Annotated in this window: 148 protein-coding genes and 6 pseudogenes; 90 read left to right on the top strand and 64 right to left on the bottom strand. The window is 69.7% G+C overall.

The window, feature by feature from the left end; translation table 11 throughout:
- From OO70_RS56275 to OO70_RS56265, 5 genes and pseudogenes are all read right to left on the bottom strand, one after another.
- A pseudogene (locus OO70_RS56275) lies at positions 1-1,596 on the bottom strand (beta-ketoacyl synthase N-terminal-like domain-containing protein); the annotation flags it as partial.
- 66 nt (positions 1,597-1,662) lie between these two features.
- Positions 1,663-6,817: pseudogene (locus OO70_RS56270) on the bottom strand (beta-ketoacyl synthase N-terminal-like domain-containing protein); the annotation flags it as partial.
- A 69-nt stretch (positions 6,818-6,886) separates the two neighbouring features.
- Positions 6,887-6,937, bottom strand: a pseudogene (locus OO70_RS57240) (polyketide synthase docking domain-containing protein); the annotation flags it as partial.
- 22 nt (positions 6,938-6,959) lie between these two features.
- Positions 6,960-7,820, bottom strand: a pseudogene (locus tag OO70_RS36280) (beta-ketoacyl reductase); the annotation flags it as partial.
- Complete coding sequence (locus tag OO70_RS56265; RefSeq protein WP_407702862.1) at positions 7,706-12,964, bottom strand: beta-ketoacyl synthase N-terminal-like domain-containing protein; 5,259 nt, start codon at positions 12,962-12,964, stop codon at positions 7,706-7,708. The gene OO70_RS56265 and the pseudogene OO70_RS36280, both read right to left, overlap by 115 nt.
- A 242-nt stretch (positions 12,965-13,206) precedes the next feature.
- Here OO70_RS56265 and OO70_RS36265 point away from each other — a divergent pair.
- Positions 13,207-14,032: pseudogene (locus OO70_RS36265) on the top strand (integrase core domain-containing protein); the annotation flags it as partial.
- 264 nt (positions 14,033-14,296) lie between these two features.
- On the opposite strand, the gene OO70_RS36260 reads toward OO70_RS36265, so the two are convergent.
- A complete protein-coding gene (locus OO70_RS36260) occupies positions 14,297-14,953 on the bottom strand; it encodes an MBL fold metallo-hydrolase (protein ID WP_043681065.1) in 657 nt (218 codons plus the stop codon).
- A 10-nt stretch (positions 14,954-14,963) separates the two neighbouring features.
- Positions 14,964-15,650 (bottom strand): maleylpyruvate isomerase family mycothiol-dependent enzyme, encoded by a 687-nt coding sequence (locus OO70_RS36255; protein WP_043681062.1) that lies wholly within the window; start codon positions 15,648-15,650, stop codon positions 14,964-14,966.
- 225 nt (positions 15,651-15,875) lie between these two features.
- On the opposite strand from OO70_RS36255, the gene uvrA reads away from it, so the two are divergent.
- On the top strand, positions 15,876-18,854 hold the full coding sequence (gene uvrA, locus OO70_RS36250; RefSeq protein ID WP_043681060.1) for an excinuclease ABC subunit UvrA: 2,979 nt from the start codon (positions 15,876-15,878) through the stop codon (positions 18,852-18,854).
- A gap of 99 nt (positions 18,855-18,953) precedes the next feature.
- Here the strand turns inward: uvrA and OO70_RS36245 are convergent, their stop codons facing one another.
- Together OO70_RS36245 and OO70_RS36240 are read right to left on the bottom strand one after the other, a co-directional pair.
- Positions 18,954-19,865 (bottom strand): carbohydrate kinase family protein, encoded by a 912-nt coding sequence (locus OO70_RS36245; protein ID WP_043681056.1) that lies wholly within the window; start codon positions 19,863-19,865, stop codon positions 18,954-18,956.
- Positions 19,862-20,929: a LacI family DNA-binding transcriptional regulator gene (locus OO70_RS36240; protein ID WP_043681052.1), complete on the bottom strand. Its 1,068-nt coding sequence runs from the start codon at positions 20,927-20,929 to the stop codon at positions 19,862-19,864. The genes OO70_RS36245 and OO70_RS36240 overlap by 4 nt, the downstream gene beginning before the upstream one ends.
- Positions 20,930-21,178: 249 nt before the next feature.
- Between OO70_RS36240 and OO70_RS36235 the strand changes: the two genes are divergently transcribed.
- Entirely contained in the window at positions 21,179-21,601 is a 423-nt protein-coding gene (locus tag OO70_RS36235; RefSeq protein WP_043681049.1) for a Rieske (2Fe-2S) protein, read from the top strand.
- Positions 21,602-21,628: 27 nt separating this feature from the next.
- Here the strand turns inward: OO70_RS36235 and OO70_RS36230 are convergent, their stop codons facing one another.
- Entirely contained in the window at positions 21,629-22,576 is a 948-nt protein-coding gene (locus OO70_RS36230) for a hypothetical protein (RefSeq protein WP_043681047.1), read from the bottom strand.
- Between the two features lie 213 nt (positions 22,577-22,789).
- Positions 22,790-23,161 (bottom strand): response regulator, encoded by a 372-nt coding sequence (locus OO70_RS36225; RefSeq protein ID WP_043681044.1) that lies wholly within the window; start codon positions 23,159-23,161, stop codon positions 22,790-22,792.
- Between the two features lie 172 nt (positions 23,162-23,333).
- Between OO70_RS36225 and OO70_RS36220 the strand changes: the two genes are divergently transcribed.
- Both OO70_RS36220 and OO70_RS36215 read left to right on the top strand, forming a co-directional pair.
- Positions 23,334-24,752, top strand: coding sequence for an extracellular solute-binding protein (locus OO70_RS36220; RefSeq protein ID WP_043681041.1), 1,419 nt, complete (start codon positions 23,334-23,336; stop codon positions 24,750-24,752).
- A gap of 351 nt (positions 24,753-25,103) precedes the next feature.
- A complete protein-coding gene (locus OO70_RS36215; protein ID WP_043681105.1) occupies positions 25,104-27,734 on the top strand; it encodes a PAS domain S-box protein in 2,631 nt (876 codons plus the stop codon).
- Positions 27,735-27,841: 107 nt separating this feature from the next.
- Here the strand turns inward: OO70_RS36215 and OO70_RS55510 are convergent, their stop codons facing one another.
- Complete coding sequence (locus OO70_RS55510) at positions 27,842-27,994, bottom strand: hypothetical protein (protein WP_199827480.1); 153 nt, start codon at positions 27,992-27,994, stop codon at positions 27,842-27,844.
- Positions 27,995-28,213: 219 nt separating this feature from the next.
- Between OO70_RS55510 and OO70_RS36210 the strand changes: the two genes are divergently transcribed.
- From OO70_RS36210 to OO70_RS36150, 13 genes and pseudogenes are all read left to right on the top strand, one after another.
- Positions 28,214-28,885: a response regulator transcription factor gene (locus OO70_RS36210; RefSeq protein ID WP_043681038.1), complete on the top strand. Its 672-nt coding sequence runs from the start codon at positions 28,214-28,216 to the stop codon at positions 28,883-28,885.
- A gap of 122 nt (positions 28,886-29,007) precedes the next feature.
- A complete protein-coding gene (gene uvrC, locus OO70_RS36205) occupies positions 29,008-31,059 on the top strand; it encodes an excinuclease ABC subunit UvrC (RefSeq protein WP_043681034.1) in 2,052 nt (683 codons plus the stop codon).
- Positions 31,056-32,060, top strand: coding sequence for an RNase adapter RapZ (gene rapZ, locus OO70_RS36200; protein ID WP_043681031.1), 1,005 nt, complete (start codon positions 31,056-31,058; stop codon positions 32,058-32,060). The genes uvrC and rapZ overlap by 4 nt, the downstream gene beginning before the upstream one ends.
- A complete protein-coding gene (locus OO70_RS36195; RefSeq protein ID WP_026150944.1) occupies positions 32,057-33,124 on the top strand; it encodes a gluconeogenesis factor YvcK family protein in 1,068 nt (355 codons plus the stop codon). The genes rapZ and OO70_RS36195 overlap by 4 nt, the downstream gene beginning before the upstream one ends.
- Complete coding sequence (gene whiA / locus OO70_RS36190; RefSeq protein ID WP_043681026.1) at positions 33,115-34,104, top strand: DNA-binding protein WhiA; 990 nt, start codon at positions 33,115-33,117, stop codon at positions 34,102-34,104. Before OO70_RS36195 ends, whiA begins: the two co-directional genes overlap by 10 nt.
- A 741-nt stretch (positions 34,105-34,845) precedes the next feature.
- Positions 34,846-37,803, top strand: coding sequence for a M14 family metallopeptidase (locus tag OO70_RS36185; protein WP_043681024.1), 2,958 nt, complete (start codon positions 34,846-34,848; stop codon positions 37,801-37,803).
- Positions 37,804-37,992: 189 nt separating this feature from the next.
- Positions 37,993-39,003, top strand: coding sequence for a type I glyceraldehyde-3-phosphate dehydrogenase (gap, locus tag OO70_RS36180; protein WP_043681021.1), 1,011 nt, complete (start codon positions 37,993-37,995; stop codon positions 39,001-39,003).
- Positions 39,004-39,129: 126 nt separating this feature from the next.
- Positions 39,130-40,341 (top strand): phosphoglycerate kinase, encoded by a 1,212-nt coding sequence (locus OO70_RS36175; protein WP_043681019.1) that lies wholly within the window; start codon positions 39,130-39,132, stop codon positions 40,339-40,341.
- A gap of 41 nt (positions 40,342-40,382) precedes the next feature.
- Positions 40,383-41,138 (top strand): triose-phosphate isomerase, encoded by a 756-nt coding sequence (gene tpiA / locus OO70_RS36170; RefSeq protein ID WP_043681016.1) that lies wholly within the window; start codon positions 40,383-40,385, stop codon positions 41,136-41,138.
- Positions 41,139-41,258: 120 nt separating this feature from the next.
- Positions 41,259-41,492, top strand: a complete 234-nt coding sequence (gene secG, locus OO70_RS36165; RefSeq protein WP_078651695.1) for a preprotein translocase subunit SecG — start codon at positions 41,259-41,261, stop codon at positions 41,490-41,492.
- A 208-nt stretch (positions 41,493-41,700) separates the two neighbouring features.
- Positions 41,701-42,036: an RNA polymerase-binding protein RbpA gene (locus OO70_RS36160; protein ID WP_003957010.1), complete on the top strand. Its 336-nt coding sequence runs from the start codon at positions 41,701-41,703 to the stop codon at positions 42,034-42,036.
- Positions 42,037-42,168: 132 nt separating this feature from the next.
- A complete protein-coding gene (locus tag OO70_RS36155) occupies positions 42,169-43,437 on the top strand; it encodes an MFS transporter (RefSeq protein ID WP_267881248.1) in 1,269 nt (422 codons plus the stop codon).
- Between the two features lie 54 nt (positions 43,438-43,491).
- Positions 43,492-44,841, top strand: a pseudogene (locus OO70_RS36150) (glucose-6-phosphate isomerase).
- 57 nt (positions 44,842-44,898) lie between these two features.
- Here OO70_RS36150 and pgl read toward each other — a convergent pair.
- The 5 genes from pgl to tkt are packed head-to-tail and all read right to left on the bottom strand — an operon-like array spanning position 44,899 to position 51,601.
- Positions 44,899-45,681: a 6-phosphogluconolactonase gene (gene pgl / locus OO70_RS36145; protein ID WP_043681008.1), complete on the bottom strand. Its 783-nt coding sequence runs from the start codon at positions 45,679-45,681 to the stop codon at positions 44,899-44,901.
- A gap of 6 nt (positions 45,682-45,687) precedes the next feature.
- Positions 45,688-46,836: a glucose-6-phosphate dehydrogenase assembly protein OpcA gene (gene opcA / locus OO70_RS36140; protein ID WP_043681005.1), complete on the bottom strand. Its 1,149-nt coding sequence runs from the start codon at positions 46,834-46,836 to the stop codon at positions 45,688-45,690.
- On the bottom strand, positions 46,833-48,356 hold the full coding sequence (gene zwf / locus OO70_RS36135) for a glucose-6-phosphate dehydrogenase (RefSeq protein WP_043681003.1): 1,524 nt from the start codon (positions 48,354-48,356) through the stop codon (positions 46,833-46,835). Before zwf ends, opcA begins: the two co-directional genes overlap by 4 nt.
- 4 nt (positions 48,357-48,360) lie before the next feature.
- Positions 48,361-49,479, bottom strand: coding sequence for a transaldolase (tal, locus tag OO70_RS36130; protein WP_043681000.1), 1,119 nt, complete (start codon positions 49,477-49,479; stop codon positions 48,361-48,363).
- A gap of 34 nt (positions 49,480-49,513) precedes the next feature.
- Positions 49,514-51,601, bottom strand: coding sequence for a transketolase (gene tkt, locus OO70_RS36125; RefSeq protein WP_043680997.1), 2,088 nt, complete (start codon positions 51,599-51,601; stop codon positions 49,514-49,516).
- Between the two features lie 356 nt (positions 51,602-51,957).
- Here tkt and OO70_RS36120 point away from each other — a divergent pair, with 356 nt between their 5' ends.
- From OO70_RS36120 to OO70_RS36105, 4 genes are all read left to right on the top strand, one after another.
- Entirely contained in the window at positions 51,958-52,911 is a 954-nt protein-coding gene (locus tag OO70_RS36120) for a heme o synthase (protein WP_043680995.1), read from the top strand.
- A 75-nt stretch (positions 52,912-52,986) separates the two neighbouring features.
- Positions 52,987-53,319, top strand: coding sequence for a hypothetical protein (locus OO70_RS36115; RefSeq protein ID WP_043680992.1), 333 nt, complete (start codon positions 52,987-52,989; stop codon positions 53,317-53,319).
- A 180-nt stretch (positions 53,320-53,499) separates the two neighbouring features.
- On the top strand, positions 53,500-54,606 hold the full coding sequence (locus tag OO70_RS36110) for an amidohydrolase family protein (protein WP_043680990.1): 1,107 nt from the start codon (positions 53,500-53,502) through the stop codon (positions 54,604-54,606).
- Between the two features lie 18 nt (positions 54,607-54,624).
- The gene (locus OO70_RS36105; RefSeq protein ID WP_043680986.1) at positions 54,625-55,374 is read left to right on the top strand and encodes a nucleotidyltransferase family protein; all 750 of its coding nucleotides are present in this window, start codon (positions 54,625-54,627) and stop codon (positions 55,372-55,374) included.
- A 22-nt stretch (positions 55,375-55,396) separates the two neighbouring features.
- Here the strand turns inward: OO70_RS36105 and OO70_RS36100 are convergent, their stop codons facing one another.
- From OO70_RS36100 to OO70_RS36085, 4 genes are read right to left on the bottom strand one after another with little or no spacing between them, the layout of a single operon-like run.
- Positions 55,397-56,407 carry a COX15/CtaA family protein gene (locus tag OO70_RS36100; RefSeq protein WP_043680983.1) on the bottom strand — a complete coding sequence of 337 codons (1,011 nt, stop codon included), beginning with the start codon at positions 56,405-56,407 and terminating at the stop codon, positions 55,397-55,399.
- 58 nt (positions 56,408-56,465) lie between these two features.
- Positions 56,466-57,182, bottom strand: coding sequence for an ABC transporter permease (locus OO70_RS36095; protein WP_051741973.1), 717 nt, complete (start codon positions 57,180-57,182; stop codon positions 56,466-56,468).
- Positions 57,183-57,241: 59 nt separating this feature from the next.
- Positions 57,242-58,165 carry an ABC transporter ATP-binding protein gene (locus tag OO70_RS36090; protein ID WP_043680978.1) on the bottom strand — a complete coding sequence of 308 codons (924 nt, stop codon included), beginning with the start codon at positions 58,163-58,165 and terminating at the stop codon, positions 57,242-57,244.
- Between the two features lie 30 nt (positions 58,166-58,195).
- Positions 58,196-59,044 (bottom strand): aminoglycoside N(3)-acetyltransferase, encoded by an 849-nt coding sequence (locus tag OO70_RS36085; RefSeq protein ID WP_051741959.1) that lies wholly within the window; start codon positions 59,042-59,044, stop codon positions 58,196-58,198.
- A gap of 160 nt (positions 59,045-59,204) precedes the next feature.
- On the opposite strand from OO70_RS36085, the gene OO70_RS36080 reads away from it, so the two are divergent.
- The 9 genes from OO70_RS36080 (at position 59,205) to OO70_RS36040 (ending at position 66,193) form a co-directional block, all read left to right on the top strand.
- Positions 59,205-59,927, top strand: coding sequence for a helix-turn-helix transcriptional regulator (locus OO70_RS36080; RefSeq protein WP_043680976.1), 723 nt, complete (start codon positions 59,205-59,207; stop codon positions 59,925-59,927).
- Complete coding sequence (gene sufB / locus OO70_RS36075; RefSeq protein ID WP_019060529.1) at positions 59,924-61,348, top strand: Fe-S cluster assembly protein SufB; 1,425 nt, start codon at positions 59,924-59,926, stop codon at positions 61,346-61,348. Before OO70_RS36080 ends, sufB begins: the two co-directional genes overlap by 4 nt.
- A 62-nt stretch (positions 61,349-61,410) precedes the next feature.
- Positions 61,411-62,592 carry a Fe-S cluster assembly protein SufD gene (sufD, locus tag OO70_RS36070; RefSeq protein ID WP_043680974.1) on the top strand — a complete coding sequence of 394 codons (1,182 nt, stop codon included), beginning with the start codon at positions 61,411-61,413 and terminating at the stop codon, positions 62,590-62,592.
- Positions 62,592-62,921, top strand: coding sequence for a non-heme iron oxygenase ferredoxin subunit (locus tag OO70_RS36065; protein WP_043680971.1), 330 nt, complete (start codon positions 62,592-62,594; stop codon positions 62,919-62,921). Before sufD ends, OO70_RS36065 begins: the two co-directional genes overlap by 1 nt.
- A gap of 7 nt (positions 62,922-62,928) precedes the next feature.
- Positions 62,929-63,696, top strand: coding sequence for a Fe-S cluster assembly ATPase SufC (gene sufC, locus OO70_RS36060; RefSeq protein ID WP_043680968.1), 768 nt, complete (start codon positions 62,929-62,931; stop codon positions 63,694-63,696).
- Positions 63,693-64,949: a cysteine desulfurase gene (locus OO70_RS36055; protein WP_043680964.1), complete on the top strand. Its 1,257-nt coding sequence runs from the start codon at positions 63,693-63,695 to the stop codon at positions 64,947-64,949. The genes sufC and OO70_RS36055 overlap by 4 nt, the downstream gene beginning before the upstream one ends.
- A gap of 14 nt (positions 64,950-64,963) precedes the next feature.
- Positions 64,964-65,437, top strand: a complete 474-nt coding sequence (gene sufU / locus OO70_RS36050) for a Fe-S cluster assembly sulfur transfer protein SufU (protein WP_043680961.1) — start codon at positions 64,964-64,966, stop codon at positions 65,435-65,437.
- Positions 65,434-65,772 (top strand): metal-sulfur cluster assembly factor, encoded by a 339-nt coding sequence (locus tag OO70_RS36045; protein ID WP_019060535.1) that lies wholly within the window; start codon positions 65,434-65,436, stop codon positions 65,770-65,772. The genes sufU and OO70_RS36045 overlap by 4 nt, the downstream gene beginning before the upstream one ends.
- A gap of 37 nt (positions 65,773-65,809) precedes the next feature.
- Positions 65,810-66,193: a VOC family protein gene (locus tag OO70_RS36040; RefSeq protein ID WP_043680958.1), complete on the top strand. Its 384-nt coding sequence runs from the start codon at positions 65,810-65,812 to the stop codon at positions 66,191-66,193.
- Positions 66,194-66,198: 5 nt separating this feature from the next.
- Here the strand turns inward: OO70_RS36040 and OO70_RS36035 are convergent, their stop codons facing one another.
- A complete protein-coding gene (locus tag OO70_RS36035; RefSeq protein ID WP_043680955.1) occupies positions 66,199-67,065 on the bottom strand; it encodes an AbfB domain-containing protein in 867 nt (288 codons plus the stop codon).
- A gap of 244 nt (positions 67,066-67,309) precedes the next feature.
- Between OO70_RS36035 and OO70_RS36030 the strand changes: the two genes are divergently transcribed.
- Positions 67,310-67,630: a DMT family transporter gene (locus OO70_RS36030; protein WP_043680952.1), complete on the top strand. Its 321-nt coding sequence runs from the start codon at positions 67,310-67,312 to the stop codon at positions 67,628-67,630.
- Entirely contained in the window at positions 67,630-68,181 is a 552-nt protein-coding gene (locus OO70_RS36025) for a TetR/AcrR family transcriptional regulator (protein ID WP_043680949.1), read from the top strand. The genes OO70_RS36030 and OO70_RS36025 overlap by 1 nt, the downstream gene beginning before the upstream one ends.
- Before the next feature lie 110 nt (positions 68,182-68,291).
- Here OO70_RS36025 and OO70_RS36020 read toward each other — a convergent pair whose 3' ends face one another.
- Together OO70_RS36020 and OO70_RS54825 are read right to left on the bottom strand one after the other, a co-directional pair.
- Positions 68,292-73,592, bottom strand: a complete 5,301-nt coding sequence (locus tag OO70_RS36020; protein WP_158711559.1) for a Tc toxin subunit A-related protein — start codon at positions 73,590-73,592, stop codon at positions 68,292-68,294.
- Positions 73,593-73,651: 59 nt separating this feature from the next.
- Complete coding sequence (locus OO70_RS54825) at positions 73,652-81,151, bottom strand: SpvB/TcaC N-terminal domain-containing protein (protein ID WP_078651693.1); 7,500 nt, start codon at positions 81,149-81,151, stop codon at positions 73,652-73,654.
- A 455-nt stretch (positions 81,152-81,606) separates the two neighbouring features.
- Between OO70_RS54825 and OO70_RS36010 the strand changes: the two genes are divergently transcribed.
- The 5 genes from OO70_RS36010 to OO70_RS35990 all read left to right on the top strand — a co-directional run bounded on the left by OO70_RS36010 (position 81,607) and on the right by OO70_RS35990 (position 86,356).
- Positions 81,607-82,212 (top strand): RNA polymerase sigma factor, encoded by a 606-nt coding sequence (locus tag OO70_RS36010; protein ID WP_043680940.1) that lies wholly within the window; start codon positions 81,607-81,609, stop codon positions 82,210-82,212.
- Positions 82,213-82,214: 2 nt separating this feature from the next.
- On the top strand, positions 82,215-83,207 hold the full coding sequence (locus tag OO70_RS36005) for a CU044_5270 family protein (RefSeq protein ID WP_043680933.1): 993 nt from the start codon (positions 82,215-82,217) through the stop codon (positions 83,205-83,207).
- 145 nt (positions 83,208-83,352) lie between these two features.
- Positions 83,353-84,342, top strand: a complete 990-nt coding sequence (gene dapD / locus OO70_RS36000; protein ID WP_043680931.1) for a 2,3,4,5-tetrahydropyridine-2,6-dicarboxylate N-succinyltransferase — start codon at positions 83,353-83,355, stop codon at positions 84,340-84,342.
- A gap of 248 nt (positions 84,343-84,590) precedes the next feature.
- Positions 84,591-85,148 (top strand): SigE family RNA polymerase sigma factor, encoded by a 558-nt coding sequence (locus OO70_RS35995; protein WP_043681096.1) that lies wholly within the window; start codon positions 84,591-84,593, stop codon positions 85,146-85,148.
- On the top strand, positions 85,145-86,356 hold the full coding sequence (locus OO70_RS35990; protein WP_043680929.1) for a YncE family protein: 1,212 nt from the start codon (positions 85,145-85,147) through the stop codon (positions 86,354-86,356). Before OO70_RS35995 ends, OO70_RS35990 begins: the two co-directional genes overlap by 4 nt.
- 16 nt (positions 86,357-86,372) lie before the next feature.
- Here OO70_RS35990 and dapA read toward each other — a convergent pair whose 3' ends face one another.
- Positions 86,373-87,278: a 4-hydroxy-tetrahydrodipicolinate synthase gene (gene dapA / locus OO70_RS35985; protein ID WP_051741958.1), complete on the bottom strand. Its 906-nt coding sequence runs from the start codon at positions 87,276-87,278 to the stop codon at positions 86,373-86,375.
- 194 nt (positions 87,279-87,472) lie between these two features.
- On the opposite strand from dapA, the gene OO70_RS55505 reads away from it, so the two are divergent.
- From OO70_RS55505 to OO70_RS35965, 5 genes are all read left to right on the top strand, one after another.
- On the top strand, positions 87,473-87,610 hold the full coding sequence (locus tag OO70_RS55505; RefSeq protein ID WP_199827479.1) for a hypothetical protein: 138 nt from the start codon (positions 87,473-87,475) through the stop codon (positions 87,608-87,610).
- Positions 87,607-88,296 carry a hypothetical protein gene (locus tag OO70_RS35980; RefSeq protein ID WP_043680923.1) on the top strand — a complete coding sequence of 230 codons (690 nt, stop codon included), beginning with the start codon at positions 87,607-87,609 and terminating at the stop codon, positions 88,294-88,296. The genes OO70_RS55505 and OO70_RS35980 overlap by 4 nt, the downstream gene beginning before the upstream one ends.
- 66 nt (positions 88,297-88,362) lie before the next feature.
- A complete protein-coding gene (locus OO70_RS35975; protein ID WP_043680921.1) occupies positions 88,363-89,097 on the top strand; it encodes an antibiotic biosynthesis monooxygenase in 735 nt (244 codons plus the stop codon).
- A gap of 71 nt (positions 89,098-89,168) precedes the next feature.
- On the top strand, positions 89,169-89,777 hold the full coding sequence (locus tag OO70_RS35970; protein ID WP_043680918.1) for an ArsR/SmtB family transcription factor: 609 nt from the start codon (positions 89,169-89,171) through the stop codon (positions 89,775-89,777).
- A gap of 34 nt (positions 89,778-89,811) precedes the next feature.
- On the top strand, positions 89,812-90,537 hold the full coding sequence (locus tag OO70_RS35965; protein ID WP_043680915.1) for an SRPBCC family protein: 726 nt from the start codon (positions 89,812-89,814) through the stop codon (positions 90,535-90,537).
- A gap of 250 nt (positions 90,538-90,787) precedes the next feature.
- Here OO70_RS35965 and OO70_RS35960 read toward each other — a convergent pair whose 3' ends face one another.
- On the bottom strand, positions 90,788-92,611 hold the full coding sequence (locus tag OO70_RS35960) for an endonuclease/exonuclease/phosphatase family protein (RefSeq protein ID WP_043680911.1): 1,824 nt from the start codon (positions 92,609-92,611) through the stop codon (positions 90,788-90,790).
- A gap of 313 nt (positions 92,612-92,924) precedes the next feature.
- Here OO70_RS35960 and OO70_RS35955 point away from each other — a divergent pair, with 313 nt between their 5' ends.
- Positions 92,925-94,361, top strand: a complete 1,437-nt coding sequence (locus tag OO70_RS35955) for a hypothetical protein (protein WP_043680908.1) — start codon at positions 92,925-92,927, stop codon at positions 94,359-94,361.
- A 131-nt stretch (positions 94,362-94,492) separates the two neighbouring features.
- Here the strand turns inward: OO70_RS35955 and OO70_RS35950 are convergent, their stop codons facing one another.
- The gene (locus OO70_RS35950; protein ID WP_043680905.1) at positions 94,493-94,939 is read right to left on the bottom strand and encodes a hypothetical protein; all 447 of its coding nucleotides are present in this window, start codon (positions 94,937-94,939) and stop codon (positions 94,493-94,495) included.
- 57 nt (positions 94,940-94,996) lie between these two features.
- Complete coding sequence (locus tag OO70_RS35945; protein ID WP_234337022.1) at positions 94,997-96,160, bottom strand: S1 family peptidase; 1,164 nt, start codon at positions 96,158-96,160, stop codon at positions 94,997-94,999.
- Between the two features lie 435 nt (positions 96,161-96,595).
- Between OO70_RS35945 and OO70_RS35940 the strand changes: the two genes are divergently transcribed.
- The 4 genes from OO70_RS35940 (at position 96,596) to OO70_RS35930 (ending at position 101,569) form a co-directional block, all read left to right on the top strand.
- Positions 96,596-98,044, top strand: a complete 1,449-nt coding sequence (locus tag OO70_RS35940; RefSeq protein ID WP_043680897.1) for an alkaline phosphatase PhoX — start codon at positions 96,596-96,598, stop codon at positions 98,042-98,044.
- Positions 98,045-98,155: 111 nt separating this feature from the next.
- Positions 98,156-99,391, top strand: a complete 1,236-nt coding sequence (locus OO70_RS52950) for an LAGLIDADG family homing endonuclease (protein WP_158711558.1) — start codon at positions 98,156-98,158, stop codon at positions 99,389-99,391.
- Between the two features lie 466 nt (positions 99,392-99,857).
- Entirely contained in the window at positions 99,858-100,505 is a 648-nt protein-coding gene (locus OO70_RS35935; protein ID WP_043680894.1) for a GntR family transcriptional regulator, read from the top strand.
- A gap of 47 nt (positions 100,506-100,552) precedes the next feature.
- Positions 100,553-101,569: a 1-aminocyclopropane-1-carboxylate deaminase gene (locus OO70_RS35930; protein WP_043680891.1), complete on the top strand. Its 1,017-nt coding sequence runs from the start codon at positions 100,553-100,555 to the stop codon at positions 101,567-101,569.
- A gap of 167 nt (positions 101,570-101,736) precedes the next feature.
- Here the strand turns inward: OO70_RS35930 and OO70_RS35925 are convergent, their stop codons facing one another.
- Entirely contained in the window at positions 101,737-102,651 is a 915-nt protein-coding gene (locus OO70_RS35925; protein ID WP_043680888.1) for a LysR family transcriptional regulator, read from the bottom strand.
- A gap of 90 nt (positions 102,652-102,741) precedes the next feature.
- Here OO70_RS35925 and OO70_RS35920 point away from each other — a divergent pair, with 90 nt between their 5' ends.
- Together OO70_RS35920 and OO70_RS35915 are read left to right on the top strand one after the other, a co-directional pair.
- Positions 102,742-104,082, top strand: a complete 1,341-nt coding sequence (locus OO70_RS35920; protein WP_199827478.1) for an aspartate aminotransferase family protein — start codon at positions 102,742-102,744, stop codon at positions 104,080-104,082.
- Positions 104,079-105,608 (top strand): amino acid permease, encoded by a 1,530-nt coding sequence (locus tag OO70_RS35915; protein WP_051741955.1) that lies wholly within the window; start codon positions 104,079-104,081, stop codon positions 105,606-105,608. The genes OO70_RS35920 and OO70_RS35915 overlap by 4 nt, the downstream gene beginning before the upstream one ends.
- A 76-nt stretch (positions 105,609-105,684) precedes the next feature.
- On the opposite strand, the gene OO70_RS35910 is transcribed toward OO70_RS35915, so the two are convergent.
- A complete protein-coding gene (locus tag OO70_RS35910) occupies positions 105,685-107,142 on the bottom strand; it encodes an MFS transporter (protein WP_043680884.1) in 1,458 nt (485 codons plus the stop codon).
- Between the two features lie 137 nt (positions 107,143-107,279).
- Between OO70_RS35910 and OO70_RS35905 the strand changes: the two genes are divergently transcribed.
- On the top strand, positions 107,280-107,858 hold the full coding sequence (locus tag OO70_RS35905; RefSeq protein WP_043680881.1) for a TetR/AcrR family transcriptional regulator: 579 nt from the start codon (positions 107,280-107,282) through the stop codon (positions 107,856-107,858).
- Positions 107,859-107,922: 64 nt separating this feature from the next.
- Here the strand turns inward: OO70_RS35905 and OO70_RS35900 are convergent, their stop codons facing one another.
- From OO70_RS35900 to OO70_RS35870, 7 genes are all read right to left on the bottom strand, one after another.
- Positions 107,923-109,107 carry a TerD family protein gene (locus OO70_RS35900; protein ID WP_043680878.1) on the bottom strand — a complete coding sequence of 395 codons (1,185 nt, stop codon included), beginning with the start codon at positions 109,105-109,107 and terminating at the stop codon, positions 107,923-107,925.
- Positions 109,108-109,209: 102 nt separating this feature from the next.
- Entirely contained in the window at positions 109,210-110,199 is a 990-nt protein-coding gene (locus OO70_RS35895) for a zinc-dependent alcohol dehydrogenase family protein (RefSeq protein ID WP_043680876.1), read from the bottom strand.
- Complete coding sequence (locus tag OO70_RS35890) at positions 110,196-111,044, bottom strand: carbohydrate ABC transporter permease (RefSeq protein ID WP_043680873.1); 849 nt, start codon at positions 111,042-111,044, stop codon at positions 110,196-110,198. The genes OO70_RS35895 and OO70_RS35890 overlap by 4 nt, the downstream gene beginning before the upstream one ends.
- Positions 111,041-111,979 carry a carbohydrate ABC transporter permease gene (locus OO70_RS35885; RefSeq protein ID WP_043680870.1) on the bottom strand — a complete coding sequence of 313 codons (939 nt, stop codon included), beginning with the start codon at positions 111,977-111,979 and terminating at the stop codon, positions 111,041-111,043. Before OO70_RS35885 ends, OO70_RS35890 begins: the two co-directional genes overlap by 4 nt.
- Positions 111,976-113,346: an ABC transporter substrate-binding protein gene (locus OO70_RS35880; RefSeq protein ID WP_043680868.1), complete on the bottom strand. Its 1,371-nt coding sequence runs from the start codon at positions 113,344-113,346 to the stop codon at positions 111,976-111,978. The genes OO70_RS35885 and OO70_RS35880 overlap by 4 nt, the downstream gene beginning before the upstream one ends.
- Before the next feature lie 117 nt (positions 113,347-113,463).
- A complete protein-coding gene (locus OO70_RS35875) occupies positions 113,464-114,234 on the bottom strand; it encodes a DeoR/GlpR family DNA-binding transcription regulator (protein ID WP_043680866.1) in 771 nt (256 codons plus the stop codon).
- Positions 114,235-114,536: 302 nt separating this feature from the next.
- Positions 114,537-115,346 carry an NAD-dependent epimerase/dehydratase family protein gene (locus OO70_RS35870; RefSeq protein ID WP_043680865.1) on the bottom strand — a complete coding sequence of 270 codons (810 nt, stop codon included), beginning with the start codon at positions 115,344-115,346 and terminating at the stop codon, positions 114,537-114,539.
- 248 nt (positions 115,347-115,594) lie between these two features.
- On the opposite strand from OO70_RS35870, the gene OO70_RS35865 reads away from it, so the two are divergent.
- The gene (locus OO70_RS35865) at positions 115,595-116,572 is read left to right on the top strand and encodes a 5-dehydro-4-deoxyglucarate dehydratase (protein ID WP_043680864.1); all 978 of its coding nucleotides are present in this window, start codon (positions 115,595-115,597) and stop codon (positions 116,570-116,572) included.
- Entirely contained in the window at positions 116,569-117,732 is a 1,164-nt protein-coding gene (locus tag OO70_RS35860) for a hypothetical protein (RefSeq protein WP_043680862.1), read from the top strand. Before OO70_RS35865 ends, OO70_RS35860 begins: the two co-directional genes overlap by 4 nt.
- On the opposite strand, the gene OO70_RS35855 is transcribed toward OO70_RS35860, so the two are convergent.
- Positions 117,669-118,928, bottom strand: coding sequence for an MFS transporter (locus OO70_RS35855; protein ID WP_043680860.1), 1,260 nt, complete (start codon positions 118,926-118,928; stop codon positions 117,669-117,671). The genes OO70_RS35860 and OO70_RS35855 overlap by 64 nt on opposite strands.
- A 179-nt stretch (positions 118,929-119,107) precedes the next feature.
- Between OO70_RS35855 and OO70_RS35850 the strand changes: the two genes are divergently transcribed.
- The gene (locus tag OO70_RS35850) at positions 119,108-119,695 is read left to right on the top strand and encodes a TIGR03086 family metal-binding protein (RefSeq protein ID WP_043680857.1); all 588 of its coding nucleotides are present in this window, start codon (positions 119,108-119,110) and stop codon (positions 119,693-119,695) included.
- A gap of 73 nt (positions 119,696-119,768) precedes the next feature.
- On the opposite strand, the gene OO70_RS35845 is transcribed toward OO70_RS35850, so the two are convergent.
- Positions 119,769-120,392, bottom strand: coding sequence for an NADPH-dependent F420 reductase (locus OO70_RS35845; RefSeq protein ID WP_043680855.1), 624 nt, complete (start codon positions 120,390-120,392; stop codon positions 119,769-119,771).
- Between the two features lie 33 nt (positions 120,393-120,425).
- On the bottom strand, positions 120,426-121,160 hold the full coding sequence (locus OO70_RS35840) for an SDR family NAD(P)-dependent oxidoreductase (protein WP_043680852.1): 735 nt from the start codon (positions 121,158-121,160) through the stop codon (positions 120,426-120,428).
- A 144-nt stretch (positions 121,161-121,304) separates the two neighbouring features.
- Between OO70_RS35840 and OO70_RS35835 the strand changes: the two genes are divergently transcribed.
- Positions 121,305-121,916: a TetR/AcrR family transcriptional regulator gene (locus OO70_RS35835; protein ID WP_043680849.1), complete on the top strand. Its 612-nt coding sequence runs from the start codon at positions 121,305-121,307 to the stop codon at positions 121,914-121,916.
- Positions 121,917-122,222: 306 nt separating this feature from the next.
- Here the strand turns inward: OO70_RS35835 and OO70_RS35830 are convergent, their stop codons facing one another.
- Entirely contained in the window at positions 122,223-123,134 is a 912-nt protein-coding gene (locus OO70_RS35830; RefSeq protein WP_043680846.1) for a LysR family transcriptional regulator, read from the bottom strand.
- A 180-nt stretch (positions 123,135-123,314) separates the two neighbouring features.
- Here OO70_RS35830 and OO70_RS35825 point away from each other — a divergent pair, with 180 nt between their 5' ends.
- The 17 genes from OO70_RS35825 to OO70_RS35745 all read left to right on the top strand — a co-directional run bounded on the left by OO70_RS35825 (position 123,315) and on the right by OO70_RS35745 (position 141,940).
- Positions 123,315-123,947 carry an NADPH-dependent F420 reductase gene (locus tag OO70_RS35825; RefSeq protein ID WP_043680843.1) on the top strand — a complete coding sequence of 211 codons (633 nt, stop codon included), beginning with the start codon at positions 123,315-123,317 and terminating at the stop codon, positions 123,945-123,947.
- Positions 123,948-124,033: 86 nt separating this feature from the next.
- On the top strand, positions 124,034-124,969 hold the full coding sequence (locus OO70_RS35820; protein ID WP_043680840.1) for an SDR family oxidoreductase: 936 nt from the start codon (positions 124,034-124,036) through the stop codon (positions 124,967-124,969).
- Positions 124,970-125,064: 95 nt separating this feature from the next.
- Positions 125,065-125,814, top strand: a complete 750-nt coding sequence (locus OO70_RS35815) for an MBL fold metallo-hydrolase (protein ID WP_043680837.1) — start codon at positions 125,065-125,067, stop codon at positions 125,812-125,814.
- A 161-nt stretch (positions 125,815-125,975) separates the two neighbouring features.
- Positions 125,976-126,644: a GntR family transcriptional regulator gene (locus tag OO70_RS35810; protein WP_043680835.1), complete on the top strand. Its 669-nt coding sequence runs from the start codon at positions 125,976-125,978 to the stop codon at positions 126,642-126,644.
- Positions 126,641-127,549 (top strand): dihydrodipicolinate synthase family protein, encoded by a 909-nt coding sequence (locus OO70_RS35805; protein ID WP_043680832.1) that lies wholly within the window; start codon positions 126,641-126,643, stop codon positions 127,547-127,549. Before OO70_RS35810 ends, OO70_RS35805 begins: the two co-directional genes overlap by 4 nt.
- Entirely contained in the window at positions 127,546-129,285 is a 1,740-nt protein-coding gene (gene araD, locus OO70_RS35800; protein WP_043680829.1) for an L-arabinonate dehydratase, read from the top strand. Before OO70_RS35805 ends, araD begins: the two co-directional genes overlap by 4 nt.
- 93 nt (positions 129,286-129,378) lie before the next feature.
- Positions 129,379-130,314 (top strand): carbohydrate ABC transporter permease, encoded by a 936-nt coding sequence (locus tag OO70_RS35795; RefSeq protein WP_019060581.1) that lies wholly within the window; start codon positions 129,379-129,381, stop codon positions 130,312-130,314.
- Positions 130,311-131,195, top strand: coding sequence for a carbohydrate ABC transporter permease (locus OO70_RS35790; RefSeq protein WP_043680825.1), 885 nt, complete (start codon positions 130,311-130,313; stop codon positions 131,193-131,195). The genes OO70_RS35795 and OO70_RS35790 overlap by 4 nt, the downstream gene beginning before the upstream one ends.
- Positions 131,196-131,244: 49 nt before the next feature.
- Positions 131,245-132,450, top strand: coding sequence for a Gfo/Idh/MocA family protein (locus tag OO70_RS35785; RefSeq protein ID WP_407702860.1), 1,206 nt, complete (start codon positions 131,245-131,247; stop codon positions 132,448-132,450).
- Positions 132,450-133,295: a DUF6807 domain-containing protein gene (locus tag OO70_RS35780; protein ID WP_043680820.1), complete on the top strand. Its 846-nt coding sequence runs from the start codon at positions 132,450-132,452 to the stop codon at positions 133,293-133,295. Before OO70_RS35785 ends, OO70_RS35780 begins: the two co-directional genes overlap by 1 nt.
- Positions 133,292-134,803: a glycoside hydrolase family 43 protein gene (locus tag OO70_RS35775; RefSeq protein ID WP_043680817.1), complete on the top strand. Its 1,512-nt coding sequence runs from the start codon at positions 133,292-133,294 to the stop codon at positions 134,801-134,803. The genes OO70_RS35780 and OO70_RS35775 overlap by 4 nt, the downstream gene beginning before the upstream one ends.
- Positions 134,804-134,917: 114 nt before the next feature.
- On the top strand, positions 134,918-136,255 hold the full coding sequence (locus tag OO70_RS35770; RefSeq protein WP_043680815.1) for an ABC transporter substrate-binding protein: 1,338 nt from the start codon (positions 134,918-134,920) through the stop codon (positions 136,253-136,255).
- A 107-nt stretch (positions 136,256-136,362) separates the two neighbouring features.
- Positions 136,363-137,151, top strand: coding sequence for a rhamnogalacturonan acetylesterase (locus tag OO70_RS35765; protein ID WP_043680812.1), 789 nt, complete (start codon positions 136,363-136,365; stop codon positions 137,149-137,151).
- A gap of 17 nt (positions 137,152-137,168) precedes the next feature.
- Positions 137,169-138,479 (top strand): pectate lyase family protein, encoded by a 1,311-nt coding sequence (locus OO70_RS35760; RefSeq protein WP_043680809.1) that lies wholly within the window; start codon positions 137,169-137,171, stop codon positions 138,477-138,479.
- A gap of 91 nt (positions 138,480-138,570) precedes the next feature.
- Positions 138,571-139,734 (top strand): pectinesterase family protein, encoded by a 1,164-nt coding sequence (locus OO70_RS35755; protein ID WP_043680806.1) that lies wholly within the window; start codon positions 138,571-138,573, stop codon positions 139,732-139,734.
- A gap of 1 nt (position 139,735) precedes the next feature.
- Positions 139,736-140,764 carry a pectinesterase family protein gene (locus tag OO70_RS35750; RefSeq protein WP_407702859.1) on the top strand — a complete coding sequence of 343 codons (1,029 nt, stop codon included), beginning with the start codon at positions 139,736-139,738 and terminating at the stop codon, positions 140,762-140,764.
- Positions 140,765-140,827: 63 nt separating this feature from the next.
- Complete coding sequence (locus OO70_RS35745) at positions 140,828-141,940, top strand: right-handed parallel beta-helix repeat-containing protein (RefSeq protein WP_043681087.1); 1,113 nt, start codon at positions 140,828-140,830, stop codon at positions 141,938-141,940.
- Positions 141,941-142,000: 60 nt separating this feature from the next.
- Here the strand turns inward: OO70_RS35745 and OO70_RS35740 are convergent, their stop codons facing one another.
- The 3 genes from OO70_RS35740 to OO70_RS35730 are packed head-to-tail and all read right to left on the bottom strand — an operon-like array spanning position 142,001 to position 147,148.
- The gene (locus OO70_RS35740; protein ID WP_043680804.1) at positions 142,001-142,468 is read right to left on the bottom strand and encodes a hypothetical protein; all 468 of its coding nucleotides are present in this window, start codon (positions 142,466-142,468) and stop codon (positions 142,001-142,003) included.
- 20 nt (positions 142,469-142,488) lie between these two features.
- Positions 142,489-146,802, bottom strand: coding sequence for a DUF6531 domain-containing protein (locus OO70_RS35735; RefSeq protein ID WP_063749766.1), 4,314 nt, complete (start codon positions 146,800-146,802; stop codon positions 142,489-142,491).
- A complete protein-coding gene (locus OO70_RS35730; RefSeq protein WP_043680801.1) occupies positions 146,786-147,148 on the bottom strand; it encodes a hypothetical protein in 363 nt (120 codons plus the stop codon). Before OO70_RS35730 ends, OO70_RS35735 begins: the two co-directional genes overlap by 17 nt.
- Before the next feature lie 202 nt (positions 147,149-147,350).
- On the opposite strand from OO70_RS35730, the gene OO70_RS35725 reads away from it, so the two are divergent.
- Entirely contained in the window at positions 147,351-148,142 is a 792-nt protein-coding gene (locus OO70_RS35725; protein WP_043680799.1) for an HAD family acid phosphatase, read from the top strand.
- Positions 148,143-148,151: 9 nt separating this feature from the next.
- On the opposite strand, the gene OO70_RS35720 is transcribed toward OO70_RS35725, so the two are convergent.
- A complete protein-coding gene (locus OO70_RS35720; RefSeq protein WP_043680796.1) occupies positions 148,152-150,368 on the bottom strand; it encodes a family 43 glycosylhydrolase in 2,217 nt (738 codons plus the stop codon).
- Positions 150,369-150,604: 236 nt separating this feature from the next.
- Between OO70_RS35720 and OO70_RS35715 the strand changes: the two genes are divergently transcribed.
- Positions 150,605-151,759, top strand: coding sequence for a right-handed parallel beta-helix repeat-containing protein (locus OO70_RS35715; RefSeq protein ID WP_043680793.1), 1,155 nt, complete (start codon positions 150,605-150,607; stop codon positions 151,757-151,759).
- Between the two features lie 64 nt (positions 151,760-151,823).
- On the top strand, positions 151,824-152,072 hold the full coding sequence (locus OO70_RS35710) for a hypothetical protein (RefSeq protein ID WP_051741953.1): 249 nt from the start codon (positions 151,824-151,826) through the stop codon (positions 152,070-152,072).
- Positions 152,073-152,183: 111 nt separating this feature from the next.
- Here OO70_RS35710 and OO70_RS51420 read toward each other — a convergent pair whose 3' ends face one another.
- The 7 genes from OO70_RS51420 to OO70_RS35675 form a co-directional block, all read right to left on the bottom strand.
- Positions 152,184-152,711: a hypothetical protein gene (locus OO70_RS51420; RefSeq protein WP_051741951.1), complete on the bottom strand. Its 528-nt coding sequence runs from the start codon at positions 152,709-152,711 to the stop codon at positions 152,184-152,186.
- Between the two features lie 201 nt (positions 152,712-152,912).
- Positions 152,913-154,046: a hypothetical protein gene (locus OO70_RS35700; RefSeq protein WP_043680790.1), complete on the bottom strand. Its 1,134-nt coding sequence runs from the start codon at positions 154,044-154,046 to the stop codon at positions 152,913-152,915.
- Between the two features lie 93 nt (positions 154,047-154,139).
- Complete coding sequence (gene fxlM, locus OO70_RS35695) at positions 154,140-156,230, bottom strand: methyltransferase, FxLD system (protein ID WP_043680787.1); 2,091 nt, start codon at positions 156,228-156,230, stop codon at positions 154,140-154,142.
- A 24-nt stretch (positions 156,231-156,254) separates the two neighbouring features.
- Entirely contained in the window at positions 156,255-157,511 is a 1,257-nt protein-coding gene (locus tag OO70_RS35690) for a lanthionine synthetase C family protein (RefSeq protein WP_043680784.1), read from the bottom strand.
- Complete coding sequence (locus OO70_RS35685; protein WP_043681076.1) at positions 157,508-160,462, bottom strand: lantibiotic dehydratase; 2,955 nt, start codon at positions 160,460-160,462, stop codon at positions 157,508-157,510. Before OO70_RS35685 ends, OO70_RS35690 begins: the two co-directional genes overlap by 4 nt.
- 218 nt (positions 160,463-160,680) lie before the next feature.
- A complete protein-coding gene (locus tag OO70_RS35680; protein WP_043680782.1) occupies positions 160,681-160,860 on the bottom strand; it encodes an FxLD family lanthipeptide in 180 nt (59 codons plus the stop codon).
- Between the two features lie 156 nt (positions 160,861-161,016).
- On the bottom strand, positions 161,017-161,463 hold the full coding sequence (locus tag OO70_RS35675) for an ATP-binding protein (RefSeq protein ID WP_043680779.1): 447 nt from the start codon (positions 161,461-161,463) through the stop codon (positions 161,017-161,019).
- A 239-nt stretch (positions 161,464-161,702) separates the two neighbouring features.
- Between OO70_RS35675 and OO70_RS35670 the strand changes: the two genes are divergently transcribed.
- From OO70_RS35670 to OO70_RS35660, 3 genes are all read left to right on the top strand, one after another.
- Positions 161,703-162,986, top strand: a complete 1,284-nt coding sequence (locus OO70_RS35670; protein ID WP_078651690.1) for a Tat pathway signal sequence domain protein — start codon at positions 161,703-161,705, stop codon at positions 162,984-162,986.
- Positions 162,983-163,522 carry a GNAT family N-acetyltransferase gene (locus OO70_RS35665; RefSeq protein WP_063749765.1) on the top strand — a complete coding sequence of 180 codons (540 nt, stop codon included), beginning with the start codon at positions 162,983-162,985 and terminating at the stop codon, positions 163,520-163,522. Before OO70_RS35670 ends, OO70_RS35665 begins: the two co-directional genes overlap by 4 nt.
- Positions 163,523-163,583: 61 nt before the next feature.
- On the top strand, positions 163,584-164,522 hold the full coding sequence (locus tag OO70_RS35660; protein WP_043681072.1) for a MerR family transcriptional regulator: 939 nt from the start codon (positions 163,584-163,586) through the stop codon (positions 164,520-164,522).
- Between the two features lie 161 nt (positions 164,523-164,683).
- On the opposite strand, the gene OO70_RS35655 is transcribed toward OO70_RS35660, so the two are convergent.
- The 3 genes from OO70_RS35655 to OO70_RS35645 form a co-directional block, all read right to left on the bottom strand.
- Complete coding sequence (locus OO70_RS35655) at positions 164,684-166,366, bottom strand: rhamnogalacturonan lyase B N-terminal domain-containing protein (protein ID WP_051741949.1); 1,683 nt, start codon at positions 166,364-166,366, stop codon at positions 164,684-164,686.
- A 128-nt stretch (positions 166,367-166,494) separates the two neighbouring features.
- Entirely contained in the window at positions 166,495-167,352 is an 858-nt protein-coding gene (locus tag OO70_RS35650) for an RAD23 family protein (protein ID WP_043680777.1), read from the bottom strand.
- Positions 167,349-167,915 carry a SigE family RNA polymerase sigma factor gene (locus tag OO70_RS35645; protein ID WP_043680774.1) on the bottom strand — a complete coding sequence of 189 codons (567 nt, stop codon included), beginning with the start codon at positions 167,913-167,915 and terminating at the stop codon, positions 167,349-167,351. The genes OO70_RS35650 and OO70_RS35645 overlap by 4 nt, the downstream gene beginning before the upstream one ends.
- 244 nt (positions 167,916-168,159) lie before the next feature.
- On the opposite strand from OO70_RS35645, the gene OO70_RS35640 reads away from it, so the two are divergent.
- Positions 168,160-169,611 carry an NCS2 family permease gene (locus OO70_RS35640; RefSeq protein ID WP_043680772.1) on the top strand — a complete coding sequence of 484 codons (1,452 nt, stop codon included), beginning with the start codon at positions 168,160-168,162 and terminating at the stop codon, positions 169,609-169,611.
- 95 nt (positions 169,612-169,706) lie between these two features.
- Here OO70_RS35640 and OO70_RS35635 read toward each other — a convergent pair whose 3' ends face one another.
- From OO70_RS35635 to OO70_RS35625, 3 genes are all read right to left on the bottom strand, one after another.
- On the bottom strand, positions 169,707-171,164 hold the full coding sequence (locus OO70_RS35635; protein ID WP_043680770.1) for a peptidoglycan D,D-transpeptidase FtsI family protein: 1,458 nt from the start codon (positions 171,162-171,164) through the stop codon (positions 169,707-169,709).
- Positions 171,165-171,266: 102 nt separating this feature from the next.
- On the bottom strand, positions 171,267-171,740 hold the full coding sequence (locus tag OO70_RS35630; RefSeq protein WP_043680768.1) for a GNAT family N-acetyltransferase: 474 nt from the start codon (positions 171,738-171,740) through the stop codon (positions 171,267-171,269).
- 4 nt (positions 171,741-171,744) lie between these two features.
- Positions 171,745-172,518 carry an IclR family transcriptional regulator gene (locus OO70_RS35625; RefSeq protein ID WP_019067473.1) on the bottom strand — a complete coding sequence of 258 codons (774 nt, stop codon included), beginning with the start codon at positions 172,516-172,518 and terminating at the stop codon, positions 171,745-171,747.
- A gap of 131 nt (positions 172,519-172,649) precedes the next feature.
- Between OO70_RS35625 and OO70_RS35620 the strand changes: the two genes are divergently transcribed.
- Positions 172,650-174,179 carry an aldehyde dehydrogenase (NADP(+)) gene (locus tag OO70_RS35620; protein ID WP_078651689.1) on the top strand — a complete coding sequence of 510 codons (1,530 nt, stop codon included), beginning with the start codon at positions 172,650-172,652 and terminating at the stop codon, positions 174,177-174,179.
- Between the two features lie 99 nt (positions 174,180-174,278).
- Positions 174,279-174,887 (top strand): DUF1349 domain-containing protein, encoded by a 609-nt coding sequence (locus tag OO70_RS35615; protein WP_043680762.1) that lies wholly within the window; start codon positions 174,279-174,281, stop codon positions 174,885-174,887.
- Here the strand turns inward: OO70_RS35615 and OO70_RS35610 are convergent.
- On the bottom strand, positions 174,826-176,217 hold the full coding sequence (locus tag OO70_RS35610) for an MFS transporter (protein WP_043680758.1): 1,392 nt from the start codon (positions 176,215-176,217) through the stop codon (positions 174,826-174,828). The two genes, OO70_RS35615 and OO70_RS35610, sit on opposite strands and share 62 nt — an antisense overlap.
- A 140-nt stretch (positions 176,218-176,357) precedes the next feature.
- On the opposite strand from OO70_RS35610, the gene OO70_RS35605 reads away from it, so the two are divergent.
- From OO70_RS35605 to OO70_RS35590, 4 genes are all read left to right on the top strand, one after another.
- Positions 176,358-177,296, top strand: a complete 939-nt coding sequence (locus OO70_RS35605; RefSeq protein ID WP_043680755.1) for a GlxA family transcriptional regulator — start codon at positions 176,358-176,360, stop codon at positions 177,294-177,296.
- Positions 177,293-177,781, top strand: coding sequence for a GNAT family N-acetyltransferase (locus tag OO70_RS35600; RefSeq protein ID WP_199827477.1), 489 nt, complete (start codon positions 177,293-177,295; stop codon positions 177,779-177,781). Before OO70_RS35605 ends, OO70_RS35600 begins: the two co-directional genes overlap by 4 nt.
- Before the next feature lie 308 nt (positions 177,782-178,089).
- Positions 178,090-178,806 (top strand): DsbA family oxidoreductase, encoded by a 717-nt coding sequence (locus OO70_RS35595; RefSeq protein ID WP_043680752.1) that lies wholly within the window; start codon positions 178,090-178,092, stop codon positions 178,804-178,806.
- A gap of 96 nt (positions 178,807-178,902) precedes the next feature.
- The gene (locus OO70_RS35590) at positions 178,903-179,952 is read left to right on the top strand and encodes an aminotransferase class V-fold PLP-dependent enzyme (protein ID WP_043680751.1); all 1,050 of its coding nucleotides are present in this window, start codon (positions 178,903-178,905) and stop codon (positions 179,950-179,952) included.
- Positions 179,953-179,983: 31 nt separating this feature from the next.
- Here the strand turns inward: OO70_RS35590 and thpD are convergent, their stop codons facing one another.
- The 5 genes from thpD to OO70_RS35565 all read right to left on the bottom strand — a co-directional run bounded on the left by thpD (position 179,984) and on the right by OO70_RS35565 (position 184,636).
- A complete protein-coding gene (gene thpD / locus OO70_RS35585) occupies positions 179,984-180,892 on the bottom strand; it encodes an ectoine hydroxylase (RefSeq protein ID WP_043680749.1) in 909 nt (302 codons plus the stop codon).
- 5 nt (positions 180,893-180,897) lie between these two features.
- The gene (locus tag OO70_RS35580) at positions 180,898-181,302 is read right to left on the bottom strand and encodes an ectoine synthase (RefSeq protein WP_043680747.1); all 405 of its coding nucleotides are present in this window, start codon (positions 181,300-181,302) and stop codon (positions 180,898-180,900) included.
- A gap of 55 nt (positions 181,303-181,357) precedes the next feature.
- Positions 181,358-182,629: a diaminobutyrate--2-oxoglutarate transaminase gene (gene ectB, locus OO70_RS35575; RefSeq protein ID WP_043680745.1), complete on the bottom strand. Its 1,272-nt coding sequence runs from the start codon at positions 182,627-182,629 to the stop codon at positions 181,358-181,360.
- Between the two features lie 78 nt (positions 182,630-182,707).
- Complete coding sequence (ectA, locus tag OO70_RS35570) at positions 182,708-183,232, bottom strand: diaminobutyrate acetyltransferase (RefSeq protein WP_043680742.1); 525 nt, start codon at positions 183,230-183,232, stop codon at positions 182,708-182,710.
- A 303-nt stretch (positions 183,233-183,535) separates the two neighbouring features.
- Positions 183,536-184,636 (bottom strand): pyridoxal-phosphate-dependent aminotransferase family protein, encoded by a 1,101-nt coding sequence (locus OO70_RS35565; protein ID WP_043680739.1) that lies wholly within the window; start codon positions 184,634-184,636, stop codon positions 183,536-183,538.
- 193 nt (positions 184,637-184,829) lie between these two features.
- On the opposite strand from OO70_RS35565, the gene OO70_RS35560 reads away from it, so the two are divergent.
- The 5 genes from OO70_RS35560 to OO70_RS35540 all read left to right on the top strand — a co-directional run bounded on the left by OO70_RS35560 (position 184,830) and on the right by OO70_RS35540 (position 189,492).
- Entirely contained in the window at positions 184,830-185,693 is an 864-nt protein-coding gene (locus tag OO70_RS35560; protein WP_043680735.1) for a transporter substrate-binding domain-containing protein, read from the top strand.
- Positions 185,690-186,520, top strand: a complete 831-nt coding sequence (locus OO70_RS35555; protein WP_043680733.1) for an amino acid ABC transporter permease — start codon at positions 185,690-185,692, stop codon at positions 186,518-186,520. The genes OO70_RS35560 and OO70_RS35555 overlap by 4 nt, the downstream gene beginning before the upstream one ends.
- Positions 186,517-187,305 carry an amino acid ABC transporter ATP-binding protein gene (locus OO70_RS35550; RefSeq protein ID WP_043680731.1) on the top strand — a complete coding sequence of 263 codons (789 nt, stop codon included), beginning with the start codon at positions 186,517-186,519 and terminating at the stop codon, positions 187,303-187,305. Before OO70_RS35555 ends, OO70_RS35550 begins: the two co-directional genes overlap by 4 nt.
- A 64-nt stretch (positions 187,306-187,369) precedes the next feature.
- Positions 187,370-188,461, top strand: a complete 1,092-nt coding sequence (locus tag OO70_RS35545) for an amidohydrolase family protein (RefSeq protein ID WP_078651687.1) — start codon at positions 187,370-187,372, stop codon at positions 188,459-188,461.
- A 131-nt stretch (positions 188,462-188,592) separates the two neighbouring features.
- On the top strand, positions 188,593-189,492 hold the full coding sequence (locus OO70_RS35540; protein WP_043680726.1) for an SCO1860 family LAETG-anchored protein: 900 nt from the start codon (positions 188,593-188,595) through the stop codon (positions 189,490-189,492).
- The last annotated feature ends 112 nt before the right edge of the window (positions 189,493-189,604 follow it).

Here is a 189,604-nt window from a genome sequence, read left to right as displayed (position 1 = left end):
TTGTTGGATGACGCGTTCTTGTGAGGGTCCGTTGGGGGCGGAGAGGCCGTTGCTGGCGCCGTCCTGGTTGACGGCTGATCCGCGCAGGACGGCGAGGATGTCGTGGCCGTTGCGTTGGGCGTCGGAGAGTCGTTCGAGGAGGACGAGGCCGACGCCTTCGGAGAAGCCGGTTCCGTCGGCGGTTGCGGAGAAGGCTTTGCAGCGGCCGTCCGGGGCGAGGCCGCGCTGGCGGCTGAACTCCAGGAACGGGGTTGGCACGGCCATCACGGTGACGCCGCCTGCGAGGGCCAGTTCGCATTCGCCGGAGCGCAGGGCCTGCGCCGCGAGATGCATGGCGACGAGCGAGGACGAGCAGGCGGTGTCGATGGTGACGGCCGGGCCTTCGAAGCCGAAGGTGTAGGAGATCCGGCCGGACGCGACGCTGTTGCTGATGCCCGTCGACAGGTAGCCCTGCACATCCTCGGGCGCCTCGTGCAGCAGATGCGCGCCGTAGTTGCTGGCCAGGACCCCGGTGTAGACGCCGACGGCCCGCGGCCGCAGCCGTTCGGGGGCGAGTCCCGCGCTCTCCAGGGTTTCCCACGCGGTCTCCAGGAGGAGCCGTTGCTGCGGGTCCATGGCGAGCGCCTCGCGCGGACTGATCCCGAAGAACGCCGGGTCGAAGTCCCCGGCGTCGTGCAGGAACCCGCCCCGGTCGGTGTAGCTGGAGTTCGGGCGGGACGGGTCGGGGTCGTAGAGGCCCGCGGGCCAGCCGCGGTCGGTGGGGAACGCGGTCAGCGCGTCGACCTCGCCCTCGACGAGCCGCCACAGGTCCTGCGGCGTCTTGACGTCACCGGGGTAGCGGCAGCCCATCCCGACGATCGCGATCGGCTCGTCGTCGGCCGCAGCCGACCTGACCGGCGCGGCCGGTGCGGCGGGCGCGGCGTCGGGGGCGAGCCGGGTGAGGAGGTGGGCGGCGAGCCCGGACGGGTTCGGATGGTCGAATATCAGGGTCGGCGGCAGCCGCAGCCCGGTCGCGTTGGCGAGCCGGTTGCGGAGTTCGACGGCGGTGAGGGAGTCGAAGCCGAGGTCCTTGAAGGCCAGGCCGGGGGAGACGAGGTTGGGGTCCGGGTGGCCCAGGACGGCGGCGGCCTGCGCCAGGACGACCCCGAGGACCCGCTCCCGCCGCCGGTCGTCGTCGAGCGGCGCCAGCTCCGCGCCGAGACCGCCGCCGCCCGTGGGCGCGCCGGCCGCGGCCGTCCGGCGGCGGGCGGGCGCCAGGCCGCGCAGCAGCGGCGACGGGTGGTGCTCTGTGGTCGCGGCAGTGATCGGCGCGGCGACGACGTGCGGTTCGTCGAGCCGGAGCGCGGCGTCCAGGAGGTCCAGGCCGTGGTCGTCGGAGAGCGGGTTCACGCCGGAGCGGCGCAGTCGCGTCCACTCCGCCTCCGACAGCCCGCCGGTCATGCCGCTGGCCCGTTCCCAGAGCCCCCATGCGATGGAGACGGCTGGGAGGCCTTGGGCGCGGCGGTGGTGGGCGAGGGCGTCGAGGTAGGTGTTGGCGGCGGCGTAGTTGGCCTGTCCGGGGTTGCCGAGGGTGCCGGCTGCCGAGGAGAACAGGACGAAGCGCGTCGGGGTCGGCGGTGTCGCAGGCGGCGATCGTCACGCTTGCGCCGAGTTCTTCCAGGCGGGACTTGAGGGCGTCCGTGCCGGGGGCGTCCGGGCCGCGCCTGCTGACGAGCAGCAGCCGCCGCACCCCGTGCGCCGAGACGAGATGCCCGGCGACGAGCGCGCCGAGCGTCCCGGTGCCGCCGGTGACCAGAACGGTGCCGTGCACCGGACGCGGCTCGAGAGTGAGGGTGACCTTCCCGATGTGCTCGGCCCGCGTGAGAACCCGGATGGCGGCATGGGCGTGCGTGATCGGATGGGAGGTGCACGGCAGCGGGACGAGCGCCCCGGACGCGAGATGCCCGCGGACGGCCTCGGTGAGGACGCCGAGGTGCTCGGGGCCCGTGCTGATCAGGTCGAAGGCCTGGTAGTCGACGCCGGGACGGCCCGCGAGCTGCTCGGCCGTCCGGATGTCGGTCTTGCCCATCTCCAGGAAGTGCCCGCCCGGCTTGAGCAGCCGCAGCCCGAGGTCGACGTGCTCCCCGGCGAGGCTGTTCAGCACGATGTCGAAGCCGCCGGGGGCCGTCCGCCGGAAATGGTCCTCATAGTCGGCGACGCGGCTGTTGGCGATGTGGTCGTCGTCGAGGCCGTGCGAGCGCAGGACGTGGTGCTTGGCCGGACTCGCCGTCGCGTACACCTCGGCCTCGAACAGCCGGGCGATCTGGAGGGCGGCCTGCCCGACGCCGCCGGTCGCGGTGTGGATGAGGACCTTCTGGTCCTTTCCGAGGCCGCCGAGGACGACCAGCCCGTGCCAGGCGGTGAGGAACGCGACCGGGATCGTCGCGGCCTGCGGCCACGTCCACGCGTCGGGGATCTTCATGACGAGCCGGTGGTCGGTGGTGGCGACCGGGCCGATGCCGCCATGGGTGAACAGGCCCGTCACCCGGTCACCCGGCTGGAACCCGGTGACGTCCGCGCCGACGCCGATGACCTCGCCCGCCTCCTCGCCGCCGATCGGCGAGTCGGTGGCGACCATACCGAGCGAGACGAGGACGTCCCGGAAGTTCAGGCCGGCCGCACGGGTGCTGATCCGGATCTCGTCCGGCCCCAGCGGACGGTCGTGCAGGTCGGTCGGCGCGAGCACGACGTCCTCGAGGGTGCCCGTCCGGGTGATCTTCTCCAGCTGCCAGCCGTCGTGGTCCGGCGGGATCAGGAACTCCTTGCGGCTGTCGACCAGCCAGGGCCGGTGCAGGACACCGCCGCGCAACAGGAGCTGAGGCTCGTCCAGGGACCGCCCCGCGGCGACCGCCCGCAGGAGCGTGGCCGTGTCGTCGGTGTCGGCGTCGAGGAGCCGGAAGCGGCCCGGATGCTCGCTCTGCGCCCCGCGCACCAACCCCCACACCGCCGCCGCCGTGAGCGACGGACCCCGGTCGTCGTGGGCCTCCCGGGTCACGAACGTCAGGGTGCCGCCGTCCGCGGCGAGCCAGCCCTGGACCAGGGAGAGCGCCGCCCGCGTCGCGGAGGCGACCGCCTCGGGGCAGCCGCAGACCCCGTGCGCGCAGGAGGACGCCGTCAGCGACGGCAGCGCGATCGCCTCGCCGGGGGCCCCGATGAGCTCTGCGAGCCCGCCGCACGCCGCGCCCTCGGCGGGGGACCCGAGCAGTACGGGCTCGCCATCGACGCGGGTGGGGGCGGTGTCGGGCAGGGCGTGCCAGACCGGATGGAACAGGTCGTGCGCGGCCGGACCGGCCGAGACCGACAGGCCCGCGCCGAGGGGGCGCAGGGTCAGTTCGTCGACGGTCAGCACCGGGAGGCCCTGCGGGTCGGCGGCATACAGCGCCACCGCGCCGTCTCGCAGCCGGGTCACCGCGACCCGCAGGGTGTCGGCGCCGGTCGCGTGCAGGCGCACCCCGGTCCAGGAGAACGGAAGGCTGATGCCGCCGGGCTCCCCGCCGTCGGGCGTCCGGTCGTCCCGGTCGGCGATGAGGGCGTGCAGGGCGGCGTCGAGCAGCGCCGGGTGGAGGCCGTACCCGCCGGTGGCGGCGTCCTCGCCGAGGCTGACCTCCGCGTGGAGGACGTCGCCGTCGCGGCGCAGGCCGCGTAGACCGCGGAAGGACGGCCCGTAGCCGTAGCCGTCCTCGGCGATCCGGTCGTACAGTCCCGAGACGTCGACGGGCGTGCCGCCGGGCGGAGGGCCCGCCGGGACCGCGGCCGAGAGCTCCGGTGTCAGGGTCCCGGTCGCGTTGACCGTCCACTCGGCCTGGTCGCCGTGCGGTCGGGAGTGCACGGCGAACGACCGGCGTCCGCCGTCTCCGGCGGCGCTGACCGTGACGTGCAGATCCTGTGGCCCCGCGGACAGCACGAGCGGAGCCTGCAACGTCAGCTCTTCGACGGTCTCGCAACCCCAGCGGTGCCCTGCGTGCAGGGCGAGCTCGACGAACGCCGTGCCCGGCAGCAGGACCGTCCCGTTCACTGTGTGGTCGGCGAGCCATGGCTCGGTGTCGAGCGCGAGACGCGCGGTGCACGCGATCGTCCCGTCGGGATGCTCGACGACCGCGCCGAGCAGCGGATGCTCCGGCGACGCCAGCCCGAGCCCGGTCGCCTTCGTGACGGGCGCGGCCCCGTCGAGCCAGAACCGGCGACCCTGGAACGGGTAGGACGGCACCCGCTCCCGCGAGGCCGGGGCGTGCCAGTCGGTGCCGGGCGCGTCGGCGTGCACATGGTAGGAGGCCAGCGACGTCAGGAACCGGCCGAGGCCGCCCTGGTCGCGGCGGAGCGTCGGATGCGCCGACCCGGCCGTCCCGCCGCCGTGCAGCAGGTCGAGGATCGCGGGGACGAGCACCGGGTGCGGGCTCACTTCCACGAACTCCGTGTGCTGCGGGACGAGCGTGGCGAGCACCGGGTGGAACAGCACCGGGGCGGCCAGGTTGTCGTACCAGTAGCCGGCGCCGAGCAGCCCGGTGTCCTCGACGAGCCCGCCGGTGAGCGTCGAGTGGAACGGGATCGCCGCCGGGCCGGTCGCGACCGTGCCGAGGTCGGCCAGGAGCCGGTCGCGCAGCCCCCGCACGAGCGGGGTGTGCGAGGCGTAGTCGACCGGGATCATTCGGGCGTCGAGGCCGGTGGTCGCGGCGTGGGCGGTCAGCGCCTCGGCCGCGGTGGTGGCGCCCGCGACGATCGTGTGGTTCGGCCCGTTGAACGCCGCCACCCGCAGCTCGCCGGTGAGGCCGAGGTCGCCGACAAGCGTCTCGGCGGCGGTGGCGGCCAGCGGCACCGACACCATCCGGCCGGTTCCGGCGAGGTCCAGCAGCGCCCGCGACCGGACGCTGACGACCCGTGCGGCATCGTCCAGGCTGAGCGCGCCCGCGATGTGGGCGGCGGCGATCTCGCCCTGGCTGTGGCCGACGACCGCGTCGGGACTGACGCCGTGGTGCTGCCAGAGCCTGGTCAGCGCCACCATCATCGCGAACAGCGCGGGCTGCACCACGTCGGTTCCGGCGGGCAGGTCGGGCCGGGACAGGACGTCCCTGAGGTTCCAGCCGGTGTGCGGTTCGAGCGCTTGCGCGCAGTCGTCCAGGGCGCGGGCGAACACCGGCGACTCGGCGGCGAGCAGCGTGCCCATGCCTGCCCACTGGGAGCCCTGGCCGGGGAAGACGAACACGGTCCCGCCCGAAGTGGGAGGTTCGTCGCCGACGATCAGCGACGGATGGGGCGACCCGCCGGCGAGCGCGTCGAGGGCCGCGGCGGTCCCGGCGCGGTCGTCCGGCGGGGTGACGACGACCGCCCGGTGGCCGAGCAGCGCCCGTCCGGCGAGCGGCGCGGCCAGGGCGGCGGGCTCCAGCTCCGGATGTGCGTCGAGGCGCTCCCCGAGCCGCCGGGCGGTCTCGCGCAGCGCCTCGGGGTCCTTCGCCGACAGCGGCAGCGCGACGGCGGGTGCGTCCGGCGCGGGGGCCGGGGTCTCGGTGTCGTCGGGCTCCGGCGCCTGCTCCAGGATGAGGTGGGCGTTGGTGCCGCTGATCCCGAACGACGACACCGCCGCGCGGCGCGGCCGTCCCGTCTCGGGCCACGGCGTGGTCTCGGTCAGCAGCGTCACATGCCCGGCGGACCAGTCGACGTGCGGCGAGGGCTCGTCCACGTGCAGCGACTTCGGCAGCGCGCCGTGCCGGATTGCCTGCACCGTCTTGATCACACCGGCGACGCCGGCGGCGGCCTGGCTGTGCCCGATGTTCGACTTGATCGACCCCAGCCGCAGCGGCAGCGCGCTGGTGTGGTGCCGTCCGTAGGTGTCGAGCAGCGCCTGCGCCTCGATCGGGTCGCCCAGCCGGGTGCCGGTGCCGTGTGCCTCGACGGCGTCGACCTCGTCGGCCGACAGCCGCGCGTTGGCCAGGGCCTGCTCGATGACCCGCTGCTGCGACGGCCCGTTGGGGGCGGCGAGCCCGTTGCTGGCGCCGTCCTGGTTGACCGACGAGCCCTTGATGACCGCGAGGATCCGGTGGCCGTTGCGCTGGGCGTCCGACAGCTTCTCCAGCAGGACGAGGCCGATGCCCTCGCCCCAGCCGGTGCCGTCGGCGGCGGCCGCGAACGGCTTGCAGCGCCCGTCGGCGGACAGGCCCCGCTGACGGCTGAAGTCCACGAACGGTGTGGGCGCCGCCATGACCGTCACACCGCCGGCCAGTGCCATGGAGCACTCGCCGGACCGCAGCGAGTGCGCCGCCAGATGCATCGCGACGAGCGAGGACGAGCAGGCGGTGTCGATGGTGACGGCCGGACCCTGGAAGCCGAAGGTGTAGGAGATCCGGCCGGACGCGACGCTGTTGCTGATGCCCGTCGACAGGTAGCCCTGGATCTCCTCGGGCGTCTCTATCAGCAGGTGCGAGCCGTAGTTGCTCGACAGGACGCCCGCGAACACCCCGATGCCGCGTCCCCGCAGCCCGGACGGGTCGAGCCCGGCGTCCTCGAACGTCTCCCACGTGGTTTCGAGGAGGAGCCGCTGCTGCGGGTCCATGGCGAGCGCCTCACGCGGGCTGATCCCGAAGAACGCCGCGTCGAAGATGTCGGCGTCGTGCAGGAACCCGCCGTGCCGGGTGTAGGTGGTGCCGGCCCGGTCGGGGTCGGGGTCGTACAGGTCGGCGGGCCAGCCGCGGTTGACGGGGAAGTCCGAGATGCCGTCCCGGCCCTCGGCGACCATGTCCCACAGGTCGTCGGGGGAGCGGACTCCGCCCGGGTACCGGCACGCCATCCCGATGATCGCGATCGGCTCGAACCGCTCCGACTCCACCTCGTGAACGCGTTGCCTGGACCTGCGCAGGTCGGCCGTGACGCGCTTCAGATAGTCCCTGAGCTTCTCTTCGTTGGACATCTGGGTTCCTCACGTGAAGGGGTCAGGAGATTCCGAGCTCGTGGTCGATGACGCTGAAGATCTCGTCGTCCGTCGCGGCAGACAGGTCGTCGCCGTCGGCGTCCGTCCGCGCTCCGGCCCATCGGGCCAGCAGGGTCTCCAGCCGGGCGGTGACCGCGGGACGGCCCTTGTCGTCGGCCGGCACCTCGGCGAGGACCGTCTCCAGAGCGTCCAGGTCGGTGAGGATCGCGCGCACCGGTTCGGCCGCCGCGGGTGCGAGCCGGCCGAGCAGCCACGCGGCCAGTTCGGCGGGGCTGGGCTGATCGAAGATCAGGGTCGGCGGCAGCCGCAGCCCGGTCGCGTTGGCGAGCCGGTTGCGGAGTTCGACGGCGGTGAGGGAGTCGAAGCCGAGGTTCTTGAACGGCTGGTCCGCGACGATCGTGTGCGCGGCGGGATGCCCGAGGACGGCGGCGGCCTGCGCCTGTACGAGGGTGAGCATCCGCCGGCGCTGCTGATCGGCGGTCAGTCCCGCCAGGGTCGAGGCGAGGTCGCCGCCCGCGCCGGGACCGTCAGTGCCGCGGGTGGCGGCCGTCCTGCGGGATCGCGGGGCGAGGTCGCGCAGCAGCGGCGATGGGTGCGTGTCCGCCGTGGGGGCGATCGGCAGGGCGACGACGTGCGGTTCGTCGAGCCGGAGCGCGGCGTCGAACAGGGCGAGCCCGTGGTCGTCGGTGAGTGGGACGAGCCCGGATCGGCGGAGCCTGGCGAGGTCGGCGTCGGAGAGCGCGCCGGTCATGCCGCTGGCCCGTTCCCAGAGCCCCCATGCGATGGAGACGGCGGGGAGGCCTTGGGCGTGGCGGTGGTGGGCGAGGGCGTCGAGGTAGGTGTTGGCGGCGGCGTAGTTGGCCTGTCCGGGGTTGCCGAGGGTGCCGGCTGCCGAGGAGAACAGGACGAGGTGGCGAGGAGTGCGGCGAGTGCGTCGGGGTCGGCGGTGTCGCAGGCGGCGATCGTCACGTTTGCGCCGAGTTCTTCCAGGCGGGACTTGAGGTCGTCCGCGCCGGGGGCGTCCGGGCCGCGCCTGCTGACGAGCAGGAGATGCCCGGCCCCCCGCTCGGCGAGATGCTCCGCGACGAGCGCGCCGAGCGTCCCGGTGCCGCCGGTGATCAGGACGGTCCGGTGGACGGGCGGCGGATCCAGCGTGAGGGTGATCTTCCCGATGTGGGTGGCGTGGGCGAGGGTGCGGATGGCGGTGCGGGCGTGCGCGATCGGGTGGGACGTGTGCGGGAGCGGCGTGAGGTCCCCGGCGGCGAGATGGCCGTGCACGATCCGGTTGAGGCCCTCGATGTGCTCGGGCCCCGTGGTGACCAGGTCGAACGCCTTGTAGCCGATGCCGGGGTGGTCGGTCAGCTGCTCGGCTGTCCGGATGTCGGTCTTGCCCATCTCGATGAAGCGGCCGTCCGGTTTGAGCAGCCGGAGGCTCGCGTCGATGTGCTCGCCCGCCAGGCTGTTGAGGACGATGTCGACGCCGTGCGGGGCGGTCTTCCTGAAGTGGTGCTCGTAGTCGGTGGTGCGGCTGTTGGCGATGTGGTCGTGATCGAGGCTGTGGCCGTGCAGGACGGGCCACTTGCGGGGGCTGGCCGTCGCGTACACCTCGGCCTCGAACAGCCGGGCGATCTGGAGGGCGGCCTGCCCGACGCCGCCGGTCGCGGTGTGGATGAGGACCTTCTGGCCCTTCCTGAGGCCGCCGAGGACGACCAATCCGTGCCAGGCGGTCAGGAATGCGACGGGGATGGTCGCGGCCTGCGGCCACGTCCACGCGTCGGGGATCTTCATGACGAGCCGGTGGTCGGTGGTGGCGACCGGGCCGATGCCGCCACGTGAGAACAGCCCCGTCACCCGGTCGCCCGGACGGAGCGTCGTCACGTTCGAGCCGACCTCGATGACCTCACCGGCCTCCTCGCCGCCGATCGGGGCCAGCGCCTTCACCATGCCGAGCGAGACCAGGACGTCACGGAAGTTCAGACCGGCCGCGCGGGTGCTGATCCGGATCTCGTCCGGCCCCAGCGGGCCGTCGTGCAGATCGGTCGGTGCCAGGACGATGTCGTCGAGCGACCCCGTCCGGCTCGTCGACATGAGCTGCCAGCCCGTGTCCGACGGCGGCACCAGGAACGACTCGTGGCCGTCGGCCAGCCGCGGCCGGAACAACGTCCCGGCCCGCACCGCCAGCTGCGGCTCGTCCAGGGCCTCGGCGGCCGCGACCGCCCGCAGCAGCGGGCCCGGCTCCGGCGACGCGACGTCCACCAGCCGGAAACGGCCGGGGTGCTCGCTCTGCGCGCTGCGGACCAGGCCCCACAGCGCCGCCTGCGCCGGGGACGGGGCCTCCTCGTCGTCCGGGAGGGCCTGCGCGAGGAGTGTGACGACGGTCAGGACCGAACCGGCGAACCGGTCGTCGGCCGCCCAGTCGCGGAGCAGCCCCAGCATGGTTCCGGCCGTCGCGGTCGCCGAGGCGGGGCAGTCGCAGCCGCCGGACGCGTGCGGGCAGGCCGCCGTCGCCGGCAGCGCGACGACCTCCGACGGCGGGACGTCGTCGCCGAGCGCCGCCGACCAGGCCGCGAAGTCCGCGTGAAAGGGGACGTCGGCGTCGTCCGGCGGGGAGCCGAGGAAGACCGCATCCGCCGGGCTCGGCCGGTCCGGATCTTCGACCGGGATCCACACCGGGTGGAACAGGCCGGGCACACCGGACTTCGCAGGGGCCGCCGCGGTGAGATCACCGGACAGCGGACGGACGATCAGCTCCTCGACCGTCAGGACGGGACGGCCCGCCGGGTCGGTCGCGTGGAGGGCGACCGCGTCGGGGCGGAGCGGCGTCAAGGTGACCTGGAGGGTGTCGGCGCCGGTCGCGTGCAGCCGGACGCCGCGCCAGGAGAACGGCAGACCGGTGCCCTGCTCGCCGAGGCCGTCGACGGCGAGGGCGTGCAGCGCCGCGTCGAGCAGGGCCGGGTGGAGGCCGTGGCCGTCGACGGGTGTCGTCGCGTCCAGCCGGACCTCGGCGCGGAGCGCGTCACCGGCCCGGCGCAGGCCGCGCAGGTTGCGGAACGCGGGGCCGTAGCCGTAGCCGTCGCTCTCCAGGCGTTCGTACAGGCCGGACAGGTCGGCCGGGTCGCCGTCCGCGACGTCCGGGACCGGTATCGCGGGGAGTTCGGGGGCGAGGATCCCGGTCGCGTGCGTCACCCAGCCGGACGGGTCGTCGGTGGGCCGCGAGTGGACGGCGAACGGGCGGCGGCCGTCGTCACCGGCCGGTTCGGCCACGATGTGGAGGACGCGCGGTGCCGACAGCGTCAGCGGTGCCTGGAGGATCAGCTCGTCGACGTCCGGGCAGCCGGTGGCCTCCCCGGCGTGCAGGGCCAGGTCGAGGAGGGCCGTGCCGGGCAGCAGCGGCATGCCGTGGACGGCGTGGTCGGCCAGCCACGGACGGGATGTGAGACCGATCCGGCCGGTCGCCTGCCAGCCGCCGTCCGGGAGCGCGGACTCGGCCGCGAGCAGCGGATGCCCGGCCGGTACGAGGCCGAGCCCAGCGGCGTCACCGGCGGGGGCCTCCAGCCAGAACCGGGTCCGCTGGAACGGGTAGGCGGGCGGCGGGTCCAGCAGCGGGGAGGAGGGGAGCCGCCAGGAGACCTTGGCGTGGGTGCCGGTGTGGGCGTGGGCGAGCGCGGTCAGGAACGCGGCGGTGTCGGGGTCGCGGTGATCGAGGACGGCCTGGGTGACCGCACCGTTCAGGCTCTGCTGGGCCAGGGTGGTGAGTGTCGGGCGTGGTCCGAGTTCGAGGTAGAGGGCGGGGGAGTGTTCGGTGTGGAGGTGGGTGAGGCCGTCGTGGAAGCGGACGGTGCTGCGGATCTGGGATGTCCAGTAGGCGGGGTCGGTGAGCTGGTCTTCGGTGGCGGTCTGCCCGGTGATGTTGGAGACAACGGGAAGCTGGGTCGGGTGGTAGGTGACGGTCTCGGCGATCTTCTGGAAGTCGGCGAGTATCGGTTCCATGAGGGCGGAGTGGAAGGCGTGGCTGACCATCAGGCGGCGTGCGGTGATGCCCTGGGTGGCGAGGCGGTCGGCGAGCGTGTCGAGGGCGTCGAGGGGGCCGCTGAGTCGTTGAGGGTCCAGAGTCCGGCGAGGTGGGCGGCGGTGAGTTCGCCGATGGAGTGTCCGAGCAGTTGGTCGGGGCGGACGTCGTCCGAACACGACGTCCTTGAGCGGCCGTTCGAGATGCGGCCCGAACGCCTCGCAAGCCTCGTCGAAGGCGGCGGCGTAGACCGGGAACGCGGCATGCAGGTCACGTCCCATGCCGGGGGACTGGCTGCCCTGTCCGCTGAACAGGAACACGGTCCCGCCGTCGCCGGGCTCGCCCGTCACCAGGCGCGGGTCGGGCGCACCGGAGGCGAGCGCCGACAGGGCTCCGGCGAGCGACTCCCGGTCGGAGCCGTCCACGATGACGGCCGCCCGCCGCGTGAACAGGGCACGGGCCGTCAGGGACGCCGCGAGCCCGGCGGGGGACGCCTTCGGGTCGGCGGCCAGATGACCGGCCAGCCGGGCGGCCGCGGTGCGCAGCGCCTGAGGGGTCCGCGCCGACAGCGTCACCACGACCGGGCCGACGGGCGGCTCGGCAGTCTCCCGCTCGGGAGCCTGCTCGAGGATGACGTGGGCGTTGGTGCCGCTGATCCCGAACGACGACACCGCGGCCCGGCGCGGACGTCCCGTGTCCGGCCAGGACGTGGCCTCGGTGAGCAGCGCGACATGACCGTCCGCCCAGTCGACGTGCGGCGACGGCGCGTCCACGTGCAGCGTCTTCGGCAGGACGCCGTGCCGCATCGCCTGCACCATCTTGATGACGCCCGCGACGCCCGCCGCGGCCTGCGTGTGCCCGAGGTTCGACTTGACCGCGCCCAGGTGGACGGGCCGGTCGGCGGAGTGCGCGCGCCCGTAGGTGGTGAGCAGCGCCTGCGCTTCGATCGGGTCGCCGAGGGTGGTGCCGGTGCCGTGCGCCTCGACCGCGTCGACCTCGTCGGGGGAGAGCCCGGCGTTCGCCAGCGCCAGCTCGATGACCCGCCGCTGGGCCGGTCCGTTCGGCGCGGACAGCTGTGTGGTCGTCCCGTCCTGGTTGATCGCCGAACCCTTCAGCACCGCGTGCACCGGATGCCCGAGCCGGACGGCGTCCGACAGCCGCTCCAGCAGGACGAGCCCGATGCCCTCGCCCCAGCCGGTGCCGTCGGCGGCGGCCGCGAACGATTTGCACCGGCCGTCGGGGGACAGGCCGCGCTGCCGGCTGAACTCCAGGAACACCGACGGCGTCGACATCACGGTGACGCCGCCCGCCAGCGCCATCGAGCACTCGCCCGACCGGAGCGCCCGCGCCGCCAGATGGATCGCGACCAGCGACGACGAGCAGGCGGTGTCGATCGTCACGGCAGGCCCCTGGAACCCGAACGCGTGCGAGACCCGCCCCGAGGCGACGCTGCCCGCGCTGCCCTGCCCGAGATATCCCTCGACCTCGGCGGGCGCCCGGACGATCCGCCCCCCGTAGTCGTGGTACATCACCCCGGCGAACACGCCGACGTCGGTCCCGCGCAGTTCCGCGGCGTCTATTCCCGCGTTCTCGACGGTCTCCCACGTCGTTTCCAGAAGAAGCCGCTGCTGCGGATCCATCGAAAGCGCCTCACGCGGATTGATCCCGAAGAATTCGGCGTCGAATTCCCCGGCGTCATGCAGAAATCCCCCGTGCCGCGTATAACTCGTGTGCGCCTTCCCAGGATCGGGGTCGTACAGCGAGGCGACGTCCCACCCCCGATCGGACGGAAACTCCGAAACGGCGTCCCGCCCGTCGGCGACCAGCTCCCACAGTTCCCGAGCCGACCCCACCCCGCCGGGATACCTGCACCCCATCCCGACGATCGCGATCGCCTCACCCTGCCGCTCTTCGAGCTCCCGCACCCGCTCCCGCGTGCGATAAAGGTCATTCGTCGCCCGCCGAAGATATTCGCGAATTTTCTCCTCGCCGGACATCCAACCTCCCACACAGCGCGACAAAAGCTCCTCCGCGCAGCGTAGGTCCGCCCCCTAACACCCCCCTTCAACTCCCCTTAAGCGGCACCGAAACCCCACCTCACCCCGGGGACACGGCGCCCCGGACGTTGCCCTTGCCGAATACCTCATCCACGCAGGTGAGATCAGGTTTGGGTGTTGGCCGAGGCTGATCGAGTCGCCGGTATCGCGCGGCGCCGGTTGGCGCGGCATGATGATCGGTCGTGCTGCTGAGACCGGCGTACCTGGGTGTGACGAGCGCGTTCGCGATGCTGCGATTGCTGCCGATGAGCGACCGGGAGAAAGATGTCTGAACGGGCAGCAGGTCCGGTTCCACGCGAGCGACCGGGCGTTTTTGGCGTCGCTCCTCCATGGCCTGCCACGGGAAGTGCTGCGCCGGATGCGGCTGCTGGTGCGGCCGGACACGGTACTGCGCCGGCCAGGGAAAATCCCAGTTGGGGCTATCGGCGCCTGCACGGTGAGTTGCTCGTACTCGGGGTGAAGGTGGCAGCATCCACGGTCTGGGAAATCTTGAAGGAGGCCGACGTCGACCCGGCGCCCGAGCGGGCCTCCAGCACTTGGGCGGACTTCCTGCGCTCCCAGGCCGACGCGCTCCTGGCGTGCGATTTCTTCGAGGCCGTCACTCTGTCCGGGGCCCGCTTGTACGTGTTCGCCGTGATCGGGCACGCGAGCCGCCGGATCCGGATCCTGGGCGCGACCGTGCACCCGACCGTGTCCTGGGTGGTCCAGGCCGCGAAGAATCTCGTCATGGACCTCGAGGACGCCGGCTGCCGGGCTCGCTGTCTGATCAGGGATCGGGACGGGAAGTTCCCACGGCCGTTCGACGAGGTGCTCAGCGGCGTCCGGATGCCGCGCATGAACTCGATCATGGAGCGGTGGGTGCAGACCTGCAGGCGAGAGCTGCTGGACCGTACGTTGATCTGGAACCAGCGCCATCTCCTGCGCGCCCTGCGCGAGTTCGAGACGTTCTATGACGAGCACCGGCCGCACCAAGGTCTTGCGAATGCCCGCCCTCCCCACTCGCTGCCACGAGTATCAACATGCCGCCTGCCCGGCATGGAGGAGGTATTTGGCAAGCGCAGCGTCGCTCGACGGTTTTCCAGGCGCCTGCCCACGTGATCCACGTACAGCTGCGTGCGGGCCTGTTCCTTTGACTGATCCAGCTCCCGGCGCTTGCTGCGCGCTGCTGTTCGGGTTTGCCAGGTCGTACCTACTCAGCGTCAAGGAGGCGCCGAGGCCAGTGCCAACGACGCCTACTACGGCCGTGATGATCTGAGTTCTCCTTGCCTGCGACTACCAGCCGCGGGCTCGCCACTCCGGGAGGTGCGGGCGCTCGTCGCCGAGCGTCGTGTCGTTCCCGTGGCCCGGGTAGACCCATGTCTCGTCCGGGAGCGCGTCGAAGATCTTCGTCTCGACGTCGTGCAGCAGGCTGGCGAACGCCTCGGGGTCCTTGCGGGTGTTGCCCACACCGCCCGGGAACAGACAGTCCCCGGTGAACACATGAGGATGCCCGTGCGGGTCGTCGTAGACGAGCGCGATCGAGCCCGGCGTATGGCCCACGAGGTGGCGTGCGGTCAGCTCGACCTGGCCCACCCGGATCGTGTCGCCGTCGTCGACCAGGGCGTCGGTCGGCACGGGGATGCCGTCGGCGTCCTCGCGGCCCGCGTACGTACGCGCGCGCGTGGCCGTCACGACCTCGGCGAGGGCCTGCCAGTGGTCGCCGTGCTGGTGGGTGGTGACGACGGACGCGATGCCGTCGTCACCGATCGTGCCGAGCAGGGTCTCCGCGTCGTTGGCCGCGTCGATCAGCAACTGTTCGTCCGTGGCCCGGCAGCGCAGCAGATAGGCGTTGTTGTTCATGGGCCCGACCGCGATCTTCGTGATCATCAGGTCCGTGAGCTCATGCACGTCCGCCGGACCGCCGACCGTCACCTCTCCGCTGTACGTCATGCCGGTCAGCCTATAGCGGGGGCAACGTCGGCAAGGAGCCCCCGTCGACCGTCAGACCGGCCCCGTCGCGGCGCCCGCAGAGCCAGCCGAGTAGATCCGCCGGGCTGCCGGTGACGGTGACTTCGGGCTTCTCGGCGGACCGGCCCGTGCTCCACGCGTGCGTGCCGTCGGTCAGGTGTGTCGACGGCACATCGGGGTGCCCGGTGAACCGCTCGGCCAGGAAGTCGATCTCCCGCTCGGTGAACTCCTCGGGCAGGTCCTCCAGTTCGTACCCGATCCCCATGTCCACGTGATGCAGCTCGACCTCGACCCACCGCCGGAACGGCACGCGCGACGCGGTGTCGACGACGCCGTTGCGCAGCTCCACCGTGCGCGACCAGTCCGCCGGAGCGGCACCCGCCTCCTGGAAACGGGCCCCGCTCTCGCGCACGTCGGCGAGCTGGATGTCGAGGGGCCGAGGGGCGTCGCGCTCGATGTCGGCGTCACGGGTGCTCGCCGTGGGGTACATGGGGCGCCCCTCCAGGACGTTCACCAGAGCGTCCGCGTTCCGGGCGAGGTGGGCGAGGACGTGGCCGCGGCTCCAGCCGGGAAGCCGTGACGGCTCGGCCACGGAAACGTTGTCCAGTCCGGCGGCAGCGGTGAGCACTCGCTCGGTCGCATCACGTACAGAGGCCAGGTCATGAGCGTGATCAATCATGCTGCTGACCCTAGTCCCGCCACACCTTTGGGTGAAGGTGGTGAAGCAGTGCCGTAAATCGAATGCACGTGCTATATCGTCGGGTGCGGCGTCGGGCATGCTGGAAGGCCGGAGGTTGTTATGCCTCGGCCGGGATTCCGACCGGCGTTGTCAGTGGCTCCCCCTAGTCTGAGAACGACGGGGGCCCCGCCCCTGTCACTTCTCTCAAGAAAGGTGCGGACCGGCGTGGCCGACCGTCTCATCGTCCGTGGCGCGCGCGAGCACAATCTGAAGAATGTCTCGCTCGACCTTCCACGCGACTCGCTCATCGTTTTCACGGGCCTGTCCGGGTCGGGCAAGTCCTCCCTGGCCTTCGACACGATCTTCGCCGAGGGCCAGCGGCGCTACGTGGAATCGCTCTCCTCGTACGCCCGCCAGTTCCTCGGCCAGATGGACAAGCCGGACGTCGACTTCATCGAGGGTCTCTCCCCGGCCGTCTCCATCGACCAGAAGTCGACCTCGCGCAACCCGCGCTCGACGGTCGGCACCATCACCGAGGTCTACGACTACCTGCGTCTGCTCTTCGCGCGCATCGGCAAGCCGCACTGCCCGGAGTGCGGCCGCCCGATCTCGCGCCAGTCGCCGCAGGCCGTCGTCGACAAGGTCCTCGCCCTGCCGGAGGGCAGCCGCTTCCAGGTCCTGTCGCCGCTGGTGCGCGAGCGCAAGGGCGAGTTCGTCGACCTGTTCGCGGACCTCCAGACCAAGGGCTACAGCCGCGCGCGCGTGGACGGCGAGACCATCCAGCTCTCCGAGCCGCCCGTCCTGAAGAAGCAGGAGAAGCACACCATCGAGGTGGTCATCGACCGCCTCACGGTGAAGGACTCCGCCAAGCGCCGCCTCACCGACTCCGTGGAGACCGCCCTCGGACTGTCCGGCGGCATGGTCGTGCTCGACTTCGTCGACCTCCCCGAGGACGACCCCGAGCGCGAGCGCATGTTCTCGGAGCACCTGTACTGCCCGTACGACGACCTGTCCTTCGAGGAGCTGGAGCCCCGCTCCTTCTCCTTCAACTCGCCCTTCGGCGCCTGCCCCGAGTGCTCCGGCATCGGCACGCGCATGGAGGTCGATGCCGAGCTGATCGTCCCGGACGAGGACAAGTCCCTGGACGAGGGCGCCATCCACCCGTGGTCGCACGGCCACACCAAGGACTACTTCAGCCGCCTCATCGGCGCCCTCGCGGACGCGCTGGGCTTCCGCACCGACATCCCCTTCGCGGGCCTCCCGCAGCGCGCCAAGAAGGCCCTGCTGTACGGCCACAAGACGCAGATCGAGGTCCGGTACCGCAACAGGTACGGCCGCGAGCGGGTCTACACGACGCCGTTCGAAGGCGCGGTGCCCTTCGTCAAGCGCCGGCACGGCGAGGCGGAGAGCGACGCCAGCCGGGAGCGCTTCGAGGGCTACATGCGCGAGGTGCCCTGCCCCACCTGTCACGGCACGCGCCTGAAGCCCGTCGTCCTCGCGGTCACGATCATGGACAAGTCGATCGCCGAGATCTCCGGCATGTCCATCAGTGACTGCGCGGAGTTCCTGGGCGGGATGAAGCTCGACGCCCGCGACAAGAAGATCGCCGAGCGGGTGCTGAAGGAGTGCAACGAGAGGCTGCGGTTCCTGGTCGACGTCGGCCTCGACTACCTCTCGCTGAACCGCGCGGCCGGCACCCTCTCCGGCGGCGAGGCCCAGCGCATCCGCCTGGCCACCCAGATCGGCTCCGGACTCGTAGGAGTCCTGTACGTCCTCGACGAGCCGTCCATCGGCCTGCACCAGCGCGACAACCACCGGCTGATCGAGACCCTGGTCCGGCTGCGCGACATGGGCAACACGCTCATCGTCGTCGAGCACGACGAGGACACCATCAAGGTCGCCGACTGGATCGTCGACATCGGCCCCGGCGCGGGCGAGCACGGCGGCAACGTCGTACACAGCGGCTCCCTGAAGGAGCTGCTCGCCAACGAGGAGTCGATGACCGGGCAGTACCTGTCCGGCAAGAAGGCCATCCCGCTGCCCGAGATCCGGCGCCCGCTCGACCCCTCCCGCCGGCTCACGGTGCACGGCGCCCGGGAGAACAACCTCCAGGACATCGACGTCTCGTTCCCCCTGGGCGTGTTCACCGCGGTCACCGGCGTCTCCGGCTCCGGCAAGTCGACCCTGGTCAACGACATCCTGTACACGCACCTGGCCCGCGAGCTGAACGGCGCGAGGAGCGTGCCGGGACGCCACACGCGCGTGGACGGCGACGACCTCGTCGACAAGGTCGTCCACGTCGACCAGTCGCCCATCGGCCGCACCCCCCGGTCCAACCCGGCGACGTACACCGGAGTCTTCGACCACGTCCGCAAGCTGTTCGCGGAGACGACCGAGGCGAAGGTGCGGGGCTATCTGCCCGGCCGCTTCTCCTTCAACGTCAAGGGCGGTCGCTGCGAGAACTGCGCGGGCGACGGCACCATCAAGATCGAGATGAACTTCCTTCCGGACGTCTACGTCCCGTGCGAGGTGTGCCACGGTGCCCGCTACAACCGGGAGACGCTGGACGTCCACTACAAGGGCAAGTCCATCGCCGACGTCCTGAACATGCCGATCGAGGAGGCCACGTCCTTCTTCGAGGCGGTCCCCGGGATCGCCCGCCACCTCAACACCCTCAAGGACGTCGGCCTCGGCTACGTCCGGCTCGGCCAGTCCGCGACCACCCTGTCCGGCGGTGAGGCCCAGCGCGTCAAGCTCGCCAGCGAGCTCCAGCGGCGCTCCACCGGCCGTACGGTCTACGTCCTGGACGAGCCCACCACCGGCCTGCACTTCGAGGACATCAGCAAGCTCCTCACCGTGCTCGGCGGCCTGGTCGACAAGGGCAACACGGTCATCGTCATCGAGCACAACCTCGACGTGATCAAGGTCGCCGACTGGGTCGTCGACATGGGCCCCGAGGGCGGCGCGGGCGGCGGTCTCGTCATCGCCGAGGGCACCCCGGAGCAGGTCGCCGCGGTAGGGGCCAGCCACACCGGGAAGTTCCTGCGCGAGATCCTCGACTCCGACCGGATCAGCGACGGAGCTCCGGTGAAGGCCCCGCGCAAGACGGCCGCCAAGAAGACCGCGGCGGTCCCGGCGAAGAAGGCGGCGCCCGCCAAGAAGGCCACGCCCGCGAAGAAGACGACGCGAGCCCGCAAGGCCTGACCGGCACGGAGCGAGGACACGAAGGCGGCGCCCCGCGGGAACTTCCCCGCGGGGCGCCGCACTTGGCACCGCAACAAGCCTGCCACCGCTCAACGCCCGCTACAGACCGCCCAGTTCAGAGGCGTACGGCGGCTCCGCCCCCGCCCGTGAGCACGTGATCGCCGCCGCCCGTGCGGCGAACCGCAGCAGCTGGGTCCAGCCGTCGCGGCCCAGGCCGGCCAGCCCCTCCGGGGACAGCGCGTCCCGGACGGAGAGACCGTGCAGCAGGGCCGCGTTGACGGTGTCGCCCGCGCCGATCGTGTCCACGACGTCGACCTTCTCGCCCGGCACCGGATACACCGTGCCGTCCCGGGTGAAGGCGGCGAGGCCGTCGCCGGCCTGGGTGATCACGACGGCCGAGGGACCGGCGTCCAGCCACTCGCGCGGGGTGCCGCCCAGCCACAGCGCGTCCTCCTCGGACAGCTTGAGGAGCGACACGTACGGCAGCCAGCTCTTGAAGCGCGCCCGGTACGCGTCCGCGTCCGGGATCAGGCCCGCCCGGATGTTCGGGTCGAGCAGGGTGAACACGCCCCGCGCGGACGCGGTCCGCATCAACTCCTCGTAGGCGGTCGCGCCCGGCTCCAGGACGAGCGAGCAGGTGCCGAAGGACACCGCCTCGGTCTCGGCGGGCAGCGCGGAGGGCACCGTGAAGAGCCGGTCGGCGGTGCCGTCGACGTAGAAGGAGTAGGTGGCCGAGCCGTTCGCGTCGAGTGTGGCGACCGCGAGGGTGGTCGGCTCCGGTCCGCGCTGCACGTCCAGGACGTCCACGTCGGCCTGTCGCAGTCCGGCGAGGAGGGCCTCGCCGAACGCGTCGTGGGAGACGCGGGAGCAGAAGGCGGTGGGGGAGCCGAGGCGGCCGAGGGCGACGGCGGTGTTGTAGGGGCCGCCGCCGAGCGCCGGCTTCAGGGCGGCGAGGGGCCCCGTGCCCTGCGGCACCAGGTCGATCAGGGCCTCACCGGCTACGACGATCACGAGATGTTTCCCTTCTGGGACTGTTCGGGCTGGTCAGGCTGTTCGGGCTGGTCGGGACAGCCGCAGGATGTGCGGTGGACGAAGGCGCAGGGGAGCCGCAGGACTTGGGCCGGCCGGTCCGGCGCGGCGAGCCGGTCCAGCAGGAGCCGTAAGGCGTGGGCGCCGATGTCCCTGCTGGGCTGGGCGATCGCGGTGAGCCGGGGCTCGAACAGGTCCGCCCAGGCGAAGTCGTCGAAGCAGCACAGCGCGAGGTCGCCGGGGACGGCCAGACCGCGCTCGCGCAGGGCACGCAGGGCACCGATGGTCATCGCGTTGTTGGCGGTGACCAGGGCCGTGGGCGGGGCGGCGAGGGACAGCAGCTTCGCGGTGGCCCGCTCGGCGGCGGCCGACTCGGAGTCGCCGTGCGCCAACAGCCGCTCGTCGTAAGGGAGTCCGGCGGCGGCGAGACCGTACCGGTATCCGGTGATCCGCTCGCGGGTGGTGCTGAGCCCGGGCAGACCCGCGACGAGGCCGATCCGGCGGTGGCCGAGTCCGGCGAGGTGGGTGACGAGCTGTGCGGTCGGTTCGACGTTCTCGGCGCACACCTGGTCGAAGGGCGGCGCGTCGGCCGAGGGCGCTTCGACCACCCGGTCGAGGAACACCGTCGGTACGGAGTGCCGCCCGAGGTAGGCGACGAGGGCGTCCGGGTCCGCCGACGGCGCGACGATCATGCCGTCCACCCGGCGCTCGTGCAGGAGTTGGACGACCTTGCGCTCGTGCTCCGGGTCGTCGTGCGGGTCGGCGATGAGCAGGCTGTAGCCGTGCTCCAGGGCGCCGGCCTCGACGCCCTGGAGGATCTCCGTGAAGTACGGGTTGCTGATCGCCGACACCGCCAGCCCGATGGAGCGGGTGCGGGACGTCACCAGGGAGCGGGCGAGGGTGTTGGGGGTGTAGCCCAGTTCCTCGATCGCGGTCAGCACGGCCTGCCGGGTGTCGGGCAGCACCGGACGGGTGTCGTTCAGGACGTGCGAGACGGTCGCGACGGACACACCGGCGCTCCGTGCGACATCGACCATGGTGGCCATCGCGGGTCCCCCTCCCCGAGGTACAGAGAGCCTTTAGATGCAGCGAGCGTTGAGATGCGGCGAGCCCTCTGGCCGGGAACGTATCCCATCCGCCGCCCTACGTAAACGCTTGCGCAAACGTTTACGTACCGTGAGCACCCATCCGATGAACCCACCTCAAAGCGGGCGGAACTCCGCGGGTATCGTCGCCCGCAACTGATCCCTGAACAGCCCGAACAGACTGAACAGCGCGAACAACTGGAGACCAGCATGCCCGGCCGCCCCGCCCCGAGCCGTCGTACCGTCCTGCGCGGAGCGGCCCTCACGCCCGTCGCCGGGCTCGGACTCGCCGCCTGCTCGGGCGGCGGTTCAGGGGCCTCCGCGACGCCGACCGCGCCCGTGGAGCTCGGCGCGGAGAGCGAGGTCGCCAAGGGGAGCGCCAAGCTGTACCGGGATCAGAACGTCGTCGTCAGCCGGGCCGCGAACGGCACCCTCAAGGCGTACAGCACGATCTGCACGCACGCGCAGTGCCCCATCAACAAGCTGGACGGCACGACCCTCATCTGCCCGTGTCACGGCAGCCAGTTCGACGCGACCACGGGCAAGGTGCTGCAGTCCCCGGCCACCGAGCCGTTGCAGGAGCTGAAGGTGACGGCCGAGAACGGCAGGATCGTCGCGGGGCCGAGCGCCTGACCCCCAATGGGTCCCGCCCGCGGCGGCTCACTCCCAGTCCCAGCCGATCCCCACGATCCCCGACCGCATCCGGGGCTCGACGAGATGCACCGAGTGGTGCCCTCCGGCCAGCCGCAGTTCCTGACGGCCGCTGCGCGGGGCCGCCGCCGAGTGCTGGGTGAAACGGTGGCAGCGCACCGGCAGCGCGTTCTCGTCGAAGCTGACCTGAAGCGCGTACTGGCCGCCCGCGATGCCGACGTCACGGGCGTACTCGCGGGACACGCCGGCGGTGCCGTCCTCGACGCCGTAGCGGAAGAGGAACGTATCTCCAGCGCGCAACCGGGTGCCGAAGAGGAGTTCGGCGACCAGCATGCCGGTGTCGTGGTGGCGGCGGACGCGGCCCGTGCGGCAGTTCTCCAGGGCGTGCACGGTCATGCGGTCCGGGGCGCAGCCCGGGTCGCCGTAGTGGACGGCGATGAAGCGGTCGATGCCGTCGCGGTGGGCGCGCACGATGTGGTGCGACTCGCGGCCCGTCAGTTCGCGGTGGGCGCCGATGCGGACGCGCTCGTGGTGTCCGAGGGTGTGCAGGCCGCTGTCGAGCGAGGACTCCAGCTCGGCCAGCAGTTCCTCCAGGACGCCCGAGGCCTCGACGAAGGAGCGGTACGAGCGGGCCGCCGGGCGCTGGGCGACCGCGCGTTCCTCGGCCTCGGCGAGCAGCCGGATCAGTGACTCCTCCGGGAGTTGGAGGATCTCCTCCAGTGCCCGTACGGCCCGCAGCGACTCGGGGCGCTGCGGGCGGCGGGCGCCCTGCTGCCAGTAACTCAGGCTGGTGACGCCGACCTTGACCCCGTAGCGCGAGAGGTGGTGCTGAACGCGCTGCAGCGGCAGTCCGCGGGCGGCGATGGCGGCGCGCAGCGCGACGTGGAAGGGGCCGCCGCGCAGCGCCGAGTCCAGTTCCGCGGTGGCGACGTCCGCCTGCTGTGTGGCGTGCGGCATGCAGGGGCCCTTTCTGTGAATGTTCACAACGGCTGGTCAGGCCGTTCACGCGGGTTGTTTCGGGGCCCCCGTCGGCGCCGGAGAAGGGTCTTCACATCCGTACGCCGTCGTTCACGCCCCGACATCCCCCGCATTGAAGCGTGTTGACCAAGCCCCGACAACACCTGAAGCCCATCAGGCATATGTGACCTGGCCGAGTCGCGACGGGTGGTCTCACGGCGGCGCGGGTGGCTCGCCGTCGCCCAGCACGTCTCTGATCGCCCGTGCGGACAGGGTCGACTTGTGCAGGAAGCCGTGTGCGGGACTGGCGGCGATGAGTTCCTGGAAGTCCTCCCGGGAGTGGGTCGAGATGAGGATCACCGCCGGTACGTTGCCCACGAGCCGGCGCGCGACGTCGAAGCCGTTCTCGCCGTCGAGGTCGAGATCGACCAGGACGACGTCAGGGGCCGTCTCCCGGGCCTGGGAGACGGCGTCCGCGCCCGTCGAGGCGATGCCGACGACTTCCACCCCGCCACGTTCCAGCAGGGCGCGAGCCGACTCCAGGAACCGGGCGCTGTCATCGACGAGGAGACAGCGCAGCGACATGTGCACAGCTTGCCAACGAGCGGCCGGTCACGCCTTCCAGCTAGCCGGAAAGTGCTGAAGTCCCGTGCCATAAAAGGAGGTTCTCGTGCACGTAGGGCGATGGCGGGGCGACGGGCGGTAGCATGTCGGCGCCCTGGGGAGGCCGAGACGTGTGGTCGAGTGGGGGTGTGCCATGAACGGTGCGAGCGCCACGCGCGCGTGGCCCGAAGTCAGTTGGGCCCAAGGAGTCCGTCGCATCCGTCGGGCCCGGAGAACCCTGGCCCCCTGGGTGCTGTGCGCGGCCCTGCTGCTGGCCGCGTGCGACGGCGGCGGGAGTGACGCCAAGGGGGCGAGTGCGTCCCCGAAGGACACCACCTGCGACGGGAAGATCAACGGCACCGCTCACATCACGGTGTGGTTCCACGCGGGCCCGAGCGGCGAGTTCACCACGCTGCGGAACCAGGTGAAGGACTTCAACAAGGCGCAGAAGCGGGTGCGGGTCGAGCTGGTCACCCTCCCGGAGAACCGCGCCTACACCGACCTGGTGCTCTCCGCCGCGGCCAGCGGGGACCTGCCCGACCTCCTCGACTTCGACGGCCCGAACCTCTACAGCTACGCCTGGTCGGGAAAGCTCCGGCCGATCGACTCCTGTGTGCCCGCGGGCGTCCGCGCCGACCTGTTGCCGACGATCCGTCAACAGGGCACCTACGCGGGCAGGTTGTGGGGCATCGGCACCTTCGACTCCGGCATGGGCCTGTATGTGCGCAAGTCCGTGATGAAGAAGGCCGGGATACGCGTCCCGACCGGCCCCAAGGACGCCTGGACCGCCACCGAACTGACGGGCATCCTCCACAAGTTGCGCACCCAGGGCTACAAGGCACCCCTCGACCTGCGGCTCGTCTACTCGCAGCCGGGCCAGGAGTGGAACACGTACGGCTTCGCGCCCGCCGTGTGGTCGGCCGGCGGTGACCTCATCGAGCCGGGGAACTACCGCACCGCCGACGGCTATGTGAACGGCCCGGGCTCGGTCAAGGCGCTCACCGACATGCAGAACTGGGCCAAGGCCGGGCTCATCGACATGGTCAAGGACGACAAGGCGTTCGTCAGTGGCCGCAGCGCGATCTCCTGGTGCGGGCACTGGGTGTACCCGGAGTTCGACAAGGCGTTCCCCGGAGATGTCGCGATGGTCCCGCTGCCCGACTTCGGCCAGGGCACCGTCACCGGCATGGGTTCCTTCCAGTGGGGCGTCCCGGCGGGCAACGCGGACGGCGACGCCGTATGGCGCTTCCTGTCCTTCCTGCTCAAGCCGGCCCAGGTGCACCGCATGACCGTGGCCAACGGGGCGATCCCGGCGACCGAGAGCGCGATCAGGCTCTCGCCGCAGTACGCGCCCGGCGGCGCCGAGCATCTCTTCATCGAGCAACTCCGGGACGGAGTGGCCCGCCCCAGGCCGCAGACACCCGCCTACCCGGCGATCACCGACGCCTTCTCGCGGGCCTTTGCGAAGATCATCTTCAATCTGGCGCCGGTCAGGGCCACCCTCGACGATGCCGCCGAGAAGATCGACAAGGACCTCGCCGCGCACGACGGCTATCCGCCCAGCACGTCGTGAAAACGGGCGCCACGCGTGCGTGCCCGACTTCGAGGTTCCCCATACCTCGTCAAGACCCTGACGATCATGGCTGGTTCGGGGCAGGCTGGGCACGTGACCGACCACCGTCGATACCCACTGCCCACCGGCCGCTGAGAGCCCACTGTGCGCCGCCCCCGGTCCCCGGGCCCGCTCCGTAGGGTGCGTCCGGGGCGCCGCCCCGGGCCCGGCCTCTCCGCGCCCACCGCGTTCCTGGTACTGCGCAGCCGACGACCCGACCCCGCCCCGCACGGTCCTCGCCGTCGGCGCTTCCGGGGGAACGCCCGCCTCCGCGTCCCCTTCCTCGCCAGGCTGCGCGTCGGGCGCAAGCTGATGCTCCTGGTGCTGCTTCCGGTGACCGGCATGCTGGCGTTCACGGTGTTCGGCGCGGTCTCGCAGTGGCGCGAGGCGCAGACGATGCGGGACTTCCGTACGGCGACCGAGCTGTCGTTCAGGACCACCGCGCTGACCGACGCCGTCGCCACGGAACGGATCGCCGCCGTGAAGGCACGGCTGCGGCCCGGACCGGCGACCCTGAAGGAACGTTCCCGTGCGGAACACGCCACCGAGCGCGCCCTGAACGCGGCCTTCCTGGGCACGGTCGGCTGGACCGGGCCGCCCGACGTGCCGGGCCAGCTCGACGCGCGGAACCGTCAACTCCGCGCCCTGCGAGTGCAGACCGGGACCGGCTCCCTCACCGCGCCCCAACTCGCCGACCAGTACGACACGATCGAGAACGACCTACTGGAGACGGCCGCCACGCTGGAGTCCGGCCGTCCGACCCGCAGGTCGGGGCAGGCGGCCGACGCCCACATCGCGCTCCTGAAGGCCGTCGAGGCCGCCGAACACGAACGCACCGAACTGGCCGTGCTCTTCGCCACCCCGGACGCCCCGCACGCCACCGCCACGGACCGCTGGTCGGCCCTGGAGAAGGCCCTCTTGGACGACTTCGGCCGGAGAGCGCCGGCCGCCCTCAAGAGCAGGCTGTACGTCGCTCTCCTCCAGCACCCCGGCCTCGTCGTCCGCAAGACCCGCGAGACCCTCGCCGACCCGCACGCCGACCGGAACGCCTGGCCGTCGTACGACAGTTGGCTGACCGCCTCGACCCAACGCATCGGGGCACTGCGCGTCATCCAGCACCAAGTCGCCGCCGAGCTGGGCCGTGACGCCGCGGGCGACCTCGACGTCGCGCGGGCGCGGGAGGCGCGCGACCTCGGCGTGTCGCTGGCCGTCCTGGCCGCCGTCACCGTCCTCGCGCTGGCCCTGCGCCTGTCGATCACCCGCCCGCTGAGCGAGGTGTCCGCGGGCGCCAGGGCGCTGTCCGAGGGCGATCTGTCGTACGACATCCGGTACACGGGCCGGGACGAACTCGGCGCCGTCGCCGACACGTTCCGCGAACTGAGAGTGACCACCGAACGGCTCGCCGCCGAGATCGGCACCATGAACACGGCGATCGACGACAACCGGCTGGGCCACCGCGCGGACGTCGCCGCGTTCGAGGGGACGTGGGCGCACCTGCTGGGCGGCATGAACGGCACCATGGCGTCCTTCGCCGCCGCGCACGGACGCCGCCGCCAGGCCGAGGAGGAGCTGGCGAGCATCTTCCGCCTCTCCCTCGACCTGTTGTGCATCGCGGGACTCGACGGCTACTTCAAGCGCGTGAACCCCGCCTTCGAGCGGACCCTCGGCCACCCCGCCCGGGCGCTGCTGGGCAGACCGTGGCTGGAGTTCGTGCACCCGGAGGACCGGGCACGCACGCGTGCCGCCCTCGACCGGCTGGCGAGCGGCGTCGAACTGGCCGAGTTCGAGAACCGCTTCCTCCGGGACGACGGCACCGAACGCTGGCTCCAGTGGAGCGCCCGCCTGGTCACCGGCGAGGGCCTGATCTACGCCGCCGCCCGCGACGTCACCGAGAGCCGTCGTGCCGCCCGCGAACAGACCGCGCTGCGCCGGGTCGCCACCCTCGTCGCGCGCGGGGTGCCACCGCCCGAGGTGTTCTCCGAGGTCGCCGACCAGGTGGGCAAGGTCCTGAGCAGCGGCTCCGCCGCGGTCCTGCGCTACGGCGCCGACGGAGCCGCCACCGTGCTCGGTTCCGCGCACCGGCCCCCCGCCGAGACCGAGGTGGCCGCCGCCGCGGAGGTGGCGCGCACCGCACGCCCCGCGCGCGTGGGCCGTTCGGTGGGCGCCCCCATCGTCGTGGACGACCGGCTGTGGGGCGCCGTCGTCGCGGCCGCCGCCGGACCCGAACCGCTGCCCCCGGACACCGAGTCCCGGCTCGCCGACTTCACCGAACTCGTCGCCACCGCCCTCGCCAACGCCGACAGCCGCGACCAGCTCACGGCGTCCCGCGCGCGCGTGGTGGCCGCCGGGGACGCCTCCAGACGCCGTATCGAACGCGATCTGCACGACGGCGTCCAACAGCGGATCGTCTCCCTCCAACTCGACCTGAGAATGGCCCAGTCGATGCTGGAGGAGCAGTCGGAGGAACTCGCCGGGCAACTGGACCACATCGCCAAGGGCTTGGACGACGCCTTCGCCGACCTGCTCCAGGTCGCGCGCGGCATCCACCCCGCGATCCTCTCCAAGGGCGGCCTGGGCCCGGCCCTGCGCGCGCTCGCCCGCCGCTCCGCCGTCCCCGTCGAACTCGACCTGCGACTGCCCGCCGGCCGCCTCCCGGAACAGACGGAGGTCGCCGTCTACTACGTGACCTCCGAGTGCCTCACCAACGCCGCCAAGCACGCGCGCGCGAGCTTCGTGCAGGTGTCGGCGCGGGTCGACGACGACGTCCTGGAGGTGACGATCGCCGACGACGGAGTGGGCGGCGCCGACCTCGGCAACGGTTCCGGGCTCATCGGACTCGTCGACCGCGTCGAGGCGATCGGCGGCAAGCTCCGCGTCAACAGCCCACCCGGAGAGGGCACGACACTCGCCGCACGACTGCCGCTTCCCCGAAGGGACATGTGACCGCCCGAGGCGTACGCGAGGGGGTCCAGGTCGGGGGGAGCCGTGGACTCGGTGACGTCGCGTACGCATCGGGCGGTCTTCTCGGACGGAGAGGCGACCGTCCGGCTCTAGGAGTGCTGCGAGGGTCTCGGACGCAGGCGCTTGGCGCGCACGACGTCGGGATCGCGCGGGTCGAGGGCGTCGCTCAGGGGCAGGGTGTCGTCCTCGCACGGGCGGACGCGGACCGACCGCCGTCGTTTCTCGATCCGCGTCCGCCGCATCTCCCGCAGCCTTCCGACTTTCCGACCCCGGACCCGTCGCCTCTCACCCGAGGAGACCGGCCCGCTCACATCAGCACCGCTACGAGAATCGCCCGGACGCGGCCCCGTGTCGTCACGGGCACCCCCCAATTCCCGTACCCGCTAGCCGTACCCGAACCGGTCCGGCAGGCTGTGCGTGGCGCACCGGACCGCACCGGTCGGGCAAGGGGAGCCGTGACGATGGACGCATCGCAGCAGACCGCGCGGGGACGGGTCGTCCTCGCCGACGACGACGTCCTGCTCAGGGAGGGCCTGGCGAGCCTGTGCGAACGCCTGGGCTACGAGGTGGCGGGCCAGGCCGGCGACGCGGAACGGCTCCTGGAACTGGTCGACACCGAGCGGCCCGACCTCGCGATCGTCGACATCAGGATGCCGCCCGACCACTCCACCGAAGGCCTGAAGGCGGCCCGCACGATCCGTGAGCGCCACCCCGGTACCGGCATCCTCGTCCTCTCGGCGTACGTCGAGGTCGAGGAGGCCCTGGAGCTGCTGGCCGGCGGGCACAAGGTCGGGTATCTCCTCAAGAGCCGGGTCACGGCCGTCGACGACTTCATCGAGGCCCTCGACCGCATCCACAAGGGCGGCTCGGTCGTCGACCCCTCCCTGGTGCACGAGCTGTTCTCGGCGCAGCGCCGCGACGACCCGCTGTCCTTCCTCAGCGCCCGCGAGCGAGAGGTCCTGGCGCTGATGGCGGAGGGCCGCTCGAACGCCGGCATCGGGCGGAGACTGTGGGTCACCGAAGGGACCGTCGAGAAGCACGTCCGCAGCATCCTGGGCAAACTCCACCTTCCGGAAGCCTCCGACGATCACCGCCGTGTCCTCGCGGTTCTCACATTTCTGGAGTCCCGATAGGAGTCCCGATAGGAGTTCCGGTCGGCGTTCGGTCAGGCGTTCCGACAGGAGTTCCGCCGGGCGCGGTCGGCGTTGTCCACAGCCCCGCCGCACTGTCACCCCGCGCCAGTAGGGTGTGAAACATGGCCGACCCCTCCAGCTACCGCCCCAGGCCGGGAGAGATCCCGGACTCGCCCGGGGTCTACAAGTTCCGCGACGAGCACCGCCGGGTGATCTACGTCGGAAAGGCGAAGAGCCTGCGCCAGCGCCTGGCGAACTACTTCCAGGACCTGGCCGGACTCCACCCGCGCACGCGCACGATGGTCACCACGGCCGCGTCGGTGGAGTGGACGGTGGTGTCCACAGAGGTCGAGGCCCTCCAGCTGGAGTACTCCTGGATCAAGGAGTACGACCCCCGGTTCAACGTCAAGTACCGCGACGACAAGAGCTACCCGTACCTCGCGGTGACGATGAACGAGGAGTTCCCGCGCGTACAGGTGATGCGCGGTCACAAGAAGAAGGGTGTCCGCTACTTCGGACCGTACGGACACGCGTGGGCGATCCGCGACACCGTGGACCTCCTGCTGCGCGTGTTCCCCGTCCGCACCTGCTCGGCCGGCGTCTTCAAGAACGCCACCCGCACCGGCCGCCCCTGTCTGCTCGGCTACATCGGCAAGTGCTCCGCGCCCTGCGTCGGCCGTGTCTCCGAGGAGGAACACCGCGAACTGGCCGAGGAGTTCTGCGACTTCATGGCCGGCCGCACGGGCACGTACATCCGCCGCCTGGAGACGCGGATGACGGACGCGGCCGAGGAGATGGAGTACGAGCGGGCGGCCCGCCTGCGCGACGACATCGAGGCCCTGCGCAAGGCCATGGAGAAGAGCGCGGTCGTGCTCGCCGACGCGACCGACGCCGACCTGATCGCGCTCGCCGAGGACGAGTTGGAGGCGGCCGTCCAGATCTTCCACGTCCGCGGCGGACGCGTCCGCGGCCAGCGCGGCTGGGTCACCGACAAGGTCGAGGACGTCACCACCGCGGCCCTCGTCGAGCACGCCCTCCAGCAGCTCTACGGCGAGGAGACCGGGGACTCCGTCCCCAAGGAGGTCCTCGTCCCGGCCCTGCCCGACCCGGTGGAGCCGGTCCAGCAGTGGCTGACCGACCGGCGCGGTGCGAACGTGTCGCTGCGCATCCCGCAGCGCGGCGACAAGAAGTCCCTCATGGAGACCGTCGCGCGCAACGCCCAGCAGTCGCTGATCCTCCACAAGACCAAGCGCGCCTCCGACCTCACCACCCGCTCACGCGCCCTGGAGGAGATCTCCGAGGCCCTCGACCTGGACAGCGCCCCCCTGAGGATCGAGTGCTACGACATCTCGCACCTCCAGGGCGACGACGTCGTGGCCTCCATGGTCGTCTTCGAGGACGGGCTGTCGCGCAAGAGCGAGTACCGCCGCTTCCAGATCAAGGGCTTCGAGGGCCAGGACGACGTCCGCTCGATGCACGAGGTGATCACCCGCCGCTTCCGGCGCTATCTCGCCGAGAAGGAGAAGACGGGGGAGTGGGCGGACGGTGACGAGCTGAGGGACCTGAAGGACGACGAGGGCCGCCCCAAGCGGTTCGCCTACCCGCCGCAGCTCGTCGTCGTCGACGGCGGGCAGCCGCAGGTCGCCGCCGCCAAGAGGGCCCTGGACGAGCTGGGCATCGACGACATCGCCGTGTGCGGTCTCGCCAAGCGCCTGGAAGAGGTCTGGCTGCCCGACGAGGACGACCCGGTGGTCCTGCCCCGCAGCAGCGAGGGCCTCTACCTCCTCCAGCGCGTCCGCGACGAGGCCCACCGCTTCGCGATCACCTACCAGCGGGCCAAGCGCGCCAAGCGGTTCCGGGCGAGCCCCCTGGACGACGTGCCCGGACTCGGCGAGACCCGCAAGCAGGCGCTGATCAAGCACTTCGGTTCGGTGAAGAAGCTGCGATCCGCGACAATCGATCAGATCTGCGAGGTTCCGGGCATAGGTCGCAAGACCGCCGAGACCATCGCGGTGGCCCTCGCCCAGGCGGCCCCGGCCGCACCCGCCGTGAACACGGCGACTGGAGAGATCATGGATGACATGGAAGACGGGACACCCGAGACGACGGCGGGTGCCCCAGGGGAGCCCGTACCCGCGGGAGCCCCGGACGAGCGACGGGGGCAGGAGACATGAGCGAACAAGAGAAGCAGCCCACAGCGGACCGAGATCGGACGCACAAGGAAACCGGCGACGATCAAGCTCCGCAGCAAGAGGTCCAGGACGACGGAGCACAGGTGAGTACGGACAGCACGACCCCCGGGGTCCCCGAGGCGGCCATCCCCGAGCTGGTGATCATCTCCGGCATGTCCGGGGCCGGGCGGTCCACGGCCGCCAAGTGCCTGGAGGACCTCGGCTGGTTCGTCGTCGACAACCTCCCGCCCGCCCTGATCCCCACCATGGTGGAGCTCGGCGCCCGCTCCCAGGGCAACGTGGCCCGGATCGCGGTCGTCGTCGACGTCCGCGGACGGCGCTTCTTCGACAACCTCCGCGAGTCCCTCGCCGACCTGGAGTCGAAGAACGTCACCCGGCGGATCGTCTTCCTGGAGTCCTCCGACGACGCCCTGGTGCGCCGCTTCGAGTCGGTGCGCCGCCCGCACCCCCTCCAGGGCGACGGCCGCATCGTCGACGGCATCGACGCCGAACGCGAGTTGCTGCGCGAACTGCGTGGCGACGCCGACCTCGTCATCGACACCTCCAGCCTCAACGTCCACGAACTGCGCGCCAAGATGGACGCCCAGTTCGCCGGCGAGGAGGAGCCCGAGCTGCGGGCCACCGTCATGTCCTTCGGCTTCAAGTACGGCCTCCCGGTCGACGCCGACCTGGTCGCCGACATGCGCTTCCTGCCCAACCCGCACTGGATCCCGGAGCTGCGCCCCTTCAACGGCCTCAACGAAGAGGTCTCGGCGTACGTCTTCAACCAGCCCGGCGCCAAGGAGTTCCTCGACCGGTACGCCGAGCTGCTCAGGCTCATCGCGGCCGGCTACCGGCGTGAGGGCAAGCGGTACGTGACGATCGCGATCGGCTGCACCGGCGGCAAGCACCGCTCGGTCGCCACGGCGGAGAAGCTCGCCGCGCGGCTCGTGGCCGAGGGCGTGGAGACGGTGGTCGTACACCGGGACATGGGACGGGAATGACGGGACGTAGCCCACGGCTGGGCAGGCTGCGCCGAGTGGTGCCCGAAGGACGTACGACCAGGCCCGTCGAGGCCCGCGGCGGCAAGCCGCGCCGGCGCGGCACCCAGCCCAAGGTGGTCGCCCTCGGCGGCGGCATGGGCCTGTCCGCCTCGCTGACCGCACTGCGCCGGATCACCGGCGACCTCACCGCCGTCGTCACCGTGGCCGACGACGGCGGCTCCAGCGGACGCCTGCGCGACGAACTGGGCGTGCTGCCCCCGGGGGACCTGCGCAAGGCGCTGGCCGCGCTGTGCGGCGACGACGACTGGGGCCAGACCTGGGCCCGGGTCATCCAGCACCGCTTCCAGTCCAAGGGCGACCTGCACGAGCACGCGGTCGGCAATCTGCTGATCGTCGCCCTGTGGGAGCAGCTCGGCGACCACGTCCAGGCCCTCGACCTGGTCGGCAAGCTGCTCGGCGCGCACGGGCGCGTGCTGCCCATGTCCGCCGTACCGCTGGAGTTGCAGGCCCTGGTCAAGGGGCACGATCCGGCGCGGCCCGACGACGTCGACACCGTCCGGGGACAGGCGACCGTGGCGCTCACGCCCGGCGAGGTGATGTCCGTGCACGTCGTGCCGCACGACCCGCCGGCCGTGCCCGAGGCCGTCGCCGCCGTGCTCGACGCGGACTGGGTGGTGCTCGGTCCCGGCTCCTGGTTCTCGTCCGTCATCCCGCACCTGCTGGTGCCGGAACTGCTCGACGCGCTCACCGAGACGAAGGCGCGCCGGGTACTCTCCCTGAACCTCGCGCCGCAGCCCGGAGAAACCGATGGCTTCTCCCCGCAGCGTCATTTGGAGGTTTTGGGACGACACGCCCCTAAACTCGCCCTGGACGTGGTGCTGGCCGACGAGGCCGCCGTGCCCGATCGCGCGTCGCTCACCGAAGCCGCCAAGCGGCTGGACGCCGCGGTCGAGCTGGCGCCGGTGGCTCGGACCGACGGAACTCCAAGGCACGACCCGGAGCTGTTGGCCGCCGCGTACGACCGTATTTTTCGGATGCATGGAAGGATCGGCCCATGGCGATGACGGCAGCGGTGAAGGATGAGATCTCCCGGCTCCCCGTCACCCGGACCTGCTGCAGGAAGGCGGAGGTCTCCGCCATTCTGCGGTTCGCCGGAGGCCTCCACCTGGTGAGCGGGCGCATCGTGATCGAGGCGGAGCTGGACACCGCGATGGCGGCGCGCCGGCTCAAGCGGGACATCCTGGAGATCTTCGGCCACAGTTCCGAACTGATCGTGATGGCGCCCGGCGGCCTGCGCCGCGGTTCCCGTTACGTCGTCCGGGTGGTCGCGGGCGGCGATCAGCTGGCCCGGCAGACGGGGCTCGTGGACGGCCGCGGACGCCCGATCCGGGGCCTGCCGCCGCAGGTGGTCTCGGGGGCGACCTGTGACGCCGAGGCGGCCTGGCGCGGCGCGTTCCTGGCCCACGGCTCGCTGACCGAGCCCGGCCGGTCCTCCTCCCTGGAGGTGACCTGCCCGGGCCCGGAGGCCGCGCTCGCGCTGGTCGGTGCCGCCCGCCGGCTGTCGATCGCGGCGAAGGCCCGCGAGGTGCGCGGGGTCGATCGGGTGGTCGTCCGCGACGGCGACGCGATCGGCGCCCTGCTCACCCGGCTCGGCGCGCACGAGTCGGTGCTGGCCTGGGAGGAGCGCCGGATGCGCCGCGAGGTGCGCGCCACGGCGAACCGGCTCGCCAACTTCGACGACGCCAACCTCCGCCGCTCGGCCCGCGCGGCCGTCGCGGCCGGCGCGCGTGTGCAGCGCGCTCTGGAGATCCTCGCCGAAGAGGTCCCCGAGCACCTCGCCGCGGCCGGCCGCCTCCGCATGGACCACAAGCAGGCCTCCCTGGAGGAACTGGGCGCCCTCGCCGACCCGCCGCTGACCAAGGACGCGGTGGCGGGCCGTATCCGCCGACTGCTGGCGATGGCCGACAAGCGGGCGCAGGATCTCGGCATCCCGGGCACGGAGTCCAGCATCACCGAGGAGATGGCCGACAACATGGTCGGCTGACGATCTGCCAATACGCCGGTGCGGATGCCCACTTGGGGCATCCGCACCGGCGTTTGTCTGTCGTGGGGGTGCCTCGGCTTCGATGCCGACGGGCCGTCAACGCACCGGTGCGGGCGCCTGTGGGGGCGTGCCTGGTGGATCGGGCCGGCGGAGGAGGCCAACGGCGGCCGATCGGCGTGAGGGGGTCGGCGGCAGGAGGCGGACCGTGAGGGTTTTCCGCTGGGCGAGTGGAAGCCGGCCTGGCGTCCTCGGGAGGATGTCCGGGGCTCGTCCGAGGGCGTCGGCGTCGGCGTATTTTCTGCCGGAGGTGCGACTGCCTCGATGCCGACGGGTCGTCAATTCGCCGGTGCGGCCGCCCGGCTGGGCCTGCCCGACGGTTCGGGCCGGAGATCAGCGGCGACCGAGGACAAGGCCGGGCGAGTCTCCAGCGCGCGGGTGCCGACCCCGCGTCCCCGGTCAGCCCCAAGGCTTCCGTACTGGCGTCCGGCTGCCTTGGGCGTCTTCCCACTCGATGTCTGTCTGTCGGGCGCCAACGCCGCCCGGCCGGGCCCAACGGGCAACGTCACATGGCCGTCCCGGAGCAACACGCGTCCCCCTCGCCTCCCCGGCACGATCCACGAACCCTCCCAAAGACCCCCGTACCGGCGTTTGTTCGTCCTTGATGCGCCCTTGACTCGATCATGAAGTGTCATGAGCCTGGCAACTGTTCGCCGTTGTGGCGAAGAATTGCTAGGGGGGTTCATGAGACACAGAGCGAGATCGATCCTCGCTGTCGGCGCGCTCCTGATCGCAGGGGCGAGCATCGCACCGCTCGCCCAGGCGCAGGGCGGGAGTTCGACGAAGGCCGACCCGGACGAGGTCAAGGTCTTCCACGCCGATGTCACCCAGAAGCAGATACCCCTGCTCCTGAAGGCGGGGCAGGACGCCCACGAACTCGGTGACAACAAGTTCTCGGCGGCCGGCAAGACCTCCGTCGAGGTCTACCTCACCGACCAGCAGGCCCAGAAGCTGGAGAAGCAGGGCGTCGACCTCACCGAGCACACCCTCTCGGCCAAGGCCGAGACTCGCGTCGAGGACGCGGCGCAGGGCGTGTTCCGGCCGTACAGCGGAAGCGGCGGTCTGGAGGAGGAGATCGTCAAGACGGGGCAGGCCAACCCCGGTCTCACCAAGGTCGAATCCATCGGCAAGACGATCGACGGCCAGGACATCCTCGCGCTCAAACTGACCAAGAACGCGAAGAAGACCAAGGACGGCTCCAAGCCCTCGGTGCTGTACGTGTCCAACCAGCACGCGCGCGAGTGGATCACGCCGGAAATGACCCGCCGGCTGATGCACTACTACCTGGACAACTACAAGACCGACAAGCGCATCAAGAAGATCGTCGACTCCACGGAACTGTGGTTCGTGCTCTCCGCCAACCCGGACGGCTACGACTACACCTTCAAGGACTCCGACACCCGTCTGTGGCGCAAGAACCTGCGGGACGTCAACGGCGACGGCGTCATCTCCACCGGCGACGGCGTCGACCTCAACCGCAACTTCGCCTACAAGTGGGGCTACGACGACGAGGGTTCGTCCCCGAACCCGACGAGCGAGACCTACCGCGGCACGGCTCCCGCCTCCGAGCCCGAGACGCAGGCACTCGACAACTTCGAGAAGCGCGTCGGCTTCAGCTACGGCATCAACTACCACTCCGCCGCCGAACTCCTCCTCTACGGAGTCGGCTGGCAGGTGGCGACACCCACCCCGGACGACGTGCTCTACAAGGCACTCGCGGGTACGCCCGACAACCCGGCGATCCCCGGCTACCACTCACAGGTCTCCTCGGAGCTGTACACGACCAACGGCGAGGCGGACGGCCACGCGTCGAACGTCAACGGCATGTCGATGTTCACCCCGGAGATGTCGACCTGCCAGACCGCGTCGAACATCGACCCCAACGACGCCTGGAACGCCGCCGACTGCCAGTCCGTCTTCAACTTCCCCGACGACGAGAAGCTGATCCAGGACGAGTTCGCGAAGAACATCCCCTTCGCGCTCTCCGTCGCCGAGACGGCCGTCCACCCCGACCAGCCGAAGTCGTCCGTCGGCCTCAGCGCCGCCGACTTCACCCCCGCCGCCTTCCCGACGTCGTACTCGCGCGGTGCCGACCAGGAGGTCGCCGTCGTCGTACGGAAGTCCGTGCGCGACAAGGAGCTCAAGTACCGCGTCAACGGCGGCCGTACGCAGGACATGGCGCTCAAGCCCTGGAAGGGCGGCCAGACCTACGGCGGGGACGACAACCTGTACTTCGACGAGTACCGGGCCAAGGTCAAGGACGGCGACCCGGGCGACAAGGTCGAGGTGTGGTTCACCGGTGAGACGAAGGCCGGGAAGCGCACCTCCAGCGCCCACTTCACGTACACGGTGGCCAAGAGGCCTGCCGCCGACACCCTCGTCGTCGCCGAGGAGGGCGCTGCCGCCACCCAGACGCAGGCCTACGTCGACGCGCTGAAGGCGAACGGCCGCAAGGCGGTCGTCTGGGACGTCACCACCCAGGGCGCGCCCGACGCGCTCGGTGTGCTCGACCACTTCAAGACGGTCGTCCACTACTCGGGCCCGAGCGGTCCGGGCAACGACACCCAGCTCCAGCTGCGCGCCTTCCTCAACGAGGGCGGCAAGCTGATCGAGGCCGGCGAGCAGGCCGGCGGCTCCGTCGCCCTCGCCGACGGCACCCCCTCGAACGACTTCAGCCAGTACTACCTGGGCGCCTACTCGCGTACGTCCCTCCCCGGGGCCACCGGCTTCACCGGCTCCGGCAAGCTCGCCGGCTTCATCGGGCCGCTCAGCGGCGCGCCCGGCAATCCGCTCGACCGGGCGGGCAGTTACAGCGTCACCTCCGACTCGCTGTCCCCGGCCACCTACCCGCAGTTCGCGAGCGCGGGGGCGGGCCAGTTCGCCGGGACCGTCAACCCGTACGGGCCCTACGCGGGCTCCTACATGGCCGCCGCCGTCCACACCGACGACGCCTACAAGCGCCTCACCCGCACCATCGACCTCACCGGGGTGAGCGCGGCGGACAAGCCCACACTGCGCAGCGAGTTGCTGTGGGACACCGAGCCCGGCTACGACCACGCCGTCGTCGAGATCCACACCACCGGCGCCGACGACTGGACCACGCTCCCGGAGGCGGGCGGCGCCACCAGCACCGCCCTGCCGTCGGAGTGCGAGGCCGGGTTCCTGGTCGCCGAGCACCCGTGGCTCAAGCACTACCTGACCTTCGCCACCAGCGGCTGCACCGCGACCGGCTCCACCGGCTCGTGGAACAGCTTCACCGGCGCCTCCAACGGCTGGCAGCAGGTCAACTTCGACCTGAGCGCCTACGCCGGCAAGTCGGTCGAGGTCTCGCTCAGTTACATCACCGACCCGGGCTCCGGCGGCCATGGCGTCCTCGCCGACAACGCCTCGCTCGTGGTCGGCGGCACGGCGACCCAGACCGAGGGCTTCGAGACCTCCCTCGGCGCCTGGAGCGTCACCGGACCGCCCCCGGGCAGCCCGGCGGTCCTGAAGGACTGGACCCGCACCGGAGCCCTGTTCCAGACGTACGGCGCGATCACCACCGACCGCACCGTGCTGCTCGGCTTCGGCCTGGAACAGGTCACCGCACCGGCCGACCGGGCGGCCCTGCTCAAGAAGGCGCTGGCGGCCCTCAAGAGCTGACTCGGTGTGACGATGTCATGAACATCGAGGGCGGTCCGTACCCCTACTGGCGGGTACGGACCGCCCTGCCGTGTATGGGGCATCTCGATGTCACCCCGGAGGGCTCAGGAGGGTAGGGTCGTAGGCGGTCGGGGACATCCCATACAACTCGCCGGCACTGAGCCGGCGTACCAACGAGGAGATCGGTTCGTGACGATCCGCGTAGGCATCAACGGCTTTGGCCGCATCGGTCGTAACTACTTCCGCGCGCTGCTGAAGCAGGGTGCTGACATCGAGATCGTGGCTGTCAACGACCTGGGTGACACCGCGACCACCGCTCACCTGCTCAAGTACGACACGATTCTGGGCCGCCTGCAGGCCGAGGTGTCGCACACCGCCGACACGATCACCGTCGACGGGCACACGATCAAGGTCCTGTCCGAGCGCAACCCCGCCGACATCCCGTGGGGCGACCTCGGTGTCGACATCGTCATCGAGTCGACCGGCATCTTCACGAAGAAGGCCGACGCCGAGAAGCACATCGCCGGCGGCGCCAAGAAGGTCCTCATCTCGGCTCCGGCCAAGGACGAGGACATCACCATCGTGATGGGCGTCAACCAGGACAAGTACGACGCGGCGCAGCACCACGTCATCTCGAACGCCTCCTGCACCACCAACTGTGTGGCGCCGATGGCCAAGGTTCTCGACGAGAACTTCGGCATCGTCAAGGGCCTGATGACGACGGTCCACGCGTACACCAACGACCAGCGCATCCTGGACTTCCCGCACTCGGACCTGCGCCGCGCGCGTGCCGCCGCCGAGAACATCATCCCGACCACGACCGGTGCCGCCAAGGCCACCGCCCTGGTCCTCCCGCAGCTCAAGGGCAAGCTGGACGGCATCGCGATGCGCGTCCCGGTCCCGACCGGTTCGGCCACCGACCTGGTCGTCACGCTGCAGCGCGAGGTCACCAAGGACGAGGTCAACGCCGCGTTCAAGAAGGCCTCCGAGGACGGCGACCTCAAGGGTTACCTGTCCTACACCGAGGACCCGATCGTCTCCTCGGACATCGTCGGCGATCAGGCCTCCTGCACCTTCGACTCCCTCCTGACCATGGTCCAGGAGGGAAACACGGTGAAGATCCTCGGCTGGTACGACAACGAGTGGGGCTACTCCAACCGCCTCGTCGACCTCACGGTCTTCGTCGGCGGCCAGCTCTAACTCCCAGAGCAGGCAACTCGATGTGAGTCAGGGCTCGGGCAGCGCACGCCGCGCTGTCCGAGCCCTGTGCTACGTAGTGATCGATCAGCCCTCTCGGATCCGAAGAGCCCCCTAGGAGTCCCTTTCATGAAGACGATCGACGAACTTCTCGCCGAAGGCGTGGCCGGCAAGCGGGTCTTCGTCCGCGCCGACCTCAACGTCCCGCTGGCCGACGGCCTCATCACCGACGACGGCCGCATCCGCGCCGTACTGCCCACGATCAAGGCCCTCGTCGAGGCGGACGCCAAGGTCGTCGTCGCCTCGCACCTCGGCCGCCCCAAGGGCGCCCCCGACCCGGCCTTCTCCCTGCTGCAGCCCGCCGAGCGCCTCGCCGAACTCCTCGGCGCGCCCGTCGCGTTCGCCCAGGACACCGTCGGCCCCGCCGCCCACGACGCGGTGAACGGCCTCGAACCCGGCCAGGTCGCGGTCATCGAGAACCTGCGCTTCAACCCGGGCGAGACCTCCAAGGACGACGTCGAGCGCGGTGAGTTCGCCGACCAGCTCGCCGCCCTGGCGGACATCTACGTAGGCGACGGTTTCGGTGCCGTGCACCGCAAGCACGCCTCCGTGTACGACCTGCCGGCCCGTCTGCCGCACTACGCCGGCTACCTCATCGCCACCGAGGTCGGCGTCCTGAAGAAGCTCACCGAGGACGTCAAGCGGCCCTACGTCGTCGCCCTCGGCGGCTCCAAGGTCTCCGACAAGCTCGCCGTCATCGACCAACTGCTCGGCAAGGCCGACCGCATCCTCATCGGCGGCGGCATGGCCTTCACCTTCCTCAAGGCCAAGGGCTACGAGATCGGCGCCTCCCTGGTCCAGGACGACCAGCTGCCCGCCGTCACCGAGTACGTCGAGCGCGCCGAGAAGAACGGCGTCGAGCTGGTCGTCCCGGTCGACGTCGTGACCTCGGCCGGGTTCCCGGACCTGAAGACGAAGGCCCCGTCCAACCCCACCACCGTCGCCGCGGACGCCATCCCCGCCGACCAGATGGGCCTCGACATCGGTCCCGAGACCGGTGCCCTGTACGCCTCGAAGCTCGCCGACGCGGCCACCATCTTCTGGAACGGTCCGATGGGCGTCTTCGAGCACCCCGACTACGCCGAGGGCACCAAGGCGGTCGCCCAGGCCCTTCTCGACTCCCCGGCCTTCACGGTCGTCGGCGGTGGCGACTCCGCCGCGGCCGTCCGCATCCTGGGCTTCGACGAGACCGCATTCGGCCACATCTCGACCGGCGGCGGCGCCTCCCTCGAATACCTCGAGGGCAAGACGCTCCCCGGCCTCGCCGCACTGGAGGACTGACCGTAATGGCTCCATCTATTTCTTCTGGACGCACGCCGATCATGGCGGGCAACTGGAAGATGAACCTCAACCACCTCGAGGCCATCGCCCACGTCCAGAAGCTCGCCTTCGCCCTCGCGGACAAGGACTACGAGGCCGTCGAGGTCGCCGTCCTGCCGCCCTTCACCGACCTGCGCTCCGTGCAGACCCTGGTCGACGGCGACAAGCTCAAGATCAAGTACGGCGCCCAGGACATCTCGGCGCACGACTCCGGCGCCTACACCGGCGAGATCTCCGGTGCGATGCTGGCCAAGCTGAAGTGCACGTACGTGGCGATCGGCCACTCCGAGCGCCGCCAGTACCACGCGGAGACCGACGAGATCGTCAACGCCAAGGTCAAGGCCGCGTACAAGCACGGCCTGACGCCGATCCTGTGCGTCGGTGAGGAACTCGACATCCGCGAGGCGGGCAACCACGTCGCCCACACGCTCTCCCAGGTCGAGGGCGGCCTCAAGGACGTCCCGGCCGAGCAGGCCGAGTCGATCGTCATCGCCTACGAGCCCGTGTGGGCCATCGGCACCGGCAAGGTCTGCGGCGCCGGCGACGCCCAGGAGGTCTGCCAGGCCATCCGCGGCAAGCTCGCCGAGCTGTACACGCAGGAGCTGGCCGACCAGGTCCGCATCCAGTACGGCGGCTCCGTGAAGTCCGGCAACGTCGCCGAGATCATGGCGCAGCCCGACGTCGACGGCGCCCTGGTCGGCGGTGCCTCGCTGGACGCAGACGAGTTCGTCAAGATCGCGCGCTTCCGCGACCAGTGAGTCGACCGGCGAGTCGAACCGTGAGTATGCGGTAGCGGCGATCCGTCGTACCCTTGCGGGGGCATAGCGCCAGCCGCTGTGCCCCTGTCGTCATCCGAATCCGAGGAAGTTGGTCCAGCCGTGGTTTTGGGGTTCTCGATCGCCCTGATCGTCTTCAGCCTGCTGCTGATGCTGCTGGTGCTGATGCACAAGGGCAAGGGCGGCGGTCTCTCCGACATGTTCGGTGGCGGAATGTCGTCGTCCGTCGGTGGTTCTTCGGTGGCCGAGCGCAACCTCGACCGCATCACCGTGGCGCTCGGTCTGCTGTGGTTCACCTGCATCGTCGTGCTCGGCCTGCTGATGAAGACGAACTGACCGCACGTTCCATACGCACATTCTGTACGTAAGGCCCCATGTTCGGTACGCGCAGCTGAGCGCGGCCTATCATGGGGCTTGCGTCTAGGTGTAGGGGCTGTAACTCCAACCACTGGACGCGCGTTGGGCCTTACGTAGACTGAGGCGCTCGCAACGGAGCGAAAACGCCGACTCGCTTCGCGGCACCATCACGCAGGGAGTTACGACCGTGGCAAGTGGCAACGCGATCCGTGGAAGCCGGGTCGGGGCGGGGCCGATGGGCGAGGCCGAGCGTGGCGAGTCCGCGCCCCGGCTGCGCATCTCCTTCTGGTGCTCCAACGGGCACGAGACGCAGCCCAGCTTCGCCAGCGACGCGCAGGTCCCCGACACCTGGGACTGCCCGCGCTGCGGCTTTCCCGCCGGACAGGACCGGGACAACCCGCCGGACCCGCCGCGCACCGAGCCCTACAAGACGCACCTCGCGTATGTACGGGAGCGGCGCAGCGACGCGGACGGCGAGGCGATCCTCGCCGAGGCGCTCGCCAAACTGCGGGGAGAAATCTAGGAGTTGAACCGGCCGGACGCCCACAAGGTGTCTGGCCGGAGCTGTTTCCCACCCCGGCGGCCGACCGGCTCCGGACCGATTGTCAGTGGCGCCCTCTACGGTTTGTGAATCGACGAATCGTGAGGGGGAGTCGTGACGACGGTCGAGGTGACGGGCGGTCATGTGCCCGCGTGGCGCGGGGGGTTCGGGCGGCTGTGGAGTGCCGCCGTGATCTCGCGGTTCGGGGATGCGCTGCGTACGGCCGCGCTGCCCCTGATTGCCGTGCGGCTCACGGACGATCCGCTCGTCATCGCCTCCGTCACTGCCTGCGGATACCTTCCCTGGCTGCTCTTCGGACTGCTGGGCGGGGCCGTCGCGGACCGGGTGGACCAACGGCGAGCGATGTGGGCGGTGGACTCGGTACGAGGGCTGCTCGTCGCCTCCTTCGCGCTCGCCGTCGGACTCGGCCACGCCTCGATCCCGCTGCTGCTCGCCCTCGCCTTCTGTCTGACCACGCTCCAGACCCTCTTCGACAACGCCTCCACGGCCCTTCTGCCGTCGCTGGTGGACCGCGAGGCGTTGGGCAGCGCCAACGCCCGGCTGATGACCGGCCAGCAACTCGCGGGCGGTCTGCTGGCCGGCCCGCTCGTGCCGCTGTTGCTGACAGCCGGCGCCTTCATGCCGTTCGCGGCCGACGCGAGCACCTATCTCCTGGCCGCCGCCCTCGTCGCCTCCTTGCGTATCCGCCCACCCGAGCGGGAGCCGCGCCCGGCCGGCAGCACCCTCCGGACGGAGATGGGGGAAGGCCTGCGCGCCCTGTGGAGCGACCGGGCGCTGCGCGCGACCTGCGTGGCCACCCTGCTGTGCAACATCGGCATGGGTGCCCTGATCGCCACACTCGTCCTGCACGTGACGCGCTGGCTGGACGCGGGCAACGCCGGATACGCCGCCGCGATGACGGCGTACTCGATCGGCAGCTTCTCCGGGGGCTTCGTCGCTCAGCGGATCGCGCGCCGTACCGGCCGGGTCCGGGCGCTGCTGGTCGCGGGGAGCGTCCAGACGTCGTCGCTGCTGCTCATCGGGACCGTCCGCCACCTGGCCGCCCTGGTCACGGGCATGCTGCTGCTCGGCGCCATGAACATGGTGTGGAACGTCAACCAGGTCACCCTGATGCAGCAGCGCAGCCCCGCGGCCATGGTCGGCCGCATCGCCTCCGCGTTCCGCACGTCCTCGACGTCGGGGGCCCCGATCGGCGCCCTGCTCGGCGGAACCGTGGCAGGGACCTACGGACTGAACGGCCCCGCCCTGCTCGCGGCAGCCCTCTTCGGCCTGGCCGTCGCCTCGTTGATACCCACGGTCAAGCCGGACGTACCTGTTGTTGCACCGGAGGACAACGGGACGACCGCTCGCGCCACGGGCTGATCAATTAGGTTGGAACCGGCCCCCAGGTCGGTAGGAAAGAAGGCTGAAGTCGCAATGAACGCAGACGGCCGTACCAGGCTCAACCAGACGCCCGAGTGGACCGCGTTGGCCAAGCACCGTGAGGAACTCGGCGAGGTGCAGCTGAGGGAGCTGTTCGCCGCCGACCCCGGACGGGGCACCGGCTACACACTCCGGGTCGGTGACCTGCACCTCGACTACTCGAAGCACCTCGTCACCGACGAGACACTACGGCTGCTGCACGCGCTGGCCGCCGCCACGGACGTGTTCGGGCTGCGGGACGCCATGTTCCGCGGCGAGAAGATCAACGTCACCGAGGACCGCGCGGTCCTGCACACCGCGCTGCGTGCCCCGCGCGACGCGGTGATCGAGGTCGACGGCGAGAACGTAGTGCCGCAGGTGCACGCCGTGCTCGACAAGATGGCCGGCTTCGCCGAGCGCGTCCGCTCCGGCGAGTGGACCGGCCACACCGGCAAGCGCATCAAGAACATCGTCAACATCGGCATCGGCGGCTCCGACCTGGGCCCGGCGATGGCGTACGAGGTGCTGCGCAGTTTCACCGACCGCGGCCTGACGGTCCGGTTCGTGTCGAACGTGGACGGCACCGACCTGCACGAGGCCACCCGTGCACGGACAACATGTTCGAGTTCTGGGACTGGGTCGGCGGCCGTTACTCCTACGACTCGGCGATCGGTCTCTCCCTGATGATCGCCATCGGCCCGGACCGCTTCCGCGAGATGCTCGACGGCTTCCACACCGTCGACGAGCACTTCCGCACCGCGCCCGCCGAGTCCAACGTGCCTTTGCTGCTCGGCCTGTTGGGCGTCTGGTACGGCAACTTCCACGACGCCCAGTCGCACGCGGTGCTGCCCTACAGCCACTACCTCTCCAAGTTCACCGCGTATCTGCAGCAGTTGGACATGGAGTCCAACGGCAAGTACGTGGGCCGGGACGGCCAGGAGGTCGACTGGCAGACCGGACCGGTGGTCTGGGGCACCCCGGGCACGAACGGGCAGCACGCGTACTACCAACTCATCCACCAGGGCACGAAGTTGATCCCGGCGGACTTCATCGGCTTCGCCGAGCCGGTGGCAGAGCTGAGCGACGGGCTCAAGGCGCAGCACGACCTGCTGATGGCCAACTTCTTCGCGCAGACACAGGCGTTGGCCTTCGGCAAGACGCCCGACGAGGTGCGCGCGGAGGGTGTGGCGGAGGAGCTGGTGCCGCACCTGGAACATCGACTCCTTCGACCAGTGGGGCGTCGAGCTGGGCAAGGTCCTCGCCAAGCGCGTCGAACCCGCCCTGACCGAGGGCGCCGACGTGCCCGGCCTGGACGCGTCGACGACGGCCCTGGTCGCCAAGTACCGGGAGCTGCGCGGGCGTTGAGACACGGAAGAGCCCGTACGACCGAAGTCGTACGGGCTCTTCAGCAACACGCAGGTGTTACGGAGAAGCCGGCGGATACAGCGCACGCGGCAGCTGTGAAGCCGCCGCCGCGTCCAGCAGCCACAGGGTGCGCGAGCGGCCCTGTGCACCGGCCGCCGGTGCCTGGATCTCGCCCGCGCCCGACAGGGCGATGGCCGCGGCCTCCGCCTTGTCCTCGCCGGCCGCGAGCAACCACACCTCACGGGCCGAGCGGATCGCCGGCAGGGTCAGCGTGACCCGGGTTGGCGGCGGCTTGGGCGCGCCGTGCACGCCGACGACCGTGCGCTCGGTCTCCCGTACGGCGGGCAACTCCGGGAAGAGCGACGCCACATGGGTGTCCGGGCCGACGCCCAGCATCAGGACGTCGAAGGTCGGGACGGAGCCATGGTTCTCGGGACCGGCGGACCGGGCGAGTTCCTCGGCGTAGCCTGCCGCCGCCGCGTCCACGTCGGCGCCGTAGGGACCGTCCGACGCGGGCATGGCGTGCACGCGCTTCGGGTCCAGCGGCACCGCGTCGAGCAGCGCCTCACGGGCCTGGGTGACATTGCGCTCCGGGTCGCCCTCGGGCAGGAACCGCTCGTCACCCCACCACAGGTCGAGCCGGCCCCAGTCGATGGCGTCCCGGGCGGGCTGACCCGCCAGAGCTGCCAGCAGACCGTTGCCGTTGCGACCGCCGGTGAGCACGATCGAGGCGTAGCCGCGCGAGGCCTGCGCGTCCACGATCTTCGTGATCAGCCGGGCCGCCGCGGCCTGGGCCATCAGCTCTTTGTCGCGGTGGACGACGAGTTGGGGAGTGCTCACTGCGGATCAGCCTTCTTGCTTCTTGACCGGGGGCATCTTCGCGGGAGTCGGCCGGTCGCTGTCGCCCTGGTCCGCCGAAGCCGAAGCCGAAGCCGAAGCCGAAGCCCCAGCCGAAGCGGAGGCCGAGGTCGACGCCGGAGCCGACGCGGGCGCCGCCTCCGGTACCGCGCGCACCGGCAGCGCCGGCACCGGCTGAGCCGCCGCCTCGGCCCGCTCCGCCGCCGACTGGATGCCGCCCAGCCGGTCCACGCCGAACCGCAGCGCGGACGCGTACGTGTCGTCCGGGTCGAGCCTGCGCAGCTCCTCCGCGAGCAGCTCGGACGTCTCGCGGCGTTTGAGCGCCACCGCGCGGTCCGGCTGGCCGGGCAGCGCCAGCGTGGCCATAGCCCCGTCCGACCGGTGCAGCGTGATGGGGCCGCCGGACGTCTCCAGGCGCACCTGGGTCAGACCGGGACCCGCGGAGATCGCCCGCCGGACATGCACATGGAGGCGGTCGGCGAGCCACATCGCGAGCAGTTCGACGCTCGGGTTGGACTCCTCGCCCGCCACCTCGACGGAGACGATCTCCGAGTCGACCTGGTCGAGCGCGGCGGCCAGCATCGAACGCCACGGGGTGATCCGGGCCCAGGCCAGGTCGGTGTCACCCGGCTCGTAGCTCTCGGCGCGGGACCGCAGCTCGTCGACGGGCTTCTCCGCCGCGTAGCTGTCGGTGACCCGGCGCTGGCTCAGGGCGCCCAGCGGGTCGCTCGACGGGTCGCGCGGCGCGTCCACCGACCACCAGACCACCACCGGCGCGTCCGGCAGCAGCAGCGGCAGCACCACGGACTGGGCGTGGTCGGAGACCTCGCCGTACAGCCGCAGGACGACCGTCTCGCCGCTGCCCGCGTCCGTGCCCACCCGTACCTCGGCGTCGAGGCGGGACTGGGTGCGGTCCCGGGGCGAGCGCGAGACGCGCTTGATGACGACGAGCTTGCGGGAGGGGTGCTCGCGCGACGCGTCGCTGGCGGCCTTCAGGGCGTCGTAGGCGTTCTCCTCGTCCGTGACGACGACGAGGGTGAGCACCATGCCGACGGCCGGGGTCCCGATGGCGCGGCGGGCTTGCACCAGCCCCTTGTTGATCTTGCTGGCAGTGGTGTCGGTGAGGTCTATCTTCATGGCCGGCGCCAGCTCCGTCCCTCTCGTGCGAGCATTTCGTCCGCCTCGACCGGACCCCACGTACCCGACTGGTACTGCGCGGGCTTGCCGTGCTTGTCCCAGTAGCGCTCGATCGGGTCGAGGATCTTCCAGGACAGCTCGACCTCCTCGGTGCGCGGGAAGAGGTTCGAGTCGCCGAGGAGGACGTCGAGGATGAGGCGCTCGTACGCCTCCGGGCTGGACTCCGTGAACGACTCGCCGTAGGCGAAGTCCATGGACACGTCCCGGATCTCCATCGAGGTGCCGGGCACCTTGGAGCCGAAGCGGACCGTGACGCCCTCGTCGGGCTGGACGCGGAAGACGATCGCGTTCTGGCCCAGCTCCTCCGTCGCCGTGTGGTCGAAGGGGGAGTGCGGGGCGCGCTGGAAGACCACCGCGATCTCGGTGACCCGGCGGCCGAGGCGCTTGCCGGTGCGCAGGTAGAAGGGGACGCCCGCCCAACGGCGGTTGTCCACCTCGACCTTGATGGCCGCGTAGGTGTCGGTCTTCGACTTGGGGTCGATGCCGTCTTCCTGGAGGTAGCCGACGGCCTTCTCGCCGCCCTGCCAGCCCTCGGCGTACTGCCCGCGGACCGTGTTCTTGCCCAGGTCCTTCGGCAGCCGCACCGCGCCGAGCACCTTCTCCTTCTCGGCGGCCAGCGCGTCGGCGGAGAAGGAGGAGGGCTCCTCCATCGCGGTCAGCGCCATCAGCTGGAGCAGGTGGTTCTGGATGACGTCACGGGCGGCGCCGATGCCGTCGTAGTAGCCGGCCCGGCCGCCGATGCCGATGTCCTCGGCCATGGTGATCTGCACATGGTCCACGAAGGACCGGTTCCAGATCGGCTCGAACATCGTGTTGGCGAAGCGGAGCGCCAGGATGTTCTGGACGGTCTCCTTGCCGAGGTAGTGGTCGATGCGGAAGACCTGGTCCGCGGCGAAGACCTCGTGCACGACCCTGTTGAGGTCCTCGGCCGACTTGAGGTCGTGGCCGAAGGGCTTCTCGATGACCGCGCGGCGCCAGGAACCCTTGTCCTGGTCGGCGAGACCGTGCTTCTTCAGCTGCTGGATGACGACCGGGAACGAGCGCGGCGGCACCGACAGATAGAAGGCGAAGTTGCCGCCCGTGCCCTGTGCCTTGTCCAGTTCGTCGATCGTGTCGCGCAGCCGCTCGAACGCGTCGTCGTCGTCGAAGGTGCCCTGGACGAAGCGCATCCCCTGGACGAGCTGCTGCCAGACCTCCTCACGGAACGGCGTACGGGAGTGCTCCTTGACGGCGTCGTGGACCTCCTGTGCGAAGTCCTCGTGCTGCCACTCGCGCCGGGCGAAGCCGACGAGCGAGAAACCCGGCGGCAGCAGACCCCGGTTCGCGAGGTCGTACACGGCGGGCATCAGCTTTTTGCGTGACAAATCGCCTGTGACGCCGAAGATGACCAGGCCCGACGGCCCCGCGATACGCGGGAGCCGTCGGTCGGCGGGGTCACGCAGCGGGTTGCTGCTCGACAAGGTTTCAGCCCTCCGAGGGGGCGAGGCGCGAAAGCTCCGCCTCGGTCGACTTGAGCAGGTCGGTCCAGGCCGCCTCGAACTTCTCGACGCCCTCGTCCTCCAGCAGCTGGACCACTTCGTCGTACGAGATCCCGAGCGCCTCGACCGCGGCGATCTCGGCGCGGGACTGCTCGTAGGTACCGGAGATGGTGTTCCCGGTGATCTGGCCGTGGTCGTCGGTGGCCTCGAGAGTGGCCTCCGGCATGGTGTTCACCGTGTTCGGCGCCACCAGGTCGTCCACGTACAGGGTGTCCTTGTACGCCTTGTCCTTGACGCCGGTGGAGGCCCACAGCGGACGCTGCTTGTTGGCCTGCGCCTTGTCGAGGGCGGCCCAGCGCGGCGTCGAGAAGACCTCTTCGTACGCCTCGTAGGCGAGCCGCGCGTTGGCGAGACCGGCCTTGCCGCGGGCGGCCTTGGCCTCGTCGGTGCCCAGCGCGTCGATCCGCTTGTCGATCTCGGTGTCCACGCGGGACACGAAGAAGGACGCCACGGAGTGGATCTTCGCCAGGTCCAGGCCGCGCTCCTTGGCCTTCTCCAGGCCGGCGATGAACGCGTCCATGACCTCGCGGTAGCGCGCCAGCGAGAAGATCAGCGTGACGTTGACGCTGATACCGAGGCCGATGACCTCGGTGATCGCCGGGAGGCCCGCCCGGGTGGCCGGGATCTTGATCAGGGTGTTGGGCCGGTCCACCAGCCAGGCCAGCTGCTTGGCCTCGGCGATGGTCGCCGCCGTGTTGTGGGCCAGCCGCGGGTCGACCTCGATCGACACCCGGCCGTCCTGGCCGCCGCTCGCGTCGAAGACCGGGCGCAGGATGTCGGCGGCGTCACGGACGTCCGCCGTCGTGATCATGCGGATGGCTTCCTCGACGGTCACCTTGCGGGCGGCGAGGTCGGTGAGCTGCTGCTCGTAACCGTCGCCCGACGAGATGGCCTTCTGGAAGATCGACGGGTTGGTGGTGACGCCCACGACGTGCTGCTGGTCGATCAGTTCGGCGAGGTTGCCGGACGTGATCCGCTTGCGCGACAGGTCGTCCAGCCAGATCGCGACGCCTTCCTCGGAGAGGCGCTTGAGTGCGTCTGTCATGGAAAATGCATCTCCTACGTGTCGTTTGTCAGCGTCAGCTCTGGGCGGCGGCGAGGGATTCCCGCGCCTTGGCGGCCACGTTCTCGGCAGTGAAGCCGAACTCCTGGAAGAGCACCTTGCCGTCGGCGGAAGCCCCGAAGTGCTCCAGGGAAACGATGCGACCGGCGTCCCCGACGAACCGGTACCAGGTCAGACCGATCCCGGCCTCGACCGCGACCCGCGCCTTGACGGACGGCGGCAGCACGCTCTCCCGGTACCCCTGGTCCTGCGCGTCGAACCACTCCACGCAGGGCATGGACACGACCCGCGTCGGCACACCGGAGGCCTCCAGCTGCTCGCGCGCCTCGACGGCCACGTGCACCTCGGAACCGGTACCGATGAGGATCACCTCGGGCGTACCCGTGGACGCCTCGAACAGCACATAGCCGCCCTTGGCCGTGTCCTCGTTGGCCTCGTACGTCGGCACGCCCTGGCGGGTCAGCGCGAAACCGTGCGGGGCGCCCTCGCCGTAGACCTTCGTGTAGCGGCGCAGGACCTCGCGCCAGGCGATGGCCGTCTCGTTGGCGTCGGCCGGGCGGACCACGTTCAGGCCCGGGATCGCGCGCAGCGACGCGAGGTGCTCGACCGGCTGGTGGGTCGGGCCGTCCTCGCCGAGACCGACGGAGTCGTGCGTCCACACGTACGTCACCGGCAGGTGCATCAGCGCCGACAGTCGTACGGCGTTGCGCATGTAGTCGGAGAAGACGAGGAACGTACCGCCGTAGGCACGGGTGTTGCCGTGCAGCGTGATGCCGTTCAGCTCCGCGCCCATCGAGTGCTCGCGGATGCCGAAGTGGATCGTGCGGCCGTACGGGTTCGCCTCCGGCAGCGGGTTGTCCGCCGGGAGGAACGACGAGGTCTTGTCGATCGTCGTGTTGTTCGAGCCCGCGAGGTCGGCGGAGCCGCCCCACAGCTCGGGGATGACCGCGCCGAGCGCCTGGAGCACCTTGCCGGACGCGGCACGGGTGGCGACACCCTTGCCCGCCTCGAACACCGGGAGCTTGTCCTCCCAGCCGGCCGGCAGCTCGCCCGAGGCGATGCGGTCGTACTCGGCGGCGCGCTCCGGGTTGTTGGTGCGCCACTCCTGGTACGACGGCTCCCACGCGGCCTTGGCCTCGCGGCCCCGGTCCAGCGCCTGGCGGGTGTGCTTGAGGACGTCGTCGGAGACGTCGAAGGACTTCTCCGGGTCGAAGCCGAGAACGCGCTTGGTGGCCGCGACCTCGTCGGCGCCGAGCGCCGAGCCGTGCGCGGCCTCGGTGTTCTGCGCGTGCGGCGCGGGCCAGGCGATGATCGAGCGCATCGCGATGAACGACGGCTTGTTCGTCACCTTCTTCGCGGCCTCGACGGCGTTGTAGATGGCGTGCGGGTCGAGGTCGCCGTCCGGCTTCGGGGCGACGCGCTGGACGTGCCAGCCGTAGGCCTCGTAGCGCTTGACGGTGTCCTCGGAGACCGCGGTCTCGGTGTCGCCCTCAATGGAGATGTGGTTGTCGTCCCACAGGAGGATGAGGTTGCCGAGCTCCTGGTGGCCCGCCATGGAGGACGCCTCCGCGGAGATGCCCTCCTGGAGGCAGCCGTCACCGGCGATCGCGAAGATGAAGTGGTCGAAGGGGGACTCGCCCTGCGGGGCGTCCGGGTCGAACAGACCGCGTTCGTAGCGGGCGGCCATGGCCATGCCCACGGCGTTGGCGACACCCTGGCCCAGCGGGCCGGTCGTCGTCTCCACGCCGGTGGTGTGGCCGTACTCGGGGTGACCCGGAGTCTTGGAGCCCCAGGTGCGGAACGCTTCCAGGTCGGCCAGCTCCAGGCCGAAACCGGCCAGGTAGAGCTGCGTGTAGAGGGTCAGGGACGAGTGACCGGCGGACAGCACGAACCGGTCGCGGCCGACCCAGTCGGCGTCGGCGGGGTCGTGGCGCATCACCTTCTGGAAGAGGGTGTACGCGGCCGGGGCCAGGCTCATCGCCGTACCGGGATGGCCGTTACCGACCTTCTGTACGGCATCGGCGGCCAGGACGCGGGCGGTGTCCACCGCCCGCTGGTCCAACTCGGTCCACTCGAGGTCTGTGGTGGTCGGCTTGGTGCTCACCCTGGGTCAGGGCTCCTCTCCACATGTCACGCATGTCGAATGCCGGTGCACGCGGCGCCCACCGGCCGTTGTCGAGCCTACCCCCGTAAGAACGTGCATTTTTTCGAGTCATTCCAGACTGCCGGGACTCTCGCGGATCCGCCTCCCGACTGGTCCCTTTCGTATTCGGCAACTGAATACGGAGGTGCTCGTTCGAGTGCTCAACAGAGTGGCGATCAGCTCTTCCGGGGGTGCCTCCCAACACGACCCCACCCCCGCGAATGTCCGGGTCTGGGCAACGTCTACAGTGGCGTGGTACGCGCGAGCCTTTACGGGGAGTTCACACCCGGAGGCTTGCTGGGATGTCTCTGTCAGGGGTGTGCGTGACGGCCGTTGAATCCCGTCCAGCGGGGATTGTCGGGGCGAGCCAGAGCCCGAGCCGGCGGCCGATCGGGGCCCGGATCATGGCGTTCGTGGCGCTGACGAAGCCGCGGATCATCGAGCTGCTGCTGATCACCACCGTCCCGGTGATGTTCCTGGCCCAGCAGGGTGTGCCGGACCTCAAGCTGGTCCTCCTCACCTGCGTCGGCGGGTACCTCTCCGCCGGCGGCGCCAACGCGCTCAACATGTACATCGACCGCGACATCGACGCGCTCATGGACCGCACCTCGCAGCGCCCCCTGGTCACCGGCATGGTCAGCCCCCGAGAGTGCCTCGCCTTCGGCTTCACGCTGGCGGTCGTCTCGACCCTCCTCTTCGGCCTGACCGTCAACTGGCTGTCGGCCTGGCTGGCGCTCGGAGCACTCCTCTTCTATGTCGTCGTTTACACGATGATCCTCAAACGCCGCACTTCGCAGAACATCGTGTGGGGCGGCATCGCCGGCTGCCTCCCGGTCCTCATCGGCTGGTCCGCGGTCAAGGACTCCATGTCCTGGGCGCCGATCATCCTCTTCCTCGTCATGTTCTTCTGGACGCCGCCGCACTACTGGCCGCTGTCCATGAAGGTGAGGGACGACTACGCGCGCGTGGGCGTGCCGATGCTCCCGGTCGTCGCCTCCAACAAGGTGGTCGCCCGGCAGATCGTGATCTACAGCTGGGTGATGGTCGCGGTCTCGCTGCTGCTCACGCCCCTCGGCTACACGGGCTGGTTCTACACCCTGGTCGCGCTGCTGGCCGGCGGCTTCTGGTTGTGGGAGGCGCACGGGCTGCAGAACCGCGCCAAGGCCGAGGTGACGGGCGGCAAGCTCAAGGAGATGCGGCTGTTCCACTGGTCGATCACCTATGTGTCGCTCCTGTTCGTGGCGATCGCGGTGGACCCCTTCCTGAGGTAGTGCGTCTCCTCCTGAGGCAGGAGTCACTCACCCCGCCCGTCGCCGTTCGATCTACCCGTCGGTAGCATCCTGGCCATGGCAGACACGCAGCAGGTTGACGCGAAGGCCGAGCGCCAGGTGGCCCGCCTCGCCAAGCAGATCGGCACCTTCTCCAAGGCACACGGCGGGGCCGAGGGCCAGGTCGCGTACATCGGCGAACGCGGCGCCCGCATCGTCCTCGTGGGCGAGGACGGCGGCTGGGGCGACCTGGTGGCCACGACCTACGAGATCGCCCAGCAGGCGGTCGAGAAGTCCGGGATCACGGTCCACGAGGACTTCGACGGCGAGTTCGCGGCGAAGGTGAAGACGGGACCGTACGAGTGGACCCGCATGGCGGGTATCCAGGTGGGCGGCCCGAGCAACGGTTGATCAGCGCCCCAAAGGGGCGCGAGGAACTGCGCGACCGGCCCCCACGGACCGTCGATCGCTGACGAACCCGCACCCCCTCCCCCTGGCGCCCCCTCACACGGGGTGCGTACGAGCAACACCTCACCCCCGGTTCACCCGTTAGGACCTGAGGAGCGCAAGGTCCAGCCATGGGGAGCCCGGATGATCGAAACGCCGTCCCTCGTGGACCAGTACTGCCACGGCGTACTGAGAACGGAGCTGGGCCTCGGCACCTTCGAGGCCCAACTCGCCCGCACCGAGGGCCCACCCGCACCCGGCACGACCCTGTTCGACACCCAGACAGGATTCGCCGTACGACGATGGTGCCCACCCCTGCTCGGCCTCGAGCCGCACTGCCCGCCCGCCCGTTATCTCGCCCGGCGCCGTGAACTCGGCGTACTGGAAGCGGGCCGCAGGCTGCTGCGCGGCAGTGGCATCACGACGTATCTGATCGACACAGGCCTGCCCGGCGACCTCACGGGCCCCGCCGAGATGGCGACGGCGGGCCAGGCGGACGCACGGGAGATCGTCCGCCTCGAACTCCTCGCCGAACAGGTCGCCGACACCTCCGGCACCGTCGAGTCCTTCCTCGCCAACCTCGCCGAGTCGGTGCACGGCGCGGCGGGCAGCGCGGTGGCCTTCACGTCGGTGGCGGGCGTACGGCACGGTCTCGCACTCGCGCCCGAGCCGCCCGGCCCGGGCGAGGTGCGGGGCGCGGCGGGCCGTTGGCTGGCGGATCGGCGGGTCGGCGGACCGCTCAGCGATCCAGTGCTCCTACGACACCTGCTGTGGATCGCCGTAGCCTCCGGGCTGCCTCTCCAACTGCACGCCGGACTGGGCGAACCAGGCGTCCGCATCGACCGCACCGACCCCGTCCTGCTCACCGACTTCGTGCGGGCGACGGCCGGGCTGGGCACGGACCTGGTGCTGCTGCACAGCTACCCGTACCACCGGCACGCGGCCCATCTCGCGGGTGTCTTCCCGCATGTCTACGCCGACTCCGGCGCCGCGCTGGTCCGCACCGGCGCGCGTGCCGCGACCGTGCTCGCCGAGATCCTGGAGCTGGCCCCTTTCGGCAAGATCCTCTTCTCCAGCGGGGCCCACGGACTGCCCGAACTGCACGTCGTGGGCGCGCGGTTGTTCCGCGAGGCGCTCGGCCGGGTGCTCGGTGGCTGGGTCGCCGAGGGGGCCTGGTCGCTGGCGGACGCGCAACGCGTGGCGGGACTGATCGCGGTCGGCAACGCAAAGAGGGTGTACGGGCTCGAGTGAGCTGTACAGACTGGGCCCATGCCGACCGACGCCTTGCTCGACCGCTTCCTGAACGAACTGGCCCCCCTGGAGCCCATCGCCGTGTGGGCCCACGGTTCGCTCGGTGGGGGCGACTACCAGGAGGGCCGTAGCGACCTGGACCTGATAGCCATCCTCGACCATCCCCTGAAGCCGAGCACCGCCCGACAACTCGTCGCCCTGCACCGCGGGCTGCGCACCGACCCCCTCGCCGTCCGCCTGCACTGCAGCTACCTCGCTCCCGGCACCCAGGATGCCCCGAACCAGAGCCACCTCACCTGGGCCCACGACCACGTCACCCGTCGGCCCGTCACGCCTGTCACTCGGCGTGAACTGCACGAATTCGGGCGGGTGTTGCACGGCGGATCACCGAAGGACCTGCTGCCGGCCGTGACGGACCAGGAGCTGGCCGAGTTCGTCGTACGGGACCAGCGGGAGTTCTGGCGGCCGGCCGTCGACAAGCCGCAGATCTGGCTCGAGAACGGCTGGGTCGACGTGGGCCTGACCACCTTCGCCCGCGCGACGGTCACCCGCCGGGACGGCCGCCTGATCACCAAGCGCGAGGCACTCGACCTGCTGCCCTCGCTCGGCGCTCCGGTGGAGGTCGTGGAGGACGTCGTACGGCGGCGTTACGACGATCCGGTACCGTCCGCCGCCTCCGTAGAGGGCGATTGGCTCCACCGCCGGGCGGAGCTGACCCGGGCCTATCTGGGCCCGGCGATCGACGAGTTGGTGACCCGCTACGGGTGAGCCATTTACTGCGAGTGACGCTTCACGCGCGCGTGGGCAGTGACTGTTCCACCGACGGGCCCGGCAGGTCGGCCACGACCTCGGGCCGCTCCCGCAGCGACAGCAGCACGCGCAGCACCCCGATCCACACCAGGCAGGAGCCGAGCATGTGGAGGGCGACGAGGGCCTCGGGGAGGTTCGTGAAGTACTGGACGTAACCGATGACGCCCTGGGAGAGCAGGATCAGGAACAGGTCGCGGGTGCGGTCCAGGGGGCCCTTGGGAGCGTCGACCGCCTTGAGGACGAACCACAGGGCGAACGTCAGCGTGACCACGATCCAGGCGATCACCGCGTGCAGCTTGGCGACCGTCTCCCAGTCGATCGGGATCCGGTCGACCTCCTTGGAGTCACCCGCGTGCGGGCCCGCGCCGGTGACCACCGTGCCGACCGCGATCAGCAGTACGGAGGCGGTGACCAGGAACCACACCAGCTGCTGCACGGCCTTGCCGACCAGCGGCTTGGGCTCCCCGTCGCCCTCCCGGCTGCGCTGCCACATCAGCGTGGCGACCGTGATCAGCGCCGAGGAGAGCAGGAAGTGGGCCGCGACCGTGTACGGGTTGAGGCCGACGAGCACCACGATGCCGCCGAGGATCGCGTTGCTCATCACGATCCAGAACTGCGCCCAGCCGAGGCGGGTGAGGGTCCGGCGGTACGGCTTCTCCGAGCGGGCGGCGATGATCGCCCAGCCGACAGCGGCGCACAGCACGTACGTCAGCATCCGGTTGCCGAACTCGATGGCACCGTGGAAGCCCATCGCACTCGTCGTGGTCAGCGAGTCGTCCGTGCACTTGGGCCAGGTCGGGCAGCCGAGCCCGGATCCTGTCAGCCGCACGGCACCACCGGTGACCACGATGACCACCGACATGACGAGCGCGGCGAGCGCGGCCCGCCGAACCGTCCGGGGATCCGGGGTCCAGCGGGCGGCGATGAAGGCGAGGGGGTTGCGCGCGGCGGCTACGACGTCGGCGGGGGTCACGTTGGGCACGGGGACCATCGTAGGGGGGGTGCTTGTGCACGCTTTCACGAGGGTCCCCGACGCCGGAGTGCGGCACCTACTCCCAGCGGAAGAACCTCCCGGCCGCCGCCAGTCCCACAACTCCCCACACCCCCAGAATCCCCAGGTCCCCCCACGGCATCCCCGCCCCGTGCTGCAACACATCCCGCAACCCGTCCGAAAGCGCAGAGATCGGCAGCAGCCCCAGCACGTCCTGCACCCCCGCCGGATACTTGTCCATCGGCACGATCACCCCGCCGCCGACGAGCAGCAGCAGGAACACCAGGTTCGCGGCGGCCAGCGTCGCCTCCGCCTTCAGGGTGCCCGCCATCAGCAGGCCGAGGCCCGAGAAGGCCGCCGTGCCGAGGATCAGGAGCAGGAAGACCGCGAACGGGTTGCCGTGCGGGGACCAGCCCAGGGCGAAGGCGATCGCCGTGAGCAGGATGATCTGGAGGACCTCTGTCACCAGTACCGATGCCGTCTTCGCGGTCATCAGGCCCCAGCGGGGGAGCGGGGAGGACGCGAGGCGCTTCAGGACGCCGTAGCGGCGTTCGAAGCCCGTCGCGATGGCCTGGCCCGTGAAGGCCGTCGACATGACGGCGAGGGCGAGGATGCCGGGGGTGAGGAAGTCGACGGACTTGCCCTTGCCGGTGTCGACGATGTCCACCGAGCTGAACAGGACCAGCAGGAGGGTCGGGATGACCACCGTGAGGAGGAGTTGCTCGCCGTTCCGTAGGAGCATCTTCGTTTCGAGGGCCGCCTGGGCCGCGATCATGCGGGGGAGCGGGGCCGCCCCGGGAGCCGGGGTGTACGTCCCAGGGGTGGTGGTCGTCGTCACGCGCGCAGCTCCTTGCCGGTGAGTTCCAGGAACACGTCCTCCAGGGTGTGCCGTTCGACCGAGATCTTCTCCGGCATCACCCCGTGCTGCGCACACCAGGAGGTGACCGTGGCGAGCAGTTGGGGGTCGACCTTGCCGCCGACGCGGTAGGAGCCCGGGGTCAGTTCGGCGGCCGTGGAGTCGGCCGGGAGGGCCTTCAGCAGGGAGCCGACGTCGAGGCCGGGGCGGCCGGTGAAGCGGAGGGTGTTCTCGGCGCCGCCGCGGCACAGGTCCTCGGGGGAGCCCTGCGCGATGACCTTGCCGGCGTCGATGATGGCGACGTCGTCGGCGAGTTGCTCGGCCTCGTCCATGTAGTGGGTCGTGAGGACGACCGAGACACCGTCCGCGCGGAGGTCCCGGATCAGGTCCCAGGTGGCACGGCGGGCCTGGGGGTCCAGGCCGGCGGTCGGCTCGTCCAGGAAGATCAGTTCCGGGCGGCCCACGACGGCCATCGCGAGCGCGAGGCGCTGCTGCTGGCCGCCCGACAACCTGCGGTACGTCGTACGGCCGCAACTGCCCAGCCCCAGGCGCTCGATGAGGGCGTCCACGTCCAGGGGGTGCGCGTGCAGCTTGGCGACATGGCGGAGCATCTCGTCGGCGCGGGCGCCCGAGTAGACGCCGCCGGACTGGAGCATCACGCCGATTCTGGGGCGCAGGGCGGCGGACTCACGGACCGGGTCGAGGCCCAGGACGCGCACCGTGCCGGAGTCCGGTTTCCGGTACCCCTCGCAGGTCTCGACCGTGGTCGTCTTGCCCGCTCCGTTGGGACCGAGTACTGCGGTGACACCCGCATGGGCCACCAGGTCGAGGCCGTTCACCGCGGTCTTCGTGCCGTACCGCTTCACCAGGGCCTGGACCTGGAGCACGGGCTCACTTCGCATGCGCCCGAGTCTAGGTAGGTCGGCCTGGCCTCAGAGATGGGGGTCCCCCCGCTCGAACGAAGTTGAGAGTGGGGGAGGGTGCAGGATCTCCTCCTCACGGGGGCGGTGCAGGGGCAGCCAGCGTTCCGCGTAGGCCACGGCGTCGGCCACCGGGAACAGGCGTGCCTCGGCTGCGCCCACCAGTCCCCGTACGACCGGACAGTCCCGTTCGAAGTCGTGGCCCAGTTCGTCGAAGCGGTCCGAGTCGATCGACACCTCGGTCACCGTCTCCCAGCCGGCCGGTCCTGGGCGGCCGATCTCGACCAGCGGGGACGGGACGCGGTACTCGGCGAGATGGAAGCTCGTGCAGGTGTCGTAGCCCGCGCCGAGCAGCAGCACGCGCGCGTGGAGGGCCTCCAGGCGGGCCAGCGGGCTGTGCTCGCCGAGCCGGCAGTCGGTCGCGTGGCCGTCGAGGATCTCGGCCGCGCGGGGGCCGATCGCCGCGAAGGAGGTCTGCGGGTGCGCGGAGCGCAGGGCGCCGGGCCAGGTGCGGACGGTTTCGGGGATGATGCCGACTCCTCGCGAGGGCGTGACGAGGGGATCGTAGGACGGCATGGAGGTGCGGATGGTGTCCCACCAGTCGCGGGGGACCGGCGGGTTCGCCCAGTGGGCCGGGTCCGAGAGGTCGCCGGACTGGGTGGGGACGACCAGGGTGCCGTCCGGGCCGAGTGCGTCGAGGAGCCCGTGGACGACCGACACGGCGCCTCCGCAGACCCATCCGAGTGAGCTCAGGGAGGTGTGCGCGAGGAGGATCTCACCGGGACGGACGCCCAGGTCGCGCAGGTGTGCGGCGACTGTGTCCCGGGTGACAAGTGGGCCGGTGGGAGGGGGTGTGGGCATGGTCGTGGAGTGTCCCTGAAGGGGGTCGGAGGCGCTACCGAATTGATCGATCAAAGATCGTTTTCGCAGGTCAGATTAGGTATGCCTAAGTGATGCAGCGCACCGTCCATCCGCCGGGCGCGGGTTGTCAGGCTCTGAGGAATTACGCAACAATGGCGTTGTGAAAAACGTTGGCGAGGCTCCGCAGGAGGAACTCGCGACCGGTGAGCGGTCCACCCGCAACCGTGTCGCGCGCTCCATCCTGGACCATGGCCCGTCGACCGTGGCCGACCTCGCCGGCCGGCTGGGGCTGACCCAGGCCGCCGTACGCCGTCATCTCGACGCACTCGTCGCCGACGACGTCGTGGAAGCACGTGAGCAGCGGGTCTACGGCGCGCGCACGCGCGGCCGGCCCGCAAAGGTGTTCGCCCTGACCGACTGCGGTCGCGACGCCTTCGACCAGTCCTACGACAAGCTCGCCGCGGACGCGCTGCGCTGGATCGCGCAGCGCGAGGGCGGGGACGAGGCCGTCGTCGCCTTCGCCCGTGACCGCATGGCCGCCCAGGCTGTCGCGTACAGCAAGGTCGTCGAGGCCGCTGCCCCCGAGGACCGCGCGGAAGCCCTGGCCAAGGCCCTGAGCGCGGACGGGTACGCTGCTACGGCGCGTAGCGCACCGGTCGGTGAGCAGCTCTGCCAGCACCACTGCCCGGTCGCCCATGTCGCCGAGCAGTTCCCGCAACTGTGCGAGGCGGAGACGGAACTCTTCTCCCAGCTGCTCGGCACCCATGTCCAGCGACTGGCGACCATCGCCCACGGCGACGGTGTGTGCACCACGTTCATCCCAAAGATTTCCAAGACCACACATAACGCATCTGCAAGTACCGCCGGGAGGAACCCCGCATGACGCTCCCCATCGAGGAGACTGCCCACCCCGAGCTCGAGGGTCTGGGCACGTACGAATACGGCTGGGCCGACTCCGACGTGGCCGGTGCCTCCGCCAAGCGCGGCATCAACGAGGACGTCGTCCGGGACATCTCCGGCAAGAAGAACGAGCCGGAGTGGATGACCAAGCTCCGTCTCAAGGGCCTGCGCCTGTTCGAGAAGAAGCCCATGCCGAACTGGGGCTCCGACCTCTCCGGCATCGACTTCGACAACATCAAGTACTTCGTGCGCTCCACGGAGAAGCAGGCGGAGTCCTGGGAGGACCTGCCCGAGGACATCAAGAACACGTACGACAAGCTCGGCATCCCCGAGGCGGAGAAGCAGCGCCTCGTCGCCGGTGTCGCCGCCCAGTACGAGTCCGAGGTCGTCTACCACCAGATCAACGAAGAGCTCGAGGCGCAGGGTGTCATCTTCATGGACACCGACACCGCGCTGAAGGAGCACCCGGAGCTCTTCAAGGAGTACTTCGGGACCGTCATCCCGGTCGGTGACAACAAGTTCGCGTCGCTGAACAGCGCCGTGTGGTCCGGCGGCTCCTTCATCTACGTGCCGAAGGGCGTGCACGTCGAGATCCCGCTCCAGGCCTACTTCCGTATCAACACGGAGAACATGGGCCAGTTCGAGCGGACGCTGATCATCGTCGACGAGGGCGCCTATGTGCACTACGTCGAGGGTTGTACGGCGCCGATCTACTCCTCGGACTCCCTGCACTCCGCGGTGGTCGAGATCATCGTGAAGAAGGGCGGCCGCTGCCGCTACACGACCATCCAGAACTGGTCGAACAACGTCTACAACCTGGTCACCAAGCGCGCCGTCGCCTACGAGGGCGCGACCATGGAGTGGATCGACGGCAACATCGGCTCCAAGGTGACGATGAAGTACCCGGCCGTCTACCTGATGGGCGAGCACGCCAAGGGCGAGACCCTCTCCATCGCCTTCGCGGGCGAGGGCCAGCACCAGGACGCCGGCTCCAAGATGGTCCACATGGCGCCGAACACCTCCTCCAACATCGTCTCCAAGTCGGTGGCGCGCGGTGGCGGTCGTACGTCCTACCGCGGTCTCGTCGAGATCGGCGAGGGCGCCCACGGCTCCAAGTCGAACGTGCTGTGCGACGCGCTGCTCGTCGACACGATCTCCCGCTCGGACACGTACCCGTACGTGGACGTCCGCGAGGACGACGTGTCCATGGGCCACGAGGCGACCGTCTCCAAGGTCAGCGACGACCAGCTCTTCTACCTGATGAGCCGGGGCATGACCGAGTTCGAGGCGATGGCGATGATCGTGCGCGGCTTCGTCGAGCCGATCGCCAAGGAGCTGCCGATGGAGTACGCCCTCGAACTCAACCGGCTGATCGAGCTGCAGATGGAAGGCTCGGTCGGTTAAGACCGGCCCTCCGTAGAGCAGCAAACGAATTCTGACGCAGGAAAGAGAGCAGACCGACAGCCATGGCTGAGGCTCAGAGCATTCCGGTGGGGTCCACCACCGCCGGCGCGGTGGCAGTTGCCGCCGAGTCGACCGTCGCCACGCGCATGAGCGCGCCCCCCTCCTTCGACGTGGCGGACTTCCCGGTCCCCCACGGCCGCGAGGAGGAGTGGCGGTTCACCCCGCTGGAGCGCCTGCGCGGGCTGCACGACGGCACCGCGGTCGCCACCGGCGAGGGCGTCAAGGTGGACGTCCAGGCCCCCGAGGGCGTCACCGTCGAGACCGTGGGCCGCGAGGACGCGCGCCTCGGCAAGGCGGGCACCCCCGTGGACCGCGTCGCCGCCCAGGCGTACTCGGCGTTCGAGAAGGCCGGCGTGATCACCGTCCCCAAGGAGACGGTCCTCACCGAGCCCATCCGGATCGCCGTGCACGGCCAGGGCGGGGTCGCCTACGGCCACCAGGTCGTCGAGCTGGGAGCCTTCGCCGAGGCCGTCGTCGTCATCGACCACACCGGTGACGCGGTCCTCGCCGCCAACGTCGACTACATCGTCGGCGACGGCGCCAGGCTGACCGTCGTCTCCGTCCAGGACTGGGACGACAAGGCCGTGCACGTCGGCCAGCACAACGCCCTGATCGGCCGCGACGCCACCTTCAAGTCGTTCGTCGTCACCTTCGGCGGCGACCTCGTACGACTGCACCCGCGCGTGGCCTACGCCGGACCCGGCGGCGAGGCCGAGCTGTTCGGCCTGTACTTCACGGACGCCGGCCAGCACCAGGAGCACCGCCTCCTGGTCGACCACAACGTCCCGCACTGCAAGTCCAACGCCGTCTACAAGGGCGCGCTCCAGGGCGAGGGCGCCCACGCGGTGTGGATCGGTGACGTGCTCATCGAGGCCACCGCCGAGGGCACCGACACGTACGAGATGAACCGCAACCTCGTGCTGACCGACGGCGCCCGCGTCGACTCCGTGCCGAACCTGGAGATCGAGACCGGCGAGATCGTCGGCGCCGGACACGCCTCCGCGACCGGCCGCTTCGACGACGAGCAGCTCTTCTACCTGATGGCCCGCGGCATCCCGGCCGACGACGCCCGCCGACTGGTGGTCCGCGGCTTCTTCGCCGAGCTGGTCCAGCAGATCGGTGTCGCCGACATCCAGGAGCGGCTGCTCGAGAAGATCGACGCGGAGCTGGAGGCGTCGGTCTGATGTCGTTCGTACGCGCCTGTGGGCTGAGCGAGCTGGAGGAGGACACCCCGAAGCGGGTGGAACTCGACGGCACGCCGGTCTCGGTCGTCCGTACCGCGGGAGAGGTGTTCGCGATCAACGACATCTGCTCGCACGCGAACGTCTCGCTCTCCGAGGGCGAGGTGGAGGACTGTCAGATCGAGTGCTGGCTGCACGGCTCCGCGTTCGACCTGCGCACCGGCAAGCCGTCCGGCCTGCCCGCCACGCGCCCCGTACCCGTTTACCCCGTAAAGATCGAAGGGGGCAGCGTCCTCGTTGACGTACGCGCCTCCCTCACCCAGGAGTCCTGAGGAACCCATGGCAACGCTTGAAATCCACGACCTGCACGTCACCGTCGAGGCCGACAACGCCACGAAGGAGATCCTCAAGGGCGTCGACCTCACCGTGAAGCAGGGCGAGACCCACGCCATCATGGGCCCGAACGGCTCCGGCAAGTCGACCCTCGCCTACTCGCTCGCGGGCCACCCGAAGTACACGATCACCGGCGGCACCGTCACCCTCGACGGCGAGGACGTCCTGGAGATGTCCGTCGACGAGCGCGCCCGCGCCGGCCTGTTCCTCGCGATGCAGTACCCGGTCGAGGTCCCCGGTGTCTCCGTCTCCAACTTCCTTCGTACGTCCGCCACCGCCATCCGCGGTGAGGCGCCGAAGCTGCGTACCTGGGTGAAGGAGGTCAAGGAGACCATGGAGCGCCTCTCCATGGACCCCGCCTTCGCCGAGCGCAACGTCAACGAGGGCTTCTCCGGCGGTGAGAAGAAGCGCCACGAGATCCTTCAGCTCGAGCTGCTCAAGCCGAAGATCGCGATCCTCGACGAGACCGACTCCGGCCTGGACGTCGACGCCCTGCGCGTCGTCTCCGAGGGCGTCAACCGCGTCCGCGAGACCGGTGAGGTCGGCACCCTGCTGATCACGCACTACACGCGCATCCTGCGCTACATCAAGCCCGACTTCGTGCACGTCTTCTCCGGCGGCAGGATCGTCGAGTCCGGCGGCGCCGAGCTCGCCGACAAGCTGGAGAACGAGGGCTACGAGGCCTACACCGCGAAGGGTGGCGTATCCGCGTGACACAACTGCCGGGCCTCCTCGATACCGAGGCGATCCGCAAGGACTTCCCCATCCTGGACCGCACGGTTCACGACGGTAAGAAGCTCGTGTACCTGGACAACGCGGCGACCTCGCAGAAGCCGCGCCAGGTGCTGGACGCCCTGAACGAGTACTACGAGCGCTACAACGCCAACGTCCACCGCGGTGTGCATGTGCTCGCCGAGGAGGCCACGGCGCTGTACGAGGGCGCGCGCGACAAGGTCGCCACGTTCATCAACGCGCCCAGCCGCGACGAGGTGATCTTCACCAAGAACGCCTCCGAGTCGCTCAACCTCGTGGCGAACATGCTGGGTTGGGCCGACGAGCCCTACCGCGTGGACCACGAGACCGAGATCGTCATCACGGAGATGGAGCACCACTCCAACATCGTGCCGTGGCAGCTGCTCTCGCAGCGCACGGGCGCGAAGCTGAAGTGGTTCGGCCTCACGGACGACGGCCGGCTGGACCTCTCGAACATAGACGAGGTCATCACCGAGAAGACGAAGATCGTCTCCTTCGTGCTGGTCTCCAACATCCTCGGCACGGTCAACCCGGTCGAGAAGATCGTGCGCCGCGCGCAGGAGGTCGGGGCCCTGGTCCTGATCGACGCCTCGCAGGCCGCCCCGCACATGCCGCTGGACGTCCAGGCGCTCCAGGCCGACTTCGTGGCCTTCACCGGCCACAAGATGTGCGGCCCGACGGGTATCGGTGTGTTGTGGGGCCGCCAGGAGCTCCTGGAGGACCTCCCGCCGTTCCTCGGCGGCGGCGAGATGATCGAGACCGTGTCGATGCACTCGTCGACGTACGCCCCCGCCCCGCACAAGTTCGAGGCGGGCACCCCGCCGATCGCGCAGGCGGTCGGTCTCGGCGCGGCGATCGACTATCTGTCGGCGATCGGCATGGACAAGATCCTCGCCCATGAGCACGCGCTGACCGAGTACGCGGTGAAGCGCCTGCTGGACGTCCCCGACCTGAAGATCATCGGCCCCACCACGGCCGAGGACCGGGGCGCGGCGATCTCTTTCACGCTCGGCGACATCCACCCGCACGACGTGGGCCAGGTGCTGGACGAGGAAGGCATCGCGGTCCGGGTCGGCCACCACTGCGCACGGCCGGTCTGCCTCCGCTACGGAATTCCTGCGACCACGCGAGCGTCGTTCTATCTGTACTCCACGCCGGCCGAGATCGACGCACTGGTCGACGGTCTGGAGCACGTACGGAACTTCTTCGGCTGAGGAGCTGGCTGAACGTGAAGCTGGATTCGATGTACCAGGAAGTCATCCTGGACCACTACAAGCACCCGCACGGGCGGGGCTTGCGGGATGGCGACGCCGAGGTGCACCACGTCAACCCGACGTGCGGCGACGAGATCACACTGCGCGTGAAGTACGACGGCGAGCAGATCACCGACATCTCCTACGAGGGCCAGGGCTGCTCCATCAGCCAGGCCTCGGCCTCCGTACTGAACGACCTCCTCGTCGGCAAGGAGCTGTCCGAGGCGCAGAAGATCCAGGAGACCTTCCTGGAGCTGATGCAGTCCAAGGGCCGCACCGAGCCCGACGACGCGATGGAGGAGGTGCTGGAGGACGCGATCGCGTTCGCCGGTGTCTCCAAGTACCCGGCACGGGTGAAGTGCGCCCTCCTCAGCTGGATGGCGTGGAAGGACGCGACGGCCCAGGCCCTGGGCGGAGTCGACGCCGACGCGGAAAGGAAGACGGCATGAGTGACACCGAGACCATGGAGATCAAGCCCGCCTCCGAGGAGGAGGTCCGCGAGGCCCTGCTCGACGTGGTCGACCCCGAACTGGGCATCGACGTCGTCAACCTCGGCCTCATCTACGGCGTGCACATCGACGACGCGAACATCGCGACCATCGACATGACGCTGACCTCGGCGGCCTGCCCGCTGACGGACGTCATCGAGGACCAGGCCAAGTCCGCGACGGACGGCCTCGTCAACGAACTCCGCATCAACTGGGTGTGGATGCCGCCGTGGGGTCCGGACAAGATCACGGACGACGGGCGGGATCAGCTTCGGGCGCTGGGGTTCAACGTCTGAACCCTCGGACTCACGGAAACGGCCATACCTTTGCGGTATGGCCGTTTCTTTGCATCACGTAGTAATCGACACGCACGACCTGCCGGGCCTCGCCCGCTTCTGGTGCCAGGTGCTGGACTGGCGAATCCTGTCCGAGAAGGAACGCGAAGTCGTCATCGGGTCAGGGGAGTTCGCGGAGACCGGCATCTGTTTCATGCCGGTGAGCGACCGGAAGACCGTCAAGAACCGGCTGCACTTCGACCTCGCTCCCGACGACCAGGAGGCGGAGGTCGAGCGGCTCCTCGCGCTGGGTGCGCGGCGGATCGATGTCGGGCAGGGCGAGGCCGTGGGCTGGGTGGTGCTCGCCGACCCGGAGGGCAACGAGTTCTGCGTACTGCGGCCCAAGGCCTCGCTGATCGCCTTTCGTGACGCGCCTGCCTAGGGGCCCTAGTTGAGCCCGTCCACCAGCCGGAACGCCGAGTCCTGCTGGTACAGGTTGCCGTTCTGGTACCGGTCCAGTTTGAGCTGGAAGTTCTGGTGGCGCAGGAAGCGGCCCGGGTAGTTGACCGACTCCAGCATCACCGCGCCGGAGTAGGACGAGGGGCGGGGGCAGAAGGTGGCGTCCTGCTTGAAGAGGGGCGAGCCGTCGTTGCGTTCCGCGCGGAGGATGAAGTTGCGGTGGCGGAGGTAGCTGCCGTCGGCCGTGGCGAAGGAGTAACAGGAGCTGTTGGCAAGGCCCTTGACCAGTTTGAAGGTGGCGGCGCGGCGGGCGGCGGCGGAGCCGATCGGGTTGAGCTTGACGTAGCCTCCGCTCACCTGCCAGTAGCGGTCCGGGTAGTTGACCGAGCGGACCGACTTCCAGGCGGCCGAGCTCGACGAACCGGATGAGCCGGATGAGCCGGACGAGGACGAACTCCCGTGGGACGACGTCGACTTGGACGGCGCGGGCGCCTTCGCGGAGGGCGTGGAGCTGTGTTCCGTGACGGCGGCGGCCGATGTGGTGGGTGCTGCCTTCGGGGATGCGGATGTGTGCTCGTCGGCTGTGGACGTGCTCTTCTTCGACGGCGAGGCGTAGGAGAGCAGACCGGGACCGTCCGAACCGACCGGTGCTGTGGGATCGGCCTCCTTCGTACGTGACGCTTCGTCATGCGACTTGTCCATCACGGCGATTGTGGCGACACAGGTGAGGACGGTGGTGAGGGCGAGCGCCCCGGCCAGCCAGAGCCGGCGGGTTCCGGGGGGCCGGGAGCTGTCGGGGGTCCAGCCGTTCTCCCAGGGGGAGTTGGGGGACGGTGGGGTCGTACTGTCTGGCATGCGCTGTTCCTCCAGCGGCGCCCATGGCGACGGCCGTGACCGTGTGAGCCAGGTGTGTGAACGGTGAAACAGTAGTGGAGCGAGAGGCCTCCGAGCAGCCGTTTCAGCGAGCGGTTTCTACGAGATTCCGGGACGCCGGCGCGTGAGGTACGGCTCTCGTGTGACGTATGGGACTTCACGTCTCATACTCGGTGCGCTTTCGCTGTCGGCTCGGGCAGCGGCTTGGTTATGTACACTCGTACACATGGGATTCCTGATGCTCCTCACGGCGATCGCCGCGGAGGTGGGCGGCACCACCGCCATGAAGTTCAGCCACGGTTTCAGCCGGCTGTGGCCGTCGGTTCTTACGGTCCTCGGGTACGCGGTTTCCTTCGCGTTGCTCGCGCAGACGCTGAAGTCCATGTCGGTGGGTACGGCCTACGCGATCTGGTCCGGGCTCGGTACCGCGGCGATCGTGGGGATCGGGACGGTGTTCCTCGGGGAGGGGATGACCCTCGCGAAGGCCGCCGGAATCGCGCTGATCATCATCGGGGTGGTCGTCCTCAACATGGGCGGTGCGCACTGATGGCCCGGCGTTACGACCCCGAGCGGCGTCAGCGGATCATCGACGCGGCGATCCGGGTCGTCGGGCAGAAGGGCATCGCCGGGCTCAGCCACCGCTCCGTCGCCGCGGAGGCCGATGTTCCGCTCGGCTCGACGACGTACCACTTCACGACCCTCGACGAACTGATGGTCGCCGCACTGCGCCAGGCCAACGAGGGCTTCGCCAAGGTGATCGCCGCGCGCGGCGGGCTGGAGGACCCGCACACCGACCTGGCCGGGGAACTCGCCGGCTGGATGGGGGAGTGGCTCGCGGGTGACCGCACGGGCGTCGAGCTGGAGTACGAGCTGTATCTGGCCGCCCTGCGTCGCCCCGCGCTGCGCCCCGTCGCCGACGAGTGGGCCCGGGACCTCGCCGAGCGACTCTCCCGGCGGACGGACCCGGTCACCGCGCGGGCGCTGGTCGCGCTGATGGACGGGATCTGTCTCCAGGTGCTGCTGACGGACGCGCCGTACGACGAGGCGTACGCGCGGGAGGTGTTGGGGCGGGTGATTCCGCGCGCAGCGGAGGGGTGACGCACGCTTTCTGTCCCGGAGGGCGCGTCGCCGGCGTCACCGTCCGCGAACGAGCCCCTCGCGGCCGGGGCGGGAGTCCGTCGTGGAACTCCCGTCCCGGCCTGCTGGGGTCACGGCGTCCAGGTGGGGGCCTGTCCGGTCCAGCTGACGACGAGGACGATGTCGTCGAGATCGCCTGAGGCGAACAGGGCGGCCGCGTCGCTGCCGAAGGTGAGGTGCCAGTCGCCGGCGGGCGGGGGGCCACACAGGGGGACCCAGGAGGCGGCGTTGCCACGCCGGGTGCTGGCGATGCCGTTGGTGGCGGTGGCCGCGCCTCCGGCCGCGCCCCGGGTGAGGGTGACCACCGTGTCGGGCACCGTCCCGCCGCTGGAGAGCCGGACGGCGACGGCAGCGGTGGACAGGGCCTCGATGCCGACCGGGAAGTCGACGTCACGCAACGGGACGGTGACCGAACGGGCGCCGGTACCGTCGGGGTTGTTCAGGTCGTACCACTGGTCGGGGAAGTCGCGCGCCAGGCTGAACACACAGTCCGAGCCACGGTTTCGGTTGGCGTTGAGCCGGGTGACCACTTGGCCGCGGTAGGTGTCGTCGTAGGCGGCGGTGTAGTCGATGGTGAGCAGGACGTCGGCGATGCCGGAGAAGTCGAACGGGTTGGCCGCGGGAGGGAGTTGCAACTCCCAGGTGGTGTCCACGCCGCTGGACTCGAAGGGCAGCAGCAGGTCCGACTGGACGTCGAGTTCGAACACCCCGCTGGCGCTGACCGGCGACGTCAGGGCGACGACTCCCGGATCCGAGCGCACTGTCACGTCCTGGAAGGTGCCGTCCCCTCCGGTGGTCACCCGCGAGATGCCGTTGGAGTACAGGGTGGCGCGGATGCCCCGGTCGGGCGGCACGAGCGCGACGAGGCTGGTACGCACCTGGCGGATCAGCCGTAGGTAGTGGCCGGGGAAGTCGGAGTCGAAGAGGGACATCGGCGTGGCGAAGGCGAGCGTTCCGGTACGGCGGAACTCCAGGAACTCCACCGGCATCAGCCGGGCCAACGAGAACGTCTGGGAGAGGTTCAGACGTCGGCGGGCCGAGTTGAAGGAGTAGTCGTCGAGGCGGGCCAGGTCGGCGGTGAGCTGTTCCGCGCCGGTCAGGCCCTGGCGGTTGGCCTGGGCGGTGTTGGCCGTCAGCTCCGCGGGCGACTGCCAGTAGTCGTTGCGGATCACGGTCTGGGCCGGTTCCGCCCGTTCGAAGGCCAGCTGGGCCTGGGCCAGTCGGGCGGTCGCGGTGGCCTGCTGAAGGAAGTACCGGTACACACCGCCCAGGGTGTTGCTCATCCACAGATACAGATCGGCGTTGGTGAACTGTTCGTCGAGGAACTTCAGCGTGGCCACGGCCTGGTCGTGCTGCAGCGTGGCGGCGGCCTGCTCCTGGGCGGCGATCGTGACCTGGTCGCGGGCCGTCGTGACCTGGGCGGCGGCCACGAGTGACTCCTGCTGCGCGGCGACCTCCTGCAGCCGCCATTCGTCCTTGCGCTGCTCGATGCCGGCCTGGAGCTGGTTGGCCTGTATCTGGGCGTCGAGATGGTTCTGCACCAGCTCGAACCCGCCCTTGACCACGGTCGCCGCGGCGATCTGGCCGGAGAAGATCGTGCTGGCGCCGAAACTCGTCACCGCGTCGAACACGCTGGACGCCTTGGAGGCCGCCTGCAGGATGCCGATCGCCGTGTTCGCGACCGAGATGCCGTCCCTGACGGACTCCAGGTCGGAGTACTCGTCGAGCAGGTCGGTCTCGTACCGGCTGGGCGGCGCGTCGATGGCGGCGGCGTACGACGCGGCCGTCGTGTCGGCCTTGGTCTTCTGCGCGGTGGCGGCGATGACCGCGTCGTTGGCCTCCTGCACCCGGCTCGTCGCCACCCCGACCTGCGCGGCGGTCAGGTCGATGCCCTTGACCGCGTCGTAGAGGCGCAGGCTCCTGTCGTCGTACTTCTCGAGGGCGGAGAGGAATCCGGCCTCCATCTGGGCGGCCTGGGCGGCGAGTTGCCGGGCCCGCTCCAGCAGGGTCTTGAACCGGTAGGGGGTGGGCTGGACGACCGTGGCGGCCGCGATCCCCTGGGTGCGGGGCATGCCCGCGATGTTCCGCCCCTGCCTGATCTTGGCGAGCTGCACCTCCGCCCGGGTGCGCAGCACGTCCAGGTCCGGGATCGCCAGTTGTGGCTCGCCGGCGTTCAACGGGAGCTGCGGCTTCAGTGCGGCCGTGCCGAGCAGTCGCCGCGCGGTGACGTAGAGGGTGCGCGCGTGCGCGACCGACTCGTCGGTCTCCCGGGCGAACTGGGCGTCGGCGTAGTCGAGATGGCACCTGATGACGGACAGCAGGGTGTACCGGGTGTACGGGGCGGGGCGGTTGGCCACGAGTGCGAAGGGATTCAGCGCGGTCGTCCAGCCGGGCGGGAAACTGAGGTCGGGGCGGATGACCTTCTCGGTGTTGATCCGGTCGTAGAGGGACACCGGCTTCCCGGCGTCGTAGGCGTCGTACGAGTACATCAGCCGGTACCAGTCGAGCGCGGCCTGGTAGTCGCCGGAGGCCTGCAGCCGCTGGGCGAGCAGCATGGGTACGGTCCAGAAGATCTGCGTGTTGTCCGGTTCCGGCGGGCGTTGCGCGGTGCTCAGAGCCGGGTCGAAGTAGCCGAAGGTCCTGTTCATCGCCTTCAGGTAGGCCTTCGCCGCCTCCGCGGCCACGGAGCCGTTGAAGACGCCCGCGCCGCGTACGGTCTCGAAAAGGCTGTGCAGCGGCCCGTCGGCCGGGACGAGCAGGGCCGGGTCGAGATGGCGCTCGGGGAACAGGAACGCCAGGGTGGCGGCCTGCCAGCTGCCCAGTTCGCCCATCCATGTCCAGGCGGCGGTGAACGCGGGGGCGTTGAGGATCCAGGTCGCCGCGGGGTGGTTCGCCGCCAGTTCGCCCGCCCGCTTGGCCGACAGCAGTGACTGGACGCTCTCGATGGCCTGCCGGATGCGCGTGGTGCGCAGCGTGCCAGCGGCGAGGACGTCGACCAGGAACCTGGCCGACATCTCCTCGCCGATGTTGCCCGTGGTGGTGGGGGCGAGGTCCGCCAGGAGGGCGTCGCGCAGGATGGGCAGGGCGGTCTGCTCGGCCGCCGCGACGGCCTGGTAGTTGGCGTCGATCAGATCCTGGCGCTGGGCGATACGGCCGCGCAGCGTGGTCTGCCAGTCCGCGCGGGCACGGCTGTCGACGCGGTACGGGCCGACCGCGGGCCCGGCGGTGGCGGAGAGCACGAAGAAGTCGGGGGAGAGCGCGAACGTGGACTCCTGCGCCCGCCAGCCCGCGTAGAGCGTCTCCTTGTGCGCGCCGACGAGCACGGCCATCGCGTCGCCCCACTCGGGCGTCGTGACGGTCCCGGTGGCCGCGAGCCTGCTCAGTTTCCGCAGGAGGAGGAACCCGCTGCGGGTGAGCCCCGCCGCGGCGAGGGCGGCGCTGATGTCTTCGCCTTTCCCGTCCCTGGTCTCGAGGTCCGCGAGGTCGACGCCGGGCAGCGCCAGGTTCTGCATCGCCGCGAGGCCGGCCGCGGGATTGGCGGCCTTCGTCCGGGTGTCGTTGAGCTGTGTCATGTACAGGGTGAGCAGCAGAGTCCGGGAGCCGAGCAGCGTACGGACACGGTCGCCGTTGGGGCCGGGCACGACGTCCGCGGCGCCGATCACGTCGGGGTCGGCGAGCACCCGGTAGTGCGGTGGCACGATCGGGTGCTGGTCCTGCTCGGCCCAGCTCAGCGCGAGGGCGGTCTGCCGCCAGGTCAGCAGCCAGGGCGTCGACGGCACCCGCAACGGGTCGGCGCCGGTGGTCGCCTGGAACCCGAAGACGGTCTCCAGCACCGACTCGGCCGGTCCCGTGGCGTCCAGCAGCAACAGGTCGAGTTCGTCGGGCGAGGTCGCCGCCAGCCTGATGCCCAGCCGCGCGGCGAGTGCCTGCCGGACGGCCGGATCGGCGCCCCGGGCCAGCCGCAGTTCCACGTACGAGGTCCCGGCGGCGGCGAGCAGCGCCGTGTACGCGGCGATGCGGTAGTTCCGGTCCCCGTTCGCGCCCGGCGCGGTGGAGGTGTTCGTGGCGGTGATGTAGGACCGCAGCACCTCGATGGGCACCCGCAACTGGTTGATCTCGCGGTTTCCCTGGTCGACTTCCGCCGACAACGGCTGGCTCAACCGGTCGACGGGCTGCGTCAGGGCGCCGACCAGGGTGTGGGTGTCCAGGGGAGTCGGCGGGTTCCCCGGTAACGTCACCTGCTCCTGGGCGAACGACAGCAACGCGGCCAGGTACTCACGGTCGTTGAGCCGCTCGTCCAGGGTCTTCGGGGTGTACGAGCTGATCACCGTGACCGGGACGGTCTGCGGGGCCGGCATCGTGTTGCCCGCCGCGTCGGTCGCCCACACGTAGATCGTGTGCGCGCCGAACCCGGCCGGGGTCAGCGGCACCGAGGCGGTCCAGTTCCTGAAGTCCCCGGCCGCCCCCGGAGTCGCCGCCATCCTGGTTCCGGTGGGCGTCAGGGCCCACGCCACCGAGGCGCTGCCGCCGACCATGCCGCTCTGGAGGTCCTTCGCCGTGCCGTGCATGGAGACGGTCGCCGCGCCCGTGTCGTCGCCCGGGATGTTGCCGTTCTGCGGCGGAAAGTCGACCAGCACCTGTGCCGGTGAGACGTCCCGGCAGTTCACCGAGGTGGTCTTGGTCGAGCCGACCCCGTCGGGATCCGCGACGCTCACCCAGATGGTCCGCGTGCCCAGCGGCATCGGGGCGAGGGTGACGGTCGTCTGGAACTGGGTGCTGCCGGCGAGTATCTGCCCGGTCTTCACCCTGTCGTCCCAGCTGATGTTGACCGTGAGCGGGAAGTACTGGTCGCTCGTCGTGGTGACCTGGACGGTGACGTCCTTGCCGGCCTCGTCGAGGTTGACCGTGGTGCCGGCGACGGGTGCCGCCACCGTGAACGCGGGCGGCCCGGCCGCGTAGACCCGCACGCTCATCGGGTCCGACGAGTAGACGGCGCCGCCGGTGGTCACCGCGGACGCCACCAGCGTGTGCGTGCCGGGGGTCTGGAAGGTCACCGACTCGGTGCCGCCGCCTCCCCGGTGGTCGGAGAGGACCTGCACACCGTCGATGCTGATCCTGGTCTCCTGGAAGGTGACCATCGGCTCGTCGTTCCAACTGAGGTCCCCGGACAGCCACACCCAATGCGTACCCCGGTTGGCATTCACCGTGACCGCGGTCGCGACGCCCGCCACCGAACGAGCGGTCACCGGCGCGATGCTCACCGAGGGGAAGACTTCCGGGGGTGCCTGCGGAATCGTCTGGGACATCAGGGCCGCCATCCGTCCGTTGTTCGCAGTCGGCGATTCGCTCGACATTTCATTGCTGGTGGTCATGGGAGATCCCATCCGGTAGACGCCTATGACTGGTTCGTTCCATTCGTGCACGCGGACCATTACTTGAGCCGGAATCCGGCGCCTACCGGAATCCTGTTGTTCTTCGTACTCCCCGGTGCCACGTCGACTGTGGAATCTCTGATCAGGGCAGCCGAGTCCGATCCGTCCCAGGACAGGGCGTCGGACACTCCCATGTTCATCAGGCTGTCGCGGATCTCGGAGAGCCTCATCCCGCTGTCTCCGTCCTTCTGCCCGATGATGACGAGCAGTTCGTAGGTGCGCTGCAGGCCCATGACCGTTTTCCCGACTGTCGCTCCGCGGCCTTCCTGCCCCTTGAACACTCCGTTGCTGCGCTGCGCGAGGAAGCGTTCATTGCCGGGCCCGGGATCGCCGACAGCGGGGAGACCGGCCGGTGCACCCGGCTTGTACACGTTGGCCGGTCCGTAGGGGAGGCCATTGATGATCACGGGCGCACCTCCGCCGAACGCGACATCCGCGTAGGACGGCGGGTCTCCCGCCCCGAACTGCCAAGCGGCGCTGGGGCGTACGGACGAGGATGCCGATGAATTCCCGGGCAGCAGCAACGGGCTCGGCGTCGCCGCCGGATTGTTCCAGGAGAAGAAGAACGTCAGTGGCGAAGAGCGTCCTTCCACCACCTTGGCATGGGAGATGACCTGCCCTTGAGCGGGATAATCGGCGCGGTCGACAGGTGACATGTAGCCACCGCCCGTCAGCGAATGCCGTTCAAACATATTGGTGTTGATGACGGTCTCGCTGGCGGTGGGCGTATCTGTGCCCACCGCCGCCGAGGTGAATGTCTCGTGGTCCCCGCGCAGCACCACATAGGGTTCGGGCAGCCGCATGACGAGTACCGACACACCTCGATCCCGGAATGCCACCGGCTCATTCGGTGCGTTCCTGATCTGCGCGTTGACCCGGCGGAAGAACGCCTCGCCCTCGGCCGGCGTGGTCGGCAGGTGCAGGCCCGGGGCGGGCGCCGGGTCGGTGCCCCGGCGATCCTCGTAGACAACCGGATTGCCTCCGGCGTAGTTGTACAGGTCCATGCCACCGGCCATGCCGGTGGGATCGCAGGACAGCCACCGCGCGAGCCACGGCAGGTAGTACCTCACCCCGTGCCGGGCTGCCCCGCTTTCCTCGTCGCGCTCGCCTCCGGCGTAGCGATAGCGCTTGCGGGTGTAGCTGCCGAAGCTGGTCTCGCCGTACGGGGTGTATTCCTCGCGGTTGACGAGGGCGCCGGTGGTGCCGAGGACCGCGATGCTGCTGCCCAGGTGGTCGGGGAGGTGGTAGGCGACGGCGGGGCCGCGGTCGTCGGGGTGGGCGGGGCCGATGCGGGCGAGGGCGACGCGCTGGTGGTCGTCCATGACGTGGACGTGGTTGTTCTCGCCGGTGGCCCAGCGGTGGTGCTCGAACGTCCCGTCGGGGTAGTGGGTGACTTCGACGGCACCGCCCTGGCGGCGCACCAGTTTTTTGACCCGCCGACCGGTCGTGTCGTACAGGTACTGGGCATGGACGGAGGGCTCGGCGCCCGCGGTCCGGGTGGCGAACGTGGTCATCTGGTCGGTGTGATTCCACGTGAAGTGCCGGGACGTGGTCTCGGAGAGCATGTTGCCGTTGGCATCGAACGCGTAGTCGTAGGGTGTCTCCCCGAGTGTCGTCCGCCGCAGCCGGTTGCTCTCGGTCGCGACGGCGAAATCCCTGGTGAACCCGCCGGGCGCGGCGTGGGCCAGTTGGAGGATGCCGCCGATGGCGTTGTACCGGTACGTCTCGGTGTACGCCTGCGTCTGCGTGACGTCGGTGCCGCGTGGTGTGTCGAGCCAGGGGTCGCCTGCTGCCGGAGCTCCGTACTCGCGTCCGGTGGCCGACAGCAGCCGGTACACCGGGTCGTAGGCGAAGCGGCGGTCGAGCGCGTCGCCGCTTCCGATCAACCGCCGCAGGGCGGGGTCGGTGACGCCGAGTGCGTCGGGGTTGCCGCGGATGCCACTGCCGGGCGTCCGGTCCCGCACTCTCAGGATGTTCCCGACGAGGTCGTAGTCGTAGCCGCAGTCCCGCAGTGGGTCCCCGGTCTGACGGTAGGTGTTCTCGTCGACCGCTGCGCAGGGCTCGGTGCGTGTCCTCACCAACCGGAACGTGTGCGGGTCGTAGGCACATCTGGTCATGGTGCCGTTGCCGTGGACGACCAGGGTCCGCCGGCCCTTGGCGTCGTAGGCGATCCGCTGCACATAGGGCGTCGTGTCGAGACTGACTGCCTCCAGCGCTCCGGCCCTGTTGTACGCCGGGCGCAACTCCCCGCGGTGACCGTCCACATCGGCCGGGAACAGCTGCCGGGTCATCCGGTTGAGGGCGTCGTAGCCGGTCGTCGTGGTGTAACCGGAGGGTTCCAGCAGGGCGGCGTCGCGCTCGGCCTGAGTCTGGCCGGCACCGGGCGTCCAGTCGACCTGGAACGGCGTCACCTGCCAGCCCGAGTCCCCCGCGGTGGTGTAGCCGGCGAGGATCAGGGCGTCGGCGATCACCCGCCGGGTGGACTCCAGGACGTTTCCCTTGAAGTCGTGCGCCAGCGGCGTGACGAGCCCGGCCTCGTCGCGCAGCCGTGCCGGACGGCCGAGCAGGTTGCGGGTACGCGCGGAGGCGCGGTCGGCGGTCGGCTGATCGGGCGTGCCGCCGTCGCCGTACTCGATGAACTGACGCAGTGTCATCGGACGGGTGGCGTCGTCCCGGGCCCAGACCCGGGTCGGTCTGTGGAGCAGGTCGAACGCCCGAAGAACGATGGCGCCCTTGCCGTCCCGGGATTCCACCGGGTTGCCGAGCGCGTCGGGTACGGTGTCGCGTCGACCGGCGTCGATGCTGTCCGCCCGCCAGCGGCGCCCGGCCAGGTCGAAGCGGTATGCGAAGGCCGTTCGGCCGAGAGCGTCGACGGTCGCGACGAGGTTGTCCTGAAGGTCGTAGAGCGACCGGGTGGTCAGCCGGTCGTCCTCGAGCGGGCCGTTGCGCGCGGTGGCCCGCACCGTGCGCCCGAGCGCGTCGATCTCCGAGCCGGCCGGGGTGTTCCAGTGGTCCCGGTAGCTCGTGGAAGTGTCGCCGTGGGTGCGGCCCGCATTGTCGTTGGCGTCGTAGGTGTAGGACTCCCAGGGGGTCGGTGTGCAACTGTCAGGGTCGGTCACGTCGTCCAGGGCTCCGAAGACGACGCGCTGTTCGCTGCCGTCCGGGTTCACTGTGCGTACGACCCGCCCCCGCGGGTCGTAGAAGACGGTCGCCCGCTGCCCGGATCGGCTGTCGCCCGGCGGTGCGTACTCGTACCCCGTGGAGAAGAACGGTTCGTACTTGTGCACCACCCGGCCCTTGTTGTCGTAGATCTGCCAGCCGGAGACGATCACGTTGTCCGGATCGGCCTCGCCGCGAGTGCGCCCCACCGCGTCGCCGGTCGGCGCGAGGTCGCCGGCCGGGATGACGGCGCCGCCGAAAGCCGGGTCGCCGAACAGGGTGTCTTCGGCCTGCGCGCGGGACTGCAGCGGACGGCCGAAGCCGTCGGAATACGCCACCGAGACGATCGCCGCATCGCGCTGGTCGGTGGGGACCGCGGTGTCGGTGTCGTGGTGAATCCGATGCGTGGTGCGCACCGAGGCCGGTGAGCCGCGTTCCATGAACGCGAGCAGGTCGTACGTCATCTGCGCGCTCGGCTTGTCACCGTCGCCCTCGCCGTCCTTTCCGCTGAGGTATTGCGCGGTGACCAGCCCGGCGGGGGAGAACGTGACGCGGCCGAGGTTTCCGTTCACGTCGGTGACCTCACGGGCCTGCATGAGTCGGTAGTCGTGCACGGCGGCCGTGGCGAGCCCGGCCGGGTCGACCGCCCGAACCGGCAGCAGGTCGTGCTCGTCGTAGTCCACCAGGCTCTCCGCTCCCAGCGCGTCGAGCGAGGCGACCGGCAGGCCGCGCGGCATGCGGGCCGGGACGTGGACGTCGTAGCGGTGCCGGGCGGTGATCACGTAGTAGCCGCCGGGCGACCCCGGTACCTCGTCGTCCCCGTAGCGTGCGTATCCGGCCAGCGGTGGCAGCAGGGTGCCGAAGTCCCGCGGGTACTCGCCCGGCCAGGACGTCGGCACTCCCGGCGCCAGGTACACCGGACGGGGAGTGACCGCCCGCGGGTCGGCCGGGTCGAACAGACCGTCCAGGAAGGTGTCGGTGAACGCGAGCGACTCGGCCCGCACCGGCAACCCGTACTCGCCCAGGGCACCCAGCGCGAGCCCCGTGTACGCGTCGCCGTCGTAGTAGGTGCGGGAATGCCCGATCACCCGCAACGACACTCCTGCCCCGGCCGGGAGGCCCGGACCGGCCGGCACAGCGGCACGCAGGTCGGCCACCGGCAGCAGGCCGTCGTTGACGATCTCGAAGCAGGTCTTCCTCGCGACGCGGTCGACCAGGTAGTGGTCGGCGTCGTCGCGGCGGGCGTACTCGCTGGTCGTGTACGTGGCCAGGTACGGCTGTACCGGGGCGCCGGGCGGAGCCGCGGCGAGCGGGTCCCGCCCGCGCGGCACCGCGACGGCGAGCTGCCCGGTCGCGAACCCGTACGCGTCGTAGCCGGCGGGGAAGGCGAACTGTGTCATGGGTTCGGTGCCGCGTTCCCACTGCGTGGTCCGGCCGCCCAGGGCGAACGGGAAGAAGATCCGCTCCCGGTCGACGTCCTCGGCACCGGCCGAGGTCACGGCCGACTCCTCCCGTACACCGGAGACCGACTCGGTCACCGTGTACGGCAGCGCCTCGCGGGCGGTGCCGTCGAGCGCGTACAGCTCCGTGCGCAGGACCTGCCCGCGCAGCGTCCGCAACGCGGCCCGACGCGCGCCGCGCGGCAGGGCGGCCAGGAACGCGGCCTGCGCGGCCGGGCGGGGCAGCATGGGCGTGTCGCCCGCCCAGTACTCGTGCCGCAGGTCGAGCTCGGTCCAGTCGCCGGCCTCGATCGCGGCGACCGGCCCGGGATGGAACCAGCTCTTGGTCAGCGTGGGCGGCGAGTAGTGCTCCGCCGGTACGGAGCCGGACCCGGCCGGCGCGGCGCCGAACGTCTCCGTCTCGAGGTGCTCGACCATCGCGAAGCCGCGGAACTCCCGCTCCACGCCGTCCCAGTAGCCGTGGTGGTACCGGTACTCGGTGCTCAGCCTGCCGCCCGAGATCCGGTCGGTGACCTCGACCTTGGTGACGACCTGCACCGGAAACGGCAGCGTGGTCCGCCAGCGGGTCGCGGGATCGGCCTGGTCGCGCAGGTACTCCCGGGTCGACGGCGCGTACGTCACCTGGGTGACGGCCCCGAGGTTGTTGTCCATGCCGGTCAGCAGGTACGGCTTCGTGCCGCCGCCGAAGTCGAGGAACCGCAGGTTCGCGCCGCCCCGCCCCGGGGCGCCCGCCGCCCGGCTGAACAGCAGCCCCGCCATCCCGGTGCCGTACAGGTCGCACAGTTGGACCGAGTCCGAGTCGACGATGCCCGGAGTGCCGTTGATCGTGACCGGCTGAGCGGTCCACGCGTTGCCCGACCGGTTGCCCCACAGCGACACCCGACCGCGATCGACGTGGACCAGGTCGGCGGCGCCGTCACCGTCCACGTCGCCGAGCAGCACCCGGCGCGGGTCGTACCCGTCGGGCAGTCGCGGCGAGTCGCGCATCGTCACCTTCGCGCCCCACCGGTTGCGGCCGAGGTTCGGCCAGTACGAGATGTTCCCGTTGCCGAGGAGGACGAGGTCCTGGAGGCCGTCGCCGGTCATGTCCGCGAAGCGCACCCGCGGGTCGGCCAGGTCGACCCCGGGCCCCGTGCCGTTGCTGACCGCGGTGCGCTGCCAGGCCAGTTGCGGGTCCCGGTCGTTGAACCAGGCCTCGAGACGTCTGCCCGAACGCAGCACGTCCGTCAGCCCGTCACCGTCGAGATCGACCAGCTTCACGCGCGGATCGGACAGGTCCGCACTCGGCGCCTGCCGGTACCGCTGGAACGAACGGCGTGACCATCCGCCCGCGAACGTCATCGGGAAATATCCCGCCGGCCCGCCGCCCCCGGCCACGCGAGCGCCCGCGCGGCGGGGAGCGGCCTGCGCGACGATCAGGTCGGGACGCCCGTCGCCGTCCGCGTCCATGAACGAGGTACCGGCCACGCCGAGGGAGAACGGCGGGGCCTCGGTCAGCGTCCTCGGCAGCTCGAACCGGCCGTTCCCCGCGTTGTGCCAGACCCGTTGCGCGGCGCCGAGTTCCACCATGTCGGGCAGTCCGGTCCCGCGCAGGTCGACGAGCGCGTGGGTCGGACTGCTCAGTGCCGCGGTCGGCAGGCCGGGTCCCGTCACGGGTTCGAACCTGCGTGTCGCCGGGGCGAAGACCGCGTACCTGAACGCCAGCGGCGGCAGGGACTCGACGGCCGTCACGTTCGCCGCCTCGACCGCCGGCCCGGCAGCGGAGGCGGCGGCCGGCGCGATCGACTCTTCGGGCGGACCGGCGGGACCGTCGGCCGGTGGGGGTCCGCCGGGTCCGTCACCCGCCCCGGTACCGGCGCCTCCCGTCCCAGGGGCGCCGGACCCGGTCCCCGTGGCGGGAGCGGACTCGTCGATGCCGACGCAGGTCACGGCTGCCAGCAGGGACGCGCCGTTGAAGGTGGCCTGCTGGTAGCCGAGCCGGTACTCGCGCGCCACCCGCGCCACCCCGTCGGCGGCGTGTGTGGTCACCCGGACCGTGTCGCAGCGCAGCGACGTCCTGACCTCGAACCCGGCCCGGTGGTCGGAGAAGGGGTCCGGACGCGTGGAGTGGTCGAAGTCCACCGTGACCAGGAACGCCGGGTCGGCCCGGTCGCCGTAGTCCGCGTAGGAGATCCGGGCGAGCAGCGGTCGGTCCCAGGTGTGCCCCGGCTCCTGGCCGCGGTCGCGCAGGTAGGAGTACCGCACCAGGTTGCCGAGCGGGTCGGTGGTCTCGGTGATCCGCCACGCGAACACATGGCCGGGTACCTCGGGGTCGGCGGTCACAGCCGGGTCCTGCCATCCGTCCGGCGCGTCGGCCGGCCGCGGGGTGCCGTATCTGGTGCGGGAGCCGTCCTTGGTGCGGACCTCCCAGAAGTCGCCCGTGGCGTCCTTGACGTGCTCGATCCGGGCGAACATGCCCTCGGTTCTCGGGCGGTACCGCATCCGCCCCGGGGAGGCGCCCTCGACGGGCACCAGGTCCTCCGCCCCCGACAGCACGAACACGTCGGCACGGTCATCGGCGGCACCCGCGGCCGACGCGGCACCCGCGGTGTCGACGTACCGGGGCAGTCCCCGCGACGTCTTCCGCGACACGCCCGCCAGACCGAGCTCCCAGCCGAGCCCGAAGGGCCCGTTCCCGTTCCCCGTGCTGTACGTGAGCGTCAACTGCGGCTGCACACCGTGCCTACCGGCAGGCACCGCGAGCGGTACCGAGAAGTTCCCGGTCCCGGTGAACAGGTCGGGCGAGAACTTCTCCCCCAGACCGCCCACCGCACCGCCTCCTTTGGGCAACGAGATCACCGATCCCGCCGCGGTGGTGTCGGTCGTGCCCTCAGTGCTCATGTACCTGTCCCCTCGGTCACCAAAGATCACTGGACTGCGCCGCAGGTCCGTCCCCCACGTGGCGCGAAACTCATGGCAGGCGAATCCGTCGCTCCGCTGAGCCACCTGAAACGCCGACTGCGGACAGGCCGGGCACAGGCCACGACGGCATCAGGGCACCGAGCAGCCACAGATCCCGATGAGTGTGGTTGCACGGAAAACACCTGTCACACGCTGTTCCGCTCAGCGGACCGGGACACCGGTTGCGTCATGTGACGTCACGTCGACAGCCTCGGTGGTCGCGGGCAGTGCGTCCACGGACTCCACGACGGCGACGCGGCCGAGGGGGGCCTGCGTGACGACATCGCCACCCCTCCCGCGAACTTTCCCGCTCCCTCCGTGAACTCTCCGGCCCCCACCGGGTAACAGGAGGCGACACGACGGCATTTCGGTACTGACGGATCGGGGGGAGCCTTGTGAGTGGACCACCGCCGGCGGCGGCGCGGGTCGGGGGCGACGCGGAGATCGTCGCCCAGTCGCTGGAGCAGCCGGAGCTGTTCGCCCTGCTCTACGACCGGTACGCGGCGGACATCCACCGGTACGCCGCGCGGCGGTTGGGCGACGGCGCGGCGGACGACATCACCGCGGACACATTCCTCGCGGCGTTCCGCATCCGCTCGCGCTACGACCTGACCCGCCCCAACGCGCGCCCCTGGCTGTACGGCATCGCGGGCAACCTCATCGGCAAGCAACGCCGTACCGAGGTACGGGCGTTGAAGGCGCTGGCCCGCACCGGCCGTGACCCCGTCGCCGCGTCCTGGGGTGATTCCTGGGTCGAGGACACCGACAGCCGGATCGCCGCGCAGGGTCCGCTGGCCGGTGCCCTCGCCGCGTTGTCGGCGGGCGACCGGAACGTGCTGCTTCTCGTCGCCTGGGCCGACCTCACCTACCAGGAGGTCGCCGAGGCGCTGGACATCCCGGTCGGCACCGTCCGCTCCCGGCTCAACCGGGCGCGGCGCAAGGTGCGTTCGGCGCTGGGCGCCGATCCCGCATTCGTGAACGACGCGGCGGAGGTGGCGTAGCGATGGACGAGTTGACACAGGTGCGCGAGCTGCGCGCCGGAGCGCCGGTGCCCGACCGCGGACGGCTCGCGCCGGGGCGTACGCGGCTGACCGAGGCGGCACGGGCCGGAGGGCGGCACCAAATGCTGTGGCGGCGGCGGGAGTTCGTGATCGTCGCGGTCGTGGCGGCGGTCACCGCCGTGGCCGTCACCGTGACCGTGCTGCTGGGCGGGACGAGCCCCGGCCGGAAGGTGGAGCCCGCGGGCACGCCGAACGTTGGCGTGAAGGGGCTGAGCGCGGCCCAACTCCTGGAGCGGGCGGCCGACTTGGTCGAGTCGGAGCAGGACGGAGTCGTACCGCGGGCCGATCAGTGGATCTACACCCTGCAGATGGCGGAGGCGCCCGATCCGGGGACCGTGAAGATGCTGGGCCGGGCGGCGATCGAGCAACGGGGCTGGATCCGGTACGACGGCAGCGCGATGGCCTCCGAGGACATTGTCCTCAAGGGGCAGAAGCCCGAACTCACCATCACCAAGATGCACCTGGAGAACGGCGGGGAAGGCGACGACCGCTCGCCGCGCGAGCTGTACCGGGTGCTGGACGCCCTGCCCGCCGGCGCCGAACAGACCCTGAAGTACCTCCGGGAGAAGAACGCCATCGCCGACGGCAAGGGGGAGACCCAGGCCGAGTCGGACTACACGGAGATCAGCGTCCTGCTGACCGCCGACGTGATGCCGTCCAAGGGGCTGGCCTCGCTCTACCGCGCCCTCGCGACCCTGCCCGGCGGGAAGGTCGCCGACCACCTGGTGAAGGACGCCGCGGGGCGCCGGGTGATCGCGCTGACCTATCCCAGGGACGGCACCTTCAAGTCCGGGGAGTCGATGGCGGACCAGTGGCTGATCGACCCGCAGACCTACCGGATCGTCGGGACGCGGATGCTCGTCGGCGGCAAGGTCGCGGGCGGCCAGTCGATCGCCGCGCGGGCCGTGGTGGACAAGGCAGGCGCACGCGGCTGACGGCACCCCGAGCACGGGCGGCCCGCACTACGAGGGGGGTGCGGGCCGCCCGTGACACCGCCGAGGGGCGTACGGGTGTGTCGTTCCCTGAGACGCCCCGCGCACGAGTTGGTCCCCGCCGCCCCCGCCAGGTTAGGTTTCCCTCATGACCGACACGACCGCACCTCGCACCACCGGCGCCGTTGCCGCCGGGCTCGCCACCATCGCCGCCGACGGCGCTGTTCTCGACACCTGGTTCCCCGCGCCCGAACTGTCCGCCGAACCCGGGCCCGCCGGTACGGAGCGGCTGTCCGCCGAGCGCGCCGTGGAGCTCCTCGGCGAGGGTGCGGCGAAGGCGATCGGTCCTGACGCCCGCCGTGGCGTCGAGGTGGTCGCGGTCCGCACGGTCATCGCCTCTCTGGACGACAAGCCGCTCGACGCGCACGACGTGTACCTGCGCCTGCACCTCCTCTCGCACCGCCTGGTCAAGCCGCACGGCCAGAGCCTGGACGGCATGTTCGGCCACCTCGCCAACGTCGCCTGGACCTCGCTCGGCCCGGTCGCCGTGGACGACGTCGAGAAGGTGCGGCTGAACGCGCGCGCCGAGGGCCTGCACCTCCAGGTCACGTCCATCGACAAGTTCCCGCGCATGACGGACTACGTGGCCCCCAAGGGCGTCCGTATCGCCGACGCCGACCGGGTCCGCCTCGGCGCGCACCTCGCCGAGGGCACCACGGTCATGCACGAGGGCTTCGTCAACTTCAACGCCGGCACGCTCGGTACGTCGATGGTCGAGGGCCGCATCTCCGCCGGAGTCGTGGTCGGCGACGGCTCGGACATCGGCGGCGGCGCGTCCACGATGGGCACACTGTCCGGCGGCGGCAACGTCCGGATCACCATCGGCGAGCGCTGCCTGATCGGCGCCGAGGCCGGCGTCGGCATCGCGCTCGGCGACGAGTGCGTCGTCGAGGCCGGTCTCTACGTCACCGCCGGCACCCGCGTCACGATGCCCGACGGCCAGATCGTCAAGGCCCGCGAACTCTCCGGCGCCTCCCACATCCTCTTCCGCCGCAACTCGGTCACCGGCACGGTCGAGGCCCGCCCGAACAACGCGGTCTGGGGCGGCCTGAACGAGATCCTGCACAGCCACAACTGACCACCCACGTAAGTGCAGTCGGGCGCCCTTCCGTTCCGTCGGAAGGGCGCTCACTCATGCCCGCACGGCCGCCGCGAACCCCGCCAGTGCCGTGAAGTCCCCCTCGCGCAGCCCGAGTCGGGGATTGGAGCGGTTGTGCGGGGCGCCCGGAAATTTCTTGTGCTGACAGGCATAGCAGCGGGCGCTCGCGAGCGTCACCAGGAACACAGGGGCGGGGCACGGGCACCGTCGGGGAAGAGAAGGTGACGATGAATGCCGAAGGGCTGGAGGGTTTCCGGGACTTCGTGGACAGCAGGTCGTCGGCCCTGCTGAAGACGGCCGTGCTGCTCTGCGGGGGAGACCAGCACGCCGGTGAGGACTTGCTCCAGAACGCCCTGGTCAAGGCGGCCGGGCGATGGCAGCGGATCGACGAACCCGAGGCCTACGTACGGCGGATCCTCTACCGCCAGCAGGTCAGCCGCTGGCGGCTGAAGTGGCGCAGACGCGAGGTCAGCGTCGCCGAACCGCCCGAGGCCGGTGCGGGCACCGACACGGCGGCCGCGGTCGACCTGCGTCTGGTCATGCGCGAGGCGCTGTCCCGGCTCACCGCCCGCCAGCGCACCGTGCTCGTCCTGCGCTACTTCGAGGACCTGCCCGAGGCCGACGTGGCCCGCCTCCTCGGCTGCTCCGTCGGCACCGTACGCTCCACCACCCACCGTTCCCTGGCCCGACTGCGCGCTCTCGCACCGGAGTTGGCCGCTGTCGGCTCCGGCGGCGCCGACGACGTGCCGTCCCGTGACTTCTCACCCGTGGAGGTGCGTCCATGAACATCGAGCAACTGGTGCGTGACTCCCTCCGCGAGCAGGCCTCCCGGCAGACGTCACCGGCGGCGGGGTTCGCCGAGCGGGTGCTGGCCGTCCGCCGCCGCCGTACGCGCAGACTCGCGTCCGTCGCCGCGGCCGTGGCCGCCGTGATCGCGGTCGCGGTGTCCGTGCCGCTGCTGGACTCGGGCCGGACCGATGTGCGCCCCGCCCAGGTGATCGACGGGGTCGTGACGCACCCCGACCAGTGGCCGCCGCGCGACATGATCGCGGTCGGCCGGACGGCACTCGCCGCGTACTGCACGGCGGTCACCGTGCCGCGCACGAGCGACCAGGGCGTCTTCACCCGCACCTACTGGCTGCTCGACCCGCGGACGGAGAAGTACACGAAGACCACCAAGTGGTCCTACGTCGCTGTCGCGCCCGGCATGCACACCGCCGCCGTGCTGGAACAGAACCTGCCCGCCCACCGGATCGGCATCCTCGACCTCACGACGGGCAAGGTCGAGCGCTGGATCCCGGTCGAACGCGGGGTCGGCGGCGTCGAGTTCTCGCGCGACGGCGGCAGGCTCGTCGCGACGACGTACGACGAGAACCCCGATGCGCGTACGCGCTCGGCGGTCAACGCGGAGACCGGAGCCGTGGACTGGATGGCGCCGTACAAGTCGAGCCGCAGCGGCTTCTACGTCCTCGACACGGCCTCCGGCGCGGCCTCGTGGAGCGGTGTCCCATCGGGCCAGGGGATCAACGGCCGCCAGGACTTCGCCTTCAGCCGGACCGGCGAGCAGGTGTACTCGCGGATCATCGGGGACCGGGACGGCCTCCAACAGTTCTACGACCTCGACGGCAACAAGATCGCCGCCCCCGCGAACGAGAAGTACCTGCGGTCCGACGTCGACGCGCGGCTCTCCCCGAGCGGCAGGCTCGCCGCCCTCGGCCTGACGAAGGAGGTCGGCGGATCCCCTGGAAAGTCGTACTCCTCGATCCGGAATCCCCTCACGGGCAAGGAGATCACCAAGGTGCGCGGGAGCCAGCTGCTCGCCTGGGCCGACGAGAAGCGACTCATCGCCTGGGAGCGGACCACGAGCCTGAAGGAGACGTACCTGCCCCGGCTCGTGCTCGTCACGATCGGCAGCGACAAGGTCGTCCCCCTCAGCGGCACGTACAAGGACATCTACAAGACGTACTGGGAACCCGTCTTCGCCGAGCGCTGATCGGCGAAGCGGTCGGTCAGCCGGCCACGAACTCCTCGTACGCCGCCACCAGTCCGTCGACCGCATCCCGGCCGGCGGGCCGCAGCGGCGCCCGGACCGAACCCCCGGGCAGGCCGAGTGAGTTGAGGAGGGCCTTGACCGTCACCGTGCCGGGCAGGCCCGCCGACATCATCAACTCGATGAGTGGCGTGGCGCGTTGCTGGAGGCGGGCGGACACGGGGGTGTCGCCCGCCTCGAACGCGTCCAGGATCGCCCGGAGTCGGTCGGGGACGACGTTCGCGACCGTGCTCACGTACCCCGCCGCGCCCACCGCGTACAGCGCGAGAATGTGCTCGTCGCAGCCCGCGTAGTACGCCAGGTCCGTCCGGTCCAGCACCTTCTGGGTGCCGAGGAAGTCGTAGGAGCAGTCCTTGACCGCGACGATCCTGGGGTGCTCGGCGAGTCGGATCATGGTCTCCGGTTCGATGCGGGTGCCGGTGCGGCCCGGGATGTCGTAGAGGACGAGGGGTAGTCCGGAGGCGTCGGCGACCTCGCGGAAGTGTGCCTCCAGGGCGTCCTGCGGCGGCCTGCTGTAGTACGGCGAGACCACCAACACCCCGTCCGCGCCCGCCTTTTCGGCCTGCAGGGCGAGTTCCACGGTGTGCCGGGTGTCGAAGGTGCCCACGCCCGAGACGAGGGGGACACGATCACCGACGGCCTCGCGGACGGCTGTGACGAGCGCCGACTTCTCCGCGTCTGTCGTGGTCGGCGACTCGCCGGTCGTGCCGGACAGTACGAGCCCGTCACAGCCCTCCGACACCAGCCGCCGCGCGAGGAGTTGGGCACCGCGGAGGTCGAGCTCTCCCGCCTCGGTGAAGGGCGTGACCATCGCGCACAGGGCGCGGCCGAAAGGGGGCGTTGCGGACGGGGCCGTGTTCGTCATGGGAGTAGTGTCGGCAGGGCAACAGTGAAGCACTACTTAATTCTTCTACCTGGTATTGGTAAGAGCTACTGCGGAATGAGTGGCCTCACGCGGATCGCCAAGGCCCTATGTCCAATTGACCCCCTCATGGGTCACCATGGCCAGGAAGGTCATGGACGTGGGAAGTTGATCCACCCCTGGTCACGGGAGGCGTCATGAAGCTCGGCAAGGCACTGGCCACCGGAGTCGCCGAAGAGCGGCCGCAGATCCACGACGGAGAACTCGAACTCCCCGAGGGCATCGCGGAGTTCACGGAGGAGAAGGCGCCCGAAGAGGTCCCGGTCGCCCGATGAGGCTGCGGCTCCCCGAGGAACGTCCGACGGAGCCGCCGACCGGATTCAAGATCGCCCACCCGGTGCTGTCGCAGGACGGCACCCGGGCCGGGTTCACCGGTGTGTCGCTGGGCGGCGCGCTGCCGTACGGAGTCGTGGCCGACGCGTCCTGCGTGTACGGCCGACGGCACCGGGCACCCGCGCGGCTGTGCGACTGCGGCTTCCACTGTGTGCATGAACGGGCGGCGGCGGAAGCCCTGTTGTGCACCGAGGAGCACCGTGCGGCGGTCCTCCTCGACATCACCGTGCTCGGTGCCTACATCCGCTTCGAACGCGGCTTCCGCTACGCTCGCCAGCGCGTCCGCATCGCCACCGTCGGCCCCTGTGCCTGCGGCGCGCGGGCCGTCGCACTCGCCGACGCCGGCTGGGGCAGGCCCGGTTGGCGCGCCCTGGCCGCCGCGTGCGCGGGCTGCGTCCGTGGTCGTACGTCCGTCTCGCTCGCCACGTTCGCGCGGCTGGCCGGGGACGGGCTGCGGGTGGTGGCGGGCGGCGACCCCGTGGAGACCGTCGACCCCGGGCTGCCCGAGGGGCTCGGTGTGCCCGAACTCGTCGCGGAGGCCGCCCTGTTGCAGGCCCGGCTCGACTGGTTCCAGAGCCGGTTGGCGCATTTGGAAGGGGGCGGGGCGCAGCAACAGGCGGGGCCTTGACCTCAATATTGGTCGAGGTTGAAGGCTGGTCGGTACACGCGCCCGTACCGACCATCGGAGGCCCGCATGACCCGTCGTACCGACTCCCACCCCGACCTCACCGACCCCCGCGTCGGCGCCCCCTTCTTCAGCACCTGGCGCGTGGGTACGCCGTTGCGTCAGCGCCGGACCGTCGAGGCGGTCGCCGCCGCCTGGGAGCGCCGGCCCTGGCCCGCCGACGACCTCCTCGGCTACCACGTCTACACCGGCCACGACACCTCCACCCTGCTGCACTACTCGCAGTGGACGAGCGAGCAGGCCTACGAGGGTTTCCTGCTGCATCCATCAGCAGCTTCGCTGCGGGCCCTGCGTCAGGAGCGCGTCGACGAGATCGACACCGCCGTGCCCGGCATCGAGCGGCTCGCCCTCGGCCGCTACCGCCACTACCGCAGCGGCGGCGGCCCGGCGGAAGGGGGAGAGGGGCGTGTCCCCGGGTGTGTCGTGATCGTCGACATCGAGTTCGAAGGGCCCGACCCCGACCGCCAACGCGCCTGGGTGGACGCCGTCTTCGAGGCCCTGGAGAACGAGCCCGCTCCGCATCCCGGCGGCATCGCCGCCCACTTCCACCTCTCCACCGACGGCACCCGCGTCCTCAACTACGCCGAGTGGGACAGCGCCCGGTCCCATATCGAGGCCCTCGCGGCCCCCGGCGACGGCATCGGCTCCGCCACCGCACTCTGGGAACGCGTCCAGACCTGGCCGGGGCTGAAGAGCAGCACGGTCAGCCGTTACGACCACGCGCTCGGCCTCGTCCCCGACTGATCGCGGAGGGGGTTCTCACCGACAACCTCACCCCCCTGGACAAAAAAAGTGTTCGGTGGGACGGTGGACGCATGCTGGACGTCACCGTGATCGAGGACCCCGAGGCCGCAGCCGTCTCGCTGGACCCCATAAGGGCCAGGCTGCTCGCCGAGCTGGCGGCCGGACCCGCGTCCGCCACCATGCTGGCCGGCAAGGTCGGACTGCCCCGGCAGAAGGTGAACTACCACCTCAAGGCGCTGGAGCGGCACGGCCTGGTCGAACTGGCCGGGGAGCGGCGCAAGGGCAATGTCACCGAGCGGGTGATGCGGGCGACCGCCGCGTCGTACGTCATCTCGCCGCTCGCGCTCGCCGCCGTGCAGCCGGACCCGGACCGGTTCCGCGACCAGCTCTCCGCGCGCTGGCTGCTGGCGCTCGGGGCCCGGTTGGTGCGGGACGTCGGTTCGCTGATCACCGGTGCGGAGAAGGCCCATAAGCGTCTGGCGACCTACGCGCTCGACGGCGAGGTGCGTTTCGCCTCCGCCGCCGACCGGGCCGCGTTCATCCAGGAACTGACCGCCGGGGTGAGCGCCCTCATCCGCAAGTACGACGCGGGGGAGGCGGAGGAGGGCCGCGATCATCGGATCGTGGTCGCCGTCCATCCCACGGTCAAGAAGCCACCCACCCCAGAACTGGACCAGTAGAGCCACTAGGACCAGTAGTACTCAGGAGCTAGCCATGTCCAAGGAATTCGAGATCGTCTACGAGTTTGAGGTCGACGCCACTCCTGAGGAGGTGTGGGCGGCCATCACCGACGGCACCGGCGGCTGGCTGTGGCCGATGGAGTTCGACGGTGAGAAGCGCGTCGGGCCCTTCGGGTCCACCCTCACCAACTTCGACCCGCCGCACCGGCTCACCGCCCTCAGCGAGGACGTCGGCTTCCCGACCCAGAGCCTCAACCAGATCGACGAGACCATCGAGCCCCGCGACGACGGCCGCCGCGCCTGGGTGCGGTACGTGCACAGCGGGATCTTCACCGACGACTGGGACAACCAGTACGACGGCGCGCGCAAGCACAACGCCTTCTACCTGCACACCCTGCGGGAGTACGTCACCCACTTCGCGGGCCGGCCCGTCGCGTTCGCCACGCTCAACGGCCCCGACGCCTCAACCGCCGCCGACGCCTTCGGAGTTGTCGGCCGGGCCCTCGGCCTCGCGGACGACACGGAGCAAGGGACACGGGTCCGGGCCCGCGGGCCCGAGGGGCAACTCCTCGACGCCGTACTGGACTTCCGCGACCCGTACTTCATCGGGCTGCGCACCGACAGCGCGCTGATCCGCCTCTTCGGGCGCAACCACTGGGGTGCCCCGGTCGGCATCAGCGTTCACGACTTCGCCCCGGACGCCGACGCCAAGACGAACGAACTCGCCTGGCAGAACTGGCTGGACGGGGCCTTCGCCTGACCTGGTGCAAGTCGGCGAGACCCCGTCCACCCCCCCGTGAGCCCCCGTGGCTCCCCGTAGGTGTGAGGGCCTGCCCGGCTGATCAGCACCGGTGAGCGGGGCGTGGCACGCGCATCTGCGGCGTTGTCGTCGGTTGCCAACGCTCCGCGTTGACGCCCTCCTCCGCCTTGCAGCTGCACGCACCACGCCCCGCTCACCGGTGCTGATCAGCCGCCGTTGGTTTCCTGCGACCTGATCCGCCGGGCAGACCCTACGGCTGGAAGCGCAGCACCTGCGGGTCGTGGTCGCTGATCTGGTCGTTGAACTCCGAGTTGATGTGGACGCTGTCGTACTCGAAGCAGTCCTTGCGGATCGACGGGCTGATCAGGATCTGGTCCAGGACCTGCGCGTTGCCCTGGTAGTCGTACGTGTAACGCTCGTTCTTCGGCAGGGACTTGATCGCCGAGTACAGCTCGCCCTTGCCCTCGAGGATCTTCGCGGTGTCGGAGAACTCGAAGTCGTTCATGTCGCCGAGCGTGATGACGTCCGCGTCCTTCTGGGCCGCGAGGATCTCGTTGACGAAGGCGTTAACCGCCGTCGCCTGCGCGTGGCGCTGGGTCTCCGAGCTGCGGGTGACCGGCTGGTACTGCGCGGTCAGGGGCTGGTCGCCGCCCTTGGAGATCAGGTGGTTGGCGATCACGAAGACGGTCCTGCCCTTGAAGACGAACTCGCCCGCGAGCGGCTTGCGGCTCGCGCTCCAGGCCGCGTTGGCCGGGTCGATCCGGCCCGGGGAGACGGTCAGCTGGGCCTTGCCGTGCACCTTGGTGACGCCGACGGCGGTCGTCGAGTCGCCGCCCGCGCGGTCGGTGAAGGAGACCCGCTGCGGGTTGAACAGGAACACCTGGCGGATGTTGCCGCCGGGCTCGCCGCCGTCCTTGTCGTTGACCGGGTCGATCGAGCGCCAGTCGTACGTCGGGCCGCCCGCCGCGACGATCGCGTCGATCAGCTTGTTGACCGTGACGCTCGCGTCGACCGTGCCGTCGTCCGTCGCACCGTTGTTGTCCTGGATCTCCTCCAGGGACACGATGTCGGGCGACTGCAGGTTGTTCACGATCGCGGCGGCGTGCGCGGCGAAGGTGCCGTCGGACGGGTCGAGGTTCTCGACGTTGTACGTCGCCACCGCGAGCTGGCCGCGCGACTGCTTCTTCGTCGTCTCGCGCTGGAGACCGCCGCTCTTCACGGTGCCGATCTCGTTCGCGACGAGGGTGTAGCCGCCGTACTGGTTGAAGTCCAGCGGTCCTGCCGTGGTGCCGGTGAGCTTGTCGCCGACGTTGACGACCGGGAAGTCCGCCGTCGCGCCCAGGGACTGGATCTGCAGGCGGCCCGTGTTCTGCGAGTCGTAGGAGCCGTAGACCGTGCCGCCGCGCTTGGTGGCGTTCTCGTGCGGCTTCACCGTGACCCACAGCTCGGAGTACGGGTCGGTCGCGGTGACCACACGCGCGTCGGCGACCTGGACGTTCATGCCCTCGAGGGACTCGTAGTAGTCCAGGGCGTACTTCTTCGGCTCCAGGGTCAGCGCGTTGATCGAACCGCTCGCGGCGGTGTCGCCGGCCGGCGTGTACTTGCTCGGCACGGACTTGGCGTTGATCACCGTGGCGGCCGGTACGGCGTTGCCGCTGGAGACGACGGTGACCGTCGGCTTGGTGATCTCGGTCAGCGACTGGTTGCCCGTGGCGGCACCGCCCGGGACGTACTCGGAGACCGTGCCGGAGACGGTGACCGAGTCGCCGACGGCGACCTTCGGCGTGGAGCTGGTGAAGACGAACACGCCCTCACTGGTGGCCGGGTTGTCGTCAGGGGTCGCGTCCTGGAACCAGAACCCCTTCGACGAGCCGTATGTGCGGACGCCCGTGACGATGCCCGGTACGTCCGCGACCTTCTGGCCGGCGTACGGGGACACCCGGGTCGTGCCCTGGATGTCGTGGATGCGGACGCCGTCGGCGTGCGCGGGCGAGGTGAGAACGATCGTGGACGCCACGGAACAGACGGCGGCGACGGTCAGCGCGGCGAGGCGCGCGGAGGACTTGCTCGGCAACGGGATCCCTCCGGGGACATGCATGAGTGCCGGGACGAGGGTGGATGGAGCTGGTGCAGCGGCGGTGGGAGCCGCGACCGGTGGGGCGGTAGCGACGCGCGTAGAAGATACCTGGACTAGGTGTCCATGACATTTCTACGCGCGTCAATCTCATTGCGGGGCCGCTCAGTTGTCAAGGTTTCAGCCATGTACACCTCGTGGCTGGGACATGAACCGGGCGGCATGGGTCGAAATCCGTCTAGGCTGAGCGGCTGAGTCGTGTGTCGTGTACGGCCGTCGTACGGCCATCGAGGCGCCCTAGGAGAACCCGCCGATGTCAGACAGCTCCCCCCTGCCGCCGGTGCGGCTGCACTCCGAAGCGGAGCTGGCGCGCGACGCGCTGTCCACACCCCTGCTCGCCCGGGCCGCCCGGCTCGCCCGCTGGGCAGGCCCCGACACCCGCATCGACGCCGGTGGGGGCCTCGTCGACGAGCAACTGCCCGCCGCCGCCGAACTGCTCGGACTGACCGGCGACGACGCCGCGGCCGACGCCAGCGAGGCCTGGCGGGTCGCCGTGGACACCGGGCTCGTCGAGATCGTCGACGAGGAGGAGGGCACCGTGGCGGCCGGCGAGGAGCTGGCGCTGCTCACCTCCGGCTCGCCCGGCGACGTGCTCGCGGTCTGGCTCGGCGCCCTCGACACCCTTCTCGCGGACGCGAGCGTGCCCGATCTGGACGGTCTTGTCGACGCCGTGGACGAGGGCGGCGAGGTCGATTTCTCGTCACTCGACTGGGATCCCGAGGCGGAGGCCGAGTTCCTCGACGGCGTCCTCGGCAACCTCTATCTGCTGACCGTCAACGAGGACGGCCCCGGCGACGGCCCCGTCCCGCTGCCCGCGCTGGCCGCCTCGATGATCGTGCCCAGCGACATGGGGGAGCCCACCAACGACGTACTGGAGCAGGTCTCCGACGCGATGATGCGCCTCGACGACCAGTTCCGGCTCCTCGCACCGGTCGGGATCGTCGAGTACCAGCCCGTCGACGAGGCCCTGATGACCGACCTCGACGAACCGTCCGACGAACCCACGGCACCCGTCGACGAGACCGACGTCACCCGCTACGGCATGGTGCGCCTCACCCCGCTCGGTCTCTACGGCCTGCGCGCCCGGCTCCTGGAAGCCGGCTTCGCCGCCCCCGCCGTGGGAGATCTCGCGGACAAGGGCGCGGACGCGCTGCTCGACGGGACCTCGACGTTCCCGCAGGGGGCCGCACGGGCCGAGACCGAGCAGTGGCTGGCCGGCCGTGAACCCCTCGCCGCAGCACGGGAGTTGCTGGCGGCGGCCCGTGGCAGCGACACGGGCGCACCGCTACGACGCCTGCTCTGTCAACAGGCTCTCTCCCTCGTCGGCGGGGAGGCCGAGCCCGCGCTGCGCGAGGTGCTCGACGACCCCGAGCTGGGCGGCCTCGCCCGCGTCTGGCTGAGCGAGAACGGCGCGAGCGACGTCCCCGCGCCCTCCGAGGAACTGGTGTTCTGGCTGACCGTCGACACGGTCGCCGCGCAACTGGCGGCCGAGGGCAACTCCGAGGAGCTCCAGGCCCTGGTCGAGGGACTGGCCCAGCAGCACAACGGGTTCTTCGCCGCGGCCTGGCGGGTGGACCACCCGGCGACCGCGGACGTCCTGGAGGCGATGGGCCGGCTGCACCCGGACAAGCGGATCGCGAAGGAAGCACGGAAGGCGGCCTTCAAGGCGCGTTCCCAGCAAGGGAATTGAGGCCGCGTTCAAGGCGCGGTCCCAGCCAGGGAGTTGGGACTGCTTCCAAGGCGCCTTCCCGGCAAGGGAGTTGACGCGGAAAGCCGGGGTGTGGGGCCGCCGGCCTCCCCACACCCCGACCGTTCACCGCCTCAGCAGTGGTAGCTCGTCGTGTGCTTGAACGACGAGGTGTCCCCGTTGAAGCCGTACGTACCCCGGTAGGCCGGCGGGTTCTGGAACTCGCCGACGAGGGTCATCGCGTTGGCATAGGAGCCCTGGCCGGTGCGCTTCGCGTCGAGGCGGATCGTCTCGCCCATGAAGCCGCCCGTGATGTCCCAGGGGGCGCCGCTGATGCCGGAGGTGATCTGACCGCCGGTCACGACGTGCGGGTAGGTGTTGGGGTTGTACCGCACCTCGATGGCGAACGTCATCGCCCCGTTGTGCAGTTCCAGCTGCGCGGACGCGGAGACCGCCTCGGCGGTCATGTCCTGCTGGGAGGCGAACGCCTCGTCGCGCGTCTTGACTTCCGCGCCCTGGGGATTGTGGAAGCGGTGCTCGGAGCCGGTGTGGCCCTTCTGCCGCTTGGCCTGCGTGGTCATGCTGATTCCCTCTTCCGGTACGGGTGTTGAATGACCGTTACGGATGTCGAGTGACCGTCAGGCCAGCTGCTCGGCGATCTCCACCCGCAGCAGTGCGCGGACGTTCTCGATGTGGTTGGCCACGGTGACGACCGAGGAGCCCGCGAAGAGCAGACCGGTCGCGACGTTGTCGAGGGAGGTCACCAGCGAACCGGAGTCGCCGCCCGCCGAGATGCTCGTCGTCAGCACCTGGTCCTTGAACCGGGCCGTGCCCGCCGTGCCGTAGCCGACGTCGATCGTGACGTCGGTCGCGATGATCCGGCCGAAGCTGATGTTCGTCGTACGGCCGGTCTTCTTCACCAGGTCGCCGACCGAGACGTTGGCCTTGCGCCGCCAGGCGCGCGGCGCACCGCTGAAGTGCTGCTCACGGGTGGCGTCCTGGAAGTCCACGGCGCCGAGTGCGCAGTCCACCACGTTGTTGTGGCGCTCCACCGGGGTCTGCGGCGCGAACTGGATCGGGATGAACCGGTCCAGGGTCGCGAGGCGGTCCGCCGGGTCCGTACCGCCGTCGTACGCGCCGGGCTGCAGGATCGGACTGCCCAGCTGGGCACGGTTGCAGTCGGCCAGTACGTGGTTGTTGGAGAGGACGTAGAACTTCGCGGGGGTGCCGAGGCCGGGACCCGGCGGGTCCACGGAGGCGCCCGGCAGGAAGTCGTACACCACGCTGCCCATCGTGCCCGCGGTCACCCGTACGTTGCCGACCGAGACGCCCGAACGGGCCGGGCGCATACGGCGCTTGAGCATCGGCGGCTCGAACTGGCCGATCCCGCCGAGCTCTTCCAGCAACGGCTGGGCCAGGCCCGCGAGTTGCTCGGACGCGCCGCCGTCGGACTGGTAGGAGCCACCGCGGTCCTCGGAGCGGCCCGGGGTCCTGCGTTGCTGCTGCTGACGCTGCGCGGCGACATGGCCGACCGCGACGACGTCGGTGGGAGTGCCGTCGTCCATCGTGCGCGGGATGACATCCCGCTCGGGGAGCTGGGACTCCGGAACCTTCTGGGTCACGAACACCAGCACGGCTGCTTCACCGGTGGCCTGTCCGTCGATCCACTTCACGCCGTGGCCGAAGCCGACGACGTTGGCCAGCGGCGACTGCGGCCGCAGGAAGTCTGAGTTCGCTTGCTGGCGGGAGCTGTCACTCAGCTGACCACCAGTCGGTCCTCGCATCATCTCGGGCTGGCTCACGCCAGACCACCTCATCAGATTGCGGCTCTTGGTCCCTTATGGGCTGCGGCGATCGCGCCTTCTCGAAAGGGCCGTTCAATGGGCACTTCCCGCTCACACGGGCCGGATTCGTGAACCGGCCTTCCGCGGTGTGCTCTTCAGGTCTATGGCCGGAGAGCGGGCGGAGTCAAGGCAATCTGAAATGAATCACGAATATCGCCCTGATCCATACTTTCTGTCCAATCCATCCCTTTTGACCTTGCTTTCGAAGCGGCGGCCGGTCAATTCGCCCGGGACGAAGGACTTTTGGGTCTCGTGGGGGAGTGCATACGGATTCATGGAAGAGAGACTGGTGATGTCGCTCGGTGTTCAACTCCCGTTCAGGCATGGGCGGAAGCGTGGCGCCGACCGAGGTCCGCCACCCTCCACGGCACACCCACCGTCACAGGAGACACCATGTCGCTCACCCGTAGAGACTTCGCAGCGAAATCCGCGATCACAGGTGCCGGGGTCGCCCTGGCGGGCAGCGTCGGCGCCCTCGCCACCGCGCCGAACGCCCTCGCGTCCACCGACACCGACAGCGAGGAGTCCGCGGCCGAGTACGGACACGGGCACGTCGGCGTCGGCTACGGACCGCTGATCGCCGACCCGGACGGCCTCCTCGCCCTCCCCGCCGGCTTCAAATACCGCGTCATCACCTACAGCGGCAAGACCAAACTGGAGTCGGGCGAGTTCACGCCCTCCAACCACGACGGCACGTCCACCTTCGACGGCCCGCGCGGCGCCACCCTCCTCGTCAACAACCACGAGCTGGCCGGCCCCCGCGCCAACTGGCCCCACCCGGTCCCGCTCACCGAGGGCCTCGTCTACGACCCCGCCGCGGCCGGCGGTTGCACGGTCGTCGAGGTCCGCCGCGACCACGTCGCCGAGTGGGTCGGCATCGCCGGCACCGCCACCAACTGCGCGGGCGGCAACACCCCTTGGGACACCTGGCTCACCTGCGAGGAGACCGAGGACAAGACCGGCACGAACGGCTTCACCAAGGACCACGGATATGTCTTCGAGGTCGACCCGGTAGACCGCCGCGCCAACCGAAACCCCAAGCCGATCAAGGCACTTGGCCGCTACGCCCACGAAGCGGTGGTGGTCGACCCCAAGCGCGGCCACCTCTACCTGACCGAGGACGCGGCCAACCCGAACGGCCTCCTCTACCGCTGGACCCCGCCCGAGCACTTCCACCACGGCCGCGGCAAGCTCCGCACCCTCGCCGACGACGCGGGTGTCCTCCAGGCCTTCAAGTGCTTCGACTCCGGCGGCCAGTTCGTCGACGACCTCTCCCGCGCCACGAAGATCGGCACGGTGTACGGCGTCGACTGGGTGACCGTCCCCGACCGCGACGCGAAGTCGGTGTCCGTCCGCAAGCAGTTCACCGCCGGCCAGGTCACCCGTGCCCGCAAGCTGGAGGGCATGTGGTGGGGTGACGGCGGCACGTACATCGTCTCCTCGTTCGCCCGCACGGAGAGCCCCGTCCAGCACGACGGCGCCGTCTGGTTCTACGACCCCAAGCGCCGCACCCTCACCCTCAAGGTCCTCCTCGGCGTCAACCCCGACCCGTCCGTGGACGGCGCGTTCGACGGCCCCGACAACATCACGGTCTCTCCCTACGGCGGCCTCGTCATCGCCGAGGACGGCGAGGGCGTCCAGCACCTGTTCGGCGCGACCGACTCCGGCCGCACGTACCCGATCGCCCGCAACGAACTCAACATCGGCACCGAAGAGAAGCCGGAATACAGCGAGTTCACCGGCGTGACCTTCTCACCCGACGGCAGGACCCTGTTCGCGAACATCCAGACGCCGGGGATCATGCTGGCGATCACGGGGCCGTGGAAGCGGCAGAAGCGCTGACGCTTCGCATCCCTCGAACGAGTGATCTTTGCTCGAACTGCTGAGCTCGCCTTCTGTATCGCAATAGCGTTCCCCTCTCGTACTGCTGTCGGGTGAGGGCGGGGAGGGGTTGTGGACACGGAATCGCAGGGAGGGGTCGCTGAGGGCTCTCGGGTGTGGCTCCCCGATGGCTCGGCGCGTGCGATCGAGGAAGTCGTTGCGAGGCGGCTCCCTGTACTTGCCTTCAGTAAGGAATGGGACACCAGGCCGGTTCGGTACGGCGCTAACCAAGGCCCGCGTGACCATTCGGTCGGTGAGCTTGGCCCTGCGGTTCTGGGCGCTTGGTTCGAGGGCATCCCGAAGGAGGTCAGAAGCATCCGGTTCGTTTCCGGTCGCACCGTCGAAGTCGCACTCGACCAGCAATGGGTGACACAACGGCGGACAGGGCGAAAGTCATGGGAATGGAAGCGAACCGATGCCCTGGTTCCGGGTGATCGAGTGCCGGTCCCGTTGACCGCTGCCCACTTTGGGACTGAGGGTGACGCGAGAGAGGGGTATTTCGTTGGCGCCATGCTTGGCGATGGCGGGATGACGTCCTGCACTCCAGAGTTCCACGGTGATCCTCTCGATGGTGCTGTGGAGTTCATGCGTGGTTTTGCTGCAGAGTACGGGTGTGGTGTACGTGAGATTCCACAGGGGACTATCGTGCGTCTGCGTTTTCCCTTCAGGGCGGGACATCGCAACCCGGTCACAGAATGCCTTCGGCGCTTCGAAGTGTGGGGCCAGCGGTGTGACGAGAAGCGGCTTCCTGAAATGCAACTGAGCCGTGACTTCTGGATCGGCTGTCTTTCAGGGCTTGTTGACACCGATGGTTGTGTTCGTGAACGAATCAATCCCCGAGGCACGGTACATGGTTCCGTTGAGTTCGCCACGGTATCGGCTCTGCTGGCTAGTCAAGTTTCCGATGCCCTCTTGCGTCTTGGGGTCTCCAACAGGGTTCGGGTGGACCAAAGGCAGCAAAAATGGGGGCATTCAATCAATGGCTACCTAGTCGTGAGTCGACGACCCATCCAAATCGTGGAGATTTCGCGAGCTACCGCACTCGTTCGCCTCGCCGGGCTCCTAGACCTTCGTGTGGGGTACAAGGCGTCCAGGCTGAAGGAGGTTGTGGAGGCAGTCGAACATGTCACTCCAGCTCGCAGTGAAATGCATGGTTACGACGAATCTGTGACGCTGGATCGCGTCAAGAGTATTTCGGCAATCGGAACACGAAATGTCTACGGGGTCACGACGAATCCCTCTGGCCTGTTCGTGGTCAATGGCCTCGTGACGGGCGCTGTGCACCAGTCGTTTCCTGTAATCCGGTGATCTTCGCCCGAATGTCCTTTCCGCCGCCTCAGTCGGTGACGGAAAGGACATTCACAGGAAGTGACTGTCAGTCATCCCTGATCTGTCTCTGTACTCTCTCGGCTACTTCCGGCCGCGGATCAACCTGTGGATTGCCTTGAGTAGAGCTTTGCGGCCGCAGAATGCGAGTGCGATCAGTATGAGGGCCAGGTATGCCGTGTGTCCTGACGCGACGATGCGAAATTCCAGCATGAGTACCTATCCAGGCGTGTTGAAGGAAGGACTCATGTCTGAGATCAAGATGAGCTCGCTGGGCTCTGCGCACCAGACACGGGTTGAAGATCCAATCGCGTGACAAGAAGTACGCGACGCCTCCACGGTAGCAGGCCCGGCGGTAGCAGTTGCAGCCTCGGGTCGACCTCTGGGGTGCATGGAAATCGGTTGGCCCCTTGTGTGCATCTGGCACTGACATCTAACATTTCAATCTATGGAAGCCCTGCACCCCGTCCCCCGCACCCTCCTCCGGGACCGCGCCTACGAAGCGATCCGCGACGCCATCGTGGCCGGAGAGATCGAACCCGGTGCGGTGGTGCGCGACGCCGAGCTGGCGGAGCGGCTCGGGCTTTCGCGGGCGCCGGTGCGGGAGGCGTTCTCGCGGCTCGTGGACGACGGGCTCCTGGAGAGCAAACCGCAGAGCTACACGCGGGTGACCCCGGTGGTGGCCGCCGACGTACGGGACGCCGCCGCCGTGGTCGGCGCCCTGCATGAGTTGGTCACCCGGGTCGCCGTACCCCGCTTGCGGGAAACGGACGTTGACGTGATGCGTGCGGCCAACGACAGGTTCGCCGCCGCCGTGCGGGCCGGGGACGTGGACGCCGCGCTGCGCGCCGACGACGAACTGCACGACGTCCTGGTCCACGTGAGCGGCAACCGCGCCGCCGCCACCACCGTCGCCCGCTACACCCCGCTGATCCGCCGGCTGGAGCGACGACGCTTCGGAGAGGGCGGCAACTGCCGTTCGGCAGGCCTGCACGAGCGGCTCATCGAGGCCTGCGCCGACGGTGACGTGGACGACGCGGTCCGCGTGACGGCGGAGATCTGGCGTGGCCTCGAAGGCCTCGCCGACCCCGACTGACCAGCGCTGGACCGATCACTGCCCCCGACCGACCCGGGAGAACCCCCATGTCCCTTTCCTCGTACGACCGTTACCCCCTCCTCTTCGGCCCCTCGCCCGTCCACCCGCTGGAGCGCCTCACCGCCCACCTCGGCGGCGCCGCCCTGTGGGCCAAGCGCGAGGACTGCAACTCCGGTGTGGCGTACGGCGGCAACAAGACCCGCAAGCTGGAGTACCTCGTCGCCGACGCCCTCGCGAAGGGCTGCGACACCCTCGTCTCCATCGGCGGCGTGCAGTCCAACCACACCCGCCAGGTCGCCGCCTGTGCCGCCCGCGCCGGGCTCAAGTGCGTGCTGATCCAGGAGAGTTGGGTGGAGTGGCCCGACTCCGTCTACGACAAGGTCGGCAACATCCTGATCAGCCGCCTCGCCGGAGCGGACGTACGCCTGGTGAAGGCCGGCTTCGGCATCGGCTTCAAGGAGAGCTGGGAGCAGGCGCTGCGGGAGGTCGAGGAGTCGGGCGGCAAGCCGTACGCCATCCCCGCCGGCGCCTCCGACCACCCGCTCGGCGGCCTCGGGTTCGCCAACTGGGCCCATGAAGTCGCCGAGCAGGAGCGGGAGTTGGGCGTCTTCTTCGACACCGTGGTGGTGTGCTCGGTGACCGGTTCCACCCAGGCCGGCATGGTCGCCGGGTTCAAGGCGATCGAGGAGGCGGGCGGCCGCGAGCGCCGCGTGCTCGGCATCGACGCCTCGGCCAAGCCCGCCGAGACCCGCGAGCAGGTGGCCCGTATCGCGCACGGCACCGGTCAACTGATCGGGGTAAAGCGGGAGTTGACAATCGACGACGTCGAACTCGACGACCGCTACCACGCCGGCATCTACGGCATCCCCGACGAGACCACCCTGGAGGCGATGCGCCTCGCCGCCCGCACCGAGGGCATGGTCACCGACCCGGTGTACGAGGGCAAGTCCATGGCCGGGATGATCGACCTGGTCGCACGCGGTGAGATCGCCGCCGACTCCACCGTGCTCTACGCCCACCTCGGCGGACAGCCCGCGCTGAACGCGTACAGCGCGCTGTTCTGACCGGGAGCGGGTCGCGACGGACGGGGTTCGGTCGAGCATGCGGACGCGTGCCCCGTACGCGTCCCGGGGCCCGCGAGATGTCCAACTCCCGCCGGGCGCGCGGCAGCCGGAACTCTACCGGGCGTCTTCCCGCGGTCCGCCCCGCCGATCCGGTGGGACTGCCTGGGTCAGCCGCGTACGTCCGGGCCGCTTCCCTCTGCTGTGACCCGGGCCGCGATCCGGGCGAAATTGGCGGCGGACCGGGGTGCGTCCTCGCGGTGGACGACAGCCACCTCGCAGTCGGCCATGCCCTCGATGGGGACGTAGCGGACGCCCTGTCGGCCGTAGAGGCGGGCGACGGACTCGGGGACCACGGAGAGGCCGCGGCCGATGGCCACGGACTGCAACTCGGCCTCGAAGGTGGCCGCTTCATGGGTGATGTTCGCCGGGGTGTCGCGGTAGGAGGCGAGGATCCAGTAGTCCCGCCAGACGTTGTCGCCGGGTGCCGCGACGATGGGCTCGGGCAGCACCTGCGCGACGGTCACCCGGGGCAGTTCCGCGAAGGGGTGCAGCGCGGACACACAGGCCACGCACCGCTCGCTGAGCAGGGTGGTGGTCACCGCGTCCGGCACCCCGTCCAACGGCGGCCGGACCAGGGCGACATCGGTTTCCCCGCTGTCCAGACCGCCGTTGGGGGAGGCGAAGTCGTACTCGGTGAGTTCGAGGGCCACATCGGGGTACTGGTCGGCGAACTCCCGCAGGATCGCGGGCACATGATCGACGGCGGCTCCGATCAGATAGCCGACGCGCAGTCGGCCCAGTTCACCGCTCGCCATCCGTGAGGACTGTTCCATCGCCGCGTCGAAGCGGTCGAGGACGGCCTGCGCCTCGACGAGGAAGCGCTCCCCGTCCTGCGTGAGGGCGGTGGAGCGCGTCGTCCGCGCGAACAGCCGGATGCCGAGCGCAGTCTCCAGCTGGCGGATGGTGTGGCTCAGCGAAGGTTGCGCGATGTGCAACTGCTCGGCGGCCCGCGTGAAGTTCACTGTCCGGGCGACGGCGACGAACGCCCGCAGGTGCCGGAGCTCCACATTCATAGACGCCATCTATGAAGTCTACGGAATTCGGTCTTTCACAGGAGCCCGATCCCGCTCCTAGCCTGCGGAGACACAGCTCACACCCGAGACGGAGTCGCCGTGACAGACACCCTCATCCATCAGGCACAGGCCCACGCCCGGGGCCGGGAAGTCCTGCTGCACGAGCCGGCGGGCGGCGATCCGGACAAGCTCACCCTCGTGAAGGCGCGCGGCTCCTTGGTGTGGGACGAGGCGGGCAAGGAGTACATCGACTGCACCGCGCAGGCCTGGTCGAACAACCTCGGCGCCAACGACCCGCGCGTCATCGAGGCGGCGATCGAGCAGACCCGGCGGATCACCCATGCCCGGCCGACGTTCCACACCCCGGCCCTGCTGGAACTCGCCGAACTGCTCGTGTCGATAGCCCCCGCCGGACTGGACCGCGTCGGCTTCACGCTGCACGGCTCGATGGCGGTGGAGATGGCGCTCAAGCTCGCCCTGCGCAACCGCCCGGACGCCCGGCACGTGGCCGTCCTGCACGACGCCTACCACGGCCGCTCGATCACCACCATGGCGGCGAGCTGGCCGCACCCGGGCAACGCCTTCGGGATACTTCAGCCGCAGTTCCTCCGGCTCCCGCGCCCCGACCTCTACCGCCCGCGCCCCGGCCTGACCGCGGACCAGGACACCGAACTGACGCTCCGGATCGTCCGCGACATCCTCACCAAGGGCACCGAAGGCCCCGTCGCCGCGCTGATCTACGAGCCCATCCAGGGCAACGGCGGCCACAACGGCTTCTCCGAGCGCTGGCACCGCGGCATCCGCGAGATCTGCGACGAACTCGGCATCATGCTGATCATCGACGAGGTGCAGACCGGCCTCGGCCGCACCGGCCGCATGTGGGCCAGCGACTACTACGGCATCGAGCCCGACGTCCTCGTCTTCGGCAAGGGCGTCGGCGGCGGCTTCCCCCTCGCCGGAGTACTGGCCAAGAACCGCTTCGCCGCCTTCCTCCCCGGCGACGACCAGCTCACCTTCGGCCAGTTCCCCATCTCCGTCGCCGCCGGCCTCGCCGCCGTCCGGGCGATCATCGACGACGGCCTGTGCGACCGCGCCGCCGCGCACGGCGAGTACGCCACCGAACGGCTGCGCGAGATGCAGACCCGCCATCCGCTCATCGGCGACGTACGCTCACCAGGACTGATGGTGTCCATCGAGCTGGTCCGCGACCGGGTCACCAAAGAACCGGCCACCACCGAGGCGCACGCCGTGTTCGAGCTGGCCCAGGAGCGCGGCGTCATCTTCGGCGAGAGCCGTTACGCCGGACTCGGCAACCTGATCAAGGTCAAGCCGCCGCTCGACATCAGCCGGGACCACCTGGCCACCGCACTCGACGTCCTGGACGAGGTGCTGACCGAGGTCGAGAAGACCGCCGGAACCACCACAGGAGAGCTGTCATGACCGCTGCCGAAGACCTGCCGGCGAGAACCACCGACGCCGACGACCTCGCGGCCCTGGGCTACGGCCAGCAGCTGAACCGGTCGATGAGCTCCTTCACCGCGTTCGCGCTCGCGTTCTCGATGGTCTCGATCAACACCGGCATCGTCACCCTGTTCATGGACCCGTTCTCGCGGGTCGGCGGCGCCGCGGTGCTGCTGTGGCTGCTCGTCCTGCCCATGGTGCTCACCCTGGTCGCGGTCTACGCCCACCTGTCCGGGCGGATGCCGATCACCGGCTACGCCTACCAGTGGTCCAGCCGTCTGGTGGGGCCGCACTTCGGCTGGTTCACCGGCTGGATCGCGCTGGTCTCCTTCCTCGCGGGCACCGCCGGGACCGCCGCCGCGGTCGGCACGGTCTTCGCCCCGGAGATCTGGGAGCACCCGACCACCCACCAGATCCAGGCGCTGTCGATCGGCTGCACACTCGTCGCCGCGGTGCTCAACATCATCGGGGTCAAGGTCGCGACCCGGATCAACAACATCGGTGCGTCGATCGAGTTGATCGGCACGTTCGTCCTGGTGCTGGTCCTGGCCGCGGGTGTCCTGGTGTTCTTCAAACACACCCAGGGACTGTCGATCCTCACCGACACCAAGCCGCTGACCGGGAAGCCGGTCACGCTGACGAGCGTCGCGCTGGCCGGTCTGCTGCCGGTCTACGTGCTGCTCGGGTGGGAGGGCGCGGCGGACCTCGCCGAGGAGACGGTCGACCCGCGCAGGGCGGCGCCACGCGCCATGTTCCGCTCGGTCGTCGTCTCCGGGATCATCGGCTTCGTGGTCTTCGCCCTGCTGGCGATGGCCCTGCCGAGCAGTCCGGCGGCCTTCCTGACCGGCTCGGAGAACCCGGTGCTGAAGCTCGTCTCGCAGCAGATCGGGCCGTTCGCCCGAGCACTGATGATCGTGGTGGCCTTCGCCTCGATCTTCGCCTGCCTCATCGCCAACATGGCGGTCGCCACCCGGATGATCTTCGCGCTCTCCCGCGACAACATGCTGCCCGCGTCGAAGGGCCTGCAGAGCGTCGGGCGGCGCAGCAAGGCACCCGTCCCGGCCATCGTCGCCGTCACCGTCGTGGCCGTCGTCCTCAACCTGCTCAACTCCGGTCTGGTGGGCAAGATCTACGCGATGGTCGGGCTCACCTACTACCTGACCTACGCGCTGACGATGACCGCCACGGCGGTCGCCGAACGACGCGGCACCATTCCCGCGGCCACTCAAGGGGTCTTCGACCTCGGCCGCTGGCTGAACCCCGTCGTCGGGTTCGCGCTCCTGTGGTGCGGCATCGTCATCGCCGTGCTCACCATCCCCGCGGAGAACAACCAGAACGCCGTGACGGTGTCGGTCGTCCTGGCCGTCGGCTTCCTGTGGTGGGCACTCGTCCTGCGACGCCGTCTGAACGCCGGTACCGCCGGGCCCCCGGGCGCATCCCGGACGATCGAGGGCGCGAGCACACGACCGGCCGAGCAGAACGCCGGTCCACCGCCGGCGCACTGAACGGACCCATGTGCTCCGGATGCGCGGACGACGACGTCCCCGCGCGTCCGGAGCGCCGATCCGTCCGACGAACCCGTCAGGAAGACCCGCTCCGGGCAGCCCCTTCGGCCTTCCTGCCGGTGATCACGAACGCCGACACCAGCAGTGCGGTCAGGGCGATCAGCGCTCCGACGCCGAACGCGCGGGCCGAGCCGTGGACGAGGACGGCGGACGGCGATCCGGTCGCGTGCCGGGTCGCCGTGCCGTACACCGTGACCAGGATGGACAGGCCGAGGGTGCCGCCCAGCCACTGCAGGGTCTGGAGCAGACCCGATGCCGAGCCTGCCTCGCGGGGTTCGATGCCCGCGAGGATCGTCGCGTTGAGGGGCATGAAGCTGAGGCCGACACCCACGCCCATCAGGACGAGCGGGCCGAACAGCCCGGTCAAGTAGTCGTCGCCGGGGCGGAGTTGCGAGAGCCAGCCCGCCGATGTGACGAGCAGGGCCATGCCGGTGAGCAGGACCGGCTTCGCGCCGAGCCGGGCGAGCAGGCGCGGCACGAAACGCACGACCGTGAACATCGCCAGCGTCATCGGCAGGAAGGCGAAGCCCGCGCGCAACGGGCTGTAGTCCAGGACCCGTTGGCAGATCAGGGTGAGGAAGTAGAACGCGCCGAACATGCCCGCAGGCAGCAGCAGGACGCCCACGTAACCGCCCGCGCGGTTGCGGCTCGCGAACAGGTGCAGCGGCATGATGGGCTGGTCCGCGCGGGACTCGACCAGGGTGAAGCCCGCGAGCAGGGCCGCCGCCGCGCTGAACCCCAACTGCGCCTGGAGGTCGCCCCAGCCGTCCGAGGAGACCCGGATGAACGCGTACACCAGCGAGGTCATCCCGGCGGTGCCGGTGAGCGCGCCCGCCGCGTCGAACCGGCCCGCGTGGCGCGGGGTTTCGGCGACGAAGCGGGGAAGCGCGAGGGCGACCGCGATGCCGATCGGCACGTTGATCAGCAGGGCCCAGCGCCAGGACGCCCAGGAGGTGAGCATGCCGCCGATGACCAGGCCTATCGAGGCGCCGATGCCGGCCATGGAGGTGTAGATGCCGAGCGCGTGGTGCCGGCGCGGGCCCTCCGGGAAGTTGGTGGTGATCAGGGCCAGGGTGTTGGGCGCGATGAGCGCCGCGCCCAGGCCCTGAAGCGCGCGGGCCGCGAGCAGCCAGGCGCTGTCGGTGGCCAGTCCGCCGAGCAGGGAGGACGAGGCGAAGAGCAGGACACCGATCGTGAGCGTACGGCGGCGGCCGACGATGTCGCCGACCCGGCCGCCGAGCAGGAGCAGCCCGCCGAAGGCGAGCGTGTAGGCGTTGAGGACCCAGGACAGGCCGGTGGGGCTGAAGTCGAGGTCCTTCTGGATGTCGGGCAGCGCGACGTTGACGACGGTGGAGTCGACGCCGACCATCAGATAGGCGGTGACGACGGTGAAGAGGACGGCGCCGAGCCTGGCGGGTCGGCGTGGTGCCGAGAGAGGATCGGCTGTGGTGGACGGTGCGGACGGGGTGGACATGGAGTTCTCCCGGTCTGGCGTCCCCGTGTGAAAGGCGTGCGGGCAGCACGGACTGCCCGCCGAAATAAGCGGGGACTGTCTCCGTTTAGTACTCGGTAAGATACGGAGAGAGTCCCCGGTTCGCAAGGAGTATCTGGATGGCGCAGGTCAGACCCATGCGCGCGGACGCCCGGCGCAACTATGAGCGACTGCTGAAGGTGGCGGCGGAGGCGTTCGCCGAGCATGGGGAGAACGCGTCCCTCGATGACATCGCCAAGCGCGCGGGCGTCGGGTCGGGCACCCTGTACCGGCACTTCCCGACCCGGCAGGCGCTGCTGGAGGCGGCCTACGTCGAACGGATCGAGGCGCTCGGGACTCGCGCCGACGAGCTCGCGAAGGAACTCCCGCCGGGCGAGGCGCTGGCCGAGTGGCTGTACGAGGTCTGCGTCGGGACGATCCAAGTGCGCGGAATGAAGGCCCTGTTGGGCTCGGCCGTCATGGACGGCAGCCAGGCCGCGCTCACGGCCTGCGCCACCTCCATGAAGGGCGCGGCACAGCGGCTGGTCGAGGCGGCGCAGCGGGAGGGGACCCTGCGTCAGGACATCGAACCGATCGAGGTCCTGCGGCTGGCCCACGGGGTGTCCACGGCCTCGGAGCTGGCGAACGGCCAAGGGAAGCACATCCGCCGCTACCTGTCGCTGCTGACGGACGGGCTACGGCCTTCGTCGGCGGGCTGAACGAACGCCGGGCGCCCCTCGCTCAGGGGCGCCCGCAGCGGTCGTAGGACTGTGTCCCTGGTGGTTACAGCGCTTGGGCCGCCGGCTTCACCATGCCGCGCACCGTGCGGGACTTCACGAAGTCGCCCATCGCGGTCATGTCCCACTCGCCGGAGAACTGCTTGACCAGCTTGGCCATCATCACGCCGGTCTGGGCCTCGGCGTTGGTGAGGTCGAAGCGGACCAGTTCCTCGCCGGTCGCGGCGTCCAGGAGGCGGCAGTAGGCCTTGGCGACCTCGGTGAACTTCTGGCCGGAGAAGGAGTTGACCGTGAAGACCAGGCCGGTGACCTCCTGGGGGATGCGGCCGAGGTCGACGACGATCACCTCGTCGTCACCGCCGCCCTCGCCCGTGAGGTTGTCGCCGGAGTGCTTGATCGCGCCGTTCAGGATCGACAGCTTGCCGAAGTAGCAGCTGTCGATGTGGTTGCGCTGCGGGCCGTAGGCGATGACCGAGGCGTCGAGGTCGATGTCCTTGCCGCGGTACGCGGGCTCCCAGCCGAGGCCCATCTTGACCTGGGAGAGCAGCGCGCGGCCGCCCTTGACCAGGGAGACGGTCTGGTTCTTCTGGAGGCTGACGCGGCCCTTGTCGAGGTTGATCTTTCCGGCGCCGAGCGGGGGTGCGGCGGGCGGGGCCGGAGGAGCGGCGGGCGCCGGAGGTGCCACCGGGGTCTGCACCGTGGGCGCGGGCGGGGCCACCGGAGCCGGGGCCGCGGCCGGCTCCTCCACCGAGACGCCGAAGTCCGTCGCGATGCCCGCCAGGCCGTTCGCGTACCCCTGGCCGACCGCGCGGGCCTTCCAGACGCCGTTGCGGAGGTAGATCTCGACGACCACCAGCGCTGTCTCGGTGCCCAGTTGAGGAGGCGTGAAGGTGGCCAGCACCGAGCCGTCCTCCGCGTTGCGGATCGTCGCCGTCGGCTCGATGCCCTGGAAGGTCTGCCCCGCGGCGTCGGGGCTCGCCGTGACGACGATCTTCTCGATACCGGGCGGCACCGCGGCCGTGTCGACGGTGATCGCGTCCGGGGACGTACCGCCGCCGGAGCGGTACGTCACACCCGGGCCGTTCGGCTGGTTGTAGAAGATGAAGTCGTCGTCCGAGCGCACCTTGCCGTCGCCGGTGAGCAGCAGGCTCGACACGTCGAGCCGCACGGGGGCGGCGACATCCACGGCCACCCGGGAGACCGGAAGAGGGATGTTCGAGCCTGGGGTCATAGCTGTCATGCCTCGTGAACGACCGAGACCATTTTGCCGTTCCCTTACCAAGTGACCAATTGGCCAAGCTTTGGAAGTACCGGCCCGAATCCCGTCGTTTCCCTAGGGAATCACTACGATCTTCCGCCCCACCCCCGCCGCGAACTGCGCCAGCGCCTCCGGATACCGCTCCAGCTCGATCCGGTCGCTGATGAAGATCTCCGGGTCGAGGACCCCGTTCGCGAACAGCTCCGCCGCCCGCTCGAAGCTGTGCAGCACCGCCATGGAGCCGGTGATGGTGATCTCCTGGTTGTAGATGCGGTACGGGTCGATCGACACCCGGGTCGCGTAGTCGGCCACCCCGAACTGGAGGAACGTGCCCGCCTTCGCCACCCGTTCCAGGCCGTCCTGGATCGCCGCCGCGTTGCCGGTCGCGTCGATCACGAGGTCCCAGCCCTGCGGCCGGTCCAGCTCGTCCGCGTTCGCCGCCGACCCGGAGACACCGAGCGTGCGGGCCGTCTCCAGGCGGGCCGGGTTCAGGTCCACGATGTCCACGCTCGCCGCGCCGGTGCGCTTGGCCAGCTCCAGCATCATCAGGCCCATGGTCCCGGAGCCGTAGATCAGGACATGCGCGCCGAGGCGGGACTTCAGGACGTCGTAGCCGCGCACCGCGCACGACAGCGGTTCGACGAGTGCCGCGTCCTGGGTGCGGACGTGCTCGGGCAGCTTCACGCAGTTCGCCACCGGGGCGAGTGCGTACTGGGCGGCGCCGCCGGCCGTGGTGACGCCGATCGCGGCCCAGCGTTCGCAGAGGTTGTTGTGGCCGTTGCGGCACTGCCGGCACTCGTAGCAGTACAGCGACGGGTCTACGGCTACTTGGTCGCCGACCGAGACCTCGGTGACCTGGGTGCCGACCGCGACGATCTCGCCGGCGAACTCGTGGCCCGGCACGATCGGCAGCTTGGGCGCGAACTCGCCCTGCAGGATGTGCAGATCGGTGCCGCAGAGGCCGCAGGCGGCGACCTCGACGACGACCTCGCGGGGGCCCGGCGTCGGGTCCGGGACCTCGGTGACGACGGCGCGGCCCACGGACTCGATGACGGCGGCCTTCATTTGACGGCTCCCAAGGAGAGGCCCTGGACCAGCTTGTCCTGGGCGGCGAACCCCGCGGCGAGCACCGGCAGGGAGACGACGAGCGACGCGGCGCACACCTTCGCCAGGAACAGGCCCTGGCTGGTGATGAACCCGGTCAGGAACACGGGGGCGGTCTCGGCGACCACACCCGTGAGGACCCGGGCGAACAGCAGCTCGTTCCAGCTGAAGATGAAGCAGATCAGGGAGGTCGCCGCGATACCGGGGAGGGCGATCGGGGCCACCACGCGCGCGAGGATGGTCGGCAGCCGCGCGCCGTCGATCTGTGCCGCCTCGATGACGGCGACCGGGACCTCGGCGAGGAAGGACTGCATCATCCACACCGCGATCGGCAGGTTCATCGACGTGTAGAGGATGACCAGGAGCCAGATGTTGTCCAGCATCCCGGCGTTCTTCGCGAACAGGTAGATGGGCAGCAGGCCGGCCACCACCGGGAGCATCTTCGTGGACAGGAAGAAGAACAGGACGTCGGTCCACTTCTTCACCGGGCGGATCGACAGCGCGTAGGCCGCCGGGAACGCCAGCAGCAGCACGAAGACCGTCGAGGCCACCGACGCGACCAGCGAGTTGATCAGCGCCGGCCAGGGGCTCGCGCCGCCTCCGGTGCCGAAGAAGTCCCGGTAGCCGTCCAGGGTGAGGGCGGCCCCGAAGGACGGCGGGTTGGTCGCCGCGTCGGTCTCCGAGTGGAAGGACGTCAGCGCCATCCAGGCGATGGGCAGGAAGAACACGATGCCGAGAACCCAGGCCACCAGGCCGAGGCCCGCTCCTTTGCGGCGGTCACGCACGCGTACGGCGATGCTGCTCATGCGTGGGACGCCTCCTCTCGGAACAGGGACGACACGACGCGCAGGGCGAAGGTCGCGATGATGATCGAGCCGATGACGACCAGGACGCCGGCCGCCGAGGCGAGGCCGTTCTCGTGGGCCTGGTAGAAGCTCTGGTAGACGGTGTAGGGCAGGTTGGCGGTGCCCAGCCCGCCGGACGTGATCGTGAAGACCGCGTCGAAGTTCTGGACGATGTAGATCGAGCCCAGCAGACCGCCGAGTTCGAGATAGCGGCGCAGGTGCGGGAGCGTCAGATAGCGGAAGACCTGCCAGTCGTTCGCGCCGTCCACCTTCGCGGCCTCGATCTGCTGCTGGTCGCGGCTCTGTAGTCCGGCCAGCAGGATCAGCATCATGAACGGCGTCCACTGCCACACCAGGGAGGCCTCCACCGCGAGCAGCGGGTTGTTGGAGATCCAGTCCGGCTGTGGGCCGCCCACATAGTGCAACAGACCGTTGAGCAGGCCGTATTCAGGGTTGTAGAGCACATGCTTCCAGAGCAGGGCCGCGGCCACCGGCACCACCAGGAACGGGGCGATCAGCAGGGTGCGGACGAAGCCCCGGCCGCGGAACTTCCGGTCCAGGAGCAGGGCCAGGAGCAGGCCCAGGACCAGGCTGGCCAGTACCACCGCCACGGTGAGCAGGACGGTCGTCCACACCGAGTGGCGCAGGTCGGCGTCGCTGAGGACCTGCTGGTAGTTGTCGAAGCCGGTGAAGTGGCGGGCCTTCGGATAGAGGGCGTTCCAGTCGAAGAACGAGATCACCAGCGTGGCCACGAACGGGAGTTGGGTCACGACGATCATGAAGATCAGGGCGGGGAGCAGGGGGGCGCGGGTGGCCCAGGCGCGCAGCCGGTCCGAGGGCTGCCGCGCGGTACGGGTCGGGCTGGTGGCCAGCGGGGCCGTTGTCGTGGCGGTCATCGTCCCTCGTACTCCTTGGAGATCTTCTCGGCGAGTTTCTGGGACTTCTTCAGGGCCGAGTCGACGGACTGCCGTCCGGCGATGGCCGAACTGATCTCCTGGGAGACCTTCGTACCGAGGTCGGTGAACTCGGGGATGTCGACGAACTGGATGCCGGGCGCGGGCCGCGGCTGCACGCCGGGGTCGTTGGGCTTGGCGCCCTCGATGGCCGCCTTCGTCATCTCCTGGAAGGCGGCGGCCTCCTTGACGTAGTCCGGGTTCGTGTACGTCGAGGCGCGCTTGCCGGCCGGCACGTTGGACCAGCCGTCCGTGTCGCCGACCAACTGCTCGTACTGCTTGCTGGACGCCCAGGACACGAACTTCCAGGCCTTGTCGGAGTTGTGGGACGCCTTCTGGATGCCCCAGGCCCACGTGTAGAGCCAGCCGGAGGAATCGGTCTTCTCGACCGGGGCGGGGACGTAGCCGATCTTGCCCTTGACCGGGGAGCCCTTCGCCTCCAGCGAGCCCGCCGCCGAGGTGGCGTCGTACCACATGGCGACCTTGCTCTGGGTGATGTTGTTGAGGCACTCGGCGAAGCCGGACTGGGCCGCGCCGGACTCACCGTGCTTGCGGACGAGGTCGACATAGAACTTCGTCGCCTGCTCGAACGCGGGGGAGTCGAGCTGCGCCTTCCAGTCCTTGGTGAACCAGGTGCCGCCGAAGGTGTTCACGACGGTGGTCAGGGGCGCCATCAACTCGCCCCAGCCGGGCAGCCCGCGCAGGCAGATGCCCTTCATGCCCGACTTCGCCCCGTCGACCTTGGCGGCCAGGTCGGCCACCTGGGTCCAGGTCGGATGCGCGGGCATCGTGAGGTTCTTCTCGGCGAATATGTCCTTGCGGTACATCAGGAAGGACGACTCGCCGTAGAACGGCTGCCCGTAGAGCTTGCCGTCGTCGGCGGTCAGGGACTCCCGCATCGGCTTGAGGATGTCCTGCTCGTCGTAGGCCGGGTCCTTCGCGACGTACGAGTCCATCTCGTGCAGCCAGCCGTTGCGGGCGTAGATCGGGATCTCGTAGTTGGAGAGGGTCGCCACGTCGTACTGGCCGGCCTGGTTGGCGAAGTCCTGGCTGATCTTGTCGCGGACGTCGTTCTCGGGCAGCACCGTGAAGTTGACCTTGATGCCGGTCTCCTTCGTGAAGTGCGGGGCCAGTTTCTGGAGTTCGACCATCTGGGGGTTGTTGACCATCAGGACGTTGATCTGGTTGCCGCCTGATCCGGCGCCGCCCGCTCCGACCCAGCAGCCGGAGAGCAGCGGGGCGAGCAGCGTCCCTACGGCGGCCAGGGCGAGCGTGGCTCGCGGCGGCCGTCGTCGGCTCTGGGTTCGCATGGATCGCTCCTGCACGTGTGGGAAGAAAAATGGGGAGAAAAAGGGTGCGCACGGGAAGGGCACACCCCTGGTGGGTGAGTTGGGATTTCAAACGGCGTGCCGGGCACTCGGGGTGCTCTAGACGCGGATGACCTGTGGCCCCAGCAGTGAGTAGCGGTGGGCTTCGGCCGACGGGAGCAGCGTGCTCGTGACGATCGTCTCCAGGGCGCCTATCTCGGCGAACCGGCAGAAGCTGACCGCCCCGAACTTGGTGTGCACGCCCGCGAACACGGTGCGCCGGGAGGCGCGGATGGCCTGTGTCTTGACCTCGCTCACGGCGGGGTCGGGGGTGGTCAGGCCGTGTTCGCGGGAGATGCCGTTGGCGCCGATGAAGGCGAGGTCGAGGACGAAGCCGGCGAGCATCTTCGTCGTCCAGTGGTCCACGGTCGCCAGCGTGCCGTGCCGGACCCGGCCGCCGAGCAGCAGCACCGAGGTGTTCTCGGACTCGGCGAGCACGCCCGCGACCGGCAGGGACGCGGTGACCACGGTCAGCGGCCGGTCCCTGGGCAGTGCCTCGGCGATGAGCTGCGGGGTGAAGCCCTCGTCGACGAAGACCGTCTCGGCGTCCCCGAGCAGCTCGGCCGCGGCGACCGCGATCCGGCGCTTCTCCGGGACATGGCTGGTGGCGCGGAAGGCGAGCGTCGTCTCGAAACCGGCGCTCTCCACGGGGTAGGCACCGCCATGGGTCCTGCGGACCAGCCCGTGGTCCTCCAGGGCGCGCAGATCGCGCCGTACGGTCTCCTTGGCCACGCCCAGCTCGGCGGCGAGCGCGGTGACGTCGACCGAGCCGGTGCGCCGCGCGGCCCGCACGATCTCCCGCTGACGTTCTTCCGCCGAACTCGTGCCCATGGCCGACACCGCCTTCCCCGCTCACCTGGAGTACTGCCCGTTCGGGCCCGGTGGGACCCTTGGGGGAAGTTCTACAGCTGGCGCGCGGCACTGACCAGGCCTGTTGCACGCCCGATGCTGCCCGTGTGTGACCGTTTACCGCGCGCTGTGCCCGTCGCGGACCTGCACGGCTGTCCGCCCGGGCGTGAGATCGGGCAGCATCCGTGCCCGAACATGCCGACGGGCGGGCCCGTTCGGTGCCCGCCCGCCGCCGCGGAGTTCCTTTTCCGGTCAGTACGGCCGATGTGGATACGGCTTTCCTGTCAGTACGGCCAGATCGGCGGATCGTTCACGAAGTGGCCGCCGAGACAGGCGTGCGCCTCGACGCCCGGCTCCAGCTCGCCCTGCTCGGCGATGATCTTCTCGGCGTACGGCTCCGAGTCGTCCCGCGGCTCGTAACCGAGCGCCCGCGCGGTCGAAAGGTCCCACCACAGACGGGTGTTGGCGGAGGAGCCGTAGACGACGGTGTGCCGCACGTCCTCGGCGGTCAGGGCAGCGTGGAAGAGGCGGGCGCCGTCGGCGGGGCTCATCCAGATCGACAGCATGCGCACGCTGCTCGGCTCCGGGAAGCAGGAGCCGATGCGGACGGAGACGGTCTCCAGGGCGTGCTTGTCCCAGTAGAGCTGCGCGAGGTCCTCGCCGAAGGACTTGGAGAGGCCGTAGAAGGTGTCGGGGCGGTGCGGGGTGTCGATGGGGATGAGGGGGTCGTCCCCTTGCGGCCTCGGCGTGTAGCCCACCGCGTGGTTGGAGGAGGCGAAGACGATGCGGGGGACGCCCTCCTCGCGGGCGGCCTCGTAGAGGTTGTACGTGCCCTCGATGTTCGACTTGAGGATCTTGTCGAAGGTGGATTCCAGGGAGATGCCCGCGAGATGGATGACCGCGTCGACGCCCCGCACGGCCTCGCGGAGCGCCGCCCGGTCGGAGAGGTCCGCGGTGATCGCGTCCGGCTCGCCCTCGATCGGCCGTACGTCCAGCAGCCGCAGGTCGTAGCCGTAGGAGGGAAGCAGGTCCCGCATCAGGGTGCCGAGCCCGCCTGCGGCGCCGGTGAGCAGAACGGTGCGGGGTGCGGGCATCCTCGGTCTCCTTGGAGTCGATCGGATCGGTTCAGACCTGCGGCCTCATCCGTGAATGATATTCACATGCATGGACAAGCTAGGGATCGGTCAGCGTGCCCGTCAAGTGTGGCGCGGACCTGGGAAATCCGCTCCCCTGTTGCTCATTCGCCCGCTTGACCCACCCTGAGGCGGCTCCTTAGGGTGAGGTTGTTCAGAGATGTAGACATGGATCAGAAGAACGTACGCGCTTGTTCAAGGGAGAGCCCGTGACGCCAGCCCCTCTCGCCGACCGGCTCAGTATCCCCAGCGGGCCGCTGTTCTTCCCCGTCACTCCGTACGGCCCCGACGGCTCCGTCGATCTCGACGTCTACCGCACGCATGTCCGCCGGGGCGTCGAGGCCGGTGCCGCCGCCGTGTTCGCGTGCTGCGGCACCGGGGAGTTCCACGCGCTGCTGCCCGAGGAGTTCGAGGCGTGCGTGCGGGCCGCCGTGGAGGCGGCGGAGGGCCGGGTGCCAGTGGTCGCGGGAGCGGGCTACGGCACCGCGCTCGCCGTACGGTACGCACGGCTCGCGGAGGCGGCCGGGGCGGACGGGCTGCTAGCGATGCCGCCGTATCTGGTGGTCGCCGGGCAGGAGGGACTGCTGCGGCACTACCGGGAGGTGGCCGGGGCGACCGCGCTGCCCGTCATCGTCTACCAGCGCGACAACGCCGTGTTCACCCCGTCGACGGTGGTCGAACTCGCCCGCACCGACGGCATCATCGGCTTCAAGGACGGCCTCGGCGACCTCGACCTGATGCAGCGGATCGTGAGCACCGTACGCACCGAAGTCCCCGGCGACTTCCTGTACTTCAATGGACTGCCGACCGCCGAACAGACCCAACTCGCCTACCGGGGCATCGGCATCACCCTCTACTCCTCCGCCGTGTTCTGCTTCGTCCCCGAGATCGCGCTCGCCTTCCACCGGGCGCTCGCGACCGGCGACGACACCACGGCCAACCGCCTCCTGGACGGCTTCTACCGGCCGTTCGTCGAACTCCGCGCCCAGGGCCGGGGTTACGCCGTCTCGCTCGTCAAGGCGGGAGTGCGGATGCGGGGGCTGGACGTCGGCGAGGTCCGCCCGCCGCTGACCGAACCGACCGAGGACCATGTCAAGCAGCTCGCCCAACTCATCGAGCGCGGCTACACGTTGATCGAGTCGGAGATCGGGTCGCAGATCGAGTCGCGGATGGGGGAGGACGCGTGAAGGCATCGGCATTCGTCTACCCCTGGGACGTCAACGGCGACCCGGAGGCAGGCACCAGGATCGCCGAACTCGGCGTCCAACAGGCGACCCTCGCCTCGGCCTACCACTCCACGCGCGCGTTGACCCCCCGTCACCCGCGCCACCGCATCGTCACCGCCGAGCACGCGGCTGTGCTGTATCCGCCGGACGCCCGTTGGGAGGGACGGGAGTTGAGGCCGTACCCGGCCGGCGACTGGGCGCCCGGTGATGCCTACGGGGAGGCCGCCGCAGCCCTCGCGGACGCGGGCCTCGAGGTGCACACCTGGGTCGTGCTCGCCCACAACTCCCGTCTGGGAGCGGAACATCCGGACACCTCGGTGGTCAACGCCTACGGCGACCGCTACCCCTGGGCACCCTGCGTCGCCCAGCCCGCCACGCGCGGGTACCTCGTCGACCTCGCCGCCGAGGCAGCCGTACGCCCCGGCGCGCAGGGCACCGAACTGGAGTCCCTCGGCTGGTACGGCCTCACCCACCTGCACGCCCACGACAAGACCGCCGGCATCGGCCTCGGAGACGCCGGCCAGTACCTGATGGCCCTCTGCTTCTGCCCCACCTGCCGACAGGGCTACGGCGAACAGGGCGTCGACGCCGAGGAGTTGGCGTCCGCCGTACGCACCGCGCTGGAACCCGTGTGGCGGGGGGCGCCCTCCGACGGCGGCTGGGCGGGGGTCGGGAAACTCCTCGGCGAGGCGAACGCGACGGCCACCCGCGCGTGGCGCGACGACCGGGCCCGCACGCTCCAGGAGACGGCGGTCGCAGCGGTCCGGGCCGCCGCGCCCGAGGGCTTCCAGGTACTGCTGCACGCGGACCCGGAGTCGTACCACTGCGGCGCCAACGCGGGCGTCGACCCCGCGCACATCCTCACGGTGGCCGACGGCGTGGTCGTCCCCTGCACGGGCGGCGCGGGCCTGCTGACCCCGTTCGCCGAACAGGGCCGGGACGGGGCGGTGTTGGCGGCCAACTTCACGGTGGTGTCCGGGATGGGGGGACGGCCGGGGGCGCTTGCGGCGGACGCGGAACGGGCCCGGAGCCTCGGGGCGACCGAACTGCGGCTGTATCACGCGGGGTTGGCGTCGGAGGGGGACTTGACGGAGGTGCGATCGGCGCTGGCCGGGCGCTGAGCCGGGGGCGTGCCCGCCCCAAGCAGCCCCAGTGACGCGCCCGTTGTGAGCAGCGCCAGGCCGATCAGGATCAACAGCAGCCGGTAGTCGACCAGTTCGACCAGCGCCGCCCCCGCCGCCAGCCCGATCACGTTCGGTGTGAAGATCAGGGTGTTGGCGGTGGCGGTCGCGCGGCCGAGCAGCGGACCCGGCAACTCGCCCTGCACGGCGGTGAACGCGGCGATCAGCACGCACGGCAGCCCCAGCCCGATCGCCGCGCTGCACGCCAGGACCACCGGGTCGGACGGCACCGCCCGTGCGGCCACCGCGACGGCCATGAGGGCGATCCCAGCCGCCCCGAACCGACGCGCGCCGAGCCGGCGCAGCGCGGGCCCGGAGACCAGTCCGACCGCCACGGAGCCGGCGCCCTGGGCCATGTACAGCACGCCGGTGTATGCCGGGGCGTGCCCCAGGGCGTCGACGACGGCGTAGATCGTGCTGCTGCTCAAGGACGCGAGGAACATCGTGGTCCCGCCCGCCAGGACCAGCGGGCGCAGCAGGGGGTGCCGCCACAACTCGCGTACGCCTTCGGCGGTTTGCGTCCGCCAGGTACCGGCGGGGCGTTCGGGCCGCTCCTCGTGCGCACGGACGAACAGCCACAGGCCGGCCGCCAGCACGAACGTGACCGCGTCCAGGGCGGCCACCGTGGGCCCGCCGAACGCCGCGTACAGGCCCGCGCCCGTCAGCGGTGCCACGAGCTTCATGCCCTCCACGGCCGTCATCCGCAGCCCGTTGAAGTCACCGAGGAGGTCCCGGTCGACGACGGTGGCGAGGAGGGCCGACTCGGCGGGGTCCTGGACGACGATGGTGGTGCCGTAGACGAACAGGACGGTGAACAGGAGCCACAGGCCGGCGCGGGAGTCGACGCGGAAGAGGGTGAGGAGGAGGGCGGCCAGGCCGAGGTTCGTCCGGACCAGCAGCGGCTTGCGGCGGACACGGTCGGCGATCGTGCCGAGGGCCGGGCCGAACAGGGTCGGCGCCCAGACGGCGAACACGCACAGCGCGGCGAGACCGTTCGAGCCGGTGAGGTCCTTCACCCACACGCCGGCCGCGAGCCCCAGCGCGGACGTGCCGAAGGCGGACACCACCAGGCCCGTGAAATACAGCCCCGCGTTGCGGTCCCGCAGGATGCGGGTCACCGTCCAGTTTGTCGTCATGCCTGGTCATCGTGGGTCTAAGGCGGGGGAGGCGGCATCGGGCAGGTGCCGTAGAAAGGTGGGGCGGTGGGGGCGTGACACGGGCGCGCGATGAGTTTCGGGGCCGCGGTCGGTCTACCTCATGAGTGGAGACCGATCCCCGGAATCGAAGCGAAGTCCGATCCCCGGAAGGGAAGCGCATGACCGACAGCATCTTCGACCTCGGCCCGCAGGCCCGTGTCGTCGCCCGCCTCGTGGAAGGCGTCACCGACGAGCAGCTCAGGGACGTGACTCCGTGCCCCGGCACCGCCGTGCGCAACATGCTGGGACACCTGCTCGGCCTGTCCGTCGCCTTCCGCGACGCCGCGCGCAAGGACCTGGGCGTCATGACGGACACCGCACCGGACACCGCCGCCTCCGACATCGGCCCCGGCTGGCGCGAGGACTTCCCCAAGGTCCTCGACGGACTCGCCGAGGCCTGGCGCGACCCGGCCGCCTGGAACGGCATGACCCGCGCGGGCGGCATCGACCTCCCCGGTGCGGTCGCCGCCGCCGTCGTGGCCGACGAACTGGTCATCCACGGCTGGGACTTGGCCGCCGCCACCGGCCAGCCCTACGAGCCCGACCCGGCCGCACTCCAGGCGTCGCACACCTTCCTGCTGGCGGCGGCCGAGGACCCGACCGGGGGCGGGGGGATCTTCGGCCCGGTGGTGCCGGTACCGGCTGACGCGCCGCTGCTGGACCGGGCGGTGGGGTTGAGCGGGCGGGATCCGGGGTGGAAGCCGTAGGCCTCACCCTTCGACGGGGAACCACCGTCCGTGCGCGGTGCGGCGGCGACCGCATCCCGCGGAACTCGTCGACTCAGACGGGAAGTTCGGTGATGCCGAGGGCGAAGTCCAAGTTCCCCACCCCGTGGTTGGCGAGGCCCACCGTGACCAGGCCCGCTCCTTCCAGCCAGTGCGCCATTTTCAGGCCGCCGACGTCCAGCGGGCGCAGTCCGAGGCTCTCGATGAACGCCGACACACTTGCCTTGGCCTGCGCATCGTCGCCGGCGAGGAAGACGTCGGGCCGACCCTTCTCCAGGACGTGACGGAAGACGGTGTTGAACGCCTTCACCACGTTGGCGCTTGCCGGCGCCGCCTTGGCGACTTCCTGCGCGATGGAGGTCTCCTCGCGGTGGGCCAGCCCGTCGAACGTGGAGTTGAAGGGATTGCTGATGTCGACGATGACCTTGCCCGCGAGAGCGTCCCCGTACTGGGCGACGACCGGCACGACACCGTCGTACAACAGAGCCACGACGACGATGTCCCCGGCCGGGGCGGTGCCCCATTCTCCCGTCGTGGCACCGCCGCCGAGAGCCTTGGCCAGGTCGGCGGCCTTGGACTGATCGCGGCCCATGACCTCGACGGTGTTGCCGCCCGCCACCGCCCGCGCGCCGATGGTGCGGGCCATGTTCCCGGTGCCGATGATGCTGATGCTGCTCATGAGAAGTCCTGTCCTGGTTGTGTGCTGTCCGGTTCAGATGGCGGTGGTGCCGCCGTCGGCGACGAGTTCCATGCCATTGACGTAGCTGGAGTCGTCGGAGGCGAGGAAGAGGGCGGCGGTGGCGATCTCGTCGGGACGGCCCATCAGGCCGCGGGGGATGAGGGACTCGAACTGGCGCCTGGTGGCCTCGTCGAAGAGTTCCGCCTGCTTGGCGGTGGCGACCTGGCCGGGGGTCAGGACGTTGACGCGGATACGGCGGTCCTTGAGCTCGTTGAGCCAGACGCGGGCCCAGGCCTGCTGGACGGCCTTGCTGCCGGCGTAGACGCTCCAGCCGGGGAAGGCACCGAGGGAGGCGTTGGAGCCGGTCATGAGGATGGAGCCGCCGTCGTTGAAGAGCGGGAGCGCCTTCTGGACGGTGAACAGGGTGCCGCGGGCGTTGAGCCCGAACCAGGTGTCGAACTGGGCCTCGGTGATCTCGCCGAGCGGGGCGGGCTCGCCCCCTCCGGCGCTGGCCCACAGCACATCGAGGCTGCCCTTCTCCCGCTTGACGGTGTCGTACAGGCGGTCCAGGTCGTCCAGATCGGCGGCGTCGCCCTGGACGCCGGTGACGTTGCGGCCGATCTGCTGCACGGCCTCGTCCAGGGCGTCCTGGCGGCGGCCGGTGATGAAGACGTGCGCTCCCTCGTCGACGAACAGCTTTGCGCCGGCCAGTGCCATGCCGGTGGTGCCGCCGGTGATGACCGCGACCTTGCCGTCGAGCTTTCCCATGGTCATTCCCTTGGGTCGGTGGTGCCGTGTGTACGTGGGGCGACGGACTTAAGTACACCGCCCTGTGTGCTTACCGTACGGGGCGGGCGGCCGGGGCGCAAACTATGTACACCGGTCGTTACCTAGCTGCGGTACCGTGGAGCCATGACGGAGTTGGAGAAGGGCCCCACGGGCCGCCGCCGCGGCCGGGGCGCTCGCGAGCGCATCCTGGGCGCGGCCCAGGAACTGTTCCGCGAGCAGGGCATCAACCGCACCGGCATGGACCAGCTCTGCGCGGCGGCCGAGGTGTCCAAGCGCACGGCCTACCAGCACTTCGCCGGCAAGGACGAACTCGTCGCCGAGTACCTGCGCCGGTTCGACCCCTCTGTTCTGTCCGGCGTGTTCGACCGCACCGACCTCACGCCCCGCGAACGGCTCCTCGCCGCCTTCGACGTCCCGCCCACCACCCCCCTGTGCCCCTATATCGCCACCGCAGTCGAACTCCACGACCCCCAGCACCCGGCATCCCAGTACGCACGCGATTACAAGCAAGCCGTCGCCGCGCGACTCGCCGACGCCGCTCGTGAAGCCGGCGCCGCCGACCCCGAACAGCTCGGCGAGCAGCTCGCGTTGCTCATCGACGGCGCCGCGGCCCGCACCCGGGTTCTCAACGCCGACGCCTTCCCCACCGCTGCGGCCATCGCCGCCGTCCTCATCGACAACGCCATCCCCGCCACAGCCGGCGATGACCGGCGCCGGGAGGAAGTGTCGAGTTGACGTGGAGCATCGCGGCCGGGCCGGCCGCGCTACTGGTCACGCGGCTGCCCTGGCCGGCACGCGATACCGGCCGCCCGGCACCTGGCCTCGCGGGCTCTTGCAGATCTGGCCGTCCCGCCCGCCTGCTGACGGCCGCGGCAGAGGCCGCCGGGGAGAACGGCGACCCTCGAAGGTCGCAGGAGTTCGAGGTCGTCGTCTCGGCCCAGGGCGCTGACGCGCCGCCGGTTCGAACAGACGGCTGATCACATACGTCGGTACGCGGTGGCGCATGAAGAACACGTACGCAGCCGGCGTCAGCCGAACTGCTCAGGCGTGCCTCGCGGCGGCCTCGCCTCCGAGCTGCCACATCTCGTAGTTCCCGCATTCCGCCGTGATCTCGGCCGTCGACCGGGCCGCGGTGACGAAGTCATCCACCACCGGCGAGGTGTGCGATGCCGCCACCGCGAGGCAGACCTGGTCGGGCGCCAGTTCCGGGATGGGCACATAGGCGACGTCGGGATGCGAATAGAACACGGACGCCGAACGGGCCAGGAAGGAGATGCCCCGTCCGGCCGCGACGTGCTCGAGCGTCTCGTCCACCCCGCGCACCGGGTACCCGGCATCGGGGTGCGGGCGCCTGGTGGGCTGCGTGCTCGGATCACCGCGCCAGACCAGCGGTTCGCCGGCCAGGTCGGCCTCGGTGACCTCCTTCTTGCCGGCGAACCGGTGTCCGGCGGGCAGTACCGCCACCCGCGGCTCGGTGTACAGCGGGGTGACGCGCAGGCCGGTCTCGTCGATGGGCAGCCGCACATAGCCGACGTCGATGCGGCCGTCGAGCAGCATCGCGGCCTGGTCGTCCCCTTCGATCCGCTGTATGTCCACGACCACGTCCGGGTGCCGGGCCTCGAACGCCCGTGAAGCCGGGCTGACCGGGATGCCGGCCCGGAAACCGACCATCAGCCGCCGGGTGCCGCGGGCGGCCGCGGACACCCGGCGGCGGACCGCGTCGGTGGAGGCGAGCAGCGGACCGGCGTCGGCCAGCAGTTGCCGGCCCGCGTCTGTCAGCTCCACGCCGTGGCGATCCCTGGTGAACAGCGGGGCGCCGAGATCCTGCTCGAGCGCGCGGATCTGCCGGCTGAGCACCGGCTGCGCGATGTGGAGCTCATCGGCGGCGCGGCCGAAATGCAGCCGGTCGGCCACGGCGACGAAATAACGCAGTTTGCGCATATCCAGATCCACGGCATCTCCCAGCCTGGTGATGCTTTCAGGGTATCACCACAGCTTAAATAGGTCTTGGACACCTAATCGGACCGATGGCAGTCTGAAAGCAGGCACCCAAAGGCGCCGAAGCGAATTCGGTCCAAGAATTCGACATGCGAAGTCGACGGCAGGGTTCAGGCCCGGAAAGCAGGAACACCGATGAGCAGCATCAGCATTGTCGGACTGGGAAACATGGCCCGCGCTTTGGCCGGCCGGGCGCTCGTCGGCGGTAACGCCGTCGAGATCATCGGCCGCGACCGGGCCAAGGCCAAGGAGGTGGCCGCCACGCTCGACGGCGCCACGGTCGGTACGGCTGGGTCCGCCCCGGCCGGGGACATCGTTGTCCTCGCCGTGCCGTACGTCGGCGCGGCGGCGGTGGTGAGGGAGTACGGGGACGCGCTGCGCGGCAAGGTCATCGTCGACATCACCAACCCCGTAGCCCCCGACCTGCAGGGATTCGTCGTCCCCGCCGGCAGCTCCGGCGCACAGGAGATCGCCGGGGCGGCTCCCGCCGACGCGCATGTCGTCAAGGCGTTCAACACGCTGTTCTCCCACATTCTGGCTGCCGGCCCGGCCGAGGGCCGCCCTCTGGACGTGTTCATCGCCGGCGACGACGCGCAGGCGAAGGCGCGCGTGTCGGCGTTCGTCGAGAGCCTGGGGCTGCGTTCCTGGGACACCGGGGAGCTGTCCATGGCGCGGGCGCTGGAGAATGTCGGCCTGCTGGAGTTGGGCCTCATGAACCACTCTGTCAAGCACACCAATTTCTCCCTCGGTATCACCCTTCTCGGCTGAGCGCACCCCTACCTCTCGTACCGCATTACGCCACATTCATTTACGGCACGAAAAGACCCCGTACCTACCCTCATAAGGACAGTCAAATGCGCGTTTTCGTCGCCGGTGGAACCGGCCATTCCGGTTCGTACATCATTCCCGAGCTCATCGCCGCCGGCCACGAGGTCACCGGCCTGGCCCGGTCGGACGCTTCCGCGGCGGTCGTTTCCGCGCTCGGCGCGAAGGTGCGGCGCGGCGATCTCCAGGATCTCGACGGGCTCAAGGAGGCAGCCGCGGACTCCGACGGCGTCATCCACCTCGCGCACAGGCAGGATCTGCTGCCCTCCGGAGGGCTCGACGCCGTGGCCGCCGCGGAGCTCCCGATCATGCTCGCGTACGGCGAGGCACTCGCGGGAACCGGAAAGCCGCTGGTCACGGCGGGAAGCATAGGCTCCCCCGGGAACCTGGGCAGGCCGGCCACCGAGGAGGACCCGGCCCTTCCCGCCGGCGATGAGCACAAGGGCACCCTGCGGGTCCGCAATGTGGTGGAAAGGGCCGTCGTCGGCCTGGCCGAGCAGGGAGTACGGTCTTCGATCGTGCGGATCGCCATCATCGCGCACAGCACGACCGATCGTGTCGGCTTCCTCCCCACGCTGATCGCGCTCGCGAAGGAGAAGGGTTTCGTCGGTTACCCCGGAGACGGCGCGAACCTGTGGAACGCCGTGCACGTCCGCGATGCCGCCACCTTGTTCCGCCTGGCGCTGGAGAAGGGGCCGGCCGGCTCGTACTGGCACGCGGTCGAGGACGGGGGCATCCCGTTCCGCGACATCGCCGAGGCCATCGCCGGCCGTCTGGGCCTGCCCGCCGTGAGCGTTCCCCACGATGCTCTGATGACGCCGGGGTACTTCGGGTTCCTCACGAACATCGTCACGCAGAGCTACCCGGTGTCCAACCTCATCACCCGCCGGACCCTCGGCTGGGAACCCGCCCGGCCCGGCCTGCTCGCCGACATGGACAACGGCCACTACTTCTCCGCCAGTTGACGGCAGGCCCCCTGACCATCAGCCAGACACGGCGCATGTCCACAGAACACCGCAAGGTGAGTGCTGCGGGCCCCGGAACCGTACTCTTCCCCACCATGCCTCTCAGTCTCACCGTCCTCGGCACCGCCTCCCCGCATCCGCGTCCCGGCCGACCCTGCTCCGGGTATCTGCTGCGCGGTGGGGGCGCCGAGGTGTGGGTGGACGCGGGGACCGGGACGTTCGCGGAGTTGCAGCGGCACATGGATCCGGCGCGGCTCACGGCGATCTGGATCTCCCATCTGCACGCCGACCACAGCGCCGATCTCCTCGCGGCCGCCTACGCGTTCGCCTTCGGCGGGATGACCCCGGCCGCACCGATCCCGCTCTACGCCCCGCAGGACTGCGCACGTCGGCTGGCGGGCTTCTTCGGGCAGCCGGACGTACGGTTCCTGAGCGGTGTCTTCGACTTCCGCCCGCTCTACGACGGGCACGCCGTCCGGCACTGGAACCTCCGGCTCACCGCCCGCGCAGTCGTCCACGACGTCGAGGCGTACGGGCTGCGCGCCGAGTGCCAGGGGAGTGTCCTCGGCTACTCCGGGGACAGTGGACCCTGCGACGCGCTGGCCGAACTCGCGGGCGGCGCCGACGTGTTCCTCTGCGAGGCCGACATCGACCGGCATCGCGAAGGCGAACGGCAAGTACACCTCACGCCCGAGGACGCCGGCGCCTGGGCCAAGGGTGCGCGCGAACTCCTCATCACCCACGTGGGACCCACCCTCACCAGGGAATCGGCCCTGGAACGCGCCGCCGCGATCTTCCCCGGCCGGACCTCCGCCGCGCTGGAAGGCGTCACCAAGACCATGTGAAGCGCTTTCTGGTTCTTCTGTCAGAAGCATTGACGAAACACAGGGCCGCTCCTACCTTCAACGCGTCGTACTTCGTACGTCATATATGAGACGCGATACGCGAGATCAGATATCCGAGAACCGATCCGCGATCGCAGCCACGTGACATCCGAGAGGCGCGCATGACCTCTGTGCCCACGCCGATCCCGTCCCGCACGCAGTACGTGCAGGAGGAGATCAAACGCCGCATCCTCACCGGGCAGTTGACCCCTGGTCAGCCGCTGGTCGAGACCGAACTCGCCGCACAGTTCGGGGTGTCCAAGACCCCGGTGCGCGAGGCGCTCAAGACCCTGGCCGGTACCGGGCTCGTCGTGATGAACCAGTACAAGGGCGTCACGGTGCGCATGGTGGACGCGGACATGGCGCGCGAGGTGTACGACGTACGGCTGCTCCTCGAACCCGAGGCGCTCCGCCGTGCCGTACGACGTCACGTCTCCCTGGATGCCGCACGCGACGCCCTGACCCGTGCCGACGAGGCGACGGACACCGCTGAACGCTCCCTCGCCAACCGGGAGTTCCACCGCGCCCTGTACCTGCCCTGCGGCAACCCGCTGCTCGGCCGGATGCTCGACGAGGTCCGCGACCAGGCGGCTCTCGTCTCCGCCGTCGCCTGGGCCGCCTCGCCCTCCTGGGAACGGGAGGCCGGCGAACACCGGGAGATCCTGCGGCTCGCCCTCGACGGCGACGCGGATGGCGCGGCGACCGCGCTGCACGCGCACATCGCGTCGTTCGTGCAACGGGCCTTCCCCGACGCCGAGTTCGGGGCCCAGGGAGAGGACGGTCAGGCATGACGGCGTCGTTCGAGGCCCAACGGGCGGCTCTGGCCGACGTGGTGGCGATCCCGGTGACCCCGTTCGCCGAGGACGGCACCGTCGACCGGTACACCCACCGGGCCCTGCTGCGCCGACTGCTCGACGGCGGGGTCAAGATCCTCACGCCCAACGGGAACACCGGAGAGTTCTACGCCCTGACTCCCCAAGAGCGGCAGCTCGTCACGGAGTTGACCGTCGACGAGGCGGGCGGACGCGCCGCGATCCTCGTCGGCGTCGGGCACGACGTGCCGACCGCCATCGCCTCCGCCCGGCACGCCGGCGAACTCGGCGCCCAGATGGTGATGGTCCATCAGCCCGTCCACCCCTACGTCTCGCAGGACGGCTGGGTCGACTACCACCGCGCCATCGCCGAGGCCGTGCCCGATCTGGGCGTCGTCCCGTACATCCGCAACGCCCAGCTCATCGGCGCCCGCCTCGCGGAACTCGCCGACGACTGCCCGAACGTCATCGGCGTCAAGTACGCCGTGCCGGACGCGGCCCGCTTCGCCGCCTTCGCCCGGGACGCGGGGCTCGAACGCTTCGTGTGGGTGGCCGGGTTGGCCGAACCGTACGCGCCCTCGTACTTCTCGGCGGGCGCCACCGGCTTCACCTCAGGGCTCGTGAACGTCGCCCCGTCCGTCTCGCTGAACATGATCGAAGCGCTTCGATCAGGGGACTATCCGGGGGCGATGAAGGTGTGGGAGCAGATCCGCCGATTCGAGGAACTACGTGCGGCGAACGGCTCCGCGAACAACGTCACGATCGTCAAGGAAGCGCTTGCGTCCCTCGGCCTGTGCCGCCGGGACGTCCGCCCGCCCAGCAGGCCCCTGCCCGAGAGCGAGCGCGCCGAGGTCGCCGCGATAGCCGCCGGATGGTCGATATGAATGCCCCTGTCACCAGAAAGCGCCCCGAAGAACTCAGAAGCCACCAGTGGTACGGCACCGACGGGCTGCGCTCCTTCAGCCATCGGGCCCGCACCCGCCAGCTCGGCTACCTCCCCGAGGAACACCTCGGCAAGCCCGTCATCGCGATCCTCAACACCTGGTCGGACATCAACCCCTGTCATGTGCACCTCCGGGAGCGCGCCCAGGCGGTCAAGCGGGGCGTGTGGCAGGCGGGCGGCTTCCCGCTCGAGTTCCCGGTCGCCACGCTGAGCGAGACCTTCCAGAAGCCGACCCCGATGCTCTACCGCAATCTCCTCGCGATGGAGACCGAGGAGCTGCTGCGGTCCTACCCGGTCGACGGCGCCGTGCTGATGGGCGGCTGCGACAAGTCGACCCCCGCGCTCCTCATGGGCGCTGCCAGCGTCGACCTGCCCACCGTCTTCGTGCCGGCCGGGCCGATGCTGCCGGGTCACTGGCGCAACGAGATCCTCGGCTCCGGCACCGACATGTGGAAGTACTGGGACGACAAGCGCGCCGGCCTCATCGGCGACTGCGAAATGACCGAACTGGAGAGCGGCCTCGCGCGCTCGCCCGGGCACTGCATGACCATGGGGACGGCGTCCACGCTGACGGCGGCGGCGGAGGCGCTGGGCGTGACCGTGCCGGGTGCGTCGAGCATTCCCGCGGTGGACTCGGGGCACGACAGGATGGCCGCGTCATCCGGCATGAGGATTGTTGAACAAGTCCACAAGGGGCGTGTTCTCTCGTCGATCCTCACCCCGGACGCCTTCGAGGACGCGGTCACCACCGTCCTCGGCCTCGGCGGCTCCACCAACGCCGTGATCCACCTCATCGCCATGGCCGGCCGCGCGGGCGTCCACCTCACGCTCGACGACTTCGACCGCATCGCCCGCACGGTCCCGGTCCTGGCCAACGTACGGCCCGGCGGACACACGTACCTCATGGAGGACTTCCACTTCGCCGGCGGCCTGCCCGGGTTCCTCTCCCGGATCACGGACCTGCTCCACCTGGACCGCCCGACGGTCTCGTACGACACCCTGCGCGAACAGCTCGCCGGCGCGCAGGTGCACAACGACGACGTGATCCGTACGCGCGACAACCCAGTGGCAAGCGAAGGCGGGGTCGCCGTCCTGCGCGGCAACCTCTGCCCGGACGGCGCGGTCATCAAGCACATCGCCGCCGAACCGCACCTGCTCAAGCACACCGGCCCCGCGGTCGTCTTCGACGACTACCGGACCATGCAACGCACCATCAACGACCCGGAGTTGGACATCACCGCAGAGAGCGTGCTGGTGCTGCGCAACGCGGGCCCCAAGGGCGGCCCCGGCATGCCCGAGTACGGCATGCTCCCGCTCCCCGACCACCTCCTCAAGCAGGGCGTCCGGGACATGGTCCGGATCTCCGACGCCCGGATGAGCGGGACGAGTTACGGCGCGTGCGTGCTGCACATCGCGCCCGAGTCGTACGTAGGCGGACCACTGGCGCTCGTACGGACCGGGGACACCATCACCCTGGACGTCGAGGCGCGCACCCTCCAACTCAACGTGGACGACGAGGAGTTGGAGCGACGCCGGGCGGAGTGGACACCGCCGCCCGCACGGTACGAGCGCGGCTACGGCGCGCTCTACAACGACCAGATCACCCAGGCCGACACCGGCTGCGACTTCGAGTTCCTGGCCCGGCCGGGCAAGGTCGCCGACCCGTACGCGGGTTAGCCCCTCTCGTCACGCACAGCGCCGCCGCACCACGCCCAAGGAGAAAGCGCTTCACCCCGTACACGACCCACCGCAAGCGAACGGAGAACAGTCATGGCCCAAGCCGCAGCCGTGGCGAAACCGCCCGCGCCACCCCGGCGGCGCCGTGCCTCCGCGACCCCGCGCAGGCTCCCGTACCTGCTGATCGCCCCGGCCGCGCTGCTCATGCTGGGCTTCATCGCCTACCCGGTCATCAGCGTCTTCTACTACAGCCTGCAGAACTACAACCCCACCAAACCGTGGCGCAACGGCTTCGCGGGCCTCGACAACTTCACCCACGCCTTCACCAACGACCCCCAGTTCTGGGACACGTTGACGTTCAGCGCGAAGTGGGTCGTCGTAGAGGTCGGCCTCCAACTCCTCTTCGGACTGGCCCTCGCCCTCATCGTCAACCAGACCTTCGTGGGCCGGTCCATCGGCCGCGCGCTGGTGTTCTCCCCATGGGCCGTGTCGGGCGTACTGACCTCCGCGATCTGGGTGCTGCTCTACAACTCCCAGACGGGCGTGACCCGTTACCTCGCCGACATGGGCATCGGCCAGTACGGCACGAGTTGGCTCTCGGACCCCTCAACCGTCTTCTCCGCAGCCGTAGTTGCGGACCTCTGGCGAGGCGTCCCCTTCTTCGCGATCCTCATCCTCGCCGACCTCCAGTCCGTCTCGAAGGACCTCTACGAGGCCGCCGAGGTCGACGGAGCCAGCCGATTCCAGCAGTTCCGGAACATCACCCTGCCGCACCTCAAGGACGCGATCGTGCTGTCCACCCTGCTGCGCGCGGTCTGGGAGTTCAACAACGTCGACCTCCTCTACACCCTGACCGGCGGCGGCCCGGCCGGCGAGACGACCACGCTCCCGCTGTACGTCGCCAACACCAGCGTCGAAGCACACAACTTCGGCTACGCGTCGGCCCTCACCACGGTCGCGTTCGTCATCCTTCTCTTCTTCTCGATCATCTATCTGCGCCTGAGCAAGTTCGGAGGCGGCGACAAGTGATCACCGAGATCGCTCCGGCCCGCGAGCGGGAGTCCGCCGCACCGCAGCAGCCGCGCAAGGTCCGCCGCGCCTGGGACGAGGTCCCGCGCTGGCAGATCTACGTCCCCCTGGGCATCTACCTCGTCTTCACCCTGATCCCCTTCTACTGGATCCTGCTCTTCGCGTTCCGCCCGGCCGGCTCGACCTCCCTGGTGCCCTGGCCGATGACCTTCGACCACTTCCAGAAGGTGTGGACCGAACGCAGCTTCGGCGTCTACTTCCAGAACAGCGTCTACGTCGGCGTCGCCACCCTGATCCTCACCACGGTCGTCGCCCTGGCCGGCGGCTACGCGCTCGCCCGCTTCGAGTTCAGGATCAAGCGCACCTTCATGCTGGCCCTGCTCTGCTCCCAATTCGTGCCGGGCGCCCTGCTGTTGGTCCCGCTGTTCCAGATCTTCGCCAAGCTCCAGATGATCAACTCGCTCGGCAGCGTCATCATCGCGGAGACCGTCTTCCAACTCCCGCTGTCGATGATCCTGATCAGCGGCTTCATCCGGAACGTCCCGCAGTCCCTGGAAGAGGCCGCCTGGGTCGACGGCTGCAACCGCCTTGCCGCGTTCCGCATCGTCGTCCTCCCGCTGCTGCGGCCCGGGCTGATCGCCGTCGGCTCCTTCGCCTTCGTGCACGCCTGGAACCACTTCCTCTTCGCCCTGATGTTCCTCTCCGACCAGAGCAAGCAGACGATCCCGGTCGGCCTCAACACCCTGATGGGCGCGGACAGCGTCGACCTCGGCGCACTCGCCGCGGGCGGCATCGTCGCGGCCGTACCGGTGGTGATCGTGTTCGCCTTCATCCAGAAGTGGCTGATCACCGGGTTCAGCGCGGGGGCGGTGAAGGGATGAGGCAACCGCTTACCCTGCTGGCGAAGATCGTCGAAGCAGGGAGAATCCCATGACATCCAAGACCGGCCCTACGACCGCCACCGCGCCCGCTGCTACGGCAGCCACCGAGCCCGTCTCGATGCCCGTCCCGGTAGTCCTCGCAGGCGCACGCGGTCACGGCCGCTGGCACGTCGAGAACATCCGCCGCCTCCAGGACAAGGGACTCGTACGCCTCGTCGGCATCTGCGAGCTGACCCCACTGACCGAGGAGGAGTTCGGTGGCGAACTCCCGGCCCAGTCACCGGACTTCGGCGCCCTCCTCGACACCACCGGCGCCCGGGTCGCGGTGATCTGCACCCCGATCCCCACTCACACGGACCTCGCCCTGGCCGCCGCGAAGCGAGGCGTGCACCTGCTGCTGGAGAAGCCGCCCGCGCCGTCGTACGCCGAGTTCCGCCGAATGGCCGACGGGGTCGCCGCCGCCGGGGTGGCCTGCCAGATCGGGTTCCAGTCGCTCGGCTCGCACGCCGTGCCCGCGATCCGCGAGCTGATCGCCAAGGGAGCGATCGGCACGCTGACCGGGGTCGGCGGCGCCGGTGCCTGGGCGCGCGACGAGGCGTACTACCGGCGCGCCCCCTGGGCGGGCAAGCGGCGCCTGAACGGCGTCGACGTGATCGACGGCGCGCTGACCAACCCCCTCGCGCACGCCGTGGCCACCGCCCTCGCGCTCAACGGCACGACCCACGCCGAGGACGTCGCGGGCATCGAGACCGAACTCGTCCGCGCCAACGACATCGAGTCCGACGACACCTCCTGCGTCCGCGTCACCACCGTCCAGGGCCGCCCGGTCACCGTCGCCGTCACCCTGTGCGCCGAACACCCCGGCGAGCCCTATGTGTTGGTGCACGGCAGCCAGGGCCGGATCACCTACTGGTACAAGCAGGACCGCGCACTGCTCCAGCGGGCGGGCCACGGCCCCGAGGAGTTCGAGTACGGCAGCACGGACCTGCTGGAGAACCTGGTCGCCCATCTCACCGACGGCGACGAGCTGTTGGTCGAGCCCGACTCAACAGGCGCCTTCATGAAGGTGGTTGAGGCGATCCGCGAGGCCCCCGACCCGGCGCCGCTGCCCACCGACGCCTGGCACCTGATCCCCGCCGAGAACCGCCGGATCGTCCCCGGCATCGACGCACTGGTCACGGCGGCGGCCGACACCCTCGCCCTCTACTCCGAGCTGGGCGCCTCCTGGGCCCCACCGAAAGAGGTGAGCACCTGATGATCACCCACGACACCCCGGTGCTGCGCGTCGCGGGCCGCCCGGTCGCCCGGTACGTCACCCGGCCCGAGCTGCCCGCCCGGCTCTCCCCGCGCCCTTATCTGCACCCCGTCACCACCCTGGCAGGCACGGCGGTCACGGAGCTGAGCCCCGCCGACCACACCCACCACCTCGGCGTCGGTGTCGCCGTTCCCGACGTCGAGGGGCACAACTTCTGGGGCGGCCGCACGTATGTGCGTGAGCAGGGACCGGTGGAGTTGGACAACCACGGCGCTCAACGCCACACCACCTTCCAGCTCCGTGACCCCGACGGCTTCGTCGAGGAACTGCGCTGGATGGCGTCCGGCGCCGAGCTGTTGCGCGAGCGCCGTACGGTCGCGGCCACCGAACTCACGGACACCGCCTGGGCGTTGGACTTCACCTTCTCCCTCACCAACGTGACGCCGGACCCCCTGTCGATCGGCAGCCCCGCCACCAACGGCCGCCCCGGAGCCGCGTACGGCGGCTTCTTCTGGCGGGCCCGCAAGGAGGCGGAGACCCCGCGCGTCTTCACCGCCGACCACGAGGGCGAACCGGAGGTCCACGGCACTTGCGCCGACTGGCTCGCCCTCGCCGGCACCGGCTGGACGCTGGTCCTCGCCGGCGCCACGGACCGCTCCCGCCAGGACCCGTGGTTCGTCCGCACCGCCGAATACCCGGGCGTGGGCGCGTCGTTGGCCTCGGACGAACGGCTGCCGATAGCACCCGGCGACACGGTCGTACGACGCATCGTCACCGTCGTCGCCGACGGCCGCCTGGACCGGGCCGAGGCGGCGGCGCTCGTGCGGAAGGCGGTCGGCCAGTGACGCACGAGACGTACACCAACCCCGTCCTGAACGCCGACTGGTCCGACCCGGACGTCATCCGCGTCGGCGACGACTTCTACCTCACCGCGTCCAGCTTCGGCCGCGTACCGGGCCTGCCGCTGCTGCACTCCCGCGACCTGGTGAACTGGACCCTGATCGGCCATGCCCTCCAACGCCTCGAACCCGTGCGGGAGTTCAGGACCCCACGGCACGACTGCGGCGTGTGGGCACCGGCGTTGAGGTATCACGACGAACGCTTCTGGATCTTCTGGGGCGACCCCGACCAGGGCATCTTCCAGATCAACGCCCCCGAGATACGCGGCCCTTGGACCCGCCCCCACCTCCTCAAGGAGGGCAAGGGCCTGATCGACCCGTGCCCCCTGTGGGACGACGACAACGACGAGGCCTACCTCGTCCACGCCTGGGCCAAGTCCCGCGCGGGCATCAACAACCGCCTCACCGGCCACCGTATGCACCGCGACGGCACGACCTTGCTCGACGACGGCAAGGTGATCGTCGACGCGGACCGCATCCCCGGCTGGTTCACCCTGGAGGGCCCCAAGGTCCACCAACACAACGGCTGGTACTGGATCTTCGCGCCCGCCGGGGGCGTCGAGACCGGCTGGCAGGGCGCGTTACGCTCACGCGGATTCTTCGGACCGTACGAGGAAAAGGTCGTCCTGGAGCAGCGGAACACCGACGTCAACGGCCCGCACCAGGGCGCGTGGGTGCGCACCCCGTCCGGCGAGGACTGGTTCCTGCACTTCCAACAACGGGGCGCGTACGGCCGAGTCGTCCACCTCCAGCCCATGCGCTGGGGTGACCACGGCTGGCCGGTCATCGGCGACGCGGGCGCCCCCGTAGCCGTACACCGGAAACCGGACCTGCCGCCGCAGCCGCCCGCCGCGCCCGCCACCGACGACGACTTCCCCGGCGGACGGTACGGCCGCCAGTGGCAGTGGACGGCGAACCCGCAGGACGGCTGGGCCACCCACCACTCGGGCGACGGCCTACGACTGACCTGCGCCCGCACGGCCGACGCACACGACCTGCGCAAGCTCCCGAACCTCCTCACCCAGCGGCTCCCCGGCACACCCGTCGCGGTGGAGGTCGAACTGCGGCTGCACAGCGAGGAGTCGGGAGCGCGGGCCGGACTGGCCGTGCTCGGGGACGCGTACAGCTGGATCGGACTGCAACGGGGCCCGGATGAGGTGGTGCGGTTCGTGCACCGGTTCGCCGAGCCCGTCGCCGAGCGGGAACGCGACGCGGGGGAGTCGTGCCTCGCCCCCGAGGGCCGGGTCCGGTTGCGCATCGAGATCGCCGCCGGGGCGCGGTGCCGTTTCTTCTACGACGTCGGGGAGGGCCTGCGTGCGACCGGCCCGGTCTTCGCCGCCACCCCCTGGCGCTGGGTCGGCGCCCTGCTCGGGCTCTTCGCGCTCGCGCCCGTCGGCACGGGACATGCCGGCGCGGCCACGTTCACGCGGTTCCGGATCACGCCTCTCCGCTAACTCACCCTGCCCGTAAGCCTGTTGGGAGTCGCCATGACGCACCTCCGTAGCAAGCGCTTGCCAGCCCTTCGTGACGTCAACACCCCGTTGGATCCACCAGAAGAGAGCCGACCTATGAAGACCAGCATCCGCAGAAGCAGGCGTGCCGCCACGGCCGTCGCCCTGGGCTCCGTGCTCGCGCTGACCGCCACCGCCTGCGGCGACGACGGCAGCGGCGGCGCGGGGGACAAGGGCGACGAGGGGTCCGGCAAGGGCACGATCACCTTCTGGGACAACAACGGCGGTGTGCGCACCGACATTTGGAAGCAGATCATCGCGGACTTCGAGAAGAAGTACCCCGACATCAAGGTCAAGTACGTCGGGATACCGGCGGCGAGCGCCCAGTCCAAGTACGACACCGCCATCCAGGGCGGCGGGCTGCCCGACGTCGGCGGTGTGGGGACGGCGGTGCTCGCCGAGGTCGCGGTGCAGGGGGCGTTGGAGCCGTTGGACAGCCGGCTCAAGTCGAGTTCCCTGAACGGCAAGTTGAGCCAGAATCTCATCGACGTCAGCAAGTCCGCGGGAGGCGGGGACACGCTGTACCAGATCCCGACCTCAGCGAATAACGGCACGCTGTGGTACCGCACCGACCTGTTCAAGGCGGCGGGGCTGGACGCGCCGACCACCTGGGCGAAGTTCTATGCCGCCGCCGACAAGCTGACCGACAAGGCGAAGAACAAGTTCGGGTTCACCATTCGGGGTGGTGAGGGGTCGATCGCGCCGGCGTTGGACGCGGTGTACGGGCAGACCGGGATCACGTCGTTCTGGAACGGGGACAAGACGACGGTCAACGACCCAAAGAACGTTGCCGCGTTGGCGAAGTACGTCGGGCTGTTCAAGAAGGACACGCCGTCCGCCGACCTCAACAACGACTTCACGAAGATGGTCGCGCAGTGGGACAGCGGCACGATCGGGATGCTGAGTCACAACCTCGGGTCCTATCAGGACCACTTGAAGGCTCTGGGCGCGGACAAGTTCAAGGGCATTCCCAATCCGACGCTGGACGACGGTACGCGGGTGCAGATCTCCAACCCCGTTGACGGGTTGAGTCTGTTCAAGTCCAGCAAGAACAAGGAAGCGGCCTGGAAGTTCATCGAGTTCGCGGTGTCTGCGGCGGAGAACTCGAAGTACAACGAGTCTGCCGGGCAGGTTCCGGCCAACACGGAGGCGGCTAGTGCGGCTTGGATTCAGAAGTCTGAGCCTACGCAGTTGGCTGCGGCGGCGTTGAACGGGGCCGACACGAAGATTGTGCAGCTGCCGTATTACCTGCCGGACTGGAACACGATCTCCAAGGCGGACAACGAGCCGAACTTCCAGAAGCTGTTGCTGGGGAAGATGACGGCGAAGGAGTTTCTGGACACGTTGGCCGACCAGTTGAACAAGGCTCAGGCGGACTGGAAGAAGAACCACTGAGATTGGGTGGTTTCGGTTTGTGGGGGACTGCGGGCCGGTGGGGGCTGGTCGCGCAGTTCCCCGCGCCCCTAAAGGCATGCACCTCAGCTGCGTTGAAAGGCACCCCTGTGTCCTTAAGCCGTAGGCAGGTCACCCTCGCGGCGCTTGTCGCCGCTCCTCTTCGACCCGGAGGGCGGCGGAGCCGCACTCTCTACATCGCCGGTGATTCCACCGCCGCCCAGAAGTACTCCGCCGAAGCACCGGAAACAGGATGGGGAATGGTGCTCCCCTTCTTCCTCGGAAAGGGAGTGAAGGTCGCCAACCATGCTGTAAATGGACGGAGTTCGAAGAGCTTCGTCGACGAAGGGCGGCTGGACGTGATCCTTGCCGCCATCCGGCCCGGCGATTTCCTGCTCGTCCAGTTCGCGCACAACGACGAGAAGGTCGCCGATCCCACCCGCTACACCGAGCCCTGGACGACGTACCAGGACTATCTCCGGTTGTACGTCGACGGGGCCCGAGGCCGTGGCGCGCGGCCCGTGCTCGCCACCCCCGTCGAGCGCCGCAGGTTCGATGTCGACGGCAACTCCCTGCCGACCCACGGCGATTACCCGGCGGCGATGCGTGCTCTCGCGCAACAGGAGCGGGTCGCGCTGCTCGACATCGAGGCGTTGTCGCTCGCGTTGTGGCAGCGGCTCGGGGTCGAGGAGACGAAGGTCTACTTCAACTGGACCGACACAGAGCAGGACAACACGCACTTCAATCCGCCCGGTGCGATCGCCGTGGCGCGGCTCGTGGCGCGGGAGTTGCTCCGTACCCGGGTGCTCGCGCCGCGTGCTGTCGTCCGGCTGCACGACGAGATTCCCCCTTCCTGGATCACCTGGCCCGAGGCCACGGACGCCTCGGTCCTCCGCTGAGCAAGGAGACCCGCACTGTGCGTAGTTATAAATGTCATGGACGCGTCATTGCGTCGATCGTGGGCTGCACGGCACTGGCTCTCGCCCTCACCAGCACCACCGCCCAGGCCCATCCGCGCAGCCTCGCCCGCGAGGCTCTCGGCGCTGGTGACGGCTGGGCCTCCTACGGCACCGGCACCAGCGGTGGCGCCGCCGCCACCTCCGATCACGTCTACACCGTCACCAACTGGGCTGATTTCAAAGCCGCGTTGGCCGCCGGCGGCACCGCGCCGAAGATCATCAGAGTGAAGGGTGTGATCGACGCCAACGCCGAGGGCTGTGACTCCTTCGCCGCGTCCGGCTACGACTTCGCCCAGTACCTCGCCACCTACGACCCCGCCGTCTGGGGCTACGACCAGAACCTCGACAACGAGCCCGCCGACAGCCCCGAGGGCCTGCGTCGCGTCTCCGCCGCCAACCAGGACACCGCCATCAAGGCGTTCGTCCCCGCCAACACCACGATCATCGGCATCGGCAGGAACGCCGGCTTCAAGGGCGCCAGTCTGCAGATCAAGGCCGTCGACAACGTCATCGTGCGGAACCTGTCCTTCGAGAGTCCGCTCGACTGCTTCCCGCAGTGGGACCCGACCGACGGGGACACCGGCAACTGGAATTCCGAGTACGACAGCGCCGTCATCTACGGCGCCACCCACGTCTGGCTGGACCACGACACGTTCACCGACGGCGACCACCCGGACAGTTCGCTGCCCACCTACTTCGGGCGGATCTTCGAGCAGCACGACGGCGAACTCGACATCGTCAAGGGCGCCGACTACGTCACCGCCTCCTGGAACGTCTTCAGCGACCACGACAAGACGATCCTCATCGGCAACAGTGACAGCGCCTCAACTGCCGCCGTCGACCGGGGTCATCTGAAAGTGACGCTCCATCACAACCTGTTCGCCAACCTCGTCGAACGCGCACCCCGCGTCCGCTTCGGCCAAGTCGACTCGTACGACAACCACTTCGTCGCCGAGCCCGGGTACGGCTACAGCTACGGCATCGGTCTGGAGTCCCAACTCGTCGCGGAGCACAACGCGTTCACGGTCCCGGCCGGGATCTCCGAGGCCACCATCCTCAAGAAGTGGTCCGAGGCGCCGCTCACCGCCGACGACAACTACGTCAACGGCACCCTCACCGACCTGATCGCCGTCCACAACGCGGGCGTGCCCACCGAGATCCTGCAGTCCGGCGCGGGCTGGACACCGACCCTGCGCACGAAGGTCGACCCCGCGAAGGCCGTGCCGTTCGTCGTCGACCGGGGCGCGGGGGCGGGCCGCCTGCGCTGACACCCACACCACCACGCCGAGAACCGGGCCGGTTCCGTCCGGCCCGGTACCGGTGTTCATCCCACGAGCCGCACTGCGAAGGAGCACCCGCATGCCCTCGCACCACTCCCTCGAACTGCCCCTGTCCAGACGGGGATTCCTCATGGCGAGTGCCGGCGCGGCCGCCGCGCTCGGCCTCGGCGCCGTCCCCGCCCTCGCCGTCGGCGGGCCGCGTCCCTTCGGCCGCCACGGTTCACCGGCCGCGCGCCTCACCCCGCTCACCCTGTACGTCGACCCGCGCGGCCGAGGTGACTTCACCACCGTCCAGGCCGCCGTCACCGCCGCCACGAGCGCCGGGTACACCCTGGTCATCGCGCCCGGCGTCTACCGTGAGACGGTCACCGCCGGCGTCACCGACCCGGTCACCGGCCAACTCACCGCCGCCGCCTCCGAGATGACCTGGATCGGCGCGAGCGAGAACCCGAGTGATGTCGTCGTGGTGTACGACAACGCCAACGGCACCCGGAAGCCGGACGGTTCGGGCACCTACGGCACCTCCGGCTCGGCCACCACCCTCATCCGCACCGACGGCTTCACCGCCCGCCGGATCACCTTCGCCAACGACTGGCTGCGCGCCGACCACCCCGACATCACCGGCACCCAGGCTGTCGCGATCAAGGTGCAGGGCGACCGTTCGGCGTTCTTCGACTGCCGCTTCCTCGGTCATCAAGACACCCTGTACGCCGACTCGTTCGCGCTCGGCGTCTTCGCCCGCCAGTACTACGCGCGCTGCTACGTCGAGGGAGACGTCGACTTCGTCTTCGGACGGGCGACGGCCGTCTACGACGACTGCCACTTCCGGACCCTGAACCGCACCGACCTGGCGACGGCGCCGTACGGCTTCGTCTTCGCGCCCTCCACGGCGGTCGCGAACCCGCGCGGGTATCTGGTGACGCGCAGCCGCGTGAGCAGCCAAGCACCGGACGCCTACTACAAGTTGGCCCGGCCCTGGGTGCCCGGCTCGGACACCACCGCCCACCCGATGCTCACCGTGCGGGACACGGTGCTGGGCGCGGGGATCGACGCGGTGGCGCCGTACACCAACATGGCGGACGCCTATCCCTGGCAGAGCCAGCGGTTCGCGGAGTACCGGAACACCGGCCCGGGTGCCGTGATCAGCGTGCCGGAGAACCGGCCCCAACTCACCGCCGAGCAGGCCGAGTCGGCGACCCGCGAGGCGTATCTCGGCGACTGGACACCGGGGCGGAGGCACTGAGATGGCCCTGCGCAGACGCACATTCCTGGCGGGCATCGCCGGTGGTCTGGTGGCCGCCGGTGCCGGGCCCGCCGTAGCCCTGGACCGTCGTCGTGTCCTGCATGTCCGGCCCGGTGACTCGGTGCAGGCGGCCGTGGACGCGGTGGAGGGCAGCGGCTGGACGATCGTCGTGCACCCGGGGACGTACCGCGAAGTCGTCAACGTGCCTGCGGACGCGCGGGAGTTGACCGTGCGCGGTGCTACCCGCGACCCGTGCGACACCGTCATCGTCCACGACAACGCCAACGGGACGCAGAAACCGGACGGTTCGGGGACGTACGGTACGGCGGGCTCCGCGACCTTCACCTCGGCGGCGCCGGGGCTGACCGTCCGCGATCTCACGCTCGCCAACGACTGGCTGCGCGCGGACCATCCGGAGATCACGGGGACGCAGGCGGTGGCCGCGTATGTGACGGGGGACCGTTCGCGGTTCTCGCGCGTCCGGCTGCTGGCCCACCAGGACACGCTGTTCGTGGACACGTCGGCGCTGGACGCGTTCGACCGGCAGTACTTCTCCCACTGCTACATCGAGGGGGACGTCGACTTCGTCTTCGGGCGGGCCACCGCCGTCTTCGAGGACTGCCACTTCCACACCCTCCAACGCGACGTGGCCTTCACGCCCAAGGGCATGGTCTTCGCCCCGTCCACCGCCCGCGCCAACCCGCACGGCATCCTCGCGGTCCGCTCGCGGATCACCTCCGGCGCCGAGGACGCCGCGTACAAGCTGGCCCGGCCGTGGGTCCCGTCGTACGAGACGACGGCCTGGCCGTCCCTCGTCGTGCGGGACACCCGGATCGGGCCCGGTATCGACCCGGTCGCGCCCTACACGAACATGCGCGACGCCTACCCCTGGCAGTCGATGCGCTTCCACGAGTACCGCAACACGGGCCCGGGCTCCGTGATCACCGTCCCGGAGAACCGGCCCCAACTCACGGCCACCGAAGCCAAGTTGCACACCCCCGCGACCTACCTCGGTGACTGGCGTCCCTGAAATCCGCGCAACGAACAGTCCCCGTCAACCGTACGAGGAAAGGACCGCACTCCTATGTCTCGTCTGTCTCGTCACACCGCTCTCACCCTCGGCACGGCCCTCGCGCTCGGCGCCGGGCTGGCCGTCCTCCCCACCCAGGCCCAGGCCGCCACGGTCGTCGTCGACACGACCGCCGAACTGACCAGCGCGATCTCAAGTGCCACCGCCGGCACGGTCATTCAGGTCCGCGGCGGCACGTACTACCCGACCGCCACCCTCCAGTCCACGACCAACGGCACGTCCTCCTCGCCGGTCACGCTCACCGCGTACGGCTCGGAGACGGTCAAGATCGACGGTTCGTCACTGCCGTCGGGGTCCTGGATCTTCAAGCTGACCGCCGACTACTGGAACGTCTCCAACCTCACCTTCCAGAACTCCCCGGACAGCGCGGTCGTCTGCCAGTCCTGCACCGGCACCAACTGGAGCAACGTCAAGACCATCAACGGCGGCGACTCCGGCTTCACGCTCACCGGCGACGGCACCGTCAACAACACGGTCAAGAACCTTGACTCGTACGGCAATTACGACGCCGCGACGCACGGCCAGAACGCGGACGGGGTCGCCATCAAGTTCGGCTCCGGCACCGGCAACCTCGTCACCGGCGCCCGGCTGTACAACAACTCGGACGACGGCATCGACCTCTGGTCCTTCTCGTCGCCGGTCACCATCGAGCACAGCTGGTCCTTCGGCAACGGGGTCAACCGCTGGGGCGACTCCGCCTTCGAAGGCAACGGCAACGGCTACAAACTGGGCGGCAACGGCGTCACCGTCGCCCACGTCGTCAACAACTCCGCCGCCTGGGGCAACGCCGGCAACGGCTTCACCGAGAACTCCAACACCGGCGCCATCGTCATCAACCGCACCACCGCGTACGCCAACAGCGGCTGGGGCTACTACTTCGCCACCAGCTCCGCCAAACTCGGCAAGAACCTCGCGGTGAGCAACGGCAGCGGCTCGGTCAGCAAGGGCTCCGCGGTCACCTCGGCCGGCAACAACTGGGACTCCGGCATCTCCACCCCGTCCTTCCTCTCCACGGACGCGTCGACGACGTACAACGCGCGTTCGTCGAGCGGCACTTTGCCTGCGACGACGTTCCTGACGACGGGGAGTACGACGATCGGGGCGACGATGAACTGACCTGATCTGTGGGCCCGGTCCGGGAAACCGGGACCGGGCCCACGTCAGTTCATCGAGCCGTCACCAGAGGGTGAACGGCTGCACCGCGGAGATGTCCGGGCAGACCAGATCCAGTGCTCGCCTGAAGTCGTGGGCCAGGGCGGCCAACGCAGCCTTCGCCTCTTCTGACGAGACGGTCTCCGTGCCCGGATCGGGAGTCCAGTCGGTCTCCGTCGTGCAGGTGATGACGACCTGGCCGTCGTGCGGAGCGAACGTCACGAGCCGTTCGACTCCCTGGCCGTAGAAGTCGATCTGCGCGGGCTTCCCGTCGCCCAAAGATGCGATGGCCTCAGGCAGTTGCTCCATGACCGACGAGAGGTCGTAGGAGATGTCGACCGGCCAGGGATCCTGACCGAAACCCGCGACGTGAAAACGACAGTCCGTCTCCGCCAACAGCTGACATGTGTCCATGACCAGGGACTCGTAGTCCTCGTCGAGCTCGAAGTCGGGCGTCAACGGGGTTTCGCGGGACGGCGGAATCAGACTCATTCGGAATTCCACGGGCGTACTCACTTCTTCACGATCGGAAACGCTGTTTTGTAGGATCCGTCCGGCTTGGGCACCAACCTCGCGTAGTTGGCCTCCACTATCTCACCGTTGGGCATGATGACCTGCCCCATTCCCTTCGGGAGCGCGACCTCACGCACTCCGCCCTCGGGGTCGTGCTGCGCCTTGAGGAAATCCAGAGCTTTGTCGTTGTCCAGCCACTGTCCTTGCGAATTCCCTGTGGTGCGTGCGCGGTCCGTGAGGCTCTTCGTGTTCTTCGCGCCCGCTCCGTGCTCGCTGAAGGTGTGCCCGAAGGTCGGTCGACTGCGCGCGTTCCAATTCAGTTCATCGGTCGGGATCTTCTTGCAGGCGAGCCCCAACGGGTCGAGCCAGGCAAAGGGGTTGGACGCGTACGCGTAGTGGTTGGGATGAGGATCGAGACCGAGCGGATCGGCCGAGATGAATCCTCCCGTCTCCGGATCGAAGTACCGGAAGACGTTGTAATGCAGACCGGTCTCGGAATCCGCGTACTGGCCGGGGAAGCGCAACGGGCAGTCCACCGGCACCTCGTCGTCGGGCACCGACGGCAGCCCCGTCCCCCACACAGAGGTACGCCGCTGCCACGCGACCCGGCCGTCGGGAGTGATCAACTCGGCGGGCGTGCCCACCGGATCGGTGACGATCACGTGGAAACGGGTGTCGTCGCCGGCTGTCGTCTCCTCGGCCAGCCGGGCGAGGAACGAAGTCCCGGGTCGGACGGCCGTCGGCAGGTGATCCGTCTGGGTGAGAGGACGGTCGGTGTCCGGCGCGTAGTCCCAGGTGATGGCCCTGCCGTCCGGGCCGGTCTGCTCGGCCATCCGGGAGTCGTCCCAGGAAAAGTCGACGCGGTCGGTCTCGGTCCCGTCGTCCCTCACCCGATGCTTGGAGATACGGCGCCCGAACGGGTCGTAGGCGTAACGCCAGCGATCCCCTTCCGGGGTGACCACCTCGGTGAGCCTGTCCTCCGCGTTCCAGTCGTACGACCAGGCGCGCGTCCGGCCGTCGAGGAGCTTGAGCCTCTTGCCCACCAGGCGGCCCTGGGCGTCGTGTTCGTAAGTGGTGCGCCCCGCGCTGCGGACGAGCGTGCCGTCGAACTCGCGCTCGCCGGGGGAACCGTGCCCAGGTGCCTGCGCCGACACGATGTTCCCCGCGGGATCGTACGCGTAGGTCTCCGTCCAGCCGTGAGCGTGCACCCCGGTGACCCGGCCCATGCCGTCCAGGACGAAGTGGCGGGTGCCGGAGGTCAGTTCGCGGATCTCGGTGAGGTAGCCGTCGGCCCGGTAGGCATAGGTGCGGTGCTGAAGCAGTCGGTCAGCCTCGGCCGTGGCGGACGGTGCTGCCACCGTCTGTGTGGTCAGACGACCGGCCGCGCTCCAGCTCTGGGTGAGCGAGACGGCGTCGCCTACGCGCCGCTCGGTCTCCCGGCCCGCCGCGTCGTAGGAGAGAGTCAACTCCCTTTCGGCGGTGCGAAGTCCGGTTGCCCGCCCGGCCGGATCGTATGTCCAGTCGGACACCAGCCCGGACGGCGTCACGCGTCGAGTGCGCTGCCCGAGGGCGTCGTATTCGAAGGTGGTCGTCCGGCCGTTGACGGTCTCCGAGACGACCCGGCCGAGTGGATCTCGGCGTACCACCACCTCGGCGTCCCTGTTGCGCGCCCGATTCAGCCTCCCGCCCGTGTCGTATGCGTACGTGCTGATGTCGCCGGAAGCCTCGTCGAGCTGCTCCACCACACGGCCCAGGGGACCGCGGGTGAAGCGCAACGACTGACCGGCCCCGTTCGTACGGCAGTTCAGCCGACCGGTCGCGTCATGCGCATACGCCAACGTCCGCCCGTTGAAGTCCGTCTCCGCGGTCAGTCGCCCGGCCTCGTCGTACGTGTACGACCATGTCCGCCCCTGCGGATTGGTCACTCCCGTCAGCCGCAACTCGGTGTCGTACGTGAACTCGTACCGCGCCCCGTCCGGGTCGGTCCGCGAGGCGGGCACGTCGAAGTGGGTGGAGGAATGTCGCGTGACGTTGCCCGCGGCGTCGGTGTGGCCGAGGAGGTTGCCCTCCGCGTCCCACGCCCACGACTCCCTTGCTCCGTCGGCCAGTTCACGCCAGGACGGCTTGCCCTCCGGGGTCCAGCCCATGCGGGTGGTGTGCCCGAGTGGATCGGTCACGGCGGTGATCCGGCCGAAGGAGTCCCGGCGTATCGCCGTCGTGTGGCCCAACTCGTCGGTCAGGGACACCGGCAGGCCGGCCCCGTCGTACGCCACCGTCCGGGTGTGGCCCAAGGCGTTCGTGACCGAGGTCGGCCGGCTCGACGTGTCGTACGCGTAACGGGTCTCCGCGCCCGTCGGATCGACCGTCGCCAGCGCGTTGCCGCGCTCGTCGTAGGTATGCCGCCACACCGCCCCGCCCGGCTCCACGACCTCCGTCGGCAGCCCGAGGACGTCGTACGCGGCCCGCGTCGACGACCCGTCGGGCAAGGTGAGTTCGGTGAGGTTGCCGACGTCGTCGTAGCCGTACCGGGTCGTGTGGCCCAGCGGGTCGGTGACCGAGACGGGGCGCGCACCGTACTCGTCCCACCGTGTGCGCGTGACGTTGCCCAGCGGGTCGGTCTCCTCCTCGACCAGGCCCTCCGCGTTGTGGCGGTGCGTGGAGACGCGGCCCTGCGAGTCGGTGTAGGTCGTCGTGCGCGTCGTGTCGTCGTACGTCAGCGTGCCGGAGAGGATGCCGTCGACGCCCTCGGTGCGCACGACCCGGCCGCGCTCGTCGTAGACGTAGGAGAACCAAGTGCCGTTGCGGTCCGTCCACTTGGTGACCCGGCCCTGCTCGTCGTACGCGAACCGCAGTGGTTCCCCACTGGAGTTGACGACCTCGGTGAGGTTGCCGGCGCCGTCGTAGCCGTAGCGCATGACGACCGTGCCCTCGCCCACCGGGCCGTCGGGGCCGTAGCGCGACGGGGGTTCGTCGAGCAGGCGCAGCGCGGTGATGCGGGGGCCGGTCGTGTCGACGGCGACGTAGTAGCCGCCGGAGTGGCGGATGCCGAACGGCACGCCCTCGTCGTCGCGTTCGACGTCGATGCGGTTGCCGTTGCGGTCGCTCCAGGAGTCCAGCGCGAGGTGGAAGACGCCGAAGGTGGGGGAGGGGACGGGGGCGGCGAAGGTGCGGACGACTCCTGTCGCCGGGTCGGTGACCGTCATTGCGCTGTCCGGCTTGCCGTCCCATTCCAGGGGCCAGCGGACGCCCTTCACCGGCATGGTCGGCACGCCCGGTTCCGGGACCGGGTAGACGAGGCGCATGCCGTCCGCCGCCGCGAACACCACGCCCTCGCCGTCGATTTGGAGGCATTCGTCGAGGGTGGAGATCCAGGTCGGGCCGAAGCGGACGCCACCCCGGTAGGAGGAGAGGTGGGTGCGGGTGAAGTCCAGCGGCAGGCTCCCCGGCAGCGTCAGGTCCGTCGCGGTCATCAGCATCGCGCCGGTCGCCACGTCGATCGGCTCGCCGACGCAGGGGGTGCGGTCGGCGTTGCGGGCGGCCGGGCCGAGTTCGACCAGGTCGGGGCGGAGCGAGGGCGGGCGCAGCAGCAGCGGTGTCGTGTCGCTGAACGCGCCCTCGATGCCCGCCTTGACGACCCCGCCGCCGGCGCCCAGCGCGCCGCCGAAGATCATGCCGTCCTTGGCGGCCTGGTTGACCTCGTCGAGGCTGAAGCCCTGCTGCAGACCGGTCGCCATCTTCAACGGCTGGGCCACGGCCAGGTCGACGGTCACCGACTCGATACCGCCGAATGCGGCGGCGACCAGCGTGCCGCCGGCGATCTCGGCGATCGTCGTGGAGACCGCGACACCCAGCCCGGCACCGAACTCGATGACCAGGTCGGCCGCCGCGACCGCCGCGCCGGAGGCCAGGCCCGCGGTGAAGAACGCCAGCGCCACCCCGCCGGCGATCACGGCCGCGTCGATGCCGATCTGCGTCCAGAGCTTGTTGATGGCGTCGTCGATCGCGTCGGCGAACTTCTCGAGCGCGGTGGCCATTTCACGCCCGGAGTCGGCGAGGTCCTTCAGCCAGCCGCTGTCCTTGTCCTTGGCGTACCGGTCCCAGAACTTCCCGAACGCCTCGATCGACTCACCCGTGTTGTTGTGGATGATCGACGACGCGCTCTGGTTGACCGGGCCGCGCACGTCGTCCACGGCGCCCGCGAACGTACGCCAGACAGTCGCCGCCGACCGCAGCTTCCCGGAATCCGCCTCCGGCCACCACATGCCCAGATCGAGCAGGATCTTCCGGGCCTCGTCCTCAACGCTCACCGGCACCGTCCGACTTCGTGACCTTCACTTCGGTGAACATCCCGGCGATCAACTCGTCGTTGTCGACATGCCCGTCCGCCATGTCGGCCATCGCCTCGTGAATGCTCGTCAGTCCGAGCACCAGCGTGCCCGCCGCGCTCTCAATCTTCTTCTGCAGCGGCTTGTAGGAGTCGCCGAACTCCTTGCCCTGTTTGTCGTTTCCCCAGGGCTCGCCCAGAGCGTCGAGGGACTTCACGAGCGCGGTCAGCGCCTTGCCCAGGTCAACTGCCGCCGTCTGGAAGTCCGGTGCCGCCCGCTTGATGTCGGCGGTCTTGATGTCGAGAACCTTGGCCGGATCCTTGCCGTCACCCATCGCGCGTTCCCCCGTTCGCAGTCGCGTGCACGACGGTAGGGGAAGCCGATCAAGAGAAGGTCAAGTGGGACCCAAGCGCGGGTAATTCCCCGGCCTGTGGGTTGTGTATCGATCGGATAAAGGCTCTCGCCTCCACGGTGTGATGCGCGTAGACAGTCCCTGACCTGGTGCATCACCCATCGGAACCAGATCCGGAGATTCCATGCGGAAGTCCCTTAGAGCGGCCGCCCTCGGCGCCGCCTGTGTCGTCGCCGGTGCAGCCCTCTACGGCACGGGCGTCGCCACGGCCGGCCAGTCGACGGCCAACTCGACCCACGAGCCGTACAACATCGGCCTGTTGACGAAGGACATCGACACCTACTACGGCACCACGCTCGACGCCAACGGCGTCTACCAGGCCTCGGCGACCAGCCCGTACGCCAAGGACCTGGCGCGTATCGACGCGTCGGCCAAGAAGTACATCGACGAGGCAGTGCGCAAGCACCACAAGGGCGCCAAGCCCGCGGTCGTCTTCGACATCGACGACACGCTGCTGCTCAGCCTGGACTACGAGAAGAAGAACAACTACGGCTACAGCTCGGCGACTTGGGCCACCTACGTGGCCCAGGCCAACCGCCCGGAGGTCTTCGGCACCCCCGAGCTGGTCAAGTACGCCGCGTCCAAGGGCGTCACGGTCTTCTACAACTCGGGTCTGAAGGAGTCGCAGCGCACCTACGCGGTCGACAACCTGAAGAAGGTCGGCGCCGACGTCAACCTCGACGCCGACCACATGTTCCTCAAGGACACGGCCAACCCGCCGGCGTACCTGAGCGACTGCGCCACCGTGACGGCCTGGACCTGCACCACCGTGCAGTACAAGTCCGGCACCAGGAAGCACATCGAGGACCTCGGGTACAACATCATCGCCAACTTCGGCGACCAGTACTCGGACCTCGACGGGGGCTACGCCGACAAGACGTACAAGATCCCGAACCCGACCTACTTCGTCAGCTAGTCCGTACGGCTAGTCCGTATGGGCAGTCCGTACGGGGCTGATCGACCCGAGGGTGGGCACCACCGGCCGGATCGTCCCGTCCGCCGCGAACCGTAGGCGGTCGATCGTGGTCTCCCGGTGCGTGCCGTCCCCACCAGGTTTTCCGGGCCCGTTCAGGGCGAACCGGTGGTAGACGACGTACCAGTCGTCGGTCCCCGGAGCGTTCACCACGGAGTGGTGGCCGGTGCCCAGGATGCCGTACTCGGGGTTCTTGGACAGAATCGTGCCCCGCTCGGTCCACGGACCGAGCGGGGACGGTCCCGTCGCGTAGGCCACGTGGTAGTTCTCGCTGCGGGTGTCGTCCTCGGACCACATGAAGTAGTACGTGCCCCGCCGCTTCACCACGAAGGACCCTTCACGGAAGTCGCCCGCCGTGATGTCCTTCACCTTCGTCGCGTCGTACGACGTCATGTCGTCGTTCAACGGCACGACGTACGCGTGCCCGTTGCCCCAGTAGAGATACGACTGCCCATCATCGTCCGTGAAGACGGCCGGGTCGATCATCTGGCCCGCCAACGCCCCTTTCTCTACGAGGGGTTGGCCCAGCGCGTCCTTGAAGGGGCCCGCGGGCGAGTCCGCCACCGCGACCCCGATCTGCTGCTCGGCACAGAAGTAGAAGTAGTACTTCCCGTCGCGCTCCGCGACCGCCGGCGCCCACGCGTTCTTGTCGGCCCAGGAGACGTCAGGGCCCAGGTAGAGGATGACTCCGTGGTCCTGCCAGTGGACCAAGTCCCTTGAGGAGTACGCCTTGAAGCTCGTCCCGCCCCAGTTCGCGTAGCCGTCGCTCGTCGGGTAGATCCAGTACTGGCCGTCGAGATAGTGCACGTCGGGGTCGGCGGTCAGCCCTGGCAGCACGGGACTTCGCGTCGGCACCGCCTCCACCGTCCAGGTGCGGCTGGTCCCGTCCGCGGCCGTGACCGTGTACGTCTGCGGCGCGCGGAAGTCCCGGCGGGTACCGGAGGGCGGACTCACCGAGGCACCAGAGCCGATCGCCAGCGACGGCGCCAAGTGCCGCAGATCTGAGGCGGGTTGCATGGGTAGCACGACCTTCGACGAGGCCTCCGTGACGATCGCGTACCCCTTCTGCCCGTGCGCCGTAGCGTCCACGACCGACGTCGCGGCCGCCGGATACGCGGCGAGCAGCCGGTCGTACTCGGCCTGTGTCACCGGAAGTACCGTGCCGTGCCGGGGACTTGCCGGGAGTTGGTAGTCCGTGGACGGGGTCCATCGCCCGGAGTCGAGATCGGTCGTCTCGAAGGGGACGTAGCCGCGCAGCCCGTACTCGTCGACGAACAGGTACCACTTCTTCTCGGTGTTGGACTTGAACACCGTCGGTCCTTCGCCGCGTTGGATCGCACCGTTCCCGATGCACTCCGAGACGAAGTCGTACGACGTGGAGGTCAGCGAGCTCGACTTCTCGCCGGTGATGAACTTCGAGCAGGGGGAGCTGGAGGACGGGTCGCGTTCGTCCTTGGTGTAGCGGTAGTAAGTGTCCTTGTACTTCACGACGGTTGAGTCGATCACCGAGTAGCCGGGGTCGTCCCAGACCTTCGGGTCGCTGAAGGTGCGGAAGTCCTTCGTCGTCGCGTACATCATGCGGTTGTACGTCGAGCCGGTGTGGTCGGGGTCGTCGTCGGCGTACAGCTTCGACGCCCAGAAGACGACGTACTCACCGAGTGAGTCGTCCCAATAGGCCTCCGGCGCCCAGGTGTTGCCCGCGTTGTCCGGGGCCACCTTCACCAGTCGCTGGTCGGTCCAGTGGACCAGATCGGTCGACTCCCAGATCATCACGGACCTGCTGCCGTGCCGCTGGACGTCGTCCCAACTCCCGCTGCTGTTGCGGTACATCCGCAGGTCGGTGGCGATCAGATAGAACTTGTCGCCCTTCGGCGAGCGGATCACGAACGGGTCGCGCAGCCCCTTCTCGCCGATCGTCGACGTCAGGACCGGCTTGCCCTGGTTCAACTCCCGCCAGTGCAGGGGATCGTTGCCACGGCTGAGGGCGTAGCGGATCTGCTCGCCGTCGGCGGTGCCCTCGCCGGTGAAGTAGGCGAAGAGGTAGCCGGCGTACTTGGGGTGGGTCACGGGCGGTGCTCCTGAGTGCGCGGTACTGGGCGGGGCGGCGAGCAGGCTGAGGAGAAGGGCCAGGAAGGGGAGCAGGAGGGTGCGGGCGGTGCGGGGTCGCATGGCACATCCTGTGGGGGTGTGGGGGATTCTGTTGAATGGCTGTGGCTTCGGAGTGTCACCAGTGGGGTGCGGTGCGTCAATCGGTGCGGGTGGGGCCGGGCTGATCGAAAGTTTCGGTTCTCCTCCCGGTGCCGTGGCAACCTTTCCGGTCACGGCGGCGACCAGGACTCAGAAACGGGCCGGGGCGGCCCCTCCGGCCCGTTTCGTCCTCGTCCTCCAGGAAAGGAACCAACGCCGTGCGTACGAGCACCGGACGCCACCGCAGGACCCGCACCCTCTCGATCGCCGCCGCGGTGGCCGTCGCCGCAGGGGCGGGCGGCGTCTACCTCGGCCTCAACAGCGGTGGCGCACAAGCCGCTTCGTCGACGGTCACCGTGTCCACCACCGCCCAGCTCGAGTCGGCCGTCGCGAACGCCACGGCGGGGACGGTCATCCAGGTCAGGGCGGGCACCTACACCCCGGCCGCGACTCTCAAGTCCACGGCGGACGGCACGAGTTCGGCCCGCATCACGCTGGAGGCATACGGCACGGAGAAGGTGAAGATCGACGGCTCCAAGCTGCCCGCGGGCCAGTGGCTGGCCGGGATCTACGGCGACTACTGGACCGTCCAGAACCTCACCTTCCAGAACTCCCCGGCGCAGGGCTTCGTAGCCACGTCGTCGGTCGGCGGCATCTTCAAGAACCTGGTCACGGCGAACAACGGCGACTCCGGCTTCACCCTGCGCGGCGACGGCACGACCAACAACCTCGTGCAGAACCTGGACAGTTACGGTAACTACGACGCCGCCGGACACGGCCAGAACGCCGACGGCATCGCCATCAAGTTCGGCTCCGGCACCGGCAACAAGATCACCGGCGCCCGCCTCTACAACAACTCGGACGACGGCCTCGACCTGTGGCAGTTCTCCTCGCCGGTCACCATCGAGCACTCCTGGGCGTTCGGCAACGGCAAGAACCGCTGGAATGACTCCGCCTTCGAGGGCAACGGCAACGGCTTCAAGCTCGGCGGCGGAGGCGTCGCGGTCGCGCACGTCGTCAACGACAACGCCGCCTGGGACAACAGCCTCAACGGCTTCACCGAGAACTCCAACACCGGCGCGATCATCCTCAACCGCAACACCGCGTACGCGAACGCGGCAGCTGGCTTCTTCTTCGAGACCAGCAAGTCCCGCCTTGCCCGCAACCTGGCTGTCGCCAACAAGGGGGGCCTGGACAAGCTGGGTTCGAGGACGGTGTCCGCGGCGAACAACTGGGATGGCGGGATCACGACTCCGTCCTTCAAGTCCGTGGATGCGACGACGGCATACGGGGCGCGTGCGTCGAGCGGCACGCTGCCGGTGACGACGTTTCTGACTACGGGGTCTACGGTTATTGGGGCGACGATGGATTGAGGTGCCTCGCCATGGACTTCGCCCCCCATACTGACGATCCCGTACGTCACCAGGGGAGGCACCCATGGCACAGGACCCCGCGCCGAAGCGTCTGACGATCACACTCGACTTCGACCTCCAGACCCCCAATTCCACGGTGGGTGAGGCCCGGATCAAGGCGGCCTACAACGCGGCTGTCGATGCGGCGCTGGAGGCAGCCACGAAGGAGTTTCCTGAGGGAAGCATCAAGACCATCACGGCTGAGATGCACTGGTCGTACCGGTGGATCGAGAAGCGCGAGGTCCGCTTCTCACGGGACGACGCGCAGAGCTGACGCGCGCCGGGCCCCGGTCGCTGCGAGCCGACCGGGGCTCTCTCCTCATGGGTGGAGGAGGAGCTGTCTGGATCAGTTGGCCTTGGGGCGTGTTGGTCCGGCGGTTCGGTGTTATGCGGCGTCGGGTGCCCTGGCCCCTTCTGGTTCCGGGTCGGCAAGGCGTGGCTGGGGCGGTCGACTGACGGGCACCTGGGTGAGCCGTGACCGCTGGGGATCGATATGAAGGCGGGCGATGTTGATGAAGTGGAGCCGCGCGGTTTCCATTCGGTCGCGCGCCTGACCCCAGGACTGTTCATCGGGTGCGACCTGCCGGATGAACTGATCGCTGCAATCCCAGAACACTTCGTCGACCCGCGCTGCGGCGTCGACGACTGCGGGACTGCCGACCAGCCAGATCGTTCCCAAGGCCACGTTCCACGGCACCCAGTCCACGGGATCGCCGTGTTTCCAGGCGCGACGCAGAGCGAGTTGGATTCGGGTGGACTCGGCAACGATCGCCGAGCAGGCGGCGATCTGCTTGTCACGTGCCCAATGCGTGCGTTCGCTGCGGCTTGTGAGCAGTGAGCCGGCCACCACACCGATCAAGGCGGCGGCCACCCCGCCCAGAGTGGTGATGGTTGTTGCCCAGTCCAGTGACATCCAGCTTCCCCCCAACGGCTGGTGTATTGGGCGACTCTGCCCGCCAGCCCTGTACTGATATGCACTCGAGTCTTCGCAAGAGCGGCATTCCGGCCATCAAGCGGGAGCCGCCAGTCTTGCGAGTCCCAGCTCCAACAGGCCGCCGTCTCGCCGACTTTGGCGCCGGTGGGAGGGGAGGCGAAAGCTGCGCAAGAGGAACGGTTATCTCTGTGCAGGGGATTTGGGTCCGGGTTCGGAAGGATGCCCGAGGCTTCGCCGGATCACCCTGTCGCTGGCTCGCAGAGCAGCCGTCAGTTCTCCTTGAAGCTCCTTTGGGAGGATGCCCGCGCCGAGGCCACACGCGCTTACAAGCGCACGGCAGTCCTGTACTTGCCGTTCCGTGGCGAGCGTCGTGAACAGAGGGTGTGCCAGGTTCTCGCGAGCCGCGTAACCGTCTTCGGCGTCTGCCGTCCTGCGGTGGAGATCCTCGACGATGCGGTGTGCGGCGGGGACATCGGCGAAATCGATCGCGTCGAGGACGGTGAGTCCGAGCCGGGTGTCGAAGACGGTCATCCCGGGTTCGCTCTTCCGCTCGGAGTAGGTCGTGACCAAGCTCGCCAGATGGCCGTCGAACGGTTGCCCGGCCTCTCGGCGGCACAGGACGGATAGGCATCCCGTGACGGCTTGCTCCCAAGGATCGCCAGGCATTGTGGGGGCGAGGAGAGCGGTGGCTCGTGTCGTGTCACCCTCAACGAGGGCGGCCAGTACGGCGACTTGGCGCCCGTCGAGCATCCGCTTGCCTACGCCACGGTGAGCTTCGATGTGTGTCAGAGCCTCGGCCCAACGTCCCTCCGCGGTGAAAGTGCGTGTGCCGTCAGCGAGGAGCACACGCCACAGCCACGCCCGGACCTCGTGGCGGTCGTCGGCGGTCGCGGTGAGCTCCGCCGGTACCGCGATGCCCTCGAACCGAGCCGCTGCGCCCGCCTCGACGGTCTTGTACAGGTCGAGCAGTCGTCGACGTCCGACGTCGCCGTGGCCGGCGCGGATCTGGAGGCGGGCGAGGTTGACGACCGGTTCCAGTCCTCGGATCGCACTCATGCCGGGCAGCGGGCAGGCATCGAGGTAGGCGGCGGCGTGCTGGTGGCACATCTCGCGTGCGAGGTCGGGGAGGCCGAGGTCGGAGGCGATGAGCGCGGCCTGGTTGTAGACAGCGGATGCGAGGCCCTGGTCGGTCTTCTTCACCGCGGTGTCGGCCAGGTCGGCGAGCGCGCGTACGCGCTGAGGCAGGGGCAGGCAGGCGGGCCGGAATCGGGCGACGAGTGGGAAGTGCTGGGCTATGGGGCCGTGCGGGTCCATGGACTCCCCCGAGCGTGAGTCGTGGGAACTCTGGTGAGGAAGCGGTGCCCGCCAGCCGTACGCCGACGGCCACCTTCCTGTACGTGCCGGGCGTCACCGCCAGTCGACGACGATGCGGTTCAGCGGGGTGTCGAGAGCGAAGAGGCCGGGGCGCCGCTCGATGGCGGGGGCGTCGAGTGGCTGGATCGCGAACGTGGCCTCGCGGCCCCGGTATTCGCGGTCCCAGGTGCGGACGGCGTCGGCGACCTTCGCGGCCAGTTCGTCGCTGCCGGGACCGTGGCCGATGACCCCGAACTCCCAGAGCTTGCCGCCTTCGGGGGTCTTCTCCTTCGACGGGCGCCGCGCCAGGTAGGTGACGGCGCCCTTGTCCACGACGGCGGTCGAGGACGGGTAGGGGTCCTCGGTGAGCAGGCCGCCCTTGGCGTTCTGGGGGAACAGCATCCGGATCAGGCCGGAGGGGAGGGCGCAGGTGACGAACAGTTCCATCCACTCCGGTGACTCCATGGCCTGGACCGTCATGCCGGTCCATTCCTCGGTGCGCGGCTGGTCCAGGACACTGGCGAGCGCGTCGGCGTCGATGTTCTGCCCGGCTGGGGCCTGGAGCCGTACAGCCCCGTCCGAGCTGAGGGGGACGGTTCGGCGATCGTCGTCGGCGATGCCTCGCCTGAGTGGCATGAAGGTGTTCATCTCGCTGCCGAGGGAGATCCAGCGGCCGTCGCGCTGCTCGTAGGCGATGGAGCGGGAGACCGTGCCCTTGAGCCGCTGGGGGACGAGGAGCCGTCCGCCGGGGGCGAGTTGCCGCAGCCAGGCGTGCGGTACGCCGTGTGCGCCGACGGTGGCGATGATCCGGTCGTACGGTGCTCCCTCGGCGTAGCCGAGTGCTCCGTCGCGGGTTACGGCCTCGGCGTTGGTGATCCCGGCGGCGGCGAGGTGTGCGCGGGCGCCGTCCACGAGGTCGTCGTCTACGTCGAGGGTGGTCACGTGTCCGCTCTCGCCGACCAAGTGGGCGAGCAGTCCGGCGTTGTAGCCGGTGCCGGCACCGAGTTCGAGGATGCGCTGACCGGGTTGGACGTCGAACTGGTCGAGCATGAGAGCGACGATGCTCGGTTGGGAGGCGCAGGAGATCGATGTGCCGTCGGTGTCGTACTTGATGTGCACCGGTGCGTTGGCATAGGCGTCTTCGAGTGACGCGTCGGGCACGAACACGTGGCGGGGCACGGTCCGCAACGCGGTCTCGACGGCGGGCGTGCGGGCGTGACCGTCCGCGCGAAGCTGGTCGACCAGGACGTTGCGGAGGCGTTCGGCGTCCGCCGCGGGGGTGGCGATCGTGTCGGTGTTCACCGCGCTGACGCTATCGACGCCGGCGTTTGCCGCGTCGGTCGACGCGGTGTTGTCACTCGTTCCCATGACTACCTCTCGTGCGCTGTTGGACAGTGCGCTCTGCTCGTCCCGGAGGAGACCGGCGCGGTTGGCGTGGAAGATCACGTGGTGGGCGATGACGGCTCGCAGGCCGCGGGTGAGCCCGGCGTTCACGGCGAGGCAAGCGAGTGCGGCGCCTGCCCTCTCGAAGGCGGACACCCAGTCGTCGTGCCCTGCGAGCGGGCCGTTGGGGCAGCACAGTCCGTGGGCTTCGGCGGTCATCAACTTCCGCATCGCGGGCACCAGTTCGGCTACCCGTCCGAGGGGCGGAGGGGTGGCGGCTGGCCGGAGAGCGGCGACCTTCGCCCACACGTCACCCTGTTCGAACCAGTCCAGACCGGCCGCCCGCATCATCGCGCTCGCCAGTAGCACGGTGGTTTCCCGGCGGCCCAGATGCTCCGGGCCGGGTTGGTAGGTGAGCAGGTGGCGGCTGTCTTGGTGGAACAGGTCGTGGGCGATGTCCATTGCCTCTGGCCCGCCGAAGGCGTCGTTCTCGGGTTCGTAGACGGAGGGCAGCCACGACACGACCGTGCCGTCGTCGACCAGGTCACTCAGCAGCGCTTCGACGATGAGGGAGGGCCGGTCGGCGACGTATCGCAGTGGCCAGGGCCGCTTGTTCATGAACCACCAGCGGGTGAGATGACCGTCCGCTTCAGCCGCGAGCAGCACCGGGGCGAGATGTTCGCCGATGGCTCGCTGAGCGCTCTCGCGGTCCGCGAAGGTGATGGTGTGTTGCTGCCAGCGGTCGGGCCGGTCCGGGGGCATGCGGAGGTCCTTCGGTCGATGGGGTCAGGCGATGAGCAGGCAGGCGTCCCAGGCGGATTGCGGTGGGGTGGCGGTCTCGGGCGCGAGGACGGCAAGGGCGACACCGGCGGCGCCGTCGAGGAAACCGGGGCCTCGCTCCTTGTCCCGTATGAGCGTCGCGGCGGCGTGCGCGGGGTCGGTTCCAGGTGGGTGAACTACGGCCAGGAGCACGGGAATTGCGGCGCGGAGCCGCCCGCCGGTCGCGGGGTGGGCGTCGTCGGCCGCGCGGGCGGCGATGTGAGCGAGACCGGCGAAGCCGTGGCACAGGCCGTTGTCCGTCGTGGCCTTCAGCTGGTCAGGGTCGGTGAGGGCGGCCACGAGCGCGTTCTCCGCATCGACCTGGCGACCGGCATCGCCGAGGGCGAGCGCGGCAAGTTGCTGGGCGCGGGCGAGACCGGCGGTGCCGTAGCACCATGACGGCCGCTGGGGTGCGGACAGGTCAAGTCGGCCTGTGCTCAGCTCACTTCGGGTGATCCAGTACGGCCATACCGGTCCTCGGCCGGTGTTCTCTCGCCAGCGGTCCAGCCAGGCCAGGATCCGTCCCAGTGCTTCGGTGTGGCCGTTGACGAGGGTGCCGTGCCGGGCGGCGAGTGACAGCAGTGCGAGCACGCCGCCGATGCCGTGTGCCATTCCGCTGTTGGCGTGCCCGCCGGGGAAACGGTCGTCCGGGCGGCCTGAGGGTCCTGTGGCTGTCCACCAGCCCGGCATCAACTCGCCGTCGTAGGCGATCGGTTGAGTGACACGTACGCAGTAGTCGAGTACGGCGCGTAGAGCGTTGGCGGCGGGGTTGCGGCGCAGGAGGTAGGCGCCGTAGCCGGTCAGGCCACGGATGGCGTCGAACTCGGCGAGCGCCGGGAGGAGTTCGGCGTCCATGCGGCGGTGTGCGGCGTCGAGGCGACGGCTCGCATCGGTGGCCATCTGATGGTCGAGAGCGGCGAGGGCGCGCTGATAGGCACCAGGCAGGTGGTCGGCGGCGCAGGCCAGGGCGTGGGCGAAGGCGGGTGCGCCGTAGAAGGGGTGGCTGTCGGGCCCTCTGGTGAACGGTTCGCGGGAGGCGGCGACGAGCCAGTCGTGGGCGCGCTGCCAGGGGCCCAGCCCGGTTGCGGCCCGCTCGATGTGCAGGAGCGCGATTCCGGGAAGACCGTAGGCAAGGTGCTGCCGATGTCCAAGGTGTGCCATGCGCGGGTCGGCGAGTTGGTCGGCGACGGCTGCTGCCAGGTCGAGTGCGGTGTGGGTGGTCACGATGTCCTCCCGGTGGGGCGTGCTGTCCAGGCCAGGGCGGCGGCGCGGGCGAGATAGAGGCAGACCTCTTCCTCGGGGAAGTTCACCGCGATGTGCCGTACGAAGTGGACGTGCAGCAGGGAGGCCAGGACGTCGTCGATGGCGATGCCTTTGGTGTCAGGGCCGGGCAGGTGTGGCCGGTAGGCGGCGAGCGCTGCGTCGCGGTCGGCCCACGCCGACACGATGGCTGTTCCTCCGGGGGCTGCGCGCAGGGCCGCCCAGTCGTCGCGAGGGTCGGCGAGACGTACGGCGTCGGTGAACTGCGGCCGGGGTACTGGCGCGGGGGCTCTGGGCGGGATGTGGTCGATCAGCCAGCGCATCCCGGCTTGAGTGCTGCCGAGGAACGCGGAAGCGATGGCGATGGAGTGTGCGGCCACCCGCGTGCGCTCGTGTGGACACCGTGGCTGGGAGAGCTGGGCCAGGACTGCGCGCGAATCCGCCCGGAACACGTCCTCGGCCGCGTTCCATGCGGTGCCGGAGCCCCAACGGCCCATCTCCCTATAGGAGGTTGGGTAGCGCAGGTCGGCCAGCAGACCAGTGGCGCGCAGCTCGTCGGCCCACGCGCTCACTGTTCGGGCCGTCTCGCCGAATGCCTCCGGAGTGGGGAGCTCGATGCGCAGGCGTAAATGTTGTTCGGGATCCCGGAAGCGGATGAACCACCATGGCGGGGAACCGAGTTGTTGCAGGAGCTCGGGCAAGTGGCGGGAGAGCAGGGCGTTTTGGCGGCGGGGGTCGCCGTACAGGGCGGCCAGCAGTACCGACGAGACGGCCGGTGTCTGGATCTGGACCGGTGAGAGGGCTCGGGCCTGGGTGGGAGCGGGAAGGGGAGGCCATGTCGGCGGCCGGGTTGCCTTGAGAGGCACCACGACCTCGTGGGCACGGCCATCGCACCAGCCAAGTGCATCGGGTTCCGGGGCCTCGACGAGGACGGCCAGGTGCGTACGGTCGAGATGCCGGCGGAGCAGCGTCCGGTGGCCGGCCTGGTCGAGGTCGAGGAACAGCCGCCGGTCGTCCTCAACGAGGAAGACCCGCCGGGGGAGACGCCGCCTGGCCCGCCAGTCGGTGAGCGCGGTGTCCCACTCGGCCCGAGGGCGTGTACGGCTGGGCAGTTCGGGTGCCTCCAGGTGCCACCGGGCCGGGGCCAGCACCGTGCGCCCGTACCGCAGGCGCGGCAGGAACGGCATCGCCGTTGCGGCGCCCCAGTCGAACATGGTGACCTGCGCACACTGGGCGCGGGACAGCTCCGCGACAAACCGCGCCAGCGGCGGAGTGTGCGTGCGCAGGTTCAGCGCGTGCATTCCGACGGCCTCGATGCGCCGGCCGCGCTCGGGGGCGGCCAGGTACATACGGCGGCCGTCGCACGCCACCGCCAGGTCCTCGGGGGTGAGGACTTCGTCGCCGACAGCACGGTGTTCTTGGAGGCTGATCACCGTGGGCAGGACCTGCGGAGCCCGGGTGACGTGGGTGCTCTCGGGGAGCAGCGGTGGGAAGGAGAGCTGTGCGGGCACGGTGTTGCCGTCCACGGCCGGGAGAGCGGCAAGCTCTGCGGCCAGGGCCTGACGGTCGCCGGGGGCCAGCACGCTGAGGAACCGCCCTGTAGAGACGCCGGCTCCGCGTGACACGCTCACGACCTCCAGCCGGAACCGCCCGCACTGCAACTCCCGCAGGCTGGCCGCGTGCACCCGTACCCCGATCTCCAAGTGCGGTGGCAGTCGCGGCTCTTCGGGCCCCACGTCCAGGGCCTCGATCAGCTCGTCGGTGAGGAGCACCTCGTCGCGGCCGTCGAGCGCGGCGCCCTGCGCGAACCGTAGGAGAGCGTCATCGCGAGCGGAGACGCGAGGCCGGCGCGCACCGGCCGGAGTACCCGGATAGCCGTCGGGATATCCGGTGCCGCTGTCCGCCACGACCTCGGCGAGCGGCACCAACGTGCCGATGCCGTAACGCTCGTAGAACCGCTGGTGGTACTCGCTCCACGCTGCGGTCCCGTACGGGCGGGTACTCACCCGGGTCAGGACGAGGGCGGCACGCTCGATCTCTCGGGCTACGGCGTCCGGCAGAACGATCTGCGCGTCCAGCCGCAGGTCGAACGCAACGGGGTGACGACGCAGTCCGGGTACGAGTTCCAGCATCCGCGCCGCGACGCTGTCCCGGCCGCCCCGCGTGGCGCACTCTTCCAGGCCCTCGCGAACAGCGCGCAGCTCGCGCACTGTCCCCGCGACCGGGGCGAGGGGTGCGGCGTCGGTCGCGTCGAGCTGGTCAAGCAGATACCCCAGTACGTCGGTCTCGGTGCTCGGCGCGTGCAAATTCGTGATCAACACCCGTCGCCGGATCAACTCCCCTAACAGAGCACGTGACTTCACGTGCCCGGCCTTCGGGAACTCCGCTCGGAGTTTGTCCAGGAGCGCGCCGAAGGGGATCGGCGCCCGCGTCGCGGAAAGGACCGCGCGCACAGGGTCGGTCAGGGTCACGGACGCCTCGACCGCGCGGGTCCGGTCGCCCTGGACATCGGGCTGGAACGGTACGACGAGCCGGTCTCCTCGGCTCGTCACGGTGTTGTTGACGACGACAGGCAGCCGTTCGAGCAGATCCGGGCACGACTCCAACTGCTCGATCACGGCAGCCAGCCACTCGGCTCCCGCGCGGCCGACGGCCACGTGCTTCGCTCCCCACCTTGCTCGCGCTTGTCGACAGAACTGCGCGGTGGCCACGCCGGCGAACAAGCCGAAAGGTGTTGCCCGGTGCTCGGACCGCAGCAGATAGCGGGCCACGGACAGCGCCGTACGCCGTACATCGCGCGGAGACGGTTTCTCGGAGGCACACAGGCCCCGTACCTGCACGGTCAGGGCCGGGCTGGCGTGTTGCAGGGCTTCAACGAAGTCCTCGTCCGACCAGACCGCGCGCAACCACGAGATACAGGCGGCCAAGCCGTCGGGCGAGCGATCGCCGAGGTCAGGCAACGGCGGGCACGGCAGTGTCGGCCGGGCGACGGCTCGTACGAGAGCGGTCGTGCCGGTTCGGAACGCTGAGGGCGGAGCAGCCACCACTACCTCCTGGGGCGAGGGACGGACGGGTGGTGCCGTCACGCCGTAGAGCGCGACGGCACCGGACCGGAGAGGCCCGAAGCCTCGGGTCAGGCGACGTTGGTGGTGCAGGCGCCGCAGGTGGAGCCGCAGTTGTCGTCGGTCAGGTTGACCAGGCCCGCCGGGTCGGCGATCTCGACGAGGGAGACGTCGAGATCGAACCCGTCCGTTGCCGCCGGGGTCTGGTGGCTCACCAGGGTGGTGATCGGTACTACGGTGCTGCGCGTCATGCCAACTCCTTTGAATGGTTGTGGTGTTGTGGTGGCGCCCTCCTCCGGCTGTGCGGCGCGGAACCGCACACCGGAAGCGGGAATCTGGTCGGACGGCCGCCGTTCCACGGAGCCGTCGTGTGGCTGCGTTTCGAGAGGGGTGCCGAAGCCGGGCACTCAGTCGTCGCCTTCGATGAGGAGTTCGGCCCAGACCTCTTTGCCCCACGGGCGCCTGCCTGAGCCGTGCAGTTCGTAGCCCCAGCGGTCGGCGACGGTGTCGATGAGGAGCAGGCCACGGCCTGACTCGTCATCATCATCAGGCGGACCAAGAACCGGCAGGCGCGAAGGTGCGCGGTCCACCACCCCGACCCGCAACCGGTCCGCGCTCGGCCGCCCGACCACAAGGCGGATCGAGCGGCACGAGGTGTGCCGGACGGCGTTCGCGATCAGTTCCGAGATGATCAGGGCGGCACGGTCGGCGAGGTTGTCGAGGTGCCATACGCCGAGGGCGTCACGAACGAGCTTGCGGCCGGTCTCGGCCGTGGACGGCTCGCACGGAAAAGTCTGGCTGTAGGCGGGGTGGCCGGTGGGGGCGGCCTGAACTGGCGTACTGAGACTCGTCATTGGGCGTCGGGCCTTCGTGTTGTCTCGGCGCCCGGCTCGCCCCCTCGGCAGGTGTCAGGGGCGGCCCGGGCCGGTCAACAGCCGCCCGCACATGGGTGACGGGCAGCCAGCAACCAGACAACTCCCGTCTACGGCTGGTTGGTTAGGGCGATCAGTCGGCCTCCCGGCACAGCCGCCCAGGATGATTTGACCTTCCCTTTACCTGGCGGGTGCGGGGATGTGGGAGCTACCGTGCGGACATGGACACCACGCGTAACACTGTCCTGGAGGCGTGGATGGCCGAACACGGCTACAGCTCCAACAGCCTTGCCGACACGGTGAACAGGGCTTTAGAGCAACTGACCGGAAGACCGGGCGGCCTCGACGGCTCCTCGGTCCGGGCCTGGAAGGCAGGCCGGGTCAAGTGGCCAAAATCGGCTACCCGCAAGGCACTTGAGGACGTCAGCGGTCTGCCGGCCGTCGCTCTAGGGTTCGTGCCATGGGGCAGGGCTCGGCCCACCGCAGCCCCACCGCAGCAGGAGGACTCCGACATGAAGCGCCGTACCCTCGTCGGCGGCATCGCGGCGGCTGCCGCCGCAGCAGCCGCGCCTGGCACCGCGTCCCCTCGCCGTATCGGCATGAGCGATGTCAGCCGTCTGAACAAGCGCTTCGCCGAAATCATCGCCAGCGACCACCGCCACGGCGGCCAACTCGGCATCGAGCAACAGGCCGCCGAACTCGCCAACGAGGCGCTGAACCTCCAGAACGCCGGCAGCGCCACCCAGCGCGTACGCAGCAACCTCTACGCTTCCGCAGCCGCCTTCCGTTCCTCGGCGATGTGGGCCGCCATCGACGGCCGCCGCTACGACGACGCCAAGGCGCACATGCGCGAGGCCCAGGCCCTCGCCGAGATGTCCGGCGACCAGGCGATCAAGTTCCGCATCTGGAGCCACGCGGGCACCATGTACCGGCACATGGGCCGGACCGCCGACGCGTTCGCCGCCAACGACGTCGCCCGCAACCTCCACCTCACCCGCCGCGACCCCCTGTTCGCGTCCCTCGGACTGGCCCGCCAGGGCGCCATCCACGGTGCGGCACAGGACCCCACCGGCACCCGCCGCGCTTTCGACCAGGCCCAGGACGCCATGCTGCGCGCCGACCCCGCCGACTACCGACCGGTGTGGATGCTCGCCTTCTACGACCAAGCCGAACTGGACCACTTGGCACTCTCCGCGTACCTGGCGCTTGGCGACTACCCGACCGCCGAGTTCCACGCCCACCGCTGCCTGTCCGCCCTGCGGCCTCACATGGCCCGGTCCCGCGCCATCACCACGACCCGACTCGCACACGCCCAACTCGCCCAGGGCGCGCCGGAAGCCGCGACGACCACGGCGATGAAGGTCCCCGCCGACGCCGCCACGCAGCACGCCCGAGTCACGCGCATGCTCCAAGAGTTCGGCGCAGCACTGCGCGCTACCGCGCCGGGCAGTACCACCGTCCAGACGTGGACCGAGCACGCCGCCACCTGGAGGATGGCCGCATGACCACGGCACCCGCCATCGAACTGCGCACCTTCACCGCCCTCGACACCGTCCGCGGCGACCTCCTCGACGTGTACGCCGACGTGCGCGCCCCGCTGCTCCACCTGCCGAACTACGCGGTCACCGCGTTCGGCGAACGCCTGGACCGGCACGCCACCGAGCCGGGGTTCGTTGCTGTCCTCGCGTACGCGGACGGACATCCGGTCGGCTACGCCTATGGCAACACCATCGAGCACGGCGACCGGTACTGGCAGCGCACCAGTCCCGCACCGGCGGAGAAGTACACCGAGCGCCCGGCCGTGGCCCTGAAGGAGATCGGCGTCCGGCCGGCCTGGCGGAAGACCGGGACAGCCCGCCGTATCCACGACGCCTTCCTCGCCGCACGCGACGAGCCGTTCGTGACGCTCATGGTCAACTCGGCTGCCGGCGACGGAAAGGTCCATGCGCTCTACAGGTCGTGGGGGTACGAGGACATCGGACAGAGCCAGCCATCACCGGCCTCGCCGGTTCTCACGGTGATGGTCCGCGCGAGCCGCTGACAGCTGCTGGCGGGCGAAGGAACTTGAGTCTCCAGTAGGGGGAGACGCAAAGGTGGGCGGCATGGACGGCGACACCCTCTACTCGATCGGCGACCTGGCCCGGCGGACCGGGCTCACGGTCAAGACCATCCGGTTCTACTCCGATCGCGGGATCGTGGCGCCGAAGGACCGCACCCCGGCTGGTTACCGCCTGTACGGCATCGATGCCGTCGCACGCTTGGACCTCGTAAGGACCCTGCGGGAGTTGGGACTTGACCTCTCGACGATCCGGAAGGTCGTGGACCGTGAGCTCTCGCTGCCCGAGGTCGCCGCGGCGCACGCCGAAGCGTTGGCGGTGCAGATACGGGTCCTGCGTCTGCGGCACGCGGTGTTGGCCGCGGTGGCCGCTCGTGGATCGACACCTGAGGAGACGGAACTCATGCACAGGCTGGCCCAGCTCTCCGAGGACGAACGCCGACGTCTGGTCGGTGAGTTTCTCGACGCAGTCTTCGGTGGTCTTGACGCCGCCACCCCCGCGTTCGCCGGGGTCAAGCGCTCGATGACTCCCGAACTGCCCGACAACCCGGATGCGGAACAGGTCCAGGCGTGGGTGGAGTTGGCCGAACTGTCCCTGGACCCTGAATTCCGCGCCTCCGTGCGGCAGTTGGCCGAAGAGCAGGCCGCCGAGCAGGTTCGAGGCGAGGCGGCGGGCCCGCGCCGCGATATCGCCGCAGTCGTGCGGGACCAGGCCGGGCCGGCCCTCGCCGCCGGTGTCGAACCGGCCTCGCCCCACGCCGATCCGTTCGTCGCGGCGTTTACGGCGACCTACGCGCACTTCCTCGGCCAGCCCGACGACATCGAGCTCCGCCGCCGGCTGGCGGCTCGGCTGGAGCGCGTGAACGACCCCCGCAGGGAGCGGTATCTCCAACTGCTTGCCGTGGTCAACGGCTGGCCCGCCCCGGAGAGTCTGGCTCCCGTGCTCGACTGGTCCGTTCAGGCTCTGCGCCTTCGGACACCGTGATGACAGGGCAGGCGCGAGACCCGAGACCCGAGACGCGAGGTGCGCAGGGTGAAATCGGCGCCGCACATCATCAGTTCACCGCCCCCGCTCTCGCCCGTCACGGGACAACGCCCCCGCCGGTCGTCACCGGCGGGGGCGTCGCTCTGCTGACCGAGGGGGGCTCAGGTCAGCAGGTCGATGCAGTCGAACGACGTGCCCGGGCTGAGGTACGCCGAGCCCGTCGAACCACTGACCACGTTGATCTTCAGGACGTTGTACTTCGTCGTGTCCGAACTCCACGCACTGGAAGGGACGTTGAAAACGAACGTGTGGTTGTTTCCACGGTAGGAACCCGTGGTGAGATCGCGCGTCGAGGGTTGTGTGGGTGGGGTGGGGACAGCTGAAACCCAGTCGTTCACGGTGACTTGGGGGCGGGCGTTGACGTACGCCGTCGTCACACCCACCCGCAGTGTGTGCGCTGCCGCTGCCTGCGCCGCCGTCAGTTTGAAGTAGACCAGGACGCCGTCGTTCACGTCCTGCCAGATGTACGCGGGGAAGGACGCGGCCTCGCTTCCGCTGCCGATCGTGACGTTCCCCGTCCACTTCGCCGCCCGCGCGTCGGAGGGATGCGCGTACGTCATCAACTCGGCATTCTTGAACTCCCCTGGCGTACCGTCCCAGTTGCCGAGTCGCCATACGGCCGACGCGGTGGACGGGTCACCGGTGATGCTCAGGGTGTGGAGGGACGTCGTACCGCCCGCCGTCACCGCCACCGACCCTGTGTGTACGGCCAGTTCGCCCTTGAAGACGGTCAGCGTGTACGTCCCCGGCAGCATCCCCTTGCAGGAGAACGTGCCGGTGCCGGCCGCGGCCTTCGCCCAGTACTGCGCGTCCGCGTTGGAAAAGCCCACCGTGTAGGGGTACTTGGCGTCCATGCCCTTCAGGCCGACCCCCGCCACCTTCCCGCGCCCCGCCTTGCCGACCCAGCCCGTGATGCCCAGCGGGTCCACCCACGAGGTGTCGAGGTTCGCCGCGAAGAGCGAGGACGAGGGGGTGCCGCCGTCCGTGAACGCCACCACGAACGGGCCCTGCAGACCGAAGCGTTCGGCCTCCGTCTGGGCCTCGTTGTAGTGCAGGATCTCGTACAGCCCGGCCCCGCCCTCGTTCGAGTGGCGCAGTAGCGAGCGGTAGAACGGGCCGCCGGACGCCTTCTCGTGGTTGGAGCGGACGACCCACAGACCGACCGAGCCCGTCGTGAAGCCGACGTGGTCGTAGTCGATGGTCCGCTTGCCCGAGTAGTGCTTGGAGCGGGTCGTGCCGTCGGGGTGCTTCCAGACGTCACCGGCCTCGATGATCGTGTCGGTGGTCGAATCCCACGCGTCCGAACCGGAGTTGGGGAACACCCCCGCCTTCACGCGGACGATGTACCGGGTCGCGGTGAAGGAGGCGTCCGCCTTGTTCGTCCACAGGTAGACGTTGTTCTCGCCGCTGCGGGCCGCGTACCACTGGGTGATCGCGCCGTGCACGACCTTCACCAGGATCGTCGACCCCGACTGCTTGATGGTGACCGTGGAGGCGCCGAGCCCGGACTCGACATGCGAGTGCTTGCCGCCGTAGCCCTCGTACTCCTTGCCCTTGTAGGCGAGGGACGTGAGGTCACCGGTCGACTTGGAGACCTTGAACACGAGCGAACCGCCCGTGGTGATCACGTAGTTGGAGCCGTCGTCGGTGTAACCGAACGCGGCGGCGGAGGCGGAAGAGAGGAGACCGGTACCGCCCGCGACGGCCGCGCCGGTGGCGGCGACACCGATCGCGGAGGCCCCGAGCACCCGCCTGCGGGTGAGGTGCTTCTTGTGCGTGCTCAAGCGACTTGCTCCGTGTGACTCCGTGCGAGAGGAACCTTGCGCCTCTTGGTCGCCACCGCCGGAGAAAGGGTTGCCGCCCGTCCGAGATTTTTTCTACGACCGACGGCTACAACTTCTACGACCGTCTGCTACGACTTCTGCGCCGCGAAGTCGCCCTTGACCGCCAGCTGTTGGCCGGCCGCCGTGGCCGCCGCCGAGTAGCTGTCGTCCTTGGCGTCCCGGCCGCCGCGCTCATGGTTGTACTGCCCGGCGAAGACCCAGTCCCCGACCGCGACCGTACGGCCCTCCTTGAGCACCCAGGTGTAGACCAGGAACCCGTCCTGCTCCGTCACCGTCTGCGTGAAGTCCTGCTCGGGCAGCGAGCGCCAGGCGCCCGCGGAGCTGACCCCGCCGGTCAGCTTGACCTTCAACTGGACGGTGAGCGAGGTGAGTTTCTTGGTCGTTTTCAGGGTGACATCGCTCTGCGCCCAGAAGTCGTTGCTGCCCGGATCGATCGAGCCGTCCGACCACAGCGGGCCGTCCTGGACGCCGGAAGCGGGCGGCAGCACGGGCGTGGAGGCCGAGGCGGTCGCGGACGGTGTCGGCGAGGTGCTCGCCTTCGGGGAGCTGTGCGAGGCGCCGTCGGAACCCGAACTCGCCGTCGGGGCAACCGGTTTGACCGGCGTACGGCTCGTCGCGTCCGGCGACGGCGTGGGCGTCGGTGTCGGCGAGACGGACACGGTCTGCTCGGCGGGGGAGTTGCTCTTCACCGCGGACGCCACCGCGTAGCCGCCGATCGCGAGGACGCTCGCCACCGCGGCCGTGGCGCTGACGACCCGCACCCAGCCGAACACGGGCGGCCGGGTGGCCCGGTGGTCGGGGCGGGACTGCGCGGCCATACCGCGTTCGAGCCGCGCCAGGATGCGCGAACGGTCGGGTTCGTGCCCCTGGGCCGCCTCGTGCAGCCGGGCGATCAACTCGTCGTCGTGCACGTCCTGGTGCCTCATCGGTTCCTCCCTCCGGTCTCTCCGCCGCGTGCCATCGTCGCGTGCATCCGCAGCGGAGGGCTCTGCGGACCGAGCAACCGCTGCAACTCCGCCATGCCCTTCGACGTCTGGCTCTTAACCGTACCGACGGAAACACCGAGGGCGAGCGCGGTGTCCTTCTCCGACAGGTCGAACGCGTGCCGCAGCACCACACAGGCCCGCTTGCGGAACGGCAGTCTGCGCAAGGCCTCTTGGACGTCGACCACGCCGGCCACGTCCGGGTTCTCGGTCTTCTCCTCGCGCTGCGACCAGAACAGGGCGACCCGCCGCCGCTCGCGCACCGCGCTGCGGATCCGGGTGCGGGCCAGGTTGGCGACGACCCCACGGGCGTAGGCCGCAGGGTGGTCGGCGGCGCGCACGCGGTCCCAGCGGTGCCAGAGCGCGAGCAGCGCGTCGGCCGCGAGATCGTCGGCGGCGTCCGCCTCACCCGTCAACAGGTGGGCGAGCCGGGACAGTTCGGCGTAGTGACGTTCGAAAAAGGCGTGGAACTCCACGGAGGCGGCGTCGTCGACGACTGTGCCCACGGCGGACCTCTCCTCGCTGTGGTGTGTGCGTGTCATGTAGATGACACGTGATCATTCGGGGAGGACCCCGACCAGATCGGGAGCGTAGCAGTGATCAACTGATGGGATTGGTACAGGCCTTCGAACACCGTCTGGCGGGCCGACCTCGATTCCGTAACACGGGGAAGACCTGAAACAGGTTCAACGCGGGAACAATCCAGCCAGCATCCGCGCACCGATCATTGAGGCAACGAGGAGTACCCGCATGTCAGAGTCACAGAAGGTGGCTGACCGGCCGAGTGCCGAACCACCGGCGGCGAACAGCGTCGACCGGTTCTTCAAGATCTCCGAACGGGGGTCCACCTTCGGCCGTGAGATACGCGGCGGCTTCGCCACGTTCTTCACGATGGCCTACATCCTCGTCCTGAACCCGATCATCCTCGGCAGCGCCAAGGACAAGTTCGGCCACACCCTCGACACCGGCCAACTGGTCACCGCCACCGCCCTGGTGGCCTGCGTGATGACCGTCATCATGGGCGTCGGCGGCAACCTCCCGCTCGCCATCGCCGCGGGCCTCGGCCTCAACGCGGTCGTCGCCTTCCAGTTGGCGCCGCTGATGAGCTGGCCCGACGCGATGGGCCTCGTCGTCATCGAGGGCGTCCTGATCTGCGTCCTGGTCCTCACCGGACTGCGCGAGGCGATCATGAACGCCATCCCGCAACAGCTCAAGCAGGCCATCGGCGTCGGCATCGGCCTGTTCATCGCGTTCATCGGCTTCGTCGACGCGGGCTTCGTCAGTCGTATACCGGACGCCGCGCAGACCACGGTCCCCGTGCAGCTCGGTGACGTCGGCAGACTGACCGGCTGGCCCGTCCTCGTGTTCTGTCTCGGCGTACTGCTGACCATCGCGCTGCTCGCCCGCAAGGTGAAGGGCGCGATCCTGATCAGCATCGTGTCGATGACGGTCCTCGCGATCATCATCAACTCCGCGGCGGACATCAAGAGTTGGGGTCTGATGACCCCCAAGGTGCCGGACAAGATCGTGGCCGCGCCCGACTTCGGACTCATCGGTCACTTCAGCCTGTTCGGGGCCTTCGGTGAGACCGGCGCGATCACCGTGATCCTGCTGATCTTCACGCTGATCCTGTCGGACTTCTTCGACGCGATGGGCACGATTGTTGGTATCAGCGCGGAGGCCGGTCTCCTGGACGACGACGGTCAGGTGCCGAACATCGGTCGCGTCCTGTTCATCGACGGTGCGGCGGCCGTCGCCGGCGGGATCGGGTCCGCTTCCTCCAACACCGCGTACATCGAGTCGGCTTCGGGGGTCGGTGAGGGGTCGCGTACCGGATTCTCGAATCTGATCACCGGTGGGTTGTTCGGACTTGCGCTGTTCCTTACGCCGTTGCTGACGATCGTCCCCTTGCAGGCCGCCGCGCCTGCGCTGATCGCCGTTGGGTTCCTGATGATGACCCATGTCAAGCACATCGACTGGGACAAGTACGAGATCGCGATTCCGGCGTTCCTGACCATCGCCGCGATGCCGTTCACGTACTCGATCACTGACGGGATCGGGGCGGGGTTCATCTCTTACGTGGTGATCAAGGCGGTGCTCGGTAAGGCGAAGGAGGTCAACTGGTTGCTGTGGGGCGTGTCGGCGCTGTTCCTCGTGTACTTCGCCATCGACCCGGTGGAGCAGATTCTGGGTGTGAAGTAGAAGTAGGGGGCGCTGCGCGGTCGGCTGACGGTTCGTCGTGGCTGGTCGCGCAGTTCCCCGCGCCCCTAAAAGACAAAAGACAAAAGACAACGGCGTTACTGCAAGGCCGCTTTCATCATGGCCTTGGCCACGGGGGCCGCCAAGCCGTTGCCGCTGATCTCTGACCTTGCCGCGTCCGACTGCTCGACCAGGACCGCTACGGCGACCTCTTTCCCGGTGTCGTCGGACTTGCCGTATGCGGTGAACCAGGCGTACGGCGACTGGTCGTTGTTCTCGCCGTGCTGGGCGGTGCCCGTCTTGCCGCCCACCGTGACGCCCGAGATCTGCGCGTTCGTACCCGTGCCGTCCTCGACGACCGTCTGCATCGCCGACTGGAGCTGCTGGGCGGTGTGCGAGCTGACGATCTCTTTCGTGGTCGTACTGTCGTCGTAGTTGTGGACCACGTCGCCGCCGCTGTCGGTGGTCTCCGACACCATGTGCGGGGAGACCAGCTTCCCGTCGTTGGCTATAGCGGCCGACACCATGGCCATCTGGAGCGGGGTGGCGGTCACGTCGTACTGGCCGATGCCGGTCAGAGCCGTGGACGACTTGTTCATGTTCGACGGGTACACGCTCGTGTACGCCCGCACCGGGACGTCCAGCTTGTCGTCGTTGAAGCCGAACTTCTCGGCCATCGCCTTGACCTTGTCCTGCCCCAGGTCGACGGCCATCTTCGCGAACACGGTGTTGCACGAGTACTGCAGCGCGACGCGGATAGAGGCGTTCGTGCAGGGCGCGGACGAACTCTCGTTCTTCAGCGGGGTGACCGTGCCCGGCAGGGTGTACGGCGATGGGCTGGTCGTCTTCTCGTCCACCGACGAGTAGAGCCCGTCCTCCAGGGCTGCCGCCGCCACGACCAGCTTGAACGTCGACCCCGGTGGCAGCGGCTGGCGCAGCGCGCGGTTGGTCAACGGCTTGTCGGAGTCCGCGTTGAGCTGCTTCCAGGCGGACGCGGCGGTGTTGGCGTCGGTCAGCGACGAGGGGTCGTAGGACGGAGTCGAGACGACGGCGAGGATCTTGCCGGTCGTCGGATCGATCGCGACGGCCGCACCCTTCTTGTCGCCGAGCGCGTTGTACGCGGCCTTCTGCACATCCGGGTCGATCGTCGTGACCACGTTGCCCGGGGCGGCCCGCTCGCCGGTGACCGTGTCCATGACGGTCTTCAGGCCGCTGTCGGTGCCGTCGAGGAGATCCGCGTAGATCCCCTCCAGCTGGGTCGGCGCATAGCTCTGCGAGGCATAGCCCGTCACCGCCGCGTACAGCTTGCCGTCCGTGTAGGTGCGTTTGTACGCGAGGTCGCTGCTGCTCTCCGTCCGCGCCGAGCCGGTGATCGCGTTCCCGGCCACGATGATGTTCCCGAGCGGGTCCGCGTACGTCTCGATCGCGTTGCGCCGGTTGTCCTTGTCGTCCGCGAGTGCCTTGCCGTCGTAGAACTGCACCCAGGTCGCCCTCACCAGGAGAGCGAACACCAGCAGCAGTACGAAGACGGAGGTGCGCCTGATCGTCTTGTTCATCCCGCACTCAAGGACGACCGGACGGGAACGAATCGTTCCCTTACGGCGCTTTTCTCATCGACTGCTCATGAAGCACCGATCACTTCATGAGGAACCGGTCCTTCATGAATCCAGTGTCAGCACCAGCTCGTCGATCTCCTCGCCGCGCGCGTTCGCGAACCCCCGGTCATGGCCAGTGACGCGGAACCCGCACTTCTCCAGCACGCGCCGCGAGCCCGCGTTGTCGGCCGCCACGCGCGCGTACACCGGGCGTTCGGGCGCCTCGGCCAGCAGGTCGCGCAGCGCGGCCGTCGCGATGCCCTTGCCCCAGTAGGCGCGGTCGATCCAGTACGTCACCTCGCGCTCGTCCGGTGCGCCGTAGACCGCCACGCTGCCCACCACGTCGCCGTCCACGAGGATCGTGCGATTCAGGACGTCGTCCCGCGCGCGGATGCGCTTCCAGTGGGCGTCGAAGGCGTCACGGTCGGCCGGGTCCTCATGCGTGAAGGCGGCCATGTGAAGGGACTCGGGGTCGTTCGTCTGCCGGAAGAAGACCGGCAGATCACTGTCGTGGACGGGGCGGAGCGCGACCTGCATGAGTTCAGAGCCTCCGGGTGGCGAGGGTCAGTCGGTCGCGGGCATCGAACAGGGCGTCCTTGACCATCTGCTCGTGTGCAGGCGTCAGCCGGGCCACCGGCACCGAGCAGCTGATCGCGTCGCGGGCCGGGGTGCGGTACGGGATCGCGACGCCGAAGCAGCGCAGCCCCAGCGTGTTCTCCTCGCGGTCCACGGCGAAGCCCTGCTCCCGCACCTGGTGCAGCTCCTCGATGAGCTTCTCGCGGTCGGTGATCGTGTGCTCGGTGAGCGCGGGCAGCGTCTCCGGGAGCATCTTGCGGACCTGCTCGTCGGAGTAGGTGCTCAGCAGCGCCTTGCCCAGGGAGGTCGAGTGGGCGGGGAGCCGGCGGCCGACGCGGGTGAAGGGCCGTAGATAGTGCTGCGACTGGCGGGTGGCGAGATAGACCACGTTCGTGCCGTCGAGGCGGGCGAGGTGGATGGTCTCGGTGGTGTCGTCGGAGAGCCGGTCCAACGTGGGCCGCGCCGCCGCCACGACCTCGTCACCGTCGATGTAGGACGTGCCCACCAGCAGCGCCCGCACGCCGATGCCGTACCGCGTGCCGGTGGCGTCCGTCTCCACCCACCCCAGCTCCACCAGCGTGCGCAGCAGCATGTAGAGACTGGACTTCGGATAACCGACGGCCTCCTGGACCGCCGCGAGGGAGTGCATACCGGGCCGGCCTGCGAAGTATTCGAGCAGCTCCACCGTCCGCACCGCGGACTTGACCTGTGCCCCGCCGCCTGTCTCGCCTGCCGACATCGCCCTTGACCCCTTCGTTCGACGGGAAATAGTCTCCGAGAGCATATTCATCATCAGAGACAGCGTTCAGCATATCGAACGACCCTGGTGAATGACCCAGAACTGCGGCATTACATGTGGAGGGACCCGCGGTGGCAGCAGCACCAGTCTGGAGTGTCGACCCCCGAACCGGGAAGCAGCGGGAACAGGTTGCGGTGGAGGCCACAGCCCAGGAGGTGGATGCCACCGTCCGCGCAGCGTACGCGGCGCGCGGTTCCCTCGCCGACCGCACGGTCCGCGCGGCCTTCCTGCGCGGCGCCGCCGACCAGCTCGAAGCGGCCAAGGACCACCTGGTCGAGGTCGGCGACGCGGAGACCGCGCTGGGCCCGGTCCGGCTGACCGGCGAACTCGCCCGCACCTGCTACCAGTTGAGGGCCTTCGCAGACATCGTCGACGAGGGTGCCTTCCTGGACGTGGTGATCAACCACCCCGACGACACCGCGACCCCGCCGATCCCGGACCTGCGCCGCTACAAGGTGCCGCTGGGCGTGGTCGCCGTCTACTCGGCCTCCAACTTCCCCTTCGCTTTCTCCGTCCCCGGCGGCGACACCGCGAGCGCGCTGGCGGCCGGCTGCCCGGTGGTCGTCAAGGCCCACCCCGACCACCCCGGCCTGTCCGAACTGGTCGCGAGCGTGCTGCGCCGGGCCGCCGCCGAGCAGGGCATCCCGGCCGGCGTCCTCGGCCTGGTGCACGGCTTCGAGGCGGGCGTCGAACTGGTCAAGCACCCGCTGATCTCGGCGGCCGGTTTCACCGGTTCCGTACGAGGCGGTCGCGCCCTGTTCGACGCGGCGGCGGCACGGCCGGTCCCGATCCCCTTCCACGGCGAACTCGGCTCCCTCAACCCCGTGTTCATCACCGAGGCGGCGGCGGCCGAGCGCGCCGAGGCGATCGGCACGGGCCTCGCCGGCTCCATGACCCTGGGCGTCGGCCAGTTCTGCGTGAAGCCGGGTCTGGTCCTGGTCCCGTCCGGCTCCGCCGGCGACGGCCTGGTCAAGTCCCTCACCGACGCGGTCAGCAACACGGACTCCGGGGTCCTCCTCGACCACCGGATGCGCGACAACTTCCTCGCGGGCGTCACCGAGCGCGCCCAACTCCCCGACGTGGACTCGCCGGTGACCCCGGGCGCGGGTAGCGAGCACACGGTCAGCCCCGGGTTCCTCACGGTGCCGGCGGAGAGGCTCGCGTCGGAGGGGTCGTACGACCTGCTCCTCGAGGAGTGCTTCGGTCCGGTCACGGTGGTGGCCCGCTACGACGACGACGCGCAGGCGAACGCGGTGCTGTCGCGACTGCCGGGGAATCTCACGGCGACGGTTCACCTCTCGGCGGAGGAGGCGGCCGGGGAGGGGCGTGGGGCGGAGATCCTCGCGGAGCTCACGCCGTTGGCCGGGCGGGTGTTGGTGAATGCGTGGCCTACGGGGGTGGCCGTGGCAGCGGCCCAGCACCACGGGGGGCCGTATCCCGCCACGACGTCTACGTCAACGTCTGTTGGTGGTACGGCTATTGAGCGGTGGCTGCGGCCTGTTGCTTACCAGAACACGCCTGAGGCGTTGCTGCCGGTGGAGTTGCGGGACGGTAATCCGCTGGGGCTGCCTCGGCGTTATGACGGGCACCTGGAGCGGTAGCGCCGTTGGGGGTGCGGTGGATTTCGGAGTGCCGGTCCGCTGTGGCTGGTCGCGCAGTTCCCCGCGCCCCTACGTAAGTGGTCCTGAGATGATGCGTGCATGGACTTGGAACTCTCCCAACTGCCCTTTCCCCTCCGTACTTATGGGCCCGACGGGCACTGGTCCTACGAGGACGGTGTGCTCACGGGGTGGGCGGGCCCTCGCCAGGACCGGTTTGTGCCGCCCACCGGGGAGGGGCTGGACCCCGCCTCCGATGCACCCCGTCTTCTCGGGGCGCCGCACGGGGACTTCCAGCTGATCGCTCGCGTCACCGTCGGGTTCGCGGGGTCGTTCGATGCCGGGGTGCTGTACGTCCATGTCGGGGAGCGGGCCTGGGCCAAGCTCTGCCTGGAGTACTCGCCCGATGTGCCGACCGTCTGCACGGTGGTCACCCGAGGGCATTCGGACGACGCCAACTCCTTCTCGGTCGAAGGCAGTTCGGTATGGCTACGAGTGAGCCGCACAGGCCGCGCCTTCGCCTTCCACGCCTCCCGCGACGGCAAGCGCTGGACCTTCATCCGGCTCTTCACCCTTGGCGACGAGAAGGAGACGGACGCGGCCCTGGTCGGCTTCATGACGCAGTCGCCGATGGGGGAGGGGTGTGTCGTCACGTACGACCACATCGAGTTCCGTCCGAGCTGGCCGAACGACCTGAGAGACGGAAGCTGAGGAAGGCCGTCACCGCGAAGAGGGCCGCGCTGATCGCGAGGCTCTCCCGCAGCCCCTCGGTGAATCCACCGGAGACCAACACACCAAAGACCGCGATCCCCAGGCCCCCCGCCACCTGCCGCGCAGCGTTGAGCACACCGGCCGCCAGCCCGGCCCGCTCGGCAGGCACCGCGTCCATCATCACGGCGGTCAGCGGCGGGACCGTCAGGGCACAGCCGAGGGCCATCGGTACGAGGAGCAGGGCCACCAGGAGCGGGGGCGTGCCCGCGTCGACGTACAGCAGGACGAGCGCGCCCATCGCGGCCAGCACCTGCCCGACGACCATCGGCACCCGGGCCCCGTAGCGCCCCGCCAGCTTGCCCGCCAGGACGTTCGTCACGGAGATCAGACCGGTCATCGGCAGGAACATCAGCCCGGCGTACAACGCCGAACGCCCCTGCACCTGTTGGAAGAACAGCGAGAAGAGAAAGATCACGCCGTAGAAGGCGACACTGCACGCGGCACCCGCCGCGACCGCCACGGACACCGCACGACTGCGGAACAGACCGAGCGGCACCACCGGATGGGCCTGCCGCAGTTCGACCCGGACGAAGACCGCGCCCGAGACGACCGCGACCAGCAGAGCCACAACTCCCGTGGCCCCGCCCTCGATCACCGCGAACGTCACGGCCGTGAGCATCACCACCGCAGCCACCTGACCCGGCAGATCCAACGGCGCCGGCCGGCGCTCCGAGCGCGGCGCCCGGACCAGCAACACCAACGCCACCGCGCCCAGCGGCAGGTTGATGAAGAAGATGCCCCGCCAGTCCCAGACCGTGGTCAGCGCACCCCCGGCCACCGGCCCCAGGGCCACCGCCACCGAGCCGCCCGCCGCCCAACTGGCCACCGCCCGCGCCCGCTTGGCGGGTTCGGCATAGGCCTGCCGTACGAGGGAGAGCGACGCGGGAAGGACCACGGCCGCTGCCACTCCCTGAAGCACGCGCGCGCCGATCAGCACGCTCAGATCCGGAGCCAGGCCGCAGGCCGCCGAGGCAAGGGCGAAGACCGCGATGCCGATCGCGTACGCACGGCTTGCCCCGACCCGGTCCGCGAAGGCGCCGGTGGACAGCATCAGGGCCGCGAAGGACAACGTGTAGGCGTCGACCACCCACTGCAGCCCCGACATCCCGCCACCGAACGCGTGCCCGATCGACGGCAACGCCACGTTCACCACGGACGCGTCGAGGGTGATGAGCGCGAAGCCGAGGAGGGCGGCGGTGAGGGTGAGGGCGGGGGACGAGGAGGTCAAACCACCTGCCCGGGGCTTGAGTTGGATGGTGTTGGTTGGCATGTCCCCATGCTGCGGACAGATGACGCCGTACAGTAGTGACCGGAATGCCATACGTCCGGAGGTTCTGGCCATGCCCCCCCCACCTCGGCCCCTACCCCCACCCCCGTCGGGTCGCAGTCGTCGCGGCGACCCCTGTCTCGATGTTCAACCTGGCCATCCCGGAGCTGCTGTTCGACCGGGTGGAGATCGACGGGGAGCCGGGCTACGAGACGATCATCTGCGCCCCGGAACCGGGCCCCGTCCCCACCACGGGCGGCCTCGACCTGCACATACGGCACGGCCTCGACGTCGTAGGGGACGCGGACATGGTCCTCGTCGTCGGCACGGGCCACCGGTACACACCGGACCCACGTACGGTGACCGCCCTCCGCGAGGCCGCCGCCGAGGGCAAGCGCATCGCGTCCATCTGCAGCGGCGCGTTCGCCCTGGCCGAGGCGGGACTCCTGGACGGCCGCCGGGCCACGACGTACTGGAACCAGGCGGAGGAACTGCGCAGGCGCTATCCGGAGGTCGACCTCACCGGTGACGTCCTCTACGTCCAGGACGGCCAGTTCCTGACAGCCTCCGGATACGCCGCCGGCATCGACCTCTGCCTGCACATCATCCGCACCGACTACGGCGCTGCCGTGGCCAACGAGGTGGCCCGCCTGGCCCTCGTCGCCCCCGTACGCCCGGGCGGCCAGACCCAGTTCACGCAGACCCCCCTCCCGCCCGAGCGGGGCACCGCCTGCGCCGACACGCGCGGCTGGGCCATGCGCAACCTCGACAAGCCGCTCACCCTCACCGACCTGGCCCGGCACGCCGGCGTCAGCGTCCGCACCCTCACCCGCCGCTTCCACGCGGAGAGCGGCGTAAGCCCCCTCCAATGGCTCCTCCACCAGCGCATCGAGCGCGCCAAGGAACTCCTGGAGACCACCACCCTCCCCATGGACCAGCTGGCCCGCGCCTCCGGCCTGGGCACCGCGGACTCCCTCCGCGCCCACCTGGTCCGCCGCACCGGCCTCACCCCGAGCGCCTACCGCACCCAGTTCACCCGCCTAGGAACCGAAGCAACCGCCGTCACGTCATCGCTTGCATGATCGGAGACCGCGCCAACGAATCCCGGATGATCAGAACCGCCCTGCCCGCCGAGGCGAAGAGCGTCGCAGCCCTGCACGCACGGGCCCGGGCGACGTACTACCCGGAGGGCGTCCCGGACGACGGAATGGACTGGTTGGCCGCATGGCAGGGCGTCATCGAGCGCCCCGACGCCCAGGTTCTCTGCCTGATCGAACAGGGCCACATCGTCGCCATAGCCTCCTTCCGCACCCCGGAGGAGGGCCCGGCAGAAACGGTCAAGCTCTTCCAGTTCCACGTAGACCCCGACCACTGGCGCGCCGGCCTGGGCACGGCCCTGCACAAGGCCTGCGTCGAACAATGGCGAGCAGAAGCCCGCCACACAGCCGTACTCGACGTCCACGTAGACAACGAACGAGCCCAGGCCTTCTACACCCGTCAGGGCTGGACAACGGACCCACCGGACGACAGCCACCACCTGAGCATGACCCTGCCCCTGACCACGTAGCGCGAGGCGCCCCCTGAACACATAGCGCGAGGCGGCCCGCACCCGCGTACGGCGAGAAGGGGCCGTGTCGGGGGGTGTCCGCCCGCAGCGGTTGGCGCGTCAACACGGCCACGTTGGTAGGCGACCGATTCCGCGCCGTTCCGAGGACGGACACCCCCCGGCGCGGCCCCGACCCACCACCGCACCGCAGGCGCAAAGCCGCACCCCCACAAAGCCGCACCAGGGAATGAACCAAGCTGCTTGAACGTTCACGGGGGAGACGGAGGACCCCTCCCCTCCCGCCCGCACGCCCTGGAAAGAGCCGAAGAATGCGCGTCGAGATCTGGTCGGACATAGCCTGCCCCTGGTGCTACGTGGGCAAGGCCCGCTTCGAGAAGGCCCTCGAAGCCTTCCCGCACCGCGACGGCGTCGAGGTAGTGCACCGCTCCTTCGAGCTCGACCCGGGCCGCGCCAAGACCGACATCCAGCCCGTGCTCAAGATGCTCACCAAGAAGTACGGCATGAGCGAGGCACAGGCGCAGGCCGGCGAGGACAACCTCGGCGCCCAGGCCGCCGCCGAAGGCCTCGACTACCGCACCCGCGACCGCGACCACGGCAACACCTTCGACATGCACCGCCTCCTCCACTTCGCCAAGGAGCACGGCCGCCAGGACGAACTGATCCAGGCGCTGTACAAGGCGAACTTCGCCGAGGAACGCTCCGTCTTCGGTGACGACGAGCGCCTCGTCGAACTGGCGACCACCGCAGGCCTGGACGCGGAAGCCGCCCGCAAGGTGCTGTCCGACCCCACCGCATACGCCGACGACGTCCGTGCCGACGAGCGCGAGGCCGCCGAGCTGGGCGCGAACGGCGTCCCCTTCTTCGTCCTGGACCGCAAGTACGGCGTCTCCGGCGCCCAGCCCGCCGAGGTCTTCGCCCAAGCGTTGACCCAGGCATGGGGCGAACACAAGCCGCTCAAGCTGATCGACGCCGACGGCGGAGCCGAGGCCTGCGGCCCCGACGGCTGCGCGGTACCGCAGACCTGAAACCCGCAGCTCAGGCCTGATCCATAAGCGTTCCTTAGGGGATCCAGGCAAAAACCCGCAATGGACGAGGACTCCATGGAGCCGCAGAGTGGTCCCATGGAGACCTTGGAGAGCCTCGTCCGCGCCGAGTTCGCCCCGAGGAACACCTACCTCAACACCGCGAGCACCGGCCTCCTCCCGACCCGCACCGTCACCGCCATGCGCACCGCCATAGAGGCGGCCGCGATCGGCACGCCGACCGACATGTTCGACGACGTGGAGGCATCCCGCGCCGCCTTCGCCCGCCTGACGAGCGTGCCGGTCGACCGGGTGGCGGCCGGTGCGTCCGTAGCGGTCTACAGCGGCCTGATCGCCGCCTCCCTGCCCGCCGGCGCCGAAGTCCTCACCGCGGAGGCCGACTTCAGCTCGGTGGTGAACCCCTTCCACATGCGCGCCGACCTCAAGATCCGCAGCGCCCCGCTGGAACGCATCGCGGACTCGATACGCCCCGGCACCACCCTCGTGGCGGTCAGCGCGGCCCAGTCGGCGGACGGCAGGATCGCCGACCTGCCGGCGATCCGAGCCGCAGCGCACGAACACGGCACACGCACATACGTCGACGCATCGCAGGCGGCCGGTTGGCTGGACCTCGACGCGGACGCCTACGACTACGTGGCCGCCGCAGGCTTCAAGTGGCTCTTCTGCCCCCGAGGGGTCGCCTTCCTGGTCACCCCACGGGACCTCGGCGACCTCAACCCGATCTTCGCCGGCTGGGTGGCGGGCGAGGCCCCCTGGGACAGCTGCTACGGCCCGGTGGAGGAACTCGCCCACTCCGCCCGCCGGTTCGACGTGAGCCCGGCCCTCTTCTCCTACGCCGGCGCCCGCCACTCGCTCGCGCTGTTGGAGGAGTTGGGCACCGACGCGATCCGCACCCACGACCTGACCCTCGCCGACCGCTTCCGCGCGGGCCTGGCCACCCTCGGCCACGAGCCGGTCGCGTCCCCGGGTTCACCGATCGTGTCGGTGCCCGGACTCGGGCGGAGGCAGGGCGAGTTGAGCGCGGCCGGAGTCGAAGTCTCCGACCGCGCAGGGAACTTGCGCGCCGCGTTCCACCTCTACAACACCCCGCAGGACGTCGACCGCCTCCTGGATGTCCTGGGCGGCTGACGCCGCGAGGGACACGGCGACGGGCGACGGGTCACTTCACCGGCGTGAAGTCCCGCGCCCCGATGAACTCGGGCCGCCGCACAGGCGCGGCGAACGGCTCGACTGCCTTGTTCTCCACGCTGTTGAACACGATGAAGACGTTGCTGCGCGGGAACGGCGTGATGTTGTCACCGGAACCGTGCATGCAGTTGCAGTCGAACCAGGTCGCCGAACCGGCCCTGCCGGTGAACAACTTGATGCCGTACTGGGAGGCCATGTCGGTCAGCGCCTCGTCCGAGGGCGTGCCCGCGTCCTGCATCTGCAGCGACTGGCGGTAGTTGTCCTCGGGCGTCGCGCCCGCGCAGCCGAGGAACGTCCGGTGCGAGCCCGGCATGATCATGAGTCCGCCGTTGGTGTCGTGGTTCTCGGTGAGCGCGATCGACACGGACACGGTGCGCATGTTCGGCAGACCGTCCTCGGCGTGCCAGGTCTCGAAGTCGGAGTGCCAGTAGAAGCCACTGGCCCCGAAGCCGGGCTTCACATTGATCCGGGACTGATGGACGTACACGTCCGAGCCGAGGATCTGCCGGGCCCGCCCGACGACCCGCTCGTCGCGCACGAGCCGCGCGAACACCTCGCTGATCCGGTGCACTTCGAAGACGGACCGGATCTCCATGGACTTCGACTCGACGATCGACCGCTCGTCGGCCCGGATCGCGGGGTCGGCGACAAGCCGTTCCAACTCCCGCCGGTAGACGCCGACTTCGTCGTCCCCGAGCAGTTCCTCCATGGCGAGGAAGCCGTCGCGCTCGAACGCCTGGAGGTCACCGGCCGGGATCGGACCGATCGGACCGGGAGTGTCGGGGGCGCCCCAGACGACGGGGTCCTGGCGCGGGACGGACACCTCGGTGGTGCCGCGGCTGGGGTACAGATCGGTGACGCCGGTGACGGTGGTCGTCATGCTCGTCACACCTCCTCGGGTTCGGTGAGCAGCGGGTAGACGCCGTTCTCGTCGTGGTCCTCCCGTCCGGTGACGGGCGGGTTGAAGACACAGATGCAGCGGAAGTCCTCCTTGATCCGCATCGTGTGCCGCTCGTGCCCGTCGAGGAGGTACATGGTCCCGGGCGTGATCGTGTACGTCTGCCCGGTCTCGTTGTCGGTGAGTTCGGCGTGGCCCTCGACGCAGACGACGGCCTCGATGTGGTTCGCGTACCACATCGACGTCTCCGTGCCCGCGTAGAGGACGGTCTCGTGGACCGAGAAGCCGACCCGCTCCTTGGCGAGGACGATGCGCTTGCTCTCCCAGGTGCCGGACGCGGCCTTGATGTGCCGGTCGGTGCCTTCGAGTTCCTTGAACGAACGAACAATCACGGTGTGGCGATGCCTCCTTGACGTGGTGTCAGATGATCGGGGTGGGTCAGGCTGTTCAGACGGTCTCGCGCACGGCGCGGGCGAGGATGCTGAGCCCCTCGTCCAGCTCTTCAGGCGTGATGGTCAGCGCGGGCAGCAGCTTCACGACCTCGCCCTGCGGCCCCGACGTCTCGACGAGCAGCCCGAGTTCGAAGGCGCGACGGCAGATCAGGCCCGCACGCTCCGGGTCCTTGAACTCGATGCCCCAGACCAGCCCGCGCCCCCGGTACTCCTTGACGTCGGCGAGGTTCTCCTCGGTGATGGAGATCAGCCCCTGCTCGACCTGCTCACCGCGGGTCCGGGTCTGCTTCTCCATCGCGGACCCGTCCGCCCAGTACGTCTCCAGGGCGGCGGTGGCGGTGACGAACGCCGGGTTGTTGCCCCGGAAGGTGCCGTTGTGCTCGCCCGGCTCCCAGATGTCCAGCTCGGGCCTGAACAGGCACAGCGACATCGGAAGGCCGTACCCGCTGATGGACTTGGACACGGTCACGATGTCCGGCACGATCCCTGCCTCCTCGAAGGAGAAGAACGCGCCGGTCCGTCCGCAGCCCATCTGGATGTCGTCGACGATCAGCAGCATGTCCTGGCGCTCGCACAACTCGGCGAGCGCGCGCAGCCATTCGGGGCGGGCGACGTTGATGCCGCCCTCGCCCTGCACGGACTCGACGATCACGGCGGCGGGCTTGTTGAGGCCGGAGCCCTGGTCCTCCAACAGCCGCTCGAACCACAGGAAGTCGGGGACCTGTCCGTCGAAGTAGTTGTCGAACGGCATCGGCGTGCCGTGCACCAGCGGAATGCCGGCCCCGGCCCGCTTGAAGGCGTTGCCGGTCACGGCCAGCGCCCCCAGCGACATCCCGTGGAAGGCGTTGGTGAACGACACGATCGACTCGCGCCCCTTCACCTTCCGCGCCAACTTCAGTGCGGACTCAACGGCGTTGGTGCCGGTCGGGCCCGGGAACATCACCTTGTACGGCAGATCGCGCGGGCGCAGCACGAGGTCCTGGAAGGTCTGCAGGAACGCGCGCTTCGCACTGGTCGACATGTCGAGCCCGTGGGTGACGCCGTCGCGCTCCAGGTAGTCGATCAACGCCCGTTTCAGGACAGGGTTGTTGTGCCCGTAGTTGAGCGAGCCGGCACCCGCGAAGAAGTCGAGGTAGGCGTGGCCGTCCTCGTCGTACATACGGCTGCCCCGGGCCCGGTCGAAGACGGTGGGCCAGCCGCGGCAGTAGCTGCGGACCTCTGACTCCAGGGTCTCGAAGACGCTGAGATCGGGCTGGGTGATGGTCACGCGAATCGCTCCTCGGTGTGGGGGTGTGAGGCGTGCGGAAGAACTGAAAACGGGAGAGAGAACCGGGATCTCGGAGACTCAGCGGTCCGATGCGTCTTGGACTCTCAACGGGCCGATGCGGTACAGCACCTCGGGGTCGTGCGGCCCGTCCGGGAAGTCACCGGCCTCGAACAGGACCGTGCGGTCGACGGCGGCGCCGTGGCGTTCCGCGTACGACGCGAAGAGCCGCTCGGAGGCGGTGTTGCCGGGCGAGATCGTGGTCTCGATCTCGGTCACCCCGTACTCGGCGGCGACCCGCGCGGTGAGCCCGTCGAGCATCCGCGCGGCCAGCCCGCGGCCACGCTGCGCGGCGTCGACGGCCACCTGCCACACGAGCAGGGTGCCCGGCCGGTCCGGCGGCACATACCCGGTGACGAACCCGACCGGTTCGCCGCGCTCGTCCCGCACGACGACCGAGGTACCGGCGAAGTCCCGGCACCACAGGAGATAGCTGTACGACGAGTTCAGGTCGAGGGCGCCCGAGTCCTTGGCGATACGCCACAACACGGAGCCGTCGGCCACCGTGGGGCGGTCGATGTGCAGGTCTGCTTGGGTGGCAGTCATGCGAATTGAATTTACCGAGGGAAATTCGAAATTGCATGGAGGAGCGGGGTTACGTCTGAGACCGGGACGTGTTATCACGCGTGTGTAGGCGTGCCTTATGTCAGACTTTGACCCGCAGATAAAAGGCAAACCGGGCGCCCTGTGTAACGGGTCACAAGGGTGTAACCCTCACGAGATCTACGCGAATTGTTTGCGTTTGGGTGCCCGGAAATCGGGCAGAAGGAAATGGGAAGCTGCCCGCAAAAGCGGTGGAGAAATTCCCCTGCAATTACATGCGATTACATCGGAATTAGATGCGGGCGACTATCGCCACGCACTCTCCACAGCGGCCCGAGCCCCCTCCGGATCCACCGACACCCCTAGCTCGGCCAGCGCCGCGCCCAGCGCTGCCAAGGAGCCCTGCACCGCCCCCACCGTCGCGTCCACCCCGTAGTGGTTGACCCGGATCATCTCCTTCGCCAGGGCGCCCCCACCCGCGGCCAGCGGCAGGGCGGGGTCCGAGGACAGGGCCCGGGTCACCAGCTCCGAGGCCACGACACCCGGCGGTGTCCTGAGCGTCGTAGCGACGGGGGCGGCCTCGGAGGCCTCGTGGACGTAGGGTTCGAGGCCGCCGCCCAGGGCGACCGCACCCGCTCGCGTCGCCGCGGCCGCGACGGCGTGGCGGCGCATCACCGCGTCCAGGCCCTCCGACTCGATGCGCTCGACACACGCCTCCAGCGCCAGCATCTCCAGCTGTGCCGGTGCGTGCAGGAGGGTCTTGCGGCCGGCGTCCACCCAGCGCTCCTTCCAGTCCAGGAGGGAGAGGTACGAGCGGCGCGGCGCCCCCGGGTTGGAGAGCATCCGGGCCCACGCCCGCTCGCTCACCGACACCGCCGACACACCCGCGGGCCCGCCCATCGCCTTCTGCGCCCCGATCACGCACAGGTCGACACCCCACGCGTCCGGCAGCACCGGCTCCGCGCCGATGGAGGCCACCGCGTCGAGGTAGAAGAGGGCGCCGTGCGCGCGCACGACCTCGCCGATCTCCGCGACCGGGTTGGTGTTGCCGGTCGCCGCCTCCGCGTGGACGAGGGACACGAAGTCGATCTCGGGGCGCTCGGCGAAGGCCTCCCGGATCTGGTCGGCGGTCACCGCCGTGTGGAAGGGGACGGAGAGGTCGATCACCTCGGCGCCGCAGTCCCGCAGCCAGTTCCCGAAGGTCTGCCCGTAGGGGCCGGTGATGACGTTCAGCGCGACCGTGCCCGGACCGGCCGTCGAGCGGATCGCGCCCTCCAGCGGCAACAACGCCTCACCCTGCATGATCACGACATCCTGCTCGGTGCCGAGCAGCCGGGCCACCCGGTCCTCGATCGCGGCGAAGTGCGCGGCGCTCAGCGGGGCCAGGTCGAGGAAGGGGTGTGTCACGGCGGTGCTCTTTCACTCGCGGGGACCGAAGGCGTCCCGGGGATCGGTGGAACGAGCGTAACCGGCGCCCCTGAGCCCCCTCTGACCGGCGACTTCTTAGCCCGTACGGCCCCCTGCCCGGCACCTCACCACGAGCGGGCCGCCCCGCTCCTCCGAATAATCGGAAGCCACAGTTCCGTCACAGGAGGCCTCCGTGAACACGCTCCTCGGCCGCCGGGCCCGCACCCTGGCCGCCACCACCGCGACGGCCGCACTCGCACTCGTCCTCGTGGCCGGCTGCACGTCGAGCGACAGCGGCGGCAGCGGTTCGAAGACCGCCGCCGGTGGCGTCGAACTCGTCAAGGCCGGCCGGCTCACCACCTGCACGCACCTGCCCTACCCGCCCTTCCAGTCCGAGATCGACGGCAAGGTGCAGGGCTTCGACGTCTCCCTCATCGACCTGGTCGCCAAGAACCTCGGGGTGAAGCAGAAGATCCTCGACACCCCCTTCGAGAACTTCAAGACCGGCGCCTTCCTCAACGCCGACGAGTGCGACCTGGCCGCCGCCGGCATGACCATCACCGCCGAGCGCAAGAAGAACGTCGACTTCTCCGACCCGTACTTCGACGCCACCCAGGCCGTCCTCGTCGACAAGAAGAGCGGGATCACCTCCCTCGCCGACGTGAAGACCAAGGGCAAGAAGCTCGGCGCCCAGGCACAGACCACCGGCGAGGACTACGCCAAGAGCAAGGGCTTCGACCCCGTCTCCTTCGAGTCCTCCGACGCCGTCCTCAACGGCCTGCGCACCGGCCAGGTCCAGGCCGTCATCATCGACTACCCGGTCGTCCAGGGCTGGCTCAAGACCAAGGCCAACGCCGACGCCTTCCAGGTCGTCGACAACCTCAACACCGGTGAGCAGTACGGCTTCACGGTCAAGAAGGGCAACACCGAGCTCCTCGCCGCCATCAACAAGGCGATCAAGGACGCGAAGGCGGACGGCACGTACAAGAAGCTGTACGAGAAGTGGATCGGCCCCTACGACGCCACAGCCGCATCGCCCTCACCCTCGGCCTCATGACGCCAGACCTTCAACTCCAGCCGAGGGCAAAGGGCCTGACCCGCCGTCAGCGACGCAGGCTGTCCCAAGGCGCGCAGTACGCCGTGTTCCTCGCCGCGGTGATCGCCTTCGCGGTCACCGCCGACTGGGGCCGCCTGAAGAACCAGTTCGCGCAGTGGAGCATCGCCAAGCAGATGTTCCCGGACGTCATCACCCTCGCGCTCAAGAACACCGTGCTCTACACCCTGTCCGGCTTCGTCTTCGGCCTCGTCCTCGGCATGGTCGTCGCGCTGATGAGGCTGTCGTCCGTAGGCCCCTACCGCTGGTTGGCCGGCATCTACATCGAGATCTTCCGCGGCCTGCCCGCCCTGCTGATCTTCATCTTCGTCGGTGTCGCCGTGCCGCTCGCCTTCCCCGGCACGGAGATCGTCGGCGGAACGTACGGCAAGGTCGCCCTCGCCCTCGGCCTGGTGTCGGCCGCGTACATGGCGGAGACGATCCGAGCGGGCATCCAGGCGGTCCCCAAGGGGCAGTTGGAGGCGGCCCGCTCGCTCGGCTTCTCGCAGGCCCGGGCCATGCTCTCGATCATCATCCCCCAGGCGTTCCGGATCATCCTCCCTCCCCTGACCAACGAACTCGTCCTCCTCTTCAAGGACTCCTCCCTGGTCCTGTTCCTCGGCGTCACCCTGGAGGAGCGTGAACTCTCCAAATACGGGCGCGACTTGGCGAGTACGACGGCCAACTCCACGCCGATCCTGGTGGCGGGCCTGTGCTATCTCCTCGTCACGATCCCGCTGAGCTTCGTGGTGCGCCGCATGGAGACGAAGACGGGGGAGGCGATCCGATGAGCACGAGCAGCACCCCACCGGAGATCCAAGTCAGGGACCTGCACAAGTCGTTCGGCACCAACGAGGTGCTGCGCGGCATCGACCTGGAGATCGGACAGGGCGAGGTCGTGTGCGTCATCGGCCCCTCCGGCTCCGGCAAATCGACCCTGCTGCGCTGCGTGAACCTGCTCGAAGAACCCACCAAGGGACGGGTGTTCGTCGGCGGCACCGAGATCACCGATCCCGATGTAGACATCGACGCCGTACGCCGCCGTATCGGCATGGTCTTCCAGCAGTTCAACCTCTTCCCGCACCTGTCCGTCACCGAGAACCTCACCCTGCCCCAACGCCGGGTCCTGCGCCGGGACAAGGCGGAGGCGGCGAAGGTGGCCGTCGAGAACCTGCGCCGCGTGGGCCTGTCCGAGAAGGCCACCGCCTACCCCGCCTCCCTCTCCGGCGGCCAGCAGCAACGCGTCGCGATCGCCCGGGCGTTGGCGATGGACCCCGAGGTGATGCTCTTCGACGAACCGACCTCGGCACTCGACCCCGAGCTGGTGGGCGATGTCCTGGCGGTCATGCGGATGCTCGCGAACGAGGGCATGACCATGATGGTGGTCACCCACGAGATGACGTTCGCACGTGAGGTGGCCGACCGGGTGGTCTTCATGGACGGCGGAGTGATCGTCGAGGACGGCACGCCGGACCGGGTCATCACCAACCCGCAGCACGATCGAACCCGCCATTTCTTGTCCCGGCTACTGGACCCGGCGATGGCTGAAGTGGACGACGAGGGCAGCGCCCCCTAAGGGGCGCGGGGAACTGCGCGACCAGCCACATCGGACCCGCACCCGACGAACTATCGTGCGTCCCATGAGCGATCAAGCCGTGCTGCACGTAAAGGGCCGGGTCCTTGTGGGACCGGAGGACATCCGCGACGAACTCTGGGTCATCGACGGCCGCATCTCCTACGACCACCCCGTCGACGCCCGCGACATCCGTACGGTCGAGGGCTGGACCCTCCCCGGCCTGGTCGACGCCCACTGCCACGTAGGCCTCGGCACCCACGGCCCCGTTGACGAGGACACCGCCGAAAAACAGGCCCTCACCGACCGCGCCGCCGGCACCCTCCTGCTCCGCGACGCAGGCTCACCCTCGGACACCCGCTGGATCGACGACCGAGAAGACCTCCCGAAGATCATCCGCGCCGGCAAACACATCGCCCGCACCCGCCGCTACATCCGCAACTTCGCCCACGAGATCGAGCCCGACGAACTCGTCGCCTACGTCGGCCGGGAAGCCCAACGCGGCGACGGCTGGGTCAAGTTGGTCGGCGACTGGATCGACCGCGACCTCGGCGACCTCTCCGCCTGCTGGCCGCGCGAAGCGGTGGACGCGGCCATCGCCGAGGCCCACCGACTCGGCGCGCGCGTCACCGCGCACTGCTTCGCCGAGGACGCGCTGCGCGACCTGGTCGAGGCGGGCATCGACTGCATCGAGCACGCGACCGGCCTCACCGAGGACCTCGTCCCGCTGTTCGCCTCACGGGGCGTGGCGATCGTCCCGACCCTCGTCAACATCGCGACCTTCCCGCACCTCGCTGCCGGCGGCCAGAGCAAGTACCCCAGCTGGTCCGCCCACATGCTCCGACTCCACGAGCGCCGCTACGACACCGTCCGCGCCGCCTACGACGCGGGCGTCCCGGTCTACGTCGGCACGGACGCCGGCGGCTCCCTCGCCCACGGCCTGGTCGCCGCCGAGGTCGCCGAACTGGTCACCGCCGGCATCCCGGCCGTAGAAGCGCTGTCGGCGACCGCGTGGGGCGCGCGGCGGTGGCTCGGGCGGCCCGGGCTGGAGGAGGGCGCATCGGCGGACTTCGTCGTCTACGAGACCGACCCGCGCGCCGATGTGCGCGTGCTCGCGTCGCCGCGACGGGTGGTGCTGAACGGGCTGGTGGTCGAATAGTCGCCAGCCGATTCGAATACGTTCACGGAAAACCCACGATGGGGTGAAGTGACGCGGGATCGCTGACGGTTCACCCTTCGTGGGTAATTCTTACCGGGTCCCAAGCATGTCTCTTCTGGGGGTCCCACACCTTGAACGGCACCAACTTCCGCATGCCCGCACGCCGTTGGGCCACCGTGGCCACGGCCACCGCTCTCGCCGCCGGTCCCGTGGCGCTGGCCGGCGCGGGGTCCGCCCACGCGACCACCGACCAGGGTCGCGCGAGCGCCGTCGTACTGCGTACCGGGCTCGACGTGTCCCTGCTCAACAAGACCGTGGACGTCCCGCTCGCGGTCTCCCTCAACGAGGTCCAGGCACCGCAGAGCGCCGAAAAGACCGCGCTCACCGCCCAGTTGGACGGGGTGAACGGTGGCCGTCCGTTCAGTGTGCTCGGCGCGGACGTCGCCACGGCGAAGGCGACGGTGTCGGCGACGAAGGCCGAGGGATACACCGACCTCGCCCATGTCCGCCTCCATGTGCCCGGGTTGCCGTTGCTCTCGCTCATCGAGGTCGACGCGGTCACGTCCAAGGCGACGTGCGAGGCGGGGAAGGCACCCGTCGCCACGTCGCATCTGCCCGGGGCGGTGACGGTGCTCGGCAAGCGGGTCACGGTGACCGCGAGTGGTCCTACGGAGGTTCAGGTGCCGGGGGTCGGTTCGGTCCGCCTCGACTTGTCCAAGACCTCGACCACGTCCCGTACGGCGGCTGCGACCGCGCTCGAACTCAAGGTCTCCGTCAACCCGTTGAAGCTGAACGTTGCCGACGTGGAGGGCACGGTGACTTTGGCGCAGGCGACGTGCGAGTCACCCGAGGTCGCCTCGGCACCGCCTGCCGACCCCGCCCCCGATGTGAAGCCGCAGGGCGCTCCGGCGGAGGCGGGGTTGGCCGAGACGGGGGGTAGCTCCATGACGCCGTATGTCGCGGGCGGGGCGGTGTTGTTGCTGGCGGTGGGCGGGGGAGCGGTACTGACAGCGCGCCGCCGCCGAGGCTGAGCCAACTACTTTCCCACCCACCCGTCTCGGGCGTTTTGGAGGTCCACCTTTTAACCGACAGTAAACGGGCGGGTAGGCGGGAAAGGTTTGGACGGCGACCTCTCGACTGACC

Origin of the sequence: Streptomyces xylophagus (assembly GCF_000716435.1) — a bacterium.
Taxonomy (GTDB): Bacteria; Actinomycetota; Actinomycetes; order Streptomycetales; family Streptomycetaceae; genus Streptomyces; species Streptomyces xylophagus.
This window is presented reverse-complemented; position numbering and strand designations above follow the sequence as displayed.

What these genes read in the sequence shown, in the direction of transcription:
- OO70_RS36100 (WP_043680983.1), bottom strand. Translation starts at nt 56,407, where the DNA reads ATGGTCCCCGTGCCCAACGTGACCCCCGCCGACGTCGTAGCCGCCGCG.
- OO70_RS35880 (WP_043680868.1), bottom strand. Translation starts at nt 113,346, where the DNA reads ATGCGAACCCAGAGCCGACGACGGCCGCCGCGAGCCACGCTCGCCCTG.
- OO70_RS56265 (WP_407702862.1), bottom strand. Translation starts at nt 12,964, where the DNA reads ATGTCCGGCGAGGAGAAAATTCGCGAATATCTTCGGCGGGCGACGAAT.
- fxlM (WP_043680787.1), bottom strand. Translation starts at nt 156,230, where the DNA reads ATGCCCCCGGACCGGCCCGACCGCTGGCAGCAACACACCATCACCTTC.
- OO70_RS35915 (WP_051741955.1), top strand. Translation starts at nt 104,079, where the DNA reads ATGACCGCTGCCGAAGACCTGCCGGCGAGAACCACCGACGCCGACGAC.
- OO70_RS55505 (WP_199827479.1), top strand. Translation starts at nt 87,473, where the DNA reads ATGAAGCTCGGCAAGGCACTGGCCACCGGAGTCGCCGAAGAGCGGCCG.
- OO70_RS35810 (WP_043680835.1), top strand. Translation starts at nt 125,976, where the DNA reads ATGACCTCTGTGCCCACGCCGATCCCGTCCCGCACGCAGTACGTGCAG.
- OO70_RS36020 (WP_158711559.1), bottom strand. Translation starts at nt 73,592, where the DNA reads ATGACCACCAGCAATGAAATGTCGAGCGAATCGCCGACTGCGAACAAC.
- tpiA (WP_043681016.1), top strand. Translation starts at nt 40,383, where the DNA reads ATGGCGGGCAACTGGAAGATGAACCTCAACCACCTCGAGGCCATCGCC.
- OO70_RS35910 (WP_043680884.1), bottom strand. Translation starts at nt 107,142, where the DNA reads ATGTCCACCCCGTCCGCACCGTCCACCACAGCCGATCCTCTCTCGGCA.
- OO70_RS36025 (WP_043680949.1), top strand. Translation starts at nt 67,630, where the DNA reads ATGGCCCGGCGTTACGACCCCGAGCGGCGTCAGCGGATCATCGACGCG.
- araD (WP_043680829.1), top strand. Translation starts at nt 127,546, where the DNA reads ATGAATGCCCCTGTCACCAGAAAGCGCCCCGAAGAACTCAGAAGCCAC.
- OO70_RS35660 (WP_043681072.1), top strand. Translation starts at nt 163,584, where the DNA reads ATGGACGGCGACACCCTCTACTCGATCGGCGACCTGGCCCGGCGGACC.
- tal (WP_043681000.1), bottom strand. Translation starts at nt 49,479, where the DNA reads ATGACAGACGCACTCAAGCGCCTCTCCGAGGAAGGCGTCGCGATCTGG.
- OO70_RS36115 (WP_043680992.1), top strand. Translation starts at nt 52,987, where the DNA reads ATGGCAGACACGCAGCAGGTTGACGCGAAGGCCGAGCGCCAGGTGGCC.
- OO70_RS36040 (WP_043680958.1), top strand. Translation starts at nt 65,810, where the DNA reads ATGGCCGTTTCTTTGCATCACGTAGTAATCGACACGCACGACCTGCCG.
- OO70_RS35755 (WP_043680806.1), top strand. Translation starts at nt 138,571, where the DNA reads ATGCCCTCGCACCACTCCCTCGAACTGCCCCTGTCCAGACGGGGATTC.
- OO70_RS35885 (WP_043680870.1), bottom strand. Translation starts at nt 111,979, where the DNA reads ATGACCGCCACGACAACGGCCCCGCTGGCCACCAGCCCGACCCGTACC.
- opcA (WP_043681005.1), bottom strand. Translation starts at nt 46,836, where the DNA reads ATGAAGATAGACCTCACCGACACCACTGCCAGCAAGATCAACAAGGGG.
- OO70_RS35850 (WP_043680857.1), top strand. Translation starts at nt 119,108, where the DNA reads ATGACCGACAGCATCTTCGACCTCGGCCCGCAGGCCCGTGTCGTCGCC.
- uvrC (WP_043681034.1), top strand. Translation starts at nt 29,008, where the DNA reads ATGGCCGACCCCTCCAGCTACCGCCCCAGGCCGGGAGAGATCCCGGAC.
- OO70_RS36215 (WP_043681105.1), top strand. Translation starts at nt 25,104, where the DNA reads ATGCTCCTGGTGCTGCTTCCGGTGACCGGCATGCTGGCGTTCACGGTG.
- OO70_RS35875 (WP_043680866.1), bottom strand. Translation starts at nt 114,234, where the DNA reads ATGGGCACGAGTTCGGCGGAAGAACGTCAGCGGGAGATCGTGCGGGCC.
- OO70_RS35730 (WP_043680801.1), bottom strand. Translation starts at nt 147,148, where the DNA reads ATGGGTGACGGCAAGGATCCGGCCAAGGTTCTCGACATCAAGACCGCC.
- OO70_RS36030 (WP_043680952.1), top strand. Translation starts at nt 67,310, where the DNA reads ATGGGATTCCTGATGCTCCTCACGGCGATCGCCGCGGAGGTGGGCGGC.
- sufC (WP_043680968.1), top strand. Translation starts at nt 62,929, where the DNA reads ATGGCAACGCTTGAAATCCACGACCTGCACGTCACCGTCGAGGCCGAC.
- sufB (WP_019060529.1), top strand. Translation starts at nt 59,924, where the DNA reads ATGACGCTCCCCATCGAGGAGACTGCCCACCCCGAGCTCGAGGGTCTG.
- OO70_RS35990 (WP_043680929.1), top strand. Translation starts at nt 85,145, where the DNA reads ATGAACATCGAGCAACTGGTGCGTGACTCCCTCCGCGAGCAGGCCTCC.
- OO70_RS35590 (WP_043680751.1), top strand. Translation starts at nt 178,903, where the DNA reads ATGGAGACCTTGGAGAGCCTCGTCCGCGCCGAGTTCGCCCCGAGGAAC.
- OO70_RS36110 (WP_043680990.1), top strand. Translation starts at nt 53,500, where the DNA reads ATGATCGAAACGCCGTCCCTCGTGGACCAGTACTGCCACGGCGTACTG.
- OO70_RS35980 (WP_043680923.1), top strand. Translation starts at nt 87,607, where the DNA reads ATGAGGCTGCGGCTCCCCGAGGAACGTCCGACGGAGCCGCCGACCGGA.
- OO70_RS36240 (WP_043681052.1), bottom strand. Translation starts at nt 20,929, where the DNA reads ATGGCCACCATGGTCGATGTCGCACGGAGCGCCGGTGTGTCCGTCGCG.
- ectA (WP_043680742.1), bottom strand. Translation starts at nt 183,232, where the DNA reads ATGACTGCCACCCAAGCAGACCTGCACATCGACCGCCCCACGGTGGCC.
- OO70_RS36220 (WP_043681041.1), top strand. Translation starts at nt 23,334, where the DNA reads ATGAACGGTGCGAGCGCCACGCGCGCGTGGCCCGAAGTCAGTTGGGCC.
- OO70_RS35900 (WP_043680878.1), bottom strand. Translation starts at nt 109,107, where the DNA reads ATGACCCCAGGCTCGAACATCCCTCTTCCGGTCTCCCGGGTGGCCGTG.
- OO70_RS35925 (WP_043680888.1), bottom strand. Translation starts at nt 102,651, where the DNA reads ATGGCGTCTATGAATGTGGAGCTCCGGCACCTGCGGGCGTTCGTCGCC.
- OO70_RS35635 (WP_043680770.1), bottom strand. Translation starts at nt 171,164, where the DNA reads ATGAACAAGACGATCAGGCGCACCTCCGTCTTCGTACTGCTGCTGGTG.
- OO70_RS35965 (WP_043680915.1), top strand. Translation starts at nt 89,812, where the DNA reads ATGTCCAAGGAATTCGAGATCGTCTACGAGTTTGAGGTCGACGCCACT.
- OO70_RS35670 (WP_078651690.1), top strand. Translation starts at nt 161,703, where the DNA reads ATGGACACCACGCGTAACACTGTCCTGGAGGCGTGGATGGCCGAACAC.
- OO70_RS35820 (WP_043680840.1), top strand. Translation starts at nt 124,034, where the DNA reads ATGCGCGTTTTCGTCGCCGGTGGAACCGGCCATTCCGGTTCGTACATC.
- OO70_RS35680 (WP_043680782.1), bottom strand. Translation starts at nt 160,860, where the DNA reads ATGACGCGCAGCACCGTAGTACCGATCACCACCCTGGTGAGCCACCAG.
- OO70_RS35955 (WP_043680908.1), top strand. Translation starts at nt 92,925, where the DNA reads ATGTCAGACAGCTCCCCCCTGCCGCCGGTGCGGCTGCACTCCGAAGCG.
- OO70_RS36225 (WP_043681044.1), bottom strand. Translation starts at nt 23,161, where the DNA reads ATGTCGCTGCGCTGTCTCCTCGTCGATGACAGCGCCCGGTTCCTGGAG.
- OO70_RS35950 (WP_043680905.1), bottom strand. Translation starts at nt 94,939, where the DNA reads ATGACCACGCAGGCCAAGCGGCAGAAGGGCCACACCGGCTCCGAGCAC.
- OO70_RS36090 (WP_043680978.1), bottom strand. Translation starts at nt 58,165, where the DNA reads ATGCGAAGTGAGCCCGTGCTCCAGGTCCAGGCCCTGGTGAAGCGGTAC.
- OO70_RS35555 (WP_043680733.1), top strand. Translation starts at nt 185,690, where the DNA reads ATGACGCCAGACCTTCAACTCCAGCCGAGGGCAAAGGGCCTGACCCGC.
- OO70_RS35625 (WP_019067473.1), bottom strand. Translation starts at nt 172,518, where the DNA reads ATGTCGGCAGGCGAGACAGGCGGCGGGGCACAGGTCAAGTCCGCGGTG.
- OO70_RS35895 (WP_043680876.1), bottom strand. Translation starts at nt 110,199, where the DNA reads ATGAAGGCCGCCGTCATCGAGTCCGTGGGCCGCGCCGTCGTCACCGAG.
- OO70_RS36175 (WP_043681019.1), top strand. Translation starts at nt 39,130, where the DNA reads ATGAAGACGATCGACGAACTTCTCGCCGAAGGCGTGGCCGGCAAGCGG.
- rapZ (WP_043681031.1), top strand. Translation starts at nt 31,056, where the DNA reads ATGAGCGAACAAGAGAAGCAGCCCACAGCGGACCGAGATCGGACGCAC.
- OO70_RS36085 (WP_051741959.1), bottom strand. Translation starts at nt 59,044, where the DNA reads ATGCCCACACCCCCTCCCACCGGCCCACTTGTCACCCGGGACACAGTC.
- OO70_RS36045 (WP_019060535.1), top strand. Translation starts at nt 65,434, where the DNA reads ATGAGTGACACCGAGACCATGGAGATCAAGCCCGCCTCCGAGGAGGAG.
- OO70_RS35595 (WP_043680752.1), top strand. Translation starts at nt 178,090, where the DNA reads ATGCGCGTCGAGATCTGGTCGGACATAGCCTGCCCCTGGTGCTACGTG.
- OO70_RS36235 (WP_043681049.1), top strand. Translation starts at nt 21,179, where the DNA reads ATGCCCGGCCGCCCCGCCCCGAGCCGTCGTACCGTCCTGCGCGGAGCG.
- OO70_RS35970 (WP_043680918.1), top strand. Translation starts at nt 89,169, where the DNA reads ATGCTGGACGTCACCGTGATCGAGGACCCCGAGGCCGCAGCCGTCTCG.
- OO70_RS35890 (WP_043680873.1), bottom strand. Translation starts at nt 111,044, where the DNA reads ATGAGCAGCATCGCCGTACGCGTGCGTGACCGCCGCAAAGGAGCGGGC.
- OO70_RS35630 (WP_043680768.1), bottom strand. Translation starts at nt 171,740, where the DNA reads ATGCAGGTCGCGCTCCGCCCCGTCCACGACAGTGATCTGCCGGTCTTC.
- OO70_RS36185 (WP_043681024.1), top strand. Translation starts at nt 34,846, where the DNA reads ATGAGACACAGAGCGAGATCGATCCTCGCTGTCGGCGCGCTCCTGATC.
- dapA (WP_051741958.1), bottom strand. Translation starts at nt 87,278, where the DNA reads ATGACGAACACGGCCCCGTCCGCAACGCCCCCTTTCGGCCGCGCCCTG.
- OO70_RS35750 (WP_407702859.1), top strand. Translation starts at nt 139,736, where the DNA reads ATGGCCCTGCGCAGACGCACATTCCTGGCGGGCATCGCCGGTGGTCTG.
- OO70_RS35665 (WP_063749765.1), top strand. Translation starts at nt 162,983, where the DNA reads ATGACCACGGCACCCGCCATCGAACTGCGCACCTTCACCGCCCTCGAC.
- OO70_RS36210 (WP_043681038.1), top strand. Translation starts at nt 28,214, where the DNA reads ATGGACGCATCGCAGCAGACCGCGCGGGGACGGGTCGTCCTCGCCGAC.
- OO70_RS36105 (WP_043680986.1), top strand. Translation starts at nt 54,625, where the DNA reads ATGCCGACCGACGCCTTGCTCGACCGCTTCCTGAACGAACTGGCCCCC.
- OO70_RS35815 (WP_043680837.1), top strand. Translation starts at nt 125,065, where the DNA reads ATGCCTCTCAGTCTCACCGTCCTCGGCACCGCCTCCCCGCATCCGCGT.
- OO70_RS36005 (WP_043680933.1), top strand. Translation starts at nt 82,215, where the DNA reads ATGGACGAGTTGACACAGGTGCGCGAGCTGCGCGCCGGAGCGCCGGTG.
- OO70_RS35640 (WP_043680772.1), top strand. Translation starts at nt 168,160, where the DNA reads ATGTCAGAGTCACAGAAGGTGGCTGACCGGCCGAGTGCCGAACCACCG.
- OO70_RS35995 (WP_043681096.1), top strand. Translation starts at nt 84,591, where the DNA reads ATGAATGCCGAAGGGCTGGAGGGTTTCCGGGACTTCGTGGACAGCAGG.
- dapD (WP_043680931.1), top strand. Translation starts at nt 83,353, where the DNA reads ATGACCGACACGACCGCACCTCGCACCACCGGCGCCGTTGCCGCCGGG.
- OO70_RS35940 (WP_043680897.1), top strand. Translation starts at nt 96,596, where the DNA reads ATGTCGCTCACCCGTAGAGACTTCGCAGCGAAATCCGCGATCACAGGT.
- thpD (WP_043680749.1), bottom strand. Translation starts at nt 180,892, where the DNA reads ATGACGACCACCGTCACCGGCGTCACCGATCTGTACCCCAGCCGCGGC.
- OO70_RS35845 (WP_043680855.1), bottom strand. Translation starts at nt 120,392, where the DNA reads ATGAGCAGCATCAGCATCATCGGCACCGGGAACATGGCCCGCACCATC.
- OO70_RS35975 (WP_043680921.1), top strand. Translation starts at nt 88,363, where the DNA reads ATGACCCGTCGTACCGACTCCCACCCCGACCTCACCGACCCCCGCGTC.
- OO70_RS35825 (WP_043680843.1), top strand. Translation starts at nt 123,315, where the DNA reads ATGAGCAGCATCAGCATTGTCGGACTGGGAAACATGGCCCGCGCTTTG.
- OO70_RS36035 (WP_043680955.1), bottom strand. Translation starts at nt 67,065, where the DNA reads ATGCCAGACAGTACGACCCCACCGTCCCCCAACTCCCCCTGGGAGAAC.
- OO70_RS36195 (WP_026150944.1), top strand. Translation starts at nt 32,057, where the DNA reads ATGACGGGACGTAGCCCACGGCTGGGCAGGCTGCGCCGAGTGGTGCCC.
- OO70_RS35710 (WP_051741953.1), top strand. Translation starts at nt 151,824, where the DNA reads ATGGCACAGGACCCCGCGCCGAAGCGTCTGACGATCACACTCGACTTC.
- OO70_RS35720 (WP_043680796.1), bottom strand. Translation starts at nt 150,368, where the DNA reads ATGCGACCCCGCACCGCCCGCACCCTCCTGCTCCCCTTCCTGGCCCTT.
- OO70_RS51420 (WP_051741951.1), bottom strand. Translation starts at nt 152,711, where the DNA reads ATGTCACTGGACTGGGCAACAACCATCACCACTCTGGGCGGGGTGGCC.
- OO70_RS35700 (WP_043680790.1), bottom strand. Translation starts at nt 154,046, where the DNA reads ATGGACCCGCACGGCCCCATAGCCCAGCACTTCCCACTCGTCGCCCGA.
- OO70_RS35835 (WP_043680849.1), top strand. Translation starts at nt 121,305, where the DNA reads ATGACGGAGTTGGAGAAGGGCCCCACGGGCCGCCGCCGCGGCCGGGGC.
- OO70_RS35905 (WP_043680881.1), top strand. Translation starts at nt 107,280, where the DNA reads ATGGCGCAGGTCAGACCCATGCGCGCGGACGCCCGGCGCAACTATGAG.
- OO70_RS36255 (WP_043681062.1), bottom strand. Translation starts at nt 15,650, where the DNA reads ATGATTGATCACGCTCATGACCTGGCCTCTGTACGTGATGCGACCGAG.
- OO70_RS35855 (WP_043680860.1), bottom strand. Translation starts at nt 118,928, where the DNA reads ATGACGACAAACTGGACGGTGACCCGCATCCTGCGGGACCGCAACGCG.
- OO70_RS35840 (WP_043680852.1), bottom strand. Translation starts at nt 121,160, where the DNA reads ATGGGAAAGCTCGACGGCAAGGTCGCGGTCATCACCGGCGGCACCACC.
- OO70_RS36095 (WP_051741973.1), bottom strand. Translation starts at nt 57,182, where the DNA reads ATGATCGCGGCCCAGGCGGCCCTCGAAACGAAGATGCTCCTACGGAAC.
- OO70_RS35795 (WP_019060581.1), top strand. Translation starts at nt 129,379, where the DNA reads ATGGCCCAAGCCGCAGCCGTGGCGAAACCGCCCGCGCCACCCCGGCGG.
- OO70_RS35545 (WP_078651687.1), top strand. Translation starts at nt 187,370, where the DNA reads ATGAGCGATCAAGCCGTGCTGCACGTAAAGGGCCGGGTCCTTGTGGGA.
- OO70_RS35805 (WP_043680832.1), top strand. Translation starts at nt 126,641, where the DNA reads ATGACGGCGTCGTTCGAGGCCCAACGGGCGGCTCTGGCCGACGTGGTG.
- OO70_RS35930 (WP_043680891.1), top strand. Translation starts at nt 100,553, where the DNA reads ATGTCCCTTTCCTCGTACGACCGTTACCCCCTCCTCTTCGGCCCCTCG.
- OO70_RS36065 (WP_043680971.1), top strand. Translation starts at nt 62,592, where the DNA reads ATGTCGTTCGTACGCGCCTGTGGGCTGAGCGAGCTGGAGGAGGACACC.
- OO70_RS35785 (WP_407702860.1), top strand. Translation starts at nt 131,245, where the DNA reads ATGACATCCAAGACCGGCCCTACGACCGCCACCGCGCCCGCTGCTACG.
- OO70_RS35935 (WP_043680894.1), top strand. Translation starts at nt 99,858, where the DNA reads ATGGAAGCCCTGCACCCCGTCCCCCGCACCCTCCTCCGGGACCGCGCC.
- OO70_RS35610 (WP_043680758.1), bottom strand. Translation starts at nt 176,217, where the DNA reads ATGCCAACCAACACCATCCAACTCAAGCCCCGGGCAGGTGGTTTGACC.
- OO70_RS36230 (WP_043681047.1), bottom strand. Translation starts at nt 22,576, where the DNA reads ATGCCGCACGCCACACAGCAGGCGGACGTCGCCACCGCGGAACTGGAC.
- OO70_RS35550 (WP_043680731.1), top strand. Translation starts at nt 186,517, where the DNA reads ATGAGCACGAGCAGCACCCCACCGGAGATCCAAGTCAGGGACCTGCAC.
- OO70_RS35600 (WP_199827477.1), top strand. Translation starts at nt 177,293, where the DNA reads ATGATCGGAGACCGCGCCAACGAATCCCGGATGATCAGAACCGCCCTG.
- OO70_RS55510 (WP_199827480.1), bottom strand. Translation starts at nt 27,994, where the DNA reads ATGCGGCGGACGCGGATCGAGAAACGACGGCGGTCGGTCCGCGTCCGC.
- OO70_RS54825 (WP_078651693.1), bottom strand. Translation starts at nt 81,151, where the DNA reads ATGAGCACTGAGGGCACGACCGACACCACCGCGGCGGGATCGGTGATC.
- OO70_RS35740 (WP_043680804.1), bottom strand. Translation starts at nt 142,468, where the DNA reads ATGAGTCTGATTCCGCCGTCCCGCGAAACCCCGTTGACGCCCGACTTC.
- OO70_RS35650 (WP_043680777.1), bottom strand. Translation starts at nt 167,352, where the DNA reads ATGAGGCACCAGGACGTGCACGACGACGAGTTGATCGCCCGGCTGCAC.
- sufD (WP_043680974.1), top strand. Translation starts at nt 61,411, where the DNA reads ATGGCTGAGGCTCAGAGCATTCCGGTGGGGTCCACCACCGCCGGCGCG.
- whiA (WP_043681026.1), top strand. Translation starts at nt 33,115, where the DNA reads ATGGCGATGACGGCAGCGGTGAAGGATGAGATCTCCCGGCTCCCCGTC.
- OO70_RS35615 (WP_043680762.1), top strand. Translation starts at nt 174,279, where the DNA reads ATGGACTTGGAACTCTCCCAACTGCCCTTTCCCCTCCGTACTTATGGG.
- OO70_RS35770 (WP_043680815.1), top strand. Translation starts at nt 134,918, where the DNA reads ATGAAGACCAGCATCCGCAGAAGCAGGCGTGCCGCCACGGCCGTCGCC.
- OO70_RS36260 (WP_043681065.1), bottom strand. Translation starts at nt 14,953, where the DNA reads ATGACGTACAGCGGAGAGGTGACGGTCGGCGGTCCGGCGGACGTGCAT.
- OO70_RS35605 (WP_043680755.1), top strand. Translation starts at nt 176,358, where the DNA reads ATGTTCAACCTGGCCATCCCGGAGCTGCTGTTCGACCGGGTGGAGATC.
- OO70_RS35780 (WP_043680820.1), top strand. Translation starts at nt 132,450, where the DNA reads ATGATCACCCACGACACCCCGGTGCTGCGCGTCGCGGGCCGCCCGGTC.
- OO70_RS35870 (WP_043680865.1), bottom strand. Translation starts at nt 115,346, where the DNA reads ATGCCCGCACCCCGCACCGTTCTGCTCACCGGCGCCGCAGGCGGGCTC.
- OO70_RS35675 (WP_043680779.1), bottom strand. Translation starts at nt 161,463, where the DNA reads ATGACGAGTCTCAGTACGCCAGTTCAGGCCGCCCCCACCGGCCACCCC.
- OO70_RS35725 (WP_043680799.1), top strand. Translation starts at nt 147,351, where the DNA reads ATGCGGAAGTCCCTTAGAGCGGCCGCCCTCGGCGCCGCCTGTGTCGTC.